The 230,686-nt window shown below is 50.6% G+C and carries 201 protein-coding genes, 5 pseudogenes, 2 riboswitches and 2 other annotated features (2 of these 210 only partly in view); of the genes and pseudogenes, 106 read left to right on the plus strand and 100 right to left on the minus strand.

Annotated elements, in window-relative coordinates:
- Positions 1-269, plus strand: partial view of an NAD(P)/FAD-dependent oxidoreductase gene (locus tag ET464_RS04615; protein ID WP_129438647.1) — the final stretch only. It extends 871 nt beyond the left edge of the window; only the last 269 of its 1,140 coding nucleotides appear in the window; the start codon falls outside the window, past its left edge; the stop codon is at positions 267-269.
- Positions 270-350: 81 nt separating this feature from the next.
- Positions 351-2,378 (plus strand): Na+/H+ antiporter, encoded by a 2,028-nt coding sequence (locus ET464_RS04620; RefSeq protein WP_129438649.1) that lies wholly within the window; start codon positions 351-353, stop codon positions 2,376-2,378.
- A gap of 88 nt (positions 2,379-2,466) precedes the next feature.
- On the opposite strand, the gene ET464_RS04625 is transcribed toward ET464_RS04620, so the two are convergent.
- Genes ET464_RS04625 through ET464_RS04640 form a run of 4 tightly spaced genes read right to left on the minus strand, consistent with a single transcriptional unit; the run spans position 2,467 to position 5,197 of the window.
- Complete coding sequence (locus tag ET464_RS04625) at positions 2,467-2,892, minus strand: OsmC family protein (protein ID WP_129438651.1); 426 nt, start codon at positions 2,890-2,892, stop codon at positions 2,467-2,469.
- 14 nt (positions 2,893-2,906) lie between these two features.
- Entirely contained in the window at positions 2,907-3,665 is a 759-nt protein-coding gene (locus ET464_RS04630) for an amino acid ABC transporter ATP-binding protein (protein ID WP_129438653.1), read from the minus strand.
- Between the two features lie 14 nt (positions 3,666-3,679).
- Positions 3,680-4,324: an amino acid ABC transporter permease gene (locus ET464_RS04635; protein WP_129438655.1), complete on the minus strand. Its 645-nt coding sequence runs from the start codon at positions 4,322-4,324 to the stop codon at positions 3,680-3,682.
- Positions 4,325-4,327: 3 nt separating this feature from the next.
- Positions 4,328-5,197, minus strand: a complete 870-nt coding sequence (locus tag ET464_RS04640) for a transporter substrate-binding domain-containing protein (protein ID WP_129438657.1) — start codon at positions 5,195-5,197, stop codon at positions 4,328-4,330.
- Positions 5,198-5,417: 220 nt separating this feature from the next.
- Here ET464_RS04640 and ET464_RS04645 point away from each other — a divergent pair, with 220 nt between their 5' ends.
- Positions 5,418-6,200, plus strand: a complete 783-nt coding sequence (locus ET464_RS04645; protein ID WP_129438659.1) for a TetR/AcrR family transcriptional regulator — start codon at positions 5,418-5,420, stop codon at positions 6,198-6,200.
- A gap of 57 nt (positions 6,201-6,257) precedes the next feature.
- Here the strand turns inward: ET464_RS04645 and ET464_RS04650 are convergent, their stop codons facing one another.
- Entirely contained in the window at positions 6,258-7,046 is a 789-nt protein-coding gene (locus tag ET464_RS04650) for an ABC transporter permease (protein WP_129438661.1), read from the minus strand.
- On the minus strand, positions 7,043-7,942 hold the full coding sequence (locus ET464_RS04655) for an ATP-binding cassette domain-containing protein (protein ID WP_129444088.1): 900 nt from the start codon (positions 7,940-7,942) through the stop codon (positions 7,043-7,045). Before ET464_RS04655 ends, ET464_RS04650 begins: the two co-directional genes overlap by 4 nt.
- Before the next feature lie 164 nt (positions 7,943-8,106).
- On the opposite strand from ET464_RS04655, the pseudogene ET464_RS04660 reads away from it, so the two are divergent.
- The 27 genes and pseudogenes from ET464_RS04660 (at position 8,107) to ET464_RS04785 (ending at position 44,198) form a co-directional block, all read left to right on the plus strand.
- Positions 8,107-8,890: pseudogene (locus ET464_RS04660) on the plus strand (MFS transporter).
- A 185-nt stretch (positions 8,891-9,075) separates the two neighbouring features.
- Entirely contained in the window at positions 9,076-9,756 is a 681-nt protein-coding gene (locus ET464_RS04665; protein ID WP_129438663.1) for a response regulator transcription factor, read from the plus strand.
- The gene (locus ET464_RS04670; protein ID WP_129438664.1) at positions 9,753-11,507 is read left to right on the plus strand and encodes a sensor histidine kinase; all 1,755 of its coding nucleotides are present in this window, start codon (positions 9,753-9,755) and stop codon (positions 11,505-11,507) included. The genes ET464_RS04665 and ET464_RS04670 overlap by 4 nt, the downstream gene beginning before the upstream one ends.
- Complete coding sequence (locus tag ET464_RS04675; RefSeq protein WP_129438666.1) at positions 11,500-12,087, plus strand: hypothetical protein; 588 nt, start codon at positions 11,500-11,502, stop codon at positions 12,085-12,087. The genes ET464_RS04670 and ET464_RS04675 overlap by 8 nt, the downstream gene beginning before the upstream one ends.
- Positions 12,088-12,332: 245 nt before the next feature.
- Positions 12,333-12,662: an antibiotic biosynthesis monooxygenase family protein gene (locus tag ET464_RS04680; protein ID WP_129438668.1), complete on the plus strand. Its 330-nt coding sequence runs from the start codon at positions 12,333-12,335 to the stop codon at positions 12,660-12,662.
- A gap of 118 nt (positions 12,663-12,780) precedes the next feature.
- Positions 12,781-13,824 carry a hypothetical protein gene (locus tag ET464_RS04685; protein ID WP_129438670.1) on the plus strand — a complete coding sequence of 348 codons (1,044 nt, stop codon included), beginning with the start codon at positions 12,781-12,783 and terminating at the stop codon, positions 13,822-13,824.
- Positions 13,825-13,911: 87 nt separating this feature from the next.
- A complete protein-coding gene (locus ET464_RS19740) occupies positions 13,912-14,052 on the plus strand; it encodes a hypothetical protein (RefSeq protein ID WP_165279896.1) in 141 nt (46 codons plus the stop codon).
- 33 nt (positions 14,053-14,085) lie between these two features.
- Positions 14,086-14,817, plus strand: coding sequence for a hypothetical protein (locus ET464_RS04695; RefSeq protein WP_244226664.1), 732 nt, complete (start codon positions 14,086-14,088; stop codon positions 14,815-14,817).
- 149 nt (positions 14,818-14,966) lie between these two features.
- Complete coding sequence (locus ET464_RS20540) at positions 14,967-15,062, plus strand: RAxF-45 family protein (protein WP_279630131.1); 96 nt, start codon at positions 14,967-14,969, stop codon at positions 15,060-15,062.
- A 102-nt stretch (positions 15,063-15,164) separates the two neighbouring features.
- Positions 15,165-17,069, plus strand: coding sequence for a ribosomal protection-like ABC-F family protein (gene abc-f, locus ET464_RS04700; RefSeq protein WP_129438672.1), 1,905 nt, complete (start codon positions 15,165-15,167; stop codon positions 17,067-17,069).
- A 414-nt stretch (positions 17,070-17,483) separates the two neighbouring features.
- A complete protein-coding gene (locus ET464_RS04705; RefSeq protein ID WP_129438674.1) occupies positions 17,484-18,314 on the plus strand; it encodes a metal ABC transporter permease in 831 nt (276 codons plus the stop codon).
- Position 18,315: 1 nt separating this feature from the next.
- Positions 18,316-19,272, plus strand: a complete 957-nt coding sequence (locus tag ET464_RS04710; protein WP_129438676.1) for a metal ABC transporter substrate-binding protein — start codon at positions 18,316-18,318, stop codon at positions 19,270-19,272.
- Between the two features lie 77 nt (positions 19,273-19,349).
- A complete protein-coding gene (locus tag ET464_RS04715; RefSeq protein WP_129438677.1) occupies positions 19,350-20,534 on the plus strand; it encodes a GTP-binding protein in 1,185 nt (394 codons plus the stop codon).
- Between the two features lie 282 nt (positions 20,535-20,816).
- Positions 20,817-21,776 (plus strand): aminoglycoside phosphotransferase family protein, encoded by a 960-nt coding sequence (locus ET464_RS04720; RefSeq protein WP_129438679.1) that lies wholly within the window; start codon positions 20,817-20,819, stop codon positions 21,774-21,776.
- Positions 21,777-22,021: 245 nt separating this feature from the next.
- Entirely contained in the window at positions 22,022-23,773 is a 1,752-nt protein-coding gene (locus tag ET464_RS04725) for a sensor histidine kinase (RefSeq protein WP_165279897.1), read from the plus strand.
- A gap of 6 nt (positions 23,774-23,779) precedes the next feature.
- The gene (locus ET464_RS04730; protein WP_129438683.1) at positions 23,780-25,417 is read left to right on the plus strand and encodes a response regulator; all 1,638 of its coding nucleotides are present in this window, start codon (positions 23,780-23,782) and stop codon (positions 25,415-25,417) included.
- 79 nt (positions 25,418-25,496) lie between these two features.
- On the plus strand, positions 25,497-27,011 hold the full coding sequence (locus tag ET464_RS04735; protein WP_129438685.1) for an ABC transporter substrate-binding protein: 1,515 nt from the start codon (positions 25,497-25,499) through the stop codon (positions 27,009-27,011).
- A gap of 197 nt (positions 27,012-27,208) precedes the next feature.
- Positions 27,209-28,141 carry an ABC transporter permease gene (locus ET464_RS04740; protein WP_129438687.1) on the plus strand — a complete coding sequence of 311 codons (933 nt, stop codon included), beginning with the start codon at positions 27,209-27,211 and terminating at the stop codon, positions 28,139-28,141.
- Between the two features lie 15 nt (positions 28,142-28,156).
- A complete protein-coding gene (locus tag ET464_RS04745; RefSeq protein ID WP_129438689.1) occupies positions 28,157-29,041 on the plus strand; it encodes a carbohydrate ABC transporter permease in 885 nt (294 codons plus the stop codon).
- Between the two features lie 54 nt (positions 29,042-29,095).
- The gene (locus ET464_RS04750) at positions 29,096-31,618 is read left to right on the plus strand and encodes a glycoside hydrolase family 3 N-terminal domain-containing protein (RefSeq protein WP_129438691.1); all 2,523 of its coding nucleotides are present in this window, start codon (positions 29,096-29,098) and stop codon (positions 31,616-31,618) included.
- Positions 31,619-31,635: 17 nt separating this feature from the next.
- Entirely contained in the window at positions 31,636-33,915 is a 2,280-nt protein-coding gene (locus ET464_RS04755) for a glycoside hydrolase family 3 C-terminal domain-containing protein (protein ID WP_129438693.1), read from the plus strand.
- Positions 33,912-35,864, plus strand: coding sequence for a beta-N-acetylhexosaminidase (locus tag ET464_RS04760; RefSeq protein WP_129438695.1), 1,953 nt, complete (start codon positions 33,912-33,914; stop codon positions 35,862-35,864). Before ET464_RS04755 ends, ET464_RS04760 begins: the two co-directional genes overlap by 4 nt.
- A 358-nt stretch (positions 35,865-36,222) precedes the next feature.
- Positions 36,223-37,260 (plus strand): HD domain-containing protein, encoded by a 1,038-nt coding sequence (locus ET464_RS04765; RefSeq protein WP_165279898.1) that lies wholly within the window; start codon positions 36,223-36,225, stop codon positions 37,258-37,260.
- A 92-nt stretch (positions 37,261-37,352) separates the two neighbouring features.
- Positions 37,353-37,853 (plus strand): GrpB family protein, encoded by a 501-nt coding sequence (locus tag ET464_RS04770; RefSeq protein WP_129438699.1) that lies wholly within the window; start codon positions 37,353-37,355, stop codon positions 37,851-37,853.
- A 350-nt stretch (positions 37,854-38,203) separates the two neighbouring features.
- Complete coding sequence (locus ET464_RS04775) at positions 38,204-40,324, plus strand: GMC family oxidoreductase (RefSeq protein ID WP_129438701.1); 2,121 nt, start codon at positions 38,204-38,206, stop codon at positions 40,322-40,324.
- 168 nt (positions 40,325-40,492) lie between these two features.
- On the plus strand, positions 40,493-42,685 hold the full coding sequence (locus ET464_RS04780; RefSeq protein WP_129438703.1) for an S-layer homology domain-containing protein: 2,193 nt from the start codon (positions 40,493-40,495) through the stop codon (positions 42,683-42,685).
- Between the two features lie 424 nt (positions 42,686-43,109).
- Positions 43,110-44,198 (plus strand): 5-methyltetrahydropteroyltriglutamate--homocysteine S-methyltransferase, encoded by a 1,089-nt coding sequence (locus ET464_RS04785; protein WP_129438705.1) that lies wholly within the window; start codon positions 43,110-43,112, stop codon positions 44,196-44,198.
- A 63-nt stretch (positions 44,199-44,261) separates the two neighbouring features.
- On the opposite strand, the gene ET464_RS04790 is transcribed toward ET464_RS04785, so the two are convergent.
- The 3 genes from ET464_RS04790 to ET464_RS04800 are packed head-to-tail and all read right to left on the minus strand — an operon-like array spanning position 44,262 to position 47,740.
- A complete protein-coding gene (locus ET464_RS04790) occupies positions 44,262-45,338 on the minus strand; it encodes a Ger(x)C family spore germination protein (RefSeq protein ID WP_165279899.1) in 1,077 nt (358 codons plus the stop codon).
- A complete protein-coding gene (locus ET464_RS04795) occupies positions 45,331-46,401 on the minus strand; it encodes a GerAB/ArcD/ProY family transporter (RefSeq protein ID WP_129438709.1) in 1,071 nt (356 codons plus the stop codon). Before ET464_RS04795 ends, ET464_RS04790 begins: the two co-directional genes overlap by 8 nt.
- 7 nt (positions 46,402-46,408) lie before the next feature.
- Complete coding sequence (locus ET464_RS04800; protein ID WP_129438711.1) at positions 46,409-47,740, minus strand: spore germination protein; 1,332 nt, start codon at positions 47,738-47,740, stop codon at positions 46,409-46,411.
- 176 nt (positions 47,741-47,916) lie between these two features.
- Between ET464_RS04800 and ET464_RS04805 the strand changes: the two are divergent.
- From ET464_RS04805 to ET464_RS04825, 5 genes and pseudogenes are all read left to right on the plus strand, one after another.
- Positions 47,917-48,899 (plus strand): annotated as a pseudogene (locus tag ET464_RS04805) (aldo/keto reductase).
- 223 nt (positions 48,900-49,122) lie between these two features.
- The gene (locus ET464_RS04810; protein ID WP_129438713.1) at positions 49,123-49,452 is read left to right on the plus strand and encodes an ArsR/SmtB family transcription factor; all 330 of its coding nucleotides are present in this window, start codon (positions 49,123-49,125) and stop codon (positions 49,450-49,452) included.
- A gap of 16 nt (positions 49,453-49,468) precedes the next feature.
- On the plus strand, positions 49,469-51,724 hold the full coding sequence (locus ET464_RS04815; RefSeq protein ID WP_129438715.1) for an ATP-binding cassette domain-containing protein: 2,256 nt from the start codon (positions 49,469-49,471) through the stop codon (positions 51,722-51,724).
- A 145-nt stretch (positions 51,725-51,869) separates the two neighbouring features.
- Positions 51,870-52,769, plus strand: a complete 900-nt coding sequence (locus tag ET464_RS04820; protein WP_129438717.1) for an SDR family oxidoreductase — start codon at positions 51,870-51,872, stop codon at positions 52,767-52,769.
- A gap of 168 nt (positions 52,770-52,937) precedes the next feature.
- Entirely contained in the window at positions 52,938-53,366 is a 429-nt protein-coding gene (locus ET464_RS04825) for an NUDIX hydrolase (protein WP_129438719.1), read from the plus strand.
- A 201-nt stretch (positions 53,367-53,567) separates the two neighbouring features.
- On the opposite strand, the gene ET464_RS04830 is transcribed toward ET464_RS04825, so the two are convergent.
- On the minus strand, positions 53,568-54,614 hold the full coding sequence (locus ET464_RS04830) for an aromatic ring-hydroxylating oxygenase subunit alpha (protein ID WP_244226665.1): 1,047 nt from the start codon (positions 54,612-54,614) through the stop codon (positions 53,568-53,570).
- Between the two features lie 94 nt (positions 54,615-54,708).
- A riboswitch (purine riboswitch) is annotated at positions 54,709-54,810 on the minus strand.
- 292 nt (positions 54,811-55,102) lie between these two features.
- On the opposite strand from ET464_RS04830, the gene ET464_RS04835 reads away from it, so the two are divergent.
- From ET464_RS04835 to ET464_RS04860, 6 genes are all read left to right on the plus strand, one after another.
- The gene (locus ET464_RS04835) at positions 55,103-55,792 is read left to right on the plus strand and encodes a response regulator transcription factor (RefSeq protein WP_129438721.1); all 690 of its coding nucleotides are present in this window, start codon (positions 55,103-55,105) and stop codon (positions 55,790-55,792) included.
- Entirely contained in the window at positions 55,770-58,001 is a 2,232-nt protein-coding gene (locus ET464_RS04840) for a sensor histidine kinase (protein WP_129438723.1), read from the plus strand. Before ET464_RS04835 ends, ET464_RS04840 begins: the two co-directional genes overlap by 23 nt.
- 209 nt (positions 58,002-58,210) lie before the next feature.
- On the plus strand, positions 58,211-58,897 hold the full coding sequence (locus ET464_RS04845) for an FHA domain-containing protein (protein ID WP_129438725.1): 687 nt from the start codon (positions 58,211-58,213) through the stop codon (positions 58,895-58,897).
- 19 nt (positions 58,898-58,916) lie between these two features.
- Entirely contained in the window at positions 58,917-60,206 is a 1,290-nt protein-coding gene (gene murA, locus ET464_RS04850; RefSeq protein WP_129438727.1) for a UDP-N-acetylglucosamine 1-carboxyvinyltransferase, read from the plus strand.
- A 348-nt stretch (positions 60,207-60,554) separates the two neighbouring features.
- A complete protein-coding gene (gene metE, locus ET464_RS04855; RefSeq protein ID WP_129438729.1) occupies positions 60,555-62,840 on the plus strand; it encodes a 5-methyltetrahydropteroyltriglutamate--homocysteine S-methyltransferase in 2,286 nt (761 codons plus the stop codon).
- 182 nt (positions 62,841-63,022) lie between these two features.
- On the plus strand, positions 63,023-63,913 hold the full coding sequence (locus ET464_RS04860) for a methylenetetrahydrofolate reductase (protein ID WP_244226666.1): 891 nt from the start codon (positions 63,023-63,025) through the stop codon (positions 63,911-63,913).
- Positions 63,914-64,089: 176 nt separating this feature from the next.
- Here ET464_RS04860 and ET464_RS04865 read toward each other — a convergent pair whose 3' ends face one another.
- Positions 64,090-64,827: an LbetaH domain-containing protein gene (locus ET464_RS04865; protein WP_129438733.1), complete on the minus strand. Its 738-nt coding sequence runs from the start codon at positions 64,825-64,827 to the stop codon at positions 64,090-64,092.
- A gap of 132 nt (positions 64,828-64,959) precedes the next feature.
- Positions 64,960-65,787, minus strand: coding sequence for an oxidoreductase (locus ET464_RS04870; protein WP_129438734.1), 828 nt, complete (start codon positions 65,785-65,787; stop codon positions 64,960-64,962).
- A gap of 172 nt (positions 65,788-65,959) precedes the next feature.
- Between ET464_RS04870 and ET464_RS04875 the strand changes: the two genes are divergently transcribed.
- Positions 65,960-66,532 (plus strand): TetR/AcrR family transcriptional regulator, encoded by a 573-nt coding sequence (locus ET464_RS04875; RefSeq protein WP_165279900.1) that lies wholly within the window; start codon positions 65,960-65,962, stop codon positions 66,530-66,532.
- 22 nt (positions 66,533-66,554) lie between these two features.
- Positions 66,555-67,517, plus strand: a complete 963-nt coding sequence (locus ET464_RS04880) for a phosphotransferase family protein (protein ID WP_129438739.1) — start codon at positions 66,555-66,557, stop codon at positions 67,515-67,517.
- A 101-nt stretch (positions 67,518-67,618) separates the two neighbouring features.
- On the opposite strand, the gene ET464_RS04885 is transcribed toward ET464_RS04880, so the two are convergent.
- Positions 67,619-68,110 carry a hypothetical protein gene (locus ET464_RS04885; protein ID WP_129438741.1) on the minus strand — a complete coding sequence of 164 codons (492 nt, stop codon included), beginning with the start codon at positions 68,108-68,110 and terminating at the stop codon, positions 67,619-67,621.
- 269 nt (positions 68,111-68,379) lie between these two features.
- Here ET464_RS04885 and ET464_RS04890 point away from each other — a divergent pair, with 269 nt between their 5' ends.
- From ET464_RS04890 to ET464_RS04910, 5 genes are all read left to right on the plus strand, one after another.
- Entirely contained in the window at positions 68,380-68,922 is a 543-nt protein-coding gene (locus tag ET464_RS04890) for a GNAT family N-acetyltransferase (RefSeq protein ID WP_129438743.1), read from the plus strand.
- Positions 68,923-69,087: 165 nt separating this feature from the next.
- The gene (locus ET464_RS04895) at positions 69,088-70,248 is read left to right on the plus strand and encodes an AraC family transcriptional regulator (RefSeq protein ID WP_129438745.1); all 1,161 of its coding nucleotides are present in this window, start codon (positions 69,088-69,090) and stop codon (positions 70,246-70,248) included.
- Complete coding sequence (locus ET464_RS04900; protein WP_165279901.1) at positions 70,167-70,616, plus strand: ABC transporter substrate-binding protein; 450 nt, start codon at positions 70,167-70,169, stop codon at positions 70,614-70,616. Before ET464_RS04895 ends, ET464_RS04900 begins: the two co-directional genes overlap by 82 nt.
- A gap of 97 nt (positions 70,617-70,713) precedes the next feature.
- The gene (locus tag ET464_RS04905; protein ID WP_165279902.1) at positions 70,714-71,718 is read left to right on the plus strand and encodes an ABC transporter substrate-binding protein; all 1,005 of its coding nucleotides are present in this window, start codon (positions 70,714-70,716) and stop codon (positions 71,716-71,718) included.
- Between the two features lie 356 nt (positions 71,719-72,074).
- Positions 72,075-72,341 (plus strand): CD3324 family protein, encoded by a 267-nt coding sequence (locus ET464_RS04910; protein WP_129444094.1) that lies wholly within the window; start codon positions 72,075-72,077, stop codon positions 72,339-72,341.
- 229 nt (positions 72,342-72,570) lie between these two features.
- Here the strand turns inward: ET464_RS04910 and ET464_RS04915 are convergent, their stop codons facing one another.
- Positions 72,571-73,524 carry a cation diffusion facilitator family transporter gene (locus ET464_RS04915; RefSeq protein ID WP_129438751.1) on the minus strand — a complete coding sequence of 318 codons (954 nt, stop codon included), beginning with the start codon at positions 73,522-73,524 and terminating at the stop codon, positions 72,571-72,573.
- A gap of 177 nt (positions 73,525-73,701) precedes the next feature.
- Between ET464_RS04915 and ET464_RS04920 the strand changes: the two genes are divergently transcribed.
- Positions 73,702-73,944 carry a GNAT family N-acetyltransferase gene (locus ET464_RS04920; RefSeq protein WP_129438753.1) on the plus strand — a complete coding sequence of 81 codons (243 nt, stop codon included), beginning with the start codon at positions 73,702-73,704 and terminating at the stop codon, positions 73,942-73,944.
- Between the two features lie 135 nt (positions 73,945-74,079).
- Here the strand turns inward: ET464_RS04920 and ET464_RS04925 are convergent, their stop codons facing one another.
- Complete coding sequence (locus ET464_RS04925) at positions 74,080-75,306, minus strand: MFS transporter (RefSeq protein WP_208543895.1); 1,227 nt, start codon at positions 75,304-75,306, stop codon at positions 74,080-74,082.
- 287 nt (positions 75,307-75,593) lie between these two features.
- On the opposite strand from ET464_RS04925, the gene ET464_RS04930 reads away from it, so the two are divergent.
- From ET464_RS04930 to ET464_RS04985, 12 genes are all read left to right on the plus strand, one after another.
- Complete coding sequence (locus ET464_RS04930) at positions 75,594-76,115, plus strand: P-loop nucleotide/nucleoside kinase family protein (protein ID WP_129438757.1); 522 nt, start codon at positions 75,594-75,596, stop codon at positions 76,113-76,115.
- Positions 76,112-76,864, plus strand: coding sequence for an acyl-[acyl-carrier-protein] thioesterase (locus ET464_RS04935; protein WP_129438759.1), 753 nt, complete (start codon positions 76,112-76,114; stop codon positions 76,862-76,864). The genes ET464_RS04930 and ET464_RS04935 overlap by 4 nt, the downstream gene beginning before the upstream one ends.
- A 145-nt stretch (positions 76,865-77,009) precedes the next feature.
- Positions 77,010-77,327, plus strand: a complete 318-nt coding sequence (locus ET464_RS04940; RefSeq protein WP_425271745.1) for a Dabb family protein — start codon at positions 77,010-77,012, stop codon at positions 77,325-77,327.
- A gap of 19 nt (positions 77,328-77,346) precedes the next feature.
- Positions 77,347-78,108, plus strand: a complete 762-nt coding sequence (locus ET464_RS04945; protein ID WP_129438761.1) for an SDR family NAD(P)-dependent oxidoreductase — start codon at positions 77,347-77,349, stop codon at positions 78,106-78,108.
- Positions 78,109-78,275: 167 nt separating this feature from the next.
- The gene (locus tag ET464_RS04950; RefSeq protein ID WP_129438763.1) at positions 78,276-78,719 is read left to right on the plus strand and encodes a cell wall hydrolase; all 444 of its coding nucleotides are present in this window, start codon (positions 78,276-78,278) and stop codon (positions 78,717-78,719) included.
- Between the two features lie 274 nt (positions 78,720-78,993).
- The gene (locus ET464_RS04955) at positions 78,994-80,475 is read left to right on the plus strand and encodes a class I adenylate-forming enzyme family protein (protein WP_129438765.1); all 1,482 of its coding nucleotides are present in this window, start codon (positions 78,994-78,996) and stop codon (positions 80,473-80,475) included.
- A complete protein-coding gene (locus tag ET464_RS04960; RefSeq protein ID WP_129438767.1) occupies positions 80,472-81,623 on the plus strand; it encodes a thiolase family protein in 1,152 nt (383 codons plus the stop codon). The genes ET464_RS04955 and ET464_RS04960 overlap by 4 nt, the downstream gene beginning before the upstream one ends.
- Entirely contained in the window at positions 81,620-82,000 is a 381-nt protein-coding gene (locus tag ET464_RS04965; RefSeq protein WP_129438769.1) for an FAS1-like dehydratase domain-containing protein, read from the plus strand. Before ET464_RS04960 ends, ET464_RS04965 begins: the two co-directional genes overlap by 4 nt.
- Positions 81,997-82,347 carry a MaoC family dehydratase gene (locus ET464_RS04970; protein WP_129438771.1) on the plus strand — a complete coding sequence of 117 codons (351 nt, stop codon included), beginning with the start codon at positions 81,997-81,999 and terminating at the stop codon, positions 82,345-82,347. The genes ET464_RS04965 and ET464_RS04970 overlap by 4 nt, the downstream gene beginning before the upstream one ends.
- Positions 82,340-83,170, plus strand: a complete 831-nt coding sequence (locus ET464_RS04975) for an SDR family NAD(P)-dependent oxidoreductase (protein ID WP_129438773.1) — start codon at positions 82,340-82,342, stop codon at positions 83,168-83,170. Before ET464_RS04970 ends, ET464_RS04975 begins: the two co-directional genes overlap by 8 nt.
- 67 nt (positions 83,171-83,237) lie before the next feature.
- Positions 83,238-84,203 (plus strand): NAD(P)H-dependent flavin oxidoreductase, encoded by a 966-nt coding sequence (locus ET464_RS04980; RefSeq protein ID WP_129438775.1) that lies wholly within the window; start codon positions 83,238-83,240, stop codon positions 84,201-84,203.
- Between the two features lie 169 nt (positions 84,204-84,372).
- Positions 84,373-84,576 carry a DUF6953 family protein gene (locus ET464_RS04985; protein ID WP_129444098.1) on the plus strand — a complete coding sequence of 68 codons (204 nt, stop codon included), beginning with the start codon at positions 84,373-84,375 and terminating at the stop codon, positions 84,574-84,576.
- 187 nt (positions 84,577-84,763) lie between these two features.
- Here ET464_RS04985 and ET464_RS04990 read toward each other — a convergent pair whose 3' ends face one another.
- Positions 84,764-85,066, minus strand: coding sequence for a TetR family transcriptional regulator C-terminal domain-containing protein (locus tag ET464_RS04990; protein WP_129438777.1), 303 nt, complete (start codon positions 85,064-85,066; stop codon positions 84,764-84,766).
- 20 nt (positions 85,067-85,086) lie between these two features.
- Positions 85,087-85,344, minus strand: a complete 258-nt coding sequence (locus ET464_RS04995; RefSeq protein WP_129438779.1) for a TetR/AcrR family transcriptional regulator — start codon at positions 85,342-85,344, stop codon at positions 85,087-85,089.
- A gap of 252 nt (positions 85,345-85,596) precedes the next feature.
- Between ET464_RS04995 and ET464_RS05000 the strand changes: the two genes are divergently transcribed.
- Positions 85,597-87,066: an MDR family MFS transporter gene (locus tag ET464_RS05000; protein ID WP_129438781.1), complete on the plus strand. Its 1,470-nt coding sequence runs from the start codon at positions 85,597-85,599 to the stop codon at positions 87,064-87,066.
- A 148-nt stretch (positions 87,067-87,214) separates the two neighbouring features.
- Here ET464_RS05000 and ET464_RS05005 read toward each other — a convergent pair whose 3' ends face one another.
- A complete protein-coding gene (locus ET464_RS05005) occupies positions 87,215-87,904 on the minus strand; it encodes a Crp/Fnr family transcriptional regulator (protein WP_129438783.1) in 690 nt (229 codons plus the stop codon).
- 81 nt (positions 87,905-87,985) lie between these two features.
- Here ET464_RS05005 and ET464_RS05010 point away from each other — a divergent pair, with 81 nt between their 5' ends.
- The gene (locus ET464_RS05010) at positions 87,986-88,771 is read left to right on the plus strand and encodes an HAD-IIB family hydrolase (protein ID WP_129438786.1); all 786 of its coding nucleotides are present in this window, start codon (positions 87,986-87,988) and stop codon (positions 88,769-88,771) included.
- An 11-nt stretch (positions 88,772-88,782) separates the two neighbouring features.
- On the opposite strand, the gene ET464_RS05015 is transcribed toward ET464_RS05010, so the two are convergent.
- On the minus strand, positions 88,783-89,193 hold the full coding sequence (locus ET464_RS05015; RefSeq protein WP_129438788.1) for a MerR family transcriptional regulator: 411 nt from the start codon (positions 89,191-89,193) through the stop codon (positions 88,783-88,785).
- A 97-nt stretch (positions 89,194-89,290) separates the two neighbouring features.
- On the opposite strand from ET464_RS05015, the gene ET464_RS05020 reads away from it, so the two are divergent.
- The 5 genes from ET464_RS05020 to ET464_RS05040 all read left to right on the plus strand — a co-directional run bounded on the left by ET464_RS05020 (position 89,291) and on the right by ET464_RS05040 (position 94,743).
- A complete protein-coding gene (locus tag ET464_RS05020; protein WP_129438790.1) occupies positions 89,291-90,121 on the plus strand; it encodes an SDR family oxidoreductase in 831 nt (276 codons plus the stop codon).
- A gap of 284 nt (positions 90,122-90,405) precedes the next feature.
- Positions 90,406-91,251: an SDR family NAD(P)-dependent oxidoreductase gene (locus tag ET464_RS05025; RefSeq protein WP_244226667.1), complete on the plus strand. Its 846-nt coding sequence runs from the start codon at positions 90,406-90,408 to the stop codon at positions 91,249-91,251.
- 467 nt (positions 91,252-91,718) lie between these two features.
- Positions 91,719-92,543, plus strand: a complete 825-nt coding sequence (locus tag ET464_RS05030) for a collagen-like protein (protein WP_244226668.1) — start codon at positions 91,719-91,721, stop codon at positions 92,541-92,543.
- Between the two features lie 184 nt (positions 92,544-92,727).
- Entirely contained in the window at positions 92,728-93,225 is a 498-nt protein-coding gene (locus ET464_RS05035; RefSeq protein ID WP_165279903.1) for a GNAT family N-acetyltransferase, read from the plus strand.
- A 156-nt stretch (positions 93,226-93,381) separates the two neighbouring features.
- On the plus strand, positions 93,382-94,743 hold the full coding sequence (locus tag ET464_RS05040) for an FAD-binding oxidoreductase (protein ID WP_244226669.1): 1,362 nt from the start codon (positions 93,382-93,384) through the stop codon (positions 94,741-94,743).
- Positions 94,744-94,834: 91 nt separating this feature from the next.
- On the opposite strand, the gene ET464_RS05045 is transcribed toward ET464_RS05040, so the two are convergent.
- Together ET464_RS05045 and ET464_RS05050 are read right to left on the minus strand one after the other, a co-directional pair.
- Positions 94,835-97,072: a M56 family metallopeptidase gene (locus ET464_RS05045; protein WP_129438796.1), complete on the minus strand. Its 2,238-nt coding sequence runs from the start codon at positions 97,070-97,072 to the stop codon at positions 94,835-94,837.
- Positions 97,069-97,404 (minus strand): BlaI/MecI/CopY family transcriptional regulator, encoded by a 336-nt coding sequence (locus ET464_RS05050; protein WP_244226739.1) that lies wholly within the window; start codon positions 97,402-97,404, stop codon positions 97,069-97,071. Before ET464_RS05050 ends, ET464_RS05045 begins: the two co-directional genes overlap by 4 nt.
- A 254-nt stretch (positions 97,405-97,658) precedes the next feature.
- Between ET464_RS05050 and ET464_RS05055 the strand changes: the two genes are divergently transcribed.
- Positions 97,659-98,204: a hypothetical protein gene (locus ET464_RS05055; protein WP_129438798.1), complete on the plus strand. Its 546-nt coding sequence runs from the start codon at positions 97,659-97,661 to the stop codon at positions 98,202-98,204.
- A 133-nt stretch (positions 98,205-98,337) separates the two neighbouring features.
- On the opposite strand, the gene ET464_RS05060 is transcribed toward ET464_RS05055, so the two are convergent.
- Positions 98,338-99,210, minus strand: coding sequence for an NmrA/HSCARG family protein (locus ET464_RS05060; protein WP_129438800.1), 873 nt, complete (start codon positions 99,208-99,210; stop codon positions 98,338-98,340).
- Positions 99,211-99,373: 163 nt separating this feature from the next.
- On the opposite strand from ET464_RS05060, the gene ET464_RS05065 reads away from it, so the two are divergent.
- Positions 99,374-99,736, plus strand: coding sequence for a winged helix-turn-helix transcriptional regulator (locus tag ET464_RS05065; RefSeq protein ID WP_244226670.1), 363 nt, complete (start codon positions 99,374-99,376; stop codon positions 99,734-99,736).
- Between the two features lie 933 nt (positions 99,737-100,669).
- Here the strand turns inward: ET464_RS05065 and ET464_RS20685 are convergent.
- From ET464_RS20685 to ET464_RS05080, 3 genes are read right to left on the minus strand one after another with little or no spacing between them, the layout of a single operon-like run.
- Complete coding sequence (locus ET464_RS20685) at positions 100,670-100,939, minus strand: SDR family NAD(P)-dependent oxidoreductase (RefSeq protein ID WP_341869748.1); 270 nt, start codon at positions 100,937-100,939, stop codon at positions 100,670-100,672.
- Positions 100,903-101,667, minus strand: coding sequence for an SDR family NAD(P)-dependent oxidoreductase (locus ET464_RS05075; protein ID WP_341869749.1), 765 nt, complete (start codon positions 101,665-101,667; stop codon positions 100,903-100,905). The genes ET464_RS20685 and ET464_RS05075 overlap by 37 nt, the downstream gene beginning before the upstream one ends.
- 2 nt (positions 101,668-101,669) lie before the next feature.
- Positions 101,670-102,047, minus strand: coding sequence for a MerR family transcriptional regulator (locus ET464_RS05080; protein ID WP_129438806.1), 378 nt, complete (start codon positions 102,045-102,047; stop codon positions 101,670-101,672).
- Positions 102,048-102,216: 169 nt separating this feature from the next.
- Here ET464_RS05080 and ET464_RS05085 point away from each other — a divergent pair, with 169 nt between their 5' ends.
- Genes ET464_RS05085 through ET464_RS05095 form a run of 3 tightly spaced genes read left to right on the plus strand, consistent with a single transcriptional unit; the run spans position 102,217 to position 105,956 of the window.
- On the plus strand, positions 102,217-103,377 hold the full coding sequence (locus ET464_RS05085; protein ID WP_244226671.1) for a GerAB/ArcD/ProY family transporter: 1,161 nt from the start codon (positions 102,217-102,219) through the stop codon (positions 103,375-103,377).
- Positions 103,325-104,782, plus strand: coding sequence for a spore germination protein (locus tag ET464_RS05090; RefSeq protein ID WP_244226672.1), 1,458 nt, complete (start codon positions 103,325-103,327; stop codon positions 104,780-104,782). The genes ET464_RS05085 and ET464_RS05090 overlap by 53 nt, the downstream gene beginning before the upstream one ends.
- 4 nt (positions 104,783-104,786) lie before the next feature.
- Complete coding sequence (locus tag ET464_RS05095; RefSeq protein WP_129438810.1) at positions 104,787-105,956, plus strand: Ger(x)C family spore germination protein; 1,170 nt, start codon at positions 104,787-104,789, stop codon at positions 105,954-105,956.
- A gap of 61 nt (positions 105,957-106,017) precedes the next feature.
- Here the strand turns inward: ET464_RS05095 and ET464_RS05100 are convergent, their stop codons facing one another.
- Positions 106,018-106,638: a C40 family peptidase gene (locus tag ET464_RS05100; protein ID WP_244226673.1), complete on the minus strand. Its 621-nt coding sequence runs from the start codon at positions 106,636-106,638 to the stop codon at positions 106,018-106,020.
- A gap of 182 nt (positions 106,639-106,820) precedes the next feature.
- Here ET464_RS05100 and ET464_RS05105 point away from each other — a divergent pair, with 182 nt between their 5' ends.
- Positions 106,821-107,507 carry a cupin domain-containing protein gene (locus tag ET464_RS05105; RefSeq protein WP_244226674.1) on the plus strand — a complete coding sequence of 229 codons (687 nt, stop codon included), beginning with the start codon at positions 106,821-106,823 and terminating at the stop codon, positions 107,505-107,507.
- Between the two features lie 115 nt (positions 107,508-107,622).
- On the opposite strand, the gene infC is transcribed toward ET464_RS05105, so the two are convergent.
- Complete coding sequence (gene infC / locus ET464_RS05110; protein WP_129438814.1) at positions 107,623-108,114, minus strand: translation initiation factor IF-3; 492 nt, start codon at positions 108,112-108,114, stop codon at positions 107,623-107,625.
- Between the two features lie 69 nt (positions 108,115-108,183).
- Between infC and ET464_RS05115 the strand changes: the two genes are divergently transcribed.
- On the plus strand, positions 108,184-109,464 hold the full coding sequence (locus ET464_RS05115; protein WP_244226675.1) for an acyltransferase: 1,281 nt from the start codon (positions 108,184-108,186) through the stop codon (positions 109,462-109,464).
- A gap of 48 nt (positions 109,465-109,512) precedes the next feature.
- On the opposite strand, the gene ET464_RS05120 is transcribed toward ET464_RS05115, so the two are convergent.
- From ET464_RS05120 to ET464_RS05185, 14 genes and pseudogenes are all read right to left on the minus strand, one after another.
- Positions 109,513-110,094 carry a TetR/AcrR family transcriptional regulator gene (locus ET464_RS05120; protein ID WP_129438816.1) on the minus strand — a complete coding sequence of 194 codons (582 nt, stop codon included), beginning with the start codon at positions 110,092-110,094 and terminating at the stop codon, positions 109,513-109,515.
- A 121-nt stretch (positions 110,095-110,215) separates the two neighbouring features.
- Positions 110,216-111,033 (minus strand): annotated as a pseudogene (locus ET464_RS20820) (SDR family oxidoreductase).
- A 112-nt stretch (positions 111,034-111,145) separates the two neighbouring features.
- Positions 111,146-111,700, minus strand: coding sequence for a GNAT family N-acetyltransferase (locus ET464_RS05130; protein ID WP_129438818.1), 555 nt, complete (start codon positions 111,698-111,700; stop codon positions 111,146-111,148).
- Positions 111,701-111,773: 73 nt separating this feature from the next.
- Entirely contained in the window at positions 111,774-112,871 is a 1,098-nt protein-coding gene (locus tag ET464_RS05135) for a GerAB/ArcD/ProY family transporter (RefSeq protein WP_129438821.1), read from the minus strand.
- Between the two features lie 11 nt (positions 112,872-112,882).
- Positions 112,883-113,119 carry a hypothetical protein gene (locus tag ET464_RS05140; RefSeq protein WP_129438823.1) on the minus strand — a complete coding sequence of 79 codons (237 nt, stop codon included), beginning with the start codon at positions 113,117-113,119 and terminating at the stop codon, positions 112,883-112,885.
- Positions 113,116-114,330 (minus strand): Ger(x)C family spore germination protein, encoded by a 1,215-nt coding sequence (locus tag ET464_RS05145; protein ID WP_129438824.1) that lies wholly within the window; start codon positions 114,328-114,330, stop codon positions 113,116-113,118. The genes ET464_RS05140 and ET464_RS05145 overlap by 4 nt, the downstream gene beginning before the upstream one ends.
- Before the next feature lie 6 nt (positions 114,331-114,336).
- Positions 114,337-115,773 (minus strand): spore germination protein, encoded by a 1,437-nt coding sequence (locus tag ET464_RS05150; RefSeq protein WP_129438826.1) that lies wholly within the window; start codon positions 115,771-115,773, stop codon positions 114,337-114,339.
- 196 nt (positions 115,774-115,969) lie between these two features.
- On the minus strand, positions 115,970-116,446 hold the full coding sequence (locus ET464_RS05155; protein ID WP_129438828.1) for a GNAT family N-acetyltransferase: 477 nt from the start codon (positions 116,444-116,446) through the stop codon (positions 115,970-115,972).
- Positions 116,447-116,519: 73 nt separating this feature from the next.
- Positions 116,520-118,301, minus strand: a complete 1,782-nt coding sequence (locus ET464_RS05160; RefSeq protein ID WP_129438830.1) for a stalk domain-containing protein — start codon at positions 118,299-118,301, stop codon at positions 116,520-116,522.
- Between the two features lie 92 nt (positions 118,302-118,393).
- Entirely contained in the window at positions 118,394-119,602 is a 1,209-nt protein-coding gene (locus tag ET464_RS05165) for a Ger(x)C family spore germination protein (RefSeq protein ID WP_129438832.1), read from the minus strand.
- Entirely contained in the window at positions 119,599-121,002 is a 1,404-nt protein-coding gene (locus tag ET464_RS05170; RefSeq protein ID WP_244226676.1) for a spore germination protein, read from the minus strand. The genes ET464_RS05165 and ET464_RS05170 overlap by 4 nt, the downstream gene beginning before the upstream one ends.
- A complete protein-coding gene (locus ET464_RS05175) occupies positions 120,999-122,108 on the minus strand; it encodes a GerAB/ArcD/ProY family transporter (RefSeq protein WP_244226677.1) in 1,110 nt (369 codons plus the stop codon). Before ET464_RS05175 ends, ET464_RS05170 begins: the two co-directional genes overlap by 4 nt.
- Positions 122,105-122,350 carry a hypothetical protein gene (locus ET464_RS05180; RefSeq protein ID WP_129438834.1) on the minus strand — a complete coding sequence of 82 codons (246 nt, stop codon included), beginning with the start codon at positions 122,348-122,350 and terminating at the stop codon, positions 122,105-122,107. Before ET464_RS05180 ends, ET464_RS05175 begins: the two co-directional genes overlap by 4 nt.
- Before the next feature lie 143 nt (positions 122,351-122,493).
- Complete coding sequence (locus ET464_RS05185) at positions 122,494-123,609, minus strand: WD40/YVTN/BNR-like repeat-containing protein (protein ID WP_129438836.1); 1,116 nt, start codon at positions 123,607-123,609, stop codon at positions 122,494-122,496.
- 445 nt (positions 123,610-124,054) lie between these two features.
- Here ET464_RS05185 and ET464_RS05190 point away from each other — a divergent pair, with 445 nt between their 5' ends.
- The gene (locus ET464_RS05190; protein ID WP_129438838.1) at positions 124,055-124,723 is read left to right on the plus strand and encodes a FadR/GntR family transcriptional regulator; all 669 of its coding nucleotides are present in this window, start codon (positions 124,055-124,057) and stop codon (positions 124,721-124,723) included.
- A gap of 20 nt (positions 124,724-124,743) precedes the next feature.
- Positions 124,744-125,946, plus strand: coding sequence for a CynX/NimT family MFS transporter (locus tag ET464_RS05195; protein WP_129438840.1), 1,203 nt, complete (start codon positions 124,744-124,746; stop codon positions 125,944-125,946).
- 114 nt (positions 125,947-126,060) lie between these two features.
- Here ET464_RS05195 and ET464_RS05200 read toward each other — a convergent pair whose 3' ends face one another.
- The 14 genes from ET464_RS05200 to ET464_RS05260 form a co-directional block, all read right to left on the minus strand.
- Positions 126,061-127,161 carry a threonine aldolase family protein gene (locus ET464_RS05200; protein ID WP_129438842.1) on the minus strand — a complete coding sequence of 367 codons (1,101 nt, stop codon included), beginning with the start codon at positions 127,159-127,161 and terminating at the stop codon, positions 126,061-126,063.
- A 138-nt stretch (positions 127,162-127,299) separates the two neighbouring features.
- Positions 127,300-128,304 carry an acyltransferase gene (locus ET464_RS05205; RefSeq protein ID WP_165279904.1) on the minus strand — a complete coding sequence of 335 codons (1,005 nt, stop codon included), beginning with the start codon at positions 128,302-128,304 and terminating at the stop codon, positions 127,300-127,302.
- A 174-nt stretch (positions 128,305-128,478) separates the two neighbouring features.
- Entirely contained in the window at positions 128,479-128,622 is a 144-nt protein-coding gene (locus ET464_RS19745) for a hypothetical protein (protein ID WP_165279905.1), read from the minus strand.
- Entirely contained in the window at positions 128,615-129,715 is a 1,101-nt protein-coding gene (locus tag ET464_RS05210) for a GerAB/ArcD/ProY family transporter (RefSeq protein ID WP_129438847.1), read from the minus strand. The genes ET464_RS19745 and ET464_RS05210 overlap by 8 nt, the downstream gene beginning before the upstream one ends.
- 5 nt (positions 129,716-129,720) lie before the next feature.
- A complete protein-coding gene (locus ET464_RS05215) occupies positions 129,721-130,896 on the minus strand; it encodes a Ger(x)C family spore germination protein (protein WP_129438849.1) in 1,176 nt (391 codons plus the stop codon).
- A 21-nt stretch (positions 130,897-130,917) separates the two neighbouring features.
- Positions 130,918-132,438, minus strand: a complete 1,521-nt coding sequence (locus tag ET464_RS05220; protein ID WP_129438851.1) for a spore germination protein — start codon at positions 132,436-132,438, stop codon at positions 130,918-130,920.
- 171 nt (positions 132,439-132,609) lie between these two features.
- Complete coding sequence (locus tag ET464_RS05225) at positions 132,610-134,025, minus strand: protoporphyrinogen oxidase (protein ID WP_129438853.1); 1,416 nt, start codon at positions 134,023-134,025, stop codon at positions 132,610-132,612.
- Between the two features lie 134 nt (positions 134,026-134,159).
- Positions 134,160-134,660 (minus strand): MerR family transcriptional regulator, encoded by a 501-nt coding sequence (locus ET464_RS05230; protein ID WP_165279906.1) that lies wholly within the window; start codon positions 134,658-134,660, stop codon positions 134,160-134,162.
- Positions 134,661-134,673: 13 nt separating this feature from the next.
- Complete coding sequence (locus tag ET464_RS05235; RefSeq protein ID WP_129438857.1) at positions 134,674-134,970, minus strand: lipid-A-disaccharide synthase N-terminal domain-containing protein; 297 nt, start codon at positions 134,968-134,970, stop codon at positions 134,674-134,676.
- Position 134,971: 1 nt separating this feature from the next.
- Positions 134,972-135,685 carry a glycosyltransferase family 2 protein gene (locus tag ET464_RS05240; RefSeq protein ID WP_129438859.1) on the minus strand — a complete coding sequence of 238 codons (714 nt, stop codon included), beginning with the start codon at positions 135,683-135,685 and terminating at the stop codon, positions 134,972-134,974.
- Between the two features lie 364 nt (positions 135,686-136,049).
- The gene (locus ET464_RS05245; RefSeq protein WP_129438861.1) at positions 136,050-139,547 is read right to left on the minus strand and encodes a choice-of-anchor I family protein; all 3,498 of its coding nucleotides are present in this window, start codon (positions 139,545-139,547) and stop codon (positions 136,050-136,052) included.
- 236 nt (positions 139,548-139,783) lie between these two features.
- Positions 139,784-140,353, minus strand: a complete 570-nt coding sequence (locus ET464_RS05250; protein WP_129438863.1) for a DJ-1/PfpI family protein — start codon at positions 140,351-140,353, stop codon at positions 139,784-139,786.
- Between the two features lie 63 nt (positions 140,354-140,416).
- Positions 140,417-140,496, minus strand: a riboswitch (ZMP/ZTP riboswitch).
- 55 nt (positions 140,497-140,551) lie between these two features.
- Entirely contained in the window at positions 140,552-142,741 is a 2,190-nt protein-coding gene (gene bglX, locus ET464_RS05255; RefSeq protein ID WP_165279907.1) for a beta-glucosidase BglX, read from the minus strand.
- Between the two features lie 182 nt (positions 142,742-142,923).
- Positions 142,924-143,775, minus strand: a complete 852-nt coding sequence (locus ET464_RS05260; RefSeq protein WP_129438867.1) for a helix-turn-helix transcriptional regulator — start codon at positions 143,773-143,775, stop codon at positions 142,924-142,926.
- A 173-nt stretch (positions 143,776-143,948) separates the two neighbouring features.
- Here ET464_RS05260 and ET464_RS05265 point away from each other — a divergent pair, with 173 nt between their 5' ends.
- The gene (locus ET464_RS05265) at positions 143,949-144,887 is read left to right on the plus strand and encodes an aldo/keto reductase (RefSeq protein WP_129438869.1); all 939 of its coding nucleotides are present in this window, start codon (positions 143,949-143,951) and stop codon (positions 144,885-144,887) included.
- 181 nt (positions 144,888-145,068) lie between these two features.
- On the opposite strand, the gene ET464_RS05270 is transcribed toward ET464_RS05265, so the two are convergent.
- Both ET464_RS05270 and ybaK read right to left on the minus strand, forming a co-directional pair.
- Positions 145,069-145,686: a cyclase family protein gene (locus ET464_RS05270; RefSeq protein ID WP_129438871.1), complete on the minus strand. Its 618-nt coding sequence runs from the start codon at positions 145,684-145,686 to the stop codon at positions 145,069-145,071.
- Positions 145,687-145,808: 122 nt separating this feature from the next.
- Positions 145,809-146,279 (minus strand): Cys-tRNA(Pro) deacylase, encoded by a 471-nt coding sequence (ybaK, locus tag ET464_RS05275; protein WP_244226678.1) that lies wholly within the window; start codon positions 146,277-146,279, stop codon positions 145,809-145,811.
- A gap of 139 nt (positions 146,280-146,418) precedes the next feature.
- Here ybaK and ET464_RS05280 point away from each other — a divergent pair, with 139 nt between their 5' ends.
- The 4 genes from ET464_RS05280 to ET464_RS05295 all read left to right on the plus strand — a co-directional run bounded on the left by ET464_RS05280 (position 146,419) and on the right by ET464_RS05295 (position 150,847).
- On the plus strand, positions 146,419-147,783 hold the full coding sequence (locus ET464_RS05280) for a TrkH family potassium uptake protein (protein WP_129438873.1): 1,365 nt from the start codon (positions 146,419-146,421) through the stop codon (positions 147,781-147,783).
- A 180-nt stretch (positions 147,784-147,963) separates the two neighbouring features.
- A complete protein-coding gene (locus ET464_RS05285) occupies positions 147,964-148,368 on the plus strand; it encodes a GntR family transcriptional regulator (protein WP_129438875.1) in 405 nt (134 codons plus the stop codon).
- The gene (locus ET464_RS05290; protein WP_129438877.1) at positions 148,365-149,456 is read left to right on the plus strand and encodes a DUF1648 domain-containing protein; all 1,092 of its coding nucleotides are present in this window, start codon (positions 148,365-148,367) and stop codon (positions 149,454-149,456) included. The genes ET464_RS05285 and ET464_RS05290 overlap by 4 nt, the downstream gene beginning before the upstream one ends.
- Positions 149,457-149,548: 92 nt before the next feature.
- Positions 149,549-149,810 (plus strand) — a binding site (T-box leader).
- 41 nt (positions 149,811-149,851) lie between these two features.
- Positions 149,852-150,847: a tryptophan--tRNA ligase gene (locus tag ET464_RS05295; RefSeq protein ID WP_129438879.1), complete on the plus strand. Its 996-nt coding sequence runs from the start codon at positions 149,852-149,854 to the stop codon at positions 150,845-150,847.
- Positions 150,848-150,855: 8 nt separating this feature from the next.
- Here ET464_RS05295 and ET464_RS05300 read toward each other — a convergent pair whose 3' ends face one another.
- From ET464_RS05300 to ET464_RS05310, 3 genes are all read right to left on the minus strand, one after another.
- Entirely contained in the window at positions 150,856-152,526 is a 1,671-nt protein-coding gene (locus ET464_RS05300) for a glutamine--tRNA ligase/YqeY domain fusion protein (protein WP_129438881.1), read from the minus strand.
- Positions 152,527-152,600: 74 nt separating this feature from the next.
- Positions 152,601-152,871: a binding site (T-box leader), on the minus strand.
- Positions 152,872-152,918: 47 nt separating this feature from the next.
- On the minus strand, positions 152,919-154,121 hold the full coding sequence (locus ET464_RS05305; protein ID WP_129438883.1) for a glycosyltransferase family 4 protein: 1,203 nt from the start codon (positions 154,119-154,121) through the stop codon (positions 152,919-152,921).
- Positions 154,111-155,094 carry a lysylphosphatidylglycerol synthase domain-containing protein gene (locus tag ET464_RS05310; protein WP_129438885.1) on the minus strand — a complete coding sequence of 328 codons (984 nt, stop codon included), beginning with the start codon at positions 155,092-155,094 and terminating at the stop codon, positions 154,111-154,113. Before ET464_RS05310 ends, ET464_RS05305 begins: the two co-directional genes overlap by 11 nt.
- A 231-nt stretch (positions 155,095-155,325) precedes the next feature.
- Here ET464_RS05310 and murI point away from each other — a divergent pair, with 231 nt between their 5' ends.
- From murI to ET464_RS05350, 8 genes are all read left to right on the plus strand, one after another.
- Positions 155,326-156,114 (plus strand): glutamate racemase, encoded by a 789-nt coding sequence (gene murI, locus ET464_RS05315; RefSeq protein ID WP_129438887.1) that lies wholly within the window; start codon positions 155,326-155,328, stop codon positions 156,112-156,114.
- Positions 156,115-156,350: 236 nt separating this feature from the next.
- The gene (locus ET464_RS05320; protein WP_341869751.1) at positions 156,351-157,175 is read left to right on the plus strand and encodes an NAD(P)/FAD-dependent oxidoreductase; all 825 of its coding nucleotides are present in this window, start codon (positions 156,351-156,353) and stop codon (positions 157,173-157,175) included.
- Between the two features lie 96 nt (positions 157,176-157,271).
- On the plus strand, positions 157,272-158,375 hold the full coding sequence (locus tag ET464_RS19750; protein ID WP_208543898.1) for a hypothetical protein: 1,104 nt from the start codon (positions 157,272-157,274) through the stop codon (positions 158,373-158,375).
- Between the two features lie 89 nt (positions 158,376-158,464).
- Positions 158,465-158,827, plus strand: a complete 363-nt coding sequence (locus ET464_RS05330) for a hypothetical protein (protein ID WP_129438889.1) — start codon at positions 158,465-158,467, stop codon at positions 158,825-158,827.
- 99 nt (positions 158,828-158,926) lie between these two features.
- Complete coding sequence (locus ET464_RS05335) at positions 158,927-159,421, plus strand: cation:proton antiporter regulatory subunit (RefSeq protein ID WP_129438891.1); 495 nt, start codon at positions 158,927-158,929, stop codon at positions 159,419-159,421.
- 4 nt (positions 159,422-159,425) lie between these two features.
- Positions 159,426-160,697: a cation:proton antiporter gene (locus ET464_RS05340; protein WP_244226679.1), complete on the plus strand. Its 1,272-nt coding sequence runs from the start codon at positions 159,426-159,428 to the stop codon at positions 160,695-160,697.
- A 141-nt stretch (positions 160,698-160,838) separates the two neighbouring features.
- Positions 160,839-161,807, plus strand: a complete 969-nt coding sequence (locus ET464_RS05345) for a DUF7948 domain-containing protein (protein WP_165279908.1) — start codon at positions 160,839-160,841, stop codon at positions 161,805-161,807.
- 107 nt (positions 161,808-161,914) lie between these two features.
- Positions 161,915-165,400: a DUF7507 domain-containing protein gene (locus tag ET464_RS05350; RefSeq protein WP_129438895.1), complete on the plus strand. Its 3,486-nt coding sequence runs from the start codon at positions 161,915-161,917 to the stop codon at positions 165,398-165,400.
- 71 nt (positions 165,401-165,471) lie between these two features.
- Here ET464_RS05350 and ET464_RS05355 read toward each other — a convergent pair whose 3' ends face one another.
- Both ET464_RS05355 and ET464_RS05360 read right to left on the minus strand, forming a co-directional pair.
- Positions 165,472-169,755, minus strand: coding sequence for a DUF7507 domain-containing protein (locus ET464_RS05355; protein ID WP_129438897.1), 4,284 nt, complete (start codon positions 169,753-169,755; stop codon positions 165,472-165,474).
- On the minus strand, positions 169,701-170,348 hold the full coding sequence (locus ET464_RS05360) for a hypothetical protein (RefSeq protein ID WP_129438899.1): 648 nt from the start codon (positions 170,346-170,348) through the stop codon (positions 169,701-169,703). Before ET464_RS05360 ends, ET464_RS05355 begins: the two co-directional genes overlap by 55 nt.
- Before the next feature lie 293 nt (positions 170,349-170,641).
- On the opposite strand from ET464_RS05360, the gene ET464_RS05365 reads away from it, so the two are divergent.
- Genes ET464_RS05365 through ET464_RS05375 form a run of 3 tightly spaced genes read left to right on the plus strand, consistent with a single transcriptional unit; the run spans position 170,642 to position 174,891 of the window.
- Entirely contained in the window at positions 170,642-171,622 is a 981-nt protein-coding gene (locus ET464_RS05365) for an ornithine cyclodeaminase family protein (RefSeq protein ID WP_129438901.1), read from the plus strand.
- A 12-nt stretch (positions 171,623-171,634) separates the two neighbouring features.
- Complete coding sequence (locus ET464_RS05370) at positions 171,635-172,798, plus strand: dipeptidase (protein ID WP_129438903.1); 1,164 nt, start codon at positions 171,635-171,637, stop codon at positions 172,796-172,798.
- A 2-nt stretch (positions 172,799-172,800) separates the two neighbouring features.
- Positions 172,801-174,891, plus strand: coding sequence for a CocE/NonD family hydrolase (locus ET464_RS05375; protein ID WP_129438905.1), 2,091 nt, complete (start codon positions 172,801-172,803; stop codon positions 174,889-174,891).
- Positions 174,892-175,073: 182 nt separating this feature from the next.
- On the opposite strand, the gene ET464_RS05380 is transcribed toward ET464_RS05375, so the two are convergent.
- The 4 genes from ET464_RS05380 to ET464_RS05395 form a co-directional block, all read right to left on the minus strand.
- Positions 175,074-176,081 (minus strand): FecCD family ABC transporter permease, encoded by a 1,008-nt coding sequence (locus tag ET464_RS05380; protein WP_129438907.1) that lies wholly within the window; start codon positions 176,079-176,081, stop codon positions 175,074-175,076.
- Entirely contained in the window at positions 176,078-177,082 is a 1,005-nt protein-coding gene (locus ET464_RS05385; protein ID WP_129438909.1) for a FecCD family ABC transporter permease, read from the minus strand. Before ET464_RS05385 ends, ET464_RS05380 begins: the two co-directional genes overlap by 4 nt.
- A gap of 91 nt (positions 177,083-177,173) precedes the next feature.
- Positions 177,174-178,151 carry an iron-hydroxamate ABC transporter substrate-binding protein gene (locus ET464_RS05390; RefSeq protein WP_129438911.1) on the minus strand — a complete coding sequence of 326 codons (978 nt, stop codon included), beginning with the start codon at positions 178,149-178,151 and terminating at the stop codon, positions 177,174-177,176.
- 236 nt (positions 178,152-178,387) lie between these two features.
- Complete coding sequence (locus tag ET464_RS05395) at positions 178,388-178,582, minus strand: hypothetical protein (protein WP_129438913.1); 195 nt, start codon at positions 178,580-178,582, stop codon at positions 178,388-178,390.
- A gap of 232 nt (positions 178,583-178,814) precedes the next feature.
- Between ET464_RS05395 and ET464_RS05405 the strand changes: the two genes are divergently transcribed.
- Complete coding sequence (locus tag ET464_RS05405; RefSeq protein ID WP_129438917.1) at positions 178,815-179,447, plus strand: 2OG-Fe(II) oxygenase; 633 nt, start codon at positions 178,815-178,817, stop codon at positions 179,445-179,447.
- 112 nt (positions 179,448-179,559) lie between these two features.
- Here the strand turns inward: ET464_RS05405 and ET464_RS05410 are convergent, their stop codons facing one another.
- The 7 genes and pseudogenes from ET464_RS05410 to ET464_RS05435 form a co-directional block, all read right to left on the minus strand.
- Complete coding sequence (locus ET464_RS05410; protein WP_165279909.1) at positions 179,560-180,375, minus strand: VOC family protein; 816 nt, start codon at positions 180,373-180,375, stop codon at positions 179,560-179,562.
- A gap of 263 nt (positions 180,376-180,638) precedes the next feature.
- Positions 180,639-181,889, minus strand: a complete 1,251-nt coding sequence (locus ET464_RS05415) for a YncE family protein (RefSeq protein WP_165279910.1) — start codon at positions 181,887-181,889, stop codon at positions 180,639-180,641.
- A gap of 493 nt (positions 181,890-182,382) precedes the next feature.
- A complete protein-coding gene (locus ET464_RS05420; protein WP_129438923.1) occupies positions 182,383-182,802 on the minus strand; it encodes an SRPBCC family protein in 420 nt (139 codons plus the stop codon).
- A gap of 326 nt (positions 182,803-183,128) precedes the next feature.
- Positions 183,129-183,965: an RMD1 family protein gene (locus ET464_RS05425; RefSeq protein WP_129438925.1), complete on the minus strand. Its 837-nt coding sequence runs from the start codon at positions 183,963-183,965 to the stop codon at positions 183,129-183,131.
- Between the two features lie 424 nt (positions 183,966-184,389).
- Positions 184,390-186,057 carry an S-layer homology domain-containing protein gene (locus tag ET464_RS05430; protein WP_244226743.1) on the minus strand — a complete coding sequence of 556 codons (1,668 nt, stop codon included), beginning with the start codon at positions 186,055-186,057 and terminating at the stop codon, positions 184,390-184,392.
- Positions 186,058-186,498: 441 nt separating this feature from the next.
- Positions 186,499-186,933: pseudogene (locus ET464_RS20215) on the minus strand (endo-1,4-beta-xylanase); the annotation flags it as partial.
- A 17-nt stretch (positions 186,934-186,950) separates the two neighbouring features.
- Positions 186,951-189,797: an endo-1,4-beta-xylanase gene (locus tag ET464_RS05435; RefSeq protein WP_129438929.1), complete on the minus strand. Its 2,847-nt coding sequence runs from the start codon at positions 189,795-189,797 to the stop codon at positions 186,951-186,953.
- A gap of 469 nt (positions 189,798-190,266) precedes the next feature.
- Between ET464_RS05435 and ET464_RS05440 the strand changes: the two genes are divergently transcribed.
- A complete protein-coding gene (locus tag ET464_RS05440; protein WP_165279911.1) occupies positions 190,267-191,619 on the plus strand; it encodes a DUF6923 family protein in 1,353 nt (450 codons plus the stop codon).
- 74 nt (positions 191,620-191,693) lie between these two features.
- Positions 191,694-195,386: a DUF7507 domain-containing protein gene (locus ET464_RS05445; RefSeq protein WP_165279912.1), complete on the plus strand. Its 3,693-nt coding sequence runs from the start codon at positions 191,694-191,696 to the stop codon at positions 195,384-195,386.
- 663 nt (positions 195,387-196,049) lie between these two features.
- On the opposite strand, the gene ET464_RS19980 is transcribed toward ET464_RS05445, so the two are convergent.
- The 4 genes from ET464_RS19980 to ET464_RS05465 form a co-directional block, all read right to left on the minus strand.
- Positions 196,050-196,331 carry a hypothetical protein gene (locus ET464_RS19980; RefSeq protein ID WP_208543899.1) on the minus strand — a complete coding sequence of 94 codons (282 nt, stop codon included), beginning with the start codon at positions 196,329-196,331 and terminating at the stop codon, positions 196,050-196,052.
- 239 nt (positions 196,332-196,570) lie between these two features.
- Entirely contained in the window at positions 196,571-197,425 is an 855-nt protein-coding gene (locus ET464_RS05455) for a sulfurtransferase (protein ID WP_129438935.1), read from the minus strand.
- Positions 197,426-197,680: 255 nt separating this feature from the next.
- Positions 197,681-198,451, minus strand: a complete 771-nt coding sequence (locus ET464_RS05460) for a TSUP family transporter (protein ID WP_129438937.1) — start codon at positions 198,449-198,451, stop codon at positions 197,681-197,683.
- A gap of 32 nt (positions 198,452-198,483) precedes the next feature.
- On the minus strand, positions 198,484-198,882 hold the full coding sequence (locus ET464_RS05465; RefSeq protein WP_129438939.1) for a GNAT family N-acetyltransferase: 399 nt from the start codon (positions 198,880-198,882) through the stop codon (positions 198,484-198,486).
- 301 nt (positions 198,883-199,183) lie between these two features.
- On the opposite strand from ET464_RS05465, the gene gpmA reads away from it, so the two are divergent.
- The gene (gpmA, locus tag ET464_RS05470) at positions 199,184-199,942 is read left to right on the plus strand and encodes a 2,3-diphosphoglycerate-dependent phosphoglycerate mutase (RefSeq protein WP_129438941.1); all 759 of its coding nucleotides are present in this window, start codon (positions 199,184-199,186) and stop codon (positions 199,940-199,942) included.
- Positions 199,943-200,123: 181 nt separating this feature from the next.
- Here the strand turns inward: gpmA and ET464_RS05475 are convergent, their stop codons facing one another.
- The 3 genes from ET464_RS05475 to ET464_RS05485 all read right to left on the minus strand — a co-directional run bounded on the left by ET464_RS05475 (position 200,124) and on the right by ET464_RS05485 (position 202,313).
- Entirely contained in the window at positions 200,124-200,843 is a 720-nt protein-coding gene (locus tag ET464_RS05475; protein WP_129438943.1) for a YebC/PmpR family DNA-binding transcriptional regulator, read from the minus strand.
- A 91-nt stretch (positions 200,844-200,934) separates the two neighbouring features.
- The gene (locus ET464_RS05480; protein ID WP_165279913.1) at positions 200,935-201,720 is read right to left on the minus strand and encodes an anti-sigma factor; all 786 of its coding nucleotides are present in this window, start codon (positions 201,718-201,720) and stop codon (positions 200,935-200,937) included.
- Complete coding sequence (locus tag ET464_RS05485) at positions 201,717-202,313, minus strand: RNA polymerase sigma factor (protein ID WP_244226680.1); 597 nt, start codon at positions 202,311-202,313, stop codon at positions 201,717-201,719. Before ET464_RS05485 ends, ET464_RS05480 begins: the two co-directional genes overlap by 4 nt.
- Before the next feature lie 184 nt (positions 202,314-202,497).
- Here ET464_RS05485 and ET464_RS05490 point away from each other — a divergent pair, with 184 nt between their 5' ends.
- The 3 genes from ET464_RS05490 to ET464_RS05500 are packed head-to-tail and all read left to right on the plus strand — an operon-like array spanning position 202,498 to position 205,713.
- The gene (locus tag ET464_RS05490) at positions 202,498-203,664 is read left to right on the plus strand and encodes a COG1470 family protein (RefSeq protein ID WP_129438949.1); all 1,167 of its coding nucleotides are present in this window, start codon (positions 202,498-202,500) and stop codon (positions 203,662-203,664) included.
- A gap of 53 nt (positions 203,665-203,717) precedes the next feature.
- Complete coding sequence (locus ET464_RS05495; RefSeq protein ID WP_244226744.1) at positions 203,718-204,695, plus strand: ABC transporter ATP-binding protein; 978 nt, start codon at positions 203,718-203,720, stop codon at positions 204,693-204,695.
- Positions 204,670-205,713 (plus strand): ABC transporter permease, encoded by a 1,044-nt coding sequence (locus ET464_RS05500; RefSeq protein ID WP_244226681.1) that lies wholly within the window; start codon positions 204,670-204,672, stop codon positions 205,711-205,713. The genes ET464_RS05495 and ET464_RS05500 overlap by 26 nt, the downstream gene beginning before the upstream one ends.
- A 233-nt stretch (positions 205,714-205,946) precedes the next feature.
- Here ET464_RS05500 and ET464_RS05505 read toward each other — a convergent pair whose 3' ends face one another.
- The 6 genes and pseudogenes from ET464_RS05505 to ET464_RS05530 form a co-directional block, all read right to left on the minus strand.
- Positions 205,947-206,399 (minus strand): DUF4395 domain-containing protein, encoded by a 453-nt coding sequence (locus ET464_RS05505; protein WP_165279914.1) that lies wholly within the window; start codon positions 206,397-206,399, stop codon positions 205,947-205,949.
- Positions 206,400-206,491: 92 nt separating this feature from the next.
- A complete protein-coding gene (locus ET464_RS05510; RefSeq protein WP_129438955.1) occupies positions 206,492-207,229 on the minus strand; it encodes an MOSC domain-containing protein in 738 nt (245 codons plus the stop codon).
- A 24-nt stretch (positions 207,230-207,253) separates the two neighbouring features.
- On the minus strand, positions 207,254-208,651 hold the full coding sequence (locus ET464_RS05515; protein WP_129438957.1) for a glycine--tRNA ligase: 1,398 nt from the start codon (positions 208,649-208,651) through the stop codon (positions 207,254-207,256).
- 413 nt (positions 208,652-209,064) lie between these two features.
- Positions 209,065-210,620: pseudogene (locus tag ET464_RS05520) on the minus strand (ABC-F family ATP-binding cassette domain-containing protein).
- Positions 210,621-210,736: 116 nt separating this feature from the next.
- Positions 210,737-211,633, minus strand: coding sequence for a DMT family transporter (locus ET464_RS05525; protein ID WP_129438959.1), 897 nt, complete (start codon positions 211,631-211,633; stop codon positions 210,737-210,739).
- Positions 211,634-211,869: 236 nt separating this feature from the next.
- On the minus strand, positions 211,870-212,979 hold the full coding sequence (locus tag ET464_RS05530) for a DNA alkylation repair protein (protein WP_129438961.1): 1,110 nt from the start codon (positions 212,977-212,979) through the stop codon (positions 211,870-211,872).
- Positions 212,980-213,160: 181 nt separating this feature from the next.
- Between ET464_RS05530 and ET464_RS05535 the strand changes: the two genes are divergently transcribed.
- A complete protein-coding gene (locus ET464_RS05535; protein ID WP_129438963.1) occupies positions 213,161-214,744 on the plus strand; it encodes an acetate--CoA ligase in 1,584 nt (527 codons plus the stop codon).
- 57 nt (positions 214,745-214,801) lie between these two features.
- Here the strand turns inward: ET464_RS05535 and ET464_RS05540 are convergent, their stop codons facing one another.
- The 3 genes from ET464_RS05540 to ET464_RS05550 all read right to left on the minus strand — a co-directional run bounded on the left by ET464_RS05540 (position 214,802) and on the right by ET464_RS05550 (position 217,296).
- Complete coding sequence (locus ET464_RS05540) at positions 214,802-215,749, minus strand: methylenetetrahydrofolate reductase (RefSeq protein WP_244226682.1); 948 nt, start codon at positions 215,747-215,749, stop codon at positions 214,802-214,804.
- Positions 215,750-215,836: 87 nt separating this feature from the next.
- On the minus strand, positions 215,837-216,346 hold the full coding sequence (locus ET464_RS05545) for a DUF402 domain-containing protein (RefSeq protein ID WP_244226683.1): 510 nt from the start codon (positions 216,344-216,346) through the stop codon (positions 215,837-215,839).
- A 101-nt stretch (positions 216,347-216,447) separates the two neighbouring features.
- Positions 216,448-217,296, minus strand: coding sequence for an ATP-dependent DNA ligase (locus tag ET464_RS05550; RefSeq protein ID WP_165279915.1), 849 nt, complete (start codon positions 217,294-217,296; stop codon positions 216,448-216,450).
- Between the two features lie 133 nt (positions 217,297-217,429).
- Here ET464_RS05550 and ET464_RS05555 point away from each other — a divergent pair, with 133 nt between their 5' ends.
- Complete coding sequence (locus tag ET464_RS05555; protein WP_129438969.1) at positions 217,430-217,645, plus strand: alpha/beta-type small acid-soluble spore protein; 216 nt, start codon at positions 217,430-217,432, stop codon at positions 217,643-217,645.
- A 95-nt stretch (positions 217,646-217,740) separates the two neighbouring features.
- On the opposite strand, the gene ET464_RS05560 is transcribed toward ET464_RS05555, so the two are convergent.
- The 4 genes from ET464_RS05560 to ET464_RS05575 form a co-directional block, all read right to left on the minus strand.
- A complete protein-coding gene (locus ET464_RS05560; RefSeq protein ID WP_129438971.1) occupies positions 217,741-218,373 on the minus strand; it encodes a YhcN/YlaJ family sporulation lipoprotein in 633 nt (210 codons plus the stop codon).
- Between the two features lie 74 nt (positions 218,374-218,447).
- Positions 218,448-219,014 (minus strand): opine metallophore biosynthesis dehydrogenase, encoded by a 567-nt coding sequence (locus tag ET464_RS05565; RefSeq protein WP_425271746.1) that lies wholly within the window; start codon positions 219,012-219,014, stop codon positions 218,448-218,450.
- A complete protein-coding gene (locus tag ET464_RS05570; protein ID WP_129438975.1) occupies positions 218,969-219,790 on the minus strand; it encodes an opine metallophore biosynthesis dehydrogenase in 822 nt (273 codons plus the stop codon). Before ET464_RS05570 ends, ET464_RS05565 begins: the two co-directional genes overlap by 46 nt.
- Positions 219,787-220,764, minus strand: coding sequence for a class I SAM-dependent methyltransferase (locus ET464_RS05575; protein ID WP_129438978.1), 978 nt, complete (start codon positions 220,762-220,764; stop codon positions 219,787-219,789). The genes ET464_RS05570 and ET464_RS05575 overlap by 4 nt, the downstream gene beginning before the upstream one ends.
- 123 nt (positions 220,765-220,887) lie before the next feature.
- On the opposite strand from ET464_RS05575, the gene ET464_RS05580 reads away from it, so the two are divergent.
- Both ET464_RS05580 and ET464_RS05585 read left to right on the plus strand, forming a co-directional pair.
- Entirely contained in the window at positions 220,888-221,400 is a 513-nt protein-coding gene (locus ET464_RS05580; protein ID WP_129438980.1) for a hypothetical protein, read from the plus strand.
- A gap of 87 nt (positions 221,401-221,487) precedes the next feature.
- Entirely contained in the window at positions 221,488-222,366 is an 879-nt protein-coding gene (locus ET464_RS05585; RefSeq protein ID WP_244226684.1) for an alpha/beta fold hydrolase, read from the plus strand.
- Between the two features lie 127 nt (positions 222,367-222,493).
- Here the strand turns inward: ET464_RS05585 and ET464_RS05590 are convergent, their stop codons facing one another.
- The 6 genes from ET464_RS05590 to ET464_RS05615 all read right to left on the minus strand — a co-directional run bounded on the left by ET464_RS05590 (position 222,494) and on the right by ET464_RS05615 (position 227,416).
- Complete coding sequence (locus ET464_RS05590) at positions 222,494-223,360, minus strand: glucosaminidase domain-containing protein (RefSeq protein ID WP_165279917.1); 867 nt, start codon at positions 223,358-223,360, stop codon at positions 222,494-222,496.
- A 615-nt stretch (positions 223,361-223,975) separates the two neighbouring features.
- Positions 223,976-224,755, minus strand: coding sequence for a squalene/phytoene synthase family protein (locus ET464_RS05595; protein WP_129444124.1), 780 nt, complete (start codon positions 224,753-224,755; stop codon positions 223,976-223,978).
- Positions 224,756-224,959: 204 nt separating this feature from the next.
- A complete protein-coding gene (locus ET464_RS05600; protein ID WP_129438984.1) occupies positions 224,960-225,262 on the minus strand; it encodes a DivIVA domain-containing protein in 303 nt (100 codons plus the stop codon).
- A gap of 159 nt (positions 225,263-225,421) precedes the next feature.
- On the minus strand, positions 225,422-226,096 hold the full coding sequence (locus ET464_RS05605) for a polymer-forming cytoskeletal protein (RefSeq protein WP_129438986.1): 675 nt from the start codon (positions 226,094-226,096) through the stop codon (positions 225,422-225,424).
- Positions 226,096-226,776, minus strand: coding sequence for a bactofilin family protein (locus ET464_RS05610; RefSeq protein WP_129438988.1), 681 nt, complete (start codon positions 226,774-226,776; stop codon positions 226,096-226,098). Before ET464_RS05610 ends, ET464_RS05605 begins: the two co-directional genes overlap by 1 nt.
- A 16-nt stretch (positions 226,777-226,792) precedes the next feature.
- Positions 226,793-227,416: a YhbD family protein gene (locus tag ET464_RS05615; protein ID WP_129438990.1), complete on the minus strand. Its 624-nt coding sequence runs from the start codon at positions 227,414-227,416 to the stop codon at positions 226,793-226,795.
- A 135-nt stretch (positions 227,417-227,551) separates the two neighbouring features.
- Between ET464_RS05615 and shc the strand changes: the two genes are divergently transcribed.
- Positions 227,552-229,465 carry a squalene--hopene cyclase gene (shc, locus tag ET464_RS05620; protein WP_129438992.1) on the plus strand — a complete coding sequence of 638 codons (1,914 nt, stop codon included), beginning with the start codon at positions 227,552-227,554 and terminating at the stop codon, positions 229,463-229,465.
- A 212-nt stretch (positions 229,466-229,677) separates the two neighbouring features.
- Here the strand turns inward: shc and ET464_RS05625 are convergent, their stop codons facing one another.
- Positions 229,678-230,271 (minus strand): YitT family protein, encoded by a 594-nt coding sequence (locus tag ET464_RS05625; protein ID WP_129438994.1) that lies wholly within the window; start codon positions 230,269-230,271, stop codon positions 229,678-229,680.
- A gap of 214 nt (positions 230,272-230,485) precedes the next feature.
- Between ET464_RS05625 and ET464_RS05630 the strand changes: the two genes are divergently transcribed.
- A protein-coding gene (locus ET464_RS05630; protein WP_129438996.1) for a sugar phosphate isomerase/epimerase family protein crosses the window boundary here: on the plus strand, positions 230,486-230,686 show its 5' end (the start). The gene runs 648 nt beyond the window's last position; only the first 201 of its 849 coding nucleotides appear in the window; it begins with the start codon at positions 230,486-230,488; its stop codon lies off the right edge, out of view.

Genomic DNA, 230,686 nt, shown 5'->3' on the forward strand with positions numbered 1-230,686 from the left:
GCTTAGCGCTGGCTCCGGGACTTGCGGACAGCACGTTTACCGAGGTGCGGGTAGGCTTTCGCCCTTTCACGCCGGGGTTTCTCCCGGTAATCGGCGCTGTTCCCGGATGGGACAATTTGTTTGCCGTTAACGGGCTTGGCGCATCCGGTTTAACGATGGGGCCGTACATCGGCAGCCAGCTGGCGAAGCTTGCATTAGGCATGGAGCTGGAGGTGGACCTTGCCGATTACAGCCTGAACGGGGCATTAGCAGACAGCAGCCTATTATAAATCAGAGGAGCACTCCGAATAATTTCAGGAACCATGCCTAAACTGGAGGTATATTTTACCGACGGTAAAGGGGTTCCGGAGATGGACTTATTAACTCAAGTTATTTTGCTGCTTATTTGCTTGCTTCTCTCGAATGTCGTAAGCCATTATTTGCCTTCGATTCCTGTGGCGCTTATTCAAATCGCATTAGGAATCGGACTGGCGCTTGCCGTCAGCCACGTTTCGTTTGAGATTGAAACGGAATGGTTTCTGCTGCTGTTTGTAGCGCCGCTGCTTTATAACGACGGCAGGCATTTTCCGCGCGATGAGCTGTGGAATATGAAAGGGGCTATTCTTGGCAACGCCATTCTGCTTGTTCTGATTACGACAATCGGCGGAGGTTACGCTATTCATTGGCTTATCCCTTCCATTCCGCTCGCAGCCGCGTTTGCACTGGCCGCCATTCTATCGCCAACCGATCCGGTGGCGGTTAACGGCATTGCGAAACGGATCCGCATTCCGGAGAAGGTGCTTCATCTCGTGCGCGGCGAATCACTGATTAATGATGCAACCGGCCTTGTTTCGTTTAATTATGCGGTAGCGGCTGTCGTCACCGGCTACTTTTCGCTGCATAAAGCATTGTTTGATTTCGCTTATATGTTTGTTATCGGCGGTCTGCTTGGCATCGTGCTGGGCATCCTGTCGACCGGCATTCGGTTTGTGCTCCGAAAGCAGGGCATTCAGGATGCCGCCTTTCATACGCTGCTGCAGCTGCTGACGCCGTTTGTTATTTTTATCGTCACGGAGGAATGGCTGCATGCATCCGGCGTCGTTGCTGTCGTTGTGGCGGGCATGATCCATGCACTAGTGAAGGAACGGACCGAAACGCTGGTAGCGGAGGAACAAGTGCTGACCGAAAATGCCTGGTCCATTTTGTCCTTTATTTTAAACGGCCTTGTTTTTCTGTTGTTAGGCTTAAATATCCCATCAACAATCCGGGAAACCGTTGCGAACCCGAACATGAGCAATACGTTAGTGGTCGGCTACGCGTTTACGATCGGCCTTGTAATTCTGGGCATCCGGTTTATATGGACGCATCTGTTCGCCTGGTATGAATACCGGACCGGCCGTACGGAAAAGCCTGCTAAGCCGAAGCTGGTCACTACGCTTGTGACCAGCTTGACCGGCGTGCGCGGCGCTGTAACGATGGCGGGTGTTCTGTCTATTCCGTATGTGATCCGTGACGGCGGTCCGTTCCCGGAGCGATCCCTTATTTTGTTTTTGGCGGCAGGGGTTATATTGTTTACTATCCTCGCAGCTACGCTGTTGCTGCCGTTTGTAAGCCGTGAAACCGGTGGGACGGAAGGGGAAGGCGCCAAGCTGGATATGAGCGAGGCGAAGCAAAAGATGCTGTTGTCTGCCATTCGGACGCTACGGAAGCAGATTACCGAGGAGAACGAAGCCGCAGCTTATGAGCTGATTGATGAATATAAGCAAATGTTTCAGCAGATCATGCCTGAACAAGCAGGGCGTTATCATGAGCAAATTACCCAGGTTCATCTCGCAGCATTGCAGGCGGAGCGGGAGGTTATAGAGGCGGCATCCCGCGAAGGTCAGCTGGATAGTCATTTGTTTGACGCGTTTGAGCAAATTTTGGACAGCAGGGAGAAACGATTAGCCGGCAGCGTGCGTTTGGGGATGACCTACGTGATTCGAAGCCTGTTCCGCAAGGTGAGACGGACGAGCAAGCCCGGATCAGCGGGCAGACAGGTGAAGATCGCTTTGCTGCAGCAAGGCATGGATATCCAGTTGAAGGCGATGGAATCCGCTATACATGCCATCGAAGCTTATGCGAAAGAAATGAATACGCCTGAAATCGCGGATGGGGTCAAATCCGACTACAGACGAATGATAAGCCGGCTGCGCAGTAAACTGAAACAGACAGATCCGCTTGATTTGGCCGAAAAGCAGGAACAGAAAGAAGAATTGCGGCTTAAAGTGATGGATATTGAACGCTCTGAAATTAGAATGATGTTTGAGGCGGGGACGATTAGCCGGGAACAGGCGAAGGAATTAAGGCGGTTCCTCAATTATATTGAGAATGTGACGTTGTACGAGTATGCCGAATAACATCACCAAGAGGCCGGGCAATGCGAATCCGCATTTGTCCGGCCTTTTTGCCGTTTGGATTGGTGCAGCTGTGCCTACCGTTTGGCAGCTATTCCGGCTTGACGTACTCCGTGCCGTTTAAGATCAGGCGGTAAGTAATGTCCGCCTTTAAGGAGTCGCTTACGGCGCAATATTTTTGCTTGCCCAGCTCGATCGCCTTCCAGAACCGGTAGTCGGGAATATCGCCTTCCACGCGGAATAGAAGCTCAATGGCCGTAAAGCCAGTTGGCTGCGTCTCCTTGCGGGCGCCGGTCGTCTCGATCTCGATTGATTTCACTTTATCCAAAAAAGCATCCAATATCATCGTGACGTCAATCCCGATACAGCCGGCCAGCGCCGACAGCACCAGTTCCATCGGCGTTGTGCCTTTACTGTCGCCGCCATAAGCGGCCGTAGCATCCATCTGAACACGGTAGCCCGACGGGCCTGTGGAATCAAATGCCCGTTTGCCTTTCCATACGGTTTGAACCTGCATGCATTTACCTCCAATCAAAGAATAGGGGAATACGAAGAGAGTTGCCTTAAAAACCGTTTGGAACGCTCCTGCTGAGGAGCTTCAAAAAACTGCTCCGGCGGCGCTTCTTCCACTATAACGCCATCGGCCATAAATATAATCCGGTTTGCCGCGTTGCGGGCAAATTTCATCTCATGGGTGACAATAAGCATCGTCATGCCTTCCTGAGCGAGCTCCTGCATCACCAGCAGCACTTCGCCGACAAGCTCGGGATCAAGCGCCGAGGTTGGCTCGTCGAACAACATAATTTGCGGGTCCATCGCCAGCGCCCGCGCAATGCCGGCCCGTTGCTGCTGGCCGCCGGACAGGCGGGACGGATAGGCATCCATTTTATCCTTCAGCCCGACCCGGTCGAGGAGGCGTTCTCCGATGGCGACAGCCGCGTCCTTCTTCATTTTTTTGACGGTCCGAAGCCCTTCAATCACATTGCCTAATACCGTCATATGCGGATATAAATTAAACTGCTGAAACACCATCCCCGTCTGGCGGCGGATATCGCGGATCAGCTTCGCCTGGCGCCTGGCCGGAAGCCCGGCATCCAGGCGAATGCCGTTCACCTCAATGCGGCCCGCCGTTATTTGCTCCAGCCCGTTTAAGCTGCGTAACAATGTACTTTTACCCGAGCCGCTTGGCCCCAGCAGCACGACGATTTCGCTTTTTGCGACATGAAGATCAATACCTTTCAGCACTTCATGCTGCTGGAACGACTTATGCAATCCGTAGGTAGTAATCATGCGTTTAACTCCGATCAATAAGCGATGGACAAGCGTTTCTCCGCCAGCGACAGGATGGAGGAGAAGAAAGTGCTGAGAATCCAGTACATAACGGCAACGGCGATATAGAACGGCATGTATACATAATATTGGGCGATCAGCAAATCAGCGGACCGCAGCAGCTCCGTAACCGTGATAACGGAAACAAGAGAGGTTTCCTTCAGCATGCCGATAAACGTATTGCCCATCGGCGGTATGGCGATGCGCAGCGCCTGCGGGAACACGATGCGGCGCATCGCTTGCCAAGGCGTCATTCCCGTTGCATAGGCCGCTTCCGTCTGCCCTTTGGGCACGGCAATAATGGCGCCGCGGAACGTCTCCGACAAATAAGCTCCGATATTAATGCTGAGCGCAACATAAGCCGCAGTTAACGGGCCGAACATAATGCCGTATTCCACCAGGCCGTAATAGACGATAATGATTTGCACCAGAGTTGGCGTGCCGCGAATGGCTGATACATATACGCGTGCGATCCCGCGTACCGGCTTGCTGCCATACAGCCTGGCGACTGCAGCGGCAACTCCGATGATTAAGCCGAAAAACATGGATACGACTGTAATCAGCAGCGTATAATACGCTCCTTTCAGCAGGAAAGGGAGGTTGTCCAAGACGAGCTGCATCGGTCAGGCTGCCGGCGCGGCGGGTTCCTCGCCAAACCACTTTTTGAATATATTCGTATAGGTGCCGTCATCCCGCATATGATTCAGCGCTGTGTTCAGCGCCTCTACCAGCTCAGGGTTATTTTTACGCACGGCGATGCCGGCCTGATCGGATTTAAGCGGTTTGCCGACTGCTTTTATTTTGTAGCCGTTCTCGTCAATGATTGGCTTCAAGGCGTAGATGTTGTTAATCGTCGCGTCAATGCGGCCATTGTTTAAATCAGCCAGCGACATAATGACGTCGTCGTATGTTTTGATCGTAAATTTGCCGACCTTCGGCATCAGCTCGGTACGCAAAAATGTCTCATCGTTGGTGCCAAGCCCGACGCCGATATTTTTGCCTTTGAAATCTTCCACCTTGGTAATGCTGGTGTTGCTGTCTTTTACAATAATTTTGACGTCATTCGTAATATACGGATCGGAGAAGTCCATCTGCTGCTTCCGCTCGTCCGTAATGGTCATCTGGCTGATGACGGCGTCGAACTTTTTGGCTTGCAGACCGGCGATCATGCCCGACCAGTCCTGGGTCACAAACTCCGCTTTCACGCCAAGCCGTTTGGCAACCTCTTTGGCAATGTCGACGTCAAACCCGTCCAACTCCTTGTTTTTGTTCAAAAAGTTGTACGGCGCATAGGTGCCCATCAGCCCGACCTTCAGCACGCCTGAAGCTTTAATCTGCTCCAGCAGATTGGATTCCCCGGCGGCCGGGCTGCCTGTCCCATTCGTGCCGTTTTTGCCGGCGCCGGCGCCGTTTGAATTTCCGCCGCATGCAGCAAGCAGCAACACAATGAAGCAAACTGCGGCCAGCCCGCCATAACGCCATTTTCTGTACATGATGCGATCCCCCCTTGGTTATTTTGCTGCACGTATTATTTCCTGCGGGATTCCGATTCATTCCAAATAACGGATAACAGGCGGGCACGGAGAAGGATCAGATAGAGGAAAGCTGCTGCCGGGTTCAAGTCCAGCCAAGAGACTATGGAAAAACATGGGCAATAGGCTATACTGTATATGTGCTACACATAAAAGTTCAGGATAGGGAGCGGCGGACAACATGGATAACGAACATACTACCGGCGAAGACAAGCTGAGCCAGCTGCCGCCTGGCGTAGCGCTGAGCTGGGGAATCGTCAAGCAGCAGAAGCGCGGGCCAAAAGGCGAGCTCAGCATTAAAAAAATTGTAGACGCGGCTATTGCGATAGCGGATCAGAAAGGGCTGGCGGCCGTGTCCATGAGCAAAGTGGCCCAGTCGCTTGGCTATACGACAATGTCGCTTTACCGTTATATGACAAGCAAAGACGATCTGCTGGTACTGATGCAGGACGCTGTATGCAATATCCCGATCCCGCCGGAGGTGGAAGGCAAACCTTGGCGCGAGGAAATGAAAGCGTTCGTCTGGGCTTGTATCGGCGTATTCCGGGACCATCCCTGGTTCGGCGACATTCCGATTAAAAGCGTGCCGCTTACGCCCGGAAACCTGCGTATCGTGGACTGGGTGCTGCGCATTATGAGCAAGTTTCCGCTTAACGATTTTGAGAAAATGTCATTTGTGATGCTGCTTAGCAGCTATGGGCGCGCCTGCGGGCTAATCGCCAGAGATGCGGATACAGCTGTCCGTACCGGAGACGGGCTGGAATCGTTTAACGGACATCGGTACGGAGATGCGCTCAGGCTGCTGGTGAAGCCCGAGCTGTTCCCGTATTTGCATCCGGTGCTTCATTCCGGCGCCTATACGGAAGAAGCGGACAATCCGATCGGCGACGACTTGGAGTTTGGGCTGGACCGGATATTGGACGGCTTCGAGCATTACTTGAAGCTGAAAGCGGAAAGGCAATAGGAACAGCGCTTCGACTGTGTCTGAAGCGCTGTTCCTTCACTTATAGAGATCAGGACGTTACCGGCGGCCGCCTCTGCGGCGGAACGAAATGGCGCACCAGAGCACCGACAGCGCCAGTATGGCTGCGCACCAGGCGGCTGCCTGCCAAGCGTATCCCGCATCGGCTGAGCCGGCAAGCAATCCGCGGATCGTCTCAATGACCGGCGTAATCGGCTGGTGTCCGGCAAAGCCTTGCAGCCATGAAGGCATGGTGCTTGTCGGGACAAAGGCGCTGGACAGGTATGGCAGGAACAGCAGGGCAAAGCCGTAGCCGCTGGCGGCGGATGGGCTGCCCGTCACAAGGCCGATGGCGGCGAACAGCCATGTGAATGCGAGAATAAACAGGATGATAACTCCGAGCGCTCCCAGCCATTCGGCCAGCCCGGCAGAAGGCCGGAATCCGACCAGCAGGGCAACGCCGATCACGATGCATGTCGCAAGCAGATTTCGCACAAGGCTGGCGGCTACATGCCCGGTGACGACGCTTATGCTGCGGATAGGCATCGTCCGAAACCGGTCGATAATGCCATTGCTCATATCCGTTGCAACGTCAACCGCCGTGCTGGACGATCCGAATCCGGCGCACAGCAAGATGATGCCCGGCACGACGTAATTGACATAATCGCCGCCGGGTGCAATGGCGCCGCCAAATACATAAGTGAACAGCAGCATCAGCATGACCGGCAGCATAACCGCCATCATTAACGACTCCATGTTGCGCAGGCTGTGGCGCAGGCTTCTTCCAATAAAGACGGCATTGGTGACGGCAAATGAAACAGGTTTAACCGCGTGTTTGTTCGCATTCATCCTAAAGATACCTCCTTGTGAAGAGCTGGACTGCTGCCCGTTAAGGCAAGGAATACATCGTCCATGCTTGGCTTGCGAATGACAATCCGAACATCCGGGGGACAGGATGCCTCCAGCTCATTCAGCTTCTGCCGGACATCTCGGACGCTCCCGTCCGTCGGAATGGAACCGATCAGCTCATCTTTCAGTCCGCGAAGCTCGATGACTTCGCCGCCAACCCGTGCTTTCAATTCATCTGCCGTTCCGGCAGCGGCAATTCTGCCGCCGTTCAACACGGCGATTTCATCGGCAAGCTGATCGGCTTCCTCCAAATATTGCGTTGTCAAGAAAATGGTCATTCCTTCATTCTTCAGCTGCCGGATCATTTCCCATAAGGAGCGGCGGCTGGCCGTATCAAGGCCGGTTGTAGGCTCGTCGAGAAACAGCACCGGACGGCTGACAACGAGACTGACCGCAAGATCCAATCTGCGGCGCATGCCGCCTGAATACGTTTTTACCCGTTTGAATGCGGCTTCCTCCAGCTCGAATTGCTGCAGCAGCTCTTTCGTCCGGGTACGGGATTGTGCCGCCGACAATCCGGACAGCCGGGACATCATCATCAAATTTTCCGAACCGGTCAGCACTTCGTCTACTGCAGCGAATTGGCCGGTAAGGCTGATCGCTTGCCGGACGTTGTTTCGGTCCGATAGGATGTCATATCCGGCAATTCGGGCAGAACCGCTGTCAGGATGGACCAGGGTCGATAAAATATGAATCAGCGTTGTTTTGCCGGCGCCGTTTGGTCCAAGCAGCGCATATATCGTTCCTTTTGCAACCGACAAGCGGATGCCGTCAAGCACGGTGTGGGCGCCGTAGCTTTTGCGCAAGCCGTTTACTTCAATGGCATGTAATACCATCACATTCACTCCTTATTTAATTGATTAATATATAAACAGTATATGTCGTATACAGTAATTATGCCTCATTCCTCAGACGGAAATGAAACTCGTTTGGAGGACCGATAAAAAGGCCGGTTACGTAGTTCAACCTGCTTCAATACGATAAGGCAGACAGGGGAATAATGGTGAAGAAACGTCGTATCAACAAAATTTACGCCATGCAGCTGGCAACGATTTTTTTAGGATTTATGATTTTTGGGTTCTCGGAAAATATTAAAGGCCCGGCGATCCCGCGCATTCAGTTTGATTTCTCGCTAACCGAAGCACAGCTGGGCACCTTATTGTCGCTTAACTCGCTAGGTTATTTGCTGGCCTGCTCGTTTACAGCTTATTTAACCCGGATATGGGGGATTAAATGGGTAACGATAACTTCTTTTGCGTTAATGGCGGCCTCCGGCATTCTCATCTATTATTCGCAGCATTACGGGTTGTTCTCGGCGTCGTATTTTCTGATGTATATCGGAAACAAGATGCTGGAGATCGCCCTCGCGATTCTAAGCGCGCGTATTTTTGTGAAAAACACCGGCATGATGATGAATATGACGCATGGCTTCTACGGCTATTGCCGGGGGCGAAAGCTTCGCTTTTCTGTTTGCGGCGGCAGGGATCGGTATCGCCATGATTTATCCGACGGTTATGGCGTTTATCGCCAGACGTTATGCCAATGGGAGCGATACGGCGATCACATTTATCGTTACCTTAATGGGGATTGGCAGCGTTATCGGCAATTATTTGATTGGCGGTATTATCGATTTGGTCAAAAGCTTCTATGAAGCCGGCTCGCAAGAGGGGCTGCTGCACGGCCTGCAGGCCGGATACAGCTTCATTGGCTTATGTGCGGCATTAAGCTCGATTTCGGGCCTCATTCTGATTATCTATTTGCGCAGAAGGAAAGAACTGATATAAAAGCAGGTTGATGAGGCCTATCCGTTTCATCATTGTATAAACAGCAGCCTTTTCGGAGGAATGAACTCTCGTTCCGGCATTCGGAAGGCTGCCTTTTGTTTACATCCGATTTCCGATCTGGCTTGTGTACACACGACGGACACAAGAGCGGCTTATACTTAGCTTTGCAGACAGGAGGTGCAGCCATGAGGCGCAGTATTTTGCTGGTTGAAGACGATATGCTGCTGCGCGAGCTCATTACGGATTATTTCGAACAGGAGCAATGGCTCGTTATCGAAGCGGACAATGGCAGGCTTGCCATTGAACGGTTCGAACAGCATAACGTGGACCTGGTCGTGCTGGACATCATGATGCCCGAAATGGACGGCTGGTCTGTGTGCCGGCATATCCGGAAGCAATCCGATGTTCCGATTATGATCATGACAGCCAGGGCGGATGACAACGATCAGCTGCTTGGCTTTGAGCTGGGGGCTGACGAATACGTGACGAAGCCGTTAAGCCCGCGGGTTCTTGTCGCCCGCGCCAAAGCGCTTCTGAAACGGACGGAAGGCACGGTTGGCCGCGAGGAGCATTTGCTCGCATACGGGAAGCTGTCGGTGGACCGCTTGTCGCATGCCGCAGCCGTCAATGGCGAACCGGTCGCTTTGTCGCCCAAAGAATACGAGCTGCTGCTATTTCTGATGAAGCATGCCGGCAAAGTGCTGCCGCGCGAATATGTGCTGAACGCTGTCTGGGGGTACGATTATTTGGGGGATGTGAGAACGGTCGATACGCATATCAAAAAACTGCGGGCAAAACTGGGTGAAGCCGGCGAATATATTCATACCGTAATACGTTCGGGTTATAAATTCGAGACGGAGACATGAGAACAAACCGCGTAGTATTTAAATTGTTTGTGATTACGGCTTTGCTCATCGCGGCAGCTTTTACCATTGTGCTGCTGGCGCAGGGGCTGTTCTTCGAACGGTTTTACCGTTCGTCCAAACTACATGCGCTGGAGCGCAGCATGAAACATTTGGCGCAGGAAGCGGCAGCGGCGGATCATGACCAGCAGATGTCCAAGCTGCTTGGAACGTTTATGAACAGCAATGATGCAGGGGCGGCGCTGCTGAACCATAATCTGGAACGGATTGTGATAAATCCGTATTATGTTGCGGTGCAGGCCGGCGGAAAGTTGATCACGGTGCTTATCTCACCCAAAGGGATGAAGATGGATGCCGTTCCGCATGGCATACATGCTGGAGATTCAATTACGGTTGACGGGATCTATATGGATGAGGCGGACACGGTGCTGCATCCGGTTATTTTCCAGCCGCACAGCAAGGCGCCGGAGCAAGGGCTGGTTAGAGTAAGCGGACTTGTGGCGGAAGCGCTGCTGCCCGAGCAGCGCTCGTCTAATCCGTATTACGAGGATGCACTGTTAGACGACGCGCTGCAGGAAAGCATCCGCAATTCGAATCCGGATTTGTCCCGGATGCCGACGAGCCGGACTCTCGTGCGGGAATGGACCGATGAATGGAGCGGCTTCCGTTACGCCGTGCTGCTTCAGCCTGTGCCGGACGCCTCCCATGCGGAAAACAGCCGTTACTTGCTCGTGATGGCTTCGCTTCAGCCAGTCGGGGAAGCCGTAGGCGTGTTAAAGCATTATTTCATTTATTTAACGCCATTAATGTTCTTGCTGGCTATCGTGTTATCCGTCTTTTATTCGCGTATCATCGCCCGTCCGCTTGTCCAGCTTAACCGTTTGGCATCGAGGCTTGCCAAGCTGGATTTTACAGCCCAGCCGGTGATAAAGACGAAGGACGAATTTGGACAGCTGTCGCAGACGCTGATGGAGATGTCCCGCAGCCTGGATGCAGCCATGCAAACGCTGACTGCCGCCAACGAACAGCTAGCGGAAGATATGAGAGAAAAACAGCGGTCGGAAGCGCTCCGAAAAGAGCTGATTGCCAATCTTTCGCATGAGCTGAAGACGCCGCTGGGCATCGTGAAAGGTTTTGCCGAAGGGCTGCAGGACGGAATTGCCGGCGAGAAAAAAGAACTGTACCTCGCTTTGATCGTGAGCGAAACTGACCGGATGAATGCAATGATTATGGATATGCTGGAATTGTCCAAGTATGAAGCAAAAGCCATCCAGCTGCAGACCGGCACTTTCCCGATCTCCGGGCTCATACGCAGCACGCTGGAATTGTTTACGCCTCTGCTGGAGAGCAAGAAGCTTACGGCAGTATTTCCGGAACAGGAACAGCTTGTTGTGGAAGCCGATGCCAAACGGATTGAGCAGGTGTTGTCCAATTTGTTCAGCAACGCGATCCGTTATGCGGTCCAAGGCAGCGCGATTACAATAGAAGCGAAACGAACTGCGGAAGGAACGGTTGCCGTTTCGGTCGAAAATACCGGCCCATCCATCGCAGAGGCGGATTTGCCGCGAGTATGGGAACCTTTCTACCGGGCAGACCGTTCCAGAGACCGCCAAACAGGCGGAACGGGCCTTGGGCTGGCCATCGTCAAGCATATTTTGGAGCTGCACGGCAGCGAATACGATGCAGCGAATACGGATCATGGCGTTACTTTTTCATTTACACTTAAAGAAAGCAGGGGAGATCCAGATGAATAAAGTCAAAAAAGGGTTGTGGGTGGCTGCTGCATGCTGCGCGCTGCTCCTTATCAGCGCATGCGGGGCAGCGAACGAAGGGAAATCCGGGAATGCCGGAGCTTCTCCGGCAGAGACCAGCCAGACGCAGGAGGGCAGCGGCAGCACAGCTTCCGCTAACCCGGACGATACGGCGGAAGGCCAAGCTGCTTCAGGCGGTACGGAGGCATCTGCCGCTCCGGAAGATGACGCTGCTTCAGCCGCACCATCCGGCACAAGCAGTGAAATATTGATCATTATCGACCAAACGCCTAAGCCGATTGAAGGGAACAGCTTTGATTTTACAGTCAATAAGCGGCCGGACGGGTATGCCTTGTCGGAAATGCAATGGATATCGGAGACAACCACAATCGTAAATACGACCGCTGAAGCTGTTCAGCACGGGCAAAATGGCGAAGACGGCTTTTATATTAGCGGCGACGGGCAGTTTACCGGCTTTTTTTATCCCGATTCCATGAAGGGCGAAAAGGGAGAGGTCGTATTTGTATTCAAAAACAGCGATAATCAGGAGCTTACCTGGAAAAAAACGATCACATTAATGTAACGGAAAGTCCCCTTGCCGGCGGGTGCAGCCGCTGTGCAGGGGGGATTTTTTGTGCGCGAAGGTTTATTCCGGTATAAGATTCAGCTATCGCGAGAATGGAGAATGCGAGGTTATTCCGCCAGGGTATCCCGGTATAGAGCGGTGCAGAAGGTATCTTTTTCCTTTGGAACGGATGCGGTACAATAGGGGTATTACTTGACTTATTCATTTGCGTAGGGCACCCACAGAAGAGGGGGATGAAAGCTATGAGTATTGCACGTACGCCTGAACCGCCGTATTATGCGGTTATTTTCACATCGCAGCTGTCGGAGGGAGACCACATCGGATACGAAGCAATGGGCGACAAAATGGTGGAGCTGGCTGCAGAGCAGGAAGGTTTCCTTGGCGTGGAAAGTACCCGCGGTACGGACGGACTTGGCATCACCGTTTCCTATTGGGCTTCGCTGGAAGCGATTCAGGCGTGGAAAAACCACGCCTTGCACCGTGTTGCACAGGAAAAAGGCAAGTCAACCTGGTATAACCAATTTGGCCTGCGGGTTGCAAAGGTTGAACGCGAAAACTTTATGGGGTTATAAATCGGACTGGAACCGGCAAGTGAATGCTTGACCGGTTTTTTTTGTTACATTCATGGCTATGTCATCTTGCTACTGCCAGCTTATGACGTTGTGACATGAACAAGGAGGTTCTGATGAGATGAAGGTGAAACAGGTAAGGGAGGCGGCAGCGGATTGGGTACGGAGCCGCGGCAGCGGGCTTGAACAGTACTGCGGTGCTTACATCAGCGGGTCGACGGTAGGGCTGCCAGATGATGCCGATATGCCGATCGGCTCGGATATTGACGTTATGGTTGTGCTGAACCGGGACAATCTTCCGATGAAGCCGGGCAAGCTGCTGCATCAGGGCGTCCTTGTTGAAATTTCTTTTTTAGCTTTGCAGCAGCTTTCCTCCCCTGAAGCCGTGTTGTCTTCTTATCATTTGGCCGGCGGATTGCGGACAGACACGATTATTGATGATCCTACTGGCTATTTGCGGAAGCTGCAGAGCGAGGTTTCCCGGCATTTTGCACAAAAAAAGTGGGTACGCGCACGCTGTGAGCATGTTCTCCAGTCCATTCAGAACGGGCTGAGCTCTATTCCGCCGGCCGGGCCTTGGCATGCCCCAATAACGTCGTGGCTGTTTCCTACAGGCATTACGACACATGTCATCCTGGTTGCAGCGCTTCGCAATCCAACCGTACGGCTGCGTTATTTGGCGGCTTCCCGGGTTCTTGCTGCCGATAATCGTATGGCGCTTTACGAGAAGCTGCTGCGCTTGCTGGGGTGTGAGACTATAAGCGCGCAGCGTGTGGAACAGCATTTGCAGCAGCTGGAGCGGACTTTTGATACAGCAGCTGCTGCTGCCAGAACGCTGCTGCCGTTCAGCTCCGACATCACCGCAGCGGCAAAACCAATTATCATCGACGGCAGCCGCGTGCTGATCAAGCAGGGGAATCACAGAGAAGCTGTATTTTGGATGATGGCTACGTTTGCCAGATGCCATCATATTTTTACGGTGGACCAGCCGGAGCTGCTGCCCGTCTACGAGCCGTCTTTTCGTGAGATGGCGGCTGATCTCGGAATTTATTCTTTTGAAGATATGGCCAAGCGTGCCCGGCAAACGCTTAACTTCCTGCCTGAGCTGCGGCAAGCGGCTGAGCAGATGATCCAAGCTTCAGAAGCGGAAGCTCATCGTTCGTAAATTAGAGCAGGAAAGCGGCATCCTTTTCACGAAAAAGTATTAGGGATTTGTTTCCATCTTGATGGGTTGATAAGGAGAAAGTTCACGGTGGAAATGGGTCTTACATTAAAGTGGTTTTCCAGTCCGGAGAAACCGGATTTACGGGAACAGCAATTTGCCGCTCGTTATCCGTGGCATAAACCAAGCGATTATTATAACCGCTGTCTGGACGCATTGGACTTGGAGTAGGGTTATACCCGGATTACGGAAACGCCCCAAAAAATGTACATCAAACGCGGGTATATGCCGGACGGTAACGGAAAGACGTACCGCAACGTGACGGTATATCCCGGACAGTCTGTCATAGTGGATAAACCCGACATTAACCAGGCAGGAGGCTTCAAAATGGGCTGGACCGAATTCAAGGCAATTCCTAACGAATACAATGATGAAGTGCAAGCAATTGATAAGCAGATCATAACGTTAATCATGAAGCGCAAGGAAGCAGCCAAAGGCAAACGGCTGTTTCCGCCCCAGGAGCTGCTAAGCAATTGGGCGAACGAATTCGATATGGAAGCAGCTCAGCTGAATGCCATAATTGATTCTTTTTCCATACGTTTTCCGGTCATTACGCCACAAGGGCCCGGCAAGCTGGTTCATGTGCTGCCAATTATGAAAAAGACCATCTTGGATGGTTTTGAATATGAATTGACACATGCGATGCAGCACGAGAACGGCAGTATTGTATTTGTAGAAATTTATCAAACGGAGACAGACGACTTTAATGGACATATGCGTCCGAAGCTGCAATTGGAAGTGACGGGCGAGCAGGAGTACTCTGTACACAGGGATGGCGCAAGTGGCGGCAGCGGACATACTCAGCTTAGTTTTCTCGTTATTCCCCGATTGCCGGACAGTCTGGATCAGGTTCGATTTAAGTTAATCCCGTATGCGCCGATTTCGGAATATATTAGAAAAGAGATCATTTTGAATCAAGAGGTTGCCTTTGAATAAATAGCCCCGCAAATCGTTAATGCCATGAAATAGGAATCGGGTTGAGCGGGAGCTTCTGCTGTGATATAGTAATCCTAATTATGTAAAGGGAGGTGAGGTAGGTGAATCACGAATGGGTTAACAACCGTCTTAGCCAGCTGCCATTGTCGATGGCTGGCATTTTTTCCGCTTTAATCGCGAACGGGATCAGTCTGTCTATTTTTGACTATACGATTAAACCATTCGCGAGAAGACGCCTACCTTGACCACTACGGATGATGTTATGATCCAGAGGGCCGCGGGCTTGTTGCCGCGGCTCTTTTTTTGTGTGTTTAAGAAGGGTTTTCCTGGAGCAGGAGGCTCTTACTATGATAATTGTTAACTTACAGCAAGTTCAAAAATATAACGCCGCCAATCTCGTATTGGATGGCGTAACCTTCCAGCTGCAAGCCGGCGAGAAGGTAGCCCTTATCGGCCGCAACGGAAGCGGAAAGTCAACGCTGCTACAGCTGTTATCTGGGGCTGAGACCGCTGACAGCGGTTCAGTCTCCATCAAGAAAGATTTGCATATCGGATATTTGCCGCAAATTCCATCGCAATATGAGCATATGACCGTGTATGAAGTGCTTGCATCCGGCTTTCTGGAGCTGACGGGCTTGAAACAGCAAATGGCGGAGCTGGAATATGACATGGCAAGCAGCGATACATCCGGTCATGCCCGTGATCTGGATCGTTTGCTTACAAGCTACACCTCCGTGCAGGAGAACTTCGAACGGCTTGGCGGTTATGAAATGGATGCGTCCATTGATCAGGTGGCAAACGGGCTGCAAATTGACCGCAGCCGTGACAGCGGCCTATTCTCCAGCTTGTCAGGCGGAGAAAAGACACGTGTTGTCCTTGCATCACAGCTTGTAGCTCGACCCGAATTGCTGCTTCTGGACGAACCAACCAATCATTTGGATTTAAAAGGGATCGAGTGGCTGGAGCAGTATTTGCGGCGTTATGACGGGGCATGTGTCATCGTATCGCATGACCGGCAATTTCTGGACGCAGTGGTCACGAAGTTGATTGAGCTTGAGGAGGGAGAATCCTGTACGTACCCGACGAACTACAGCGGTTATATGCTGGAGAAGGAACAGCGGCTGCTGCAGCAGTTTGATTTATACCAGGAACAGCAAAAAAAGATAAAAAAGATGAAAGAAACGATTCGCCAGCTTGAAGAATGGGGCAAAATCGGCGGTAACGATAAGTTTTTCAAACGAGCTGCCTCTATTCGAAAAGCGCTGTCGAAAATAGACATGGTGAAACGTCCGGTGCTGGAACAAAAAAACGCTGATTTTTCCGTTTCGATGCTGGATCGCTCGGGCAAAAGAGTGATTTCGTTTGAGCAGCTGACCAAACGGTTTGGAAACCGGCTAATTGTAGAGCAAGCGGAGGGCAGCCTTCTGTTTGGAGATAAAATTGCATTGGTTGGAGGTAACGGTACAGGTAAAACGACTTTCCTTCATCTGTTAAGAGGCGCATTAGCTCCGGATGAAGGGCTAATTACGCAAGGCTCCCGGCTAGTTATCGGTTATTTGGCCCAGCAAGAGCCTGTTCCTAATGAAAAACAGTCGGTTCTGGATTATTTCCGTACAGAAGAAGCATTGGAGGAAGGGGAAGCCCGCCGCGAGCTGGCCCGTTACTTGTTTTACGGGACTCATGTATTTAAACCGCTGCAGTCGCTCTCCGGCGGCGAATGGACCCGGCTGCGTCTAGCGATGCTCATGCGAAAAAAACCTAATCTGCTGCTGTTGGACGAACCAACGAACCATCTCGATATCGCTTCACGCGAAGCGTTGGAAGAAGCGCTCGAAGATTTTCCGGGAACGGTGTTCGCCATCTCGCATGACCGGTATTTTATTAACCGGCTGGCGAAGCAGATCTGGGAAATCGAAAATGCGCGTTTACTTTGTTTTTCCGGTCATTACGAGGATTACAAGGCAAAGCGGGATCAGTTAAGAAGCCATAAGCCCGGTGAACTGCATAAGCAGCCGGGCAAGAAATTTGAACAGCCGAGTAAAGGGAAAGAGAAGGATAGGACCCAAAGCAGTGAACAGCTGCTGAAGCATATCACTGCCATCGAAGCAGACTTGGCTAGATTAGATTCGGAAATAGCCCGGCTGTCCGATTCGGCGGAACTAAAGGAGCTGGCAGCGAAATGGGAAGAAAGAGAAGCGCTTCAAATCAAGCTGGATGAACGGACCGAGCAATGGTTGAAGCTTAGCGAATAAGACCAAACGATACCAGACATGAAAGTTTGGGTTGGGTTGCACAACAAGCATAACCGTTCCTGCTCGCGCTCACGCTCGAAAAGAGTTCTCACTTACAAACACCGGCTATTGGAAAGATCCAATAGCCGGTGTTTGTTTATTTGCCGCGTGATAGAGGAAAAAGCTTAATCGTAATGTTGACGATTAAGAGAAGTTCTGTTATTGTATACACTAATCGTAATAGTTACGAATAAAAAGGCTATAGCATAAAAGAGAGGGGGAGCCAAATGCACGGCCAATAGGCAAAACAAGTTCAATCCATACGATTGAACTTTATTATCGCCACCTAATCGTAATGGTTACTATTTATTCGAAAGCCTTTTATCCGAGGAAAGGGATACGGGCTTACATCTTGGATGGGAAAGGAGGCTAGACATGGAGATGCTGCAATACGATTTTATGCGCAGAGCGATGCTCGCGGGCAGTATGATCGCGCTGATCGCATCGGTACTCGGCGTCTATCTGCTGCTCAGAAGGCAGGCTATGGTAGCCGACATGCTGTCGCATGTATCGCTGGCTGGTGTCGCCCTTGGCGCTTATCTACAGCTGAATCCGTCAATCACCGGTTTTGCAGTTGCCATAATCGGGGCGGCAGCTGTTGAATACGTGCGCAGGGTGTACAAAAGCTTCAGCGAGCTGTCCGTGGCGATCATTATGGTCGGCGGATTATCGCTGGCTATGATCATGATTGCCATGAACAAAAGCGTGAACATGAACTTATCGTCTTATTTGTTTGGCTCGGTTGTAGCCGTTGGCCGGACGGATCTGCTGGAGCTGTTTATTTCGGCAATGATTGGCGCCATCTTTTGTTTGGTGTTCCGGAGATCCCTTTACTTAATTGCGTTTGATGAGGATATCGCCAAAGCCAGCGGCGTGCAGGTGGCGCGGGTTTCGCTCGGATTCAGTGTCGTAACCGGCATGATTGTCGCTTCTGCCATGCCAATCGTTGGCGTATTGCTATTGTCCTCGCTGCTCATTTTGCCCGCTGCGCTGGCAATTCGGGTAGCATCGGGATTTGCGGCCGCGATACTGTTATCCATGATAACCGGACTGACGGGAACGCTGGCGGGGATAACGGCATCTTATGCGTTTGATTTTCCGCCTGGCGCAACGATTGCTTTTGTATTGCTGTTGCTGCTCGTTGCCGGGCTTGGCATTAAACGATTGCAAGTTATAGTCAAATCATATAAATGGAGGATATCTTAGAATGAAATATGGGTTATCGCTATCTGCTGCTTTATTGTTATGTATCGCTTTGCTGTCGGGCTGCGGCAAAACGTCCGGTCATGCCAACGACGGGAAGCTGAATGTCGCCGTTACCTTTTATCCGATGTATGAATTTACGAAGCAAGTAGCCGGGGAGCATGCGAATGTAACGGCGCTTATACCGCCATCCGTAGAACCGCATGATTGGGAACCAAGCGCCAAAGATATGACGATCATTCAGAATGCGGATGTTTTTGTATATAACGGTCTGATTGAAGGCTGGGCAGACAGCGCATTATCGGCTGCGCCAAATGACAAACGGATTGCGGTCCAGGCAAGCAAGGGGATTTCGCTTATAGAAGGCACAGCAGAGGAGGAAGAGGAGCATGAGGAAGACCATGAGGAAGACCATGGCAGCCATGGCGAAGAGCAGGCTTTGGATCCGCATGTGTGGCTAAGCCCTGTATTGGCCCAGCAAGAAGTGTCGGCCATCGAACAGGCGCTTGAGCAGGCCGATCCCGCTCATAAAGCGGATTACAAAACGAATGCGGCAGCTTATATTGCCAAGCTGAAGCAATTGGACCAGGACTACCGCGCCGGTCTGCAAAATGTCAAAAAGAAAAGCTTCGTCACGCAGCATGCCGCGTTCGGTTATTTGGCGAAGGAATACGGGCTGACCCAAATCCCGATCGCCGGATTATCTCCCGATCAAGAGCCGTCTCCGGAAAATATGGCGGAAATTGTGAAGTTTGCGAAACAAAACGATGTGAAGACGATCTTTTTCGAGACGCTAGTCGATCCGAAGGTCGCGAGAACCGTAGCTGACGAGATTGGCGCCAAGACCGATGTCCTGAATCCGCTCGAAGGGCTGACGGATGAAGACAAAACGAATCATCTGGATTACATCAGCATCATGACGAACAATTTGAAAGCTTTGCAAAAGGCGCTGAACGAATAGATTTTTCGATCCGGTCAGTTGCCAGATTACCGGCTGGACCGGCACTGTACCGCTGCCAGCCCTAAGGAGAAATGAAGATGAACCCTATACCGGTTACCGTACTTAGCGGATATTTAGGATCCGGAAAAACAACGGTGCTCAACCATATCCTGAACAACCGCCAAGGGATGAAGGTGGCTGTTATCGTCAACGACTTAAGCGAAGTTAACATCGACGCAGGACTGATCAAGCAAGGCGGCGGGCTATCGAGAACGGAAGAGAAACTGGTCGAAATGTCCAATGGCTGTATTTGCTGCACGCTTCGCGAAGATTTGCTCCGTGAAGTCGAACGACTGGCGCAAGAAGGGAAACATGATTACATTCTGATTGAATCAACCGGGGTTGGCGAGCCGATCCCGGTTGCGCAAACCTTCACATACATGGATGAGGAGCAGGGGATCGATCTCAGCCGCTTATGCAAGCTGGATTGCATGGTCACCGTTGTGGACGCGTACCGTTTCTGGAATGATTTTTCTTCTGGCGAGACATTGCTTGAACGAAGCTTGGCCGTCGGAGAAGAGGATGATCGCGAGGTGGTTGACCTGCTGATCGATCAAATCGAATTTTGTGATGTGCTGCTGCTGAACAAATGTGACCTCATCAACGAAGATGAGCTTGTACAGCTGGAAAGTTTATTACGCAAGCTGCAGCCGCGGGCCAAGCTGATTCGCACCGTAAATGGAAAGGTTGACCCTGCCGAGCTGTTAAATACCGGACGGTTTGATTTTGACGAAGCCAGCTCGTCAGCCGGCTGGTTAAGAGAGCTGAATAAACCCGTACATACGCCTGAGACGGAAGAATACGGCATTTCTTCGTTTGTGTATGAGCGTGTTCGCCCGATGCATCCGGAACGTTTACTGGAATGGTTGGAGGACTGGCCGGCTGAAGTTGTCCGTGCAAAAGGCGTGATGTGGGTGGCCACACGAGACCGGATCGGACATAGTTTAAGCCAGGCGGGGCCATCCATCCAATTCGGTCCGGCGGGCTTTTGGATTGCCGCGTTACCGCAAGCCGAACAGCAATTGTACCGGCAGGAAGATCCGGCGTTAGACGCCAGCTGGTCGGTGGAATATGGCGACCGGATCAACAAAATTGTTTTTATCGGAATCGGTATGGATCGGGAGGCCATCATTTCTTCGCTTGATGAATGCCTGCTGACAGACACCGAAATGGCGCAGGATTGGCGCCGGTTCCACGACCCGCTCCCTGCCGTGCAGGCTTGAATGCGATAACACTTGATTTGCGCGCCCCGATACGGCAGCCCGAGAGGGCTGCCGTTTTGTCGGTTATGCGCAACATTTTGTTTTTACCCGAGTTACATAGAGTAGGAGATAGTAGGGAGAGCGTTTAGAGCAGCCGGAATACGCAGAAGACGAGACTCTTATCCATAACTGAAACGGAGAATACTCTGGTCTTGAACGGTCTCCTTGCGCGTATGATGCTTCCGGATGTCCAGCTTCCGCATTACCATTAGAGCGTAAAGGGTGATCACTCTGAATTTGGCCATGAATAATCAGTTGCTGGCGCTGGCAGAACGGATTGCGGCGGACTATTTGCAGGAGAAAGTAATCGCTTCTTATCCGATTATCGGCAAAGGTTTTGTCAATCAGGTTGTGGCAGTACAATCGGCAAGCCGCAAGCTTGTCATCCGAATGAACGATTTAGACACCTATCCGGTTATTCAAAAAGAGCAATGGTGCATTAAGCAAGCGACGGAAGCCGGAATACCGGGTCCGCAGGTGCTGGACATTGGAACGGAAGAAGCTATCGCTTACATAATTTTATCGTTTGTGGAAGGCGAGAACGGGGTGGACAGTACCGCTGATCCGATCGAAGTATGGAGACAGCTGGGGCAGTACGTCAAGCGGATTCAATCTATTCCAGTGCAAGGATACGGCGAGCAGCTGAAAGATCCGCTCCAAGGGAGGTTTGTTTCTCCTCCGCATGCCGGATCGGATGGAAGCTGGCAAGGTTACGTGCAATACAATATGAACAGCCTGACTGAAGAAGACCGGCTAATCGGGCTTGGGGTTATGACTTGGGAGGAAGCGCAGCAAATTCACGGCATTTTCTCCGGCTTACTGCAGCAGTCGTTTGTATTTGGATTGGCGCATGGAGATCTTTCCTTACAAAATATAATGGTCAGCCCGGCTGGGCAAGTTATTTTGCTGGATTGGGGCAGTGCAGAGGTTGGCGTTATGCCCTACGGCGATATTTTGCTAGTAATGCAAGCTTCACTGAAAGGGGGCAAACCCAGCAAAAGCGAGTTTCAAGCTTTTATGGAAGGACGCGGCTTAAACGAAGATGATCTTCCGTTACTTATGCCGCTGTTATTATTGCGCTCATTCGACACTTTAAGATGGGCGATTGACCGCTGCCCCGAACGCATCGAGGAATACGCAGCTTTTGCCCGGCAAGTGGTGAAGATGATCAACATCAGCGAAACAAACAAGACAAGTCCCTGATATTAAGGGACTTGTCTTGTTTGTTTGGTCGTTAAACGCAAATAACGCTCACTACATCAAGCGTTATTTGTCGTCAAAACGCAAAAGACTAGTCGTGAAATGCATAGACCATACTGATAATTATCAGTTAATCTGAAGTGTGCAGCCAATAAGGGCTAGCACATTGGTCGTAACTCCCGGGTCGTATTGCAATCTTTTTAATTCGGGATAGGACGGTTGAGATGATTTTTGATCAGGAGGCCCGAATGTTTAAGCATCTTAGATCCATTGCATGGAATTCAACTCCGGTCAAGCTGGTGCTTGGCCTATTGGGCATTACGCTGCCTTTGATCGCGCTGCTGCTCTATAACAACTCATACAGTGTTAACGTCATTCACAGTCAGGTGGCCGCATCGGATAAAAACCTGATCGACATTTATATGAAGCAAATCGATGCGCAGCTAACGGAGGTTGAGCGGCATTTGGCCGGTTTATCGTCGACCGACTTAAACGTTCAGGAGATGGGGGACAGCCAGTCGGAGGACGAGTACATTCTCGCCAAAACAGCTGTTTACCGGAAGCTGACGTCTGATTTGTCGATTTATCCGTATATCGACGGTTTTTATATTTATTCGTTAAAGCACCATGACGGTGTAGAGGCTTATAAAGGACAGCTGGCGTATCCGCAGCTGCTTGATTTGCGCAAGGCGCTGGAAGGGAGGGCTATTCAGCTGTCGCAAAAAGCGCAATACGAAAACGTACAATGGAAAGTCCAGCAAGTCGGCGGAGCGTATTATTTGATTCGTCTCATGCATGACGACGATTTGTATGTTGGCGCTTGGGTGAATGCATCCAGCATCATACAGCCTTTGCTTGGCATGAGAACCGGCAGCACCGGAGCTGTACTTGTAGTGGATGACCAAGGCCGCACCCTATACTCCACACGGGACATGTCCAAGGAGAAATTGGATTTCTCTCGCGGATTCCAAGACTATTATTTGTCCGGGCAAAAAGATACGTATTTAATTGTCGGAGAGCCGTCTGCCAAAGGCGGCTTCAGCTTGTCTGCGGCCATTCCCGACCATTCCATTCTCGAAAACTTGCCTTACTTAACGAGAGCCTCCACAATCGTGATTCTCCTGGCGCTATTAATGCTGCCGCTTAGCTTCCTGCTTCTCCGCAAGGTGCTGCTGCTGCCGCTTCGCAAAATGGTTGGCGCCATGAGGCTGATTGGCGAAGGCAACTTCAACATCCGGATGGACTTATCCCATGCTCCCGATGAAATTGTCATCGTGAACCGGACCTTCAACACGATGATTTCAAAAATCGAAGAGCTTAAAATCAACGTCTACGAAGAGCAGATCAGCAAGCAGCGGGCGGAGCTTAAGCAATTGCAGCTTCAGATCAATCCGCATTTTTTCATGAATTCATTAAACATTTTGTACAATCTGGCACAGGTGAAGCAATATGCACTCATACAGGAGATGACGATGAACCTCGTGCATTATTTCCGTTATCTGTTTCAAAGCCATCAGCCGCTTGCTCCGTTAAAGGACGAGCTGCGGCATATCCGGCATTATTTGCACATTCAGCAAATGCGGTTTCCGAATACCTTTTCCTGCGAAATCAACATCCCGCCTTATTTGGAAAATGTAGCGATCCCGCCGCTTATGCTGCAAACCGTTGTCGAAAATTCCGTCAAATACGCAGTGAAGCCGGGGGAGCCGATCCTGCTGGCTATCGAAGCCGAGCTTAATGATCTGACTGAGCAGCCAACGGTTTGCATCACCATCAGAGATAACGGCGAAGGATATTCCGATGCGGCATTGGCCCGGATTCGCGAAGGAAAGGTGTATGCGGATGAGACCGGCGAGCATTTTGGGTTATGGAACAGCAGAGAACGTTTAAAGCTCCAATTCGGGGATAAGGCTTGGATGGACTGCTATAATGATGACCCTCACGGAGCCGTAACGGAAATTACAATTCCGCTGTACGCGAGCCAGGAACAGAAGGAGTGAACGGGTATGAGACAGCTGCTCATAGTAGATGATGAACCGATTGCGGTAGAAGGGCTGAAATCCGGTGTGGACTGGCTGTCCCTCGGGATCACCGGCGTGATGGCTGCTTACAGTGTCGAACAGGCGAAGGAGGTTTTTGGACGGGAGCATGTCGACATTTTGCTGTGCGATATTGAGATGCCGAAGGGAACCGGCCTTCAGCTGCTGGAATGGGTCCGGCACAATTATCCGCAGACCGAAACGATATTTTTGACCTGCCATGCTGATTTTCAATATGCGAGACAGGCAATCCAGCTGGGCAGTCTGGACTATTTGCTTAAGCCGATTCCTTATGAAGAGCTGAAGCAGGTCGTTGAAAAAGCAATAAACAAAATGGACAAGGAGCAGCATTTAAGCGAATTCAGCCAGTTCGGCAAGTTCTGGATCCAGCATCAGCCGATGCTGGTCGAACGGTTTTGGCTGGATGTTCTTCACCAGGCCATTCCCGCTAAAGAGCAGGCGATTAGCGAAGCCGCCCGGGAGCGCAACATTCCGTATTCGGAAAAACTCGTTTTTTTGCCAATTTTGCTACGTGTCCGGCGCTGGTACAAACAATATTCGCTGCGGGACAAAAAAACGATGGAGTATGCCCTTCGCAAAGCGGCCGAGGAAGTCGTCATGCAGCGTCCGGACCGCGGTCTTCTGCTTGCAACCGGCGACGATATGATGCTTGTTGTGCTGAATGGGGGAATGGAAGCATCGGACCGCGCCGGCTTGAAGGCAATATGCGAGTCGTATATTACAGCCTGCCGGCTGTATTTCGAATGCGACGTATCTTGTTACATTGGCGAACCGGTCCGCGGGCATGAGATGGCTGCGATGTACCAGCGGCTCCAGCGGGCGGACACCGACAATGTGGCAAGCGACAATTGCGTTGCTTTTGCCGGCGAGCGGCCAGTCCCGGCTTATCCAAGCCCGCTGCCGGATATGAGCCTATGGGGAATCATGCTGAAGGAAGGGGCGCGGGATAAAGTGATCGGCGAAGCGGAAGCTTTTATCCACAAGCAGGTGGAGGAGGGCAGGCTTACGCCTAAGCTGCTCGCGCTGTTTATTCAAGATTTCCAGCAGCTGGTTCATTACGTGCTCCAGGTTAAGGGGATTCACGCCCACCAGCTGCTGAGCGACAGCCAGTCCATGGAGTATTATGCCCGTGCCGGCCGTTCGGCAAAAGATGCGGTTATCTGGATCAGGCATATTGTCGGGAAGTCGCTTGATTACACCGAGTCCGTTGAGCACACGCCAAGTGTCGTCGAACAAGCCAAGGCGTATATTCAGGAGCATTTGGCCGAAGTGATTTCAAGAGAGGATATTGCCAATCATGTGTATTTGAACCCGGATTATTTGACCCGGATATTCAAGCGGGACACAGGTTTGTCTATTTCGGATTACCTGCTGCAGCAGAGGCTTCATATTGCCGCCGAGCTGCTCGCGAATACGGACTTGTCTGTCAGCTCCGTCGCCATTCGAATCGGTTATGCCAATTTCTCGCATTTTTCCCGCATGTTCAAAAAATATAGGGGCATGAATCCAATGGAATTCAGGCAATCCCGCCAGCCTGCCCGCCATGGAAGCGAAAGTCGTCAAAGTGACAGCGGGAAGTCGTAAGAACAGCAGAGGAGGAAGCGCTGTCACCTTACAATAGAAACAGCTTCACAGATCATGCTTATTGCGGGGGGAGAATGTAATGAAGAAAAAGTCATTGGCAGTATCGTCAGCGGTTCTTCTAAGCATAGCGTTGACGTTATCCGCGTGCGGGGGGAACAATAATGGCAGCGGTTCGACTAATGCGGGCTCCAATTCATCGGCAAATGCCAAAATAGATGAGTTGACGATTGCTTTTCCGAGCACTTCGCCAAAAGATTTGAATAGGGTCGAGGATGCCATCAACCAAATTACCGAAAACAAAATCCATGCCAAAATCAACTTGATGCCGATCAGCGGCGGCGAGTGGGTACAGCAAACCAACCTAATGCTTACCAGCAATGAGAAGCTGGATTTGATGTTTGTCTCCGGCGCGCTGTATAACAGCATGGTGGCCAAGGACCAGCTCATTCCGCTGGACGATCTGCTGAACCAATATGGCAGCGGCATCCAAACGGCTGTTGGCGAAGATTATTTAAATGCCGCTAAGGTGAACAGCAAAATTTATGCGGTGCCAACCGTTCGCGATATGGCATCCGACTATGGCTTAACGATGCGGAAGGACCTGGTCGATAAGTACAACATCGATGCAAGCAAAATCAAGTCGCTGGACGATATGGACCAAGTGCTGCAGACGGTGAAGGACGGCGAAGGGTTTGCGCCGCTGATTCCGTCATCGCCAGGCCAAACGTATTTGGATAACTATCTGTTCTACGATCGTTTGGGCGACGGAATCGGCGTATTGCCCGACTACGATAACGGCTTGAAGGTTGTAGACCTGTACGAAACGCCGGAGTACAAGGAACTGGTAACCAAACTCCGCGGCTGGTATCAAAAAGGTTATATTATGAAGGATTCCGCAACCAGCAAGACCACGCCTTGGGAACTGATGAAGTCGAACAAAGGTTTTGCTTATTTCGCTCCTATGAAACCGGGTTTTGCCGAACAGGAATCGCAAGCAGCCGGTACGCAGCTGACTACGGTAGAGCTTCTGCCTGCGGTTGCAATGACAAGTACGGTTACTGGCGCGATGTGGGGCGTGCCGGTTAATACAAAGCTGGAAGACAAAGCGGTTCAATTCCTGAATCTGATGTATTCGGACAAAGATATTGTGAACCTGCTCGACTGGGGGATTGAAGGCACCCATTATGTCAAATCAGATGGTGCTGACAATGTCATTGACTATCCGTCCGGCGTCGATTCTTCCACTACCGGATACAATATGCCGCTCGGCTGGATGTTTGGCAATCAATTCCTGTCTTATGTGATGAAGGGAACAGACCCGGATATTTGGAACAAAATGAGCAGCTTCAACAATAGCGCCAAACATTCCAAAGCGCTTGGGTTCGGTTTCGACCCGACGCCTGTCAAAACGGAATATGCGGCGGTCACCAACGTTATTACGCAATACAAATTGCCGCTTGAAACCGGCAGCGTAGATCCTGCCAAGGTGCTGCCTGATTTTATTGCCAAGCTGAAATCGGCCGGCATTGATAAAATTATCGCCGAAAAGCAAAAGCAGCTGGATGCCTGGGCGCAAGCCAACTCCGTTCAATAAAACATGCCGAAAGGCATAAGAAGCGACCAATACACAATTGGCCGCTTCTTTGTTTTTTTATGGCCTATTGTTCGCAGCGGCTTGTGGTCGGTAAAGCGCAAGGCGGAAGTCGTCAGCGCGGTAGAGTACGGTCTGAGATTTCCGCTAACATAAGGATACAATCGGCGCTACGCCGCACAAGAAAGGGGAGAGACGCGATGACTAACATCGCACACCGCAACAAAAGAAGGCGTCTTCGCCGGTTTATACCGCTGTACATTATGCTTCTGCCGGGACTTGCTTATTTGGCCATCAACAACTATATGCCTTTGTTTGGTTTGTCGATCGCCTTTAAGGATATCAATTTCCGCAAAGGAATTTGGCATAGCGACTGGATCGGGTTCCAAAACTTCGAATATTTGTTTAAAACGAGCGACGCATGGATTATTACACGCAATACGCTGCTGTACAATGCGGTATTTATTGTTCTCGGGTTAGCGATGGCTGTCGCTGTAGCGATATTGCTCAACGAGATCAAAAACAGGTTTGCATCCCGCTTGTATCAAAGCGTCATTATATTGCCGTTTCTGATCTCCATCATATTGGTCAGCTATCTCGTATATGCAATGCTGAGCATGGATACGGGTTTTATTAACAAAACCGTTCTTCCGGCTCTTGGACTTGATCCGATCAACTGGTACAACGAGCCGAAATATTGGCCGTACATTTTGACCATCGTGAATTTGTGGAAAGGCACGGGGTATTCCTGCATTGTATTCCTTGCAGCCATCATCGGGATAGACCCGGAATATTATGAAGCCGCCAAGCTGGACGGTGCTTCCAAATGGATGCAAATCCGCAAAATTACGATCCCGATGATTACGCCTGTCATCATTATGCTCACTTTGCTTGGTATCGGCCGCATTTTTTATTCCGACTTCGGGTTGTTCTATCAAGTACCGATGAATTCCGGCGCGTTGTTCTCGACAACGAACGTTATCGACACCTACGTATTCCGCGGACTGATGCAGCTCGGCGACATCGGCATGTCGTCTGCGGCGGGCTTCTATCAATCTTTGGTCGGGTTCGTGCTTGTCCTGATCTCCAATTATGTCGTCCGCAAAATCAACAAAGAAAACGCCTTGTTCTAAAAAGGAGCGATTGATATGGATAAAGAAAACCGGATATGGCAGTGGGCGGCGCACATCATGATGATCGTTCTTTCGCTTGCCTGCGTGCTGCCCTTTGTATTGTTGTTTATGGCCTCCATCACGGATGAATCGTCTATTGTAAAACATGGCTATACACTGTTTCCATCCGTCCTCAGCCTTGATGCATACGATTATTTGTGGAAGCAGTCGGATCAAATTTTCCACGCGTATGGCGTCACAATTCTGGTTACGGCGGTAGGCACGGCGGCCAGCCTCATCATGACCTCCCTGCTTGCTTATCCGTTGTCGCGGAAAGACTTGCCGGGCGGGCAAGTGATTGCATTTATCGTATTTTTTACGCTGCTGTTTAATGGCGGGCTTGTGCCAACTTATTTGGTGTATACACAAATCTTTCATTTGAAAAATACGATCTTTGCGCTATTAGTGCCTTGGCTGCTGATGAACGGCTTTAACGTTCTGCTGATGCGCACGTTTTTCTCGACCACCATTCCAACGGCCGTGCTGGAGTCGGCCAGCATCGACGGTGCCGGCGAATTCCGGACGTATTTCCGTGTTGTTCTGCCGCTTTCCGCGCCGATCCTGGCGACTGTCGGCATGTTTCAGGCGCTGGGGTACTGGAACGACTGGAACAACGGGCTTGTATTCGTGACGAATCCCGACTTGTTCAGCCTGCAAAACGTACTGAACCGGATTATGAGCGATATCCAGTTCCTGACCTCCAACAGCCGGATGGGGACAAGCCAAGCGCTGGCGCAGCTGCCAAGCGAAACGTTCCGGATGGCCATCGCGGTCATCGGCGTCATTCCGATTCTGATCGTATATCCGTTTTTCCAAAAATATTTTGTAAAAGGGATGACAATCGGCGCCGTGAAAGGGTAATGCGTTGTCATTTGCCCTTATTATTCAATCTATCTATAGAAGGAGAATACAATCATGATTGGAATCTGGCATGCTTTTGCCGAAACGCCCCGATGGAAGCTGAAACTGCAGGTTAAAGTTTCTAAAAAAGCGGCTTACAGTGTCGATATCGCCATGGAGCCGCTGCCGCTCTCCATTCGGATGGAGAATGTGACCGTAGAAGGGAATACGGTACGCGGCACCGGCAGCGCCTTCTGGAAGCCGGACGAGAAGGCGGAAGCCGAGCTGAAGTTTGAACAGTCGTCCTTCAGCGGCCGGTTATATATCCCGCTGTTTGGCGAGCTCCAGCTGCAAGGAAAGGAAGGACGGGGACCGTTCCTGTCCGAAGCGCTGATGGAACAGATCAAGCCATACCGCAGCGGCAAGGTTGTCCAGCGTACCGATGAACAGATTCAAGCGGCTGTAGAGGAGCTGCTGAGCCGGATGTCCATTGCCGACAAGGTCGGACAGATGTGCCAGTGCATGGCGTCGAATTTCTCATTCGGCGGGGCCGTCGCTACCGATCCGCCCGAGAAGCTGATCGCCGAAGGACGGGCAGGCTCTGTTCTTGGCGCTTTCGACATTAACCGGGTGTTCGAGCTGCAAAAGATCGCCGTCGAGCAGTCGCCGCTTGGCATTCCGCTGCTTTTTAACGGCGATATTATCCATGGCGCCCAGACGATATTCCCGGTCCCGTTAGCCTGGTCCTGCAGCTGGGATATGGAAGCGATCCGTGAAGCCTGTGCCATTGCCGCGAAGGAAGCAAGCGCGTCCGGACTGATGTATAACCATGGCCCTATGATTGATATTACGCGTGACCCGCGCTGGGGAAGAGTAGTGGAAGGCGCCGGCGAAGATCCGTATTTGGGTTCCCTGATCGCAAAAGCGCAGGTAGAAGGGTTTCAGGGCAGCTCCCTGCTTCATGAAGAGACGATGATCGCCTGCCTGAAGCATTTTATCGGCTACGGGGCGGCAGAAGGCGGACGCGATTACAACACGGTAGATCTTTCGGAAGGCATCCTGCGTAATGTTTATTTGCCGCCGTTCCAAGCCGGAATCGAAGCGGGAGCCGGTTCGGTAATGAACGCCTTTAATATTTACCAGGGCGTTCCTGTCGCAGCCAGCGCCGAGCTGCTTAAAGGGCTGCTTCGGGATGAGCTTGGCTTTGACGGCATCCTGATTTCAGATTACGGGGCGGTTGACGAGATCGTACAGCACGGCTACGCCAAAGACGCCAAGGAAGCCGCCCGCCTTGCGGTGAACGCTTCGATGGATATGGAGATGGTTACCCGCGCGTTCGATTCTATTCCCGAGCTGCTTCATGAAGGGAAGCTTACCGAGGCGCAGCTGGATGAGGCGGTCCGCCGCATTGTGACTTACAAGTACAAAACGGGATTGATGGACGATCCGTTCCGCTACATCCGCCCGGAGAAGGAACGCGAATATCATTTCAGTGCAGACCATTTGCAGTCGAGTCTTGAGCTTGCCCGCAAGTCAATCGTATTGCTGAAAAATGACGGCGTGCTTCCGCTTGCCCGCAACGCCGGCAAAATCGCGCTGATCGGACCGTTTGCAGACAGCAAGGATTTGCTTGGCCCGTGGCAGTTTTCCCGTTACGGGCATGAGACGGTTACGCTTTACGAAGGGCTGCAGGCGAAAGGCTTCACGGAAGACCGCCTGTTATACGCTGCAGGCTGCGGGGTGAATTCCGCACTGGAAGGCGGCATTAAAGCAGCTGTGGAGCAAGCGAAGCAAGCCGAGCTGGTTGTGCTTGCGCTGGGAGAGGGCAGTGAGATGTCCGGCGAAGCGGCATCCCGCATGAGCTTGGAGCTGCCGGCTGTACAGCGCGAGCTTGCCGAAGCGGTTATATCCGCCGGCAAACCGGTTGTTCTTGTGCTGACGAGCGGACGCCCTCTTGTATTGGACTGGTTTGAACGGCATGCGAATGCCATAGTGGAAACCTGGTTCCTTGGCTCCCAAGCCGGTCATGCGATTGCGGATGTGCTTCTCGGGCAATACAATCCTTCCGGCCGGCTGACCATGAGCTTTCCTGCACAGACGGGGCAGGTGCCGGTTTATTATAATCAATTCCGGACCGGCCGGCCGCAGACCGCTGCCAATGCCTCCGAGAAATACATCAGCAAATATTTGGACGGCCCGAACGAGCCGCTGTATCCGTTTGGCTACGGGCTTAGCTATACTTCGTTTGAATACAGCGGGTTGTCGCTGGATCAAAACCAAATCAAACCGGGCGAGACGCTTCGTGCAAGCGTTACGGTTAAAAATGCCGGCACGCAGACGGGCGAAGAAACGGTGCAGCTGTACATTCAGGATGTTTACGGCAGCATTGTCCGGCCGGTAAAGGAGCTGAAGGGCTTCGCGAAAGCGGTGCTGGAAGCCGGAGAAAGCCGGCAGATCGTGTTCGAAATCAGCAGCTCCGATCTGGCATTCTGGACTCCGGCCGGCGGATATGTAACCGAACCGGGTGATTTCCGCGTCATGATCGGCTCGAACAGCAGGGATGTCCAGACCGCATCGTTTGAATTAATCCAACCATAAAGCAAGGAGATGAAGATATGAGCGGGACGAGAGACATGAAGGCGATTATTGCGCAGATGACATTGGAGGAGAAGGCCAGCTTGTGTGCGGGAGCAGATACATGGAACACCCGCAGCATCGAACGGCTTGGCATTCCGTCCATCATGATGACGGATGGCCCGCATGGCCTGCGCAAGCAGCAGGGGTCGGCAGATCATCTGGGGTTGTTCAACAGCGTTCCGGCAACCTGCTTTCCTTCGGCTGCCGGCGCAGCCAGCTCATGGAACCGCCAATTGATCCGGCAAATGGGCGAAGCGCTAGGCCGCGAATGCCAGGCGGAGAATGTTGGCGTGCTGCTTGGCCCTGGCGTCAATATTAAACGTTCGCCGTTATGCGGGCGAAACTTTGAATATTTTTCCGAAGATCCGTATTTATCATCGGAGATAGCGGCTCATCATATAGCCGGGGTACAAAGCCAAGGGGTTGGCACGTCGCTTAAACATTTTGCAGCCAACAACCAGGAGCACCGCCGCATGACCTCCGATTCCATCGTTGACGAACGGACGCTGCGGGAAATTTATCTGGCCAGCTTTGAGGGTGCTGTCAAGCAAGCCCAGCCATGGACCGTCATGTCTGCCTATAACAAAGTGAACGGTACGTTCGCGTCCGAGAACGAGGAGCTGCTGACGGACATTCTGAAAGGCGAGTGGGGCCATGAAGGACTGGTCGTGTCCGACTGGGGCGCTGTGAACGAGCGGGCCAAAGGGCTCGCTGCGGGATTGGAATTAGAGATGCCTTCAAGCCACGGCGAAGGCGAAAGGCAGATCGTCGAGGCGGTGACAGGCGGCCAGCTGTCCGAAAGCAAGCTGAATGAAGCGGTTGAACGGATATTGGGCGTTGTCTTTAAGGCCGCCGACAACCGCCGCCCGGAAACCGTTGTAGATCCGGAGAAGCATCATCAGCTTGCGCGCGAAATCGCTCGCGAAAGTATGGTTTTGCTGAAAAACGAAGACGGGATATTGCCTCTTGCCAAAGCCGGAACTATAGCTGTGCTTGGCGCGATGGCGCAGGAGCCCCGGTATCAAGGCAGCGGCAGCTCGCAAATTCGCCCAACCCGGCTTGATTCTATACGGGGAGAGCTGGAGAAATCGGCGGGACCGGCAGCGAAACTGGTGTATGCGCAGGGCTATGAGCTGGATGGAGAGGAACCGGATGAAGCATTGACCGATGAAGCGTTGCGCGCAGCTTCGGAATCGTCCGTAACGATTCTGTTCGCAGGCCTTCCGCGCCGCTATGAATCGGAAGGCTTCGACCGCCAGCATTTGCGGATGCCGCAAAATCAGGTTGCACTGATCCAAAGAGTGGCAGCTGTGCAGCCGAATCTTGTAGTCGTGCTCAGCAACGGCGCCCCGGTTGAGATGCCTTGGCTGGCTTCCGCCAAAGGAGTGCTGGAAGCTTATCTCGGCGGCCAGGCGCTTGGCGGAGCGGTCGCCGATCTGTTGTTTGGCGATGCCAATCCGTCCGGAAAGCTGGCTGAAACTTTCCCGGCGAAGCTGAGCGACAATCCTTCGTATCTCTTTTTCCCCGGCGAAGGCAATAAAGTCGAATACCGGGAAGGGATTTTTGTCGGGTACCGTTATTACGATAAGAAAAACATTACGCCGCTGTTTCCGTTTGGCCACGGGCTCAGCTACACCACGTTCAGCTACTCGGAGCTGGCAGTGGACAGCAGGACGATTCACGATACCGATGTACTGCATGTGTCGGTGAAGGTAACGAATACCGGTTCCCGTAAAGGTCAAGAAGTCGTACAGCTGTATGTAAGAGATGTGGAAAGCTCGGTGATCCGGCCGGAGAAAGAATTAAAGGGCTTTGATAAAATCGAACTTGAGCCGGGCGAATCCCAGGTCGTTACGTTTGAGCTGAACAAGCGCAGTTTCGCTTATTACGATACGGATTTGCGGCAGTGGACGGTGGAATCGGGCGATTTCGAGCTGCTGGTCGGCCGCTCGTCGCGGGACATCGTATTGTCCGAGACGGTAAACGTGTTGTCTACAACTACAAAAAGCGAACCGTATCACCGTAATTCCACGCTGTCCGAGGTTGGCCAAACCACCGCGGGCGAAGCATTCGTAAATCAATTGATCGCGGCCTTGCCTTTTGCAGAAGGCCTTGCACAGGAGCATACCGCTATGCTGCGCGCTTTTATGGAGCATATGCCGCTTCGCGGACTGATTTCGTTCAGCGGGGGCAAATTTACGGAAAAGGAACTGGCGGCACTCGTGCAGCGTCTGAATGAACAGGAGGCAGGCGAATGAATGCTCCAGCTTATTTCTATCCGCAGCCGGGCCGCTATATAAGCTCGGGAGATAGCTCGCCTGCAGCTGCACGTTTTAACGTGCAGGCCGCTAGCGCCGAAGCGGAAAGGCTTGCGAGCGCGGCCGGCGTCAGCGCGGTGCTGGCATCTTCTGTGACAGCCAGTGCTGGCGGCTGCTCAGAGGAACAACCGGTGCTTCCTGCGGTTATCGAATACCGCGAAGTGCTGCATCCGCAAGGCTACGTGCTCGAATGGAACGCAGACGGGCTGCGTCTCGCTGCCAGTACCGTGCAAGGCTTGCATTACGCGCTAATAACCGTTCAGCAAATGATGGATGGACAACAGGGACAGTGGGCGCATTGCGTGATTGAAGACGAGCCGGCGTTTCCGGTACGGGGCGTCATGCTGGACATCGGACGCAATAAAATTCCGAAGATGGAAACGCTGTTTGCATTCATCGACCGGCTCTCTGCTCTCAAAATAAATCATCTGCAACTATATATGGAAGGCTACAGCTTCGAATATCCCCAATATGCGGCGTTATTTCCCGAGGCTACGCCATTAACGGCAGCCGAATACCGCGAGCTGGATGCGTATGCCGCATCCCGGTTTATCGATCTTGTGCCAAGCCAGAATTGTCTTGGCCATATGTGGCCGTGGTTATCCAAGCCGGAGTTCCGCGAGCTGGCCGAGCATCCGGACGGCATGCCGACGCCTTTCCCGTTCAAAATGCCGCCCACGACGTTAAATCCGGTTGATGCACGTTCGTCCGCTTTAGCCGAAGAGCTGTTTGGCGAGCTTCTGCCGAACTTTTCCTCCGGCTATGTCAACTTGAACATGGACGAGCCGTTTGGCCTGGGCACCGGCGCCAGCAAGCCGCGAGCCGACGAGATTGGCGTCGGCGGGCTGTATATGGAATACGCGGAGCAAATGTTTGCAATCGCCCGCCGCCATGGCAAAAAACCGCTGATGTGGGGGGATGTGCTGACTCATCATCCGGAGCTGGTGAAGCAGCTGCCGGCGGATGTAACCGTTCTGCATTGGAATTACGACGCGCCGATTCCGTATGAACCGCATTGTAAAATGCTGCACGAGCATGCTGTCCGGTATTATGTATGCCCCGGGACCAGTTCATGGTCATCGCTATCGGGGCGGACGGACAACATGCTGGCCAATATCGCCGATGCCGCCAAAAATGGCAAAGCTTACGGCGCAGCAGGGCTTGTTGTTGCCGACTGGGGAGATGCCGGGCATTGGCAGGTGCCATCCGTCAGCTACCCGGGTTACGCCTATGCAGCAGCAGTCAGCTGGCAGACGGAAGCCAACCTTGAACGGATGGAACCACTGGAGCATCATGTGTCACACCGGATGCTGCAGGACCGCAGCGGTAAGGGAGGCGGCTTGCTTCTGAAGCTGGGACGGTATTACCATCTGGAGCGCTGCACGATTGAGAATAACACCTATACCAGCTTCCTGCTTAATCACGGCTTGTCTTCGCTGGAGCAGCTGGAACAGGATACTGCGATGCTGCCCCGGATTGCCAAGCTTCTTGGCGGCGTGGGCACTCCGTTCCAGCTGGATTACCGCTACGAGGAGCTTGCGTCGTGGGTGCGTGCATGCCAAGAGGAAGTTCTAGGGCTTGATCTGGCTGGAGCGGACGCGGATACCGTCACAGATGAACTGCTGAATACGTTAAGGCTGATCCATCACGGCGCAAGGCTGCACCGGTATATCCATATGCAGCATTCTATCGATCCGCAGGCCGAAATGCTGGAGCTAGGGGAGCTGCAATCAGAGCTGCAAACGATAGGAAAGGAATTCGAACGTTTATGGCTCGCAAGGAATCGCGAAGGCGGACTAGCCTCCAGCACAGCTGCGTTTCGCAAGCTGCTGCAGCAGTATGAGGAGCGGCAGCGGGAGCTGCACCCGCATAACGGGATCATGTTATGATGGTAGGTAAAACGACGCCGTCGTAGCAGCCGCATTGTGAGCATTCCGAGGTTAATGGTACACGGCCTGAGATAGGGCGGATGTCGTGTTCTTACTTCCTATCGTGGCTGGTTTCACAATGGTATCTACGAAAGTCTTTGGCAAAACGTGCAGCCCCAGCGTAACTATCGTTGGGATCTGCACGTTTTTTAGTTGTGCCTACACGAGGATGCCGCAAAGAGAGAAAACATCACAGCCCAATCAGAAGGAGCTTCAACTATCTGGCTTCATCTTATGTTACTATCAAAATGTTCCTATTAAATAGGAATAGAAGATTCAGCTTGTCGGCATGAATACGAATAAAAGGATGGATACATACATGAAAGATTACCGGTTACGATTAGACGGTGCATTGGACGAGCTGTGGGAGCCGCTGTGGCGCCGGCCGATTCGGCTGTTCCCGGAGGAGAAGGCGCTCCTGCGCAGCAAAACCATTCGCCGGCTGCAATTCGTCCGGCACGGCGGCGCTTCCTTTATCAACACGCACCACACTTACAGCAGGCTGCAGCATACGCTTGGCGTATTTGCGCTTGCCGCGCATTTTGACCCGGATAACCGGGTTTTGCGGGCTGCCGCTTTGCTGCACGACACGGGACACGCCCCGTTCAGCCATACCTTCGAATCGCTGGAAGGAGTGGATCATCATCTCTGGACGCGGGATGCGGTATTTGCAGAGGAGATCGCAGCCATATTGGACGGCGCCAAGCTCGACCCTGAACTTATCTTGGATTATATTGACGGGGCGCAGCGCAGCCTGCTTCGGAACAAGGACGGCGTATTGCATGCGGACCATCTCGATTCCTATGTGCGAAGCGCCTACAATGGCGGTTACTTGCCAGTTCCGGCCGGAGAGCTGCTGAGAGGGATGAGCTACCGGGACGGGCATCTGGATTTTGAGCTGCCAGCCGGCAGGATCGTAACCGGGCTTATTGAAGAAGAAGCGCGCATGCATGGGTCTCTCGCCAATATCGGCATAAATGCAATGATGAGAAAACTTGCGCGCCAGCTGTTTGCCGAAGGCAAAATTCATGCAGCCGAGCTGCCACAAATGCTGGATGCCCATATCGAGCAGCTGCTTCTTAGTGAAGACCGCACACGTGAAAACTATGAAATGCTGCTGTTGGAATCATGGCGCATTCGGGTATCGCGAGAGCAGCCGGATGTTGCCGCCGAGCAGGCTGTATTGCATAAGCTGTATTTGTCGATGCCGCTGGTTGACGGTATCTCAATAGCGGAGATTTCGCCCCAAATCCGGGCAATGCTTCAAGCACTTGAACAGATGCTGGGCGCTTATTATGTCTGGCTGGAAAAGCGGGAAGGGGCACTGATGCGCTCTGCCGAGATGTTGGGAGTGTAAAAGAAACCTACATAGGAAAGGCCGATTATACAACGGTGTATTGTAACAGAGAGCAGCTGTAGTAACTTGTTCAAAAAGGGGATGTAAAACTTATGCAAATCGTGCAGTTTTATAACGATCCTGTGATGTTTACAAAAGCAGAAAACCTCTATGCGACACAAAATAAGCGGCTGAAACAATTGCTGCCTGATGCTGACATTCAGCATGTAGGCAGCACAGCGATTCCCGGGTCGTTGACGAAGGGGGATTTGGACATTCAAGTGAGAGTTACCATGGAGCAATTTGAACAAGCAGTTCAATTGCTCTCAGCGCAATATGTCATTAACGAGGGCAGCTCGCAAAGTGAATTTTTTCGAGCTTTTAAGGACGATACAACAGATCCTCCCTTAGGCATTCAATTAACAGTAATGGGTTCGGAAGCTGATTTCTTTTATAAATTTCGCGAAGTGTTACTAATGAATGAGACATACAAAACGAAATATGATGAATTAAAAACCAAATATGAAGGACACAGCATGGAACGATATCGTGATGCCAAAAATGACTTTTTTGAGTGGTTAATGCAAACCCCAGAGTATAACAGCATTATTTAACCATCGTCCAAGTTCTCCCGGGTCGTAACGGCTGTCTTCCGGTAAAGGTTGCTCAGCGTTCCGTTATAGAGCTCCAGTAGTAAATTTGAACAGGAGTATTCCCTACGATCGATAACCAATTTTTATTTTTGAATGGCGGCAGTTACAAAAAAGGGCCATTAACGCCGGCACAATTTCAGCATCAAGCTTATTTGGCCGCCAGACTCCCAGACTCTGAGGCGAACCATTCATGAATGCATCTGTAAAGCTGCCCCTGCTTGATGATAGAATAGAAAAAGAGAAACGGTTTCTATCTATCCAAAATCTATCTAACCAAAAAAGCAGATCAAACAGAGAGAGGTGCTTGGATCATGTCAGGCGATCACCGTTTTATATCTCAAGCTGTTTTGAAAGCGATTGCGGACCGTGTGGTCCCGGAAGACGTTTGGCCATCAGCAACGCAAGCTGGCGTACTCGCTTACCTGGAGCGCCGCGCAGAAGAGGATCCCGCTTCTTGGGCAAAGCTTATCGAGCCTGGCCTTCAAGCGGCAGAGGCCGAGGCAGAAGCCCGTTACGTCCGTTCATTCGCGAAATTGTCGGCGCAAGAGATGGACCATCTGCTTTATGATGTGGAACAGGCTAAAGTAAAAGGATGGCCTGTTTCGCCAAAGCTGTTTTTTGACACGTTGGTCAGCTATGTCGTAGAAGGTTATTACGGCAAACCCGAAGCCGGCGGAAACCTCGGCGGCAAGTCATGGGAGATGATCGGCTTTCGGCCGGGACCGGTATCGGGAACCAAGACGCCAGTGGAAGAAGCGGATTTGCCGCAGCGATCGTTGGATCAGCTGCGGGACCGGTACGATGCGGTTGTTGTCGGAGCCGGAGCAGGCGGCTCTGTTGCTGCGGCTGTGCTGGCTGAAGCAGGATTAACCGTCCTTGTTATCGAACGGGGCAGCTGGCTGAACTATGGAGAGGTTGGCCGCGATCATTTGCGCAATCACCGGATCAGCAAATACGGGCATAATACCGGGCCGGCGCTGGAAGGCCATTCCCGGACGATTATATGGCCCGGTGGAGAAGAGCGGATCACTGCTCCGTTTGAAGGTGACTATCATAATAACGCCATGACGGTAGGGGGCGGTACGCGAGTTTACGGTGCGCAAGCATGGCGCTTTCATCCGGAAGATTTTCGGATGGCTTCCCGTTACGGCATCCCGGAAGGGAGCTCGCTTGCTGATTGGCCGATAACCTACGAGGACCTTGAGCCGTATTATGATCGCGCGGAATGGGAAGTTGGCGTCTCCGGGCGCGGCAGTGCCCACTCCGGGCGCGGCAAACGCGGGCGGAATTATCCGATGCCCGAATTTCCCAATACAACGGAAGTGGATGTATTGGCTAAAGCGGCAGCCAAGCTCGGATGGGAATCCGGACCGGTACCGCTGCTGATCAATACGATTGAGCGGGACGGCCGTCCGGCATGCGGGCGCTGCGGCGAATGTGTCGGATTTGCTTGCCCAACAAACAGCAAAAACGGCGGACATAATACGATGCTGGTGCGGGCGCTGGCAACAGGCCACTGCGATCTCATTTGCGACACACTCGTGGAGCGGATCGAAACGGAAGGCGGAAAACATGCGACAGGCGTAAGGCTTGTGCAGGAAAGAGCAGGAGTCATTCAGCGCCGCCATGTGCAGGCAGGACATGTCGTAGTCGCGGCCGGCGCAATCGAAAGCGCAAGGCTGCTGCTGAACTCGGCAAGCGACGCAGAGCCGTACGGCATCGGCAACCGGAACGGGCAAGTCGGAAGAAATCTTCAAGGCCATGTGTATTCCGGCGCTTACGGCATTTTTGATGAGCCGATTCAGGACGGTCTCGGGCCGGGGGTTCAAATTGCAACCTTCCGCTTTGAACATGACCACCGTTCCGGCGTCATTGGAGGAGGGCTGCTCGCCAATGAGTTTACGCGGCTGCCGCTTATCCATTGGTACCGTGCGTTGGCGCCGGACGCTCCGCGCTGGGGGATCGCCGGGAAAGAAACAATGCGTGAAACTTATTTGCGCACTAGCCAAATTCAAGGGCCGATACAAGAAATCCCAACCCCCGAGTCCAGAGTCCGGGTCTCAGCCAAAGTAAAAGACCGTTACGGCCTGCCTGTAGCCCAGCTTTCCGGAGGTGTTCATCCCGAATCGCTGCGATCATCCGCGTTTCTAGGCGAAAAGGCCGGAGAATGGCTGCATGCCGCCGGAGCGCGAAAAGTATGGATAACCCGTGCCGGCAGCGGATTAAGCGGCGGCCAGCATCAGGCGGGAACGCTGCGTATGGGCAACGATCCTTCGACGTCTGTCACCGACCCGACAGGCCGTGTGCATGGCTATGACAATCTATGGGTAAGCGACGGTTCCGTGCATGTAACCAATGGCGGAGTGAATCCGGTACTTACTATTTTGGCGCTTGCGTTCCGCACTGCCGAAAATTTGGTGAAGCAAAAATAAAAGCAATAAGCCGGCCGTCTCGTGCCGGTTTTTTTTATACGCCTAGACATAATTGTGATTTCGACATTTCAGCAGGAATATTGGCATATTTTAGCGAAGTATACACAGTTATACTCCCTGCCCAGGTTTGAATGGCAACAGGAGATTTTTAACTGATGGAGGTTAATTATGAATGTGCAGTTCATCTTGTTAAAGCCCAAACATTGGATTGGAGCCATGTTGCTGGCTTTGATCCTGCTGACTCCGGCATGGTTGAAAGCGAACGCCGATGCAGCGCCTGTAACGGTAGCAATCTCCGGACCTTCCCAGTCCATCTACGGTGAAGAGGTAGTTATTCAGGCAGAACTTTCGGATTCCTCTAACAGCTCGGGAAATCCGCCTGCCGGAAATGTAACGGTTTATGACGGCGATAATATCGCCGGAACGGGAACATTAGCAGCCAATTTGCCGCAATTGGTGTTCCGTTCCAGTCATGATGCACCAACGATACCCGATGCTAAATTAACCGTTGCGAGCGTTCCGACGATTGATTGGGACGGAATAACGTATTGGGCTTATTCTTATACTTCAAACTCATTTGACATGAAACTGGTTGCAACAGATTCCCATAATCAAGTAATTAAGACATGGGAACATATCGGCAATACGCGATACATAGATACAATATCCATTAATCCGCAGAATAGGACCATAACCTTTACCGGACAGTCCCAAAGCACACTCACGATGAATTGGTCGGAATTAAACCCCGTTGAAGCCAAAGCTCAAATTCCATTATCTTCGCTTGCTCCAGGCGTGCACCAGTTAACAGCCGTGTATAACGGGGATTCGTATCATTTGGCCTCCGCTTCCGATGAATGGACTGTAACCATCGCGCCTATTCAAACCGATTCCACACTCACTTATTCGCCGTCAGCTCCAACAAATAACGACGACATCACATTGACGGCCCAAATCGTTAATCCTTCCGGAAGCACGGTGCTGCCGACAGGCGGACAGGCAGTGTTTTGGGATGGAAGCGAGAAACTTGGAGAGGCAGCCGTAGTGAATGGCCGCGCAGCGCTTGTTACCAAACTGACAGAGGGCGAACATACGCTGCGGGCAGCCTACAATGCTGCGCCTGGAGATCCGTATCATACAGACAGTACTTCCATGGATACTCTTCTAACCGTCGTGAAGCATTATCACACGCCAACGGTTACGCCTGCACAGCAGGATACCCGATGCGGCAGCGGCTCCGCTGGCACGGCATTGCTGAATGACCCGAACAGCCGAATTCCGGTCGAAGGGGGAGTCATCGAACTGACTTCCAAGGAGGTAAGCTGCGGGCAAACGCCTACATTTTATGTTAATGGCGGATTGTCTTTTACACTGCCGGTTTCCGGTCTAGATATCGCTTCCCTTGCAAGTGAATTGGGGGTTGAGCCCGAGGATGTAACGATAAAGGTGACGATTCGAAAGTTGTCGGATGACGAGGCTGGACCGTTGTCTCGCGCTGTTGCAGCTGCAGGAGCGGTCCAATTAGCCGATGCTTATCAATTTCTAGTTGAGGCTGAAGCGGCTGGAACAACGATCCCCATCGAGCATTTCGGTCAAATGGCCGCCCGCACGATAGCGCTTGCCGATCCGGATGTGGACACTTCGCTTGCGACAGGGGTATTATTCAACCCGGCGGACGGGGAACTGCATTTTGTACCTACTACATTCCAGGACGCTGACGGCCAAAAAATCGCAACGCTGCAGCGGGATGGCGCTTCGATATATACCGTCATTCGCGGACAAGCAGCACAGTTCGCCGATATGGACAGGCATTGGGCCAGCGGGGATATCGCCTTGCTGTCAGCCAAACAAATCGTTCAAGGCGGGGACAAGCACCGTTTTGAACCGAACCGCAGCATTACGCGTGCAGAATTCGCCGCGCTTGTGATCCGTTCGTTAGGGATTTTGCCTGCCGATCAGCCGTCATCGGCATTCGCGGATGTGCAGCCTGCCGCCTGGTACGCGGGAACGGTAGCTGCGGCTGCGGAAGCCAATTTGATGCAAGGGGATGAGAAAGGAGATTTTCGTCCGAATGATCCGATTACCCGCAAGGAAATCGCGTCTATTCTCATTCGTGCATTAGCTTATACAGGCCGCGAAATTACATTGTCGGATGAAGAATCGGACGCAGTGCTGGCCAGATTTGCCGATACAGGGGAGCTGCTTTGGGCCAAGCCTGATTTTGCGGCGGCCGTGCAAGCCGGGCTTGTACACGGACGGACTGAAACGGAAATAGCCGGGAACGATCCGGCCAGCCGGGCGGAAGCAGCTGCGCTTATCGCACGCTACCTCGCTTACGCGCAGCTGATCAACCCGTATTAACCGCGTCAGGCATCATCAGCTCAACTGATGCAACAAAGCTGCGGAAATCCACGTTTGCATAAACAAGCAGAACAGTATTGACAATAAGGAGCGATAATGGATGGGGTCCCGAATGATGCATTACTGCATAACAAACGAAATAAACAAACAATTGTACGGTGGACGGGAAATCCGGATTCATCTGGGAGGATTAGCCCCTGACTTAACGCATCCGGCTTATGCGCCAAAGGCAGACGGGCAAATACGTTAGTTCACTTATACCATCTGAGCGTCTTAATCTATTGACGCTTTGGCAGGAATCAGAGTTGCATGGCTCGGGTATAGTTTAAAGCTATAGCAGGTGATATGTTTTATGTATTAGATAGAGCTATATTTAACGTGCTAAACTTTTAATGCAACCAAGATAGAGAGGGAGAGAGACATCATGATACCATTTCGGCACGATCATGTAGGCAGTTTTTTACGGCCTGCCCGTTTAACGGAGGCACGTGAACAATATAAATCAGGCAATCTCACCCACGAGCAATTAACAGCTGTGGAGAATGAAGAAATTATCCGCATCATCGAAAAACAAAAAGAAAACGGTGTGTTTGGCGTTACGGATGGCGAATTCCGGAGAAGCTGGTGGCATTTTGACTTTTTAGGCGGACTGGATGGCGTTCAGTATTATGAAAAAGAATCCGGGCTAAATTTCCACAAGATGGAAACTCGTAAAGAAGGCATCCGTATTACCGGCAAAATCGGTTTCACCAAACATCCGTTTATTGAACACTTTCGATTTTTGCATCAGCACGCAGGAGATGCAGTCGCTAAACAAACGATCCCAAGTCCAAACATGCTGATTTACCGTGCCGATCCCAACGATGCCATTTACCCGGACCGGGAAGCTTATTTGCAGGATACCATCGCGGCTTATCAGAAAGCGATCCAGGCTTTTTATGATGCAGGCTGCCGTTACTTGCAATTAGATGATACGGCGTGGGCCGATTTGTTCTCCGAGGAAGGCCACAACAAGCTGCGCGCCAAAGGTTTGGAGCCGGCAGAAGAACTTAAAGTGATGCAGCGCATGATTAATGAATCCATTGCGCATAAGCCGGCAGATTTAGTGATCACAATGCATATTTGCCGAGGCAATTACAAATCGAATTATTTTGCAAGCGGCGGTTATGATTACGCCTCAAAAGTGATTTTTGGCGGATTGGATGTCGACGGCTTGTTCCTGGAATTCGATGACGAGCGTTCGGGCAGCTTTGAGCCTTTAAAATATGTAAACCGCACTAATTTAAACATTGTATTAGGTTTAATTACGTCCAAATCAGGCGAATTGGAAAATAAAGAGGACGTTAAAGCTCGTATTGCGGAAGCAGCTGCCTATGTGCCTCTTGAACAATTATGTGTAAGCCCGCAATGCGGTTTTTCTTCTACAGAAGAAGGAAATATATTGACGGAAGAGCAGCAATGGCGCAAGCTTCGTTTGGTGAAAGAGATCGCTGACGAAGTTTGGGTGTCTTAACGGAAATGAAGAAACAACTGGCCGGGGGCCGGTTGTTTCTTTTTTTGGGAGATAAGCCGGTTATTACTGAACCAAGCTGCCAAGATTGTCAAACTCAGCATGAACGCGGTAGTTCACTTGCAGTTTCGGATAATAATCGGTACGCCAGTTGGCCAGCTTATGAAACGGGATTTCACTACGGAAATGGTTTCCGAACCCGATTGGATCACAGCCGCTCTGCAGCAGTTTGTTCGTAACCCGCTCGAGACGGCTTTGGAACAATTGTTCAAGTTCCTTTTTATATTCGCTTCTAGCTATCCCGGACCTCGATTCCGTAAGTGAAGCTTTCAGGAAAAGCTTGCCGGTTATAACCGGTCTGCCACCGGTCATGGAGCTGCTCCATTTCATGCGGGCGGAGCGAATCGTGGCGCTTCCGTTTTGAAGCACTTCGACGTCCGCCCCGTAATAACGATTGCTAACGACGTTTACAATCAGCGTCTCATCCACGTTCAGCTTTCCGACCATTGTCCCTTTGTTCAGCAGGGCGGACCCGTCAAAATCTAATACCGTTTCGCGGCCGGGCTTAATAATGGGAACCATAACATCCTGCGTATACGATCTCGTAGAAGCAAATACGTCGATCAGCCTTGTTTTTGCCGTTTTTGGCGTCCAGCCTGCTCGTTTGTTCGAAAATTTGTAGAAGGTCGTGACATCATGGGTAACAGCTTGTTTCGAGTTGTTTAATAGTTGTTCCATATCGCCGTTTGTTATCGCCAGCAATGCTTTCGGGGAAAAGTTTCTCGAACGGATCGTGTTCGCCAGTTCCTCCTTGATTCCTTCTTGTGCAAGATCCTGGCTGATCACGATCAGCTGCACGCTCAGCAAATCGATGTAATTCTCAACATTAATCCGAATATTGTTGACCGCTTCGCTTGCCGTATTGCCTTCGCTCGAAATGACTTTAACAGTCAGCTTTTTTTCCGCCGGAATTGGAATTTGCAGCGAGACGCTGTATGCTTTTTCCTTGCCTTTGGAAATGCCGATAATAAGCGGAATCGAACGATGATTAATGTCATGGTAATCCCAGCAGCCGCCGGTTATGAAGCTGCAGCATATGCAAATGGCGATGATGCAAACCCGTCTCGGAAGCCGATTACGCACGCGGTTTCTCTCCCGTCTTCGCCCGTTTGCGGTAGTAAACCCCGATAATGCCAAGCATGAGCAGCAGCGCGAAACGCAAGGGACCTCCCCAAACCATTAATATTTCAAGCGATTCCAGATTGGGAATTGCATATGCAACGGCAATCGCAAGCAAGGACACGCTTGCCGGGTTAGTCATTAATTTCGGAACAAAAGCGGATTGGACGGTAAGCTGCCTCGTCAGCCACAACAAGCTGCTAATATTAAGAAGCGTGCTGATCATAATGGCCAGGATGTAAAACAAGGATATTCCGTCGAAAAAAAACCAATCGACCCGAACCGAATCCAGCAGCAGCAATGAAGGGAAACGAAGATCCTTCACAACTTCTTGGCCAAAAACGCTCACCGGCAAATACACATTCAGCAAAAACAGCAGCAGCGAAAATCCCCACGCGCCCCAAATCCAATATTTGGATACAGAGGAATGAGGCCCGACAAAAGCAATCAGGCTGAATACGTTAGATAGAATAAAAAACACGGGCATTAATTTAGGCTTGGTCATAAATTCCATTGATGGCTGTATAGGGAAAATCATATCAGGATTGACATACTTCAACACAGCTATGAATGCCAACAGCACCAGCGGCAGCATCAGGCATCCGATGACCAGCGACAGACGCAGCAGTGAATCTTTGCCGGCATAAGCAACGGTCAGCGCAGTACACAACAATAGCGCTAACATAAAGCCTATTGGCGTATTCGGCAAATATAACACGCTCAAAACTTGAGAATGCCCTCTGATAATAATCCCAATCGTCAGCAGGTTGCTGAGCAATAACGGCCAAACCAAACCTAACCGCAGCCATTTTCCCGATGCATTTAATTTGCTGAGCAAATCCGACTTATCCGCCTTAAAACCTCCAATCAGCAGCCGAAGCATGATGCCTTGAATGAGCCAGCCCAACATAACGAAAAGCCACTGGCCGGATGGCTGAGACTGTATAATACATTGCGTATAAACGAATATGAACAGCCCGTATTGCAACACAAGAAAGAAGGCCGCCGCACTGATTCCGCGTCTCATTGATCATTCACTCCTTCCTCATATCGGGTGTGAGCGGAACCATCGGCTTCCGCATCAGAGAAGCAGAGCTAATGAGCGAAAGCAGGAGATAAAACCCGCACACGATGCCAAGCGGTCCAAATAATGCGGCAAGGAACAACATGATATAACGCCATAACCGGATCACAAGCGCAAAATGATAGCCGATGATCGTGAAATTAGCAATTGTGGAAGCAGCTAATATAATGATCAGCAGATTGCTGACCAAGTTCGCCGAAACAACAGCTTGTCCGAGTATGATGCCGCCAACCATCGTCATGGCAGGCCCTATGCTTTTGGGCAGCCGGATAAGCGCTTCGAACAGCATCTCAATTATAAATAGAAGCAGGAGCGCTTCCGTTAAAGATGGATACGGCACGCCAACCCTGCTTAACGCAATGGAATAGATCAGTTCTACTTTCATTACGTCCGGATTGACGGATACGAGCGCTACATAAGCCGCAGGCGCCGTGATCGCGACCAGCACGCCGAGAATTCGGAATACGATGATCATAAACGCAATAGAAGGAGGCTGTTCCCGGTCCGTATCCGAAATAAACAGATCCGGCAGCTCTACGGGCAGCACGATAGCTTCCGGATATCCTTCAATCATTAACACGACACGGCCTTTCTTCAGAAAAAAAGCAATCTCGTGCGGCGATTCGGTTTTTACATACGGCGGGATGGGATTCCATATCGGCCGCTTGCACAGCCAGCGCGTCAGCTGCTGAAGCGATGTAAACGGAAGGTGCGCATGTTGGGTTAGCGCCTTCACAATAGGAGCGGCGAATTCCGGATCTGCCGCATTCGCCATGGAGAGAACTACGATTCGTCTTTTTTCATCCAGACCGATATCGACACAAGTTTGCTGTAAACCCGCAGAACGGAGTTCGTTTCGGAGCAGTCCGAGATTTGTCGCCAAATCCTCAATAAAACCGGTTTGGGAAGAGATCAGGATATTCTGATTGTTGGGCGTGCCTACCGGACGCTGCAGTTTTTGTTTCTCCGAAGTGACCCATGCCGCTCCGGTTCCATCCGTCTTCACGATTAAGGTCCGGCCTTTCAGCAGCCCCTGAACCAGATTGCCATGCGCTTGTTCCGCTCCAAGCTTAAGAAGCAGCTCCGGCCAAAGGTCAACAAGCCCTCCTGCAGCAGTTTCCGACATCCGCTGAGCTGTAGCCGCGATGTCTACCAGACTGCTTAATGCTATTAATTCCAGTTGAATCCCGCATAATTGAAGAGGCTGAATATGAAAGTCCAGAGCATGGCCAAGCTGCTCTACAATATGCTGGCGCTGCGACTTGTTTGAAGTTTCAATCATTTTCCATCACCTGCCTGTTAGGATAAACAGTTCATTCCATTAATATGTAAACGGGGCACAAGTCCCGATGAATGCATCGTTTCGTAACCCTTTCCAATGCCAATGGCGGATTTATGGCTTATTTTGCTATAATAAGTTCGTTGTCTATTTATCGCTTTAACAGGGAGGATACGAATATGAACAAACGTCCGCTCGGAAGGACGGGTTTACAAGTGAGCGAAGTCAGCTTCGGAACATGGGCGATTGGCGGCTCGTGGGGCAGACAGAAGATGCAGAATCGCTTCGCGCATTGGATAAGGCTATGGATGAAGGCGTTAACTTTTTCGATACAGCCGACGTTTACGGCGACGGCAAAAGCGAGCGGCTGCTCGCGCGCGCAACGAAAGGCAAGGAAGACAGCATACATATCGCGACCAAGTTTTGCCGGCAGGGAGATATCTTCGATCCGCAAACGTATTCGGAGCAGCGCATCCGCCAGTGGTGCGAAGACAGCTTGAAGCGGCTGGAGCGCGAAACGATCGACTTGTATCAAATTCATTGCGCGCCGTTTGAAATTTTAAAGCAGGGCGCCGTGTTCGAAGTGCTGGACAAGCTGCAGCAGGAAGGAAAAATCCGTGCTTACGGCGTCAGTGTAGAGACGGTGGACGAAGGGCTGTTCTGCCTGGAGCAGTCCGGTGTTCAAGCGCTCCAAATTATATTCAACATCTTCCGGCAAAAGCCGATCGCAGAGCTTCTCCCGCGTGCGAATGAACGCGGTGTCGGGCTGCTCGTCCGGCTGCCGCTGGCGAGCGGCCTTCTGACCGGCAAATTTACGGCAGACGCTTCTTTTGATCCGGAAGATCACCGCAGCTTCAATCGCGACGGCGCAGCCTTTAACGTAGGCGAAACGTTCGCCGGGCTGCCGTTCGCCAAAGGCGTTGAGCTGGCATCCCAGCTGGGCTGGATTGCAGAAGGCCGCGGCAATATGACGCGCGCTGCGCTGCGCTGGCTGCTGGACTTCAAAGAAATTACATGCGTCATTCCAGGCTTCAGAAACGTCCGCCAGGTCGAGGACAATCTCGGCGTATTGGATGCTAAGCCATTCAGCGCGGAAGAGCATGAGCGCCTGCGCAAGTTTTATGAAGAACAGGTTCACGAACATATCCGCGGCGCTTATTAAGCAGCAAGATTGATAACAACAAGCTTTCAAACCGTTATCCAGCATAACGGTTTGAAAGCTTTTTTTTGCACGGGTAAAGGCTAATCGTACTTTTTCCGATCCAAGGATTGGCAGGCGGCATTGACTTCATGCCTTGTCGTAACGTATGCTCTAAAAAGACACCAAAAGGAGTCTAATCCATAGACTCCGCTGCTACATGAGATAAGCTGGGAGAGGTTGCTAGGTGAACGAAAATCAATCGTCGCGCGACGTATTTGACGCGATTGCAGACCCGACCAGGCGCCGGCTGATTCGTCTTTTGGCAGAGGCGGAAGAGCTGCCTCTACATGAACTAACTGCCAAGTTTCAAATGGGGCGTACAGCGGTCTCCAAACATTTGACCGTTCTAAGAGAAGCCGGGCTGGTTCTCGACCGTAAAGTCGGCAGAGAAACCCGGTTCAGATTAAATGCAGCTCCGCTAAGAGAAATTCAGGATTGGGTTACGTACTACAACAAGTTCTGGCATTCCAACCTGACGCGGTTGAACCAGCTGTTAGAAGAGGAAGATAAGTAGAAAGGAAGCTGAGGCCATGAGCGAATCCCATCAGGAATATATCGTCATAACGGGTGCGAGGGAAAACAATTTGAAGGATGTATCCTTACGTATTCCAAAACGAAAAATTACGATTTTTACCGGCGTTTCCGGGTCCGGCAAATCATCCATTGTATTCGACACGATCGCTGCTGAATCAACCCGGCTGCTGAATGATAATTTCAGCATGTTTGTTCGTAATTTCCTTCCCAAATATCCACAGCCGGACACGGATGCGATCGAGAATTTGAGTATGGCGGTTATTGTAGACCAGAAACGGCTGGGCGGCGGATCCCATTCCACAATGGGCACCATTACCGATATTTCTCCGGTTCTGCGTCTTTTATTTTCCAGAGCAGGCCAGCCTTATGTCGGTTCTGCCAACCTGTTTTCATTTAACGATCCGCAAGGCATGTGTCCGGAGTGTAATGGCATCGGCCGCAGGCTGGGCATCGACATGAACAAAGCGCTGGACATGACGAAGTCGTTAAATGACGGAGCGATCCAACTGCCGGATTATACGGTGAACGGCATGGACTGGTCGTTAATTATACAGACGGGCGATTTCGATCCCGATAAGAAGCTCAGTGACTATTCAGATGAAGAGCTGAATCATCTCTTATACAGCAAGGCGCGGAAAGTAGAGATGCAATTTGCCGGGAAGTCCGTAAATATTACCGTTGAAGGCGTCATCGAGAAATTCAGCAACAAATATATAAGGCAGGACTTGAAGACGAAATCCGAACGAACTCAGCGTGCCGTTGCGCCGTTCATTATAGAGGGGCCATGCTCCAGCTGCCGGGGTTCAAGACTTAGCCAAGCTGCGCTCAGCTGTAAAATTAACGGGCTTAACATTGCAGACATGTCTTCGATGGAGGTCGGCAGCCTCATCCGCGTAATTCAGGAAATGAACGAGCCTGCAGCCGCTCCAATTGTCCGATCGCTGACTGAGCGTCTGCAGCATTTGGTCGATATCGGGCTTGACTATTTGACGCTGGACCGCGAGACGGATACGTTGTCCGGCGGCGAATCGCAGCGTGTCAAGATGGTCAAACATCTGAGCGGCAGCCTGGTGGACGTCACTTATATTTTTGACGAACCTAGTGTCGGTTTGCATCCCCGCGACGTTCACCGGTTAAATGAACTGCTGTTGAAGCTGCGCGATAAAGGCAACACCGTCATCGTTGTAGAGCATGATCCCGATGTAATCAAGGTGGCGGACCATATCGTTGATGTTGGCCCTTATGCCGGCAGCCGCGGCGGCACGATCGTATATGAAGGAAGCTTCCAAGGGCTGCTGAAGTCCGGTACGCTTACAGGCAATTATATGAATCGTCCGCTTCAGCTGAAGCGTGACTGCCGCCGGCCGTCCGGCAAGCTGACAATAAAGGATGCGAGCTTGCACAACCTGCGGAATGTAAACGTTGATATCCCTGCCGGAGTGCTGACTGTCGTTACAGGGGTAGCCGGTTCCGGCAAAAGTACCCTTATTAACGAAGTATTCCTCCGCCAGCATCCGGATGCGATTGTCATCGACCAGTCGGCCATAGGCGTGTCCACACGTTCCAATCCTGCGACATACACCGGCATTATGGATGATGTCCGCAAGGCGTTTGCATCGGCAAACAAGGTGAACCAAGGTTTGTTCAGTTTCAACTCCAAAGGTGCCTGCGAAAATTGCCAAGGGCTTGGGGTGGTGTATGCGGATCTTGCATTCCTCGAAAGCGTGAAGCTGCCGTGTGAAGTATGCGGAGGCAAACGTTTCAAAGAGGAGGTGCTTGCATATAAACTGGCCGGCAAAAACATTGCGGAAGTGCTGGATATGACAGTTGAGCAGGCATTGGACTTTTTCGATATAAAAGAAGTTGTACGCAAGCTGCAGGCAATGAGCGACGTTGGGCTGAATTACATTAAGCTCGGCCAGCCGCTCAGCACCCTATCGGGCGGAGAATGCCAGCGCATTAAGCTGGCAAGCGAGCTGCATAAGAAAGGCAGCATCTATGTTATGGACGAGCCGACAACCGGGCTGCATATGTCCGATATCGGACACCTTCTGGAGATTATGAACCGCCTTGTGGATACCGGCAATACGGTCATTGTCATTGAGCATAATCTCGATGTCATCAGCCAGGCGGATTGGATTGTGGATATGGGACCGGACGGAGGCAGCAAAGGCGGACAAGTGGTTTTTGAAGGGACGCCTATGCAGATCATCCATGCGGAACAATCCATCACGGGAAAATATTTGAGATAAGCTAGCGGAAACAAGAGCCGGCATGGCGGCTCATTATTGGAAGAGATTTTCAATTATACAAGACGCTACTTTAAGTGAGATTCATTCATTTTTGCATAAAAACCGGAATATATTGTCTTATCTCATGTCTCTGGGAGGTAAAATAATGCCATTTCCGGTTTACCCTTATATAGGCTGGAAGCAGCAGTGTACAGAGGTGCCTGTTGTATTTCCTCCCCAGCATCAAGATCGAAGGCCGGGATTTGAGTACATAATGAATCCCCGGCCTATTTTTGATAATCCCGCTTATATCGGGAGCGGAAGGCTGCACAATAAAGTTGCGATCGTAACCGGCGGCGACAGCGGGATCGGCCGGGCCGTCGCAGTCGCTTTTGCCAAGCAGGGCGCAGATTTGGTCATACCTTATTTAAATGAACATCAAGACGCAGCGGAGACCAAACAGATCATTCAGCAGCTGGGACGCCGATGTGAGTTGATGGCTATTGATTTAAGAGCGGAAGGCGCATGCGCTTCAGTTGTAGAGCGAACACTCGCAACGTTCGGCAAACTTGATATTCTTGTTAATAATCATGGCGTTCAATATCATCAAGACAGCATTCTGAACATCAGCCGAGAGCAGCTGCTGGATACGTTCCATACCAATATCATTTCCTTTTTTGAGATGACGAAAGCAGCCTTGCCTCATCTGCCTGCGGGCGGCTCTATTATTAATACCACCTCCGATACCGCGTTTTCGGGTATGGCTAACATGATCGACTATACCGCTACCAAAGGAGCGATCGTTTCATTTACCCGTTCTCTTTCACTCTCGCTCTCCAGCCAGAAAATTAGGGTGAACGCCGTAGCTCCCGGTCCGACCTGGACACCGTTGATCCCGACTGCATTCACGAAGGAAGAGACGACTACTTTTGGCACGGACACGCCGATGGGCAGGCCGGGACAGCCTTTTGAATTAGCGCCAACTTATGTGCTGCTCGCTTCTGACGATGCTTCCGCAATTTCAGGCCAAGTCGTGTTCGTAAACGTGGGTAACGTTGTAACATAATGTTTCCGTATAGAGGCTGCCGAGCAGATTAAGCTTGGCAGCCTTATATGATGGATGTACGCGGGTGTCGCTGAATGGAATAAAGCTCTACGAGGAGTATGAAACTTTTACCGGTTATGACCGTCTATTCATAGACTGTCCATTTAACGTGCAGGAGGCGGAGCCTGAATGCCAAAGTTAATCGGAGCAGCAGCGATTATCACGAATGATGAAGGCCACGTATTGCTGGTTAAGCATAGTTATGGGAAATACAATTGGGAATTGCCTGGCGGAAAAGGGGAAGAGCGCGAATCTGCGGAACAAACCGCCAAGCGGGAAGTGCTTGAAGAGGTGGGTCTGACTGTCGGAATAAAACAATTAACCGGCGTTTATTACGACCCGGATCATGACATGCATCATTTTGTTTTCATTGCAACAGCCGATCCAAGCCAACTGCCCTATCCCAGTTCTCCTGAAATCGTAGAATGCCGATTTTGCTCCCTGGATAAACTTCCTAAGCCGATCAGCGATTTTACATGCAAACGAATAGAAGACGCACTTAACCAAAATCGGAAACCATGGTTCCATACAATAACACCCAGGCAATGGATCGAATAATGATTCGTGAGTGGCCGGAACTTTAATCGCAATAACGGATGATTCGCGTATACATAACACAACATCTCATCTGTATAACAAAAAGCTTCTAAACGCTCTTGCGGCTGTTTAGAAGCTTTTTGTGCTGGAATCAGCGTCTTATCGGCAGCATCTCCGCGTATTCGATCCCGATCGAGGAGAAGCGGCATTACCTCAGTTTGCTCAAGAGGTATAGTTCCGGCCCAAACCAAGATCGGTCAACAATTGCCGGTAAGCGATGGAGGTGCGGTCCGCGGGAATATGTGCTTCGGCCATCAGATCAAGCGGCAAATCTTCAGGCGTCTGAGCTTCAACCATCTCCCTGTCCTCTTGGAAAACTTGAAGATTAAATTTTATCGTTTCTTCCACAGGGACGCTTTTATCGAAATTACGGGATATCGGACAAAATAGCCTGGTGTATCTTGCCGATACCGGCGAGGCGCAATTCAGGATCATTAGTTTGCCATCGTCTGGAAAATGTACCGTAAGCGATGCTGCAAACGGGGCGAAAACCCGGAAAGCACGCAGCCACATAAACCCTTCAGGGGCCGGATTTTCCTGGCCCTTGCCATAATTGCTGACCGTGCTCCAGTAATCAGCAAGCAGCACATTCCCGGCTCTGGCAACCTTGTATTGCGGAACTTCCGTATTGCTGCGGTCACCGAATGTTTCCGTATGCACAAAGGCAAAATGGGATACATCCAGAAAACCTTCCATTTGGCGGCCGGCTGACCCTGCAATATCAAAGCTGGGCGGTAAAATGTTCATATAATCGGGATCATCCCAGCCGGGAAATTCCGGCAGCTCCGCTTCGCTTCCCGCAAGCGAGGTCCAAATGAGCCCATAACGTTCCACCGAAGGATAGGTTATTAATTTTAGCTTTGGAGAAATTTTGTTCCCCGGATGAGCAGGCACAGCTGTACAAACACCTTCGCAGTTATAACGGAACCCGTGATAAGGACAAACAATTTCATCATTTTCAATCCAGCCTTTACTTAGTGGAGCCCCGCGATGAAAGCAAAGATCACGGGCGATTACAACATGGCCGCCGCTTCGGTAACAAACCAGTTTAACATCGAGCAGTTTAACCGCAACCGGTTTATCTTTAATTTCGTCGGCAATGGCTACCGGGTACCAAAATTTAGACAGCACCTTCCAGTCGCTTGGTGAGAACGTACAGTCGCGGGGCAGATGGTCTTGTGCATCCATAACGCCATAATTTTTCGCCATCCTAAACACTCCTTTTTACGGATTACCTGCAAACGTAAAGAAGCCCCGGGCCGCAGAGGCCCAACATAAAGGAACCTAATGGAATACACTAGGAGCTTTATTTGGCACCTCTTGTAGCCTGGGGCAATTACGGTTGCCTGGTCGAGACGCTCGTTCCAATTAACGAGCTTATACAAGGGATGTGTATGTCATGTAATATGACATAGATTATAAGGATAATAATAACAACTCGCCATATGAATGTCAATCCGCCATTTTCATAACCAAATCTGCGGCATAATCTACATCATTTTAATAATTGCGTCATTATATGTTTCACATATCTAACATACCATTCCCTTTAGAAGCCGAGTCGGGGCATTATTGAAGTTTTAAAGCAAATCTCAGAAAATATTAAGGAGTTCTTCATAATTTTAGCAGCATCATATAAAGATTTTTGATTTACGATTATGATGGTAAACAGGAGACTTTCAGAAAGTTGGGGTATAATGGACAGCTTTAATGTGCTCGTCGTTGATGATGAAAAAGAAATAAGGGATGTCATTGAAATTTACTTGAAAAATGAAGGGGTAACCGTATTAAAAGCAAAAGACGGAATGGAAGCGCTCGATCTCATTCATGAACATCCCATCCACCTTATTATTATGGATGTTATGATGCCAAGGCTGGACGGCATTGCCGCCACATTCAAAATCCGCGAGAAGAAAAACATTCCGATCCTCATGTTAAGCGCCAAAAGCGAAGACAGCGATAAAATATTAGGCCTTCATATCGGAGCAGATGATTACGTAACCAAACCGTTTAATCCAATGGAACTTGTTGCCCGTGTCAAATCGCAGTTGAGAAGATACCTTACTTTAGGCACTTATGATGGAATCCGAAAGGTCATTAATATCAAGGGGCTTATACTGGATCCTGCGTCCAAGGAAGTACAAGCCCATGGTGAACCGGTCAAGCTTACGCCAATTGAATATAAAATTGTCGAGTTGTTAATGACCAATGCCGGGCGGGTGTTCTCCATCCACGAAATCTATGAGCGGGTATGGAAGGAACCTTGTTATGCCGAGAACACAGTCGCTGTACATATTCGAAAAATTCGTGAAAAAATCGAAATTGATCCAAAAAATCCAACTTATTTGAAGGTGGTGTGGGGAATTGGCTACAAAATTGAAAAATAAATTAGGCATTGGCCTTTGGGCTGCTTTGTTTTCCTTCGGTTTAAGCGGGCTTCTGTCCCTATTCAGTTTGGGCAGCCACTACGTCCACCGCGATTATTTTCATACACCTGAATTCCGAAGCGAGCTGGATCAGTTCGCTCAATATGTCAATCTATTCGAGTTAAACAACATCACGTTAGAAAAAGCAAAACAATCGATAACTGTATCCGATGATGAAATAGAGAATTACCGGGAGGAAATGGGGGATTTGACCATCCAAATCAGCAGCTTGGATGAGCAGTATCAATCCCGAATTGAAGAAGCGCTTGCAGCCGGCAATCCGGGAGCAGCCGACATTTACAAAGCAGAGAGAGATAAAAAGATCGACGATGTTACGAAAGTGTATGGGAGCGATGACTATGCACGGGCTAAACTTACCGCCGAAAAAGAAAGGCAGTTGGAAGGCGTTTTCAAAGAAAGAGAACAGTATCGAACTGATTTTTTGAAATATAAAGACCAAATCCAATATTACTTTGAAAGCAGCCTTTCCGATAACGTTTATACGAATTTAAAGGCGTCCGGCGATACACCCGTCCAGGAGCAGATAAACTTCAGCAACATGCGGTATATAACCAACTATTCTATCTCAAATGAACCGCCCGGCTATAAAGGGCTGCTTGACATGGAACTCTATGCCGATACGATGATTCCATACAAAGGGCAATTTGCAGTAGCGAGGAATTTATCCTCTGCAAGCCCCATTATGACCGAATACCATGCCTACAAACGCGAGCAAATGACGTTATGGACGTATGCTTTAGCCAGCATCGCCGCGCTTATTTTATGCGCCATTCGCGCAAAGCAAGCAATGGCAATTCCTTCATCAGCGAATAGATGGAGAGTGTATTACAATAAGCTGCCGATGGATGTGCGGGCATTATTGGCCGTCTCAACGAGCATTTGTGCGATAAGTTTAATTGCTTCCGCAAGCGACCAATTTCTTTATTTGTTTAGCAATCCGTTTGTATACGGCTGGAAGATGGTGATCCGGATTGCCGCGGCTTCGATCTGCCTGGCCGCCAGCCTGATTCAGGGCAGAATATGGGTTGCGCAATTCAAAGACGGGCCGGCTGCCAAAAAAGATTGGGCCAACGGGCTTCTGCCCAGAACCGGACGTCGTATCCGCTTGCTTTGCGCGCTTGCCAAACAGCATGTGGCGGATGCTTTTTTACATAAAAGCATCGGCGTACAGTTATTGACGCTATTGGCCATTATATATGGATTAGGCGCAGCGTCATGGATCATAAGCCTGCATCCCGCTCTGATGATCGCCTATGCCATTATGCTGGCCGGTGCAGGCATTCCGATCGTCATGCTGATCGTCAGAAAAGCCGGATATTTCAATCGGATTGTGCTGCAGGCGAATGAACTGGCGGCAGGAAAACCCGGCCAAGAGCTGCCTGTGTCAGGACAATCCGTATTAGCCATGCTCGCCAGCCATATGAATGCCTTAACGAATGGAGTAAAGCTGCTGCAGAACGAACAAGCCAAAAGCGAGCGGCTTAAAACCGAATTAATTACTAATGTTAGCCATGATCTTCGAACGCCGCTAACTTCCATCATTACTTATACGGAGTTATTAAAAAAAGAAGATGTATCCGCCGAAGACAAGCTTGCTTATATTGAGATTATCGACCGCAAATCGAAACGGCTTAAAGTGCTGATCGATGACTTATTTGAAGCTTCGAAGATGGCCAGCGGCAATGTTGAGCTCGCAAAGGATAAAGTTGATCTCGTCCAGCTCTTGCAGCAAACGTTGGCCGAATATGACGATATGATCCGTGATTCCAGCCTTCAATTCCGGTTTTCGGCCGCTGAAGAGCAGGTGTACGCTTATGTGGACGGGCAGAAGCTGTGGCGCGTATTCGATAACTTAATCGGCAATATCCTGAAATACGCTCTCGACCGCACACGCGTCTATATTTCCATACGAACTCTGGACAACCAAGCTGTTATTTCGTTTAAAAATGTATCCCGGTATGAGATCGGCGACAATGCCGATGAGCTGTTCGAGCGATTTACGAGGGGCGATTCTTCACGCCATACCGAAGGCTCCGGCCTTGGCCTGGCGATTTCAAAATCGATCGTGGACCTTCATGAAGGCAACCTTGAGATCAGTGTGGACGGGGATTTATTCAAAGCCAACATTTCGCTCCAACGGATGGAATAACATCTAATGGTAACTATAGCGCTTGCAGCAAGAGCAGTTTGCCCCGGGCAGCTGCTCTTGCTGTTTCTTTAACCGGTATGGGTGTTACTGAGATGTGACTGAGCCGTCAGTGAAGAGGGCTTTTATTCCCTTTAGGTTTGAGATACGATAACAAGGACAATCATTTCCCATAAGGGAGAAAAAAGGTCAAGGCAGTGGAGGGATTGACTTTGGATGATTTTGCCAGTTTATACATTATTCGCGGCGAGCCTTTCCAATCGGGCACGTGCGTGAACTTTAATAAAGACGAATTACTCGTAGGGCGGGTGTCCAATCAGTCTGCTCCGGATTTGGCGTTTACGAATGCCTTTATTTCCCGGCAGCATTTCGTCATCCGCAAAGAACAGGATAAAGCCGTCCTGTACGATTTAGGCAGCCGCCACGGTACGGAAATTAATGGTGTCCGGCTTATCCCGCATACCCCGTACCCGCTAAAAAATTTTGACATCATCAAGCTGTCCAAAGGGATGAGCGTTATCCATTTTTCGTACCGGTTCGCTGATGCGACGCTTGATTTAGAGCCATTAAGCATTACAAGCCGCCTCGATCTATCACAGATCAATTGGGAAAAAAGGGAATGTATCGTAGAAGGCAAGCGGATACCGATGTCCGAGAAGGAATATTTGCTGATTCGTGTCCTATACGAGAAAGCGAATCGGCTGGTATCCGTTGAAGAAATCAAATCGCAAGTATGGCCGGAGCGCTCCCTGGGAGCAAACGGTGTTCCGGACGTCACGCTCGACGAATTGAATTCGCTTATTTACCGCGTACGCAAAAAATTCGGCAAAGACGCTTTTCTAATCAATGCGGTGCGGGGCAGCGGGTATATGCTGGAATCCCGTTTAAAATCGTCCTAACGAAAGCAGGAATATCGCCATGAAATATATTCAAACGGAGTACTCCGGACCGCTTAGCGGTACCGTCCATATTCCGGGAGCTAAGAACAGCTCCTTGGCTGTGCTGGCCGCAGCTTGCCTGGCGGACGATATCGTGACGCTGGAGGGCATCCCGCATATAGACGATGTCAGGGTGATCAGCGACATAAGCCGGGACATCGGCATGGAGCTTAGGCGGGAAGGCGGCCGCATCATCATCGACCCGCGATGGATCGATAACGCCGTCATTGACCCCGGCAAAGCGTCAAGCTACAGAGCTTCCTATTATTTTGCAGGCGCGCTGCTCGCCAAGTTCGGCAAAGTAACGATCGGTTTTCCAGGCGGCGACAACTTTGTGTCCAGGCCGTTCGATCAGCACATTAAAGTTTTTGAAGCACTGGGTGCCAAAGTTACTTTTTTGAACGATTGTTTCATTGTAGAAGCGGCTGAACTGAAAGGAGCCGACATCTATTTCGATACGCTGACCAGCGGCGCAACCATTAATGCCATGCTGGCGGCTGCCCGCGCTTCCGGAAGGACGCAGCTGCACAACGCCGCCCTCGACCCGGAAGTGGTCGATACGGCAGCTTTTCTGAATCGGCTGGGCGCCCGGATTTATGGTGCAGGAACGGAAACGATCCGCATCGAGGGCGTGCCTTATTTAACCGGCGGAACGCACACGATTATTCCGGACCGGCTTATTGCAGGAGCTTTTCTGATGGCTGCCGGCTTGAACGGCGGACAGGTGACGGTTACGGATGTTATTCCGGAGCATCTTGGCGCTTGCCTTGCAAAGCTGGAAGAAGTCGGGGTACACGTGGAATGCGGCGATCAGCATATTACTGCTTTTGGCAGCGGTTCGTTAAAAGCGACACGGATCCGCGCCGGTATGTACCCGGGCTTTGCAACCGATTTGCAGCAGCCAATGACGGCTTTGCTGCTCCAAGCCAAAGGCAAAAGCATCGTAACCGACCGCGTATTTCCAAAGCGGTTCGCTCATGTGGCGCAATTAAGGCGGCTTGGCGCAGAAATTGAACTGAAGCGCGAAAGTGCTTTTATCCGCGGCGGACTGGCGCTCTATGGCGGGTGGGTTCATGCAACCGATGTGCGCGCAGGGATTTGCCTGCTGATGGCCGGCTTAACGGCAGAGGGGTATACGCGAATCACCGGCGTTGAGCACATTGAACGCGGGTATGAAGATGTGATCGGAAGCTTCCGTTCCATCGGCGCCAAAGTGTCGATGCATGAATGGGACACGCGGGAGCAGCCGCCGCAGTCGATGCCGCGGTAAGCGGACTTCCGGATCAGGCACAACGCATGGCATTAGGGAAAAGGAATAGCATCGCATTCCGATATAGGGTCAACATAGCCTGTATGGAGCAGGAGCCGCTTCGGCATACTGCTTCACCAGCGTTTTAAAAAAAAAGCCGCATAACAGCGGCTTTTTTCTATTGCTGCAGGCCTCGCTGCCTCCAAACATGCGGTAACCGGACTCATCCGTTTATACCGGCACAGCTATAGCCTGAACCTATATCAAAGTATAAGTTATTGGTATAACCTTATAACATTTCATCTATGTTATTCTTTCTGTAACAAGGTTTGAGCTCATAACCCATTATTCATAGAGGAGATATTAGATATGACAATCAGCAGTCATGCAGGCTATCCGCGTATCGGTGCAGACCGGGAATGGAAAAAATCGCTTGAAGCGTTCTGGGCAGGGAAAATAGACGAGGCCGCTTTCCTGCAGCAGCAGCAGGAAATCCGCCTGAATCATCTGCGGAAGCAGCAGGCTAAAGGAATCGACCTCATTCCGATCAATGATTTCAGCCATTATGATCATATTTTGGATACGGCTGTTATGTTCGGCATTGTTCCGAAGCGTTTCGGATATGAGGGGGGCGCCGTTCCGCTGCCGGTGTATTTCGGAATTGCACGCGGTACGAAAGATGCGGCAGCAAGCGAAATGACGAAATGGTTTAACACCAATTATCATTATATTGTACCGGAGCTTGGAGGCGCCGAGCCGGTCTTGGCGGAAAACCGTCCGCTTCAAGCTTACCGCGAAGCAAAAGAAAAGCTTGGCATCGAAGGCAAGCCGGTTATTGTAGGTCCGCTCACGTTCTTGAAGCTATCCAAAGGTTATGCGGCAGCCGAAACCGATGAATGGCTCCATCGCCTCATTCCTCTCTATGTTCAAGTTCTTCAGGAGCTTGCAGCGGAAGGCGTTCAGTGGGTGCAAATTGATGAGCCGGTCGTCGTCACGAAGCTGTCGGAGCAAGATGTAGAACGCCTTGGCACGATTTATAAGACGTTTGCCGAGGCGGTTCCTTCACTCCACATTATGCTGCAGACGTACTTTGAGTCGATCGAAAACTATCGCGACATCGTATCGCTGCCAGTGAAGGGGATCGGCCTTGATTTGGCGCACGGCCAAGAAGGCAACTTGGCTTCCATCCGCAAATACGGTTTCCCTGCTAACAAGGTTCTGGGTGCAGGCGTAATTGACGGACGCAGCATCTGGCGCGCTGACCTGAACGAGAAGCTTGCTTTGCTTGATGAACTGCGCAAAACCGTTACTGATGACCACCTAATCATACAATCGTCCTGCAGCCTTCTGCATGTACCCGTATCGGCGGAACGCGAGACGAAGCTTGCAGCGGAGCTGAAAGGCGCTCTTGCTTTCGCGGATGAAAAGCTGGATGAAATTGCGCTGCTGACAAAAGCGGTGTCGCAAGGCGCAGACGCGGTGCACAATGAGCTGAATGCTGCAGCCGAAGCGCTTCGCGTGCTCAGAAGCTCCGCCGCGAGGAACCGCCGCGATGTGCAGGAAGCTGTTGCCGTTATTGCGGCACAGGAGCCTAACCGGAATAAGCCTTTCGCGGAGCGTCACGCCGTCCAGCAGGCCGAATGGAAGCTGCCGCTGTTCCCGACAACAACGATCGGCAGTTTCCCGCAGACGGCCGAGGTGCGTAAAGCCCGCCAATTATGGCGCAAAGGCGAATGGGATAACGAGCAGTATGAAGCATTCATCCATAACGAGATCGACACCTGGGTGAAGCTGCAGCAAGAGATCGGCATTGATGTTCTTGTCCACGGGGAATTCGAGCGTACCGATATGGTTGAGTTTTTTGGCGAGAAGCTGGAAGGTTTTGCATTCACGCAAAACGGATGGGTGCAGTCTTACGGTTCCCGATGCGTGAAACCGCCGGTTATTTACGGCGATGTGGCCTTTGCCGAGGCGATGACGGTTGCAGAGACCGTGTACGCGCAGTCGCAGACGGATCGTCCGGTGAAAGGAATGCTGACCGGGCCGATTACCATCATGAACTGGTCGTTTGTACGTGACGATATTTCGCGCGAGCAGGTTGCTTATCAGCTGGCTTACGCCTTGAGACAAGAAGTAGAAGCGCTCGAGAAAGCCGGTATCGGCATGATCCAGGTTGACGAGCCGGCCGTCCGCGAAGGTTTGCCGCTGAAGGAAGCAGAACAGGCCGGTTATCTGGCATGGGCGGTAAAAGCATTTAAAATCGCAACCAGCACGGTACAAGATTCGACGCAAATTCATACGCATATGTGCTATTGCGAATTCCATGACATGATCGATTCGATTGAAGCAATGGATGCTGACGTTATTTCGATCGAAACATCCCGCAGCCACGGCGAGCTTATTCACAGCTTTGAACAGAATACGTATAAACTCGGCATTGGCCTTGGCGTATACGATATTCACAGCCCGCGAGTGCCGGGCGTAGAGGAGATGAGCGGCATGATCGACCGTGCCCTGCGCGTGCTTGATCCTCAGCTGTTCTGGATTAACCCGGACTGCGGTTTGAAAACACGCGGCCGTGAAGAAACTGTCGCATCGCTCCGCAATATGGTCGAAGCCGCGCAAATTGCTCGCAATAAATATGCAGCGCTTTAATCGGCAGTTCGGGGGTTGTGCGTATCCCGGCAGTTATTATCTTCGATAGCTGCCAGGACGCCATCATTTTACGATGCGATTTGTTATATACATAATCATACTTGCCGACAATCGCCTAAGGATGTGTTCATATGCTTCGCGAGTCAATATTGAATAAGAAAACAGGAATTATCACATATGGAATGACCCCGCCGAAAGCGTCGTATAACGCTGAGAAAATTGCCGAAATCGCACAAAAGCAGGTTGAACGGCTGAGAGGCTTGGATATTGACGCTATCATTTTGTACGACGTGCAGGAAGAGTCGGACCGCATGGATGAGGAGCGGCCATTCCCGTACATGGCCATGCTTGATCCCGAACACTACAGCGAGCAATATTTGCATGAACTCGGCATCCCGAAGATCATTTACCGCTGCGTCGGCAAATATTCCGAAGCGGAGCTGGCGGATTGGCTGAAAAAGGACAACGGTAAAGACCGCTTCAGCGTGTTTGTTGGCGCGTCTTCCCGCCAGCAGCAAAGATCGCTTGAGCTCGCGGATGCTTATAAACTCAGCCGCCGGCACAACAGCGGCCTTACATTCGGAGGCGTTATGATTCCGGAGCGCCATATGAAGAAAAACGATGAGCACATGCGCGTTGTGGCCAAAATGAATCAGGGCTGCAGCTTCTTCGTTTCGCAAGCGACATACAATATCGAAGCGTCCAAAAACTTCTTGTCCGATTATTATCATTACTGCAATGAACAGGAAATCGAAATGGTTCCCATTTTATTCAATCTGGCGCCATGCGGCTCGGTCAAGACGCTCGAATTTATGAAGTGGCTTGGCATCAGCATTCCGCGCTGGCTGGAGAACGACTTGAAGTATTCAGCCGACGTCCTGGACAAATCCATGCAGCTGACCAACAAAATTTTTGAAGAGCTGATGGAATACGGATTGGAAAAGGGAATTCCGGTAGGCTGCAGCATTGAAAGCGTGTCCACCCGCAAAGTCGAAATCGAAGCTTCGATTCAGATGGTGAACGATATTAAAGCTTTAATCGAAAACAAGCTGCTTGTCGAAACGGCTCGGTAGTTGCGAAAGCAAGCCTAAAGTTTCCCGGCTGTTGCCGGGGAGGGGCAAGCAAGGGATGACCCGGGTAACAATAGCCAGCGATAATTAAAAGAACCGCGCATATGAACTGTCCTTCTAATAGCGGAGCATCCGGCCATTAGAAGGACAGTTCAGCGCGGTTCTTTATTTTCAACCTGTCATTTCAGCAGATGTTTATGGTTATAGGAAAGCCCGCAAGAACAGCGGCGGGTACCAAATAAAGCGCTATAAGACGGAGGAAACTCCCGATTAACGCGTTGTACCTCCCGCGCAAACTCTCTTTCTCCTTGCGGCACTCTGCGCAGCGAGTCGGCTTTCGCCTGCGTATCAATATGCGCCCCGGGAGGAACAAACCGGTTAGGGGCGATTCTGACGCCATTGGTGACGATGGCATCCATCGAGATATAAGATCCTCGGCCAACGACCGCATTAAAAACGATGGATTTGAAGCCTACGAACACCCCTTCGCCGATTACACACGGCCCGTGAATGAGCGCCCCGTGAGCGATCGACACGCCTCTGCCAATATAGATCGAATACCTTTTGCGCCCGACGCGGACCGTTTCATGCACTAATCCGTGCAAAATGACGCCGTCTTGGATATTCGTGTTGGAGCCGATAAAAAATGGTGTGCCTTCGTCCGCCCGCAGGGTAGCGCTTGGAGCGACAAACACATTATTGCTGATCGCCACATCGCCGATGATGCAAGTAAACGGGCTGATAAAAGCCGTTTTATTAATCGAAGGAAACCGCTCGACAGGGGTAAAAGACGTTTTCGGATTCGAGCTGATGAATCGAGCAAACAAATTAAAAGGGCCATTAGGCAGGCGATTGGAACCGGTAATTTGAAAATTCCTGTTGACGGAAGGTTTTCTAAGCTTTAGCTGATCACTCATATTCGATGCTCCTCAGTGGAACCGTCTATATGCCTTACCATCAAATTATTCGAAGATTAGGTAAATGTGCATAGTTGTATCGCTCCAATTCACTTACAATCGAAAAGGATGTAGCCGGGGCATATTTCCCGTCTATGCCTTGGACATTCGATTCATTAGTTGTCCCATCAACCGATCAATCAAAGGCGTTGAAGCATGCTTAATGACAAACATGAGCGCACGGTTCCCGACTCCCGGTACGTAGCGGTGTTTTGGCTTCGCGGCAACCGCGCTTTTATATATCACCCTTGCTACCTGCTCAGCCGTCATAAACCCGCCTTGGCTGATCGAAGCAAACCGTTCGGCAAGCGGACGGTAAACAGATTCCTGCGGGGTGGAAGCCAGCAGCCTATCATTCGTAACCTGCTGCCATTCGGTTGCCGTGCCGCCCGGCTCGATAATGATCGGATGAATGCCAAACGATTTCACCTCCAGCCGTAATGAGTCGGTATAAGCTTCAAGAGCGTGCTTGGAGGCCACATACCACGCGCCAAGCGGCAAATACATCCGTCCGCCTGTCGAAGAGATATTGATGATGCGTCCTGCCCGTTGCCGCCTCATAGCAGGAAGTATAAGCTGCGTTAAATCAGCAGCACCAAACAGGTTCACATCCAGCTGCCGTTTCGCTTCGTCAAGCGGGACATCTTCCGCGGCGCCAAAAGAGCCGTAACCGGCGCTATTGATTAAGACGTCGATACGCCCTTGTTCTTCAAGAATCCGATCTACCGCTGCCCGATTTGCCGCCCGGTCAGTTACATCTAATGATATAACGTGTATGCCCATATCTGCCAAATCAGCCATCTGGCCGGTACGGCGGGCTCCTGCATAAACCTCGTAGCCATTTTGCTTAAAAAGTATAGCCGATGCACGGCCAATTCCAGCAGAACCTCCTGTAATTAACGCTACCTTTTTGGGTGTCATGTAATATCCGCCTCTCTAATAAATAAGTGAATGATTGTTTAGTTATGATTCGTGATTCATTATAAGTGATTGATCATTCATTTACAATATAATATTTATTTACGACTTGAAAGGAGGCCCGATCCGCAGCGCATGGCTTGTTTTTAAGTTAACGATCGCTTATTATTTTTTCATGAGAACACGAGACGATAAAAAAATAGAGGCGATCGTACAAGCCACGATTTCATTGGTAAATGAGATCGGCCTTGCCGAAGCCTCCGTAGCCAAAATTTCTAAAAAAGCGAATGTTTCCGTCGCTACGATTTATATTTATTTTCAAAATAAAGAGGATTTAATCGGTCAAATCTATGTCAAGGGCAAGAAGATGATGGGGGAACGCGTATACGAAGGGACGAACCCTCAAGCGCCATTACGGGAAAAGTTCGAGCAATACTTACGCAACTTCGTCGCTTTCATTATGGAGAACAAAGCGTATTATCTATTTCTCGAACAAGTGGCTAATTCGCCGGTACTGCGTAACTGGTGTTTCGAAGAAACAGAGCAATTCAATGCCCCGATGCTCCAATGGTTTGAAGAAGCGAAACGCGATGGTCTTGTTACCTGCACAGATGTTATGATGTTGACGATGTATTGCGTGCTGCCAGTCGCCCAGCTGGCAAAAGAGCATATTAAGGGAAATTTCGTATTCGATCAGGCAAAACTAGATTCCGCCATCCAAATGGGCTGGAGCGCCATCACAAATTAAAAATGCCGGAGGTTGCAAAAGGATGGAGAGCAGCAATAAATACAGGCTGGCTGAGCAAGAGATCAAGTCTATTGTATATCATGCTTTCGGGCAGTCTTACCGCTCTGCAAAGGAGCTTGCCGATGGCTGGGCAAATATGGCTTATCTCATTGCTCTGGAGGATGGGCGCAAAGTAGTATTAAAGATCGCTCCGCCTAAGGACAGGCCGGTCATGCGCTATGAGAAAAACATGATGAAGACGGAAGTCGAGGCCATGCGCTTGGCGGCAAGCATACCTGGCCTGCCGGTTCCCGGCCTGTACATGCACGATTCTAGTTGCACACTGATCCCGACGGAATATTTCATAATGGCATACATAGAAGGAACTTCGTTTAATCATATCAAAGCCGCGCTTACTCCTGAAGAGCGGGAGACTATTGTATATCGGCTTGGCAGCTACAGCCGCCAAATCAATGCTATACGAGGCGGTTATTTCGGCTCTTTGCAGCATGGAGCAGGAAGCCATGGCACTTGGCCTGAAGTCTTCGGGAAGATGATAGCGGATGTGCTGGAGGACGGGAAGGACATGAATGTCCGGTTTCCCGTTTCCTATGATGAGATCGAGAAGGAGATACTCCGGTCGGAACATCTGCTGGATGGGGTTTCGGAAGCCGCATTGGTCCATTGGGATTTATGGGACGGCAATGTATTGATTCATGAAGGTGAAATTTCCGGCATTATCGATTTCGAAAGAGCTTTTTGGGGCGACCCGCTGTGCGAATATTATTTCGGCCGTTATATGGCGGGTTCTGCCTCATCCTTTTATGCAGGATACGGCATCCATGGTCTAACGGAGACTGAACAAAGAAGGCGTGTGCTGTACGACCTGTACCTGGATCTTATACTCGTGATCGAATGCGAGTATCGCAACTATGCGAACCGGGACCATCTTCGTTGGGCGATCGGAAATTTCAAAGAAGGCTTCAGCCGTTTGCAGGCGTTATAAATCAATCTCCGGTTATAACCATAAGAAGACAGCAGGATATGCCTGCTGTCTTCTGTTTCCATGCAGGCTATAGCCTGCGCCATAGAGAAGCTATATGCGGGTCAGCAATTGCCCTTGCAGTTGTTGTAGATGCCTTCAGCTTCCTGCAAGCATTCGACTGCAGGTCTTCCTCTTAGTCGGCACGCCACGATATATTGGGAATATGCCAGACGGCATAAAGGAATTCTGAGAAAACAAGGCAGCCTCAACATCATTTCCGGCTTATTTTTATCGAATTCGGCTAATTCTTTTTTCAGCCTGCCGAATGCAAACACCAGCGGTTCGCTAAGCTCGTTGAGTTTGTCGCTGCCGTATACTTGAAATTGCTTGCGGACATATTTGGATTTATTGGCGCCCGATTTCGGCTTAACGCTGCTCGAAGCGACCACCAATGGTTTTCCATTCAACGAGATTTGCATGACTCCATCCAAATTCCCGCCGGGAATGCGCTGGGTTTCCACGAAACTGACTTCCAGCCATCCGTCCTTCGTCCTCACTTCGGCGTCCGCTGAGAATATTGCAGTTCCTCCTACTAGTTTAAAGATAACGGCCATTCCAGTTCCCCCTCTCAAAAACACTACTTCTTCATATAATGCATAGGAAGAACGAGGAGAAACCGGTAAAATATCTAATTTTGATAGAGGAGCCTCAAGATGCAGGCATTAGACGCTGTAACGGCGTACCGTCAGCCATATCTCCGGCGTATTGGATATCTTTATGCTGCTGCAGGTTCGACGATCGGCCGCCTAACCGATTAGACGGTGCTGCAGATGGATGATATAGTCTAACTATCAATCAAAATCGTTGTTAGGTGGTTACAAAATTGACAGAACAGCATGTATACATCCGGTATCCCGAGAACGAGGACGCCAAAGAGCTGGCAGCAATGTACAAGCGCAATAAAGCGTTATTCGAGAAATTTTCCCCAAGCAAGCCGGAAGAACATAGTACAGAGGAACACCAGCTCACAATGATCATTCAAAGCAAAGCAGACCGTGCTGCGGATCTGAGATATGAATTCGTCGTATGTCTGAAGGAGACCGGCCGGATTATCGGCACTGTCAGCTTGTTCTTTGTGTCGCGGGGCTCGCTTCAAAACTGCATGATCGGGTATAACTTAGACCAGGACTATAATGGCAAAGGTTATATGACGGAGGCAGTGAAGCTCGTAACCCGATATGCGTTCGAACAATTAAAGTTTCACCGGATTATCGGAGAAGCGTCGCCTCGAAACCCGGGATCGATCCGCGTGCTGGAAAAAGCAGGTTTTCATAAAGAAGGCATCGCGCGCAGCAGCGTTAAAATTAACGGGATATGGGAAGATCATCAAGTTCTAGCCATTATTAATCCGGACGACCGTATATAGCGGGACGGTGCATAGCTTGTACAAAACCGCGCAGCAGCGCGGTTTTTTTATGTTTTTGTCCGAAAGTGAAGAAATTGTTTGACACCTTAATTGAGAAACATTATCATTTTAAAATATCATTCCTAGCCTTGAATTCGATACCGTCTTTGAAAGGAAGCGTCCAATATGAAAGAGAAACTCCCGCTTGCGCCTGCTGTACTCACATTGTTGTACGCCTTTCAACGTACAGAAGGACACAAGAGCTGGCCATGCAGGCCTTCCAATGCCGGACTGGACATCCTGCTAATCGCTACGAAATCATCGGCAGCCCGCATAGAGGCGGGTAAAGCCTATTTTATTTGCGGCGAATTTACGGCACATGATTGGGAGTTTGAGCAAATAGAAGGCTTTCTGTTCCTATTCCAACAGCAAGAGACGGACGGGCGGTTTGAAGCATTAGCTTTGCCTATCCTCGAACCCTACATCAAACTATGTGAAAATATCGCCTCCCATTTCAACGCAAAAGAGGATTTGGAGCGGTTCCGCGGCCATGTTTATTTTCAAGAATTACTCTACGAGCTTTACAGGCTTCGCGAACAATGGAAGCTGAACACCAGAACGGCGGTGGAGCACACCCGCTTGTATATGCTGAACAACTACGCCGAAGAAATGACGGTGGAAGAGTTAGCGTCCATGGCCGGGATCAGCCCGGCTTATTATATGGAAGTTTTCAAAAAGCTGGCTGGCAAAAGCCCAATCGACTATTTGACCTCCGTCCGAATCAATGCGGCTAAGAAACTTCTGGACGGCACGAAAGCTCCTGCTTATCAGGTGGCAGAATCGGTCGGATATAAAGATCCGTTTTATTTTAGCCGGCAGTTCAAAAGGGTTACGGGAATGGCGCCATCTCGTTACGCGCGGCGAAGCTCATTGAGAGTTGCCGCGCTACATTACCCGATGACAGGACATATGCTAGCGTTACAGCATATTCCCTATGCAGCGCCGCTGGACAGAGAATTTTGCCAGTTTTATAAACAAAAATACGAGCTTCATATACCGGTACACTTGCGGGACCCGGCCGTGGATACCAATATGATGTTTAACTTAAACGCGCTGAAGGAAGCAGAACCTGATATCGTCATATCCGGAGATTGGCTTTCCGAGACCAACAAATCAGAGCTAAACCAAATGGCCACTACACTATATGTGCCTTGGTGGGAAAAGGACTGGCGCGACCATCTGCTCATTGTCGGCGGATTTCTGGGGTGCATGCCCAAGCCGAGCAATGGCTTGACAAATACGACAGGCGAGCGGCTGTCATCCGTGAGCGGTTACAAAAACGCGTAGGGGAGAGCAGCATAATGGCGATTCATGTTATGCACGGGCAAATCTACCGGTTTGGAAGACGTAATTTAGGGACGGTATTGTATAATGACCTGCAGCTCAGGTTCGCCGGCCATAGTCCGGGGAACGATTATGAACCTATCACCTTTGAACAGCTGGCTGCTTGTAATCCAGATAAGCTGTTAGCTGCCGTCTCGGACGATCCGCAATCGGCAGCATTGTGGGCGGCTGTCACGGCTAAAGCAGAATGGAAAGAACTGACAGCCGTGCGCAGAGGCGGTGTGTACCGGATTAAGCCGGACCCTTGGTTTGATTATTCCGCTTTGGGCAATGAGCGGATATTAAATGCGGTTGATAAGCTGTTTTCCTAGAATCGTCCATAACTATCCTGCAATTATCCATGGAAAAAAGATGGTTCGAATAATATACTTTCATGGTGATAGTGATTATCAATATCAGGAGGAAAACATGTTTACAAGAACTTTTTATCCCGCCATCATGATTATGGTAATATCCATTGCTTTATTGGGTTGCAGCAATACAAACAATACTCCATCGCCAGCTGCTCAATCACCAGCACCAACCGCAGCGAATGCCGGCGCTTCCGGAGATGCTTCCGAAGCTTCCGCCAAACCGGCGGAACCACGTATCGCAGAAGACGGCATGGGCAACAAAGTCGAAATTCCTGCTAACCCGCAGCGAATTGTAGCTCCTTATCTGGAGGATGCTCTGGTATCGTTAGGCATTAAGCCCGTCGCTCAGTGGTCGGCCGGCGATTTGTTGCTGAACTATTTGCAGCCGCAGCTGAAAGATATTCCGAAGCTGGACTTTGTGAAGCTCGATCCTGAACAAATCGCCAGCTTCGAGCCGGACCTGTTTATCGTGCCGTTTGCTGTACGGGCGGAGAATGGCGCTTATGACCAGTTCGCCAAGGTTGCCCCGACGTATGTATTCCAAGATGCTACAAAAGACTGGAGAAACACGCTTCTTACCCTTGGCGACTTATTGGACAGGAAAGATCAGGCGAATGAAGCTTTGAAAAACTATGACGCAACAATGGACGGCTTGAAACAAAACCTGCAGCAGCAAATTGAAGGAAAAACAGCCGCTATTATGCTGATTTCAGACAAGTCGTTTTCGCTGATGCAAGAACAAACCTACAGCGGCAATGTCGTCTACGGAGAGCTTGGATTCCAAGTGCCGGCAATGGCGAAAGGAAATGATTGGAAGGACATTTCCTTGGAAGTTCTGCCGGATTTGAATGCCGACTATATTTTTCTCATGCAAGTAGACGGAGCCGATCCGCTTAAGAATCAAGATTTTGTTGCGATCTACAGCACTTCCATCTGGAAAAACTTAAACGCGGTAAAAGCAGGACATGTGTACAGCGTTGACCGCGATTACTGGATTAACACCGGTCTAAATGCGAACGAAAAAGTCGCTCAGGACGTGCAGCAATTTCTGTCCAACTAACCGATCTGCACAAATCAAGGCCGCCCCGCCAGCCATGGCTTACGGGCGGCTTATATTCCGTTGCTGCCGGGTGTGCTGCGTAAAGCATCCGTAACATTAGTTCTATCGAGCTTGCCAAGCAGGAAGCCGCCAGCTGTTATCGAATGTAATAATTGGAAGTTATGGATACTGAATGATGAAGGAGGGGAGTACATGTGCAGATTTGAGATTCGCTCCATGCAAAGTCTAAACGATAAACAACGGCGGTTGTTTGTATGGAGCCAGAACGCAATTACCGCATATCCGTTGAGCAGCCAAACGTAGTTTATCGTGTAGACTTTGCTCCCTTAAAGACAAATTTAAGGAGCGAAGCTGCTATGAAATATGTAAATGCTGACATTATACTTCCAGAACCATTGCTAAAAGAAATACAAAAGTATGTTCAAGGCGGAATGATCTATATCCCTACCCCTGAATCGGCACGAAAAAAATGGGGTGAAAAATCAGGGAGCAGGAACCTGTTGAGCCAGCGAAACGAAATGATCCGAAAACATTTTTCCGAAGGCATGACCATCGACCAGCTCTCTGGCCAGTACTGCCTGTCCTGCGACAGCATTAAGAAAATCATTTATTCCAAAAAATAGAAGTCAAAAAGAAGTCACATCGGATTACGCGAATGTGGCTTTTTGTTTGTGTATAAATTCATTTAGAAGTGTTATTACAATCTGCGGGGAATTTTTAAACTATTTGTCCGCTTGCGGAATGTCCGTATCTGCACCGCTGCCATTTCGACTTCGCTGGAAGTTGATTTTTACGAGAGAAGCGGCTGAATCATCAGCCGCTTCTCTTATATGTGCTGCCAGCCATTTGGTTTTAATGATGGTGATGGGCATGCGCATCAGGCGGTCCCGCTTCAGCCGTGCATAAAATGGATTCGTCATGGCGGTGCTGCTCGGATTCTATTTGCAAAGTAGAGTGCTGAATATGATGATGCTCGAGCATATGCTCAATGCGTTGGATTAGGACATCCGTTTCATATACGGTTTTGTCTCCTGCGACAACGATATGGGCGGTAATCGCATTCAAGCTGCTGGTAATCGACCAAATATGCACATCATGTACGGATTGAACGCCCTCGATCTGCGAAATGGCTTGTACAATGTCGTCTACTTGAACGTTGCGCGGCGTTCCTTCCATTAACACATGGAGGGATGACTTCGTTATGGAGTAGCCGCTGCGGAGAACAAGAACAGCAACGATTACGCTGGCCAGCGGATCAGCCCAGTCCCATCCGAACAAAATGATCAGCAAAGCTGCCGCAATGGCTCCGATCGAACCAAGCATATCGCTAATAACGTGCATGTACGCCCCGCGCATGTTCAGATTGTGTTCCGTATCGCTCCCGCGCATCATCATCCAAGCGACGGCTATATTAACGAGCAAGCCAACAATGCTGACGGTCAGCATGCCAGTTGTAGCTACATCCGGCGGCTTCAGAAACCGATGAACCGCTTCGTATAGAATATAAAGCGAGATCGCAAGCAAAGTAACCCCATTCAACATTGCCGCTAAAATTTCAAACCGCTTGTATCCGTACGTTTTTCCTTCGTTCACTGCTTTTTCGCCAAATGTAAACGCAAGCAGAGCGACCGCTAACGAAAGGGAGTCCGAAAGCATATGTCCCGCATCTGAGAGCAAGGCCAAGCTGTTGGTTAAGAATCCTCCGGCAGCTTCGACCAGCATATACACTGTAATTATAAAGAAAGATACCCGCAAAATCTTTTTGTTATTAGTTCCATGCGTGTGGTTATGATGGTGTTCCGCCATATGCAGATCGACCTACTTTCAGCTTCATATTATATGAATAGTTGTTCATATGTTATTATATGCAGACAGCAGGCATTATTCAAGGGAAACACGGCAATCGGTTTGCTCCCGATGATATCCATTCATTAGACTAATTTACAGCTTCATTTTATACTTAGTGCAAGTTGTTTTAAGTGATTGAGGGAGGCAGAACATGATAGCGGGTTTATTTATCATCTGGCCGTAGATCCCGGCTTTCGCAAGCAGAAGATTGGCCACCAACTGGTGAGTCAAAGCCTGGAAGGGTTAGCCGGTCAAGGGATTGATAAATGTCATATATTTGTAATCGAAGACAATCTAACAGGCAATCATTTCTGGACGGCTGCCGGGTGGGAAAAAAGAAGCGGATTTTATGTATTCTCTAAACATATAAAAAAATAAAAAACCGCTTAACCAGCGGTTTTTTTATTTTGTGCATAGAAGTCCTTGCCATTCGTCCAACAAGAACTTCTATGCAGCTTCCAGTCCGGGCACAACTAGTCCATCCTGTGAAGGAGAGCTTTAACGTGCAGATGCTTATCCTTCTTCCACCGCGTATTTCTTCTGATTGCGAAGGACAGGGAACAGCCCGTACATCCAAATAACAGCGACAGCGAGCGTACCAATGCCGCCAATCACGGTTGCCGGCACAGCGCCTGCGAGCTGGGCCATTGAGCCGGACTCGAATTCGCCAAGCTGGTTCGAGGTGCCGATGAACAACGAATTGACAGCATTAACGCGGCCTTGCATATCCTGCGGCGTGTTAACCTGTACGAGCGTCGAACGGATGACTACACTGACGACATCGGAAGCACCGGTCAGGAACAGCGCGACAAGCGACAGCCAGATGCTGTGGGAGACGCCAAACAAAATCGTAGCCAAGCCAAAAACTACAAGCGAGGCAAAAAGCCATTTGCCGATGGCTCTCTCAATGGAAAAGCGCGTCAGAATCAGCGAAACGATGATCGCTCCAACAGCCGGCGCGGACCGGAGCAGCCCGAGGCCAAGCGAGCCGGTCTTTAATATATCTTCCGCAAAGATCGGCAGCAGCGCCGTTGCGCCGCCAAGCAGAACGGCAAACAGGTCGAGCGAAATGGTGCCCAGTATAATTTTGCGGGCGAATACAAATCGAAGGCCGCTGAAGAACGTATCCATGCTCATGCTGTCCAGCTTCTTCACAAAATGTACGGTCTTCACGAAAAAGATTAGACTGACGGATAGGAGAAGCGCCGCCAGTGTCGTGATGTAAGCGGCGGAAATGCCCCAGATCACAAGCACGCCGCCGAGCGATGGCCCAAGAATCATTGCGGTTTGCATCGCCGATGCGGACCAAGCGGACGCCTTCGGCAACTGCTCGCGGTCCACTATGTCCGGCACGAGCGCGGCCGAGGCAGGGCCTTCAAAAGTACGGCAAGCGCCAAGAATAGCAGCGGCGATTAACAAATGGACGGAGCTCATCCAGCCTTGTACGCTGCCAATAATAAGCAGCACGACGACGGCACTCTCGATCAGCTGGCAAAGATAAACAATCGTACGGCGGTCATAACGGTCCGCTGTTTGTCCTGCCGGCAGCGTCAGCAGCAGCATAGGCAGAAACTGGGCCAAGCCGACGAAGCCAAGCTGAAGAGGGCTGTCCGTCAGCGCATACATTTGCCAGCCAATGGCGACGGACAAAATTTGAAAAGCGCTGGCGGAGAAAATCCGCGCTATCCATAAGCGCAAAAACGAGCGGTTACGGAGCACGGACGAGTGGTTACTATTCAATGCAAGACATCCTTTCTTCGTTGTACGGAATGATTTTGCTATAAAACGGGATAAATCAATACCTTAGCTTAAAATGAACCGTTCAGCTTCGGCACATACATAACTTTAATCGCGTTATTTATTTTAAATTAAATCAAAAAAAGAAGAAAGGAATTTATTAAGTACGTTTATTATTTATTTCTTCTCGAACAGGCGCCATCGTTCCATTCAAGGATCAACAGATGCTCCAACCATAGCTTGTAGATTATACTAGTGGAGTCTTGTACTTCTTCGAAAGGGGCGAGTTCATGCTCTATATATTTAGCGGGTTGCCCGGTACCGGGAAATCCACATTGTCAGCTGCCCTGGCTGCACAGATAAAGGCTGTGTATCTCCGGGTCGACGCTGTGGAGCAGGCGATGCGGGATATTGGAATGAAGGCTGACGGGCCTGAAGGTTATTATGTCTGTTACGCGCTTGCAGCGCAAAATCTCCGATTGGGATTAGACGTAATTGCGGATACGGTAAATCCCATCCGCATCACGCGCGAAGCGTGGCGCGGCGTCGCGGCGTCAGCCGGAGCTCCATTTGCGGAAATTGAAGTCGTCTGCACGGACGTTTGTGAACATAAGCAGAGAGTCGAAACGCGCACTGCCGATATTCCCGGTCTTGTTCTGCCAACTTGGGAAGAAGTCATAAATCGGCATTACGAGGAATGGGACCGGGATCGGATTAAGATGGATACCGCTCATAAAACTGCAGCTGAAACTTTAACTGAATTATGCGGCCAGCTGCATCGTTACAGAATGGATGAGAAGGAGCGAATATGATGCAACTAGAGCAATTTTACTGCCGAAATTACCGGATCGGGCCTTCCGAATCGGATTTCCGGTCCATGTACCGGCCTTCAGCGATGTTGGAGCATATGCAGCTCGCTGCCGACGGAGATTTGAATGCAATGGGGATCTCCACTTCCGAAATGTTGGAGCAAGGACTTGGCTGGATGCTGCTGGCGACGGATCTGAGCATTCTTCATCCTGCCCGGCTGGACGAAGAAGTGTCGCTTTTCACTTGGAGCAAAGGAAGCAAAGGGGTTTTGTGGCTGCGGGATTTCATCTTGACCAATCATGAAGGAGATCGCATCGCTGAAGCCCGGACATCTTGGGCGCTCATCGACTTGCAGAAGCGCAAGCCTTTGAGGCCGTCGGCAATGCCTGTTGAAGTAAAGGCTTATCCGGAGCATTCCCTTGGCGATATTCCGGAAAAGATTATACTCCCGGAAGGGCGGCAAACGCGGGAAACAGATCGATTCACAGCCCGATACAGCAGTACCGACAGCAACGGGCACATGAATAATGCCCGCTATGCCGATCTTTGCTGCGATAATTTGACTCCGGTTGAACTGGCTGCAGGAATTAGACGATTGCAAATTTCATACTACCGCGAAGTACATATGTTTGAGCAGGTGATCATAGAACGGACGGATGCCGCCGATGGGATCATTTGGTTTCGGGGGATGGCAGCAGATGAAAGAGGCACCGTTTTTGAAGCAAAATTGCAATTGAACGGGGCAGCTTAACTGGCTGAACTTGCAGTTTCCCTGCTTAACGTTATCCGTCTGCTGCAAACGATCGCAACTTTGCCGGCCGGGAATCGTCTTACATGTGGAAGAAAACGATCATTCATGCAGTGAAATAAAATAAAAGAATAGGAAGGTGTTATCCGTGAGTGAATGGAATGAGCAAGCGATCCGGCATATGGTTATCTTTAATTTGAAGCATGAGCAAGGCTCAGCCGAAGCGGAGAAGTTTTTGGCCGACGGCCAAGCAATATTAGCTTCTATCCCGACGGTTTCGAACTTTGGCGTTTTCTCGCAGACGAGTGTGAAGAACCCTTATCAATATGGCTTCTCGATGGACTTTGCAAGTCAGGCCGACTACGATTTCTATAACGAGCATCCTTCGCATACCGGTTTCGTGAAAGAGCGCTGGGAGCTTGAGGTTACGGACTTTCTCGAAATTGATTTTCAACTAAAACGCTAACGACAAGGAGATCGGAACTATGAAGATTGATCTTTCTGGACAAACCGCCTTGGTAACGGGAGCTACAGGAGAGCTTGGGCGTGTTATCGTTCGTACACTGGCAGAAAGCGGGGCGGACATTGCTTTGCATTACCATAGCAACGAAACTAAAGCGGCCGAATTGAAAAATGTGGTCGAAGCGCTTGGGCGGCGCGCCGTTGCCGTCCAAGCCGACGTAACGAAACAGGACGCAGTCCAAGCATTGAAGCAATCCATTGAAACGAGTCTGGGACACGTCGATATCGTCGTGGCGAACGCGGTTGCGCAGTACAAGTGGACATCGGTGCTGGAGCAGCCTGCCGAGGATTATGCAAGCCAATTTGATTCCTGCGTCATGCAAAGCGTGTATTTGGCGAAAGCTTTCATCCCGGGCATGATCGAGAGGAAGGGCGGGCGCTTTATCGGCATTAACACGGAGTGTTCGATGCAGAACTTCCCGTCGCAATCGGCCTATGTAGCGGGCAAGAGAGGCATGGACGGAGTATATCGGGTGCTGGCGAAGGAAGTTGGCGAACATCAGATTACGGTCAACCAGGTCGCGCCGGGATGGACGATCAGCGAACGCGAGCGTACGAACGGCATCGCTGAAAGCAGCGATTATATCAGGAACGTGCCGCTTAGGCGCCGCGGCACCGATCAAGAGATCGCGAATGCGGTTGCTTTCCTCGCTTCGGACCTGGCCAGCTTCATTACGGGAGCTTATATACCGGTTAACGGCGGAAACGTCATGCCGGCTATTTAATTCGAACTTGCGAATTAAAGCAACCCGTTCATCTTGATGCGGGGGTTGCTGCAGCTGTGCTCTTGTTGCTGCTGGCTACACGGAGCAGTAAACGGCAATGATGGCCAAAGTCACACATCCGCTTCACCTACAATATGATGAGTCTAGAAATCAAAAGAGGTGAGCCAATGGCAGTCGTAAAAGCCAGGAAACAGGATGTCGATATGTTGGCAAGGTTGCTCCGTGCTGAAGCCGAAACCGAAGGCGAAATGGGCATGCTTCTAGTTGGAAATGTTGGCATTAACCGGATAAGAGGCAACTGCTCCGATTTTAAAGGAATCCGGACGATTCCCCAAATGATTAACCAGCCGCATGCGTTCGAAGCGCTGCAGCATAGTTTATACTATCAAGGCGCAAGGGACAGGGAGCGCCGGCTGGCGCAGCGGGCTGTCAATGGGGAGCGGAATTGGCCGGCCAAATTTTCCTTATGGTATTTCCGTCCGGGCTCGTTCGAAAATCCCGGACCATGTCCGCCAACCTGGTATAATCAGCCGTTCGCAGGACGCTGGAAGAAGCACTGTTTTTATGAACCAACCGGAGAAGAATGTGAAAATGTATATAATACGTTTTAATAGCGATACAACGAAAGCCGCCTATGAGGCGGCTTTTGTTATTCCATGCAGGTGTATGAGCGCTAGACCAAACCACCTCTTTGAAGCTGACGGAGAGGTCATTGATTATTTGTTAACCTTTTATTATAAAAATAGGTTTACAATTAAAAAGCGCCGAATTATAATTCAAAACATTAGCTATGAACGTGATATACAACATTCATTGCTTGATTTCTACATAGGTCAACGTGCGCCGGTGCAAGGGCATATAATCTAAACGAAGGTGTGACTGAACATGAATCTGGCAGTACCCATACTAAACCGTGCTTCGCGGGAACCGGACCGAATCGCTATTTCACACGGGCAGAGGCAGCTTACCTATTCCCAGCTCATAGAACGGGCCCAAAAAATCGCTTATGGACTCCGGAAATCCGCCTCAACTCGTGATAAGATCGTAATCCTATCCGGCAACCGAATAGAGTTTGCTGAAGTTTTTATAGGCGCTGTATATGCCGGTTATGTGCCTGTTCTATTAGATCCTGCGTGGAATCCGCTCCAAGTAAACCAAATAATCCGGCAATGTCAGCCGAAAGCCATTTTTTGCGAGCAGCGCTTTACCGGGATGATAGCCGGGGAACACAGCCATATCGAACGTTTCGTTTTCCCTAATGAACAGCCCGGGAACTATGAGCAGTGGCTGACTGCATGCAAGCCCGATGCTGTTACGGAACGAGCCAGCGAAACTTTATTTATTGGTTTTACATCAGGGACGACAGGCGTTCCGAAAGGATATATGCGATCTCATGACTCCTGGATTCAAAGCTTTGAAGTAACCAACGCGGCTTTCCAGCTCGATATAATGGAGCATGTATCGGCACCCGGCCCTTTTGTGCATTCCCTCTCGTTATTTGCGCTGGTGCAATCCTTGTACAGCGGTGCAACTTTTCATATTTTGCAAAAATTTGATGCCGCTCAAGTACTCGCGTTGTGCTCAGCGGTTCCGAATATGATTATGTTCGTCGTCCCCTCTATGATTGATTCGCTGCTGCAATCGGCTGTTCCCGGAACAACATCCATTCGCGCGTTAATTAGTTCAGGCGGGACATGGTCCAAGCAGTCGAAGCGACGATGCCGACAAGTATTTGCCGGTGCTAAGCTGTATGAATATTACGGCTCGTCCGAAGCGAGTTATATTAGTTACATGGATGTTACTGGGGAAGAGAAGGCCGGTTCCTTGGGAAGACCTTTCGATGGAGTGGAAATATCGATTCGGGACGAGCAGTTTCAGGAGGTGCCTGCGGGCACGACCGGTCAGTTGTACGTTCGCAGCGCTATGATTTTCGATGGCTACTATCAGCTGCCCGATGAGACAAAAAACGTTTTTCAGGATGGCTGGCTTCGGACAGGCGACTACATGTATACCGATGGCGATCACTACCTTTATTTGGCCGGCCGTTCACAAAATATGATCAAAACAGGCGGCCTGAAGGTGTTCCCGGAAGAAGTGGAAGCGGTATTGCGGCGTATGCCAAATGTTCGGGAGGCCATGGTTTGCGGCACGCCTCACGATCATTGGGGAGAACAGGTAACGGCCATTATTCAATGGCGCGATGGACAGCCGTCCGCTTTAGAAGAAGTGAAGCGATTTTGCGCTAACCGTCTGCCCGGCTATAAGACGCCCAAAGAACTTATCACCGTGGATGAATTCATCTATACGAATAGCGGTAAAGTGGCGCGCCGCATCATGATAGATCATATGAAAAGAGTGATATTATGACAGATGCGGTTATTGTCATGGCTGTACGAACACCGGTAGGCAAAATCGGGGGAGCGTTAAGCCGGTTTGAGCCGGAGGCGCTTCTCACTCCGCTTATTCGTCATATGATATCGGAAACGAACTTGCCTGGCGGCATGATTGATGATGTCATCATCGGAAATGTAGTAGGACCGGGAGGAAACCTTGCACGTGTTGCAGCTCTTGAAGCCGGGCTCCCCGTAACCGTACCTGGTGTAACGGTTGACCGACAGTGCGCTTCAGGTCTTGAAGCCATTAACATGGCTGCCCGGCTTATCCAAAGCGGAGCCGGTGAAATATACTTGGCAGGCGGAGCCGAGAGCACAAGCCGTGCACCTTGGAAAATGTATAAGCCGCAGACGCTGGCGGGAACCCCTCAAATATATACGCGTGCCCGCTTTACACCAAGCGCCTATGGCGATCCGGATATGGGGGCGGCAGCGGAAAATGTAGCCCGGGCTTTTGCGATCTCAAGGGAAGCACAGGATCTGTATGCTTTAGACAGCCATCAGAAAGCGGTTCGTTCGCGGGAAACAGGGCGGTTCCGGCGGGAAATTGTACCGCTTCAAGCGGATGGAATTCAGATCACCGAAGATGAATGCCCAAGAGCAGATACAAGCTTGGAAAAACTGCAAAAGCTGCAGCCTGTGTTTCTTGAGCACGGCACCGTAACAGCCGGCAATGCTTGTCCCGTCAACGATGGAGCTGCGCTTGTCCTCATCATGTCGCGCGAGAAATGCAAGGAGCTGCATTTGACACCTGTATTGCGGTTTGTAGATGCGCAAGCAGCAGGAGTAAATCCGCATTATTTAGGAATAGGTCCTGTTCCCGCTATTCGCCGCCTGCTAAATCGTTACCAGCTGACAGTGGACGACCTGGACATCGTGGAATTTAATGAAGCGTTCGCTTCGCAGGTGCTGGCCTCTTTGCAGCAGCTTCAGCTTTCAACCGATAAGGTTAATATCGGCGGGGGAGCCATCGCATTAGGCCACCCCTATGGTGCATCCGGCGCGATCTTAATTACGCGCTTATATTCGGAAATGCTGCGGAAACCCTTTAAACGCGGCATCGCTGCACTAGGTATCGGCGGGGGAATGGGGCTTGCAACCTTGGTGGAGGCAGTCCGATGAACAAGATTACGTTCCCGTATCATCTCACCGCAGCATCTATTATTGCGTATGCACACAGCATCGAAGCTCCCTTACAGCGGATAGGAGAAGCATTGATCGCACCATCAACGATGCCGGTTGCTTTTTGGAAAATCGCGGATGCCCCTTGGCTTGATAAAGGAAAAACATTCCTTCACGGCAGCCAGTCATTTACATACAAGGCTCCCCTAAAAGCGGGCGCTCATCTTGTTTGCGAGTTAGAGCTGACCAAAACTGAAAAAAAGACCGGCAGAAGCAGAAATTTGATCCTGTATACCCATGTGCTTACATGCACTTGCGGTGGCGAACGGATCGTAACAGCAGAAACGGTATTAATAGACGCAGGTGATCCATTATGAAAAAAAAGATAACGGTAGAAGCGATCCGGCACTATGCCGATGCTTCCAAAGATCCGGCCGCAATTCATATTGATCCTGATGCCGCAAGGAAAGCCGGGTTCGAGCGTCCCATTGCACAGGGCATGTATATTATGGGGTTGGCCCATTCCATGTATTTGAGCAGCAATCCGGCACAGTGGATCAAATCCGCTCGAATGACTTTTCTAAGTCCGCTTTTGTCGGAAACAGCCGTACACTTTAAATTTGAATCTATGGGCGTAGATATCGAAGTTACGGTCACGGGTGAAAACGGTGAAGTTGCAGCGAGAGGATGTTTCTCGGTGGAAGGAGGTCCGGACAGTGAATAAGACCGTCGTCATTACCGGCGCCAGCAGAGGTATTGGACGCAGCGTCGCTCTGCAGCTTGCAGCAAGCGGATATCGGGTCGCTGTTAATGGCACGCAGCAATCCAGCATTAGCTTTGTCGTGGAGGAGATCCGGCAGCATGGGGGAGAAGCGTCGGGTTATTGTGCAAACGTGGCAGACCCTGCACAGGTTACAGCGATGATGGATGCGGTTGTCATGAAATACGGCTCGATTGATGTTCTGATTCATAACGCCGGAATTGTGCAGGATCGCAAATGCATTCATATGTCGGACGAAGAATGGAAATCTGTGATGGATGTCCATTTGAACGGCGCTTTTTATTGCATTCGGCGGGCGCTGCCTTATATGCCTGATCAAGGCGGCGACATTCTGTTGTTAACTTCAACAGCCGGGTTGAATGGCTCTGTTGGACAGGTGAACTACAGCGCCGCCAAAGCCGGAATGCTGGGGATGGTGTGGACGCTGGCGGAGGAGCTCCGGCATCGCCATATCCGGATCAATGCCATTGCCCCTGCTGCTTTGACGGATATGACCCGCCCTGTCATCGAGCATTTGAAGGAAAAATATGCCCGCCGCCATGAACCGTTTCCAGCCTATTGGGAGATTGGCCATTCGGATGATGTTGCACATTTTATTCATATTTTGCTGGAGCAGGCCGATGAAGATTTGACAGGCGAAATATTCGGGATAAATGGCTCCATGGCGACGCAGTGGCAGAAACCATCAAGAGCCTGGTCGATGAACGATCCGGCGGCTTTTTTCAAGAATCGGAAAGAAAGGCAAGCCGAACTTCATATCCCGTGACTTTGCTGCAGTCCATCATGGGCCGAGCTTAGCCTGACCATCTGACCATCTATGGAGGAAGAAGGATATGAATTGGAGCACAAGATTAACTGAATTACTGCATATCCAATATCCCATTATCCAAGGCGGACTTGCCTACTTGGGGTATGCAGAGCTTGCAGCAGCCGTGTCCCTTGCCGGCGGCCTGGGTCAGGTTACAGCGATGAGCCTTCCACATGCAGAACTGCTGCGGGAGGAAATTGCTCGCACCCGCGCCTTGACGGACAAACCGTTCGGAGTGAATTTGGCTTTGGGCATGCATCATCATGACGTCAAAGACCGGCTGAATATAATCCTGGAGGAGCAAGTGCCGGTAGTGTCCATTACAGGCGGGGATCCGACGGAAGTGCTGAACAGGCTGGGGCCAACTAATGTAAAAACGTTAGTGCTCGTCTCCTCGCGCAGGCAAGCACAGAAAGCTGAACAGCTAGGCGCGTCAGCTGTTATTGCAGTTGGCCATGAAGGAGGCGGACACCTGGGACGTGCCGGTGTAGGAACGATGGTATTGGTCCCCAGCATAGTCGATGCGGTACAAATCCCCGTGATTGCCGCAGGCGGAATCGGAGATGGACGCGGATGGATGGCTGCCCATGCGCTTGGTGCAGAAGGGATTCTGATGGGAACCCGTTTTATCGCGACGCAGGAATGTGTCCATGCGTCTGACAGCTATAAACAGGCTTTGGTTAGAAGTTCAGAGTCAGACACAACTATTATAAAAGCATCCATCGGTTTTCCGGCAAGGGTGCTGCGAAATGGTTATGCGGACCATATATTAGCCGTGGAACGCGCTGCTCCGGATTATGAAGCGCTTAAGCACCTGATTAGCGGCGAGGCGAATAAACGCTGGGTTCATGACGGAATAGAAGAAGAAGGCTTTGGCTGGGCGGGGCAGGCGACTGGCTTTATTCAAGATATTCCCACGGTGTCCGAGCTGATGCATAGGATGGTTAAAGAGGCGGAGCGAATCAAAAACCTTTGGAGAGGATTCGAGTGAATGGAACAGATGGATATATTGAACTATTGTAAGCCCTTCGTTTTATATGTCCAACTTTAACTAAGCTTGTTTGCGGCCTATTCTTGCAATGGTATAATAACGCCAATCCGGAAATTGGAGGTCGTATTGGACAGTGGAAACAACAACCGAGCAGCAAATTGCCGAATGGATGGTTAACGAGATTAAATTTAGGGGTATTCTGCGCCAAGAAGAAGCGATTGCGCATGTGAAGGAGCATTTTGGCGAGCAGTATATCTTTGTGAACGAGAACGGAAATGTCTCGCTGGAGAAAGAGGTTAAGAAAGCTTTCCGCAAGCAGCATAAAGGCAAAGTCGCCTGGGACCGCGACGGCTTCTTTTGGGCATGGACGTAGGCGGCTGCCCCCGGTCTATAACGATAGTGCAAACCAAAAAAAGAACTGTACCGGCGTCATACGAGATGACGTTGGTGCAGTTCTTTTATTAGCGATACCGGACATCACTAAGCTCCTTAATTACGTGTCACATGATGATCAAACGATGCGAAATCGTTAAAAGGGGCAAAGCAGCCCTTTCGGTTGTTTATTTCTTCAGAATCCCCTCGAAAAAAACTTGGCAGGAGATCAGCAGATGGTCGCCAAAGCTCTCCTTCGTCGTCCCCATGACCCAATTGAGCATAACGCCAAGGAACATTTGCAAAGCAATATGGGCCATCGTCTCAGCAGGGATCGTTGTCGTAAACTCACCGGACTGCTGGCCTTTTTCGAAGATCGGAACCATACAGTCTATAACATAACAGAAACCTTCCTTGCTTTCCTCGATATTTTGCTGATTAGCCAGCATCCCTTGGATAGACAACAGCAGCATGCTGTGATGCTCGGCCATCGAATCGCCGAGTGTTTTAATTACCGCAAGAAAACGGGGGCATAAGGGCCGGGTTTATCCTTCAAATTGACTAGCTCATCTAACGCAATAATCTTATCAAGCTTCCCCCGGACTTCTTCTTTCGTTTTGAAATAGTTGAAAAAGGTGCCTTTAGCTACACCTGCAGCTTCTGTAATTTGAGCGACGGTGGTGGCTTCAAAGCCTTGTTCGGCAAACAAGCACATCGCCGCTTCAAGTATGCGGTTTTTGGTCTCGAGTTTTTTCTCTTCCCGTTTCACAGCAATCATCCTCCGTTATTGCCTACAGTATAGCATAACCGGTCGAAAAATGGGCCTGAACATTTAATGACCGACAGTTCAATTTTATTTAAAAAATGAAGCAAATCACGGTCTTATTTTTCATATATATCGCAAGAAAACGCTTTATTATAAACGTTTTATTAAAGTTGACCATCGGTATAAAATTAAGTTGACCGCTGGTCATTTTATAGCTATAATCCAGAAGAACGAAGTCAAGAATGGGGGATTCGAATGACAAGTAATCAAGCAGTACCGGACGCAAGCACATTTACGATCAGGTCGATCATTGCGCCGCTCATTGCCGTTATTGTCGGCTTATTTATGGTTATTCTGGACGGGACCGCGATGAACGTGGCATTAAGCGGGTTCATGAAGGAGTTCGGGAAGGAGCTGTCCGTTGTACAATGGACGACGACAGGTTATGCACTGGCGCAAGCGGCGGTTATTCCGCTGGCCGGCTGGCTGTCGGACCGTTTTGGGGCGAAACGGATATTCCTCGTGTCTGTAGGGATGTTTACGGCCGGCTCCTTGCTTTGCGCTTTTGCCGGCAATATCGAGATGTTGATTTTATTTCGCGTTATTCAAGGTCTTGGCGGCGGCATGGTGATGCCCATTGCATTTGCAATCATTTATAAACTAAGCCCTCCTGAGAAGGTAGGCTCGGTGATGGGGATGCTGGGCATCCCGGTTCTGATCGCTCCAGTTTTGGGTCCGGTAGTTGCAGGCGCGCTGATCGATTACGCATCGTGGCACTGGATCTTCCTTATCAATATTCCGCTTGGCATCATCGGGGTTATTGCCGGCATGCGGACGCTGCCAAACATCGAGCGCCAATCCGTGCAATCGCTGGATATACCGGGTATTATTTTTGGACCGCTTGCCTTTGCCGCCTTGTCTTATGGAGTAAGTGAAGGAGGAACGAGCTGGACGTCGGTTCAAACCTTGTCCGGCCTTATTGTCGGGGCAGCCGCTTTGCTTATTTTCATCTTTGTTGAGCTTCGCAGCAAGCAGCCGCTTCTTGAACTGCGGGTATTCCGTTCGAGAGATTTCAGTAAAGGGATTGTCGTCCAGTGGTTCACTCAAATTGCGCTAATGGGCACGTTCTTCCTCATTCCGATGCTGCTTATCCAAGTACAGGGACATACGGCGACAGAATCTGGCGTCATTATGCTTCCTCAAGCGATTGCTTCTGCGATCTTTATGCCAATTGGCGGACGCCTGTTTGACCGGATCGGGGCAAGGCCTCTTCTGGTAATCGGGTTAGGTATTGTTGGCGTCGCTTCATACATGCTGTCCAATATTTCCTCCGCTGACGGACTGTCGCTTATTCTGATCACTTCCGGGCTGTTTGGCGTGGGAATGGGACTTTCCATGATGCCGATGAATACGTACCTGATTCAGGCATCTCCGCCTAGCCTGGTTGGACGCGTAACCTCGCTTACTTCGGCAGCTCAGCAGGTTATGACATCTTTTGCAATTGCAGGCCTCAGCACTTATTTGACTACAAAGATTAAAGATGCTTCTGCGCCGGGGCAGGCGCCTTCCGTAGATGCGTTGTATCATTCCTACGGCGAAACGTTCCTTGTTGTTGCCGGTATTGCCGTTGCAGGCGTATTGCTTGGCTTCCTGTTGCGCAAACCGGTCAGATCGCCGGGCGATGAAGGCCATGTCGCGGAAGCGCCGATGATGATGGGGCACTAGTCGAAACGAAAAAAACCATCTGTTTCTGAGCAACTCAGAAACAGATGGTTTTTTTACACAACTACTCCAATTTCCTTTCTCGGAACGGGGGATAGCAATATAGCTGAACCTTGCCAGATAAAAGGACGGCTACGAATGAATAGACGACTTAGTAATAACGCAAACCGTTGGACAGCCGATCTAATTCGTTCCAATCAAGAACAATAAAACTGCTGCGTTTTTTCGACAGGGTCCCAGAAACAGATAATTTTTGGATAAGCCGGTTAAGATGCCTTGGGGTAGTGCCAATTACAGATGCGATCTCCGGGATATTCTGTGATTGAATTTCTCTGCCGAAGTCATTAGATTGACGCGTCGTTAAAAGATAAATTGCAAATCTTTCTTCGACAGAAGCGAGCAGGTTGATCCTAGAAGCAGATGTACATGTTTGGAGCTTATAGGATAGATGATGCAATAACTCATTTAAGAATCGACAATCGTTAAGTAAACTCTTTTCAACCGTCTGCTTATCGATGAAAATGAAGCAAGTGTCGGCTAAAGCTTTAACTTGCGATTGAATAGGCACTTTTTGAATAATTTCGATATCACCAAATATGGAGAAAGGATAACAGAAGCGGAGCAGCAACGATTTTCCTGTCTCTACGCTTGTTGTTACTTTTGTCTGACCCTTTACTTGCAAGTAAATGCCGTCCAGGTCATCTCCTTCCTGTAAAATCAGCTCGTTTTTCTCATAAGTGCGAAGTTGAAGCGGAATTGAATCAATATCCGAAAACATTCGTTCTAACTGGAATTGGTTACAATAGGATTCGATCTGATCATTTTCAAAAGAAACTTTCATGGTTACCTCCAAATATGGACATCGGTCCTTTTCATTTTAATTCATTTTGTTAAGATTAGAAAAACCGAAGGAGGAGTCGAAATGAAATTCGTATTTGACTTGGATGGAACGATTTGCTTTCAAGGGAAGCCTTTAAGCGAACCCGTCACAGATATACTAGATAAACTGAGAGAAGATGGTCATGAAGTCATTTTCGCTTCCGCCAGACCTATTCGTGATCTATTACCCGTATTGCCGGTACATATGCATCAAGCGCCAATGGTCGGGGGAAATGGCGGCTTCGTATATAAGGACGGCCGTCATATTGCTTCCCATCGCTTGGAAGCTGCTGCAGCGGACCGTATTATTCATTTAATAAAGCAATATGAAGCCGATTATTTGGTCGATAGCTTATGGAATTATGCTTACTCCGGCAATTCGGAGCATCCCATTCGAAAAAATTTAGATCCGGAAAATCGAGCTAAAAATGTTTGTATTGACGATTTAGAAGAGATAGTTAAAGTCGTTATCTTGAACAGCCTGGATCAACAACGTCTCATGAGTGAATTAGAGAAGCTTCCAGTCAAAATGTACAAGCATGGCTCAGAAGAAATCATTGATATAAGTCCTGAAGGGGTTAATAAATGGAGCGGCCTTCAGTTGCTTGGCCTTCAGCCTGGCGAGTACATCGCCTTTGGCAATGATGCTAATGATATACCCATGTTTCAACAAGCGGCACGCTCGATATGTGTCGGTAATCACGCAGAACTCATGGAATATGCAAGTGAACATGTAGAGAGCGAGGAGTCCAAGATCATCCAAAAATTAAACGAGATGATAGCTGAGTTTAGAAATGAGATAAAAGAGGGCTCTCTTAATCGAACTTAATAGCATTAGCGTTAGTTAATGCTAAGACGCAATTCCGCCATCATAGCCTCAGCTTGCTGTGGATCTTCGTTCAGCAGCTTCCTGTATGTCAGCATCCAATTGAGCGTTACAAGCATATGATCGTATTCTTCTTTTTTACGTTCGATCTCATTGATCTTCTGAACAATCCATTCGATTACTTCCTGGTTCGTGCGTGTGTTCGTATCATGGTCCTGCAAAATCGTCTTCATCTCAGCTATCGAGCATCCGATGCCTTGAAATTTCTTAATCAGCTTTAACCGCTCAATTGCTTTGTCTGAATAGTTGCGGTAATTATTTTTCTCTCGCTGAATATGGCTGCTGTCAAGCAAGCCTTCCTTCTCATAGAAACGAATGGTGTAAGGCGCTAACCCCATCAAATCTGCTAATTCTTGAATTTTCATATGGAACCAACCTCCGAAACGCTTGCCTTAAAGTTTACTTCATAGTTTAGACTGGAGTCATATCTTCGTCAAATGGTTAAGGAGGCGTAAAACGATTATGCGTATATTCGTTACAGGGGCAGCAGGTTACATAGGTACTGCTGTTGTCCGCGAACTTATCGGTGCAGGCCATCAGGTGGTTGGTTTAACCCGTTCAGAGAATGGTGTTCATGTATTAGAAAATTTGGGAGCTGAGGCGGCTCGCGGTGTTATTGAGGATCTCGATTTGCTGCGCAGCTGCGCAGCCGCTTCAGACGGTGTTATTCACCTGGCATTTAACCACGATTTCTCTCATTTTGACGCGTCGTTAGCCACTGATCTTCGTGCCATCGAAGCTATGGGAGCCGGGCTTGCGGGTTCCGGCAAACCACTTGTTATGACAGCTCATGCGAATGGCAAATCATCGGAGGATGCAGCGCTTGCCTATATAGAACAAGGCGTGAGAGCATCGATCGTCTCGCTGGCACCTTCTGTTCATGGAGAAGGAGATAAAGGCTTCGTGCCGCAATTAATCCGGATCGCCCGGGAAAAAGGCTATTCGGCTTATATTGGAGACGGCGCCAACCGTTGGCCGGCGATTCATCGCTTGGATGCGGCCGTTTTGTTCCGTCTCGCTGTAGAATCTGCGCCTGCTGGCTCACGACTGGATGGCGTAGGCGACGAAGGCATTCCGTTCAGCGACATCGCCGGCGTCATCGGGCGTCACACGGGTGTGCCGGTAGTCAGCATTCCGCGTGAAGAGGCACAGGCGGCCTTCGGTTTTCTAGGCATGGTCGCGTCACTTGACTTAGCAAGATCCAATGAAGGGACGAAGGAACTGCTTGGCTGGAAGCCTGTCCAGCAAGGACTTCTCGCAGACCTGGAGCAAGGGCATTATTTCACAACATAACGTCAAATCTATTCTGTAGATGACAGCCGAAACCGCTATTGTATAACGTCGAGAACAGATTTCTTTTAAAAAACTGCCGCCGATATGAACTGCACCTCCAATGTTAGATTGTGTCTAACAATTGGGGTGCAGTTCACGATAGCGGTGGTTTTTTTGGATTGATCATTCCGATAGATATCAGGCATTAATAAACTATATTGTTGTTATTTGACAAATAAGAACACTTGTTCTATAATTGTGGAAAAATCTTATACAGGAAAAAACACATTAAATCAAAGGAGTCGATGAACTTGAAGAAACTTGCTGGGAAAATCGCTCTCGTAACCGGAGGGAGCCGCGGAGCAGGAAAAGGGATCGCCGTTGAACTGGGGAAAGCCGGAGCTATCGTCTATGTGTCCGGAAGAAGTTTGCGAGGTTCGACTACAAACCATTTTCCAGGCAGTATTGATGAAACTGTCGAAGAGATTGTACAACACGGCGGGCAGGCATACGCATGTCGCTGCGACCATACCAATGATGAGGAGACACAAGCTTTGATCGAGAGAATCCGACAAGAGCAAGGTTGCCTCCATATCCTTATTAATAACGTCTGGGGAATGCATGACTTGGAAGTAAATTTACAACCCAAACCTTTCTGGGAATATCCGCTGGACATGTGGGATGCTACGATTCAGAACGGCGTACGTGCACAAGTAGCGACTAATCATTATGCGATCCCGCTTATGCTGGAAGCTGATTCCGGTTTGATCGTACATACCACATTCCGGGACCAGGATAAGTATTTAGGCACGTTTTATTATGATCTTGCCAAAAATGCAATTAACCGCTCCGTGCTCGGATTAGCTCATGATCTCCAACATACTAATATAACGGCGGTAGCAGTCTCCCCTGGCTGGATGAGAACAGAACTGGTATTAAGGAACTTCAATACTGACGAAGCGCATTGGAAGGAGATTGACGCTCTTAAACAAACGGAGTCGCCGTATTATGTCGGGCGGGCTGTGTCTGCCTTGGCAGGGGATGGGGAAGTGAACCGTAAAAACGGACTGGTACTACAAGTTGGTGATCTTGCTCAGGAATATGGATTCACCGATATAGATGGACGAATCATACCTCCTTTTCTAATATAGCTGATGAAAGGGCTGCCGCGCGGCAGCTGCTCAACATGCAATAGATTTGAGCGATCTATCATTCAGATTGGGCGAGAAGAGCATGCATACATCGAAAGCCGCATAAATGCGGCTTTTTATTTTTTGTATAGAAGTTCTTATTGTGTGATCATAACTGAAAGAATAAGGTTCTGAGGCAACACACTACCTATCATTAACCCAATTTTCACATAAAATAGTTTTTAGTCTAGCCAATAGCAAACTATAGTCCATGCATAAAAAAAACAAATCACGTACACTGAACCATCTTATAGGGAGGTGTCGTAGTTGAGTTGTCCCAATATAAAAAAACGATGCAAAAGAAAAACTATTACTGTGTGTCATCCAAATAGAAAAAAAAGAAACGCCGCCAACGAGTTATTAAGAAAATAGTCATTTTAAAAAAGTGTCGCCCCCTTAAAGGACAGCAATTACTCCAAAGACTTGCGGTGGCTATTGCAGATGCCGGACCGCAGGGACTTGCAGGAGCACTTGGTCCCCAAGGAGCTGCCGGAATTGCTGGTGCGATTGGGGCGCTTGGGCCTCAAGGAATTGCAGGAGCACTTGGACCTCAAGGGCTTGCAGGACTTGTAGGTGCGATTGGAGCACTTGGACCTCAAGGAATTGCAGGAGCGCTTGGTCCCCAAGGAGCTGCCGGAATTGCCGGTGCGATTGGAGCGCTTGGACCTCAAGGGCTTGCAGGTGCGCTTGGTCCCCAAGGAGCAGCAGGGCTTGCAGGTGCGATTGGAGCACTTGGACCTCAAGGATTAGCAGGACTTGCAGGAGCACTTGGTGCAGCTGGATTGACGGGACCAGCAGGACCGACAGGGCCGATAGGACCGGCAGGCGGAGTATTAGGTTTTGCAGATTTTTTTGCCCTGATGCCTCCTGATAATAGTGTAACTGTTGCTCCTGGCACGGACGTAAGTTTTCCGCAAGACGGTCCGGTTAGTGGAACTGCAATTACCCGTATAAATGCAAGTTCATTTGACTTGGCTGAAATTGGCACTTATCAAGTTTTATTTCAGGTCAATGCAAATGAAGCCGGTCAATTAATTTTAACACTAAATGGCTCTGACCTATCCTATACGGTAGTTGGACGTGCAACAGGGACTTCTCAAATAGTAGGGACGGCCCTTGTGCAAACAACCGTCATTCATTCAGTACTCACAGTACGAAACCCTGCCGGTAACTCCACGGCACTTACTATCACTCCATTAGCTGGAGGAACAAGGCCGGATTCTGCACATCTTGTTATTATGAAGATTGCATAGAGGAAAAGTTAATCAGGGATATTCTCTAACAATCAGTCATAGAGAATATCCCTGTTTGATAAATGGTACTGCCGGGATAGTTATACGTCCTTAAAAAATTAAAAGGACTTCATATAAACATATCGAATACCTCCATATGGAACCTTTAAGAGACATTCTGCCACGGGATAAGGAGAGTGACAAATTGAACGTACAGTTAGAAAAGATTACCGAAGACAAAATTAGCACCTTAAAACGACTCGTTGAATTGGCTGCTTATGATCTGTCAGAGCTAAGCGGCTCTAAGATTGACGAAAAAGGATCGTACATTACGAACCTTAATCTTAGCGCTTGGGTCGATGATCCGAACTATGAACCCTATTTTATTCGGGCAGATATGGAATTAGCCGGGTTTGTTATCATTAAACATTTAACAGAAGAAGACGTATATTATCTGAATCATTTTTTTATTTTGAGGAAGTTTAGAAGAAATAACATAGGCACGACAGCAGCAATTAGGACGTTTGATTTGTACGCAGGGAACTGGAGAGTGAGCGAATTTGATTGGAATAAGCCTGCGCAACTTTTTTGGAGAAAAGTAATAAAGGATTATACGCAAAATAATTACGTTGATATTAGGCGAACTGATAATAAAGGGCCTGCACAAGAGTTTTCCGGCCGTACCAAATACATAGGAAGTTAAGAAATGAGAAGCCGCTATCCGAAGATAGCGGCTTTTTTAATTTTCAACCAGTAACACCAGCCTATACCTAACCTGGTTTATCCTCATACGTTATATGGTTAATGACCTCATTTTATTGCTTTGCATTCATTTACTCTTTTAGACAAGGGAGATGGAATGGTGGCATCAACCACAGAGCTCACGGGACGAGTAATCTTTAAAGGCGACCCAGGATATGAAGCGGCACGTAAAAACTGGGATCCTCATACAGACAGATACCCCAAAGTGTTTGTCTTTGCTCAGAAGACGAAGGATGTTGCAAACGCCATAAGATGGGCAAGAGAAAATAAGGTACCCATTCGCGCCAGAAGCGGAAGGCATGCCCTTGAGAAGGATCTGTCGCAAGTCAACGGCGGAATAGTTATTGATGTAAGCGGTCTCAAAACCATTAAGCTGAATAAAAAAGGTGGTACGGTTGTTGTTGGAACAGGGAACCGCGTTGGGAAAATCGTCGATACCCTTGCCCGGCAAGGCTATATGGCTGGATTTGGCGACAGTCCTTCGGTCGGCATCGGCGGCATCACGCCTGGAGGCGGAATTGGACCTCTCCAACGAACAATTGGTCTTATCAGTGATAATTTGATTGGTCTTGAGATGGTAGATGCAAAAGGCAGAATCCTTAAAGCGAACAAAAAGAACCATTCCGATCTGCTGTGGGCATCACGCGGCGGCGGTGGCGGTAACTTTGGCGTGTATACCAAATATAAATTCAAAGTAAGGCGCTCTCCGGCTAATGCTACCGTATTTCAGTTCACTTGGCCATGGAACCAATTCGAAGAGGTCGTGAAAGCATGGCAGCGATGGGCTCCTTTCACCAGCACCAAACTGGGCAGCGAACTGTCGGTCGGTCCTAAAAAAGGCGGAAATGTGAGCATGTTAGGCATCTATCTCGGTTCCAAAACAGAAGCTCTCCGTTTGTTAGAACCGATTACGAGCGTCGGAACGATAACCACCAAAGTCATACGCAACCTTCCGTATTTGGAAGCTACCAAATTTATGCTAGCCCCCGATCCGGTTCTTACTCAAAAATTCAGCAACCAGTTTTCCAGCGGTTTTGGTAATAAACCGTTCCCGGACAAAGCATTTAAGTATATGCGGGAGTTTTTGGAGAAATCGGAGGGAGGTACCCCTGCAGGCTTCTTCTTCCTTAATTGGGGCGGCGCAATCAGGCGACTTGGACCTAGAGACACTGCTTTTTATTGGCGCAAACCGCAATATTACGTAGAGTGGAACAGTTCATGGGTTAAACCGTCTCATGCAGCTAGAAACATTGCGCTGGCCCGGAACACTAGGAAGAAGCTGCAACCTTATATTGTAGGGTCGTATATCAACGTACCGGACCAAGGAATAAAATGCTCCGGTCCGGTTTATTATGGCAAGAACTACGCGAGACTTCGGAGAGTCAAAACGAAATACGATCCTCAGAATGTTTTCAACAACCCGCAAAGTATTAAACCACTTCATACGAAAAAGAGATAAAACGAATCCAATCCCGATGATCAACTGTTGATCATCGGGATTGTCCTAGCCTCATTTCCCGGTCATTGGGCAGGAGCAAGCACTAAGGCTTTCAGGTTATCTTCCTGGTGTTTGTCCACCCAAGGAAAAAGGCCGTGTAATAAATGCCGTCTTGCTGCCATAAGTAGTACGTTTGGGTTTTGAACTTCAATTTATTGGTATCAGAATGAATAGGCTCCGAATAAATATGATCGTTATCAGCATATGCGAAAATTTCGATACCATTGATCTCAAGTTTGCGTAGGAGCGACAACTTCTTCGTATCCACGACAGGTGCTTTGCTCTGGTATAAGCTAACATAGTCATTCACTTCATAAACAGCGGAATCATAAGGAACGCGGTAAGAGCTCCATAAGGTGTCCGAGTCCGGTCTAATGGGGAATTCGGTGTTCTGATCGCCGGCTTGCAGCATAAGCGAATCAAAAAGTTTAAGACCATAATCTGGGATGTCGAACGGGAACTTCACGGGAAATCCAAGAATTGTCTTCGCCGCTCGCAAATCCGTCTCGTCATATAAAGGGAAAGAATTGCCTTCGCCCTTATAGTCTACATGTTGAACTTGGTCCGGCAAGGCATATGACCGCACGATTGGCGCCAGTTCGCCTTGCGAAAGATCGTCGCTAAAGTAATTAATCGAATACGTTACATCGTTATCCTGCCATACGAAACTTTTGGCCGTAGCAGGTTTTTGCTTATACCTGGGCATTTTATCCGTGTACATAACGCCATTAACATCGCCTACGATCAGGTCTTCCTGCTTGTAGGACGGCGCATGATCCGGCTCTTGGGAATAAGAAGCACCCCATAGTAGATTATGCTCCAGTAAAGTGCCTTTGCCTTTGGAAGCATACACCACGATATTTCGCTCATCTGCTTGGCCAAAGTCCGATACAAAATTGATTGTTACGAATTCAATCAAGTCTGCTTTATTCCGCTTGCTGAAATTTTCATTCAATTCCACGTTTTTTAGGTGATATCCTTCGGGCAGATAGTCAGGCACTTTAAAGTCAAACGTTGAAAAATCGAGTGCCCGGTCCAGATTATTAAACCATTTGGACGAGGGAATCAACCTGTCGATCTGAAAGGAGGAAACCGTATTCGTCTGCTTGGAACCCGCTGCTTGGGGAGCATTCGATTCAACATTCCCGTTGGTGAGCACAACTGCGCCTAAGACTAGAATCAATAAAATCGCTATCGCAGACAACCTGTATGAACCTTGTTTAAACTTCGCTATCATGGTAACTCTCCGTTTCATCTCATTCTTGTTGTTGAAGAAATAGGATAGATTAACCCGTGGAGATGAGCTTCGGGAAAATAAACGCGACAGCATAAGAAGCGTCATGCCGTACGACGAAGCTTCCCGCTCTCCCAATACCTCAAGCACAACCGCATCGCAGGCGATTTCCCTATCGGAAGCCATTTTTCGCCGGGCCAGCCAAACCAAAGGATTAAACCAATGCAGCCATACTGCTAACGTCCAAAAGGAATTGAACCATAAATCTTTGCGCTTATAATGCGCCAGCTCGTGCATAAGAATATGGGTCAACTGCAGGGAATCAGCAATTATAACCATATCCTCCGGCAAATAAATTTTCGGCTTTGTCATTCCGTAGATGCAAGGGCTGCGTAAACAACTTGTCTCATAAACAGGAATGGTTTGTCTAATACCCAGTTTTTCACTGCACGCTTGATGAACAGAAAGTACCTCTTCGCTGTTGATCAGGCGGGAGAAGCTGACTTGTTTTCTGAACCTTAGTGTCACAATCAAGTAGTAAATAGCAAGTATTACTAACCCCCCAAGCCAGATAAATAAGCCGATTGCCAGTACAACTGTCCAACCCTGTTTTACCTCGCCGGTATGAGCGAGATGAGCTGAATGAACCGAAACAGGAACTTCAGACCGAGATGTGGATAAATCGGGAGGCGGGCTTTCTTCCGCGCCTTGTTGTAAGGTTACATTCGTTTCGTAGCCGGATTCGAAAGGGAAAGAGAGGAGGGAGTCGTTATCCTCTCCTTGCTTCATGGAACCGAAATTATAAGCAAGATGGCTATAATTGGTTGCCCAATTATCTGCTATCGTTTCCGGCACCAGATTAAACAAACTGATAGAACTCGATGGACCAACAGGTACAAGCAGTTTAATTAATACAAGGAACCACAAGGCATGAAATAATCTAGGTGTAAGCCGCAGATGAAACAACTTCCGAACACAGAGCAGCAGCAAAATGATTACCGCCGACGCCAACGATGCATGCAAGATAAGGGAGAACATCGTTTTCATGAATATCATGATTTCTTCTTCTTTTCCAGCAGTTGCTGCAGCTCCTCGATATCTTGCTCCGAGAGTGTTTCTTCCTCAAGAAATTTCGTAAAAAGCATGCCTACGGCCCCGTTATAAACTCTGTCTAGAAAGGATCGGTTCTCGGTCCGTAAGTATTCTTCTTGTGAAACCAACGAATAATAGAGATAATTCCTGCCGGCCTTTTCGAAACGGATCGCATTCTTCTTGTGCAGGCGGTTAAGGAAGGTTTTGATCGTCTGATCCGTCCAGCTCATCTGTTCCGACAACTTCGAAATAATCTCATTAGCAGACAAAGGTTCCTTCTGCCATAGCAGCTTCATCACTTCGCATTCGGCTTCGGTTATGTGGGGAGAGTTGCTCAACTTTTTCACCTTTTTCTATTCGTTTTGTTTACAAGCGTAAACGTAATTTGTAGTTTACACTTGTAAACGCAGTGAGTCAAGCGTAAACTGTTCCCTTCAGTGAAGCGTATGGTTACGCAGGGCGGGGCAAATAAGCATGTTTGACGGGTTTGTTTAACTAATGAGCAGTATACCCCCAACATATGGTAGTATGAAGAGAGGGGGGCATTCTTATGTCGATCAGTAAAAGGAAACTCATCATTTCAGTTTCATTTGGTTTAAATGTAATTTTCATTGTGTGCTTATTTTTCTTGTATCACTTGTATCAAGAAAATACCGATATGAAAAAACGGGCGATCCTTCAATATGCTTTACAGCAAAATGAAGTGCTACTAGATTTAGAAACGGCACTTAACCATGAAGATAACAAAGTCGATTATATTAATTCGCTAATCGGAGCGTATGCGAACATCTATCATAACTTTAATCTAACCAAAAACTATAATTCTGTTGGAGAGAAAGTGCATTTCCCTGAAAATATAAATATTTTCAACAATCCGAAATCTTCGTCTCCTGTTGTCTATTCTTTAGATAATCGTGTAACAGGTGAATTCAACGAAGAAATGGATCAGAAATTGAAACAATATATCTCTTATGTTTCGCAAGTCGTTAATACACTGGATATGCAGCATAAAATTAAAGGCAAAAGTTTAAGCGAGCAGTATAAAACATTAAACGAAGTTAGCGATCTAATCGATGGATTTAAATTAGAAAAGTAATTGAATCCGTTTATTACGCCAACGGGAGACATTCCCCGGGCTACCCTTAATAAACCTCTTAAAGCAGAAAGAGGTCAACCAGTAAAAACTGGCTGACCTTATAATACGAAAGGGCAGACTAGCGGGGCGATCATTACTTCTGGAATAAAGCCTTTCCTTGCTTTTCTAACCAATCCTCAAAATTCATAACTTCTGGGTGCCAATTACGCAGTAGGTTAAAATCCACTTCGTATCCTTCACCATTTAACCATTCGTATAAATCGGCTAATGTTGCATTATTATTCCGAACAGTCTCAATTGGAAGATGAACATAGCTAATAGGTCGACCGGTTGCCTTAGCAATTGCTGCGGCGATATTGGGTGGAGTCAGTGCGTCACCGGCAACTTCGATAGTCTTTCCCAAAAATTCATCCGGATGCCCGAAGAAAATTTTTACGAAAACGCCAATGTCTTCAACAGCAATAAGTTTGACAGGAACATCCGGTTTAGTCGCTTCTGTTAACGTACCATTTTGAATTCCAAACAATGGATTGGCGTAACTTTCCATGAAACCGGACGGTCTCAATATTGTTGCAGGCAGACCCAAATTTTTTATATATTTTTCGATTTCCCACTTGGCTAAATAACGAAAGCGAGCCTGTTTGTCTGCACCGCTAACCGATGAAAAAATGAAGTGGCGAACTACTGCAGCTTTCGCTGCATCGGCAACATTTTTACCCATTCGTATTTCTTTTTCGGTAGCTGCATCGTTCGGATTCCATTCAGGAGGCAGCACACTGAAAACTCCGTACACTCCTTGCATAGCTTCATCTAAAGAATTGCGATTCTCCATATCCCCCTGGAAAAGTTGCGCTCCAGCTTGAGCTATGATTTGGGCTGCTGGACTGGAGGGGTCCCGGGTTAATGCTCGCACTTGCCAGCCGTCTGCAAGCAACTGTCTCGTAGCTGCACGACCTTGTTGACCAGTAGCTCCAATCACTAAAATACTCCTATTTAAACCAGACATAAACTTCCTCCTAAATGAATTGGTTTGGGCGTGAGTAAAGCAACATAGCATTTAATCAGCCCTGTTGAAATTGTAATTCATGCATTATAATTTTTTAAGGAGGCACTTTTTTTAGTTCTACTAACATAATGTAATTAACTTTATTATGAAAGAGTGTGATGACTTGAGGGGACATGATGAGCAAAAATGTTTTGTCGCGGTTAATGAGGCATTACAGGTGATTCATAATAAATGGGCATTCCAGGTCATTACTCAACTCTATTACAACCGCCAACGTTTCAATGAACTGAGACGAAATGTTGGCGATATAAGTGTAAAATCTTTAATCGATATTTTGCGGCATTTGGAAAAATTGCAAATCGTTCATCGCGAAGTGTACCCTACAATACCTGCAAGCGTGGAATATTCGCTTACGGAAAAAGGCAGGGAATATAGAAAAATACTGCTTCAAATGCGCGAGTGGGGAGAAAAATGGATGCTTGATTCTGAAGCGCAAGTAATTGAACAAACGGGAAACGATAACTGAACATACACAGGGAGCAGGCTGTTCCCGTCCGCTTCATCAGCGAGTCCCTTGGAGCCAAGGTCACTGACGGGAGACAATAGCTGCCGGCGTTTATCGGCAAGCGTGTACGAACGCGCCTACTGGCGCTATTTTTTTAATTTCAAAATCCATTTTACACTTGTACATATTGCTAATGGTCAATTGATGATAGAATTAAAAGAGGACCAACACAGAGTTCCTGAAATCCCGTTATATCATTACGCCAAACGGGAGACGATAGTTGAATATCCAGAAAGAGGCTGCTGGTAGTGGCCGGCAGCTTCTTAAGTAACAGGTAGGAGTACGTAATAGAGAATCCTTTGTTAGGTTCTCCGTATAATAACTGGCGCAAAAATTTTGGTGTAAAGGAAGCTGGTAGTGAGCAATAACTTTTTTAAGTCGGCGACATGGCAAGGCTTTATTTTCGCATTATTGTACAGATTGCAATTATAGTTATTACATTAATGGTGTCAGGTTGCCAAATAAATACGGATGAGTTACTCACCCAAAAAGACGTAATTAATGCCTTTGACCAACAAGGCTATCATCTAGTTGACCATCGACAAATGCCAATTACATTTAATGGCGCCGAATCGTTTGGCTATAAGCTAGGTGATGAGTGGATTTATATATTCATTTATAAATCATCTGATGAGCTTAAAAAGGGTGTCACAGAATATAACAAGATGAGGAAAAAATCCTTCGCATGGATACCAGGTAAGGTATACGAATTTAATAACGTCGCCATACGAATTTAATAACGTCGCCATATAAGGCTTAAGTCGATTATCATACATTTGTATAAAATACGAGTTTTGTGAAAAAGTATGTATGCTAAAACCATGCTGTGCTTGTTCATACAGCTACAGCAAGCGGATGTTGCGCTTGCCTGCCTCAGCTATAAGTCCCTTGCCATTACCATTCAAACGGAATCCCCGTCAACTGCTCCCCGGTCTTCCACAGCAGCCTGGCTGCTTCAGGATCTACTGCCCATGGGAATACGCCGGTCGCTGTTGCGGCTGACGGATCTGCCAGTTCCGCAATATCAACATTTTCGCAGTAGACGCCTCCCATCCCTTCCAGCTGCACACCGGCTGCGCACCATACGGTTGTCGCCGCGCCTTCCTGCACCGTTTTACGCTCATCGTTCAGTACGGTATATCTTCTTGCGCCGCTTTCATCCAATGCCCCATCCCTTTCATTTCTTCATCGGATAAATATTGCGATAATCCGGTTACGATAGATCCGGGATGAACGGCAAATGCACGTACGCCATACTTTCGGCCGAGCCGGTCAAGCTCAACGGCAAATAGGATGTCCGCTGTTTTGGACTGGCCGTAAGCGGCCCACTTCTCATATTCCCTCCGCTCGTAATGAATATCGCCAAATTGAACCGCGCTCAAGCGGTAGGCGCGCGAAGACACGATAACCACTCTTGCTCCGTGCGCTTTCTTTAGCGCCGGCCATAACCGGGCGGTTAACTGAAACGGCCCCAAATAATTGGTTGAAAAATGCAGCTCATACCCTCTTGCGTCCCTCAACAGCTGCGGAATGGCCATAATGCCTGCATTATGAATGAGCATATGAACCGGTTGGCCGGAGCGAATAATACGTTCGGCGAACGCGTCGATGGAGTTCGGATCGGCAAGATCCAGAAGCTCCAACTCAGCTCCGGGGATAGCAGATACAGCGGCTGCCGCTTTCTCTCGATTTCTAACGGGAATAATCACCTTGGCTCCGGCGGCTGCCAGCACACGTGAAGTTTCCAGACCAAGCCCGGAATGTCCTCCGGTAACGATTGCTGTCTTGCCTGTCAAGTCAATTCCTCGCATCACCTCTTCTGCGGTAGTTCGCGGCCCAAACCCGGTCAAAAGAGCGGCTTGCGGTGTTGTTGTCGTATAGGAGTTCGTCATTTTCAATAGTCCTTTCGTTTTCCATCTTTAATCTCCTGGTAGTGCTCCAGCTTGTACCGGACGATCCGAAGCGTCTCATTCAACTCTTCCAGCTGCTGCTCGATTCGTATGCGATGCTCATCAAGCAGCTGATAACAGCCTTCATGGTCTTTGTGCGCATATTTTTGCACATATGCTTCCATTTGCTTAAGGGGCATTCTCGTATTGCGAAGCAATATTAGAAATTGAATGCTCCGGATGTCCGGCTCCGAGTACATCCGTGCTGCTCCCGCTCCGCGCTGCGGAGAATCAAGCAGTCCTATCTTTTCATAATAACGAAGCGTATCGGCCGATACGCCTGTCAGCTGCGCAGCTTCGGAGATGGTATACAGTCGCGACATGATGAGGTCTCCTTTTCTTTAAAATGCGGTCTTATAAAATCCGGATAACTAGAGGGTAACCCTTGGAGCGCGCTCCAAGTCAAGCTATTGTTTTTCCCGCCTCAGACGAATAATTCGATGTAAGGAATGGAATGATATACAAAAGTATCCAACAAAGGAGCTTTGCCCTGTGTCTATACATCTTGGGGAATCCAAAGGAAAAATTAATGTTTTACAGCTATTTATGATTTTCGCCCTGATGAACGGGCTGTTTGACCATGTCATTATTAACCCGATGCTGCTAGATGCTTCCGGACGCGATGCATGGATCGCCGTATTGGTTACAGGCTTTTTCTTTGTCCTGTGGTCTTTTTTAATCGTATGGTTTATGCGAAGAACCGGGCAGCGCAAATGGCAAGAATGGTTGTCTACTACTACGCATCCTGTGGTGTCATGGATATTCATCGTACCGTTATGTGCCATTTTGTACTGCATCGGCGGTACGACGGTCATAAATACAGTGAAATGGAACATAACCAACTATTTGCCTGCAACATCCGGATTCGCCTTATCGATTGCGCTTATTGCCATCTGTTTTGTGCTTGCTTTTTGGGGAATACGGGTAATTGCGATATCCGGGGGAATTTTGCTGCCAATCGTTACGATGCTCGGCATATTCGTCAGCACCTTTAACACGCCGGAGAAGGATCACCGGTTATTGAAGCCGATACTCGAGCACGGCTGGGGACCTGTTGCTGACGGCATTCTGTATGCTGCCGGGGGATACGTCGAAATTATATTGGTCGTACTGCTGCAGCACCGCGTCTCGTCTAAGCTAAAGGTGTGGCAAATGCTGATTTTCGCCTTATTTACAATCGTCATCATGCTTGGTCCAATTACGGGAGCCATTATGGAATTTGGCCCGGTTGAGGCTTCCGAGCAAATGATTTCGCCTTACGAGCAGTGGCGTCTTGTCCGAATCGGGCAATATATCGAGCATGTCGATTTCTTCTCCATCTTCCAGTGGCTCTCGGGCGCTTGTGTACGGATAAGCGTTGCCGCTTATTTAATTGTCGATATTTTGCCGCTCACCAAAAAAAATTACCGTCTATGGGGCATCGCCCTTATTATGGTGAGCTACATCGTCACCTCCATGCTTCCGATTAACGATTATAAGTTTTATCTATGGATGCTGCATTTCTATATGCCCGTATCTTTTGTGCTCTTATTTGGAATGTCGCTCGTGTGGATGGGGATCGCGCTATTCACCAAGCCATTACGAAAGGATGATAACAACAATGGCCAACGACAAAATAGTATGGTCGGAGCAGCTGATAAGGGAAACCTATAAAGAATCTTCCGATGTCATTATCGAAACATGCCGTTATGGAACAAACGGCGAGGATGCCGTCGTGTTGTTTTATGCTAACGGGTTATGCGACTCTAACGAAATCCGTAAAGTGGTTCAGCCGGAGCTTGCCCTTCATTTCGAGCAGAACGCAGGTGATAAGCTGTCGTTTAATTCGCTTGTGACCATGCTGACGCTTGCTCCGTTTGAAGAGAACTCTATGGGCGCTGTCGACCAGTTTTTGTTTGCCGGCGATTTGATACTTTTTTTCGTCAAAGAAAAAGCGCTTTACCATATGAGCATCAACAAACGTCCACAGCGGTCTCCGTCGGAATCCGCTACAGAAATCTCAATCCGCGGGCCAAAGGACGGCTTTATCGAGGATGCGGTTACGAACGTTGCGATCATCCGGAAACGGATGCGTACCAATTCGCTTCATGTCAAAGCGTTTACAATCGGCACAAGGACACAAACTACATTGTCACTGTTGTATTTAGCGGATGTGATCAATCCTAAAATATTGGATGAAGTCACGAAAAAACTCAACTCGATCGACCGTGACGGCATCTATACGATTGATCAGCTTGACGAAGTGCTGACTGGTTCCAAAATTAAAATTTTACCGCTGCTGGAGTATACCGGCAGGCCGGATTTTGCTGTAAATGCGCTGCTCTCCGGCCGGTTTATTATTGTGTTGGACGGCAATCCGATGGTAGTCATTGGGCCTGCCGGGCTTACGCTTATATTGAAATCGCCGGAAGACATTCATTTCAACTACTCGTATGTAACATTCGCCCGCCTCATTCGCGGGATCAGCTTGTTTTTCGCCATCTTTTTGCCGGGCATCTGGGTCGCGCTGATGGCTTTCCATCAGGACCAGATTCCGTTCCGCATTATGGCGACCGTTGCGATTTCGAGGCTGGGTCTTCCCTTCTCCTCACAAATCGAAATGTTTATTTTGCTCATGCTGCTTGAGATTTTCCGCGAAGCAGGCATACGGCTGCCTAACGCCATCGGGCAAACGCTAACCTCTATCGGCGGCCTTATTATTGGCGACGCGGCCATTCGCGCCGGGCTGGTATCGCCGTCTGTCGTCGTTATCGGCGCAATTACGGCGGTATCCGGCGTAACGCTGGTAAACCAGTCGTTAAGCTCGGTGGTGAGCATTATGCGTTTATTCTTTTTTATATTAGGCTGTTACCTCGGACTATACGGCGTCATCTTAGGAATTGTGCTGTTTATTTCCTATTTGGCCAGCCAAAAATCGTTTGGCGTCAGCTATCTTGCTCCGTTATCCCCATTCCGGTTCAAGGATGCGATAGCTTCATTCATGCGGTTGCCGTGGTTTATGATGAAAAAAAGGCCAAGCGGCATGATGCCTCAGGATAAAGACCGGTTAAGGAGTTGAAAGCATGACGGTTCGCCTTCGGAATATCGGGATATGCTTCATATTGGCTTCGCTGCTCCTGCTGCCCGGATGCGGGAACTCGCGCGACATTCAAAACTTGGCTTATGTGACCGCGCTTGGGATGGATTATGTGAACGGCAAATATATGTCTTACGTTCAGGTGCTGAACTTTACGAATATCGCCAAATCCGAAAACGTGGAGCTCGGCAAAAAAATTCCGATCTGGATTGGCGCCGCCGACGGAGAAACCGTATCCGGATCACTGGCGGATATCACCACAACTTCGCAAATTCCGTTGTTCTGGGGACATCTTAAAGTCATCGTCGTGACAGAAAATATGATCAAACATGGCCTGAGGGATATCTATAGTACGTTGAACCGGGGCCGAGATGTCCGTTACAATATTTTGGTTTACGGCACAAAAGAAGACATTCCGAAACTGCTGACGCAAACGTCGTTGTTTAACTTATCACCACTCGATACGATTTTGTTTACAGGCGCACAGCTCGGCAGCCAAAAAACATATTTGCTGCCGCTCAAAGGGCATCGCGGCATTTCGAATATGAATGAAACCGGAAATCCCGGTTACTTGCCGTCCATTTCGCTCTCGCCCGAGAATTGGAGCGAAGATAAGAAATCGAAAGACATGTTTCAAATTTCAGGCGCATATTTTTTCACCAAAACCAAGTATAAAAACTGGATGAGCCTGGGCGATTTGAAAGGAATACGCTGGATGAACCGCCACTTGGAGCAAACCCCGCTTCAAGTACCCGCAGAAGGCCAATACAAAGCTGTATTGACCGTTGTTAATCCGCGTTCGAAAATAAAACCGATCGTAAAAGGCAGTGATGTGCAATTCGACATCCATTTAGATGTGAAGAGCACTTTAACCGAGTTGGTTGAGGATGTGCCGTTTGGCCAGCTGGAGAAGGAAGCGGCGCAGGCGATTGAGAAGGAAATTAGAGAAACGTATAAGAAGGCGCTGTCGAAGGAATGCGATCCCTTCCAGCTGGGCGAAGCGCTGTACCGCCAAAATCCATCGTTATACAACAAACTGAGCGCAAACGGGGAGACGTTTTTCTTGCAGCCCGATTCCTTGCGTCATGTAATCGCCACTGTTCATATTACAACGGTAGGCAAATATAAAGGCCATGTTCAGCGTCAAGTCAAGTAGGCAAGAGAAAGAGGGAGAAGCCGCAGCAAAGCAGCTTCTCCCTCTTCTCTTGTGCGCTTTGTTAATGGGCCGGACCGCCAAACAAAAAGCGGTATTCCCAAAATGTGCCCTGCAAATTTTCGATATGCACGCCGCCGGAAGCGGTCGAGTACGTATCCAGCATTTTACCGTTGCCCAAATAAATGCCGTCATGCGTAATCGGCTGCTTGGCCTTATCGAGGCCGGCGTAATCTTCTTTTTTGCCGCCGTGATGCGCCATAAAAAACACGATATCGCCTTCCTTCAATTGATCCAGATTCGTTGTGGCGCCTCCCTGCTTCCGGACATATTCGCCTTGCGCCCTTGAATCCGAAGGCAAAGTAATGCCGTAACCTTCTTTAAATGCCTGCCTTACAAAATCCGAGCAATCAAATGTATCGGTTGTACTGCGGTTTGATCCAAATTCATAAGGCGTTCCAATGTATTTCAACCCGGCTTTGACAGCAGGATCCGTATACGGAGACGATTGCAAAGGGGTAACCGTATTGCCGCCATCCGCTTCGTAGGGATGCACCGAAAGGCTGTTGGATGAATAGCCGCTGGCAGCCCCGGGCGGCTGATTATGATCAGGTGCAGGTTGATCGGACGCACAGCCGGCTGTCAGCAGCAAACCTGCAAGCAGCAGCATCTTAGTCGTTGGCATCGTTAAGCTCCTTCAAGTTGGACTTGCAGCCGAATCCTCGCCTGCATCATGCTGTTAGGATGAACCAACGGCTTTCGTCTCATGCAGCCGATCATGCGATTCGTCTGAAATCCGTCAGTACCCATCCGGATGAACTGGGCATACAATGCATAAACGATGATCCTTACGAAGGAGGAACAACAGTGATTGATCCGATATTGCAATCGCCCGATTTAAAGCTAAGCGGGGATTCCAACGACACGGTTGCTTATAAACGCGATTCGATGAACTATATCACCCAGCTGTTTGGCGAGCAGCTGCCCGCGATACGGAACGGCTTCTTTAATGTGCATTTAAATAAAAATATTATTGTACAGCCGCATTGGCATACGAATGTGACGGAAATGGTCATTCTGCTGCATGGCGAAGCGGTAACGACGGTATTTAACCCCTTTACCCAAAAGCTGATGGCTTACCGGCTGAAACCCGGCCAGGCGTCTATTTTTCCAAAAGGCTGGTTTCACTGGATCGTAGCGCTGGCTGATCATACCCATTTGCTTACGATATTTGATGAACCTACGCCGGATATCGTATACGGATCGGACTTTTTGCGGTTTTTGCCGGAGCATATTGTCCATTTGGCTTATTGCGTCAACGAAGCGGATTATGCCAAAGCAGTTGCGCCCATTCAGGAATCGGTTATTTTAGGGCCTCCTCCCGGCTGCGAAGGAAAAGGCAAAACAGCGGCAGAACCTGCTGTAAATCATGCTGCTTTCCCTAATACAGCAAACGGATGGCAGCAGCCGATATGGTCGACTCCGCAAGCCAACTGGCAGCAGCGTACGCCTGAATTTCCCGGCCAGCTTGGTTTCGGCTGGTTTAACGGGTAACTGGAGCAGCACGACAAAAGAACAGCGAGCTGATCAAAAGGGATTTGATTAGCTCGCTGTTCTTTTTCTGCTGACGAAGCTGACGAAGTTAGATGCTTTGCACACATTTGCTTAATCAAAGCGGCAAGAGCTTTACTGTAACTTGCTTGCCGCTTATTTGGATGCCGGTTTCCTTGCGGCCAGCTTGGGCCAAATCCGCAACCAGCTGTTCCAGCAGCTTGCGGGCAGGCTCCCCTTCCTTTTTCCCTTGAAGGCGGATAACCGGCTGTACGGCATTGCCGGACTGCAACAGCTTTTGCATTTGTGCCTTTTTGGTATCATAGTCATGTTCTTCGATGTAAGGTGTAAGGCGGATTTCCTTCACTTTAACGTCTCCCGCCCGATGCCGCTCTTCCCGCTTCTGCTGTGAAGCCTCTTGCTTCGCCATGCCGCGGAGGACAAGCTTGCATGGCGGGGGGCTGCTGAACAACGAGGTACAAACCAGATCCGCTTTGTGTGATTGGGCCATAGCAAGCGCATCCGCTGTCGGCATAATGCCGAGGTCTTCCCCTTCCAATCCGGTAAGCTGCACCTCTTTTGCTTTTATTTTATTATTCATCATTAACATCTGATTCCCTCCGGCTCTTTGATCGCATCGACTACGATCGGTTTTTTAATATTTTGTAAAGAAGTTGTATTGCACAACTTGTTCTTGTACAATTATGGACTAACCCCTGATCAAATACCATTTGCTGGTAAAAAGGAGGAGAATACACTGATCGAAACAAACCGGAAATCGGCGCTCCCTGCCGCGAATGCCAAACCGGAAAGGCTTTCCGAGCTGTCTGTTTTGCGCGGGTTCGCGATTATCGGCGTGCTGTCTGTTCATGCAACGTCGCTGGCGACCGTCAATATGGCGCAGAGCCAGCTGTACTGGGTTTACAATTTCTTAAACATTTTTATGAAGTTCGGCACGACAACTTTTATTTTTTTAAGCAGTTTTGTATTGTTTTACAACTATTATAACCGGCCGGTTACCCGTGAGGTAATCCGCTCATTTTACCGGAAACGGCTGCTTTATATTATTTTGCCTTATGTACTGTTCTCGCTGTTTTATTTCGCTTATCAGCACGTCCATTACTACGCCGCGCGTTCCTGGCCGGACACATGGCATGCGCTCGTTATGCAGCTGCTGCAAGGGAAAGCTTATTACCATCTTTATTTTATTTTTATTAATGTGCAATTTTATGTGCTGTTCCCTTTTGTGCTGCTGTTGTTTCAGAAAGCCAAAAAACTGGCAGCGTGGGCAGTGCCGATCGGTTTTGCGGTCGAGTGGGCATTCGTATGGTTTAACCGGCTGCATCCGCTGCAAAATAAAGGGAGCTGGTCGCTTTCTTATTTCTCCTATTTTATGCTGGGCGCTTGCATCGGCATTTATTATCCAAAGCTGAAAGGCTGGCTGTCCTTCCGGATCTCCCGGCCGCATCCGCTGCAAATCGCGGGCTGGATATTGCTTTGGGCCGTTTGGCTTGCGGCCGGTCTCGCACATGTTTATATATGGCATCAAGCAAGGCTGCATGGTACGGTTTACGCTTCGCTGCTGTATGAACTGCTTTGGAATGTGCATACGATTGCTTGCACGCTCGTCTTGTTCCAACTGTCCAGCTGGCTGTACCGGACAAGACCGCTGCTTGCCCGCAGCTTCACCTCGCTTGGCTCCGTTTCTTTCGGCGTATATTTGATTCATCCGATTGTGCTTACCATCTATTGGAACTATGCGCCGCAGCATGGCGGCAGCACGATGTTCCATGCGCTGTACGCCGGCGGTTTCCTTGCGGCTTTGGCCGTCTCCTGGCTAATCGTTGCATCGGCAACGCGTTTCCTTCCGTTTGCCTGGGTGCTGTTCGGACAAGCCCCGCGCCGCCGTACGGCGCTGGAGCCGGAACCGGGGAGCGGGCTTTATACCGGAACCGGATAAAAGCAGCCATACGCCCCCGTCCCTAAGACGGAGGCGTATGGAAGGTCATTATTGGACAGCAGCGCTGTTCCAGGTGGCTTCGATAAGCTGCTTGATTCTATCATCCGTTAATGTTAAATGGCGGTTGAGGTGGCCTTTCACTACATAGACGAAAGATCCGTAATGCATTTGAACCAATAGATGCGGATCCATCTCGATAAACAGCTTGGCTTCGATTGCTTCCGCATACAATTGGCCGAGCGGGCCGCACCAGCCGCCTTCATACGCTTCGCGTTTCGACTCGTCATAAATATACGGGGAGAACGAATATTGCTCGATAAACTGGAAGCCTTCCGGATACCGGAGCGAAAGCCGGATCATATTCTCCCAAGCCCGCTCCAGCCGGGTGCGGATCGGCTCGTCAGTGTAAAAGCCGTTCAGCACCGTTTCCCCGTTAAACGTCACGATGGCTTTATACAGCTCATTAATGATCGCTTCTTTGCTTTCGAAGTAATGATAAATGCTTCCGGTTGAAACGCCGGATTTTTTGGCGATCAAAGCCATGGAAGTCGCCTGCAGCTCTTTTTCGATCAGCAGCGATAAGGTCGTTTGCAGAATCGCCTGCTGTACTTTGTTATATTTTTCAAACATATAGCTTACCTCCAACTGAACATCATCGCTCCAAAAACGGCGAAAAAATCGAATGTTCATTCCATTGTAGGAAACCTGTATGCCCTTGTCAAACCAATCCAACATATCTTCAACCGGCGGATTACAGGTTTGCTTTCGCAATCGTCTCCAAATATTGTTCGATCGGCATCGAATTCCGCATCTTCATTAAAGCGTGTCCGGCGTCCCCGACCACATTACGGAACGTGTTGATTTCTCTGGTCGCCAATTTGTCAATAACTTCAACAATTAATTGGGGATCATCCAGCTCCGACCGGTCCGCAGATTTCATCCGGTGTTTCACTTTGGCGATAAGCTCATCGTACACTTTAATTTTCTCGTCCGTATTCCATACCACTTTATCGGCAAATTGATTACCGGATGATCCGCCCTGTTCAACTAATCTCAGTTCAATATTAAACGGCTTCAGTTCGTAATACAGCCCTTCGGTCAGCCCTTCCAGCGCAAATTTGGACATGTTGTACAACGAGCCAAGAGGCAGTGCAGTCGTAAGGCCCATAAAGGAACTGATATTGATGAACATCCCCCGCCATTCTCCCGGAAATGCGGCAAAAATTTACGGATAACGTTAATCGGGCCGCGTGTATTAACCGCAAACTGCCAATCAATGTCATGCTCCTTCGCAAGCTCCAGCGGTCCGTACGTTCCCATGCCCGCATTATTCACGACGACATCGACTTTGCCGAATGCTTCAATCGCTTGGCGGACAGCTGCTTCTGTCTGCTTCACATCCGTTACATCATGCTGGAACAGACGGATATTCGGATATGCCGCCAGCTCCGTATCTAGTTCGGGCTTGCGCATCGTTGCCGCTACGTTCCATCCCTTTTTTGCAAAATGGATAGCCGTCAGTTTGCCTAATCCGGAGCTTGTGCCGGTAATAAATATCGTTTGAGCCATTTGAATTCCTCCAGTGGATATAAAATATTCCGTCCCATCATTTCGACCGAACGTTCATTCTAATTATGGGATACCCGTCATCCCTTTGTCAAATTCAATTTATTAACAGCGCTTACCGGCGGTACGCTTTCTCATGATAACGCAATATCGGTTTAAACAATTGCTCCCCGTCCTCCGGCAGCGGATTTGATGCGTCCAAACTTAAAGCCAGCGCCCGGTACGTCTCCGGCACCCAAATATAAGCATGGACATAATCCGTGGGCTTAAACCCGGCTTTTACCCAGAAACGCATGCGATTCGCGTTGTCAGCGGAATCATCCGCTTCCGCTTCAATCACAATGCCGCGGCACTTTTTCACGTGCTCCGCCCACCTGCGCATATCCGCCATGCAAGCCATGCCGATCCCTTGGCCGCGGTTTTCCCGCCTTACGGCAAAATAGTCGATCACAAGCACGCCCGCGTTCGGGTCCGCAGCCGTTAACGCCATTGCCGCCGCCTCGCTGCCGATATCGTCCAGCCATACATGCAGTTCGCAAAGCTTGCGTTCAAACATGCGCTTTACAATCGCATCCTTTTTCCTTCCATGTTCGGGAAATGCGGCTTCATATACCGGTTTCGCTTTTGCCCATAATGTTTCATCCCATTGGTCTGTAAGGATATGTTTCATCTGGTTTGGCTCTCCTGTCCCGTTTCGATAACAACAGTATAAGGCACATCGGTCCCGTATTTCCAAACCATGCTTATGAAGATGCGTTCCTGTCCTTCATTTTGCCGATCGTCCATAACACAATGGGGATGACGAGGCCAAAAAACATGGAGTAATACGGCCATTCTTCCAGCGACCTGACCGTAACTGCCGTATTCGGCCATACGATGGTGGATACGACAAACCCAATCAAGGATATCGGAAGAAGAAGCGGCTTGTTGCTTTTAATCCGGAATAGGCTGGCATAACTCGCGGATATCACATAAAGCAGCAACGCCAAACGAAAAAAAATCGCGATGTACCATAACACGGCGACCACCACTTCAAATCGCTCGTAAAAATCCGCAATGCTGATCGTACGGACCGCAAAGTAAGTCGGATACGATAAGTTTTCCACTACCCCTTCGCTTAGAACCGCAATGCAGACAAAGGTCATAAATAAAAACATGGCTCCGCTCATCATCGAAGCTTTCATCACGGCGGATTTCCACTTGTCCGGTTCTTTAAAGTGATGGGCGATAAACAAAAAGATTACGCTTTCGGCATAAGGAAACCCGATGGTCAAAATAGAGGCATGGACAATCGGTTTCCAGCCATTTTCCATAACCGGCTTAATATTGTCCAGATGAGTTGTCGGAATTAACGAGAAGAAACCAAGCGCAAATAACAGGAGCACTAACGAAAATAAAACTTCCGCCGCTCGGCCCCCCGTAGATATTCCGCAGCGCACGATGTAGTTAACGGCAATAATCATAAGAGCGACAATCGCTTCCGGAGGCGTTTCCGGAATGATGGAATTCGCTACAAAATCGGCCAGATCTCTTAAAACGATGGAATAAATAAGAAAGGGGTAAGCCGTTGCAAACAACCCGACAAACCAGATGCCGCCTTGTTTTCCCAGCAGCTGTTCCAAGTGGGCAGCTACGCTTTTCCCTTTCAGCTGGGATGCTATGCCGGCATGCAGCAGCACGATGAGCACTTGAATGCATAATGTGAAAAGGATGGCGATCCAGGCATCCTGCTGCGCATAACTGGACAATGTAGCCGGCAGCACCAGAAAAGCGCTGCCAAGCTGGTACATAATAAACCAGATGGAAGCTTGCCTGCTTGTAATTAGCTCTTTCGCGTTCATGCCCGCACCCCCTATCGGAGTAGATTGGATATCATTTGGCCAAACGGTCCGATCACCCTCATGATCGCCAAAAGTGGGCTCGGAAGCGGAACATGCAACTGCAGCAGCAGCAGCAATACAAATCCGATGCTGAATAAACCGGCGCTAAAGGCCATTTCTCGAAACGCTTTTGCCTTAACCAGCAGCCGGCATTCCGCCGCTTCCGCAATAAGGACAATCAGCATAATAAGCAGCAGCACAGCCGTCACCTCCTTCTTTGCTCCTCTATCGTTTCATGCATAGGGCTTGTCAATTTTCCGAAATAGCGGATTGTATAGTCAATAGACACGTCCGTCTTCAACTCATTTTGAAAAATATCATGCCAGTCCTGCTGCCAGCTTCTCCATAACTTCGGATACTTCCGGTGGAACGCTTCTCCGAAGCCGTAGACGTCGGTCCCTTTCGATTGCGAGCTTGCTATACTGCTCATGATAATTTTTTCCAGCTGTTTCTTCGCAAGTTGCTCCATTTGCTTAATTACGTTCTCATCCGTCAAATCCGCCTTGCAATGGACTTCGCCCAAGTTCGCTTGTATCCGGACCTTCAAATGCATCACCGGTTTGCCGTTCTCCACGCGGGGTTCATATTTTGTTTTTGCTTCATGCACTTCCACCAGAAACAATTTATCCGAATCCGGGCATTTCACCCGGCCTACCGTATTGGATACCTTATTGGTAATATAGCTGTACCCTTTGCTGTCCTGTTCATTTAGCCAGCCTACGAGCCGTTCATCACGAAACAGGCCGATTCCCGTATATTTATATTCTGCCAAGGAAGCGGGCTGTTTTACATTATCGGAGGATTCCCCTTTTTTCACGTCGCCTACGATTGTGACGCCGGTTAATACCGGGTCCCATCCGTCCTTTGTCAGCCTCTGAATCATATCGGTGACATTAACGGCAGCCGTGGGCGCCCATACTTTTTCCGACATTTTTAAAGAACGGTATAAATCCATAGCGGTCAACGTTTCCATCGGCGTTACGATCGACAGGATCTCTTTTGCTTTGAAACCGCGCGCAACCGCCATGTAGAAGTCCGGACGGATTTCATGGTCCCGAAACAGGAAGTCCAGCGTCTCTCGTATGCCCTTTCTGGCAATCGCATCATTCAATATCAAGATGCGCAAATGCGCAATATACATGCGCCTGGGCGCGTTGGTTGTAATTTTGCGAAGCGCTTCAAATAAGGTTGGAGCCGAGGAGCTGAACACGATAGACGGAGATCGTTCTGATCCCCGGTTTTTGGACATTTGCGAAGGATCCGCTACCTGTACCGTTATTTCGTAGTTTCCTTGTTCCGTCAAGTCGATTCCCATAGCTAGCACGACCGACAGGTCATTAATTTCAGTCCGGTTCCAGCAGCCCGTTAAGCAGGTGAAGAGCAAGGATGCAATTCCGATCTTTTGGATGATGGATGCCAACGCGTACTACCCCCGCTTTTGTGAGTTCATCAATGACAGGCCGGAAATACGGAACAGCGTATCCTTTTTTCCGTTCTGAGCGTGTGAGCCGGTATAAGGGTTGCCAAATGACTTTAGGCTGCACAAATGCACAATTAACAGCAGCACACCGATGGTAAGGCCGTAAGCGCCGAAAGAAGCGGCTAATCCCATAAACAGAAACCGGATCATCCGAATCGGGATGGACATCGAATAAGCCGGAATAACGAAGCTGGATATCGCCGTAATGGATACGATAATAACCATAACCGCCGACACGATTGTGGCTTCAACAGCCGCTTGTCCCACGACAATGGTGCCAACGATGGACATCGCCTGGCCGACTGTTCGGGGCATCCGTATTCCTGCTTCCCGTAAAATTTCAAAGGTGATCTCCATAATCAGCGCTTCAACAAAAGCCGGGAACGGAATGCCTTCCCGCTGCGCCGCCAGACTGAGCAGCAGCTGCGTAGGCAGCATGTCCTGATGAAACGTCGTTAATGCAATGTAGACGGATGGCGCCAGCAGGCATATGCACAGCGAAATATACCGAAGCCACAGCACCAAACGGCTGAACACAACGGACTGGCTCCTATCTTCGGCAGAAGCAAGGAAATCGGTGAAAAATGCCGGTGCAAACAATACGAACGGCGTATTGTCGGTAACAAAAGCGATCCGGCCGGCCATAATAGCCCGGGCAATCGAATCCGGACGATCCGTATTATAGATCGTGGGGAAGATCGACTTTGGCTGGTCCGCCAGTAAAATTTCCTCCAAATATTCGCTTTCCAGCACATGGTGCTGCTTGGAATTTCTTAATTTGTCCAGCATTTGCTGAACGAGCGCAGCATCCGCTTTGCCTTCCAAATAAACAACGGTCACATCCGTCTTGGACGGGTGCCCGACTTTGATGGATACGACACGAAGATTAGGATCTTTAATTCTCCGGCGGATTAAAGTCGTGTTCGTGCGCATCGTTTCGTTAAACGAATCACGCGGGCCGCGGACAACCGTCTGAATCTGGGATTCCGTTATGCTGCGCTCTTCCCAGCCCGGAAGCGGAATGGCCAGCCCCAGTTTATGCCCGTTGATGAGCAGCAGCACGGAACCGTCCATCAGCTGATCCAGCGACTGGCGGAACGAATAAATGAACTTGACATCAATGGACTCCAGAATCGATTCTTTTATTTCCGCGAGTGTAATATGTTCCCCTTGGATACGGTTAAGCAATGGAGTGATCACACTTTGCTGCAGCTGGACATTATCGACCATTCCGTCCAAATACACGACAGCCGCTTGTTGATGGCCGGCCGAAATGACCGCTTCGCGAATAATCAGATCCGAGCTGTTGCCCATAGCCGCACGGTATCGGTCTATATTCGGCTGCAGTTCCGCTGCAAAGTCGGATTGTTGTTGGCCGCTCATCAAATCCCTCCCTTTCCATAAACATACTTTTCCCTATTTGCATAAAATCATGTGTAACCCAGAGACCGTTCAGGCCGCCTTAGCAGCCGATTGCCGAAGCGGCAAACCGGACAATCCCGTCATGAAAACGGCGGCGCCGGGGAATAGTCCCGGCGCCGCCGTCTGGTTCTTATAGTATCCGAATCTGCCTGTTCCGTTACAAGTAACGAATATACCAAGCGTCGCACGCAAAATGCTCTGAACCGGCCAGCGGTTCGTTCAGCGGCTCAAACTGGTGTTTGGCATAAAAGCGGTTGGCAGCTTGCATATTTTGCAAAGTTTCCAAATAACATGCTCGGTAATGCCGGCTGGCAAATGCCAGCGCCTCATCCAGCAGCGCAGCGGCTATTCCCGTCCCCCTCGCTTCCGGGAGCAAATACATTTTTTGCAGCTCGCAAATGCCTTGCTCCGGATCTCCGAACTCCGCGATGCCGCAGCCTCCCCATAACGTTCCTTCATCGCTGCAGGCGATCCAATAGGCGCGGCCTTCTTCCGCGTAATAATCGGACAGATGGCTTAAGCTTTCATCTTCCCATGCCAGCCCGGAGCGGTTGCCTCCGAACTCGATCAGACATTGCCGGATCACGGATTCGATCGCGCTGTTATCGTCCGCTTTAATCATTCGAATGTTCATCTTGCTGCCCCCACATTAACCATATTCTCTCTTCTATTCTACCTGAATCGGGCACATTGGTTAAGTAGAATCGTTACTGCGCGCGATCATCTAACGGATAAAAAATAAGGTTGATCGGAAAGGCCGAACCAGCAGGAGGGCTGAATTCAATGTCCAGGCTGTCTTCACGCCCTGTTGTTTTATCCAGCAGGATCATGCCGTCGAAAGCTGTTAACACGCCGGAATCGGGTGTCATCCGGATATCGCCGTTTATTTTGAACGGACCGCGGAAAGCGCCGCCTTTGGCCAGCAGCAAAACAGCCATTTTGCGCGGCTTGTCAGCATGAATGTGATAGACGGTGCCGTAGTTGGCCGAATCGGTAACCGTTACGGCACGCATCGGGTCATATCCTTGCTGGAAGGTGTCATCCTGTCCGTCGCCGATGGCGAGGCGCATCGGTTTCGCGAGGCCGGCTGACGACAAATCTACCTTCCAATCGAAGCCGGTAATCGGGAAGGTGCCGCGGATATGACCTGCAAAATCCAGCTTCGGCAAATCCAGCATCGCGTCTGACACCGTATCGGCAACCGCAAACGTAAATTGCACCTTACCGTTTGTTTCTACATCGTAGATGAGGTTAGCCCCTTGCGCAGGATAAAAGTCCGGAAACTGCTTGTATACAATCGTGTCACCGGCAGCAATCTCGAACGTTTCGTCTATAGGGTCATGCAGCATAAAATCAACCGTAGCTTCGCTGCCCATCAGCTGGGCGTATATCGTCGGATAAACTTTGCCTTTATTCGTCGTTCTTACCGTCACCGGGTGATCCGTTTCATTGGTCGCCAATATGGCGAAAGACACTTTATGGTCCATACCGTTCAAATGATCGGCATATAACCGCGCTTTTCCTTCCACCGTATCCTGGTATAAAATGCCGGGCTGTACGAACGTTTCCGGACTATCGCTGACAAGCAGCGAACGCGACTTGTCTTCCGTAACGGTTTTGGCTACTTTAGGCAAATCCAAATAATTGCCGTACAAAGTGGGCCAGTCCGTCTTAATATAGCCGCCAATCGGCTTCGTATAGATCGGATATTCCACCTGACTCAAATATACCGTGTTTTCAATCACGATATTTCGCGTATACGGCGCGCTTTTGCTGCCGCTTTTGTCCGTTACCGTTAAAGTTACCGGATAAGTGCCCGGTGTAAAAAAAGCATCCGATTTGCCTTGCCATTCATACGTTAAACCTTCGGCATCCGGGTCGTAGCTCAAATCTACGTATTTCACCGGTTCGCCGATCCTGTAGCTGGGCTTGGCAAATGTAAATTTGGCGACAGGGCTTGAGTTATTCAGCTCCGGATTGTATACGCCTGCCGGCTTCGGAACGTACAGCACGTCGATCCGTCTCAATTCGTTATTATAGGTATACTTTGCGCCCATATAATCCGACAGCCACGTTAATTTAATTAATAAATGCCCGTTTACAATGACAGCCACCTGGTCTAACGGTATCATTGCTCCATTCACATAGGCCAGCTGAGTCGTCAAATCAAGCAAAATGCTGTACTTTGGCGTCTCCATATGAATTTGCCGGGTTTCTCCGTCCCACTGCACCTGCATGCCGAACGTATCGCCAAGAAACTTGGCGGGAACGAACGTTTTGCCGTCTTTAATCGTAGCAGCCGCCTCCAGCTTGACCTGCTCTCCATTCACAAACGCTTCTTGCTTGTCCAAATAAAACACGACATAACTGGAGGAAGAAGCAATCGCCGCCGGCTGCTCCGCCGCATTGGCCATGGTGCCGAATGAAGCGAATAAGGCTGCCATTGCAATCAGCAGCCACTTTCTCATTATGGATTGGTTTCTGTTCATGTTCTGCTCCTTATCCAACTATTTGGTTATATGGAACGGACTTCCTAATCCGTTCTCACCTATAAACGCCCGAATATTGGAAAAAGTTGCGTTTAGGAACCGGCTTGCTCCTTATTTAATCTGCGCACTTTCAAATCCGACCGCGTAATGTGGAAATTGGCATCTACATGAATTTTGGCTTGAGAGAATGCCTGATCCCAATTCTTCACTTTTTTAAACTGTTTGTTATGGCGGCGGTAATACTGCTGGCCGAAGCCGAATACGTCCGCTTTTTCATTTTTCTGCACAGACCGGATTGCAGATTCGAGCTGCTTCTCCAAATATTGGGATGCACGTTCTTCCAATTCGGCAAATCCTTTTACTTTATCAAGCGGAATATTTTCATCCAGGCTGGAAACGATTCCTTCCACATCCACCTTCAGAGAGATTTCAAAACGTTCCCCTTTCTTCCGGATATGCGTTTTCGTATGGGTATGGTCCACTTCCAGCGACACAAATGTATTCGGCTGGTCAAGTGGCACCGTTAACGATGTCGAATCTAATTTATTTTGGATAATGTTAATGGCTCTCGTCTGCTCGATGTTCAAATAACCAACCAGCTTTTGATCTTTGAATACGGCTGCCCCCAAAATTTTCACATTGGCATGAGGGTTGATTTCTTTAAGCTCATCCATGGTCTGGCCGGCTTTCGGGTCTCCGGTGAGCGTCACTGCGCCTAGTGTCAGCGCATATCCTTCCGTTAAGGTCGACCGGGAGATTTGATAGAGACGGCTTTCCGGGATGCCGCCCCACACGCGATAAAAGTTTTGGACCTGCGACTGGATTTTGCTGCTTGCATATTGTTCGCCCGGATATAACGTCTTAAGCAGATCGGCTGCCGGCACGCCCTTTGCAATGAGAATAATGACATCTTCCCGTACATACCGCGAACGCTGGATGATGTCGATAAACTTGTCCAAGCCGTTACGCGCAAGCTTCTCGTCAATAATAATGACGCGAATATGGGAAGTAATCAGTATCCGTTCTGATTTTTCGTTAATCCGGTAAGTGGCTTCCTCAATCGTATTGCCCTCGCTCGTGAAGACAACGGTTGTCCCTTGGCCTTTGCTTTCATTGGAGCCGTTGCCCTCGGCGGAGTTGATTAGCTCATAGGTCACTTTCATCGGTTTTTTAGTCCCCGGCTCGAACGCGACGCCGGTAAGCAGGACGGAACGGTTCAGCTCGATCAAATCCCAGCAGCCTGCCGTCAATACGACCATCGCTGCAATCATACCGGCGCATAGCCATTGTTTTACTTTCATGAAGCCTTCCTCCTTGCCGGCTGGGAAAATAGCGGCAGATACGGCACGCCAAATGTTTCAATTCTGGACAGATGGATCAGCATAAACGCAATGCCGCAAACGACGCCAAATAATCCCAGTACGGAGCTGAGTATAATTAGCATATGGCGGAACAGCCGGATGTTCGAACCAAATGTATAAACCGGAGCGACATAACCCGAAATGGCCGTAAAAGCGACCACAATGACGTTAATGTTAGAGACAAGCCCTGCTTGTACGACAGCTTCGCCTAATACAACCGCGCCGGCAATGGCAATGGAAGGGCCGATAATGCGCGGCATGCGGGTGCTCGCTTCCCGCAAAACTTCAAATGTAAATTCCATCAGAATTACTTCCACTACGGTCGGGAAGGGGATGCCCTCCCTTTGCGCCGCTATGCTGGCAAGCAGCGACGTTGGAATGAGCTCCTGATGAAAGCAGGTGATCGCCACGTAAAAAGCCGGCAAGCATAACGAAAGCATAAACGCAACGTATCTCATCAAGCGAATGACTGCGCCAAACATGAACCATTGATATTGATCCTCCGGCGATTTGAAAAAATCGCTTAACACGGCAGGAACCGTCAGCACAAACGGGCTTCCGTCCACTATAACGGCAACCCGGTGGTCAAGCAGGCAGGAGCAAACCGAATCCGGACGTTCGCTGTTATACGTAGTCGGAAACAATAAAAAACCTTTGGGGCTGAACAGCTTTTCCATATTCCCCGAGTCAAATATGCCAATCATATTGCTGTTGCAAAGCTTGTCCCGGATTTGCTGCACAACATTCGATTCCACTTCCCCGTCTAAATAAGCCAAATAAAGATGCGTTTTCGTTTTGGAGCCAATGACATGCTTCTCAAAACGCAAGCTTTCATTATTAATGCGTCTGCGGATCAAGCTGATATTAGTCGTTGCCGATTCCGAGAAAGCTTCCTTCGGGCCTCTAACCACGTTCTGGGTCGAAGGCTCGTCAACAGCCCGTGAAGTCAGCTGCTTGACATGCAGCAGCAAAATATCGGGGCTGCCTTCAAGCAGCAGCGCGGCATCGCCTTGGAGCAGCATAGCGGCCAACTGGCTGCGGTCTTGAATGATTTGCCCGGCAACCGCGCTCAAATAGGTTCTTTTAATGTAATCCAGCTTGTTGTCCGATACATTAAAATCCATGGATTGATCGGCTGCCGTAATGGGCTTGAGCACATTATCCATAACGTATTCGGAATTGGTCATCGTATCCAAATAACATAACAGCGCGTATTCTCCGCGAATATTGAGCGGATTCATAATGAGATCTACGCTGTTTCCGAATGCTTGCTGCATCATCGTTTGCACATAAGCCAGCGAATAATTGCCGCCTTGCGGCTGTCCTGTTGCGGCAGTCATGTTGTTGCGCGCCCCTTTCGGTACCGGATTTTGTACACCAGAATCGTGATCGAGGGGATGACCAGCTGCAGCGGGATGTGCAGCCAGTAAATAACATACTTAAGGCCTTCTTCCACATGCTCGGCCGTGTTTTTCGTTACGAGAATGGAGGAGGCGCCAATGAGCAAAGCAAGCGGCAGCTGAAAATTTTGGGAACGCCTATGGAATAAAAAGGAGGCGCCGCGTGCGCCTGCGTATATAAAAACAGAGCATTTGATCAGCACGCCGAAAATAATCATAAGCGCGACCAGCGCGTCCATCCGGGTAATGAAATCAAACAAGTTAATAAGTCTGGCTGCATCCAGCAAGGCAAAAACCGAAAATCGCTGGTTCTCGATGCCCAGCGCATAAATTTGGAGCAAGTCGGAGAACGTCAGCACCGCAGCTGTGCTGAGTAATGCGATTAAACCGATTTTCCGAAATTGCTTGGCATCCCCGATCTTTGGAAATAACGCCAGAAACACAATCATTTCCCCATACGGATACCAGATCGAATTTGTAAAAGCGGACTTGACCACCGGCCCCATGCCTTGCGATAAAACGGGAAATATCCGTTCAATATCAATTGATCTGCTGAAATAGAGCATAATGCCAAGAGCAAAGAAAAAAAGCATCACCATGCACGCAACCATAACGGCCAGCCTCCCAATGACCCGTACCCCTCCGGCCGCCGCATAAACGCTGAGCAATACAAAAACCGCTGCCAATACATGCGTCGGGGTATCATGAAGCAGAGAGGTTAGCACCAGCTCCAGCATATCTCTCACGTTTCGCGTCGCGATATAGATGAAATAAGTCACATAGCAGGCAATAAGCAGGCTGCCGACCCAGTTCCCCCATGCCCGAATGAATAAAGCATATAAACTTTTATTTTTCCCCAGCGAAATCATCCCGGCAAAAAGCAGAAACAGCAGGACGGAAGGAAGTAAAGCAGTCAAATCAACCATCCATGTGTCATAGACAACTTTGGGCGTACCGAAAATAATGGACGTTCCGAGGAGAAAAGCAAACAGTAACGCAAACGTATGGAGCGCGTTCAGCTTGGAGGTCATCGGTACAGGAGTCACTCCTTCTCTTTTTTATGTTGCTTTAGCTTGGCATGGATAAACGGCATAATATTCATGTCTTTCCATAGGGCAGCCACAAGGCTGAAGGCAATCAGGTAGATCGCAGGCTGGCCCATGAAATACGGAAACTTCCCGATTTCCTTGAACGATTCCCAGAAGGATTGTTTATAGACAAGCATGTCCATGCCAGCCATTAAAGCGAGAATGAAGATGATAAAAAAGGAAATTCCTGCTGTTGTCAATGCGCTCCCCCCTGACTTTATCCATAGTTTGCATTGGATGTGCTGGAAATATGTGCACCTGTGCCGGGATAAATAAAAAATCGCCTTCCGGGAAGGCGATTTTTTACTGCAGCTTATGATGTTGTCAAGCGAAGCGGCTCCGTCTACCGTGCCGGAATGGTCAGCACATTGGTCCAGCTTTTGCCGCCGTCTTTCGTCCGGTATACCGCCGGCTGTGTGATGCTTGTATCCGCCATCCAGCCGCTAGTCTGGCTGGTAAACGAAATGATGCTTTGGAAGCCCGGAACCGCCGGAAGATTGGTCCAGCTTTTGCCGCTGTCAAGCGAACGGCCAACCCCAATGACGCCTCCGGCCGGCGAGTAGCCTGCCAATACGGCCGCTCCGTCAATCAGCTCCAAATTGCCGGGATGTCCGCCGGGAGAAGCGGGGCCTTCACTGGCAATTCCTTGCGCACCGCCTGGAGCGGGTCCGCCCCCGGCAGTTGACTGGCTGATCACTTTACGCCAGTCAGCGCCGTTATCGGCAGATGCATAAACCGAATAAGACTGCTGCGACATTCCGGCGCCGCCGTTAAACGCCGCCCATACTTCTCTTCCTTTGACTGCCAGCTGGCCTCCCGTTACTTCATCGGATTTAACCGACAACTTCATCGTCCATGACTTTCCGCCATTAGCCGTCTCGTACAGCTTGTAGCCAAAGCCCGGCACGACTACCAGTGTCCAGCCGTTGTTTGTATCCTGAAAATCCGCATACCGCGTATTTGGAGGCGTCGGGATTTGAGTCCAGCTCTTCCCTCCGTCCGACGTCCGGTAAGCGAACGCAAAGTTATAGCCAAACCCGTTGTTCGCATCTTTAAAATCGACGTGAAGCAGCTTCAGGTCACCCGTTTTTATTTTCGTAAACGTGCTTCCCCCGTCCTTCGTATAAATCAGCGCGTTAGGCCCGACTGCATCGGATTTGGCAAGCGCCCAGCCTGTCGTATTATTGATAAAATCCAGCTCGGAAAACTGCCAGGTGCCTTTATAAATCGGCTGCCAGCTGCTTCCGGCATCCGAGGTGCCTACGATAAAGCCGTTGCCGGCGGCACGGCCCGTCGTGCTGCTCAGAAATTGGATGGCGCTGAAATGATAACTGTCTCCTCCGGCAGGCGTGCCGCTGAATAAGCCGGCAGGCGATGCAGCCGATTGAGACATAGGGACTGCTGCTGTAACTGCAGCAGCCATTGCGGTTGCTGCGATGATGACTTTCCACTTCTTCATCTTGTAATCCCTCCATTGTTCGTCTTGGCAGATCAGCTTGATATAGCTATACCCTAAAAACGAAAAGCTGCAGAATTTTGTTGCGTAACTCAACTAAATTCCATGAATATCCTTAAATGCATCCGGGTCGTAAAGTGCCTCCTTGTTCCTGGCAGCCGCACAGCTTAAAAATGTTTTTCTGATACAAAACGGGGCCGGTCCCGCTTGCGCGCATGCCCTTCAACTAGGAGCGTTTGTCAGCCTTCCTCCATTGGTGTTGTTTTTGCTTTTCTGCAGATGGATAACCTCAGAAGTACTGTTTGGCCATATCCGCAAGCTGTAATGACTAAATCCGCTTACGAGCCTAATGGCTGGAGCGGATTTTTTGTTCTTGTATAAGGTATTTTCGTTATGGTATAGTACCAATTAACCAAACATCCTACGTTTGATTGAAGAGGTGAATCTTTTGCTGCAAAAAACCAATCGTCTTACGCTTGTCGAACAAGTCGCCCACCAGCTGGAGGCGTTAATTGAATCGGGAAACTGGGAGGTCGGCAAACGAATTCCGCCTGAACCCGAGCTGATGGAACAGCTTGCAGTCAGCCGCAATACGCTTCGTGAAGCCATCCGTGCACTGACCCATGCCGGCCTGTTGACTACCAGGCAAGGCGACGGCACATACGTGTCTGCATCAAGCGCATTAGGGCCGATGCTTCAAAAACGTATATCGCGCACCGATGCGCTGGAGACACTGGAAGTACGCCAAGCGCTGGAGCGGGAAGCGGCTTACCTCGCTGCGCAGCGCCGTTCAGAGCAGGATCTGCTCGATATGCGGCGCTGTCTGGAAGAGAGGCAGGCTGCGATTCATGACCGGAATGATGAAGGATATGCCTATTGGGACGTACGTTTCCACATGGCGGTCGTGGCGGCAGCCGGCAACAGGCTGCTTCAAGATTTGTACAGCCATATTACCGAAGGGATGCGCGCGGCTGTTCTGGAAGTATACGGATTAAACAATTCCGACTACTTCGAGCATACGCATGAACTGCTGTATCAAGCCATAGCAGACCAGCATGCGGAGAAAGCGGTTGAAGCAGTTCAGCTCTACATCAATGAATCGAAAAAACATCTATAGATTGTACCGGAGGAGAAACCATGCACCCATTACAACGAGAGGCGGCCGGGCCAGACACGCAGAAACAAGCCGGCGCCTTGTTCTTGATGCTCAGCATCATGCTCATTGCTTCCAACATGCGGGCACCGCTTACTTCTGTAGGCCCGCTTATCTCTGACATTAAAGCCGACACCGGCATGAGCAGCTCGCTGGCCGGCCTGATTACAACCGTCCCGCTGCTAGCATTTGCGCTGCTGTCTCCTTTTGCCCCGCGGATCGCGCAAAAATACGGCACGGAACGCACGATCTTGTATGCCATGATTGCGCTCGTTATCGGGACGGTGTGCCGCTTTGCGCCAGGAACGCCGGCCCTGTTCGGCGGAACGGTCATTATCGGCCTGGCCATTGCCTTATTTAATGTATTGCTGCCAAGCCTGGTCAAACGCGATTTTGCCCGCCAGGCCGGCCTTGCGACCGGCTTATATTCCGTATCCATGAATCTGTGCGGCGCTTTAGCTTCCGGCATCAGCGTCCCGCTCGCGCAAAACGCCGGGCTTGGCTGGCGGGGAGCGATCGGCTGCTGGCTCATCTTGGCTGCTGCCGCATTCCTGTTATGGCTGCCGCGGATGAGCCGCCCTGCTTTATCCGTGTCCGTTTCGCAGCGCAATACCGGCGGATTATGGCGGTCGCCTCTTGCTTGGCAAGTAACCGCCTTTATGGGGCTGCAGTCGCTGATCTTCTATATTCTTGTCGCATGGCTGCCGGAAATTCTTGCAAGCCGAGGTCTCAGTGCGGATACAGCAGGCTGGATGCTGTCGCTTCTCCAGTTTTCCATGCTGCCGTTTACGTTTATCGTACCGATCATTGCAGGCAAAATGCACAACCAGCGTGTGCTGGTCATCGTCACAGCAGCCTTATACGTATTCAGCTTGCTAGGTTTTATGTTCAGCAGCACAACGCTTATCCCGGTCTGGTCCGTACTGATCGGCATTGCCGGCGCTTTTTCCTTCAGCCTCGCGATGATCTTTTTCAACTTGCGCACCAAAACAGCGCAAGAAGCGGCGCAGCTGTCAGGAATGGCGCAGTCGGTTGGCTATCTGCTCGCCGCGCTTGGCCCGCTGCTATTTGGCCTGCTTCATGATGCAGCCCATAACTGGAGCGCTCCGCTCCTTATTCTTATTGCGGCAAGCCTGCTCATCTTTATCTTCGGCATGGGAGCCGCACGCAACCGCTACGTCCGGTAAACGGGACGGAGAACAGACAGACAGCCGCCCCTGCTAGCAACACCAACAAAAACGTTCGCCCTGCAAACCGTTCCATTCGGATTGGTTTGCAGGGCGAACGTTTTTAATGCCGGATTAACGTGAAAGTTTGGATAATTTTTCGCCAAGAAGCTGGAACGCTTTCTGAACATCCGCTTTAGGCGCAAGACTGTACCGGTCGCCAATGCTGACCTCATAATAACATTGCCGTTCGCCGAGCTCCCGCGCATACGACGACAGCCCTACCCCTGTCTCGCTGCAAACCTCGGCCAGTACAGCTTCCGTCTGTTCCTTGCCATATTGAATATGGACATGGAACATATTGGACACCGGCACTTCTGGACGTGTACTCACGCCTTCGATTTCATTATACAAGGACGCCAGTTCAACGGCTTGCTCATAATAAAGCGCCATCTTTCCGATCCGTTCATTAAAATAATGCTCCGAGCTTACAATATACGGATACAGGCTGATCAAATCGCCGCCATGCCGTCTTTTCCACACCTTCGACTGCTCGGTAAACGGCGTTTCCCCCGCCAGAACCGCACCGGCGATGCCGCCGATTCCTTTATAAAAGGACACGTATACGCTATCGAACAATTCGCATATTTCGGCAGCCGATTTGCCGTAATACGGCGTCACCTCAAACAAACGCGCTCCGTCCAAATGCAGCTTGATGCCATTCGCTCTGCAATAAGCGGACAGCTCCGCCAGTTCCTCGAAGCTTGGCAGCTGGCCGCCGATTTCACGCTGCGGCAGCTCCAGCAGCAGGCAAGCAATAGGCTCTTGCAGCTGCTTCACATCTTCCAGCGTAATTAGCCGGTCTTTGTCCGCCAGCAATACCGGCTCCAGCCGATGCAGCTGGCGCAAGCCGTCCTGCTCATGAATTTCCAGATGGCAAAGCGGATGATACGCCACCTTCGGGTTGCCTGCCTCATCGCTCCATAGGCGAAGCGCAATTTGCTGCGCCATGGTGCCGCTAGGGAAAAATACCGCCGAAGGCTTGCCTAAATAAGCAGCCATGCGCTGCTCGAACTGTTCGATAACCGCCCCTTTCCCGTACATGTCGCTGTCCGTACTGCCGTCGATCTGCTCGAATACGTTCTTCAACACTTGCATATTCCGTTTGCCGTGGCCGGCCAGCGGGTACGGGCTGGCATTAAAAACTTCCGTTAAGGACTTCTTATGTTCACTCATCGAATTAATCTCCAATCACTGCTTGTATAGTCTCACTAAACAAGTTTACACAATAAACGCCGGCAAGGACAATCCGTTGCCTCGATATAAAAAAGGCGTTGTTTTATGCCTAGGCATAAAACAACACCTCCCTCCCCTTTATCTTCCCCATACCATCCAAGACCATTTTATACGTTTCGTATACCGCACAATCAGCCAGGAAGCTGCTACCAGCAAAATATACGTAATGAGGTTGTACGGATGATAATACATATTTTGCGGAGACGGATCGGCCAATTGCCGCCAGATGGTGAGCAGCATCGGGTGAATCAAATAAACGCCAAACGAGATCGCGCCAAATTCGAGCACAGCCCGAACGGCTCCGGATAAGCGTTCACAGACGATTTTACCCGACCAGATTAAGCTGACTCCCATTACAACGGCGTATACATTGTACAAAATCACATAAGCGGGCGGCCAGTAATGCGCGCCTTCTTCCGCTGAAAGCAGCATCAGAATATACATGAACCCGATGGCTGCGCCTAATCCCATGGTCCACCATACTTGCCGCCAGCAGGCGGCAAACCATTCATAATGCATGCCGATTGCCGCTCCGGTGCAGAACACAAGGGAGTAATTCGGCATCAGCGCTGAAAAATGGTCAATCGGCTTCACCCAATGGTGGATAAAATAAAAGACGCCCTGCACGATAAGCCCTAAAGCCAGCACGGCCAGCCCATTCAGCTTGAGCAGGCGAACAAGGGTCATCAGTATCGGGAACACCACATAAAACTGAATGACAATGACCATAAAATAAAGATGGTAGCCGGATTTGCCCCAAACCAGCATTTCCCAAAACTTGCCTGCGTCAACATGCACCTGATGCGTTGCAATAAGCTGATTCCCCGCATAATAAAGGACAGACCATAACAGATAAGGCACTAAAATAAACTGAATCCGCTTTTTATAAAAAGCAGCTGCCTGCTTAAGGCTCCAATCGTCATGATAGCGGTAAAACAACACCAGCCCGTTCATCATTAAAAATACAGGCACGGCAAACATGCTCAATTGGTTGGCCGCGATGTAGACCGGCGCGGACAAGCTTCCCCACGGCACTAGCGTGCGTGCGTTTGCCGTCGTGTGAATCAGCAAAACAGCCAACATCGCAACGGCTCGAACAAAGTTAAGTTCTACAATATTTTTTTTCATATCTCGGCCTTAGCAACCGGCCTTCTCTCCCCAATCCCTATTCCAGAATACATTCGGACAAGCTATTTCCGATTTTATCACGGTTAATCGGGAAGGACTATATTTATTTCCATGTGATCGGGGCTATGCTCATCCGTTCTTGCTCCGCTTAGAACGGTGCCGGAGCCAGCTGACCGGCGCCATTATGCAAGCCGCACACAGCAGCGTAAGCTGAAGCCGCCAAGGATGGTGGAGAAATTCGGACGACTCCCACGGAAACAGAAACTCAATCATGCTGAGCGCTCCTCCTCTTTTGCTTTACACAAGCCATTAGAAATAATACCGCCGGCAAATATAAAAACAACGGAAGCCACAGCCGCTGGGGCAGCACGGTCGTCGCTACTTCCAAATGTCCGTTAAAGCTGACAACCATCGTCATCGAGACGAAAAAAGCAACGACGACAGACGTCAAAATAATCGCTTTATCCCCCGCAGCCGCCAGCAGCTTGCGGATACAGTAGACAGCTGCAAACAAATGAAGCGTCAGCTTTGTAAAAGCAGTCAAGGTCAAATAACTTACTCCGATAGCGTCCAAATTTTCCAGCAGGTCCACGACATTGGACAACTTCAATAGCGCAAACGACGGATACATCATTTGCTGAAATACGTGCTCGCCCATCCCTGTAATAGCCAGCACATCAAGCAGCGTGATGCATAAGCCCGACAAAATGCACGCTCCCGCCACTGTAAACGGCAGCTGCTTCTTTTGGGCGACAAATCCCCAAAACATCGCAAATTCAATGCTTTCCCCGTAGGTTTGCATAAGGCCTGACGGCCATACCGTCTGCCAAACCTTGCCCCACCCTTCACCAAGCACAGGAAGCAAATTCGGTAAATGGATTCTTCCAGAGAAAAAGAGCAGCACGATTTCCAGCAGCAGCGACAGCAGGATTAATGGAAAAAAGAATCCGCTCATCCGCGCAAGCACTTCATAACCGCTAAACAGGACATAGAGAATGACAAGCAGAAACGTGATGGCAATTAACCAGTTTGGCGTGCCATGCAAAATTGTAATTGGGAATAAAAACCGGATGTCGCTTACAATTCTGGCCGAGTCATAGAGGAACACAAGCGGAAACAGCCATGCAAGCGGAATACCGATCCATTTGCCCAGCAGCGCGGGACACCATTCCACCAGGGATAGTCCGCCGCTTAAATGAAAGATGCTCCAATATAGCAGCACAATGCACATCCCTAACACGGAGCTGATCAGCGTAGAAATCCAAGCATTTCTCCCCGCATCGGCCGCGAAACCAAAAATAATTGTACTGCCCAGCTGAAATACCGTCATCAAGGTGAATATTTGATACTTTGAAACATGGATCATATCGTTCACTCCTCAGGATGAATAGCTTCATTCGTTAAGCCGGAGCGAATAATTCGGCCTTTCACCATTATTTCCGGCTCGATCGCAGGAAACATCTCCTCCCACTGCTTCTTGAAGACATGGTTCCAAGCTTTGGGATACCGCCTGTATACGGATTGTCCATATCCATAAATATCGCTTTTAAATTGCTGCTGCACTTTGGCGCTGGATTCCTTGATCCTTAATTTAACCGCTTCTTCTACTTGCTTTTGAATGAGAGCTTCGCCTTCGTCGCTGTCCAGATCAATGCTTGATGTATTTTCATATATATTTTCATTCAGACGGATCACGAGTGTAATTCCGACCTTGCCGCCTTCTATCGTGACATGCCGTTTCACATGTACACGTTCCAGTTCAGCGCTTATTTTTCCCGGCTCATTCGGAATATCAATTGTAATAATGCCTTTATGGATCTGATTTTTAACCCACAGCACGCCGCGTGCGTCTTTATCGCTTAGCTGGCCGATCATTTTCTCTCCTTTAAAGACCGCAATGCCTTTAACCGCTATATTCGTATTGGAATCATCTCCGCCCTGCTGAGAAGGCGTTATACTGACCAATGGCGTGTACGGTTCGACGCCGTCTGACATAACCAGATTAAGAAAGTCGATCACCCGCATGCTCGGTATCAAATTTTGAGCCATCTCCGATTTCAATACCTCGGAAGACAATTTTTCATATTTAGGCTTGAAATTTAATATATCAAGCGCCGATGTTTCCGAAACCGCAATGTAGCTGATGAGCTGCGCCTGCCTGTATCGTTCGAAAAAGTCAATGACCCGGGTTACGCCGCTTTTGGCAAGACTGTTGCCGATAATAAGCACCCGGCTGTGGGAATAAGTAATTTGCCGCGGCAGTTTCTTCTGCAGCGCTCTCGTTATATCCATAATGGTATCCCCCTCTTGGGATACCACCCAACCGGCGGAGCTTACCAGCTTGCTTTCTCCTCCGCCTTGCGCAGAACCGGTTCCAAACAGCCGCGGAATGGCAAGCAGCAGCGACAGCCGGATCTTCCCCTCTTCTGTAAGATCAAGTCCGGATGCCGTTACAATGGCAATTTCGTTCACTTCTATTTCGCTCCAGCAGGAGCTGAGCAAAACGGACATCATGACGGCTATTAATAAGACAGCAGTTTTTTTCATTGCGGCTTCCTTTCTGCTTGCTTATACAGGCGGCTCGGGTCGGGGCGGCAGCTTAACCATCCGCCTCCGGTTTACTTTACCCGTAGCTGCCGGCCGCTTCGTCATATGCGTCCACGGCGCACGGACGAATACGTCTTTCAGATCGCTGACGTGAAGCGGCGACAGCGGCGTAAGATAAGGGACGCCAAAAGAACGAAGCTTGCACAAATGGGCCAGAAGCAGCAGCAAGCCGAGAAAGATGCCATATAACCCCAGCATTCCGGCCATCAGCATCAGCGGGAAGCGAAGCATCCGGATGGCCAATCCTTGATTGTACAGCGGAAAAATAAACGAGGCGATGCCGGTAAAAGAGACGACGATAATTAAGGTGGCGGATACGATTCCGGCTTGCACCGCCGCCTGCCCGATAACCAAAGCGCCAACGATGCTGACCGCTTGTCCGGCCGGCCTTGGCAACCGGATGCCCGCTTCCCGGAGCGCCTCGAAGGCCGCTTCCATCAGAAGCGCTTCGACCAATGCGGGAAACGGTACATTCTCTCGGGATGACGCAATGCTGAGCAGCAAGGTAGTAGGAATCATCTCCTGATGGAACGTCGACACCGCGATAAAAATAGAAGGGAACGTTAATGCGCAAAAGGTCAATATTAACCGCAGCCAGCGCATAATCGTCGAGACAATAAAATTCTGGTAATAATCTTCGTTTGCTTGCAGCACGTCGGTAATTAAAGAAGGCGCAATAAGCACGAACGGCGTATTGTCGACGATGATGGCCGCCCGGCCTTCCAGAATTGAAGCCGCAACCCGGTCCGGCCGTTCCGTGCTGATCATTTGCGGAAATATTGTAAAATGGCTGTCGCATATCATTTCTTCGATATAGCCGCTTTCCAATACAGCATCCATGTCTATTCGGCTGATTCTTGATTTGATCTCATCCACGAGGCCCGGCATCACAATCGAGTCCAAATAAACGATAGCCAGCTCCGTCCGGGAGATCCGGCCGACTTGCATTGGCTCCATCTTTAAATCCGCGGTGGGCAGCCTTCTCCGGATCAGGGTCGTATTCACCCGCAAGTTTTCAATAAACCCGTCTCTCGGCCCCCGGATAACCGCTTCCGTAATCGGCTCTTCAACCGCGCGCTGCTCCCACTTTTTCAAATAAGCGAGGTGAATTTGCGGCACTCCGCTTATAAGCACGGCAGTCGCGCCTTTGCATACCGCCGTTGTGGCATCTTCGATATGATCCGTTGTTTCGAATTGATCGGCGTGGGCAATCGCATGAAGAGGGAGTTCAAGCTGGGCGTCACGTCCCGGATTGGCAAACAGCTCGCTCTGTGACATCAAAGGCTTGATCAGCTCCGATTCAATGCGCATATCGTCAACCAGACCATCCAAATAGACCGCTACAGCTATTTCCTGATTGCCCGAACAAATCGTCCGGCACACAATATCCGAGCAGCGGTCAAACTTCTCCTTCAATAAGAAGAGATCATGCTCTAATTCACCTGTTAACGTGATGCCGGTTTGATGAACGGCAGGCTCCACAGCTGCTCCTCCTCCGCTTGCAAGTCACCCTATTTTTCCCGCAACTATTAAAAACATTCCAAATCTGCGCGATGAATGCATGCAAGCGGGCGCAAAAAAAACAGCCGGACCCGAAGGAACGGCTGTTTAACGGCAGCTTGACGGCTGCTTGATAGCTTTAAAACTTCTTCTTTAAGCACGGACCTGCTCGGTTTGCTGCTGACGCATCGAGTGAATGATCGCTTCGGCTGTCTGTTGGCCGTTTGCGATACAGTCAGGAATGCCTACGCCGTAATACGAGCAGCCGGCCAGCATAATGCCCGGATAACGTTCAGCCAGCTTGTTCTCCAGCGACTTCACAATTTCATGATGCCGGATATGGTAATTAGGCATGGCATCTCTCCAAGGCGTTACTTGCACCGTTACAGGCTCGGCTGTAATGCCAAGGCTGAGCTGAATGTCGCGCAGCGCCGTTTGTACCAGCTGCTCCGCCGTATAATGCTTCAGCTCGCTGTAACGCGGGTTGGAGCTTTTGTAGAACAGCCGCACCAGCAGCTTATGTTCTTTGGACGTATGCGTCCATTTGCGGCTTGTCCATGTGCAGGCATCGCAAGCCAGCCCGCTGTGATCTGCCGTAATAAAACCTGTGCCGTCGTTCGGCAGCTCGCTGTCCGGAATGTCAAAACCGGCATATACGCTAATGAGCGAGCTGTTCTTCAGCTGGCTGAAATCCGTATCCAGCTCCTTATCCTGCAGCATCCGTTGAGCAGCTGTATAGTCGGTGCTGAGCACAACATAATCCGCATTAAGCGCCTCATCTCCCGCTATGGATAAGCGGTATCGTCCTTCGGACCGGGAAATTCGCTCCAGCTTGGCCGATTTGCGGATCTCAACCTCCGCAAGCCGCTTTTCCAGCGTATCAATTAAAGCGGAGACGCCGTCTCCGAACGAGATAAACTTGGCGTTTCCTGCACTTTTGTACTTCTGTTTATTTTCAGACAGCCCCTTTAATAGGCTGCCGTATTCGTTTTTGTAGGTTAATAAGTACGGAAGGGTAGAAGCGATCGTCAAATCATGAAGCTTGCCGGAATAAACACCGGATAATACCGGCGCAATTTGCCTTTCGACAATTTCCTTGCCCAGGCAGCTCTCCAGGAACAAGCCGATGGAATCGTTAAAGGTAAAGTTATGCTCCGGCGTATAATAATCTTTGAGCGCTTCTACTTTGCCTTCGGCCGAGATCAAAGTGCTTTCCGCCAAGGATTGAAGACTAAGCGGGATGCCGAACACGGAATCCTCAGGAATTTTTTTCAATCCGCCGTCGATATAAATATAGGATTTGCCCGTTGCGTTATACACAACTTCTCCGGTTAACCCCATATCCTCGATAAAAGGAGCGACGTTCTCCTTGCGCGCCACAATGGAATCGGCGCCTGTTTCCATCGTAAAACCCCCATCCTGCACAGTTGCGATTTTGCCGCCCAGGCGCGGCGACGCTTCCAGCACTACAACACGGGCCGCCAGTCCGCCAGAAGCCAGCTCCCGCTGCAAATAATACGCCGTAGAAAGCCCCGTTATACCGCCTCCGGCTATTGCTATCGTTTTCACATCAATTACCCCTTTTTATTCCAGATCGCGATCATGGCATAAGCTCGTTCTAGTATACCAAGAAGCAGGCCTTACGGACAAAAAAAGCCCGGAACATCTGCAAGATGCTGTGGGCTCTATCCGATGCAAGGGATTTATTCCGTACCGCTTTGTTTATTGGCAGCGCATAGGAGGCGGTCAATTTCACCCTGCACCCGCTTTTTTATACTGCTCATTTCTTGCCGGTATTGCTCAATTTTTTCAAGCCTGTGCTCGATCAGCTCAAGCTTTTTATCCATAATGCCTTTTAACTCCACCAGCTGTTTAATTTTCTGTTCGTAATCATTTGCGCTAATTAACAGCTGATGATGATCTCGCAAGTTTTCGCGAAACGACAAAAAGTTCTGTATCTCCTGCAAAGAAAAGCCGAGAACGTCACGCGCATTCGTAATTTCCTTTAGCTTGTTAATATGCATGCGGGTATAAAGCCTTGCGCCTCCCCTGCTTCGTTCCGGAGGAGAGATCAGCCCGATTTCTTCATAATAGCGAACCGTTCTTTTCGTTAGCTGGCATTCCCGGGCAACATCATCAATTTTAAACTTCTCGATCACGCGGTCCTCCTTTCCTTCCGAAGACACGTCCTCGACATGCTCCAATCGACATCCCGGCTTATCCAGACACATTCATTTTATTGGCTTTCTCATTATTTCTCATAATAACCAGATTGCGTGCGTATATAAAAATGCCTGGCACCTGACCGATAATAAACACGGGATCTTTACGGTAAATGGCATAAATGGATAAAATGGTGCTGCCCATAATGCTAAAGCTCCAAAACGATTTCGTAACAATACTTTGCTTTGCTTTTTCACTGGCAATCCACTGCAGCACGAACCTTCCGGTAAACATAATTTGCCCGACCATGCCAATGGCCACCCAAATCAGTTCTTTTACGTGAGCGTTCATATTATCTCACTTCTTCCCTAACTTGATAGCGAATCATTCGTTTGCGCAGCCAGCCGATGACGATAGCATCCATCAATCCGACAAAAGCGCGGTTTAATACGCCGTATTTGGACTTGCCGTACATCCGCTCACGATGCCGGACAGGCACTTCCGTCACTTTAAAGCCGTTCATGCGGGCAATTGTCGGCAAAAAGCGGTGGAACCCTTCAAATAAGAAAAAGGTTTCAGCTACTTCCCGTTTAAACACTTTCATCGGACAGCCGGTATCTTGAATATTGTCGCCGGTAATCCAGTTCCGCACGCCGTTGCCCACTTTGGAGGAAATTTTCTTCACCAGCGTATCGCGGCGCTTGACCCGCATTCCGTTGGCGAAATCGTAGTTCTCCATATATTTCATCAAAATTAAAATATCACCGGGGTCGGTTTGCAAATCTCCGTCGATAGAAGCAATGTATTTGCCTTCCGCCCGTTTAATGCCACAATAGATAGCGGCCGTTTGTCCGCAGTTCCGCTCGAAGTGGATTCCTTTCACAGCAGGGTCCTTTGCCGCAAGCTCGTTAATGATATTGGCGCTGCCGTCCGTACTGCCGTCGTTGACAAGTACGATTTCATAGCTTTCGATATGGCCTTTCAGCGCAGCCGTAATCGCCTCGTGCAGATGATACAAATTTTCTTTCTCGTTATAAATCGGAACCACAACGGATAATTCAACCATGCTTTTTCTCCTTTATTTCATATGGTATGAAGGGATGTGTTGTTGTTTTTAACCCCAATGTAAAGCGTTTTTGCCGCCGATCAAGCTTTTTCACACCATTAAGCATAATCACATCACACGTTAACGTCAACGTTAATTTTAATAATTATCATAATTTGCATATCTTGCAGCAAATAGGCGAAAAAATCATAAAATTTAAACGAATTTAATAGATTATAAGTTTATGAGCGGACATCACGCTTTATAACCAGTTTCTCTTTCCGAAACGGCCGATATACCTCGGTGTTTATAAAGCTTGCAAGCCGGAGGGCATAACAAAAAGGCCAAAACCATTGCTGGTTTTGGCCTTTGTAGAACATTCGGATTATTGCTGGATAAACGCAGCGGCAATTTGAGCAATTTCCGCGCGGGTAGTCGACTGCTTGGGATAAAGTTTCCCATCGGCGTTTCCTTGCACAACACCCGCCGCATACAATGCCTGAACCGCTTCGCGCGCCCAAGCCGAAATCGAATCGCTGTCCGTAAAGGCAAAGCCTGGTGCTGATCCGTTTGCTGCCGGCAGCTTGTCTTTGACCGCCCTGTACAAGAGGACGAATGCTTCTTCGCGGGTAATCGGCTGGTCCGGCCGGAAGCTTCCGTCTTCAAAGCCGGAAATAATGCCTTCCTGCGCCAGCGCGTCGATGTAATTATGGTACCAGGCATCCGGGGCAATATCGTTAAAGGCACTTGTCTCCTTCCCGCTGCCGAGTCCGAGTACTCTGAACAATACGGCGGAATATTCCGCTCTTGTCATCAATTGGTCCGGCTTAAAGGTGCCGTCAGGCATACCGGTCAAAATGCCGGCGCTGGCCAGCTTGTTGATCGCATCCGCAGCCCAGTGCCCTTGTACATCCGTAAAGGCAGGGGAGTCGCCCGGTGCAGCTCCCGGATTTTCCGGTTCAGCCGGGGTGGATGGTGTTGACGGTTGCGACGGGGTATGGTCACTATCTTCCGGCTTCGCAGTGACGACCACTTGCGCTTCGCCGCTGCCGTAGCCGTCAGCGCTGATTGCCGTAATGACAGCCGTTCCTGCCTTAATCGGACGAACCTTGCCATCTGCATCTACTGCAGCGACGGCTGTATCTGAACTGCTCCATGTTACGGCTGTGCTGCCTTCTTCATCTGCGGGTTCCACTACAGCATGAAGCTGTGCTGTCCGGCCGCCTTCCGTCAGCGGTAACGAGCTTGTGTTAAGGGTTACTTTGGTCACATCCAGCTGGTATACGCCTACTCTTCCGCCCACTTCATAAGCAACGAGCAGCAGCGGCAATCCGGTAGGGCTTTCAGCTGCAGGAATAAAATCAATGCCTTCCGGTCCAGAGAATGTATCCAGATTGAGCCGGCCGTCCTTATCTTCAAACTTGCGCGAGTTCGTATAGTTTGCAAATACCGGCTGTTCAGGGTCTGTCACGTCATAAGTCATTATGCCGCTGGTGCGCTCCAGCCCGATAAAAGCGAATGTATGATTGCCGACGACGCCGGTTTCTATGCCCTCAGGCTCCGGCCCTTTCTTTTTACTTCTGGCGTCCATCTCATTGTCATCATTGCTGACGTTGAAATGCTCCGCATCGCGCTCGCCCGTAATGACTTCAAAGTCACTGCCGCTGTCATAAACTTGCTTCAGCGAATCAGCATTCCAGACCGAGAAGGAGCGCCCTCCAAGCAAGTAAATGCTGTCATTGCCCCGGTCCGTCAGTCCTTCATCGCTGTCATATTTCGTCGTGTTTTTCAAGAAGTTATAAGCATCCGAGGCTGGATCCAGCCCGCCTTTTAGATCTTTAATTTTGGCGATGTTCGTCAAAATCGGATCTTCCGCAGGCCATTCCGTTGCGTCGCCTTCATTGGCCGTCAGCAAATAATGTTCGCCGTTAACGGAATAATACGCAACGCCATCCGGCATATAAGCGCCGTAGAACGGAGCTGTCTCAAAATTAATGATGCCGTCAGCCTGCAAGTCCAGCGCGTTTTCCGGCTTGCTGAAATCTTTGTAGCCGAGACTGCCGACCGAAACGACCGATCGGGATGGGATATCAATTTTAGCAATCGCATTGTTTTCCTGTAGTGTTACATAAGCGGACTTATTATCGCTTGAAACGGCAATATATTCCGGCTCAAAATCTTTAAACGCTTCTTCCGGGCTCCCTTGACCAGTGTATACGCCGTCTACCACTTGTCCGCGAATATGCACATCTTGTGCAATGACGGATGTTTGGTCAAAATACACTTGCGTAGACTCGCCGGTTTGCGTATCCACGATCGTTACGCTGCCCGGAGCGTCTTCCTCCAGCACGCCCGTACGAGGCTCGGCTTCATCGGCCGTCAGCACGTAACGTCCGTCGGAGGTCGTCGTAATCATATCCGGCTGAACGCCCGCCGTGTACGATGCCTTTAAATCCCCTTCATAATCCAGCGCCAAAATTTTGCCTTTCACAGCCGGATCGGCAGCTTGTACAGCTGCATAAACCCGCTTGGTTGCGTAGTCGACAACAACGCTTGTCAAATCGCCGAACGTAAAACCTCCCGTCTCGGACAGTTGTTTAACCGGTACGCTTTTTTCCTTCTCCAGCTGTCCGTTATCCGTGTCCAGGCTGACAATATCTAGGCTTGGCGGATTGGCAGAACCGTTCACCAAATAAAATTTTTGATTTTCTTTATTATATTTTACAATTTCGGCAACGCCGCCATCCGGATTCGTGGTACCGACGGCATATTCGGCGATTTTCGTAATGTTTAGTGTATCTTTGAAGCTTTGAATGGCAGCGCGGCTTATGTTCAGATCAAACGATTTGGTCACTTGGATGGAAGAATCTTCGGCGTCCGTTGCAGTAACCGTTACCTTAACATTGGACGCTTCTGCTGTTGGCGTACCGCTGATGATGCCGCCGCTCGTGATGGACAATCCCTCCGGCAGCCCGTCCGCTTCATACGTATACGAGCCGTATCCGCCAACCGTTTCCATTACTGCTTCATAGGTCTGGTTCACGTAACCGGAAGGCAATGACGGTGTCACAATAGACAGCCATACGCCGTCTTCGCCGTCATGCGGTTCGTACGTTGCAAGCTTGTCCGGAGCCGGTTTTTCATAATCAATTTGTTCGAAATCCTGCTTGTTATTGTCCGTATCCTGGAAGCTGGTGCGGCGAACCGCTTTTTTCTTGGAGGTGCCTTCCGCCGAACCGGATGGAGAGGCTGTCTCGTAGCCATCTATTTTACTGCCCGGATCATTGCTGCCTGTACCTAGCATGTCGACATATCCCGCAGGCTTCGGCTCTGCTGCGAATGGATTTTTAAGACTGTTATCCAGCGGAGTCTGGTTGCTCATCAGCACAACCTTTAACCCTTTATTATTGATATATTGATCCCACTGCTGATCGCCTCTGCCCATCAAATCCAATGTTGGCGCAGCGGCTCCTGTCGGATGGGCAACTACAAGATAAGACGACTTCGCTTTAATGACGCCTGTAAGCTTCAGCATGCTCCAGCTGCCTGTCGCGCCGGTTTTGTAATCACTGCCCGGATCCGCATATTGGATCGACCAGCCATTAAGATCCACGTCTTCATCCGTCGGATTATACAGCTCGATAAAACCGTTCGTGGCATACGTATCATCAGCCCGTTTTAATCCGCCGCCGTAAACCTGGTTAATGATAATGTGCGGAACGCTGACATTGTATATGCCATCCGTATCGTAGGGTACGCCCAACTGAGGCGCTGACGGTGCTTCTCCCTCTGCCGCTGCCGCTATACCAGTAAGCATCGTACCGACAGAAAGCTGCACAGCCATCGCGACCGACACGATTTTTTTCGTTTTTGCCGATTTCAAGTTTCAATCACTCCTTCATTCGTTTGATTTATAGTGTAGTTTAAGGAGAAATTGTTTGTCCTTTGTTAACACAGGCGTTAATTTTTAGTAAAATTTAACATTTATTTGGGTGTATCAAGCAATAAGACCTGCTTCCAAAGCCAGAGCATATCCGATGAAATGCAATTCCCCTCCTTGAAACGTTAGAACCGGTCCCCCCTATCGGGAGAACCGGTTCTACTTATCATGGAGATTACCTATTCGATTGCAGCCGTATAATACGGGTAATCCATCATTGCTTGTATTTGGCGGGCGGCCGACGAACCATATAACCGTTCAACAAAAAACAAACCCAAATCAATTGATGCCGACACGCCGCCGCCTGTAAATATATGGCCGTCCTGTACATATCTTTCCCGGCTTACCTGCCCGCAATAAGGCTCCAGCAAGTCGTAGGCGCTGGAATTGGTCGTCGCCGTCTTGCCGGCCAGAAAACCTGCAGCCCCAAGCAGCAGCGCCCCTGTACAGACGGATACTTTGTAAGGCGCATTCGCTGCGGTCTGAAGCCATGCAACAAAAGCCTCGTCGAACCGGAGCTGCCTCGTGGCCATACCGCCGGGCACAAATACAACATCGTAGCCGGACAAGTCCGGAAGCACTTCGTCCATCTGCAGCTTAAGCCCTTTGTCGTCCGTAATCTGCGGTTTATCCGAGCAAAACGCCCACGATAATTCAGCCTGCAATATACGAAGCCGCGTTACCGCATCATAAAACCCGATAAAATCCAGCGTCGTCATTCCGTCGAACAATACAAATGCAACCTTCATCCCAGCCACCTGACCTTTCTTCGAATGAAATAAAAAAAGTATTTGACCGTTAGTTCGGTCAAATACTTTCGCCCAGGCGTACGGCAATTAGACATATGTGCTCCCCCGCGGTATTCCGCGTTACGCCAGTTACACATACCAAATATTTACTTCTATTATAGGCGGGGAACCGTCTCCGCATCAATAGGGATTTAAAAGTTATTTTACAAGCCGGAAGGTTTGAACCGCAGTATCGCGGCTGTTCGGCCCGACATGCACCTCAAAGAGCCCTGCATCGCTTGCAAAAGTCAAATCGGAATGATAATAACGAAGCTGTTCCTCTGTCAGCGTGAATTGTACATCGGCCGATTCGCCAGGCTCCAGCTTCAGCTTGCGATAGCCTTTCAGCTCTTTTAACGGACGAACCACTTCACCGGCCAAATCACGAACGTAAAGCTGAACCACTTCTTCACCGGCCGTCTTTCCCGCGTTGGTCACCTGCACCGATACCGTCAGCTTGTCCGTCTCGCCCATCTCGGCTGCGGAGATCGCCAGATCGCCATATGCGAACTCCGTATAGCTAAGCCCAAAGCCAAAAGGAAATAAAGGCGCGTTAGGAATATCCAAATATTTCGAGACATACCGCTGGTCTGCATTCGCCGGCGTAAGCGGACGGCCCGTATTGTATGAATTATAATATACCGGAACCTGTCCGACCGAATAAGGGAATGACATCGTCAGACGCCCGGCCGGATTCACGCTGCCGTACAGCACATCGGCTATCGCATTGCCGCCTTCCGTGCCCGGATACCACGCTTCCAGCACCGCATCCGCAACATCAATAATGCCGTGAAGATCAAGCGGACGTCCGTTAAACAAGACGGCGACAACCGGTTTGCCCAGCTGCTGCAGCCGGTATGCCAGCTGCAGCTGTACTTCCGGCAGGCGTATATCCGACCGGCTGCCGGCTTCTCCGCTCATCTCGGAAGCTTCGCCCAGCGCGAGCACAATTACATCCGCGTCTTGTGCAGCGAGGATCGCTTGCTGCGCCTGCGCTTCAGTGCCGCTTGTAATGCCGCAGCCCTCTGCAACGGCGATGCGGGAAACATCCGTTTTGCCGGCCAGCCCGGCGAACAGCTGAACCGCTTCATCTTGGGAGCCCCATATCGACCACGGCCCCAACACATCTCCGCTTTGCGCGAATGGGCCGATCAGCGCTATTTTCTGCTCCGCCCGCAGCGGCAGCACGTTTTCATTTTTAAGCAAAACGCATGACTTGGCCGCTATTTCCCGTGCCGCTTGGCGGTGCTCATCGCATAAAATGATTTCCTTCTCGCGCTGCTCGTCCGCACCTCGGAACGGGTTGTCGAACAAGCCAAGCTTGTCCTTCAGCTGCAGTACGCGCAGCACCGATTCATTGATCCATTCCTCATCCACTTGGCCGGATTGCACAAGCTCCTTTAACGACTGAGCGTAACAAGAACTCATCATTTCCATATCGACGCCCGCTGCAATCGCTTTGTGCGCCGCTTCCGCGTTATCCTCCGCTGCGCCGTGCGGAATCATTTCCTGAACAGCGCCCCAGTCCGAAATCAGGACGCCGTCGAATCCCCATTCCTCACGAAGCAAATCGCGCATCAGCTTGCGGTTTCCGGTAGCCGGAATGCCGTCGACAACGTTAAACGAAGTCATGACGAGCTCGCAGCCTTCCTCCAGCGCCGCTTTATAGGCCGGCAAATAAGACTCGCGAAGCTGCCGCTCTGACATGTTGACCGTGTTGTAATCACGGCCGCCTTCCGCTGCGCCATATGCAGCAAAGTGCTTTACGCATGCCGCCATGCGGTCCGTGTCGCCGGTCAGATCGCTGCCTTGGAAGCCCCGCACGAACGCCCGCGCAAATTCGCTGTTCAAATACGGGTCTTCGCCCGTCGATTCCATCACGCGCCCCCAGCGCGGGTCCCGCACCAAATCCGCCATCGGCGCAAATGTGACATGGATGCCCGCTACCGAAGATTCCTTCGCCGCAATCGCGGCGCTGCGCTCGGCGAGCTCCATATCCCACGAGCTGGCTAACCCAAGCGATACGGGGAAAATCGTCCGGTAGCCGTGAATAATATCCGCCATCAGAATAAGCGGAATGCCCAGCCGGTTGTTCTTCATATATTGTTCCTGCAAAGCAATCGTTTCTTTGGCGCCGACTGCGCTAAGGACAGAGCCGACATTCCACACCGCTTCCGGATTTAAGCCCATCGAAGCAAGCGGGCCTGTCAAATTCGCATCATTGTCGTTCAAAAAGTTAGGCGTAAGCTGCACAAGCTGCGCAATTTTCTCATCCAGCGTCATCTGCGCCAGCAAATCGGTAAGAGATCGTTTCGTCACCGTGTTCGTCCTCCAACATAATTTTGGCATTAATCTCCTTATTATACCGGACTCTAACAGCAGCTAATAGAAATGAGATTGCTATAATCGTATCCGATTTTGTCCAGCTTTCCTGCACGGCGTCAGCTTTAACGCGTCAGAGCCATCTGCATTTGCTGGCAGAAGTGACCGGCTTTCAAGTTGCCGGGCTTTCAGCACAAGCTCCGTACCTGTCAGTTCTCCTGCCGTATGGCGTACAGCTTGCGGTAAGCGGTTGGCGTCATGCCTTCATGCTCCATAAAACGTTTGTTGAAATAGCTCGCATTCGGATACCCCGCCTCTTCCGCGATTTGCCCGATGGCGGCATCTTTCCGTTCCAGCAGCCATTGCTTGGCGGCCTGCAGCCTGCAGCGCGTAATAAATTCCATAGGCGTCATGCGCATCGCCGCACGGAACAGCTTGCAAAAATAATAAGGCGTAACGCCCAGCCTCTCCGCCCACTCCTCCAGTACAAACGGCTTTGCCGCTTCCTGCTGCATGAGCGGGAGCAGCTCCATCATCCGCTCCCCCGCCGCAACCGATTTGCCTTCCTTAAGCACCGCCGCTTGCTCGACAAACAGCGTAATAAGTGCGTAGGTGAGCAGCGACAGCTGGGCCGGACGAAGCATCCGGTACGTTTCCGCTTCAGCCAGCAGCCTTTCATGCGCCTCTTCCCATAACGCTGGCTGCCTCACCTTCCACAGCGGGCTTTGGTTCAAGCCTTGCTCAAGCAAATAATCGCGCAGCCCCGTTCCCCCGTAAAAATGAAACCATCGCACATCCCACGGCTCATCCTGGCTGCTGTAATACACCTGCTTTTGCAACGGGAAATAGAGCACCGCCTCGCCTGCGCGAAGCTCATGCCGTGTGCCTTCCAGCTCCACGTATCCTTTGCCGGAAACGACATAATGAATATTGAAATTGTTCAGCGCCCCTGCTTCCCGGTATACATCATGCTCGGGATACTCCGAATAATGACCAACTGACTCGGGAAAGCAAAAATACGGCATCCGGGGAAGCGACAGAAGCAAGCTTTGGCGAATCATCCAAGCACCTCTTTATATCACAATATTGTTTTAATCTTTTGCAAAATATTATCATTTCCAAATCAAAATCGATACCCTATAATCGCAATATAATCATAATAGGCTTTACTGTTCAACCCTACCGGACAGCACACAATGATGAATCCGATTAATGTTAAGGAGGCATGTGCTTCATGGAGTATTTGAATGTAGTTGGCTTGGATAAACCGGTATCCCGTTTGATGAAAGGTTCGGATTATTTCGTTCACGAGCGTTATGAGAAAGCGGCGGCCAATATGGACCAGTTTTTTGCCGTTGGCGGCAATGCGGTCGACACGGCCCATGTCTATACCGGCGGGCAAAGCGAAGAAGTAATCGGACGATATTTGGAAGAACGCGGCAACCGGGATGAGTGGGTGATTTTGACCAAAGGGGCGCACCATGACGAACATGGTCCGCGTGTGAATGCCGATGCGATCCGCCGCGATATTACAGTAAGTCTGGAACGGCTGCGGACCGGCTACATTGATATGTATGCGCTTCATCGCGATGATCCGTCTGTACCGGCCGGCGAAATCATTGAAGCTTTAAACGAATATATATCCAAAGGCGTTGTGAAAGCCATCGGCGTCTCGAACTGGACTTGGCAGCGTATCCAGGAAGCCAATGATTACGCCGCAGCTAACGGCTTGACGGGCTTCACCTTCAGCAGCCCGAATTTAAGCCTGGCGAAGCCAAACGAACCGTTCTGGAAAGGCTGCGTCTCCGCCGACCAGGAAACTTGCGAATGGCACGAGGCGAACCAGTTCCCGCTATTCTCCTGGTCCTCTCAGGCGCGCGGTTTCTTCACCGGCTTGTTTACGCCGGACAACCGTTCCAATGCGGATCTGGTCCGGGTATTCTACAACGACGATAATTGGGAACGCCTCGAACGTGCCCATCAGCTGGCCAAAAGCAAAAAGGCAACGGCCATCCAAATTGCGCTTGCCTATGTGCTGAATCAGCCTTTTCCAACCTGCGCCTTGATTGGCGCCCAATCGGCGGAAGAGCTGGCTTCCTGCGATGAAGGCTCGCGGATCGTGTTGACCCGCGAGGAGCTGGCCTGGCTTGATTTGTCCTCGGACGGCCAATAAAACAGCTGCACTGCAAATACGCGTCCTTCTTCTTAAGGGGAAGAACGCGTATTTTTTGCTGTCTCAATTAATCTTCTGAATAATAAGCTGCGCCCGCGAATTCGGATTTCCGTCACCGGTTACTTGGCTGAGGGGCAAAAAAAAAGCGCCGCTCGTTCGGAGCAGCACCGGCTTTCCTATATCAAGATCTGATTCTAGCAATGACACGGGCAATTGAGGAATCTGCCCGGATAAGTAACGGCAGGGCGATAACTTCAAATGACACAGCATCTATAAGCTTCACAAGATTCGTTAAATTTTCTGCAATCAATATCCCGTTTTGAAAAAGATGTTTATGGACAGCAAACGGGTATTTGTCCGGCGAAGGCGTGTCCAAGCCGACCAGCTTGACTTGTTTGCGGACAAGGAGCGCCGCGAACGCTTCAGTCAGCACCGGATGATGTTCGAAATAGTCCGGCTCTCCAAACCGTTGGCTCTGTCCGGTATGGATTAACACGATTTGATTTTGCCCGATTTGCTGCTCATAGGTTTCTTTATAATCAATCACATCTTGCCCGGATACGTCCAGCAAACACCCCTCTCCAATAAAACGGTCCGGCGGAAATTCATCCATATACGTATAGCAATCCGTCAAATGCATCGGTCCGTCAATATGCGTTCCCGCGTGCATATTAATGGACAAATAATGATTGTTGTAATAATCCTTAGCGTATTGCTTGGAATGGACTAGCGACGTTTCCGCATCTCCCGGATAAGGCGGCAGGCCGTCCCGGATCGGATGCGTCAAATCAATGATCATTGGTTTTACTCCCCCCGTATATAGATCGGATCGGCAGTTTGCAGAACCGGTATATTTTACCACCCCTATACGAAAATTCAATAAGATCATTCATTTTTAATATTCCATTTATGGCTGATCATTTAAACGATCTCGCATACCTTTCCTTCCGCTGCCTGCGCCAGGCTTTTGCCCGCCAGAAAAATTTGCAAGCCGCGACGTCCGCCGCTAATGCTGACCAGCTCTGCCGTTACCGCCGAAGCATGCAAATAAAGCGGATATTTTTTCTTCATTCCTAGAGGGGATACCCCTCCCCGAATATATCCGGTAAGCGCCTGAATTTCTTTAACCGGCACCATTTCCACCTTCTTATTGCCGCTTACAGCTGCGAGCGCCTTCAAGTTCAATTCCTTATCCCCGGGAATGCAAGCGGTCAGAATGCCGGTTTTATCCCCCTTCAATACGAGCGTTTTAAACAGCTGCTCCGGCAGAAGCCCGACTTTCCCGGCTACGGTCCCCGCGTCCAAATGATCCTCGTCCCAATCATATTCATGCTGCGTATAAGGAATATGCAGCGAATCCAGCATTCTGCAAGCATTGGTTTTGGAAGCCACATGTTCACCTCTCTCCGTAATTTTGCTGTTGCGTTCTATCAATAGTTACGTGTATATTTGCTAATGATTAAGGGCAAACGATGATAAGTTATAAATGGCATCATCCTCTACGATTCAATAAAGAAAGGAAATGCATTTCATGTGGAGCAAGATTCGGGACTGGATGGAGAAACGGTCCCCCGCGCAAGTCATTACCGGCTATTATTTGCTGGCCGTCACCATTTCAATTCTATTACTTAGTATTCCGGCTGTACATAAACCCGGCGTCAAAGTTTCTTTTTTCGATACGGTATTTACGGCGGTTAGCGTCGTCAGCGATACGGGATTGGGCGTATTTAACATATCCGAAACCTACAGCGTGCTTGGCTATTTTGTCATTATGCTCATATTGCAGTTTGCCGGCATCGGCATCATGGCTATGAGCACGTTTTTCTGGATCTTGCTTGGCCGTAAAATCGGACTGCGCGAAAGGCGCTTAATTATGGTCGATAATAACCAGTTTGCTTTATCCGGACTCGTCAATATGGTTAGGGAAATTTTGATTATTGTCGTGCTCACCGAGCTGATTGGGGGCGTTATATTAGGATTCCGCTTTTTATCCTATTTCCCGACTTGGCATGAAGCGTTTGTGCAAGGCTTGTTCGCTTCCGTCAGCGCCACGACAAATGCCGGAATGGACATAACCGGGAAGTCGCTTATCCCTTTCGCCCATGATTATTTCGTGCAAATCATTTCCGTCATTCTTATTATTTTCGGCGCGATCGGGTTTCCGGTGCTGCTGGAGATTAAAGCTTTTCTATCTCGAAAAAAATCGGAGAATGCCCATCCGTTCCGCTTCTCTTTATTCGCCAAGCTGACGACCTCGACATACGGCATCCTGCTTGTAATCGGTACGGTGCTTATCTGGATGTTTGAACGCCAGCATTTTTTGAAAGACAAATCTTGGCATGAAGGCTTTTTCTACTCGTTTTTTCAAGCGGCTACAACAAGAAGCGCCGGATTAACGACTATGGACATTAACGATTTTTCCATTCCGACGCTGGTGCTGATGTGCCTTCTGATGTTCATCGGGGGATCGCCCAACTCAGTTGGCGGCGGTATCCGCACCACGACCTTCGCTTTGAATATGCTGTTTATTTACCATTACGCCAAAGGAAACCGCGATATTAAAGTATTCAAGCGGGAGATTCATTCCGACGATATATTAAAATCGCTGGCGATTTCGGTTTTGGCCACGATCCTGTGCGCTTTCTCGATTATTGCGATCAGCTTCTCGGACAAGCAGGTCCCGCTGCTCGCGATCGTGCTTGAAGTATGCTCTTCGTTTGGTACCGTAGGCTTGTCGACAGGCATTACGCCGGACTTAAGCGCATTCGCCAAATGCATCCTGATGGTCCTCATGTTTATTGGAAGAATCGGCTTAACGTCCGTTTTATTTATGATTAGCGGCGGACAAAAGGAAGCCAAAATCCATTACCCGGTAGAGCGGGTCATTACGGGGTAATTCATAAGCCCTGCGGGCAGCATGTAAAGCGCCAGCCATCCTTAACGGAAGGCTGGCGCTTTTTGACGTTTATATCCCTTCTCTTCTGCGCATTAGCCGCTTGCATCTAATTATAATATCTGTTATATATGTAGTATAACAGTTATGCGTTATTAATCATTTTCGAAAAGAGGAACCGCTATGTTTGTAGAGCTTGATTTGCAATCGGATGTCCCCATCTACACGCAGCTTGTCGACCAGATTGTGGAGGGTATCGCAAACGGCGGGCTGAAGCCCGGCGATCCGCTGCCGTCGGTTCGCAGCCTTGCCGCCGACCTGGATATTAATTTGCATACGGTGAATAAAGCGTATCAGCAGTTGAAGCAAGAAGGATTTCTGCAAATTCACCGCAAGCAAGGCGTCATCGTGCAGCCAGGCGAAATGCCGGGCGTAACAGCCGAGTTTGAAACCCGGATGACGAGACAGCTCAAAGCGTTAGCGGCAGAGTCCGCCGTCCGCGGGCTGAATGCGGAACAATTCAGCGCTTATGCCGAGCGTATATACCGGCAAGTATCAACAACCGACAATGGGAGGAATCAGCCATGAACGAAACGGCTTGGGGTTTAATTTTGTTTGGCGCAACGGATTTGATTTTGATCGCAAGCTTTGCTTGCTATCCGTATATTTTGGCTCGCGCCATTTTGTTCGGCGTATATGTGCCGGAAGCTTTCCGCAATGATCGTAAAGTGTCGCAAATGCGGTTCAGATTCACCGTCTCGCAAATATTGGCCGATCTGGCCGCTGCTGCCGCGGTCATAGGCTGGGCGCTGGCTAGCGGGACCAAGATGGTTGATGCGCTGCCGATCGTTGTGCCTGTTCATCTCGTATTCGCCCTATTGTTCTACATCGTGTTCCACCGCAAAGCGGTTCAATTGAAAGCGGAGCAAAACTGGAGCCTCAGCGAGGTACAGCCGGCCAAACGGGTAGCGAGCTTGAAGGACCGGCGTAAAGAAGCGATCATGCCGCCTCTGTCGTTTGCGCCACATCTGTTCATCCCGCTTATTATAATGGCGCTGATCGGCATGCACTGGGATCAAATTCCGGACAGCTTCGCCACGCATTTCGGCTTGAACGGCAAACCGGATCATTGGTCGGCCAAATCGTTTGGTTCTGTATTTTCCTTAAGCTTTATCCAGCTGGGAGCTGGTATTTTATCCGTTCTGATTAACTACACGATCGGGACGGCTAAGCAGCAGCTGGACCCTGCCGATCCTGAAGCTTCGCTCAAGAAGCAGTCGCAATTCCGCAGCGTATTATCCCGTTTCGTATGGCTGATTATGCTGGCTCTCATTTTGTTTGTCGGGTACGGCCAGGCATCTATGCTGTTTGAGCAAAGCTTCGGCCAAGTGCCGGGCTGGGTGGACGCGCTGCTTCCGATTCTAATGATTGCCGGGACGGCTATTCTGCTTGTATACAGCTCGCGCAAAGGGCTTGGGCAAAATTATGATACGGCGGCAAAAGATGACCGGCTGTGGAAGCTGGGCGGCACAACGTATTATAATCCGCAAGATCCGTCGCTGTTCGTTTCGAAGCGCAGCGGGCTTGGCATGACTGTCAATTTTGCGCATCCGGTCAGCTGGATCATTATCGGTTTGCTCGTCTTGATCCTCGCGATCGTTCCTTTTTTGGGATAAAATAGCCCAAATAAACATCAAGCTGCGCAGCCTATTTAGACCTTTACAAATTATTTGCATAATGTAAAAATTAACTAACTTCAATCGCATACCTATATGCAATGACGAAGAGAGTACGCATATCGAATACGCCAGAGAGCTGATGGCCGGTGCGAATCAGTGTAGGGAATATGCCGAAGTGGGCTTCCGAGCATCCAAACCGAACAGCACAAGTCAAGTAGGCTTTGGCGAACTGTCTCATCGTTACAAGAGACGCGTATTCAAACGGCTTCATGCCGTTTCGATACGTCAAAGCGAGTCCGGCATTTCACTGGACTAACGAAGGTGGTACCACTGGGTTTTCTCGTCCTTTTCAGGACGGGAGCCCTTTTTTTATTGTCTAAGGAGGGATTCGAGTGAGCAGCACAATCGTATTAACGGGCATTAAGCCAACCGGGAAAGTCCACGTCGGCAATTATTTGGCCGCAATCAAACCTGCGCTGCGAATGGCAGCCGAGCCTGGCCGGACGTCGTTGTTTTTTATCGCCGATTATCACGGGCTGACGTTTATTCAGAACAATGAGGAGTTCAGAGAGCTTACGTACGGCATTGCGGCCACATGGTTGGCGCTTGGGCTGGACCCGGAGCATACCGTTTTCTACCGCCAGTCCGATGTCCCGGAAATATTCGAACTTAGCTGGATTCTGTCCTGCCTTGCGCCTAAAGGGCTGATGAACCGCGCGCATGCGTATAAAGCAATCGTCGACCGCAATGGGATGCTTGGCGCAGATGCGGACAACGGCGTTAATATGGGGCTGTTTACGTATCCCGTCTTAATGGCGGCGGACATCCTGCTGTTTCAATCCGATCTGGTGCCGGTCGGCAAAGACCAAATTCAGCATGTCGAAATCGCCCGCGACATCGCCGAATTGTTTAATCGCGTTTTTGGCGAGACATTCAAGCTGCCGCAGTATGCCGTAGACGAAGAAACAGCCGTAATCCCGGGGCTTGACGGCCGCAAAATGAGCAAAAGCTACAATAATACCATTCCGTTGTTTGAGCCGGCTGGCACGTTGCATAAGCTGATTAACAAAATCAAAACGGATTCCACGCCGCCCGGCGAACCTAAAAACCCGGAGGATCCCCCCCTTTTTGCGCTATATAAACCGTTCGCTTCCGAAGCGCAAATCGAAGTTATGCGGGCAAGCTACGCTAACGGTATCAGCTGGAGTGCTGCAAAGCAGGAGCTGTTTCAGGCGATGGACGCCTTTTTGGAGGAGCCGCGCCGCAAATATGAGGATTTGATGGCCGATCCTGCGCAGATCGACGCCATCTTAAAGCAGGGGGCGGCTAAAGCAAGGGCGCTTGCGGCTCCCCAAATGGATAAAGTACGGCGCGCAATCGGCCGTTAAGGCGGCTGTTAACGTTTGGTCCACGAATCCTTTAACGGAACAATCCGGTTAAACACCGGTTTCTCCGCCGTGCTGTCTTTCCGGTCCAAGACAAAATAACCGTGGCGTATAAACTGGAATGTATTCTCAGGCGTAGCGCTATGGATAAACGGCTCCAACAACGCCTGCTTCACAACCGTAAGCGAATGCGGATTTAACCCCGATCTCCAGTCTTCGCCTTGAATGGACGCATTCTCAAGCAGCAGCGGCTCGTATAGGCGAACCTCCGCTCGCACGGCATGGGCGGCGGATACCCAATGAATCGTCCCTTTCACCTTGCGGCCGGTAAAACCGGCGCCGCTTCTGGTCAGCGGGTCATACGTGCAGCGCAGCTCCATGATTTCACCGGTTTGCGGGTCTTTCACCACTTCATCGCAGCGGATAAAATAAGCGCCCTTCAGCCTCACTTCCGTTCCCGGGCTCAGCCGGTAATAACCGGCTGGAGGGTGCTCCATAAAGTCATCCCGCTCAATGTAGATCGTTTGAGCGAAAGGAACTTCCCGCGTGCCCAGCTGCCTGTTTTCGCTGCTGTTGTCCAGCTCCAACAGCTCCATGCCTCCTGCCTGGTAATTAGTGATAACAACTTTAAGCGGATGCAGTACTGCCATGACACCAACCGTTTTCGTTTTCAAATCCTGCCGAAGATGATGGTCAAGAAGCGCCAAATGCGCCGTGCTGTGCACCCTGATGCTGCCAATTTCCCGGATAAAGCTGCGGATGCTTTCCGGCGTATAGCCTCTTCTTCGCAGTCCTTTCAGCGTCGGCAGCCGGGGATCATCCCAGCCGTCCACCACGCCTTCATCAACCATAGCGCGGATATAACGTTTACTGGTAACCGCACCGGTAATATGCAGCCGCCCGAACTCTCTTTGCCGCGGCGGCTCCGTATAACCTAACTCATGCAAAACCCATTCATACAGCGGCCGGTGATCTTTAAATTCGACGGAGCATAACGAATAGGTAATGCCTTCGATAGCGTCCTGAATCGGATGGGCAAAATCATACATCGGATAAATGCACCAGCTGTCTCCTGTCCGGTAATGGGTGGCATGAATAATGCGATACAGGACCGGGTCGCGCAAATTCATATTCGGCGAAGCCATATCGATTTTGGCGCGCAGCACTTTAGCGCCTGCAGGAAATTCGCCCTGCTTCATGCGCTCCAGCAGCTCCACATTTTGCCGGACGGACCGGGTCCGGTAAGGGCTGTTTGTTCCGGGCATAGTAAGCGTCCCCCGGTACTCCGCCGTTTCCTCCGCTGTCAAATCGCACAAGTACGCTTTTCCTTGTTGGACCAAAGCAACAGCTGCGCGGTAAATTTGATCCGAGTAGTCGGAGCCGAAATAGACAGCGTCCGGCTCGTAACCCAGCCACTTCATGTCTTCGACAATGGCATTAACGTATTCCCAATCCTCCTTTAACGGATTCGTATCGTCAAACCTCAAATGGAACCTGCCATTATGCCTTGACGCGATAGAATAGCTCATATGGATGGCATACGCGCTGCCGATATGCAAATAGCCGTTAGGCTCCGGGGGAAAACGCGTGCACATTTCTCGATGGAAAGGCATGTGCGCAAGTTCATCATTAATCAGCTTGAGCATGTATTGATTCTCACGATCTTCACTAATTCCACTCATTCGGGCGTCGCCTCCTAATGAATACGGGTTATCGTTATCTGCAAACAAAAAAAGGATTTCACCCCCAAGTTAGACTTGGGGACGAAATCCTTTGTTCGCGGTGCCACCCCTGATTCATTAATATGTCGCCATATTATTCTCTGCAAGTACGGGCTATCTGTCATTAGATGCCGATACTCCGGCTCTGTAACGGGAGCTCCCGTCAGTCCATCCCCCGGTTAGGCGGCCAGGTTCCGGAATGGCGCTCCGAGGCTTGCTTCAAAGAACGGCATTTTGCTCCTTTTCAGCTGCCGGAGCTCTCTGGGTAAACGCCCTTTCCTTTACTCTTCTCATCATCACGTTTATAATTTCCTATATTTTAACAAACGAAGCACAGAAATGTAAACAGTGATTCATATTTCCCTGGAAGTTCGCTGCCTTTTGCCTGCTATGAACTTGCCGTGCTGCGGGAACATGCATAAACGACCGACGTACCGGTCGAATGTTTTGGCCAGCACTTCATATTGGAATCTGGTTTTCGCACGTTTGTAACCCGATTTAATAAGCCGTTCCCGAAGCGCCGTGTCCGTTGCAAGGCGGACGACGCTTTCCGTAATTTCAGCATGCGCTTCCGGATTAACCAGCAGCCCTGTTTCGCCGTGAAGCACCGCCTCCAGCGCGCCGCCGGAACGGCCTGCAATAACCGGCACGCCTGCGGATGCCGCCTCCAGATAGACGATACCGAAACCTTCGGCATCTCCTTTCTCCAGCTGCCTGCTGACCATAATAAACTGGTCCGCAAGGCTGTAATGCTCGTTCAAGCTTTCGCTGCCGCTGATGCTTCCCGTGAACAAAACCGCGCTGCCGACGCCTTTCTCCCTTGCCAGCTGCTCCAGGCGCGTGCGCTCCGGACCGTCCCCGACGATGACATATACCGCATTCGGGATATGCGACAAAATGGCAGGCATCGCTTCAATGACCCGGTCATGCCCTTTGCGCGTAATAAGCCGGCCGACCGACATCAGCACATATTTCCCTTCCAGCCCATATCGGCTGGCCAGTTCTTCGTTCGCCGGCTTCCGTTCAAAGATCGGCTCGACACCGGGATAAACGAGACTGATGCGGGACGGGTCTACCCCGTAATCTTCCACAAGCTTCTTCGTAAACTCGCTGTTCGCAAGCACGCCGTCGGCGTGGGTCAATATCAGCTTGACGATAAAGTTTAATCCGATAAACCGGCGAAAATATAACATATCCATCCCATGTGTCGAAATCATATAACGCCGCGATCCGAACAGCTTAAGCAGCAGCCCGATAAATCCGATCAGCACGTAGCCGTATATGGTGACATCCGGCTTTTCGGATGCCATCAACTTCCGAACATGGCGGAACAGCCGCCCCCAGCTAGTAAAATGGACTTTTTCCCCGCGCATGAAATTCCCTCTTACGATGCGGAACGGCTGGCCTTCGTCAAACAGGCCGCTGCCCGGATATTCCGGGGCGAGAACGGTGATATCATGTTTCGTATATTTGGACAAATTATAATAATAGTTTTGCATGCCTCCTATTCCAGGAGGAAAAACGCCGGCAACAAGCACAATTTTTTTACGATCCATAACTCCTCACCTTTCTTGTCAGTCTGCTGATGGATTGAATGACGAACCAGAATGTTACTTCGGCCATAATATTCCATAAGCGGGCTATGACGGACACCTGCAAAGCGGCATCCGTTCCCAGCTTTAACGAAATAAAATAGACAAGGAAACCTTCCCTGACGCCAAGTCCGCCCGGAAGCGGGCTAAGCAAACCAAGCAGCCAGGATGTTGCGAATGTGCCCGCCGCGTAAAACAAGCCGATATGGCCTTGGCCGAAACTGCTGAGCAGCAGCCAGAAAGCAATTCCCATCACAAAATGGCTGCATAAAAAACAAGCCAAATAACGAAAAAACTGATGGCGCGTCAGTGTTGCTCCTGAATCGCCTGCCAGCGCCGAACTGCCTGCAAACTTCGCGAGCAGCCTGCCCAGCGGCTTCCAATGGGAAGCCTTCACAAAGACGCGGCGAACACTGTCTGTTATCCGCCCGTAAAATAAATAGGCCAAACCGGCGGCCATCAGCGAGACCAGTACGAGGGGTACCGGTTCGACATGCATATTGACGGCAAGCACAAGCGCATATGCAAGAGCAGCGGCAACAAGCAGCACGTTCTCATAGAGAATAGCGGCAAATTGTGCCGCAAGGGGCATGCCCTCCCTAGTGGCCAGCACGACCCGGCCCGCATAATTCCAGACGCCGCCCGGAATGTATTTGGCGAATTGCGAATCAATAAAGATACGAAGCCCCGTCAGCCAGCTTAGCTTAACGCCGCTGCCCATCGCTGCGCCTGCAGCATTGACGATAAGCACCCAGATGCCGGCCTGCAGCATAAGAAACAAAGCAAACAACGCCATGGACGAATAAAAGCGATAATCCGCATGCTTTAAATACGCTGCCAGATCAGCCGCTTTCAGCGGCAAACTATAACCAATAAAATAGATGATCGCGATAACAAGCATAGCTTTCAGTAAAGGCGGCCACCATTTTCCCGGCATTCTCCCACCGCTCCTCCTCTTGCTATTCCTTATGCAATCCATTAATTGTAAAGCAGATTTGTAAAACGCATTGCAGACATTTATTTTCATTTCATTAACTTCTTTCGAATCCATTCCCATAAAATCCCGTCTATGGATGAATCGTTGTTTCTTCTATTAGAACAGTCTTGCTCTTGCGCCTCAATCACGCTATGCTAGAAACAACTACATTCGATGGGAATGCATGAATTCATGACTATTGGTATTTTTGACTCCGGAATCGGGGGACTATCGGTATTAGCGGAATCGTTAAAGAGACTGCCTGCTGAAAACTATCTGTACATGGCGGATACGCTGCATGTTCCTTACGGCACCAAAACGGAAGAGCAGGTTCGGTCTTATGTTCTGGAGGCAGTGGATGCCATGGTCCGGCAAGGGATTGATGCGCTGGTTATCGCCTGCAATACAGCTACCAGCATCGCAGTCCAAGACCTGAGGGAACGATATTCTTTCCCGATCATTGGCATGGAACCGGCAGTAAAGCCAGCGGTGGAAATGAACCGTGCAACCGGCAAAAAGGTGCTCGTATGGGCTACTCCGCTGACGCTAAAGATGCCAAAATATTATGCGCTGGTCTCGCGGGTTGATGAGGACGGCATCGTCGATTCGCTTCCGATGCCTGAGCTTGTGCAGTTTTGTGAATCGCTGCAATTCGACACGGATGAGCTTCGGAACTATTTCAGCGCCAAGCTGGCTTCCTATGATCTGAACGATTATGGCATTCTGGTATTAGGCTGTACGCACTTTTCTTACTATACGAACGTATTGCAGCAGTTCCTTCCTCCCCACATTCAGATTGTTGACGGCAACACCGGGACGGTCAGACGGCTGTCGGCCATGCTGAACCGATACGGCATGGAGAAAGGCCGCGGCAACGGCAGCGTGCGGTTTATGTGTACTGGCGGGGAAGCCGCTTATATCGAAAAAATGAAGTCGGCTCTCAGCTTTTTGACGGAAAAAGACAAACTAACAACGATGTAAACTTGTTCAGGCCCAAACGATCCGGTTATTCGGATTGTTGGGCCTTTTTCCTTGCCATAGCCCGATGCCGCGCGCTGGCTTATATATTGCCTGTTTTCCACATACATTCCATATAGAAGCCAGTGAAGCGGGGGAGTGATGGGAATGGGGCAGCGATATGATACGGCCATTATAGGCGGGGGCCGGCCGGTTTAAATGCGGCGCTGGTGCTTGGCCGGGCACGAAGGAATGTTATTTTGCTCGACAACGGCGAGCCGCGCAACAAAGTTACGCGGGAGACCCACGGCTTCCTGACGAGGGACGGCGTCAGCCCGGCAGAGTTCAGGCGGCTTGCCCATGAGCAAATGAATGCATATCCGTCCGTACAGCTGCATACGGACACAGCCGAGCGTATAACCGGTTCGGATGGGCAATTTCATATTCAGACAGCGCGCGGCGGGTCATTCCGGGCGAAAAAGCTGCTGTTTGCAGCAGGCAAAAAAGATGTGCTTCCCAACATTCGCGGGCTGAAAGACGTTTATGGCAAAAGCGCCTTTATTTGCCCCTATTGCGATGGCTGGGAGCTGCGCGACCAGCCGATTGCGATTATTGCAAACGGGAGCAGCGCGTTCCATTCTGCCCGTACTTTATCGGGCTGGTCCAAGCAAATTGCGGTTTGTACGAACGGGCCGTCGGGACTCGCGCCAATGCAGCAGCATGAACTATTGGCGCACCGTATCCCCGTTTACGATACGGCGATCCGGCAGATCGAGTCGAGCGGCGGGATCGTACAGCGCATTTGGTTCGACAACGGCGCTTCCATCCGCTGCAGAGGCATTTTTTTTGCGCCGCGGCTAGTGCCGGGATCGCCAATGCCGGAAGCGCTTGGCTGCCGGCTGACGCCGGAGGGCACGCTTATTGTTGACGACAACGGGCAAACAAGCGTGCCGGGCATATTCAGCGCCGGCGATCAAGCGGCAGAGACTTATATGGCCGTGTTTGCAGCCGCAATGGGATCGCTCGCAGCCGTCAGCATCAACCGGGAGCTGCTGGCGGAAGCGTGGGCGCAGCATTCCGATTAGGAAATTTTTTTATATCATCAGCCCGATTATGGACTCAAGCGGATGGCTTACGGAACAAGATCCACATACGATGAAGGAAAATCATCCGGAGGTGGCATGATGGCCGCCAGAACTTGTACAACCGTAAAAAAGCCAGCCCGCAAATGCAGCACATGCAATCAGCCGCTTACCAATGCGCAATTTATACAATTGCTTGATATTTTAAAAGGTGTGGAAACCGCTCTTCCGCCAGCCTTAAGCAATACGGATAAAGACAGCAATCGCCAGCTCCTCATTCAAACGATGCGTTTGTCTGACTTTGTCGCGAATTCCGGTTTTTGCGGCAAAGAGGCGCTGGCGAATCAAATACAGGATTTCAGCAAACTGCTTGCTGCGCTGGAAATGTCCGTGTTGAACAAAGCATGCCAGCTGCAGCTGGTTCTGAATCAGCTGTTCCTCAAGGTGCATAAGGCAACCGGCAATAATGAAATGACCCTCATCATCGTTGATCAAATGAATATCATTAATCAGATGGTCGGCGCCACAATTCCCGGACCGCCCGGGCAGCAGGGACCTCAAGGACCTGAAGGGCCGCCGGGACCGCTTGGTCCTGAAGGACCTCAAGGGCCGCCGGGCGTGCCCGGCCCAGCCGGTCCACAAGGGCTTCAAGGTGATCCCGGTCCGCCCGGACCGCGAGGCGTTCCGGGACCGCAAGGCCCTCAAGGGCCGCAAGGGCCGCCGGGACCGGTATATCCGGTTTACGCCAGCGTTTACGACAACGATTATCAAACCGTTGAGGACGGGCAGCCGGTCCGGTTTAACCAGTTTAATCAAGCCGGCTCCGTACTCGCCGGGGGCGTGATTGCATCCGAAACCTCATTGTCCGTTCCAGCCGACGGAGATTATGCGATTGATTGGACGGCTTCTTTCGTGCCCCCGCTTCCTCATTGCGTGTTTGGCCTATTCGTGAACGGCATCCTTGCCGAATCTTCCACCTCCGGTTTAACCGTATTGGACGGACAGCAAATTAACGTCGTCAGCAATTCCGCCATACTGCCTCTCGCGGCTTATGACAGTATTGAACTGAGAGCGATCATCCCTCCGTCCAGCGAACAGCTGGCCATTCAATTAAGCAGCGTTATCGCTTATAACGGGTATGGCGGCACTGCGGATCAGCCAATTGCCAGCGCCGTGCTTCGATTGTTTAAGTTATCCCATTAAACAGCCTCGTCCCTCCTGCTTCCGTTTGAGCTGGCAGCTTACATTGTGTTATTCTATTGAAAAGCTGGAATCGGAAGGAGGCGTCCTACATGAACATGAAGCATACTCAGCGTTCTTACAGGCGCCTCTTTCTTCTGCTGTTCCTGCTTGGCGCGTTCGTTCTGTTCAGCATGCCTACCATGATGATTGGCGACAAAGAAACGGTATCCAGCCGTCCTCATCTTGTCCATGACCTGCCCAACAGCATGAAAGCAGTCAAACGTGTCGCGCCTTCTCCTGCCAGCAAACTGCTGCTTATGGCAGCGCTTCTTGCCGTGCTGTTCAGGTGGATTTCATTCCCCCGTTTTTACAGCAAAACCCCGGAATGCGCTTTGCTGTCCGCTATTTTTCTTCAACGGCTTAGAAGCCTGCTTATGCCCCTAAAGCTGACTACTTCCTATTCGCGCGTTTAATGGAAAATCATTCAAGCCCCCGTTATGCCGGAGGTTTATTTGCGTTATCCAAAAAACAGCGTTTAACGATATTCCCACCATTCGAGGAGGTAGTTTAGCATGAATATCCGTGAAATTGATCTTCCAGGTATCGGTAAAAAATTTACAATGAACACCCGCAGCGGCGACCAGCTTGTCATTATTGTGCATGATGACGGCCGGCGCGAATGTTACCATTTTGACCATGAAGATCCGGACACCAGCTTGTCCATGGTTACGCTTGACGACGACGAAGCGCGCATGGTTGCCGCGATGATCGGCGGAATGACCTACAAGCCCAAAATGCTGGAAACGATCGAGGTTGCACTCGATGATTTAATCATTGAATGGTACAAAATCGAAAGCCATTACGCCTGCATCGGCCAAACGATCGGACAGCTGAATGTCCGTAAAAATACCGGCAGCACCATTATTGCGCTGTTGTCCGCCAGCCATGCCAAGCATATTAATCCGGGACCGGAATTCGTCCTGGCTGCCGACGATACACTGGTTGTTGCAGGTGAGCGCGGGCAGCATAAGGAATTGAAAAAAATCCTCATGAATGGATGTGATTGATGAGATGGATCACATTATCCTTGAGGTTGGCTTAGCGATCGCGCTAATTGCGATGGCTGGTTTGCTGTCGGCAAAAATCCGTTTTTCCGTTATCCCGTTTTATATTTTGATCGGCATGATTGTTGGTCCCCATTCGTTTGAGCTGTGGCATTTTGATTTCCGTTTTATCGAAAGCACCCATCTGATTGAATTTATGGGCAGGCTTGGCGTCTTGTTCCTGCTCTTCTATCTGGGCCTTGAATTTTCTGTCGGCCGGCTGATCCGGTCGGGTCGCTCCATCGCCGTTGGCGGCACGATCTATATTGCGATTAATTTTACGCTGGGGTTATTATTTGGCCTGCTTAGCGGTTTCCCGTTTCAGGAAATGCTTATCATTGCCGGTATAACCACCATATCCTCCAGTGCCATTGTCGCCAAAGTGCTTGTTGATTTGAAGCGTACGGCTAATCCGGAGACGGAAATGATACTTGGCATCATCATGTTCGAAGATGTTTTTCTGGCCGTATATATCTCGATTGTATCCGGTCTTGTCTTAAGCGGCTCGACTTCTATCGGCGGCATTCTGCTCTCCACCCTCATCGCGCTTGGATTTATGCTGGCGTTGTTAACGCTTGGGCGCAAAGCCGCGCCGCTGCTGAACAAAGCGCTGAATATCCGCTCCAACGAGCTGTTTGCGCTCGTTATATTCGCCAGTCTGCTGCTCGTAGCCGGACTGTCTGAAACCATTCATGTCGCAGAAGCGATCGGAGCGCTGCTTCTTGGACTTGTGCTCGCCGAAACGGAGCATGTCAAACGCATTGAGAAGCTAATATTGCCGTTTCGCGATTTCTTTGGCGCCATCTTTTTCTTCAGCTTTGGCCTTACGATTGATCCGACCGCATTAGGCGGCGCGGTCTGGCTGTCGCTTGCTGCAGTGGCCGTTACGCTGATCGGCAATTTGGCGGCCGGTTTGCTTGCCGGACGGAGCGCCGGGCTATCCCCTAAAGCTTCAGTCAACATTGGACTTACCATTGTATCGCGCGGCGAATTTTCCATCATTATGGCCAATATAGCCAAAGCCGGGTCGCTGATGGCGATTATTCAGCCTTTTGCCGCGTTGTATGTTTTAATTCTGGCGATATTGGGTCCACTGCTCACCAAAGAAACGAAGCTTATCTATAACGGATTGAACCGGGTATTCAAGCTGGACCGGAGACAAGCTTCCGTTCCGGCAGCGGGCAATGAATCGCCTCTCCCCCATCCAAAACAAGCGCAGCGCGGGCTTGGCGACGAATAGCAGTTTGCAGCTAGCCGGCATGAGCTGTTCGGACCATGCAACAGCCTTTGCTGTGCTGATGCCGGGAACCATCCCCGGACTTATTCATCTCCATCCGGCATATCATGCTTATAATGGGAATTTGAAGCCGGAGGAGATGTCATGGTTTTAGAACGCTTTAAACCATTGAAACCAGATATCTTTGGCCAGCTGCCGATGTATTTTGTTCCAAACAAAGGTCAGTTCGGCCACGATATGGATATCAAGCTTGTCATGCAGAGCAGCAACTGCCGTTACTCTTTATTATCCAGAGAAGTGGTCATGACATGGTGCGGGATAGATATGGACATTAGCAGGCAAGGCGTAAACATCCGCTTGGCCTTCTGGAACCCGGAACCAAACGTCTCTGTAGTGGGCTGCCGACGGGCTGCCGGCGCTTTCCATTACTTGCGGGGGAACGATTCTGACCGCCACTTTACTGATATTCCTCTCTATCACGAAGCCGTCTACCGGCATGTATGGGAAGGAATCGACGCCCGTCTGTACTCTGAATCCGGCGGATTGAAATTCGACTGGATGTTGCAGCCGGGTGCGGATCCTTCTGCCATTCAGCTACTCATAACCGGAGCAGCCGATGTATGGCTGGATGACGAAGGGAATCTGGCTGCACAAACGCCTTACGGGCTATTCCAGGATGCCAAGCCCGTTGCTTTTCAAGAAACGGATTCCGGCCCCTGCGTTATCCCTTGCCGCTTTACGCTGGTGCCGGCAGCGGATGCGGAAGGATGGCTCGTTGGCTTTGAGCTCGAAGAAGGCTATAACCGTTTCATGCCATTAATTATTGATCCGGAACTTAATTTTAGTACGTATCTGGGTGGTACCGGCCTCGATTCTACAATTATGTCATCCAATACTCTCGAAGTTACGCCGCAAGGTAACGCTATTCTGGTCGGCATGTCGAATGCGGCCGCCACTTTCCCTATTACTCCCGGCGTCTTTCAGCCGGTGTACGGCGGCGGTTCTCTCGATATAACTATTACGAAATTCACATCAGACGGATCGGACATTCTGTTCTCTACTTTTCTCGGCGGAGACGGTACTGATATTCCCCGGGGCTGGAACTTGACCTAAGCAATAATATTTATATTTCCGGTTCGACAACCTCTCTCGACTATCCGGTCAGCCCTGGCGCCTTTCAAACATCCCGGCCAAGCGGCACAAGCGGATTTGTAACTAAAGTGAGCGATGACGGATCAGCCATACTGTTTTCGACTTATTTGGGCGGGACTACCGGCATTACCCGTTTTTTAGACCTGGATTTGGATTCATCCGATAACCCGATTGTCGTAGGCAGCACAACTAGCAATTTCTACCCTGTTACGCCCGGTGTATTCCAGCCGGTCTTTACCGGCACCGAATGCTCCGTTATTACGAAATTAAACGCCACGGGTACTGGCTTAATTTATTCGACCTTTGTGGGCGGCAGCCAAAACAGCCGGGGAAGCGGCCTTGATGTCGACGAGCTTGGCCAGGCATATGTAAGCGGTTCGGTGGATTCTACCGATTTCCCGACCACACCGGGCGCCTTTCAAGTTGTTGCGCCGCCGGGATTAAACGCCTTTCTGTACAAAATGAATGCTTCAGGCACAGCGCTAATCTACAGCACGTATATCGGCGGTTCTGCCACGGAGGAAAGTACGGACGTTGCAATTGACGAATTTGGCAATGCTTTTCTATGCGGCTCGACCACATCCGCTGATTTCCCGGTTACACCCGGTGCATTCCAAACCGCTCTGCAGGGAACGACAAGCGGATATATTACCAAAGTAAACAACAGCGGAACCGGATTAATATTTTCTACGTATTTAGGCGGGGCTGCCGGAAATACGCATGTGCTGGACTTGAACATCCGTGAGAATGTGATTTTGGTGACCGGTGATACGGATTCGGCATCGTTTCCGGTAACGCCGGATGCTTTCCAGCCGGCGTTAAGAGGCAGCCTTTCCGCTTTTGCGGTCATTATGGTGCCGACAGGAACCGCGCTCGGCTACTCGACTTATTTGGGAGGCAGCGGCACGCAAACCGGTTATGCGGTCGAATTCCAGCCCGATTCGCCGGAAGCGGTAACGTTTATCGCAGGGATTACCACATCTCCTGACTTCCCGGTTACGCCCGGTGCATTTGATACGACTGCTCTAAGCAATCCTCGCTTATTCTTGATGCAGTTTACGCCTTCTACCAATCTGACCGTCAGCAAGACGCCGGATCAAACACAGGTTTTAAGAGGGAGTACCGTTACGTACGCCATACAGCTGGTGAATACAAGCGAGATTGGAGGCGGGACAGATCCTACCTTAACGAATGTCACCGTTACGGATCCAATGTTGGGGCTGTCCGTCAATATTGGCACCTTATTAGGCGGGCAGACTTACGGTTTGACGGTTCCTTTCACCGTGCCGCCAACTACGCCGCTTGGTACACTATCCAATACAGTCAGCGTTATATGCGATCAATTCGCTTTCCCCCGTTTCGGCACAGCCGTCATCCAGATCGTTTCTGATCAAGCCGTTTCATTCACCAAGACGGTTACGCCGCGTTTTGCACAGCCGGGCAGCACGGTTTCCTTCGCTATCATTGTAGATAATACCGGAACTGCCGACTTGACGAATGCGGTGCTGACTGATGTATTGCTTGGCATTAACGAGTCGCTGGACACGATTCCGCCCGGAAGCGCCTATACGCTGACTGTTCCGTTCGTCATCCCGGGCAATGCCGTTATCGGCAGCGTGATCTCGAATACGGCGGAGCTGACAGCCGATCATTTGACGCTGCAACAAGCTTCGGCAAGTGTAGAAGTTATTGATATAGCCCAGCTTGCTTTAACGAAAACACCGGATCGTCTATTTGTTTCGCCAGGCGATACGGTGACATTTACGGTTGGCGTTTTTAATTCAGGCAGAGTAAATGTGACTAACATTCTGCTTACCGATGATATTACCGGATTCCAGGCAACCATCCCGTTTCTTCCGATCGGAGACCGGCGCATCTTTACCGTACCTTTACTCGTACCGCTGGAAACACCGCCACAATTGTATACGAATACGGCAAGGGCAGTTTCGGATCAGACAGCAGCCGTAACTGCTTCCGCATCTGTAACCGTTAATGCGGTCCCGCGGGTCGGTCTTCGCAAATTACCGAGCCAAACTTCCGTTACGCCCGGTCAAACGATTGAATATACGGTTACGGTTTCAAACTTTGGGAACATTCCTTTGACAAGTGTAGTAATCAATGATCCGCTGCTCGGTATCCATCTCGCTGTTCCCGATATTGCGGTCGGAAGCCTGGCTGTACGCAATTTGCCGTTTACCATTCCTTTGAATGCGAGAATAGGCAGCGAAATTGTGAATGAACTGACTGTTTCAACCGCTGAGACCGGACCGCAATCCGTGCAGTCCACCGTTACGGTAGCCAGTACGGGAATCTCGATTGCCAAGCAATCCAGCACAGCCATTGCCGCACCGGGAACAACCGTTGTTTATACGCTCACCGCCGGCAATTTGCTGCCTGTCGTACAAACCAATATCCGGCTGGACGATGCAATGCTTGGAATCCACGAAGTAGTGCCGTTGCTCGAAGTCAACGAAACGCTGGTCAGAACTGGCTCATTCACCGTTCCGCCGAATGCCGTCAACGGCAGCGTTATTACAAACGTGTTTATCGTATCGTCGGACCAAACGTTTGCCCAGGCTGCGGAGTTCGGAATTACGGTCCAAAGCGGACCGCCAGGGCCGCCTACAACGCTTGCCGCCAGCAAGCTGGCGGACCGGAACATTGCCGCCCCCGGCGAAGAGGTCAACTATACGGTTGAAGTTTCGAATGTCGGCCCTAATCCGGCAACCGTCATTATCGTGTCCGATTCCTTAACAGGGACGAACAATATAGTGCCGGTCCTGGCTCCGGGCGAAACGGCCCGCTTGTTTTATTCGTTTATCCTTCCGGAGCAAGCGCTGCAGGGTACCGTATTTGCCAATCGGGTAACCGTCGCTTCCCCGGAAGCGCCAACTGTACAAAGTGAATTCCGCGTTACAACCGGCCTGCCTCGTACACTGCTGAGCTTGGCGAATACTGCCAGCAGGCCGGTTGCAAATCCGGGAGAAACCGTCCTGTTCACGGTTATCGTGCAGAACGTATCGTCCAGCTTCACCCTTACCAATGTCCGGGTCATCGAACCGCTCACAAACTTCAGCACCCAAATCCCTCAGCTGGGAAGCGGCGAGCTGCAATCTTTCACGCAGCCGTTCGTTATACCTGCTGATGCCATCGGAGGAACCGTGATAACGTCACAGGCGTTCGCCGCTTCCGACCAGACGCCGCTGCAGGATGCGCCTGCAATTGTCACTGTAGCATCACTGCCAAATGTAGAACTGACGCATCAGGTCAGTCCGCGTTCCGGCCATTCCGGACAGACGGTGATCTTCTCTATCCGAATAAGAAATACAGGGAACGTCGATCTGATTAACGTGCTCATTACCGCCCCTCTGCTGGATGTCCGGTTGTTATCGGAACGCATCCCGATCGGAAGCGATCAAACGCTGCAAATTCCGTTCATATTGCCTGAAGTGGATGAAGATACAACACTGGTCAGCACCGTAACGTTAACATCAGATAACGGACCTGTCCGGACAGCAAGCGCTTCTGTTCTTGTCATCCATGAAGAAGAATAAGAACAAGGGTCGTGCAAGCCATCTGCGGATGATTTGCACGACCCTTGTTTGTTATGAAACTTAAGGCAGTTTTATTCCCCTTCTTCCACTTCAATTTCCACCACGTTGGAATTTGTCTGGAACACCCTGCCGTTTACGACCGCCCGGAACAACGCTTTCCCTTGATTATCGGCTTTGCCCCCATGCGGTACCGCATTAGCTTCCGCACGAAAGCGGATGACAGCGGACTGCCCCGGTTCTAGTATCCCTGCCGGAATGCCGGGCAGCGGGCTTGCATTCGGCAACAGGCGGTCATCTACGGTCACGCTGCCCGGAACAAACGTAAACTCACCCGCCAGCTGATCGGTAATGATAACGTCAAGCGCAGCGTGCTCTCCTGTATTTACCGCCTGCAAGGCTATGTCGAATATTTCTCCCACCGATACAGTCGATGCAGAGACGGTTTTCCGAAGCTCCAAAGGCAAAGGGCTTAGATGAACAGTTGCCGTTGCCAATTGCCCGCCAAGCTCATCTGATACGATAACAAACGTGTTGACCAAATCTGTGCCGGGCACCGCATCGTCCGGAATTACATAGGAAATAACGATCGACTGCGATTCATTAACGTTTAAAGTACCTATAACGGCTTCCAGCTGAAGCATGGGGTCCAACATATGCACATTCGTTAAAGGCGTATTCCCGGTATTGGTTCCTCTCAGAATAAAAAAGACGGTTTGGCCGGGCAAGACGCTCTGCGGGCGTACTTGTTTGCTTATTTCCAAACGTGGCAGCGGGCCGGCTGTGACCGAAGCGCTGGCCCGCCGTTCCCCCACTTCATCAGCCCGCACAAATACTTCATTGACGATGACCGTCCCTGCAGCTGTTCCTTCGGGAATAACATACGAAAGCTCAAGCTGCGCTGTAAAGCCTGCCGGCACGACTGCTGCCGTTTGGATAAGGCCAAACAGCGGGTCCTCAAACTGAACATTCGTTAATGCTGCATTGGATAAATTAGCAAAATTAATTGTAAAAAAGACGGTTTCGCCCGGCAGCGCTTCGGCACGGTCTGCCCGTTTGGACAGGTTTACCTCGTGGGCCGGCAGCACAACAAGATCTGCACTTGCGGTCTGTTCCGGAAGCTGATCAGAAGCTGCCGTTGCAACATTGTGAATAATGGTGCCCGGCGGTTCATTTGGCACAATAAAAGTCGCAGAGAAGATTTGGAAAGCTCTCGCAGCCAGTACAGGAATTTGCAGCGCCACCTGGAGGACGGAATCAGCAAGTACGACATTCGTTAAATCGGTATTTCCGGTGTTGGACAATCTCAGCCTGAACGTTACAGCCTCCCCTGGCCTCGCTTGAGCCGGCGTAACGGTTTTCTCCAGCGCCAAGCTTGGAGGAAACGCCGTAACGATAATGCTTGCACTTGCTTCAACCTCTTCTGTTTCATTCGAGATTACAAATGCGGTATTATTAATCGTTTCACCCGCTCGCGCATTCAGCGGCACAACAAAAACAAAGGGAAACTGTACAGTCTGCCCTGGCGACAGGCTGCCAATTGTCGAATCGACTTGAAGGAGCGGATCGAACAGGGCGACACCCGTAATCGTCTCCGTTTCGGGATTCGCAATTTCGACTATAAATTGTACGGTTTCGCCGGGAGCGGCGCTTGGCCGGTCGACGGTTTTGGAAACATTCAGAACAAGCGGCGCCGCCGCAACACGTACCGCTGCAGTTGCGAGCAGCGATTCCGTCTCATCGGATACTGCAGTGCTCGTATTCGTAATAATTGATCCGACAGGCGCATCCAGCGGAATTTGAAAAGGTATCGTATATGTCTGGGAAGCTCCGATTGCCAGCTCAGAGAAGGAATCATTCAGCCCCAGCAGCCCGTCTCCGACACCAATATCATGCAAGACGGTATTACCGATATTGGTCACTGTAATGGTATAAGTAACAACTGCTCCGGGAAGCGCACTTGCCGGTGTGACGCTTTTCTCAATCGTCATGGCCGGCAAGGTCCGCACAATAAGAAAGCTGGAAGCTTGCTGAGGCGTCCCTCCTTCAGGCAGCGCCGTTATAATGTTCTGGATAACATCGCCGCCAAGCGCATTAGCCGGTACGGTAAACGGAATTACCGCGCTGACGAAATCGCCGCTTTCCAGCAGCGGAATAAGTATGGAGTAGCCTAGCGCTGGATCGGTGACAGCGATATTGGTTAACGGCAGCGGCCCTGTATTCGTTAGCAGGTAACTGAAGGACACTTCCTGGCCCGGAGCGGCCTCTGACGGATCTACAGATTTGACGATTGTAAAGTCTGCCTGCTGCACCCGCAGCGCAGCTGTCGCAACGGCGCTTACCGACTCGGATTCAAAGCTTGCGGTAACAGTTGCATTGTTTACAAACGGGTCGGTAGCCGAAGCGGGCACAACAAAAGGAAACGGCACTACCGCTGATTCAGAAGCAGCAAGCGTTCCAATCGTTTGAGACAACCCAAGCAGCGGATCGGTGAGCGTAACAAATTCAAGTGATGTATTCCCGCTGTTCGTAATTTGGAACAAGTACGTAACAGAGCTGCCTGGAGCAGCTTCTTCCGGCACAACGCTTTTCGTTAGCGTAATGGCCGGCCTTGCCGCTACAAGTACGTCCGCATTGGCTGATAACGGTTCGATTCCATCTGCGAAAGTCGTAGAGAGATTGCGGAACACTTGGCCGCTTACGGCATCTCTTGGAATCGTAAATGTCGCATTCAGCGTAATGGAAGCGCTGGGAGCCAGGGCAGCGAAAGTCTGGTTAATGCCAAGCGTCGCGTCTTCAATGACAACATTGGTAAGTTCGGTGTCACTGACGTTCGTAACTACAATGGTATATTCAACCGTATCACCAGGCGCTGCCAGCGGCCTGTTAACTTGTTTGATGATAAACAGTTCGGTCAGGGAGGTTACGACGATCGAAGCCTGATCGAATACTGCATTGGTTTCAAGCGGACTCATCGCAGCGGTGTTCGTAATGACGCTGCCGGGAAATGTTCCGCTGGGAACGGTATACTCCGTTGTAAAAGATCTGCTTTCACCAGGCGCCATGAAAGGAATGATGGCAAAAAAATTAGTTAATGAGTCATTAATAACGACTTGTGTAATGGCAGTGTTGGATAGATTGTCGGCCGTAATCGTATAGGTCACCGTATCGCCGGGCAGTACAATCAGACGATCAGGAACCTTCGTAACCCGGATTTCAAATAGAGACAGGACCGATACATTCGCCTGCGCTTCAACCGAATCGGTCTGATCGGAAATGGCAACTGCCGTATTGGTAATAACCGTTCCGGACAATATGCCTGTTGGGATGACATAATTGACAAACAAACTAGTCGAAGCCCCCGGCGCAAGGGAAGACAACTCCTCATGAAAGCTGATCAGAGGATCATCAATCATAATGTTCGTAAGCGGAATTTGTCCGCTATTCGTAACTACGATCGTATATGTTACGGTATCGCCGGGTGGAGACCGGTTAGGCGTCACGGATTTGGCTAACGTCAGCCCCGGAATTTGCAAATCCGTTATGACCACATTGGATGGCGTACTGCCGGTTTGGAACGGTCCTCCTGAAACGATCTGATAGCTGAAATCAATGCGAGACCGGTTTCGAATGACGCCATCCACTGTAATTGCCGTTACCTGCACTTGAAAAGCAACCTGTGCCGCCCCTCCGGGAGCGAGCGTGCCAAGCGGTATGCCAACAGACGGGTCCGCTGCAGGCGTCGGCACTCCATTAATAACAACGCTGCCTGCTATAAACTGCGTGCCGGCAGGAACCGGATCTGCAAAAAAACTAAGCCCGGCCGCCGCTGTTCCGGAGTTAACGATATTAGTCGTATAGGTCAGCACATCCCCTACAGCTGCGGAACTTACGCTGGCGCTTTTAGTCAGTACGAAAAAAGGCGCGTTGATTTCAATGGAAAAGCCGACCCCGACAACGAGATATGCATCGCTGGAAGTCCGGAACTGCAGAACAGCGGATGTCTGATTATTAACGAGCTGCGGCGATACATCAACCGCCGTTACATCCCAACCTTGCCGGCCGCCGACAACAAGCGTGCCTGGTGCGCCGTTAATATGGTTCCGGGTGCCGAAAGTGCCTGTAGTATCCAGCAGGCCAAGCTCATTATTAATTTGAGAAGCAAAAAAATTGTTCGCGAAATTGTTAGGGCCTGATATCGGAAGTAATGTCGCTACTGTTTGGCCAAATAAGACTTGCTCCCCGCTTCTGCCCGGGTCCCCTTCCGCCGCACACATCGAGATACGCCCGAATACAGGACCGGTCAGCGGAGTAGCAAAGCCGGAAATCGGCGTTGTGATCGTTTGATCGGGCGCCACCCGGACAATTCCGGCAAATATGGACAAATTTCCGAACGTAAGCGTACTGTTCTGAAAAGCGACGCAAAGCGTCCAGCCGCAGCTGTTTTCAAACTCATCGTTAATCGTAATCGTCCCGACAACGCCGCCGCAAGTATACGCCCCTGCTCCGCCCCCTGGACGATAGCGGTCACATCGGCGCTCCGCACATAGTTGGTTAAATTGCCTTCTACAACCGTTTGTGCCGTAGCCGGATCGGGTGTGATCGCAAAGGTGCTGCCATTAGGCACGGTCAAATTTACCGTTTTATCAATAAAAGGAGTCAAGTCGCTGCTCGGATTCCGGCAAAGCCCTGCCCATACGAGCTCCGCATACAATACGGTGCTGCCGGCCGGCAGCCGAAGGATTGCGGTTGAACTGTTCAAATTGAAATCGTCCGTTGTGCCTGACGGATAAGTACCGAATTGCCTGCTCGTATCAATCGTTACGTAAGCGCCGATCGAATCTACAGTTCCGGGCTGACCTACATTATTGGAGCGGCTTAGTCCAAGCGTATTGCCGGTAAAAATAATATCGCCCGCCACATTGTTCGTATAACGGAGGATTAACGTCATTTTTTCGCCTCCTTTGCCGTTCAAGATAACTCCGCCTAATGATGGCCCTATTTTATTTTTACGATTGAATGTATGTTTTCAGTCGTAAATTTGCAGAGCCGTTATATATCATTTGCCCTGGTCATACGCCCCGGAAAAGCAGGATCAACCCCCAAACCCAATAAAACGCGGCCCCTTCATCACTTCCGGCTTTATTGCATCATGAAGATTGATATGGACAGTTGTGATTCTGCTTCGTCATGGCATAAAATGAGAGAGTCTTTCTATTCACTCGTAAAGCAGGTGAAGTGATCTTGATCGTCATTGGCCAGAACGAAGTTAGCGAATTATTATCCATGGAAACTTGTATCACACTGATGGAAAATGCACTAAAGGACTTGTCTGCCGGACAAGCCGAACAGCAGCTGAGATCCGTTGTACCCGTCCGTGAGGGCGGCTTAATGGGGCTTATGCCTGCTTATTTGATCCGCCAGCAAATCGTTGGCGCCAAGCTGATCAGCGTCTTCCCCGGCAACCATAACCGCGGGCTGCCTTCCCATCAAGGCGCCATCGCCTTATTTGACTCCGCCACCGGCGCATTGAAAGCGATCGTTGACGGGCGCCGTGTGACGGCAATCCGGACAGCTGCCGTCAGCGCGGCTGCATCGAAACAGCTCTCCGCTCCCGGATCGCGTACGTTGTCCCTGATTGGCACAGGCGAGCAGGCGCGCAGCCATTTGGAAGCGATGCTGCTGGTACGGCCAATCGAACAAGTCAAAATATGGAGCCCGAACCGCCGGCACGCCGAGCAGTTCCAATCCGAAATGGAGCATCTGTACGGCAGCAGGCTGCGAATCAGCTTGTGCGCCACTGCCGAGCAGGCCGTTTCCGGCACCGACATCATCTGTACCGTAACGTCCTCCACCACTCCCGTGCTCCAGAACGAGTGGATTCCGGACGGTGTCCACATTAACGCCGTCGGCGCCTGCCGGGCTGCAGACCGGGAGCTGGCTACCGGCATTGTAAAGCGTTCCCGCCTGTTCGCCGACCGGCGCGAATCCGCCGAAAGCGAAGCCGGCGATTATTTAATCCCGCTCCAGGAAGGAGCCATCGGCAATGGCCACTTAATTGGGGAAATTGGCGAAGTGCTGCTTGGTCAAATCGAAGGCCGAACATCGGACCATGAAGTTACGTTGTTCAAGTCGCTTGGCCTTGCCGTGGAAGATTTGGCTGCAGCAGCTTATATCGCCGAACAAGCCGAACTGCTCGGAAAAGGTACAACTATCGAAATGTAGGAGAGTGGCATCATGAGCGAACATCAGCAGCTTTACGATTTTCACCTGTCCGCGGAACAGGAACAGCGCGCATATGAGCTTCACGAGCGCAGTATTGTCATTGATCTTCTTTTTCAAGGCCCGCTGTCTCCCGGAGTCATTCCGCCGCACATATCCGACCAGCTTAAACAAGAAAGCGAGCCGCTTAAAGACGATCCGCTGGCATACAGCGCATTCCCGGCCAAAAAACTCCGCCAAATGTCCGTCAGCGGCGAGCTGGAACCGTTCAAGGAGGAATGGTACCGCTCCGGCATTACAGCCGGCAACCGGGAGCTCGATCTGTCAACGCCGGAAGCTATGATAACAAGCATGGGCGAGATTCAGGAGCAATTCGACCGTTTCGATTGGCTCATCAAAGCGCTCAGCGCCTCCGACATTCGAAGCGCCAAAGCGCACGGCTTAAAAGCCGGCATCGTTACGGCTCAGGACCCTGCCGGCATCGGCACCAATCTCGAGCTGCTTGAAGCGCTTCACCGCTATGGCCTTCGCGTTCTCCAGCTTACCTACAACAATCAGAACGCCATTGCTTCCGGCTGTATGGAGCTGGCCAACGGCGGTGTCTCCAACTTCGGCATGACGTTCATCCGCAAGCTGAATGAGCTGGGCATTGTGGTGGACACAAGCCACTGCGGCAAACAAACGACGCTGGACGCCTGCCGCTTGTCGGACAAGCCCGTTATCGCTTCCCATACTGGCGCTGAGGCGATCTACCCGCACCGCCGCTGCAAAAGCGACGAAGAGCTGCGGGCAATCGCCGCTACCGGCGGCGTAATCGGCGTATTTGCGATGCCGTGGTTTGTCCATGGGGATCCGCAGGCCACAACAATTGACCATGTGCTGGACCATATTGATTACATCGTTTCGCTCGTTGGCACAGACCATGTCGCCATCGGTACGGATTGGCCGATGAGCGATGTCAGCTGGTCGCTTGTTTACTTTAAAGAGCACATTGCTCCGAAACTTGGTTTTGCCAAAGGCGACGGTCCTTCTACCGAACTGATTCACGGATTCGAGCAATACGGCCTGTTCGTGAACTTTACACGCGGGCTTGTTGCACGAGGTTACTCCGACGAACAAGTCAGCAACATCATCGGCGGCAACTGGCTGCGGGTATTCGAACAAGTGTGGGGGCGCTAAAGATGACAACTTACTATTTGTATTGCGCGGGTGTGTACGAGGGTACAATCCGTTTTACAGAAAACGCGGTGATGCACGCCAAAGTGGATGCCAGACGCCGTACGCAAATGCAGGAAAATGTGCTGGACAGCAAGGCAAAATACGTCCTTCCGCTGGAAAAAATACGTGCAGCGCTCCCTTTATACCGTAAAACAGAATGGACCGGACAACGCGTGACAGTCGAAAACGGCGAGACCTATCACCGCCATACGGTATTTGAAGACGGAGGCCGTGTCTCTCAAGTGTGGGCGAAACGCGGCGACACGGCAGTCGATATCGTAACGCTGGACGGAGAAGTCATCGCCTTTTTATGCCCGAACCGGTATGGCATGGAGCTGCTTGTCCTTGAGGGCATGGAGAAGCTGACGCCGCTTGCCGGGTATGCGGACGCTAAGCTGTCCCGCCCGGATTACGGTGTCAATGATCTTGGCACTTTCCTTGTTCCGATGCGGGATGGCGTCAAGCTGGCGACAGATGTATACCTCCCGGAAGGCATCAAGCCGGGGACCCGCCTGCCGACGATTCTGGTCCGGACCTGCTATGACCGGAACGGCCGCAAGGAAAGTTTTATGCGATGGGCAAACAAAGGTTACGCGGTCGTGAATCAGGACGTGCGCGGCCGGGCGGATTCGGAAGGCGAGCTGATCCCGTTTTATTACGAACGCGAGGACGGCAGCGATACGATTGACTGGATTATTAGCCAGGATTGGTCAAACGGCGATGTTGGCATGTGGGGCGCTTCTTACCTCGGTTATGTCGTTATGGCAGCTTCCACCAGCGGCCACCCGAATTTAAAAGCCGTCGTCAACGAAGTGAACGTCGGCTCTCCTTTTGTCGATACGGTACGCCGCGGCGGAACCGTATGCTCATGGCCGCTCCTATGCTGGACGCTGGCGCAGTCGGTTGGCACCCGGACGGACTTTGATATATTCGGCGGCATTACGGTAGATCCGGCCAAAGCTGTCGATGCCCGGCCCATCCGGGACATTCCGCAGCAAATGATCGGCAGAAGCTCCGGGCCATGGGATTTATGGAGCGAACATCCGGAATATGATTCGTACTGGAGCAACTGTACGCATTCGGAGCGTGCGCATCAGATCAAGGCGCCGATGTTTGTCATCTCCGGCTGGTATGACGGCGACAGCGCCGGTGTCTCGGAAACGTGGCGGCTGCTTACGGAACATGATGTTCCGAACCGTAAAATCTGGCTTGGGCCATGGGAGCACGGCCCCAACCGGGCACGCGACCTGCATGGCGTCGCCTTCGGCGAAGACGCCGTTGTGTATGATTACGATATAAACGTGCTTCGCTGGTTCGATCATTTCCTGAAAGGGATCGACAATGGCATCGAACGGGAACCAAGAGCCAGCTATTATGTTGTTGGGGAGAACAAGTGGCGGACTTCCAGCGACTGGACGCCGGCGGAGTCGGTGGTGACACCGTTTTATTTGGGCAGCGGCGGACGCGCAAACTCTGCATTTGGCGATGGGACGTTGTCCTCTTCCCTCCCAGTCCGGACGGAGCCGGATATATATGTGTATAATCCATCCGATCCGGTGGCGGACTCCGGCGAACGGATACCGGAAAACCGCCGCGCCATCGAGCTTCGGCAGGATGTGCTCTGTTATACAAGCGATAAGCTGGACCGCAGCCTGGACATTGCCGGCGAGCTTTCGGCTGTGCTGTATGCTGCCAGCTCCGCGGTTGACACCGATTGGGTTGTCGCCCTTAGCGATGTGGATGAAGCGGATAATTCGATATTGCTGTCGAGCTATATTATCCGCGCCAAATACCGCCTGGGGTATGACAAGCCGGAGCTGCTGACGCCGGACAAGGCGGAACGGTTCGACATCTTTATGCCGAATATCGCCCACCGTTTTGCCGCAGGCCACAGGATCCGCTTCTCGGTTACATCGTCCAGCAAATTTGTCGCATTTCCAAATTCCAATACGGGGCTTAACCCGTACGACGATCCGGAACCTGTACCGGCGACGCAAACGATCTACCATTCCGAGCAGTATCCAAGCTGCGTGCTCCTCCCCGTGCTACAGTAAATAAGCGCAAGCGCTTATACCTTGAAGCGCCTGCTTGGGTGAGACGACTCGCTGAAAGTATATATCGTTCTGCACAACAGAAATGGCAGTGTCAGGGATATGCCCTGCACCGCCATTTCTAATTATGGGTAAAGAAAACAGCCGATCTCGCGTTCATCTCCACTCGCTGCCGATGTACCCGCCTACTTGCGCAGCAGCAAGTACAAGAAATACGGGCCGCCAATAAGCGCAACCATGATGCCTGCCGGAATGCCTGACGGATCAACAAGATGACGTCCGACCGTATCCGCGAGCAAAAGCAGCCAGCCGCCCATCAGCACCGCAAGCGGCACATAAAACTGGTGGCGCCGCCCGACAATCGCCTTGGCGATATGCGGAGCCATAAGCCCGACAAAAGCGATGCCGCCTGTAACCGACACGGCTGCCGCGGCAAGCGCAACGGCAGAGCCAAGCAGCAGCAGCCGGTCCCGGTTCACGGAGACGCCGGCTCCGATGGCGATGGATTCGTCCATAGCCAGCAGATTCAGCACGTTGGATTTGTACAGCACATACGGCAATAAGATAACAAGCCAAGGAAGTACGGCCCACACAAACGGCCAGTCCGCTCCCCAGATGGTTCCGGCCAGCCACTGAGCTATAAAATCAACTTTTCTGTAATCCGTTGAGGAAATGAGAACGACCATTAACCCGTTCAGTGCCAGTGCAAAGCCTACCCCAACAAGCACAAGCTTTACCGGCTTCAGCCCTGTTGATCGGGAATAGGAAAACAAATAAATAACAGCCGCTGTAATAAGCGCGCCAACAAACGCCACAATCGGAAGTACGTACGCAAAATTTCTTGGATCTAAAGGAAAATAGAGAAAAAAGACGGAAATCGCTACACCAGCGCCTGCATTGATGCCGATGATACCGGGATCGGCCAAATCGTTGCGGGTAATTCCCTGCAGAATGGAGCCGGACAAGGCCAGCGCCATACCGGCCAGAAGCGTAATGACCACCCGCGGCAGACGAATGGAGAACAGCAGCAGGTTTTCTTTGGATGTTCCGTGGCCAAACAACGTAACCAGCAAGCGATCCAGTGAAAAAGAACCCGAACCAAGCCTCGTGCCGATGACAAATGTCGCCGCAATAAGGATGAGCATCGTTACGCAAACGATGATCTGCTTGCGAATTTTGGCAGCCGTAATCATGACAGCGACTTCACTCCTTTACGAACAACAACTAAGAAGAACGGAAGTCCAAGCACTGCAATAATGGCGACAACCGGCGTTTCAAAAGGAGCAAATAGCGTTCTCCCGATCGTATCTGCCAAAAGCATCAGCACGGCCCCCCAAACGGCCGACATCGGAATAACGCTGCGGTAATCGGTCCCAAACATCGCTCGGACCATATGCGGAATCATCAGCCCGATAAACGCCATATTGCCAACAAGCGCAACAGCCGCTCCTGCCAGCAAAATGATCACCACATATAAAACCGATTTGATATAGGACGTCCGTATGCCAAGGCCAACGGCGGAATCTTCATTTAAGCTTAAGATGGTCAGCTGTTTGGATAAAGCAAGCGCAACAAGAAGCGAAACTACAATAAACGGGCTAATCGCCTGTACCTGCCCCCAAGTCGTGCCGATTAAGCCGCCTGAGGTCCACATCGTTACGTTTTTGGACGTTTTGGTCAATAAGCCGATGCCGTCCGACGCTGCATATAAAAATGCGGACACGGCCGAACCGGCGAGTACAATTCGAAACGGCGACATGCCGCCTCTTCGCAAAGCGCCAATCCCAATGACAAGGAACATGCCTAACGCCGCCCCGGCAAAACATACCAGCATAATGCCAAAATAGTTAATGGCTGAAAAAACAGCAACTGCGACGGCAAGCGCCGCATTGGCGCCAGCTGTCAATCCAAGCAGTCCAGGATCAGAAAGCGGATTACGGGTCAGGCCTTGCATAATGGCTCCAGACATTGCAAGTGCCGCTCCAACAAGAACAGCCGCCACTTCACGCGGATACCGAATTTCGCGGAGCATTGCAATTTTATCTTCCCCGCCTCCCCTGTTAACCAGCACAAGCCACAGCTCACGCAGGGAGACGTCCTTGGCGCCTAGAAACATGGCAAGCGCAAACATAATGACAAGCGCCGCTAAGCTGCATACCCATTTGACAGCAAATAACCGCCGACCGCCACGCATGACGTTATTCCTCCTTTAACGAATAAAAGGCGCGAAGAAAGCCGAGAGCGCCTTTGCGTAAGCTCAGGCTTCTCGGCCTTTTTCACGAGTATTATTTCAGTAGAGCTTCTTTAAACAAGGTAAGCAGATGTTCAAGTGTAATCGGATCACTGTACGTGTAATCATCCGTTTCGATCTCAATGACATGATTGTTTTTGACTGCAGGAATTTTCTTCCACGTTTCCGATTGCATGAACGAGTTGTCGCCTTTGGAGCTTCTGCTCAGCACGATGTAATCGCCGGCATAATCGCTAAGCACTTCAGGAGACATCGTGTAGTAACCTGGACCAAGCGCGTCGGCTTTTACTTTTTCCGGCATGTTGAGCTTCATCGCCTGATAGAGCACTTCCGTACCGCGTGCCCATGCGTTTCCAAATACGTAAAATTCTTTGGAATCGGTCTCGAATACGGAAACCGTTGCATTCTCACCGATTTTCGCTTTCACTTCTTTGCCTGCTTCTTCCGCACGTTTGGTGAAGTCATCCGCCCATGCCTGCGCTTCCTGCTGCTTATTCAGCAGCTTGCCGATTTCAATCTGCTGGGTCAAATAATCCAATTTGCCCCAGGTGTAGGCAACGGTAGGCGCAATTTCTTTCAGTTTGTCGATATTTTTGCTGCTTGCGTCAGCGATAATCAAATCCGGGTCAAGCTCCACAATTTTCTCCATATTGTCGTCGGAAACGACCGGGATGTCTTTCACCTTATCTTTAAAAAGACTGCTTTTCGCTGCCCACTCGTCTATGCCTACAAGCGTTCCGTCCAGCGCAAGCACGTTAGGCGCATTGGTGAGCGCAACAATACGCTTCGGATTAGCCGGAACCTCAACCGGACCAAGTTCGGATTGATACGTTACTGTACCGTTATCGGAACCGGAATCGGTTGGTGCGGCCGATGGCTCGCTTGAACTCGCGTTTGCGCTTGGAGACGCTGGAGACGCAGCTTCATTGTTTTTCGAAGCGTTGTTGCCGCAGGCGCTGATTACAATCAGACACAACATCAGAATGACTGGCAAGAACATTTTTTTATGCATCTTTAAACCCCTTTTTTATTATGATATTGATTCTCAATTTCATATACAAAAATAATATATCGGGATGCCGCTTATTGTCAACGAGAAATACGTTTCCCCCCGCATAACCGCAAGCGGAGAAACGTGCATCATTCATTGTAAGCTGTCCTTTTACTAAAAGAAGGCACCCTGCCATTAAACTGGAGGATGCCTCGATTCCGAACCTTTACGATGCAGGCGCATAATGGATGGCAACATCATACGGCACGGAAGCTACGCTGATGGTCGTAAGGACCGTTCGTCAAGCCGTCGTACGTAAGCAGATTATTATCCGTTCCGCGATTCGTCACATAGATCCGGTCTGTTGCCCGGTTCGCTGCAACACCAACCGGTAAAGTGCCGACTGTCAGCGTATCCACCGCCGTATTGGTTTCTCCGTCCCTCGTTTTCATTCATAGTCTTTTGCCACAAATACGTTCATGCCTATCGGAAGCAGCTGCTTGAATGGAGGAACGGGTCGCGCTGGCCGCTTCTGGGTGAAATGGTAAAACGGCGAATACCCGGCACAATTCGGAACAATTGCATCCAACACGGCATAAAACGATTCGCCAAGAATAGGGTAAATCAACTGCTTCATGCATGTCCGTATGTGCTTTTATATGATTTGGAATGGAGGATGCAGCGATGGCTACGAGAGAACAAACGATCTTTCAAGCATCGGGCAACAAATTGATTACGCAGGACCGGGACGTGTATATGGCGGCCAAATGGGAAGAACCTCTCATTCTTATTCTGGACAATGTCCTGAGCGCGGAGGAATGCGATATTCTAATCGCCATGGCGAAGGACCGGATGCAGCGTGCTAGAATTGGCGTATCCCGTGTTGTCAGCGAGGTCCGGACGAGCAGCAGCATGTTTTTCGAAGAAGGCGAAAACGAGTGGATTAGACGGATTGAAGCAAGAGCCGCAGAACTTATGAGCATACCGCTGCAGCACGCAGAGCCGTTGCAGATTTTGCATTACCGGGCAGGGGAACAATATCAGCCTCATTTTGACTATTTCAGCAATGGCAGCGCCGACAATCGCATCAGCACTTTGATTATGTATTTGAATGATGTGGAAGAAGGCGGCGAAACGTATTTCCCTTCGCTGGGCCTCTCGGTTATGCCGCGTAAAGGCAGTGCCGTTTACTTTGAATACTTTTACAAGGACAGCCGGCTGAATGAGCTTACTTTGCATGCCGGCGTTCCGGTTGTAAGCGGAGAGAAGTGGGTCGCAACCCAATGGATGAGGAGACAGGTCCAGCGGCATTCGTAATCATGCGAACAAGCCGGACACTCCTTGAAAGGTTAATCGCGGGTCCGGCTTGTTTATCCTTCTCCCTGCTCCCCGATTCGGATCGCATCCAATAAAAGCCTGCCTACCAAGACTACATGCTGCTAATGTTCAGACGATTGCCGTCCGGATCATACAGATGGAAGCTAACCATTCCCCTTGTGACATATCCGCCGATATCCGACGTTTCAACCCCGCTGTCCAATAAAAAGGTTTGATAGTTGAAAAAATCGCTGCGCTCGGCTACCCAGCATACCGGCTGAACTTGGCCGTCTGCTTTACCGGTGTAAGCATTCTCCGGAAGCTGCTCCAGCACCCATAACGATTTGTCGCCTGGCCGGCGATTTAGCCCAAGGCTCATAAGAGCATAGCCGTCCTTGCTCCAATCATTTTCCAGGTCCATACCGAGCCAGTTGCGGTACCATTGGACGGACTTGCCCAGGTCGCTGACGCCTATCCGGAGCCATGACGGAGCGAACCCTTCCTGAATCCGTTTATCTTCCTGGGCGGTGAACCGGATGCCTTCTCCTGTCGCCCAGAAGTCAAAATAGTCCGTCTCTCCAGGTCCCCTGTACAACTCCGTTACCCGGACGCCGTCCGATTGGCAGCGGTTGTGAAACTGCTGAAGATCAGCCACTCTCCAGCATAAACGGATGTTGGATTCGACCGTTCCGCGCTCGGCATAATGATGGGGCAATCGTTCATTGGATAAGCTTGAGATAAGCCAGGTTCCCGCATTCATCCGAGTCATTTTGCCATGTGTACACCTCGGATCAGGCTTCCAGCTTTCCTTCTGCTGAACCTCCCATCCCATATACGTCTCATACCAGCGGATAGCTTCTTCGTGATTATCCCAAAGCACATCTACCATTTGTCCATCAAAATATAATTTCGGCACATTCATGTTCATAGAAAGCAGCTCCCTTAGCATCATATTTTTGTTTAGGACAAGGATTTTTTGCCGCATTATATACTTTCTTCGTTATTACCATATGTCCCTTTAATAGGGCAATATTGGTTCAATTCTGTTTCGGTTCCTCACCCGGAGAAGGCTGCCTGTCCTCCTTGTCGTACATAAGATTGGCACAACGGGCTTTGGCGCGAACCGCAATCGAAACGACATAACATTGTGTCATCTATAAAAAAAAGCCCTGCAAGAGGGCTTAGCAATCCTTATGGGTTGACCGCTACATCAAAAGGAAAGGCTGAAACCGGGATCGTAGCCACCACTGTGTTGGTTAAGCCATCAATGACTGACACGGTGTTGCTTCCCGAGTTAGCGACATATATCAGATTTTTCTTCACATTCACATCGAGGCCGAACGGAGCAGTCCCTACAGGAATCGTTGCGATGACCGATTGGCTGGAACCCCGGATGACTGATACGGTATCGCTGCCTCTGTTCGTCACATAGATCAAATTGGTCAATGGATTGACGGCAACCCCAAACGTGCCCGTGCCAAGACCTGTTGTGATCGTCGTTATGACAGTGTCGGTCGCGCCGTCAATGACGCTTACGCTGCTTCCGCTGCCATTGTCAAAGTTCGGAACATATATCAGATTCGTTGCCGGATTCACCGCTACGAAGCCGGGATCTGCTCCGACAGGTATAGTGGTGATGACTGCATTCGTAACGCCGTTAATGACCGAGATATTGTTGTTTGACGGCCCGTTCGCTACATAGACCCTGTTCGTAATGGGGTTGGCATCTACTCCACCCGGAGCAATCCCTACCGTAATGTTTTGCAGGAGTGTATTGGTCGTGCCGTCGACAACCGAGGTGCTGCTAGATGCAACGTTCGTTACATAGGCAAGGTTGGTGGACGGATTGTAAGCAACCAGATTTGGAAGGTCGCCGACGGGTGTAGTTGTAATAACTGAAAAAGTCTCGCCGTCGATAACCGAAATATTGCTGCCGAACCGGTTGACGACATAAATATGATTCAATTCCGGATTAACATCAACGCCGCGCGGCGCGACACCGACAGGTATGGTTGCAATAACCGTATTGGTCACGCCGTCAATAACGTTGGTCACATCTGCAAACTGAGCTGTGACGTAAATCAAATCAATTTCGGGCTCTACGGGTCCTGTTGGACCGGTTGGACCTTGCGGACCGGTTGGACCTTGCGGGCCGGTTACGCCTTGCGGACCGGTTACGCCTTGCGGACCGGTTACGCCTTGCGGGCCGGCTGGACCGATTAAACCCGTATCGCCTGTCTCGCCGCGCGGACCAATCGGTCCGGTTGCGCCTGCTGCTCCTGCCGGGCCGGCTGTTCCTGCGACGCCTTGCGCACCAGCAGGCCCGGCTGGACCCGCGGGGCCTGGTCTGCCTTCCGGCCCTTCAGGACCACGCGGTCCCCTCGGTCCGCGGCAGATCACGATGCATTTTTTCAGATGGCAGCTTTTTTTCCGGCGGCACAATTTTTTCCTTCTGCAGCATTTTTTCCGTTTTTTCTCTTGCTTTTTTTTACGCGGCGGCTTGCATACAACAATTTTACCGCAGACCGGAACTGGCTTTAGAAGCAGGACAGTACCCGTGGAAGGCTTGTGTCGGGGGTTCTGCTTGATGCCGGAAGCGCATTTTCTTTTCCGGCCAGCTATTTTTTTCTTTCGTAATCGATAGGCTCCCATACGCTCAAACCTCCTTATTCGCTTACTGTATAATAAGAAATACTAGTTGTTTTGGAGTGAGCATTTGGTGCCTGTCATATCGCCCTTTTTTCGGCTTTCCGCTGCGGCATTTCCCGGCATCTATATAAGAGGCTCTTGTACGGGATAGACACTTCGCAAGCGTTTGATAAGAGCGCATCCGCGCAGGTCTGCTTCCGTTGGAAATAAAAAAAGAGCCCTGTCAAAGGGACTCTTTAGATGCCGCTTATAGCTATGCACGGCCTTGCAGCCTGATCTTCTCCTTTTAGGAAAAGAGCTGATGAAGCTCGCCGCACCATTTGCTCCAGCCATACTTAGCGCCTTCAAGGCCATGCACATTCGCAAATCCGGTTTGTTCGAGATGAAGGTTCACTTTCCCGTCTCCTAAATCCTGCAGCGTCCAGTTGACCGTATGTTTTTCCCCGCCGCTTGCCCAAGTGTAAGACAGCCGGTTCGGTTCCTCTACCAGAAGCACTTCGCCTTCAATGATGCCATCCCAATATTCGGACGGCTGCGTACGGAATTGAAACCGATGCCCCACTACAGGTTCGAAATTATTGCTCATCGCTTCACCGGTATGGATGTTAGCCACCCATTTTGCAAGCTTGCCTGAATCCGTTAAAGCGGACCACAGCTTCTCGATTGATGTTGTGTATTGAAAATCCAAAGATAATGCTAAACTCATCTTTTCTCCTCCTCTAATAAGCAATTTCATAAAAAACGTCATGCTGCTGTTTGTTTTCGTTCACAACATCTTCATCTAATGAGTTGTTGCCACTTACATTAGACACCATTTGGTGGCGATTTGATTATATGACACCGTTTAGTGTCGTGTCAACCTGTTTTAAGAAGCTGGCCTTACCAAATAGGCGTATCGAAAAAGGGGAGGTGACAGCCTGCCAAACGGCAGCCTGTCACCTCCCCTTTCCCCGCATCTATCGCGGATTGCATTCCTGTTATGAAGCGCAGCCTATGCAGGCGGACTCTTCAAATTATCGTTTAATGGCAGCGTCAATCAATAATTCCGGTCACTTGCAGAACGGTAATCGCAAGCTCGCTCACAATTAGGATGACGATAATCCATTCCACAAACAAACCGCGAATCGAGTGGCTTATCGTTGAGAAGCCGTCCATGATCCGGTACAACATCTCCGTCTTGCTTTTCATAATGGCATAACGGTCATTCATTTCGAAAAACTCCAGCATCCGGTCGTAAAACTCGGCCGCACTGCTGCTCGTCCAAGTAATGTCCGGCTTATCCAGAATCATAACATAGGAAATCATATTATATTCATGCCGCATAATTGTAGCCGTTGTACGTGCCAGCTCCTTTTTGCCGAGCCGCAAATTCGTTTTATCCAGGCGATCAATCATATTTTCCAGCTTATCGTGAATTTTGCCGAGCTGCTCCTCGATTTTCTCGAGCGCTGCAGACTTCGCCAGCACCGTTGCTATCAATTCCTCATGGAAAGGCTCGATTTCGTTAACGACAACGTACTCGTCAGTCAGGTCCGTTACGCCTTGCGCATCGGTGCGAAGGCTGTAATCATCTGTATATCGGTCCGCTTCAGCTTCATTGATGTCCGGCTCGAACGTGCGCAAATAGCGGACAAAAGGCAAAAAACCTTCCTTGGACGGGTCATTGACGAAGACGACGCTGCCAAATGAGAAGACAAGCACCTGCTGGGATTCGTCCACCTTGTTCCGCAAAATTTTGTGCAGCGCTTCGCCTTTAAGAATGAGCGGTTCCTCCCAAGTAAACTTCTTCGGGATCCCGCAGTCAACGGCGATTTTGTTAAGATCAATTTCATTGGTGACAGCGTAAGCTTTGAACGTAACGTCTTTCATTTTGCTCACTCTCTTTTGCTTAGTATGGTTTGGTTAAGTATAACGTTCGTTCGGCAATCATTCATTCCTGCAAGCTATTTGTACATTGTATATGAAACCCAATGAAAATTACACCTTTTTATGTAAAAACAGCCCATACGGCTCACAAGGCTTGTCTTGCTTTCAGCCCTATGCGGCTCCCGTCCTGTTCCAAATGACAAGCCGCTCCATCCCTTCCCCCTTCATCAAGCCCCTTCGCCTCATTTCAACAAATGCGCTCCTGGCTTCTCACGGGGAAGCCTTCGCTTGCTCCGGACAGCAAAACACCTCCAAAGTTGTCTGCTGCGTCATACGGAGCAACAGCGATTTGGAGGTGTTCTGATTGTTTCCCCTAGCGGATCGTCTAATCCCAGCTAGTCTTCGCTTTGTATGATGGCAAAATGGATTACAGGGATTGCATTAGCAATTGATACAAAATAACAGCTGCCTGAGCGCGTGTTGCAGTTCCCTTAGGCTCAAAATTGCCGTTGCCGATGCCATTGATGATTCCCGCTTGCTGCATCGCATTCACCGCTTCGGATGCGTAACCGGCAATGTCCTGCCCATCACGGAAGCCGGCTGCCGGGTTTGCTTCGTTCAGCGTAATGCCTGCTTTCTGAATCGCCCGGTATGCCATGGCGGCCATTTCCTGGCGGGTAATCTTGTTGTTGATGCCAAACGATCCGTCAGTCAACCCGGACACAATGCCAAGCTGCTGGGCCGAAGCGATCGAGTTGTAGTACCATGCACCTGGATTAACATCCGAGAAGCTGCTTGTTGCTTCCGCTTGGTTCAGGTCTAGCGTAAGCATTAGCATTTGGATGAATTCGGCTCTTGTAATCGTTTGGTTTGGCGCAAATGAATCTTTCGACACGCCGTTTACAATGCCGCGGGCAGCCAGTCCTTCGATACTGTCGCTTGCCCATGCGACTGCTTTTACATCGTTGAAGCTTACCGGATTGGCGATTGCAGCGTATTTGCTGAAATGCTTCGCGTTGAACTCCGCCATGCCGGTATTCTGGTTATATCGCCCATTTTTGACAACCTCAAGCTTGCCATCCTCCGACAAATAATAGATCACGATTTGGTTCGGGTTCTCGCCAGCCTTCAGTGTGTACGGAATGGCAACTTTCACCGGCTGGCCTTGGCTGAAGCTTGTCATCTTCCGGCCGCCGACTGTCAGGCTGAAGTCCAGTACCGTATTGGAGCCTATAATGCCGCGTACTGCATCAGACAGCGTATTGTTGTCTGCTTGTGCAACATGCAATTCAACATTGCCAATGGTTGCGGCATCCTTGAGTAACGATACAGGCAGCTGCACGGACGCCAGCCCAAAGGAAATTTCAATGTGCTGTATGCCCGCCTCCACGGCTGCTTTCACCTGATCAGCCGGTATGGAGATGGTAATCTGCTTCGCATCGCCGGCACCTTGAACTTTCAGCTTCAGGATTCCATCTTTCGCTCCTGGCAGAGCCTTCTTCAAATCTTCGAACGAAGCTTTGGCATTCCCGTTTGCATCCACATCTGCTTTCACTTCGCCAGGCTGACCGGCCGGTGAGGATGGCAAAGGATCCGTATGGCTGCTTTCACGATTCGTAGTTGCTTGAGCAGCTGCGGATTGTTCAGATTCACCGCTGTCATTAACAGCCGTCACCTTGTAATAGTAGGTAGTCGAAGCTGACAGGCCGCTGTTCTGATACTGGGTGCCAGTAATCAGCTGCGCATTGATTTTGCTGTAATCCCCGTTGGCAGAAGCTGCGCGATAAACGTTATATCCCGTTGCATGTTCCGAAGCAGTCCAGCTGAGGCCGATTGCGCTGCTGCTTTTCGCTTGCGCAGAGACACTTGCCGGTGCAGCAGGCGCTGCCGGCGTTTCTGCTTGCTTCGGCCAATTCACCAGTACCTCATCAGGCGCGCCACCGGTACCGATCTTCTCGATTTTGATCCAGTTGATGGAGAAAGCGTTGCCGCCGCCTCCGCCGCGGATGCCGATGTTGCCAATCAGGCCGTTCGCGGATTGTGAACCGTCCAATTGGATTTCCGTCGTTAAGGTGTAGCTTCCGGCATTCACCATGCCGCTGTTAAAGTATGCCGGAATGGCGGCGGCAACTTGGCTTGCCGAATACGGGTGATCGTTGACCACCGCTCCGTCGGCATCGGTGTAACCGCCGTTGGAATCATCTTTGAGCCAGCGCACGCGAATCGAAGTTGTGCCTGTTGCCGTGTAATTAAAGCTGAGACGGTATGTCGCATCCTTCTCCGGCGTGAAGGCTACTTTGCCGTCAGCGCCTGCGGTAGACCAAGGCCACTCGTTTGCGTTATTGCCCAGGATGATATTCGCGCCGGTCCAAGCGTCTCCTTTGCCCGCATCATAAACGTAGACACCGTCAACAGGCACTTGTTCCGGTCCGGTCTCCGGCTCAATGTACTCATGCGTTGCAAGGAATGCATCTGGATCCAGCACCGCCACAAGCGATTGTTTCGCCAGTCCGTCCGAGTTGAACAGCAGCGCAAATTCTCCGGCACGCCAGCCGGTGACCGCATCTCTTACCCCGCAAATGCTTACGCGATCGATAACTTTCGGGTTATCCGTCGTATTGGCCGGGCCGGTGGCGTACTTTTTGTAAATCTGGAACAACTCGGCGAATTTCACAGCCTGATTGTTCTCATTCTCTGGTGTAAGAACCCCGATCGGCGGGCTGCCGATATCCATCTCCGTAATGTGGATGCTCACGCCCGGAAGCGTTGCAAACAGCTTGATGGAATTCTCGACATCCTCGGCATTCGTGGTCAGATTATAGTGCGATTGCATCCCGATGACTTCAATCAAAGGTTTGCCGTTTGGACGGGTGCCTGCATACTTTTCGTTAATAGCTTTGACCATAGCATAGACGGTTTGGGCTTTGGCAGGCGAATCAAGCCCAAAGTCATTGTAGATCAGCTTGACATCCCAATTATGGCTGTCGACTACTCTGGCCGCTTCCTTAAACGCTTCCTCAACCCACTCCGAGCCAAGCGCCGTGTACCAGCCTTCCCTTTAGCCAGCGAAGCTTCCCAGTCGTTCGGGTTTGCGGTGCCAATCGCTTCATTAACAACATCTATGCCCGCAAGGCGTCCGCCGTAATGCTCCAGTACATTATCAATATGGGACTTCAGATTGTTCAGGGCCGTTTCTTTGTCGTAATTGCCCGGCTGATCGTATCTCGCCGGCGGCGCGTCCCACATCCACGTTGGCGTTTGCGAATGCCATGCCAGCGTATGCCCGTAGAAAATCATGTCCGGATTTTTGCCGGCAAGGTTGTTAAACGCATTGTCAGCACCGTCGAACGTAAAGACGCCTTTGACATTTTGCGTGCTTTCGGGCTTCATCTCATTGCCTGGCGTATAAGCTGCGAAATTGTAGAGCAAGGCATTGTTTTCACCCGATCCAAATATCCCCATTGTAAAATAATCCTTGTAGATGTCTTTCAGCGCGGGATATTTATCATAGGTTTGGCCTGCAGGCGGAATTACAACGGAAGGCTCTTCCGGTTCAACGACAGGCTCGTCAATGCCTTCCGGCCAATTGACCAGCAGCTGGTCGGGTGCGCCGCCGGTACCGATCTTCTCGATTTTGATCCAGTTGATTACAAAGCTGCTTCCTCCGGCACCTCCGCGGACCGCAATGTTCCCGATCAAGCCGTCAGCCGGCTGAGAACCGTCCATCGTTATTTCAGTTGTTAAAGTATAAGTGCCGGCGTTCACCATGCCGCTGTTAAAATAAGCCGGGATTGCGGCAGCGACTTGACTTGCCGAATACGGATGATTATTGACTTCAGCATTATCTGCTGCGGTGTAGCTGCCGTTGGATTCATTTTTAAGCCAGCGAACACGTATGGCGCTTGTCCCCATAGAAGTGTAATTGACCGCGACACGGTATGCAGCGTTTTTCTCAGGGATAAAGGCCACTTTGCCGTCTGCGCCGGCCGTTGACCAAGGCCAAGCGTTAGCGTTATTGCCCAGTATAATATTGGCGCCGCTCCAGTCGTCTCCCTTGGTGGTGGAGTAAATATGAACACCTTCCGTTCCGGCTTTCGGAACGCCGTCCGGCCAATTGACCAGCAGTTGATCTGGCATGCCGCCGGTGCCGATTTTCTCCACTTTGATCCAATTGATCGAGAAGCTGTTGCCGCCGGCTCCACCGCGGATAGCGATATTCCCAATCAAGCCGTCAGCCGGCTGGGAACCATCCAGCGTAATTTCATTAACCAGCGTATAGCTGTTGCCGGTTGACATGCCGCTGTTGAAATAAGCGGGGAATGCGGTGGCAACTTGATCCGCCGAATACGGGTGATTATTGACTTCAGCATTATCAGCTGCAGTGTAACTGCCGTTTGATTCGTCTTTAAGCCAACGAATACGGATCGAATTCGTTCCAAGCGAAGTCAAATTAACGGAAATACGATACTTGGCGTTCTTCTCGGGGGTAAAAGCCGCTTTGCCGTCTGCCCCGCCCGTCGACCATGGCCACGCAGCAGCATTATTGCCCAGTATAATATTCGCACCGGACCAGCTATCCCCTTTGCTAGTATCATAGACGTAAACGCCGTCGATATGCTTCGTTTGTCCCTGATCCGGATCATCAGTAATCGGATTATTCGCAAGGTAGGCATCGGGGTCCAACACTGCTACCAATGCCTCTTTGGCCGTTATATTTGATCCGTCAGGCGCGTTGAACAGAAGCGGCAACCCGTCTTTTTTCCAGCTGTCGCCGTCATTCGTGCCCCAGAAGGTCACGCGTTCAATCACCTTCGGGTTATCGGTCGTATTCGCCGGACCCGCTGCGTATTTTTTGTAGATTTGGAAAAACTGCGCGTATTTTTGCGCTTGCGCCACAGCTTGTTCCGAAGTAAGAGTGCCCAAATTAGGCCATTCCATATCGAGTTCGGTGATGCTGATGTTTACATCCGGCAGCGTCGAAAATAATTGAATTGAAGCTTCTACATTTTCGGGTTTCGTGTTGCTGTTGTAGTGCTCCTGCATGCCGATGCCTTCAATCAGCGGTTTGCCGTTCGGACGCAAACCGGCGTTGCGCTCGTTAATGTCTTTAACCATTGCGTATACTGTTTGAGCTTTTGCCGGATCGTCGAGACCAAAATCATTATAATACAGCTTGCAGTCCCAGCCGTTTTCATCAATGATTTTAGCCGCTTCCTGGAAAGCCAGCTCCACCCAATCCGGCCCGAGTGCCAGCGCCCAGCCTTCACCCTTATCCAATGAAGCTTGCCAGTCATTCGGGTTCGCTCTGCCTACAGCTTCGTTGACTACGTCAATGCTGTACAGCTCCCCGCCGTATTTGCGGAGAACGGTGTCGATATGCGTCTTGAGATTGTCAAGAGCGGTATCGCGATCGAATGCAGGCGCATCCCACATCCAGCCAGGCGTTTGCGAGTGCCAAGCGAGCGTATGCCCGATCAGATGAATATCGCTGGACAAAGAGGTTACGTTGCTGAATAAGTTGTCCAGATTATCAAACGTAAACTGGCCTTTGACATTTTGCACGCTCTGGGGTTTCATCTCGTTCTCAGGCGTGTAGGCATTGAAATTGTAACGGATCAAGTCCGATCTGGAGCCGGTCAATGGCCCAACCGTACCGACCATAAAATATCCGTCGTATACATCCTTCAGCGCCGGATATTGATCATAATTCAGCCCAGAAGGCGGAATCTGCTCCTCATCGCCCGAACCGTTCTCAGCTGCCGCCGCGAAAGTAGCAAATGAGGAAAACATCGCAGCGATAAGGATAAGAGAAATGTACCGCTTCCAATTTCGCATGTTAAGGTATAGCCTCCTTTATTTCATTTTTTTCAAAGTATCAGGAAAGCACTATGATAATTACGGATTAGATGCCGCCCCTTTAGCATTGGTCATAAACAAATGTATACCGGATTCCTCCCTGTTCATTTATAGTCTTCATCCTGCAGGAGCTATAGAATAGCCGTTCGGATGAATGCGCTTTCATATTACCATTGTACTTGTTCAGCTGGAAGCATTCTTCCAATATATCACTGAATGATTCTCAATTATTGCGATTTTTACAGTTACGCATAAACAGAAAAAAGCTGCAGCATCGTGCTTATTGGCATTTTGCCGCAGCCAAAAAAGGGCGGAGACACGCCTTTTTACCGCCAAACGCGAACCCCGAATTTCGCAGGCACATATACTGACGTGACACACGTCTGCCCAAATTTGCATTAAAAATGGGCTGCGTCCATCCATGAACGTTTTAAAGGAGGAATTCCTTTTGCCTGCGACATTAACAGGGATCGTGTTTAACGATTTGAATCATAACGGGCAATATGATGCCGGAGAACCCGGGATTGCCGGCGTCAATCTTGTGCTGTTCAGCAATGCGGGCGGCACTTGCATGACGGTTCAATCCGACATTAACGGCAATTACAGTTTTACGATTACGGCTGCCGGTACCTATACCGTGTATGAACCGGTTGCGGATCCCGGCGCTTCTTGCCCGCCTGTTACATTCACGCAGCCAGCCGGCTTTACGATGTCCAACGGTCCTCGCAAGCTGACGCAAATCGTAACAGCCGCCCAAGTTACGAACAATGTTACGATTACCGGCCATAATTTCAGCCATGATACGATCTTGAATCCGCTGAATTGTACAACGACGATGATCCAGTTTGCCGGGCGGCCTTCTGTCTGGTTCAACATTGACATTGTGACGGGAGAAGAGACGGTTCAAGGGACTGTCTCCCCTCCTCTTGATATTAATGCGATTGGCTTTAATCCACTCGACAGCTATATTTATGGCTACGACCAATTGAATAACCATCTTGTGCGCGTGGACAGTGACGGCAATGTAATGGTATTATTTCCGCTGCCGCCCGGCATGCCGTCAGATGCGTACAACACAGGCACTTTCGACCAGAACGGTTTCCTTTATGTGTTTGTCAACAACGAAACGACCTTCTATGTCATTGACCTCCGTCCAAATTCAGCCACCTTTCTCAAACTTGTCAACCCGGCGACCGGCTTCCTGGAAACAACGAGCGGCATCACGATGAACCGCGTTTTAAATGTGAGCGATTGGGTCTATCGGGCGGCAGACAATAATCTGTACGCGATCACGCCGACCGGAACGGTCGAACGTATTGCTCCTGCAACCGGACATATCGACAACATCGCTACGACTCCGCTAAACACAGGTCCTTTCGGCGCGCTTGCTATTGATTCGACCGGAACAATCTATGCAATCTCCAACAGTGACGGAACGATCTACCGCTATACGATTTCGGGCAACACGGCGACCGCTGTCCGCTTCTCCTCGACGGTGACAACTTCTTTCAACGATGCGACCATGTGCGTGCATGCAGCAGTCCAGTTGGATTTCGGAGATGCCCCCGACCTCGGATCGGGCAATGGGCCAGGCAACTATTCCACGCTGCTCGCAAATAACGGGCCGAGGCATGGTCTTGTAAATCCTCTTTTTCTCGGAACCCAGGTGACTGCGGAAACCGATGCGCTGCAGAACGCGAGTGCAACGGGCGACGATATTCCATTAGGTATCCAAGACGACGGGCTAACGCTCCCCTGCCCCCGCTTTCTACGTCCGCAGCCAGCTACGAGCTTGACGTAACGGTCACCAATCAGGCTGGAGCGCCTGCCAATCTGTACGGCTGGATTGACTTCAACCAGAACGGGATCTTTGAAGTGAACGAAGCAGCACCCGTAGCAATGGTGCCTTCTCAGCCAGGGACCCAGGTTGTCTCCCTGCTGTTTACCGTGCCAGCCGGCGCTATACTTGCCGCCGGTACAACCTTTGTCAGACTCCGGTTGACAACCGATCTTCTGGACCAGCAGAATGCCGCCAATGGCGAGGAAGATCCTCGCAGCATCGGACCGGCCTCTGACGGCGAGGTTGAAGACTATTCTCTGACCATATCCGAAGCTGCTGTTCTGATAATCGACAAAGAGGTTGCCCCCTCTTCTGCGGAACCTGGCGAACAAGTTACCTATACCTTCACCGTAGAGAACCCGAATGCAATTGACCTTACAAACGTACAGATTGAAGACTCCTTGCTGGGACTGATCGACAGCATCTCCGTCTTGCCCGCAGGCGCTACCATTACGCTGAGCGCAACCTATACAATACCGCCCGGTACCCCTGCAGGCAGCACCATTATCAATACGGTAGTTGCAGAATCCGACCAGACTCCGCCTGCCAACAGTTCAGCTCACGTTACCGTTTTGCCCTTATTCACACTGGCAGTAAGCAAATTGGCAGACCGGGCAACCGCGCTTCCCGGCGAAACAGTTACTTATACACTGACAGTTACGAACACTTCTAACGACACCATTACGAATGTGGCCGTAACAGACGCAATGCTCGGATTCTCGACCACGATCGGCGCCATGACTCCTAACGAGACGCAGTTCTTCACCGTCAATTACACGATTCCGCTTGGAACCCCTGCAGGCACAGTTCTCACCAATGTGACCACCGCCGTATCCGATGAGACAGGACCTGTGTCCGACTTTGCTACAGTTGTTGTCAGCCCCGCTCCCAGCGATACGATTGTGAAAACCGTCTCGTCAGCGGAAGCAGCGCCGGGGGATACCGTCACCTATACGATTACAGTTACGAATGCCGGGAATGAGGCCATAACGAATGTCCATATTACCGATCCCGCATTAGGCGTCGATGTGACGCTTGACCAGCTCGATCCCGGCGACTCGGTTTCATTGAGCGTACCCTTCACGATTCCGCTGACCGCAGTTGAAGGCGAACAGATTGTGAATGTCGCCACCGTTACTACGAATGAAACCGATCCCGAACAAGATATCGCAATCGTCACTGTTACAGGCGTACCTGCCCTCCTCATCCTGAAGTCGGTCTCCCCTTCCCAGGCGAAGCCAGGCGCTGCTGTCACCTATACGTTCATCGTTACGAATACGGGCAATACCGAACTTAGCAATGTCCGGCTGGAAGATCCGTTGCTTGGCATTCGAAGGCGGATTGGCACGCTGGCTGCCGGTGAATCGAGAACGATTGATGTTCCGTTCACGCTTCCGCTTGATGCCACAGATGATCTAGTCAACACCGTTACCGCAGCCGGCGATTTCGACGAGCAGACGGTGACGGATGATAGCCAGGCAACTCTTCAGGTGCTGCTGCCCGGGCTGGAGCTGTCCAAGACTGTCAACAAGGCGGCGGCAAATCCCGGCGAAACCGTTTTCTTCACTTTCACATTGACGAATACGGGCGAAGCTTCCTTAACGAATCTCGTTTTGTCTGATCCGCTTTTGTCTTATTTTCAATTTATCGCCGAGCTGCTCCCGGGTTCTTCAATTACCGAGACGCTTCCTTTCACCGTGCCTGCGGGTTCCCTTGCCGGAACCGTGTTTACGAATCTGATTACCGTCACGTCAACAGAGCTTGGGCCGCAGACTGCAGAAGCTGGCGTTACCGTTAACGACGTTCCGGCAATTACGCTATCCAAGTCAGCCGACCGCAATCATGCATTGCCGGGTGAGACGGTTTCTTATACGATTACGGTTACGAATACGGGCAATCTGGATTTGACGAATGTGACCATTCGCGATGCGCTGCTGGGGTTAGATACGGTACTTCCTGTTCTGGCCGTGGGAGCGTCAACCAGCCTTGTTGTCAATTTCGTCATTCCTTTGGATGCGGTTATTGGATCGGTCATCAGGAATCTGAGCATTGCATTCTCCGATCAGACGGATACGGCCGAAGCTGTCGCCAAGGTCGTCGTGGATGTCGCTGCACCATTGCTTTCCATTGCTAAATTTGCGAACACAGCTTCCGCCGCATCTGGCGAAACCGTCATATATACCATTATCGTGACGAACCAGGGTACCACCGGCTTGACCAATGTCATTGTATCGGACGACACACTTGGTTTTGCACAACTGATCGGTACGCTCTTACCGCTGGAAAGCCGTACGTTCAACATTCCATTCATCATACCTGAGAATACGCCAAACGGATCAATCATCATCAATACGGCCATCGCGGATTCGGATCAGACCGATCCCGTCGCAGGTTCTGCTCAAGTTTCCGTGGAAGCCCATCCGGAGCTTCTGCTAGTCAAATCAATTAGTCCCGTCACAGCAGCGCCAGGCGAGACGGTTACCGCTGTGATCGTCGCAACCAATGCCGGAAATGTTACTTTGACGAATATTATCATTGCTGATGAAACTCTTCATTTCCGCACGGTTATTCCGGTATTGCCGGTTGGCGAATCCATTACGATCGCACTGCCGATTGTTGTTCCTTTCGTCGAAGCATTCACAGTCATTACCAACACAGCCACTGCTTCCTCATCCGAGCTGGGCGAGACATCCGCCGCAGCCTCGTACACTGTACTTCCTGCATTCGTGATTGATCTCGTCAAAAGTGTCGATAGACAAGAAGCATCGCCGGGGGAGACCGTCACTTTCACATTTGTTCTACGCAATTTGTCCAATACGCCTATTACGAACCTGCATCTGGCAGACGCTCTTCTCGGGCTTGATCAGCAAGTGGATATTTTGCCGATCGGGTTCGTCATCGTCATTAGCCGCTCCTTCCAAATTCCGCTTGACGCTCGGGGAGGCACTGCCATTATGAATACAGCCATCCTGACCTCTGCGGAGACACAGCCTGTTACCGCTTCAGCGCAAGTTGCAATTCGCCAGGTTCCCCGTCTTGAACTGGAGAAAACAGTAACTCCGGCTATTGCATACCCGGGACAGCGCGTATTCTTCCGAGTATCAGGGACGAATACAGGCAACGTTCCGTTATTCAACATTCGTTATGCCGACCATCTTCTCGGACCAACGGGAACGGTCTCCGTTCAGGATGTCGGCCAGCAGATCGAGCTTACCCTCCCGCTGGATATCCCGGAAAACGCGGTTCCGGGAAGCGAGATTGTCAACACATTACTTGTCAACTCCGAACAGACCGGAACTTTATCGGCAGCTGCCGCCGTGAAGATTATCCCGCTGCCGCTTGCCGTTAACAAGCGGTCGAACGTAAGCCTTCTGTTCGTCGAGGATACGGCACGTTTTACAATAACTGCCGCAAACATCAGCAATACGATATTAAACGATGTCATCATTACAGACCCGCTGCCGGAAGGAACTACATTCGTGCCGCATAGCGTCATCGTCGGCGGCCGCTCCGTTCCTTCAGCCGATCCTGCCAGCGGGATAGCAGTCGGCAGCCTGGCTCCCGGCCAAAGCACGGCCGTTTCTTTCATCATCAAACAGACCGCTCCCGCTCCCGACAACGTGCTCCGCAACCGGGCGCTCGTCTCGTTCCTGGTACCAGGACAGCCGAACCGTTATACCGCTCCATCCAATCTGCTCGAAATTCCGGTCGAAGATCACGAGGAATAATGCCTGTCCCATGACCGGCGATTCGCAGGTAGGCAGGTGATTAGCCGCAGCCCGCGCAATACCCGCCATACAAGCAGCAACAGCCGCAGGAAGCCGTTATGACGACTTCTGCGGCTGTTGCTGCTTGTATGGCGGTAGCATATTGAAGTGCTGTGCCCTTCAATGTTGCCTCTCCCATTCACCATCCTACTCAGGTGTGACTGTCCGACTCTTTAACCGTGTTGACATTTTGGGTGATTACGATTTTAAAAAAACTTCAGGCAGGGACGGAAAGATTCAATCCCGGGACTGTCATGGAAATGACCCTTATCCTCCAAGAGGCTAGACTACCCCCATACCCACCACGGTTCGCTGGCGGGTATTTTTGTTGAGAATATTAATTGCCGCGATAAAGGTGTGACTCAAATGGGATATACGATATCGCTCAAATCTGTATAAATGGGCGTGTTATAAACGATACTGCCGGACAGTATCCAGAAGGAATCACTTTGTCTATGTCGCTTCGATGAGCGTTATAGCGCCTACTATGGGCCGACAAATCGCCAATATCTTTTAACAAGGGGAGAACCTTTCGTGTATTCCTACTTAAGTTCCACGACTTTTCATCAAGGGTAATCCTGACTAAATCCCTTAAATAATAAAAATCGCTAGTTGCTTGATTTTTTATTTTATCATCAATCTTATGATATTCGAGAATGCTTCTATGATTAAAGTCTCAATCACTCTGCGAATCATTACTGCACAAGCATCATACCACCCCTGCTCATATGTACCATTGATCTGGTTAACAACTTTTTCAATATAACCTCTCGTATGTTTGACAAGAGATTGCGAGAAAACAAGTTGATTATGCGAATGAGACCCTTCATCGGGTGGGAGCTGGTTTGGAATATCTTGATGTATCTTCTTAGTCAAACTTAAAGCAAATCTAGCGGTTTCATTCATCGGCTATCCCACTTTGTTGATAGATATGTTTTGGGGCAACGGAGCAAGTTTTGTCAAGTTGTCACCCAGATACCGATGCGAACCGCCCCCGCCTCATCGTGGCTGGCTCCGGGGTTCCTGCAACTGCTTTCAGTGAGTTCTTGTTTGCAAGTTGTTGACAGCCAAAAAGGGCTGCGACAGGTCACCAAACAGCAACCTGCCACAGCCCCCAAACCCGCGCGTCCGACGCGGCCTCTCGGCTATTCCTCTTCCCCCGTCGCCACCGCATTCCCCTCATACGAAATCCAATCACTCCAGCTGCCTGCGTACAGCTTCACGTTCGTGAATCCGGCGCTTTGCAGCGCAAAAAAGTTTGGCGTCGCTGTCACGCCCGAGCCGCAGTAGACGATGATTTCATCATCGGCAGCGAGGCCGGCGAAACGTTCCAGCTGCGAGCGGGCCGGCTTCAGCATGCCGTCTTCATCGAAGCCTTCCTTCCAAAAGCGGTTGATGGCGCTTGGCACATGGCCGGCCTTCGGATCGATTGGTTCGATCTCTCCGCGGTAGCGCGGCGCTTCGCGGGAGTCGATGATGGTTACATCGCTCCGGCCGATGCGCTCGCGGACATATGCCGCATCGACGGCAAGTCCCTCTTGTACATGCGGCGTGAACTGCACAGCTGCCGGGCTCGGCACTGCCGCCGACGATTCGCCGCCGCTCGCCTGCCAGGCGGCAAATCCGCCTGCGGCGATCAGCCGCTCGCCATCATGACCAAGCCATTGCAGCAGCCACATGAGCCGCGCCGCATAGGCGCCGCCTTGATCATCATAGGCAATCACAGTGGTGCCGTTGCCAATGCCTAACGAGCCAAGCCTAACGGCAAGCTTTGACGGATCGGGCAGCGGATGGCGCCCGCCTGCACCGTCAGGGCGTTTTGGCCCGGACAAATCACGTTCCAGATGCACGTATACTGCTCCCGGAATATGTCCTGCCGCATACACGGCTTCCCCTGCAGCCGGATCGTTCAGCAGAAAACGGCAATCCGCCAGCACATAAGATTGCTGCCCACCGGACAGCCTTTCCTTCAGCTCATTTACCGAAATAAACTTCACCATTTGCCTCATCCTCCTATGTATACGGTACTGAATCGACTACATTCCTATTACGGTCACTCGTTTAGACTGCATGCCCGCTACAGGGAGCTGAGGGGGAGTGACATACTAGTTTAGTTACGCCCTATCGCGGTACTTGTACCATGTATCCGATACCCGGTTACACTCCATTCCTCTCTTGCTACTCTTCACGACTAATCATATAAAACCCGCTTTACCACAAGCGGCCCAGCCGCTGCAATCCAATCCCCACTACAGCTACTTCCCCGTAATAAGCGTCCACAGCTGCCTGCCGATCAGAACCACCGTCACCGCTACAAAAAGCAGCTTCACGTAACGCGCGCCTTGCCGGATCGCGAGGCGTGATCCAACAAGCGAGCCCAGCACCATCGATACGCCCATTAGCAGCCCGACGCGGAAATCTACCCAGCCGAGCGACAGAAACACGATCAGGCTTGCAATATTGCTCGTAAAATTCAGCAGCTTCGCATTGCCTGCCGCCTGCACGAAATCCAGCCCCAGCAGCAAAAATACAAAAATAAGAAACGAGCCCGTGCCCGGGCCAAAAAATCCGTCGTAACCGCCAAGCAGCAGCGCTGCCGCCATCATGCCCAGCTTTCCGGCGGAAGACAGCTCGCGCGCCGCGCCGCCTTTCATCCCCCAATTGCGCTTCAGCAGCGTGTAAATCGTAACGCCAACCAGCATTACGACGATTGCGGGACGCAGCCAATCGGACGGGATCAGCTGCAGCAGCAGCGCTCCCCCGGACGCACCGATGGCAGTAAACGGCACCAGCTTGCCCGTGCTGCGCAGATTGATTTTGCCGGAATGTAAAAAAGTAAGCGTGCTCGTAATCGACGACATCGACGCCGACAGCTTGTTCGTGCCAAGCGCCAAATGCGGCGGCAGCCCCGCCGCCAGCAGCACCGGCACCGAGATCAGCCCGCCGCCGCCAACCGTTGAATCAATAAAGGCGGCCAGAAACCCGCCTGCTATAATCAGTACAATAATTCCCCATGTCAACTCCATAGCTGCTTTTCCTTAAACCCCTCTCTTGCTCGTTACCTGGCTCTCTTAATGACAAAGCCGTTTTCAATTTTACTAAAACCAACCTTCGGATAATAGTCCATCGCAGTAGGCGCGGACAGCAATATTAACGCCACTTCTTCCCCGATAACTTCTTTTACCCGGTTGATCAGCGCCTTGCCGATACCGCTCTTCTGGTACTCCGCGCTAACTGCAAGATCGGATAAATAGCAGCAATAATGAAAATCGGTAATCGCCCGTGCGATGCCGACAAGCTTGTCCCCAAGCCATGCGGAAATCGTCAGATCGGCATGATCCAGCATTTTTTGAATGCGTTCGGGCTGGTCTACGGGACGTTTGATCCCGCTGCTTTTGAACAATTCTACAACATCGCTTGCCTGCAAAGGTTCATTGGTTTTATAGACGAGCTGCATCTGTGTTCCTCCTAACAACGAAATGTTTTACACCGCCAAAAGCTCATTTTTTCCTGCTCTATCACTAGTTGAAGTATAACACAGATAAGTCGGCCGAAAAGCTGTCCCTTTTTACCGTTTTCCCTGCTTGGACGAAGCAGCCTCATTGATTAGGCGGTTGTCAGTTCCAAGTTTATTGCATCCGGCAGGTTCATGGCACTTGTACTCATAAATACGCAAATTTGTTTCAAACCAGGCAAATGTAATAAAATGGGGTAACGGGCGAAAGCGGCCCAAAAGCCGGAAGTCGGAGGTGCGTTCGATGAAAAAAATCGTTTTGATCCGCCACGGGCAAAGCGTATGGAATGTGGAAAACCGGTTTACAGGCTGGACGGACGTGGACTTGTCCGAAGGCGGACTGAATGAAGCCCGGCAAGCCGGGGAGATTTTAAAGAAAAACGGTTATGTGTTCGACGTCGCCTATACGTCGGTGCTGAAACGGGCGATCCGGACGTTGTGGATCGTTCTTCATGAAATGGACTTGTTATGGATTCCCGAGCATAAATCGTGGATGCTGAACGAGCGGCATTACGGGGCGCTTCAGGGGCTGAACAAGGATGAGACGGCAGCCAAATACGGCGAGCAGCAGGTCCATTTATGGCGCAGATCCGTGGAAGTCCGCCCTCCGGCGCTGGACAAGACGGACGAGCGGTACGAAGCGTCCGATCCGCGTTACCGCAGCCTGCAGGAAGGCGAATTTCCGCTTACGGAAAATTTGGAGGATACGGAACGCCGAGTGCTCCGCTATTGGGATTCCGACATCGCCCCAGCTATAAAAGCCGGCGGACGCGTCATCATTGCAGCTCATGGTAATACACTCCGTGCGCTTGTCAAACATTTGGACCATATTCCGGCGGACGGAATCGCCGATCTGAATATACCAACGGCTATACCGCTCGTCTATGAGCTGGACGATGAGTTAAAGCCAATTCGCCATTACTACCTCGGGCTGGAAGGCGAACTGCCTCCGGGAACGGTACCGCGGCACATCACGCCGCCGGAGCAGCAAAGCCGGCAGTAAACCGTACCATTGCATAGAAGACCAATTAGCAGGCTGAACCAATAAAAACAGCTGTTCCGGGCATCGGTTACATGCCTGAAACAGCTGTTTTTACATCTTTTGGCAAGCAAGAGAGAATAACTCCTCGCCAGACAGACTCACGATCCATCGAACAGTCGATATGCTATCCTGCCTTGTTCTATTACTCCGGCAGCTCGACGTTATGGTAAACCTGTTGAACGTCTTCTAAATCTTCCAGCGCGTCAATCATTTTCTCGAATTGCGCCGCTGCGTCTTCCGGCAGCTCGACGTAGTTTTGTGCGATCATCGACAGTTCGGCCACTGTAAATTCGGTTACGCCAATGTTCTTGAACGCTTCCTGTACCGCATGGAATTGATCCGGTTCTGCGTATACGATGACGATGTCGTCTTCTTCGACAACATCGCGCACGTCCACATCGGATTCCAGCATCACTTCCATCACTTCATCCGCCGACTTGCCTTCTACGCCAAAGACAGCCGCTGCGTCAAACATATAGGCCACCGAACCGCTGACACCCATGCTGCCGCCGTTTTTGTTAAACGCCGAACGAACCGATGCCGCCGTGCGGTTTACATTATTCGTAAGCGTATCAACGATCACCATCGAGCCGTTCGGGCCAAAGCCTTCGTAACGCAGCTCAACGTAGTTTTCGTCGCCGCTGCCTTTTGCTTTATCAATCGCGCGGTCGATAATCGCTTTTGGCACGTTATACGTTTTTGCCCGTTCCAATACAACCTTCAAAGCGCGGTTCGATTCCGGATCCGGTTCGCCTTTTTTAGCTGCTACATAAATTTCAAGGCCGAATTTTGCGTAAATACGGCTTGTGTTCTTATCTTTTGACGCTTTTTTTTCTTTAATATTATTCCATTTGCGACCCATGCTCTTCCCGCTTTCTTTTAGTTTTTGACACTTTATTATAACCGATTTTCATAGACAAACATAGACCCGTCCTGTGCGGCAGCTAGATGTTCTACCGCTGCAGCTGAAACAGGAACGCATCCGGCGAGGTTGGCGTATCGCTTCCGCCGCTCGGCTCGATCGTCAGCGCCAGCCGGCTAGCTTTATCGAGCGCATGCCCCTTAATGAACAAATACGCCCGCCGCTGCTCCAAATGCGCCAGCAAGCCGAGATTCGTCCGATGGCCGCCTTCCAGCGCCCACGCTTGTATGTCGTAATCGTCGCTTGGCAGCATCCCTTCCAGCATAACCAGCATTTCGCTGGAGTTGCCGTTATACCAGACATAACCTTCGCCAAGCTCATCATTGTAAGGATGAACTTTGTAGCTGGCCGTCTCGGGATCGTTCATAAATGAAGCTGCGCCTGGTTCATGCCGCGCCACATAAGCATTCCGCTGATCGGCGGGCTGGCGGACGCTATTGTACAGCGCAGCCGCGCACAGGAGGACAACAACCGCCGACACGGCGGCCGCCGCCCAGCGTTTATGCACCGTCCAGCCGCTTCGGAACCGGCGCATCATTCCGGCAGCCTGCACGCGTCTGCGCAGCTTCCGGCGAACCTGGTCCGAAGGCAGCTGCGGTTCGGCTGCCATTCCACTTCCTGCGCCGGAATGTTCCGGGATGCCCGCCTCCAGCAGCGGTCCCCATAACTCAACCAGCGAGCGGCATGCCCCGCAATGTGCCAAATGGGCGGCCATCGCTTCATTTTGCCTATCCGAAAACTTGCCGAGCAGCCAGTCAATCCACGATTCCTCTCCGTATCCCAGCTTACAGCTTGCTTCTTGCTGCGGCGCCATCATCGCGGTCCCTCCTTTGCGGCGTCTTTCCGCTCTTCCATCCATCCCTGTCGCTCCATATGCTTGCGCATATTATGAATGCCGTATCTGACCCATGATTTGACTGTTCCCAGCGGCACGTTCCAGGCTGCGGACATCTCCTGCTGCGTATGTGCGCTGTAGTAACTGTATGCCACCGCTTCGCGCTGGCGGTCCGGCAGCATTTGCAGCGCTTCGTTCAACGCTTCCTTCTGCAGCCTCAACAAGGCCATCTCTTCCGAGCTGCCGTCATGGGATACGGCCGTTTCCTCCAGCGGCTCGTCTCTTTGCACAACCCGTTTCTTTTTGCGCAGCCGGTCCAGGCATCTGCTTCTGGTCATCACAGAAAGCCATGCCTCGAGCGACCCCCGCGACGGATCATAATGCCTGCCGCGCCGCAACACTTCCAGAAACACATCGTGGCACACATCCTCCGCTTCCATCCGTTCGCCCAGCATGCGGAGCGCAACCTGCATCACTAAAGGAGCATAACGCGCATAAAACCGGTCAAATGCTTCTGTCTCCCCTTCGCACATATCGTGAAGCACTTCGCACATATTCGTTTCCTGACGGCTCAACGGGTCCCCCTCCTTCATCAGCCCGCTTAACAGTAATTGATCTATTTAACGTTTTATCAAAAAATCGGCGCAAGGAAAATTAAATTTTTTTTCAGGTTCGTAAATCCGAATTCGTTCCTGAATCGTACCGATTACGTAAACTGCGCAAGACGCAGACATCATTCCATGTTCAGGAGGGGATCGCATGCTTCAAGCATGCCGCAAGACAGGCTACAAATGGTTGCTCGCTTTAGGAATCGCATTCGGAACCGTTTCGGCGGGGCTTGGCGCGCTGCCGGCGGCGGCCGCAGGCTCGGTGGAACTGTACACGCCTTATCTGCAGCTTTCGGCGCCGCCGGGAGACTCCATTGCGTATTCCATCGACGTTATCAACCACGGTTCTTCGACCGAAACGGTCGATCTTGGTTTCGATACGAAAGGGAATAAATGGGATTACGAGCTGACGGCTGGCGGCCGTACGGTCAGCAAGCTGGCGGTAAAAGGCGGCGAAACGCAGACGGTTAATCTGCAGCTCGATGTTCCGCTCGAAATCAATAAAGGCGTATACCAATTCCAGTTGAATGCAGGCGGAGAAGCGCTGCCGCTGGCCGTTCAAGTATCCGAGCAAGGCACGTTCCGCACGGAGCTGACGACCGATCAGCCGAACATCCAGGGCCATTCGGATTCAACCTTTACATTCAGCGCCACACTCCGTAACCGGACGGCCGAGAAGCAAACGTACGCACTGGCCGCGAAAGCCGAAACCGGCTGGGATGTAACGTTCAGTGACGGCAGCAACAGCGTAACTTCGGTTGACGTCGATCCAAACGGCGAAAAAAGCATCACCATTACTGCGAAGCCGCCCGAATCGGTAAAAGCCGGTAAATACGACATTCCGATTACGGCTTCCAACAATTCGACATCCGCTAACACGACGGTTGAAGCGGTCGTAACCGGCACGTACAACATGACGCTCAGCACGCCTAACGACCTGCTCAGCACCCATGTAACCGCAGGTTCGCAGCGCAAAGTTGATCTTGTTGTCACAAACACCGGCTCCGCAGAGCTGAAGCAAGTAGCCATGTCGGCCGATACGCCAACCGACTGGGAAGTCACCTTCGAGCCTTCCACCATTGATTCCATCCAGCCGGGGCAAACAGCGCATGTGCAAGCAACGATTAAAGCGGACAAAAAAGCGCTCGCCGGCGATTATGTTGTTAACGTTAATGCAGCAGCGCCTGAAAAATCCGCCAACGCCCAATTCCGTGTCGCCGTCAAGTCATCCGTCTTGTGGGGATGGATCGGCATTGTCATCATTTTGGCGGTAATCGGCGGCATTTACGGGCTGTTCCGGAAGTTTGGGAGGCGGTAATCGTGCAACCGACCTTACACGAAACGCTTTTACAGCAGGAACCGATCATTGAAATGACCCGGCTTACGAAAAAATACGGCGAGCAAACCGCGGTCAACCAGCTGGATTTGACTATCGCCAAAGGCGAAGTGTTTGGCCTGCTCGGCCCGAACGGAGCCGGCAAAACGACGACGATTCTGATGATGCTGGGCTTAACCGAGCCGTCGGGCGGCAAAGTGCGTGTATGCGGGCTTGACCCGACCCGCCAGCCGCTGGAAGTGAAACGCCGTGTCGGCTATATGCCGGATGACGTTGGCTTCTATGAGGACCGGACCGCGCTGGATAATTTGATGCTCACGGCCCGCTTGAACGGCATTGCGCCCGGGGAAGCCCGCGTGCAGGCGATGGAGCTGCTTGAACGGGTCGGCTTGCAGCATGCGCTCGGCAAAAAAGTCGGTGCGTTCTCAAGAGGGATGCGGCAGCGGCTGGGCATCGCCGATGTGCTGATTAAGAAGCCCGAGGTCATTATCCTCGACGAACCGACGCTTGGCATTGACCCGGAAGGGGTTCGCGAGCTGCTGCAGCTGATCGAGCAGCTAAGCCGCAATGAAGGGCTGACTGTACTGCTGTCCTCGCATCATCTGCATCAGGTGCAGCAAATATGCGACCGCGTCGGCCTGTTTGTGCAAGGCAAGCTGATCGCTTCCGGCAACATCGAATCGCTGGCGAAGCAGCTGGACGATGAAGGCAAAATTACCGTGGAGCTGTCAGCTTCGCCATGGACGAGTGAGCTGGAAGCCCGGCTTGCCGGGCTGGACGGCATCTTGTCCTACCAAGGCCCGGAGCAGCCGTTCCCGGCAGCTGGCAGCGCTCAGCCCGCCGAAGCGGTACTGGTGAGCACGCGCGATTTGACTTCGGACGCAGCCCGCGCCGTGCTGGAAAGCGGCGCCCTGCTCCATTCGATCCGGCGCAAGCAATACGGGCTTGACGATATTTATCACCGTTATTTTGAAGGAGGCGGACAGCTTGGGCGAAGCAACAACATTCAGTAACGGCTTCTGGAGAAGGCTTGCCGGGAAGAACATACGGGACGCCTCCTCCGGTTCAGCCTCACGCCGGTCTGCAGGCCCGTTCTGGGTCATGGTACAAAAGGAATTTGGCGACCATTTGCGCAGCTGGCGGTTTACCATCCTGATCGGCATCATTACATTAGCTTGCATCGGGTCCATTTACGCAGCTGTAACGGCCATTCAGGCAGGAGTCAAAAGCCAGCAGACGGACACGACCTTCCTGTTCCTGCAAATGTTCACCGCCTCCGACGGGACGCTGCCGACATTCGTCACCTTTGTCTCGTTTCTGGGACCGCTTATCGGCATTGCGCTTGGCTTTGACGCCGTGAATACGGAACGGAATAAAGGTACGCTCAGCCGCCTGATGTCGCAGCCGCTGTACCGCGACGATTTTATTCTTGCGAAGTTTACCGCTTCGCTCATGCTCATCGGTGTCGTATTATTTTCGCTGGGGCTGCTTGTCATGGGGCTTGGGCTGTTCGTTATCGGGTATCCTCCAACGCCGGAAGAAGTGCTGCGCGTCTTGTGCTTTGTCATCGTTGCGGTCGTGTACGTCGGCTTCTGGCTCAACTTGTCGATCTTGTTCTCAATCCGGTTCCGCCAGGCGGCAACGTCGGCGTTGTCCGGCATTGCGCTTTGGATTTTTTTCTCTGTCTTCTTCAGCATGATTGTGGATTTGATCGACAAAGCGACAACGCCGTCGGATACATCCAGCCTGGATACGCAGCTTGGGCATATTCACTGGATGCTGCTGCTGAACCGGATCTCGCCTTCCTATCTGTTCTCCGAGGCAACCAGCACGCTCCTTATGCCAGGCGTCCGTTCACTTGGGCCGCTGACGACCGAGCAGGTTGTCGGGGCTATTGCCAGTCCGCTGCCGCTGTCGCAAAGCATCCTGCTTTCGTGGCCGCAGCTGGTTGGCATGATTGCCGAAACGATGATTTGCTTCGGCATCTCGTATGTGCTGTTTATGCGCCAGGAAATCCGTTCGCGTTCTTAAGACGGGTTGCAGCGGTACCCGGCCTTATAAGGTGTGGCTCCATCCGTTTCAAACAAAACAGCCTTTCTCCGCCGCTGGCGATGCGGCAGAGAAAGGCTGTTTTGTGTTCATGCATGTTTTACGGACGCGTTCCCCTATTCCCTTCACGTCCGCAATTACTCCCGCTGTTCCCTAACATGCCATTCCATACGGTTTGGAGAATAACAGCGGATTGAAACTGCGCTTTTGGACCGTTATGCATCTGCCCGTTTTTTCGCATGGCGGTATTGATTCCAGCGGAAGCGGATAAAGCAGCCTACGCAAAAACCGGCCAATGCGCCGATATTCGCCAGTGCAGGCAAAATCGTAAAAATATAAAAGCCAGCCGTCCAGCCTGCTGCCGCGCTAATGATTGCCACAAGAAGCATCCCGGTGCAAAGCGTCTGATTAAAGCGAAGCTGCGCTTTTTCCTCCGATACGTAAGAGGAAGGCGGGCGCTTAAAGTTTTGCTTGGCAATCCAAATGACCGGATTCCAGCCGATTGCGGCTCCAAGTCCGCAAGTCACAAGCGGGATCGCCGCAATCCAAGGCTGCTGCGTAATCCAGCTGATGGCCAGCAGGGCAAGCGTAACCCAGTTATTGAACCGGACCAGCGGCATCGGAACGGATGGGACCTGCGGTACGGTCGATGCAGGTTCTTGAGTCATACGTAACCACTCCTTCGGTATCATGTCAGCTAGTTCCATTATACATGATATCCGATCATAATAGTAGGGTTACTTTATTTTGATGCGCAAGCTTAATCAATTTGTTTATTCATCCAAAACACATCGTCGCCTACCCGTACTGTGCCGGGCTGCACCACGGTTGCATAAATGCCAAAATGCAGCCCCAGCCCTTCATTCACCGCCTTCAAAATGCTTACATCCCGCACTTGCGAATCCGGATCCAGCGTAATCATCGAGCAGCGGTCGCAAGGCTCCGTTACAGTAAGCTCAGCTCCGCCGATCCGCAGCCGCTCGCCGATCAGTTCCTGCTCCTGCTGGAACGGGCTTCCTTCCAGCACAATCGTCATATTAGCGCGGAAGCGGCGCATGTCGACAGGTTTGCCCAATAGCCCTTCCAGCTTACGCAGCGCAAGGTCCGTGACGATCAGCACCTGCCCGGCATCTACAGCGAGCAGATCGTCATGCTCATCGCATGTAAATAACGTTATTTTACGTTTGAACAGCGGCTGCACGCGTTCCAGCAGCTCCTCGCCCCAGTCCAGCAGCGTACCGTCCGGCGCTTCGATTTTGACCTGCGGAATCGCCCTGGCGCCGTCTTTGTCCAATATCCTCGCTTTATAGCCGAGCAACTGCGGGATATTCCTTCCCGTCACGTAGCGGTCCCAGCCTTGTTTGGTTTCGTCCACGAGTGCACGGGTTCTGTCGCCGTACACGCCGGTCGGAACGAGCGCCGATTCCTCCAGCCTTTCTCCTGCCATTGATTTCACCGGATAACGGCTCAGTTCCGCCAGCTTGCCTATCGCTTGCATTGCCTTTATTCCCCCATCCCGTCATTAGTTAGCATCGGTTCCGTTAATCCGCTGCTCCAAAAAGCTCCGAACCTGCTCGATCGGCATGCGCTGCTGCGCCATCGAATCCCGTTCTCTTACCGTCACCTGACCGTCCGTTTCGCTGTCGAAATCGTAAGTGATACAGAAGGGGGTGCCGATTTCGTCATGCCTGCGGTATCGTTTGCCGATAGATCCCGCCTCATCGTAATCTACCATATAATGCCGCGACAACTCTTGAAAAATACGCTCCGCGCCTTCCGCCAGCTTTTTCGATAAGGGCAGCACCGCCGCTTTGTACGGGGCCAGCGCAGGGTGAAAATGAAACACATGCCGCGTCTCTCCGCTTTCCAGCGTTTCCTCCTCAAATGCATCTATCAGAAAAGCAAGCGCAACCCGATCGGCGCCAAGCGACGGTTCGATGCAATATGGGACATACCGCTCATTCGTATCCGGATCAAGGACATGGAAATCCTCGCCCGAATGGTGCATGTGCTGCTTCAGGTCGTAATCGGTGCGGTCGGCGATGCCCCACAGCTCGCCCCATCCGAACGGGAAGCGGAATTCAATGTCGGTCGTCGCGCTGCTGTAATGCGACAGCTCTTCTTCAGAATGGTCGCGCAGCCGGATGCTTTCCTCGTTCATCCCGTATGCCAGAAGCCAGTCCCGGCAAAAGCTCCGCCAATACCGGAACCATTCCAAATCTTCGCCCGGCTTGCAAAAAAATTCAAGCTCCATCTGCTCGAACTCGCGCGTGCGGAACGTAAAGTTGCCCGGCGTAATTTCGTTGCGGAAGCTTTTGCCGATTTGGCCGATGCCGAACGGAAGTTTTTTGCGCATTGTACGCTGCACGTTTTTGAAGTTGACGAAGATCCCTTGCGCCGTCTCCGGACGCAAATAAATTTGGCTGGAGCTTTCTTCCGTGACTCCCTGATACGTCTTGAACATGAGATTAAACTGCCGGATATCCGTGTAATCAAAGGCGCCGCAAGAAGGACATTCGATACGGTGCTCTCGGATAAGCTCCATCATTTGATCAAATGATAACCCGTCAACGATCAACTCTATGCCGCGGCCGCCTAACGCCTCCTCGATAATTTTATCTGCGCGGTGACGCGCCTTGCATGCTTTGCAGTCGATCATCGGATCGCTGAAGTTGCCGACATGCCCTGAAGCAACCCAAGCCTGCGGATTCATCAGAATAGCGGCGTCCAGTCCAACGTTATAAGGGGACTTCTGAATAAACGACTTCCACCATGCCCGTTTTATGTTGTTTTTAAGCTCAACGCCCAACGGGCCGTAGTCCCAAGTGTTGGCCAGGCCGCCATATATGTCGGAACCGGCAAATATAAACCCTCTGCTTTTTGCAATTGCTGTAATTTGATCCATCGTTACTTCGCCCATTTGCTGAAATCCCCTTTCAACCTTGTAATTTCATAACCGTTTAAACAAATGTCCGTAAACAAAAACAGCTCTCGTCCCCGGACAAGCGTTATGCTTATCCGGGGACGAGAGCTGTTCTCCCGCGGTTCCACCCCAGTTGGCGCGTTGAAGCTGCGCCCCCTTATCGCTCAGGCTCAGGATTGCCGTTTCCGAGGCAGCTTACCTTGGGCTTTCACCGTCCCCAAGTCGCTGTTGCAAGCGAATTGCCGTCGTACTATAGATCCGTCTGCGCCTTATTGAGTTGTTAATATGGTATTCAATTCCACCCGCACAGTCAAGGGCAGAACAGGTGCGAGCCGCCTAATATACCGGTTAACCTGCAAAAAAAAGCAGCCTGTCCGCAATGATTCGCGGACAGGCTGACTGGCTTATGCTTAGAATACTTTCGTTGTCCACGATTCGCAGTTCCAGATGTCGGTCACGACATCGCGGTAGAACTCTGGTTCGTGGGAAATGAGCAGGATGCTGCCTTTGTACGCCTTCAAGGCGCGTTTCAGCTCATCCTTCGCATCGACGTCCAAATGGTTGGTAGGCTCGTCGAGCACCAGCAGGTTCGTTTCGCTGTTGATCAGCTTGCACAAGCGGACCTTCGCTTTTTCGCCGCCGCTCAGCACGGCGATTTTGCTTTCGATATGCTTCGTCGTCAGGCCGCATTTCGCAAGCGCGGCGCGCACTTCGAATTGGGTGAATGAAGGGAATTCCTTCCACACCTCTTCGATACAGGTATTGTAGTTCGTATCCTTCGTTTCCTGCTCGAAATAACCGATATGGAGCAGATCGCCGCGCTGCACGGAGCCGGAAATCGGATTGATTTCGCCAAGGATGCTCCGCATGAGCGTCGTTTTGCCGATACCGTTGGCGCCAACAAGGGCAATTTTCTGGCCGCGCTCCATGCGCAGATCAAGCGGACGGGACAGCGGGCTGTCGTAGCCGATGACGAGATCTTTCGTTTCGAATATAAGCTTGCCGCTTGTCCGGGCTTCCTTGAAGTTGAACTGAGGCTTCGGCTTTTCCTTCGCCAGCTCGATCACTTCCATCTTGTCGAGCTTCTTCTGGCGCGACATCGCCATATTGCGTGTCGCTACGCTTGCTTTGTTGCGCGCAACAAAGTCCTTCAGGTCGGCAATTTCCTGCTGCTGGCGCTTGAAAGCCGATTCCAGCTGCGATTTTTTCATTTCGTATACTTCCTGGAAATGATCGTAGTCGCCGACATAGCGGTTCAGCTCCTGATTCTCCATATGGTAAATCAAGTTGATGACGCTGTTCAGGAACGGGATATCGTGGGAAATAAGAATAAAGGCATTCTCATATTCCTGCAAATAACGCTTCAGCCATTCGATATGCTGCTCGTCGAGATAGTTGGTAGGCTCGTCAAGGAGCAGAATGTCCGGCTTCTCCAGCAGCAGCTTCGCAAGCAGCACTTTCGTGCGCTGACCGCCGCTCAGGTCGGTAACGTCCTTGTCCAGACCGATATCGGTAAGGCCAAGCCCCGGGCGGTTTCTTCCACCTTCGCGTCGATCAGGTAAAAATCCTGGTTCGTCAGCGTATCCTGGATTGTGCCTACATCTTCCAGCAGCTGCTCCAGTTCCTCAGGCGACACTTCGCCCATGCGGGCGTACATGTCGTTCATCTCTTGTTCCATGTCAAACAAATATTGATACGCGCTGCGCAGCACATCGCGAATCGTCATCCCTTTGGTCAGCACCGCATGCTGATCGAGATAACCTACGCGCACTTTTTTGGACCATTCGACTTTGCCGTCGTCCGGCTGCAGCTTTCCGGTAATAATGTTCATAAAAGTCGACTTGCCTTCGCCGTTTGCGCCGATCAGGCCGATATGCTCGCCTTTCAGCAGGCGGAACGAAACATCGTTAAAGATGGCGCGGTCGCCGAATCCGTGGCTTAACCGCTCTACGTTTAATATGCTCATGTATGACACCTTTTCATCTTGGACTTTAATTCATTCGTTCTATTATATACGGTAAAAGCAGGTCAACTCAACGTTCTTTTGCAGCTGAAGCCTGTTATTTTTGTGAAAATGGACAGCTATTGCAAGCTGGCTTGCCGCTGTTTCCGCTGCTTCTGCTTATAGTTGACCAGCACAATGCTGAATACGATCAGTACAAGTCCCGCAAGCAGATTGGCCGTGACATGCTCATTCATAAACAAAACGCTGCAAGTAATAGACACGACCGGGATCAGGAAGGTGAAAGATCCAACTACGGCCGCTTCCCCCGAGCCGATCAGCTTGAAATAAACCAGCCAGCCGAGTGCGATGACGAATACGGAAATAAACAGTGTGTCGGTCATAAATGAAGCGCTCCATTCAATCGCGGACCAGCTTTCCGTCAAGCTTCCGTATCCAAGCATAATAATGCCGCCAATCGTAATTTGGCTCGCCGTCATCCACAGCATGTCGACCTTCGCCGCCACACGTTTAATATATACGGTGCCAAACGCCCAAGTTAACGCCGAAGCAAGCGCAAGCACAATGCCGATGATCGACAAGCCGTTTTCGAATCCGCCGACGCTCATCGCCGCAACCCCCAAAAAACCAAGCAGCAGGCCAAGCAGCTTCAGGCCGTTCATCCGTTCGCCAAGCCACAGCCAGGCAAACAAGCCAAGCAATACCGGCTGTAAAAACACAATCGCAGAAAAAATACCGGCCGGCATATAATTAAGCCCAATCGTCTGGAAGCCGTAATAAAACACGATGCTTAATAGGGAAGAAATCAAATAAATCAGCCCGTTTTGCTTCAGCCGGAGCAGCCTCCAGCGCGGAAGCGCAATGCCGATCAGCAGCACCCCGCCGATTAACGTGCGCAAGCCGGCGAATAGAACGGGCGGCGTATAGGTTAATGCATATTTGGAAAGCGGCCAATTGACTCCCCACATCAAAATGAGGAATAACAAATATAGAACCGTTTGTTTTTTCGTCAGCATGTTTCTCTCTCCTCGATAAAAATGTCTCTCGAATATTACCTCACATCGCACGATAAATACAATGAATCTTTTGTATACCTTCCATAACCAAATGTTATGGGTAAACATAAAACGGGCAAAGCTAAAACCCGAGAGAGCTGGACATTTCCATGTGCTCCTCGGGTTTGCGGATGGTTTACAAATCGGGATGGCCTTATTGCACATGTATCATGCGGGCGAATCCGGCAAGAGACATCTTACTCCTCCCGCAGCTGCACACATGAAGACGCGACTTCCTTTCCGTTCAGCAAAAGCGCTATCCGGTGCTCTCCCGCATAATGCTTCCGGGTCGTCAAATCCGCCCACCGGTGCGTCCGGGAACCGGATAGGACCGCGCCGCCTTCAACCGTCTTGTCCGATAGCAGGAACAGCTTCGTCGACACCTGCCCTCTCGCTTTCCTGAACGCGATGCCGTACTCCACGCGAACCTTCGCCGGAGCGCCCGGCCGGATTCGGATGCGGTAATTCAGCTCGCCTTGCCCGCCTATGGCGATCTCGGAAGGAACCGCGGTAATCTCCGCTTCTTCCGCCAAGCCGGATTGGCCGTCTCCGTCATCGGCGTAGCCAAACAGCTCTAACACTTCCGGGTTTGCTTTGCGGATCATCGTCCGGCAGCCATGCCGCACAATCCAGTCTGTATGCGGATCATTTCCGATCCAGCGCTTTGCCGTTTCCAGGACGAGTTCCGGGTGATCCTTGGCAATGTCGTTTAAGTTGTTGGCGACGCTTTTCCGTACATAAAGCGACGGATCGGCCTTCAGCCTCTCAAGTATGGGCATAATCGGCGCCGGATCTCGTTTAAATACCGGCAGCGATTGTCCCCATGGCAGGCGCGGACGGCATCCTTCGCTTGCCAGACGGCGCACATGCTCGTCCGGATGCCCGGCCCACTCCAGCATTTGCTTCATCATCCGTTCCGGATCCCGAAGCAGGAACGAGCGGACGGCAAATTCAGCCGACGACTTGGACGTAAACCGCTCCAGCGCCTGCATGGATAACGGCCAATGTTCGTCCCCTTGCCCGGATACCTCAACAAAATCAGGAAAAAACAAATAAGGAAATCCTTCGCATTGCCCGTCAATCTGAAACAAAATAGGCAATGCCTCTTCATAGGCTGCCGGCAGGAAGCTCCCCAGCTGAACGGCGATGCGCCGAATACGTGCCTTCAACTCAAGGCTGTCCCAGGTTTCATCCATGACGCCTGCAATAAAGCCGGCGGTATCAAACGGCGGATAAGCTGTTCGTATCAGCTTGCCAAAGTTTTGCAGAAACGTCTTGGTATACATATCTTTTAAAGGCTCCGCCATTACGAGAAGCCTCCTTCCTTCTAAATGCGAACAAAAGTTCTCTTTTCTCGCAAAGTGTATCATATTTATGAAACAAAGTCGACAGACTGGGAAGAATAGTTTAGTACCAGGTATTAAAGTTATGATATACTTACGCTAATTTCATGACATTATCGTTTCGTAAAAAAAGGAGAATAAGCGCGTGAACTTTCAGGAATGGATTGCACCCGAACAATACAATATCGTGTCTGAAGTAGAACGGCACAATTCGGACAAAACCGCATTGAAATGGCTGGATGAGCAAGGCCGCACCGAAGAAATCAGCTATTCGGAGCTGCTGAAGCAGGTAAGCCGGCTTGCCGGCGGATTGGGCAGCCTGGGCCTGGCCAAAGGCGACCGCGTGCTGATTATGGTACCGCGCACGATTGAAGCCTATATCATTTATTTAGCATGTTTCAAGCTGGGGCTGGTTATCATCCCTTCATCCGAAATGCTGCGGTCCAAAGATCTCGCTTACCGCTTCGCCCACTCCGGCGCCCGTGCCGTTGTGGCTTGGGCAGGCGGCGCGCAGGAAGTGGACGCGATTCAAGAAGAGCTCCCGGAGCTGCAGTTCCGCATAGACGCAAGCGGCCAAGCTTCCGGCAGCGGCTGGATCTCTTTAAGCTCGATCATGGAAGGCCAGCCCGACCATATGGATACGGTGCAGACACACCGGGATGATATGGCCGTACTCGCTTATACATCCGGCACTACCGGCAATCCGAAAGGTGTCGTGCACAGCCACGGCTGGGGATATGCGCATTTGAAAATCACTTCTTCCTGGCTGGGCATTCGCGAATCCGATCTGGTATGGGCAACGGCTGCACCAGGCTGGCAAAAGTGGATTTGGACGCCGTTTCTATCCGTGCTGGGCAACGGCGCTGCCGGTTTTGTTTATAACGGACCGTTCAAAGCGGAGCGTTATTTGGAGCTTATCCAAACAAACCGGATCCAGGTCATGTGCTGTACGCCTACCGAATATCGCATTATGGCCAAGCTGGAGACGCTCGGCCAATACGATTTGTCGTCGCTGCGGAGTACGGTTTCTGCAGGCGAACCATTAAACCAATCGGTCATCAACACCTTCCGGGACCTGTTCTCCATCACCATTCGGGACGGCTATGGACAGACGGAAAGCACGCTGCTGATCGGCAACCTGATCGACTCCGCGATCAAGATCGGAGCCATGGGCAAATCAATAGCGCCCGGGCTGGTTGAAATTATTGATGAAGACGGACGGCCGCTTCCCGCAGGCGAAGTAGGGAGCATTGCCGTACACGGCGATATGCCTGCCTTGTTCCGTTCCTATTACAAAGATCCGGAACGCAAGGCGAGCAACATGATCGGCTCTTATTTCATTACCGGCGACCGCGCCAGCAAGGATGAAGACGGGTTCTTCTGGTTTGAGGGGCGCGGGGACGATATTATTATCAGCTCCGGTTATACAATCGGCCCGTTTGAGGTGGAGGAAGCGCTGCAGCGGCATGATGCGGTCAAAGAATGTGCGGCTGTCGCAAGCCCGGACGAGATCCGCGGCCATGTCGTCAAAGCATTCATCGTGCTGAAGGACGGCGTAACAGGAACGCCGGAGCTGGTCAAAGAGCTGCAGGACCACGTGAAAGCATGCACGGCTCCTTATAAGTATCCGCGCAAAATCGAATTCGTCACCGATCTGCCGAAAACAAGCTCGGGCAAAATCCGCAGAGTCGAGCTGCGCAGGCTGGAACATGAAGCCGCGCAGCAATAACCATAGCAAAGGCCGCTTGACGGTGGAGCATCTGCTCCCCTCAAGCGGCCTTTCAGCTTATACAGCGGAATAAACGCCAAGCTTCCGGTCAATGATTGATTTGATATCTTTCACCAGCTGCACGGACGCTTCGATTTCAACCTTGCGGGTCGAAACGCTTTCGATGCTGCAGCCGATCGGAATGCCTTTCTCCAAGCCAAATTCAAACAGCTCTTCGAAAATTTTGAGCGACAGCGAAACGGATTTATCCAATATATCGTTGGAATTCAACAAATCGTTTTCAAGCCATTTCGGAATGCTGATGCCAAGCCACTTCATAAATTCGAGTGTTTTTTGCGAGCCGCACGGCGCGAGGTTGAACAAGATCGGCACCATCTCCAGCCGGTTCTCCAAGCAGTGGTAATAATAGTCGGACAGCATGTTTTTTGACGCCTCGACATTAAAGGTAGCCTGCGATACAAAAAAACGGCAGCCGCCGTTTACTTTTTCGGTAATCCGGATATGCTCATCATTTTTTTTCATATGGCGCTCCGGAATTACGACGCCGCCCAGCATAAGCCTGTCGTTGAGCTTCCGGCTCATGTCATAGGCGTCAGGCAGCTTGATCGTTGTTTGCTGCTTGCTGGAAGAAGTGCCGACGAAAACCGAGAACCGGTCTTCCTCCGCGTCCTGCCGCAGCCAGTCTTCCAGTTCCTGTTCCGAATTATTGCCGACGCAGCGGTAAATAATTTTGGGCACTTGCCATTGGCTCAAGTACGTTTTGCAATAATGAGTTGGCTCCAGCGTATTCAAGTAAGGGAACGGCCTCTCTTCATCCGTTCTGTCCGCTTCGTCCTGGACATCGTACAAAATCAGCCCGTCGATATCGAGATCCTTCAGCCGCTCGTATTGCTTTTGTGAAATCTCCATAATCTTTTCGGGGGAATAGGCCGATTTGGGCGGCGTAATGCCATAAGTCACGATACCGGCTTGTCTATTTAAAATTTTCTCCTTCAGCATCTTCATATCCGTCCTTGCTTTATAGTAGTAGCATTCTCTGCTTCCTTTTTCCTTCGACGCGCGAAAGTCAATTCCTCCTTTTTCAGTCGGAATTTAACGGCTGTATTGAATTTGCCCGGCAAGTCGCTCAATCGTTCCGTCGAATGGAAACTGCCCGCTCGCAATGCGTTCCTGAAGCGCAGCCAGCTCTTGCCTAGTCCGGTCCACAAGCTGCTGCGGATAACCAAACTCGGCAATATGTGCGATAAACTCGTCTTCGTCCACGACACTCCACTTGCCGTCGCGGCAAATAAGGTCCAGATCCAGATCCACAAAGGAAATGCCGTTTCCTTGGATAACTGCAGGCTGATTAATATTGCAATAATATTGATGAATGCGTCCGTCAACGATATCCGCACTAACGGTAAACCAATGGCTGCTTGAAAAAAACTCAATCGCCCAGTTATTTATCGTGAAGACCGCTTGTTTCGTATGGTGCCGCAGCTTGCGCCCGTATTGACCCAGGACAAAGACATAGCCGTCTCCTTGCTCCAGCAGCTCCGTTTCCCACTCATAGTGGGGAACATTGCCGTATTTCAACGACTTGATATAAGTAACCGTCACGTTTATGTTCCTCCGAATATACGATACTATCAGAAAATTATACCATATAGTCGAATAAGCGGGCTATTGTCTGCTTCATGCCAAAAAAGCTGCCGGCGGCATTATCCGGTAAACGCTACAAACTCCGGCCGGTGCGGCAACCCGTCGCGCGTCCAGTTCCGGAACCGGATGCAAACCTCAAGCCCCGGCTCCAAATAATAATAATTACGGTCTTCGCCGGCAACCCGGCTTTGTGCCGCTTCATGGAGCTGCAGCCAGTTTTCTTGCGCAATCGGATGCTCAATCAGCCCTATCCATTTGCCGTTTTGCGAAATGCGCCAGCCCAGCTGGTTTTTGCGGAAACCCGAAATAACAACCTGTTCATATTTATAATGATCAATAACTTGCCAGCCGTTGTTATGGCCGCTCACGTACAAGCTGTCTTTGCGTTTGGCGATAATGCCGCTGAACAAACCTGCCTCCCGATGGGCTTGTACGCCGAAAGTATCCTGCATCGGGATATGGCGGAACCGGCCGTTAGGCTCGAGGATGCTCCATAATAACGCTTTGCGCCAGCAGAGCGGCCATTGCCTTGTATCCACGCCGTCATAATACAAAATGTCGAATACTACATACGTAACCGGGAACTGCTTCATCGCATCGCGAATACGGGTATCTTTGGTTAATCTAAACCGGTCTGCAACGGTTTCCGGCTCCGTCCGGCCGGTATCCGCATTCCAATATACAACCTCGCCGTCCAGCACGACATCGGCAGGAACATGGAGCGGCACTCTGCACAGCTCCGGGTACTGGCGGGTTACATCTTGTTCGAAACGGTTATATAAAGTTGTTTTTTGCTCAAAAAAGGATAATAAAAGCCTTCTTCCGTTCAGCTTCGGCTCAAACCAATACCGCTCATCATCAAACGGCTCGCTGCACGGCTCCGGGAGCATGGGTGGTGTAAAAAACATGCCTATCCCCTCCATGCCTACCATTGTAGCATGGGGGCGCCAATGCGGCTTTCGGTAATTTCAGCCTTCTTTCGCATAATGCTGGCAGACTTATCTCATAATACCTGTAAACCAAATAAAGGAGCCGAATTCGATGGCAAGAGGACGTTCTTCTAACCAGCTGCTAGTACCGGAAGCGCGGGCTGTACTGGAACAAATGAAATATGAAGTTGCAACGGAACTGGGCATCCAGCTTCCGAACGATGGTTACTATGGCTATATGACAACAAGAGATATGGGACTGATCGGGGGCAATATTACGAGGCGCCTGGTACAAATTGCTGAACAGCAGCTTGGCATCCGGATCTGATCCTTTTATTATGAGGAATCTGGATCGGCAGATGAAATTATAAAGCGGGAATCCGCTGCAACGGACTCCCGCTTGGATGCATTCGAACCGGATGCTTATCGGAACGGAGCGGTAATCGTCCGGCCGATATCATTGATAAGAACGCCTACATCATTGGCAAAGTTGCGGACCGGATGCCCGTCAAGCGGCGCAATATCACGGCCGGTGCCGGTAAAATTCGAATCCAGGCTGCGGATACGCGTATTCAAGCCGGTGTCCGTGGTGACATGCGCTTTATAACCCGGCTGCACATGTTCAACCGCACGTTTCACATCCTGTTTCAGCTTGGTTGCGTTAGTGCCGTGTTTGGTGTCGATCCCCACAATAACGTCTTTGTTGTATACAACAACTGTCGCTTTATTGACACCGCGGATAGATGATACATGCTTTGCAATTTTTTGCGAAACATCTTTGTTGTAAGCATTAGCGCCGTAATTGCTGCCGGTGTGATTGTATCCGTTAGACCCAGAATAGGTGCGGCCGGTGCCGTAGCTGTTGTTGTATTCATTAAGTGTTCGTGCTCTCGTTCCGTTCAAATTGTAGGAACGGGTTCCCATCGTGCCATTATTGTCAATCGTACGGACTTGCTGATGATTTGACTTCGTCGTATAGTCCTTATGAGTTGCGCATCCCGTTGTTGTCAGAATAAGCGCAGCGGACAGTACAAGAGCTCCACAATATTTTTTCATGGAATGTTATCGCCTCCTGGACATTAATATATCCCGCATTCAAACCGTAATGCAAGGCGATACCTTCCTGTTGTTCAACCATTTAGAAGCGTGCGCAGCGCCTGAAGCTCCGCCCAGATGCTCGCAGCATCCTCCGCCACAGCCGGCGCAGCTGCATAGCGCTCATGAACATTCGCAGCACCTTTTTCCTCTACAAACCGGGACAGCTGATTCTCGAATAAGGCAGCCAGCTTGTTCGCCGTCTCCATCGGATCGCCCGTAAGCCGGGCGAGTTCAGTTAGCAGCTTTATCCGGCAATAATCTTCATACGGCACCCTCGGCACCGTCCACCGCCCTTGTAAATCGCATGCTGCACGTTCATAAGGAAAAGCGGAAAAGTCGTAATAGCGGCCGTTTTCGTCCGGTTCAGAATACGGGTCAATTAATATAGAAGCATAACGGACGTACAGCAGATACTCCTGCTTAATTTGCTCCATTTCCGGAAAACGTTCAAGCTCTTCTCTGGTCAGGCTTTCTTCGCGAACCGGATAATTATCGTCATTTAAAAACTTCAGCAAATTGACCGGCTCTGCGCCGAGCGAGCGAAGCAGCCCGCTTATTTCCTTCCACAAAAGCACCATATGGCGAATCGACTCCGGCATAATCGGACCTTCCGGAAATAATTTATACATGGATTTAAGAGACCGGTTCCCCCGGAATAAAAAATTTCTTGCAAGGAAAACGTATGGATAAAAAACGCGGGATGTACGTACGTCGTAATGCTTCTTGCTTCCGCATCCAGCGCATGGTCCGCTATTGCGCATTCGAGCTTCAAGCTTTCGATAAAAGCCTGGAGCCGCTTGAGCGGAATATGGCCCGGGCCTACAGCTCCGGCCGTCACTTTTTTTTTGACCCCTTTGACAATAACCGTCTCCGGCCGGGCGGGATCCGGGTGAAGCCGCGATGCAGCGTAATAAGTCGATAAACTGATGATTTGCAGGCGGTCACGCTGCATGCCGGCGGCGCTTCTTACAAGCAGGCAGGAGCCGATACCCGGCGATAAAAGCATAATCGTTCTCAAGCCGTTCATGCGGTGCAAAGGCAACGCTTTTATCGCCGCTTTATATTCGTCGCTTGGGATCGCAAGCACAATCGTGTCCCATCTATCCTCAACCGCTTCATAGCCGATATGATATTGGTCCAGCTTTACCCGTTTCGGCGGTTGTGCAATCTTGCCGGGTTCATAGTGAACTTCAATCACCATCTCGGATGTATGCAGGGCGGCTTCCAGCCGCCTTGCCCGTTCTCCGTCCCGGTTCAGCAAGCCGATCCGGGTACACCAGCCGCCGGCAGCCAAATCCGCTGCTGCATGAAGGCCGGCAGCCCCGGCCCCAATAACGAGCACACGGTTGAAAACCGGTTCATTCGGTTCATTCATCCTGCCGATCTCCCTCCGCTTGCATTTGCCATATTGGGGTCCCGACCTTGCCCCTTCGGGATGGAATACGGCTCGTTCCGGATATGCCCCTTTGCAGCTGAAGGAATCAGCAGGACATCATAAAGGTTGCTTCCAATTTGCAGGGCAGCAGCCGGAGCTTCCAGGTCACGTGTACGATTCAGCCATTCACACGTTTCTTCCAGCTCCAACGGAAAATTAAATAAGGATTTAATGCCGTTGCCGTATCGCATCGCGATTAGCGCGCTTGCGCTTTCGGCGGCAAGCAGCTTCTTCAGCACGATCCGCTTATCTTTTACGAAAGAAGCGACAATTACATGCGTCGCGTCCGCCAGAAACAATTTGTCGTCCAACCGGTCAATAAACCGGATTTGGCCGGCAAGCCCCGCTTGTTCCGCAACAAGCCTGCCGCAAAATACAGCATCCGGGTGATGGTCTACAGCCCACACTGATGCCCCGGCTTCTCTGGCAATCGTTATCGCGGACAGCGGGAAAAATCCGGAGCCGATAAAGACCACTCTGGATTCCGGTCCAATCTGGAGCAGCCCCAGTTCTTCCCGCACCGAAGAAGAAAGCGCATCAACATAACCGCCAATCTCCAGTTCCCCCATCAGAAAGGCCCCCGCTTCCGCCAGCTCCAGCTTATTCAGGGCAATCGCCACATTGTCGCGTAAAATCCCTGCGGCTAGCTGAAGCTCGTTATTCCCGGCGTGACGGTTCCACAACACCGCATGATCTTCGCTTGTAATAAATGCGGTTAGCCCATCCAGCTCCCGTCGGAGCGGTATGTAACCGCTTAATGGCTGTGCGGGTCCGCGCGCCAGCTTCTTAATGGCTTCACCCTTATCGTTTAACTGCATCATTAACCAATCCAATTCATCGTTCAGACGCGTCCCCTCCTGCTTGCCGTGAAATCCGCTGCCTCTGCGGTCGTATTGCCGGGTGACGGCTGCCAAGCAACCTGGCCGACTTTTCTACTTATATTCGCCAGATGCAGGCGGTATGAGCACAGGACAACCCCCGCTGCAAAAGTATGGTATAATCATGTGCACAATATGAGATGAACTATGGGGGTTCCTATGCTTACGTTTGATCAAAAGCTTGAAATTGCTTTATCTTTTCCCGAGCTGAGTCGCAGCGATGTTTCGATGGGACGCGTTAACTTCCAATTCGACGGGAGCGCCTACGACCGTAAAAATGTAATTTACCATTTGCACAAAAACGGAAACGGTTACGTGTATGCCGGGCTGCTAAGCGGTTATGAGACGGATGACAAAGGACTTGTCAATATCCGGGATTATTCCGCTGAAGAGCTGCGCCTAATTATCGAAGCCTCAATCCGGAGCTTGTCCGAAGCGCCGGAAACGGCCGCTCCGTCTGCTCGCAGCGCCCGCAAAACGAACAAAAAAGCGCGCCTGCAGCTGTGGGCGAATAAAGACGGGCAAACGCTGCAGCTGAAGCATGAAGATGAGTTGTGGTTTATTTACGCCGGTCTAAACTTGGACATGGTGTTTGAAAGTTTCGAAGAAGCAGAGCAATATTTGCTCGAGGAAGGGTTCTCCATAGCACCTGAACCACCCGAACATTCCTAAACGAATGGACCCTTAGCTTTGACAAAAACCTTTCGCTGTATATGGGCATATGCTGTGTTAACGACTTGCAGCGAAAGGAAGATTCCAATGTATGACGACCTGTATGGGCCATATTTCCAAGGCCTGAACGGATATAATTCCGACCCGTATGCGTTGCTTGCCTACTATAACGGCCGTTATCCGTACCTATACACCGGAATGCCGCAGCGGCCGCGCATCCGTACGGTTGAGCCGCTTACGTTTGTACTCGTGCATGGGTCTTGGGCAGACGTTACATTCTGGGACGGCGTAGCCGCCGGCTTAAGAAAGCTGGGGCATCACGTCTATGTGCCGGAATATCCCGGCCATGGAGCTATGACGGATAAAAAAGTGACTCACGCCCAAATCTCCCGCGCCATTGCAGATGATATGATTCACAATAATGTGCATCAGGCAGTGCTGGTCGGGCATAGCTTTGGCGGGAGCGTGATTCAGAAAACGGCGGAGCTTGTGCCGGACCGGATTAAACGGCTGGTATTTCTGGACGCATTTGTCTTAAAGGACGGAGAAAGCGTCTCCGATGAGTTCCCGCCCGATGTGCGCAGCATGTTTGAAGCTCTCCGCAAAAGCTCGGCTGACGACACGATCATGCTGCCTTATCCGGTATTCCGCGAAACATTCGTTAATCTCGCGGGACAGGATCTGGTCAACCGGCTGTACAGCCGGATCTCGCCGGAGCCGGCTGCGCCGCTGTTTGAGAAGCTTGATTTGAAAACCTATTATTCGTTGACCATTCCGAAAAGCTATATCTATTTGATTGAAGACAACGTATTCCCGCAAGGAAGCAATGAATTCGGCTGGCACCCGCATATGTCTTCCCGGCTTGGACTATTCCGCTTGCTGAAAGGGTTCGGCGACCATATGACGACCGCCGCAACAGAACCGATGAAGCTGGCTTACCTGATTTACTCCGCCGGTAGAGATTAAGGCGAAGCGGCTGCATTCCCGCCGCGCCGGAATAAACGCAGAAGAAGGCGGCTCCAGGGCAGGAGCCGCCTTCTTCTTTTACTGCTCTATGTATAGGCGCGCAAATTCGCCTTATGTTCCCGCTTCGTCATAGCTTTTTGTAATCCCGTTTCATAATCGTATAGACGAGATTCGCCCATTTCGGATTAGACGGACAATATTTTCTCGCAACCTTGTCGATGGTCGTATACCCTTTGCCTACATAATTTTCCGATAATATTTGCCCGAAAGTCCTTACACTGTCACTTTTTGTTTCAAAACTGGACGCTCTCGTACTGCTGGTCGCGTTTAAGCCAAATAAATTATTTTTATTTTTAGCCAGCTTGCTTTCCCCATTGCCGCTCTCAAGCTTCATAACCGCAATCGTAAAATAAGCGTTAATTCCGTATTCTTCTTCAATCTCAAGCACAGCTTGCTCCAGGCCGTGGCCTTCGAGATCCGTTCCTTCAAACAGCTGCGCAATATGCTCTTCGGTCAATCCCGAATCCGATTTTACTTGCAGCGTTGGTTTCGCCGGGTTGCTGGCATCAGGCTGATCATCCGGAAGCGAAACCGCTCTTTTGACCAGAACATCGGATACCGAAGCAATCCGGACAGGCGCATCCTGCACGGCCGCGGCCGAGACGGACGGCTCTGGCTGCTCCTCAACCGGCACAACGTAATTGCCATGCACATATCCGCCGCCGGACAGCTCCATCCAGCCGTTTGGCGTAGTCCCTTTTACTTCTATCGTTGTGCCCTGTTCCACCACTTTTACAATTTTGGAGTCGGCGCTTGCACTTACACGGACATTTAAGTAATAAGCTGTCACTTTATAGGTTTCTAATTCCGGCGCTGCAGCCGCCTTGCTTTCCAGCGATACGGGAACGGCGCTGATTTCCGGCTCTGCCGCAACCGGCTCCTGAAGCTTGACCGTATCCTCCGCCAGCTGTTTCGTTGTAAGCGCCGCCAGCAATAGCTGCGGATCCTCTTTCCCGAGCCCTACAGTCTCCCAGTGTCCGGCACCGCTTGCCTTGAGGTTATGTAACAGCACGCCGCTTGATTGATTAGTTTCCAACGCAGCTTTAATTGTGGTTTGGAACCTTATTTGAACAATGAATAACATGAGAAGGCTCAATCCTAAAAGAATCACTAATTTATTCCTTTTACGCATGACTACACCTCTTCCTTATTTGTTAAGGTAACTCGTCACGATATAGGTTAGATTGTACACATGCAAGACGGAAAAGCGTGTCAGAAGCTGTATGAGAAATTTATGTTTGTTTGTCGACCTTGCTCAAGTTTGCATGGATACAAACGAACCCGAGCGGAAAATATTCGAGTTTTGCCTGTTCATTACGAACCCGCCCATGCTTGTATATATGTCCCATGCCTTCGCCATATGATGAGGAATCTCTCATGATTTACGCTTTTTCAGCTTCCTTTCGCCAATGGCCCGGTCGTATTTAAGCAAAATACAGGAGCGGCATACAGCAAAAAAAACCGGGGTCCCCTATTCGTGGAACCCCGGTTGCGGCAATAGAAAAACCGGGTCTCCATGTCCTGTCCATGGAACCCGGTTTGAGTACGATCACATTTTGTTTACGATTTTTAGTACCATATCGCGCGTCAGTTTATTGCCGCCAATGGAGATGATTTTCACCGTAGCATGTGCCAGCGCCAAAGGAATTTTACAAAAATCTTTTGCCGGCCCTTTTTTCAATTCCTTCGTATATTCATCGGCAAGCTTCAAGTTTCGCCGCGTATAAGCCAGCATTTCCTTCATACCCCAGCCATCCGGAAAAAAATCAACGCCCCGCTCCAAATCTTCTTTACGGTTGCGCAAAATATTAACCGCTTGCAATCCCCGTCCAAACGCAACCGCCTTTTCCCGGTCGGAGTCCGTTTTGTCATACCACATCCATAGATCGGACAACATCTCTCCGACAAGCCCGGCAACGCTGTAGGTGTAGCCGTCCAAATCCTCTTCCGTACGAATCGTCCATTTCTTCCCTACCCAGTCTGCCATCAGCTTGGACATTTTGGCCGTATAGTGGTTAACCGTTTCCATAATCGAAGACGGGCAGAGCTGCATCCATTCCGGAAGCCGCAGGCTGACAGCAGGGAGTATATCCTTATGCGGCGCCAGCAGGTTCTTAATGCCATCGGACACCGATGGAGAAGCTTTAATCGTGTCGTGTACGCCGTAAAGCAGCTCCGTTTTTAAATGATCCGGAATTTGCTCATGATCTTCGATTTCATCAATTGCGCGCATACATAAATAAGCAGCACCTACAGCTTCTTTTAGCCCTTGTTCCAAACGGCTGATCGGAATAAAAAAAGTCCTGCTCGTTTGCTGGAGCATAGTCATGGCGTCGTTCATCGCAATGTTCGTAATGGTACTCCCTCCAAAAATCAGTTCAGTATAGTCTAATGATACCATAGGAAGCATAACGGAACCAAATACGGCGGCGCTGCAACGCGTCCCGTTACAGCATGTTCCTCTTGGTATAATAGGAAAAAAGCCCTGAGCAAGCTCCTTTCCCAGGAGCTTGCTCAGGGCTGCCGCTTCTGCCTACAGGCGCGGGCGCAGATGCTCTCTTCGTTCGCCAAACACTTTAATCTCCAAATCCTCCAGCCTTCTTTTCATCATAAACTGGTCATAGGATTCTTTGTTTTTAAGCAGCTCGACATGGATGTCGGCCAGATCGGCTTCGAATCTCGCGATGATTTCCTGCATTCTCGTATAGTCTTTTATGATTTCATCGAGGTACTCGTCTACCTCCTGGGAGTCATAACCTCTCATTTTCTTTTCAAATTGCTTGTCGTGAATCGACTGCGCATCCAGATGGATACCGTATTGAGTCAAGTTTCCCATTGTGTTACCCCTCTCAGACCGTTATTGAATTAGGCCATTTTTCCAATCCTTTATCCTTTAATATACGACTAAATTCGACTTTCTGCAAAGCAAATAGGCCGTCTTTTTTTAGACAGCCCCAAATACAGCTTTACCCTGTAAGCTACGCCACGCTATAAATTACAGACGAACTTGCTCCTTGACGACAGCCAGCCGGTGGATGACCGCATATTGGCGGTATTCCAGACGTTCGATCCGGCAGCCTGCTCCGATATGGACACGGTTCCCGCGCACAGCCCCGGCAGTGATATGGTCCAGGTGCAATTCGTCACCTTCAATTGTTTCGGCGGTCAGAACGGCAGGACCGGAGGATTGAAACATCGACTTTAATCTAGCCAACTTACTCCGCTTGACCGTGATCGCTCCGCCGCCAATTTCACCTGCACGGCTTGCGCCAAGGAGCCGGAAGTCCAATCGGTCTGCGCTGAGCAGTCCATCCACTTCAAGCCCGCCCTTCAGCTGAATGTTTCCCGCCTCACAGCTCCCTTTCACGCTTAACATGCCGGTCAAATGCACGGACTCTGCCTTTAAATGATGATCGGTTATGACCGAACCGGTCACCTTCATCACACGCGAATGCATCGAACCTCGCACGCGGTATTCCCCGGTTACTTTCGCTTGTTGAGCCGCCAAATTGCCGTCAAAACTTGCCGTGCCGGTGCATTTTAAAGAGTCGCATTCCGTATCGCCCATAATTTCAGCTTCGCCCAAAATGTTAATATGGCGGAAGCGTCCTCCATAAGAAGTCGTTTGGCCGACCAGCTTCATGTTATGCAGCTTTTCGTCTGATTTCATTACAGCTTCTTCTCCTCTCGAATAGCAGCGTCAGGGTCGATCTGCAGCTCGGTCCGATATTCCACTAATCCGATGCGGCAGCCCGGCCCAATAAATACCCGATCACCCCGAACAACCTCGGCATTGGTATAGGAAATCCTCACTTCATCTCCTTCGATATGCTGCGCTTCCAGTGAAGGCGTCCATTTGGGGACAGCGGCGCCAAGCAGCTTGCTCCATAACTCGCGTTTCGCCCGCTGCACTTCAATTTGTTCGCCGCCGATTTCTTTGATTTTGGACGGGCCTTGCATCATGATGCTGATTTGACCGCCGTTCAGCAGCCCTCCGATTTTTATTCCGCCTGTGGCCTCAAACTGCTCGGCCGAGCAATCGCCTTCTATAGAAATTGCGCCATTTATTTTGCAGCGGTCGGCATGGAGCGGGCCTTTGGCTTTCAACTGGCCTTCCAGCAACAGTTCTTGGCCGGCAATGCCGCCTTCAACTTTCAGCCTCCCGTTAAATTGCATAACGGCTGCTGTCAGCCCGCCCTGGATTGTCGCCACGCCATTTGAGATAAACCGGTCAGCTTCCACATCACCCGCTACTTTCCCGACACCGTCCAGCTCAACAGCGGAATAACGCCCGCCGCCTCCGTTCCAGATGCCTTGCATGCGCATATCCGGATATTTTGCCGTTTCCATCCTTAATCCCCTCCGTTTAGAACAATTTTCCTTTCAGCTGCTCAACCTCAGCCTGAATCGATATCCGTGCCACAAGCTTGGCGCCTTGATCCAAATAAAAACCGGAATCAGCCGGCAGCAGCGCAGCGATCGAAATGCCCATTTTGCGAATAAACAGCAAATCGCATGGATGATCCCCCCATTTGCGGTAATCGCGGCTCAGCATGTCCAGTACCATTTCACCTTCATCTGCGCTCATATCGCCCGTTTGAAGAAGGCGGTCGGCCAATCCAAAAAACAATATGCGATCAAACGGGTACACAACATCTTCGGCGTCTTTGGAAGCCCAATAACGGAGTGCTTCTTTCGAAACAATGTTACGTTCAATAAGCGCAGCTTTGCTTATTTCATAATCGTACGGCGTGGCGGAAAGCATCTCCGCAACTTCATCCAGCGAGAAATCTTCTTTGCGGTCAACAATCTTTTCGATTCGGGACAAAATGAGCTGCCGCGGAAAAAACGTTTCCTGGCCGGTAAATGTAGATTTGCGGATAAACCACTGCTCCGGAATGAGCTGCTTTCGTTTCCATCTGTACAACTGGCCGTAAGAGATGCCCGTCAGCTCCAGCAGATCTTTTTTTGATATCAAATCCTGTTCCATCGAATCTCCTCCACTTTCAATGTAACATAACATTGTTACGTTGTAAATGAGTCCAAATTTATCATTCTGCCTTCATTCCATTCATAGGCTAAATGAGAAGGTTGTTTAGTGTCAGAAGAAGGATGGGTGAACATAATGACGATCGATCACGAGCTGCGGGAAGGTATTGCGTGGATGTCCCGCAGGCTGCTTGCGCAGCAGCACAGCGACGGCAGCTGGCGGTTTCCGTTTGACAGCGGAACGTCGCCGGATGCGTACTTGCTCATTGTGCTGCGGACGCTTGAAATCGATAATGAGCCGCTGCTGCGCAAGCTCCATGACCGCTTGCGGTCTGCCCAGCAGCCGGATGGCTCATGGAAGGTGTACCCCGACGAGGAACAGGGTAATCTGGCGGCTACGGTAGACGCTTATTACGCTTTGTTGTACAGCGGCTTCAGCCATGCCGGGGATGAGCAGATGCAGCTGGCGAAGCAGTTTATTTCCGAACAAGGCGGCTTGCGGAAGGTCGACAGCGTGCTGACCAAAGCGTTCCTGGCCGCGACCGGCCAATATCCGTGGCCAGCCTCCTTAGTGCTTCCAATAGAAGTGCTGCTCTTTCCGAACCACTTCCCGGTTAACCTATATGACTTCTCCAGTTATGCCCGCGTTCATTTTATTCCGATTTTGCTTCTTGCCGACCGCCGTTTCTCCGTTACGACGCCCATCTCCCCCGATTTGTCGGAGCTTAGTGCAACCCGTTCGGAGCTGACATGGGAATGGCGGCCGTCCGGGGACGGCTCGCGCCCGATGGATACTTGGGTAGATTCGCTGAAGCAGGCGGCAGGCAGCCTCGCCGGCTATCCCGCACAGCTGCGCGAGGATGCGCGCCGGAAGGCCGAACGTTATATGCTGGACCGCATTGAACCGGACGGCACGTTGTACAGCTACGGTACAGCTACGCTGCTTATGATTTTGGCGCTGCTGTCCTTAGGCTACGACAAGCGCCATCCCGTTATTATGCATGCGGTTGACGGTCTTCTTCGAACGCTGGCCGTAACAGATGACGGCGCTTACACTTTTATGCAGAATACGCCTTCCGCCGTTTGGGACACCGCGCTGCTTTCCCATGCCCTGCAGGAAGCCGGGGTTCCAGCCGATCATCCGGCTATCCAAAATGCATCTGCCTACTTGCTGGGCAAACAGCAGTACAAACGGACGGATTGGGCCGTCCACAATCCGATTGATATTGCCGGCGGCTGGGGATTCTCCGATTCTAACACCCTTAATCCCGATGTTGATGATACAACGGCGGCGCTGCGGGCGATTCACCGGCTGGCAGCTAAAGATGAGCATCATACGGACGCCTGGAACCGCGGGCTTAACTGGATATTGTCCATGCAGAACAAAGACGGCGGCTGGGCGGCGTTCGAGAAGGATACAGACAAGGAGTGGCTGTCGTGGCTGCCAATTCATGGCGCCCGTGATGTCGCTACCGATCCGTCGACAGCCGATTTGACTGGTAGAACGCTGGAGTTTCTTGGTTCGGCGGGATTAAACCATGAAAGATTTGCTTGTATCCGCAGAGGCACGGAGTGGCTGATGCGCCATCAGGAAAAAGACGGCTCCTGGTACGGCAGATGGGGAATTTGTTACATTTACGGCACTTGGGCGGCTTTGACGGGACTGTCGGCGGCCGGTACGATTCCTCAGCATCCGTCCGTTCAACGCGCAGTCGGCTGGCTGCTTTCCATTCAAAATGAAGACGGCGGCTGGGGGGAATCCTGCTCCAGCGATGTGAAGCGCCATTATGTACCGCTTGGCGCCAGCATCCCGTCCCAGACGGCTTGGGCGCTTGATGCGCTGATTGCCGTTCATCCGCGCCCGACCTCCGCGATTGATAAAGGAATTCGGCTGCTGCTTGACATGGTGCGAAGCCCGCACGGATGGACGTCCCATTATCCGACAGGCGGCGGATTGCCGGGGCTGTTTTATTCCGATTACTACAGCTACAAGTCGATTTGGCCGCTGCTGGCACTGGCCCGTTATCAAAAAAAATATTTGCATTCTTAACTGGTTTTCAGGTCCGTTTAAGGTTTATATTACATAATAACGATGTTCAACTATTTCGACATGAACCACTTGAACGGCCCGCTGCCAGGCGGGCCAGCTTTTTTTCTCGCAACCCCGATCTGAATTCCGCATCGCTTAATCCTATCGCTTGTTCCAGCAAAGTCCTGAACGTATTCCCTGCTGATCCCATCGCCCGATAATGGCTGCCGTTGTCAGTGGCTATTACCCGATCGAAACGTGCATAAGCTGGTAGCGATTCCGCCTGCCGTAATCGTCAGCAGCGACAGCAGCAGCGTTCCTTCCGGCAGCAGCATGCTGCCTGCGCAAACAATTAACAGGTCTGTAAGCAATACAAGCACGCCGACATTCACATGCACATAACGGGCCAGTATGTGAGCCAGCAAATCAGTTCCGCCCGTAGACGTATCGAACCGGATCATAACGCCAATGCCGGTTCCGATCATAAAACCGCCAAGTACCGCTCTTGTAAACGGTGTCCATTCAAAATAATAAAGAAAATGATATTGGTACGGCGCCAATATATCAATCATGTAACTGGAAAGAAGCAACCCGTTAATGCTGTTATAGAGCAGAGGGCGGCTTTTGTACCACGCCAGTGCAAAGATCGGCAGGCTGCACAATAACATAACTAACCCTACTTTTACTTTGAACAAATAATTGACAACGAGCGCAATTCCGATTAGCCCCCCATCCAATATGCGCAGCGGAGTTAAAAAGAAATTGATGCCAACCGAAATTAACGTGCTCCCGGCGATTACCGCCGCTACTTTTCGAAATGAAAACATGACGATGGCCCTCCTGCCCCTATCCTGTTTCCAGTATATGTTCGCAAATGCTCATACTTGTCCCTCACAAGCGATGAATGAATGAGGAACATCCGAGTCTTCTCCGGGATAACAAATCCGATGATAAACACCACAAAGATGAGCAATGGCAAACAGGGGCTTTACTGATATGCTGGAGGAAACAACTAACCGAACAGGAAAGGCGGTACGATCCATGTCTTATTTATCCGTCAGTACTTGGAGTCTGCACCGGCTGCTGGGGCCTCTCCGCTGGACGCTCTGGGACGAGGAAGCCGGAATCCTCCGCACGCATGAAGAGCAGCAGCCAGAGGTTCATTCCCTTCTGGAGCTTCCTTCCGAAGCGGCAGCAAGAGGTTATAACGCCGTTGAAATTTGCCATTTTCATTTTCCGTGT

Origin of the sequence: Paenibacillus protaetiae (genome assembly GCF_004135365.1) — a bacterium.
Classification (GTDB): domain Bacteria; phylum Bacillota; class Bacilli; order Paenibacillales; family Paenibacillaceae; genus Paenibacillus_AP; species Paenibacillus_AP protaetiae.

Bases quoted from the DNA above. Each gene is read 5' to 3' on its own strand.
- ET464_RS04620 (WP_129438649.1), top strand. From the start codon at position 351: ATGGACTTATTAACTCAAGTTATTTTGCTGCTTATTTGCTTGCTTCTC.
- ET464_RS04625 (WP_129438651.1), bottom strand. From the start codon at position 2,892: ATGCAGGTTCAAACCGTATGGAAAGGCAAACGGGCATTTGATTCCACA.
- ET464_RS04630 (WP_129438653.1), bottom strand. From the start codon at position 3,665: ATGATTACTACCTACGGATTGCATAAGTCGTTCCAGCAGCATGAAGTG.
- ET464_RS04635 (WP_129438655.1), bottom strand. From the start codon at position 4,324: ATGCAGCTCGTCTTGGACAACCTCCCTTTCCTGCTGAAAGGAGCGTAT.
- ET464_RS04640 (WP_129438657.1), bottom strand. From the start codon at position 5,197: ATGTACAGAAAATGGCGTTATGGCGGGCTGGCCGCAGTTTGCTTCATT.
- ET464_RS04645 (WP_129438659.1), top strand. From the start codon at position 5,418: ATGGATAACGAACATACTACCGGCGAAGACAAGCTGAGCCAGCTGCCG.
- ET464_RS04650 (WP_129438661.1), bottom strand. From the start codon at position 7,046: ATGAATGCGAACAAACACGCGGTTAAACCTGTTTCATTTGCCGTCACC.
- ET464_RS04655 (WP_129444088.1), bottom strand. From the start codon at position 7,942: ATGGTATTACATGCCATTGAAGTAAACGGCTTGCGCAAAAGCTACGGC.
- ET464_RS04665 (WP_129438663.1), top strand. From the start codon at position 9,076: ATGAGGCGCAGTATTTTGCTGGTTGAAGACGATATGCTGCTGCGCGAG.
- ET464_RS04670 (WP_129438664.1), top strand. From the start codon at position 9,753: ATGAGAACAAACCGCGTAGTATTTAAATTGTTTGTGATTACGGCTTTG.
- ET464_RS04675 (WP_129438666.1), top strand. From the start codon at position 11,500: ATGAATAAAGTCAAAAAAGGGTTGTGGGTGGCTGCTGCATGCTGCGCG.
- ET464_RS04680 (WP_129438668.1), top strand. From the start codon at position 12,333: ATGAGTATTGCACGTACGCCTGAACCGCCGTATTATGCGGTTATTTTC.
- ET464_RS04685 (WP_129438670.1), top strand. From the start codon at position 12,781: ATGAAGGTGAAACAGGTAAGGGAGGCGGCAGCGGATTGGGTACGGAGC.
- ET464_RS04695 (WP_244226664.1), top strand. From the start codon at position 14,086: ATGTACATCAAACGCGGGTATATGCCGGACGGTAACGGAAAGACGTAC.
- ET464_RS20540 (WP_279630131.1), top strand. From the start codon at position 14,967: ATGGCTGGCATTTTTTCCGCTTTAATCGCGAACGGGATCAGTCTGTCT.
- abc-f (WP_129438672.1), top strand. From the start codon at position 15,165: ATGATAATTGTTAACTTACAGCAAGTTCAAAAATATAACGCCGCCAAT.
- ET464_RS04705 (WP_129438674.1), top strand. From the start codon at position 17,484: ATGGAGATGCTGCAATACGATTTTATGCGCAGAGCGATGCTCGCGGGC.
- ET464_RS04710 (WP_129438676.1), top strand. From the start codon at position 18,316: ATGAAATATGGGTTATCGCTATCTGCTGCTTTATTGTTATGTATCGCT.
- ET464_RS04715 (WP_129438677.1), top strand. From the start codon at position 19,350: ATGAACCCTATACCGGTTACCGTACTTAGCGGATATTTAGGATCCGGA.
- ET464_RS04720 (WP_129438679.1), top strand. From the start codon at position 20,817: ATGAATAATCAGTTGCTGGCGCTGGCAGAACGGATTGCGGCGGACTAT.
- ET464_RS04725 (WP_165279897.1), top strand. From the start codon at position 22,022: ATGTTTAAGCATCTTAGATCCATTGCATGGAATTCAACTCCGGTCAAG.
- ET464_RS04730 (WP_129438683.1), top strand. From the start codon at position 23,780: ATGAGACAGCTGCTCATAGTAGATGATGAACCGATTGCGGTAGAAGGG.
- ET464_RS04735 (WP_129438685.1), top strand. From the start codon at position 25,497: ATGAAGAAAAAGTCATTGGCAGTATCGTCAGCGGTTCTTCTAAGCATA.
- ET464_RS04740 (WP_129438687.1), top strand. From the start codon at position 27,209: ATGACTAACATCGCACACCGCAACAAAAGAAGGCGTCTTCGCCGGTTT.
- ET464_RS04745 (WP_129438689.1), top strand. From the start codon at position 28,157: ATGGATAAAGAAAACCGGATATGGCAGTGGGCGGCGCACATCATGATG.
- ET464_RS04750 (WP_129438691.1), top strand. From the start codon at position 29,096: ATGATTGGAATCTGGCATGCTTTTGCCGAAACGCCCCGATGGAAGCTG.
- ET464_RS04755 (WP_129438693.1), top strand. From the start codon at position 31,636: ATGAGCGGGACGAGAGACATGAAGGCGATTATTGCGCAGATGACATTG.
- ET464_RS04760 (WP_129438695.1), top strand. From the start codon at position 33,912: ATGAATGCTCCAGCTTATTTCTATCCGCAGCCGGGCCGCTATATAAGC.
- ET464_RS04765 (WP_165279898.1), top strand. From the start codon at position 36,223: ATGAAAGATTACCGGTTACGATTAGACGGTGCATTGGACGAGCTGTGG.
- ET464_RS04770 (WP_129438699.1), top strand. From the start codon at position 37,353: ATGCAAATCGTGCAGTTTTATAACGATCCTGTGATGTTTACAAAAGCA.
- ET464_RS04775 (WP_129438701.1), top strand. From the start codon at position 38,204: ATGTCAGGCGATCACCGTTTTATATCTCAAGCTGTTTTGAAAGCGATT.
- ET464_RS04780 (WP_129438703.1), top strand. From the start codon at position 40,493: ATGAATGTGCAGTTCATCTTGTTAAAGCCCAAACATTGGATTGGAGCC.
- ET464_RS04785 (WP_129438705.1), top strand. From the start codon at position 43,110: ATGATACCATTTCGGCACGATCATGTAGGCAGTTTTTTACGGCCTGCC.
- ET464_RS04795 (WP_129438709.1), bottom strand. From the start codon at position 46,401: ATGAGACGCGGAATCAGTGCGGCGGCCTTCTTTCTTGTGTTGCAATAC.
- ET464_RS04800 (WP_129438711.1), bottom strand. From the start codon at position 47,740: ATGATTGAAACTTCAAACAAGTCGCAGCGCCAGCATATTGTAGAGCAG.
- ET464_RS04815 (WP_129438715.1), top strand. From the start codon at position 49,469: ATGAGCGAATCCCATCAGGAATATATCGTCATAACGGGTGCGAGGGAA.
- ET464_RS04820 (WP_129438717.1), top strand. From the start codon at position 51,870: ATGCCATTTCCGGTTTACCCTTATATAGGCTGGAAGCAGCAGTGTACA.
- ET464_RS04825 (WP_129438719.1), top strand. From the start codon at position 52,938: ATGCCAAAGTTAATCGGAGCAGCAGCGATTATCACGAATGATGAAGGC.
- ET464_RS04830 (WP_244226665.1), bottom strand. From the start codon at position 54,614: ATGGCGAAAAATTATGGCGTTATGGATGCACAAGACCATCTGCCCCGC.
- ET464_RS04835 (WP_129438721.1), top strand. From the start codon at position 55,103: ATGGACAGCTTTAATGTGCTCGTCGTTGATGATGAAAAAGAAATAAGG.
- murA (WP_129438727.1), top strand. From the start codon at position 58,917: ATGAAATATATTCAAACGGAGTACTCCGGACCGCTTAGCGGTACCGTC.
- metE (WP_129438729.1), top strand. From the start codon at position 60,555: ATGACAATCAGCAGTCATGCAGGCTATCCGCGTATCGGTGCAGACCGG.
- ET464_RS04860 (WP_244226666.1), top strand. From the start codon at position 63,023: ATGACCCCGCCGAAAGCGTCGTATAACGCTGAGAAAATTGCCGAAATC.
- ET464_RS04865 (WP_129438733.1), bottom strand. From the start codon at position 64,827: ATGAGTGATCAGCTAAAGCTTAGAAAACCTTCCGTCAACAGGAATTTT.
- ET464_RS04870 (WP_129438734.1), bottom strand. From the start codon at position 65,787: ATGACACCCAAAAAGGTAGCGTTAATTACAGGAGGTTCTGCTGGAATT.
- ET464_RS04875 (WP_165279900.1), top strand. From the start codon at position 65,960: ATGAGAACACGAGACGATAAAAAAATAGAGGCGATCGTACAAGCCACG.
- ET464_RS04880 (WP_129438739.1), top strand. From the start codon at position 66,555: ATGGAGAGCAGCAATAAATACAGGCTGGCTGAGCAAGAGATCAAGTCT.
- ET464_RS04885 (WP_129438741.1), bottom strand. From the start codon at position 68,110: ATGGCCGTTATCTTTAAACTAGTAGGAGGAACTGCAATATTCTCAGCG.
- ET464_RS04895 (WP_129438745.1), top strand. From the start codon at position 69,088: ATGAAAGAGAAACTCCCGCTTGCGCCTGCTGTACTCACATTGTTGTAC.
- ET464_RS04905 (WP_165279902.1), top strand. From the start codon at position 70,714: ATGTTTACAAGAACTTTTTATCCCGCCATCATGATTATGGTAATATCC.
- ET464_RS04910 (WP_129444094.1), top strand. From the start codon at position 72,075: ATGAAATATGTAAATGCTGACATTATACTTCCAGAACCATTGCTAAAA.
- ET464_RS04915 (WP_129438751.1), bottom strand. From the start codon at position 73,524: ATGGCGGAACACCATCATAACCACACGCATGGAACTAATAACAAAAAG.
- ET464_RS04930 (WP_129438757.1), top strand. From the start codon at position 75,594: ATGCTCTATATATTTAGCGGGTTGCCCGGTACCGGGAAATCCACATTG.
- ET464_RS04935 (WP_129438759.1), top strand. From the start codon at position 76,112: ATGATGCAACTAGAGCAATTTTACTGCCGAAATTACCGGATCGGGCCT.
- ET464_RS04945 (WP_129438761.1), top strand. From the start codon at position 77,347: ATGAAGATTGATCTTTCTGGACAAACCGCCTTGGTAACGGGAGCTACA.
- ET464_RS04950 (WP_129438763.1), top strand. From the start codon at position 78,276: ATGGCAGTCGTAAAAGCCAGGAAACAGGATGTCGATATGTTGGCAAGG.
- ET464_RS04955 (WP_129438765.1), top strand. From the start codon at position 78,994: ATGAATCTGGCAGTACCCATACTAAACCGTGCTTCGCGGGAACCGGAC.
- ET464_RS04960 (WP_129438767.1), top strand. From the start codon at position 80,472: ATGACAGATGCGGTTATTGTCATGGCTGTACGAACACCGGTAGGCAAA.
- ET464_RS04965 (WP_129438769.1), top strand. From the start codon at position 81,620: ATGAACAAGATTACGTTCCCGTATCATCTCACCGCAGCATCTATTATT.
- ET464_RS04970 (WP_129438771.1), top strand. From the start codon at position 81,997: ATGAAAAAAAAGATAACGGTAGAAGCGATCCGGCACTATGCCGATGCT.
- ET464_RS04980 (WP_129438775.1), top strand. From the start codon at position 83,238: ATGAATTGGAGCACAAGATTAACTGAATTACTGCATATCCAATATCCC.
- ET464_RS04985 (WP_129444098.1), top strand. From the start codon at position 84,373: ATGGTTAACGAGATTAAATTTAGGGGTATTCTGCGCCAAGAAGAAGCG.
- ET464_RS04990 (WP_129438777.1), bottom strand. From the start codon at position 85,066: ATGGCCGAGCATCACAGCATGCTGCTGTTGTCTATCCAAGGGATGCTG.
- ET464_RS05000 (WP_129438781.1), top strand. From the start codon at position 85,597: ATGACAAGTAATCAAGCAGTACCGGACGCAAGCACATTTACGATCAGG.
- ET464_RS05005 (WP_129438783.1), bottom strand. From the start codon at position 87,904: ATGAAAGTTTCTTTTGAAAATGATCAGATCGAATCCTATTGTAACCAA.
- ET464_RS05010 (WP_129438786.1), top strand. From the start codon at position 87,986: ATGAAATTCGTATTTGACTTGGATGGAACGATTTGCTTTCAAGGGAAG.
- ET464_RS05015 (WP_129438788.1), bottom strand. From the start codon at position 89,193: ATGAAAATTCAAGAATTAGCAGATTTGATGGGGTTAGCGCCTTACACC.
- ET464_RS05020 (WP_129438790.1), top strand. From the start codon at position 89,291: ATGCGTATATTCGTTACAGGGGCAGCAGGTTACATAGGTACTGCTGTT.
- ET464_RS05025 (WP_244226667.1), top strand. From the start codon at position 90,406: ATGAACTTGAAGAAACTTGCTGGGAAAATCGCTCTCGTAACCGGAGGG.
- ET464_RS05040 (WP_244226669.1), top strand. From the start codon at position 93,382: ATGGTGGCATCAACCACAGAGCTCACGGGACGAGTAATCTTTAAAGGC.
- ET464_RS05045 (WP_129438796.1), bottom strand. From the start codon at position 97,072: ATGATATTCATGAAAACGATGTTCTCCCTTATCTTGCATGCATCGTTG.
- ET464_RS05050 (WP_244226739.1), bottom strand. From the start codon at position 97,404: ATGAAGCTGCTATGGCAGAAGGAACCTTTGTCTGCTAATGAGATTATT.
- ET464_RS05055 (WP_129438798.1), top strand. From the start codon at position 97,659: ATGTCGATCAGTAAAAGGAAACTCATCATTTCAGTTTCATTTGGTTTA.
- ET464_RS05060 (WP_129438800.1), bottom strand. From the start codon at position 99,210: ATGTCTGGTTTAAATAGGAGTATTTTAGTGATTGGAGCTACTGGTCAA.
- ET464_RS05075 (WP_341869749.1), bottom strand. From the start codon at position 101,667: ATGACGAACTCCTATACGACAACAACACCGCAAGCCGCTCTTTTGACC.
- ET464_RS05080 (WP_129438806.1), bottom strand. From the start codon at position 102,047: ATGTCGCGACTGTATACCATCTCCGAAGCTGCGCAGCTGACAGGCGTA.
- ET464_RS05090 (WP_244226672.1), top strand. From the start codon at position 103,325: ATGGCCAACGACAAAATAGTATGGTCGGAGCAGCTGATAAGGGAAACC.
- ET464_RS05095 (WP_129438810.1), top strand. From the start codon at position 104,787: ATGACGGTTCGCCTTCGGAATATCGGGATATGCTTCATATTGGCTTCG.
- ET464_RS05100 (WP_244226673.1), bottom strand. From the start codon at position 106,638: ATGCCAACGACTAAGATGCTGCTGCTTGCAGGTTTGCTGCTGACAGCC.
- infC (WP_129438814.1), bottom strand. From the start codon at position 108,114: ATGTTAATGATGAATAATAAAATAAAAGCAAAAGAGGTGCAGCTTACC.
- ET464_RS05120 (WP_129438816.1), bottom strand. From the start codon at position 110,094: ATGTTTGAAAAATATAACAAAGTACAGCAGGCGATTCTGCAAACGACC.
- ET464_RS05130 (WP_129438818.1), bottom strand. From the start codon at position 111,700: ATGAAACATATCCTTACAGACCAATGGGATGAAACATTATGGGCAAAA.
- ET464_RS05135 (WP_129438821.1), bottom strand. From the start codon at position 112,871: ATGAACGCGAAAGAGCTAATTACAAGCAGGCAAGCTTCCATCTGGTTT.
- ET464_RS05150 (WP_129438826.1), bottom strand. From the start codon at position 115,773: ATGAGCGGCCAACAACAATCCGACTTTGCAGCGGAACTGCAGCCGAAT.
- ET464_RS05155 (WP_129438828.1), bottom strand. From the start codon at position 116,446: ATGAACATTCGAATGATTAAAGCGGACGATAACAGCGCGATCGAATCC.
- ET464_RS05160 (WP_129438830.1), bottom strand. From the start codon at position 118,301: ATGAACAGAAACCAATCCATAATGAGAAAGTGGCTGCTGATTGCAATG.
- ET464_RS05165 (WP_129438832.1), bottom strand. From the start codon at position 119,602: ATGAAAGTAAAACAATGGCTATGCGCCGGTATGATTGCAGCGATGGTC.
- ET464_RS05170 (WP_244226676.1), bottom strand. From the start codon at position 121,002: ATGACTGCCGCAACAGGACAGCCGCAAGGCGGCAATTATTCGCTGGCT.
- ET464_RS05185 (WP_129438836.1), bottom strand. From the start codon at position 123,609: ATGAAGAAGTGGAAAGTCATCATCGCAGCAACCGCAATGGCTGCTGCA.
- ET464_RS05195 (WP_129438840.1), top strand. From the start codon at position 124,744: ATGCACCCATTACAACGAGAGGCGGCCGGGCCAGACACGCAGAAACAA.
- ET464_RS05200 (WP_129438842.1), bottom strand. From the start codon at position 127,161: ATGAGTGAACATAAGAAGTCCTTAACGGAAGTTTTTAATGCCAGCCCG.
- ET464_RS05205 (WP_165279904.1), bottom strand. From the start codon at position 128,304: ATGTTGGCTGTTTTGCTGATTCACACGACGGCAAACGCACGCACGCTA.
- ET464_RS19745 (WP_165279905.1), bottom strand. From the start codon at position 128,622: ATGATTGAGTTTCTGTTTCCGTGGGAGTCGTCCGAATTTCTCCACCAT.
- ET464_RS05210 (WP_129438847.1), bottom strand. From the start codon at position 129,715: ATGATCCATGTTTCAAAGTATCAAATATTCACCTTGATGACGGTATTT.
- ET464_RS05215 (WP_129438849.1), bottom strand. From the start codon at position 130,896: ATGAAAAAAACTGCTGTCTTATTAATAGCCGTCATGATGTCCGTTTTG.
- ET464_RS05235 (WP_129438857.1), bottom strand. From the start codon at position 134,970: ATGAACGCTCACGTAAAAGAACTGATTTGGGTGGCCATTGGCATGGTC.
- ET464_RS05240 (WP_129438859.1), bottom strand. From the start codon at position 135,685: ATGGTTGAATTATCCGTTGTGGTTCCGATTTATAACGAGAAAGAAAAT.
- ET464_RS05250 (WP_129438863.1), bottom strand. From the start codon at position 140,353: ATGAAGGTTGCATTTGTATTGTTCGACGGAATGACGACGCTGGATTTT.
- bglX (WP_165279907.1), bottom strand. From the start codon at position 142,741: ATGCCAAAATTATGTTGGAGGACGAACACGGTGACGAAACGATCTCTT.
- ET464_RS05260 (WP_129438867.1), bottom strand. From the start codon at position 143,775: ATGATTCGCCAAAGCTTGCTTCTGTCGCTTCCCCGGATGCCGTATTTT.
- ET464_RS05265 (WP_129438869.1), top strand. From the start codon at position 143,949: ATGGAGTATTTGAATGTAGTTGGCTTGGATAAACCGGTATCCCGTTTG.
- ET464_RS05270 (WP_129438871.1), bottom strand. From the start codon at position 145,686: ATGATCATTGATTTGACGCATCCGATCCGGGACGGCCTGCCGCCTTAT.
- ET464_RS05280 (WP_129438873.1), top strand. From the start codon at position 146,419: ATGTGGAGCAAGATTCGGGACTGGATGGAGAAACGGTCCCCCGCGCAA.
- ET464_RS05285 (WP_129438875.1), top strand. From the start codon at position 147,964: ATGTTTGTAGAGCTTGATTTGCAATCGGATGTCCCCATCTACACGCAG.
- ET464_RS05290 (WP_129438877.1), top strand. From the start codon at position 148,365: ATGAACGAAACGGCTTGGGGTTTAATTTTGTTTGGCGCAACGGATTTG.
- ET464_RS05300 (WP_129438881.1), bottom strand. From the start codon at position 152,526: ATGAGTGGAATTAGTGAAGATCGTGAGAATCAATACATGCTCAAGCTG.
- ET464_RS05305 (WP_129438883.1), bottom strand. From the start codon at position 154,121: ATGGATCGTAAAAAAATTGTGCTTGTTGCCGGCGTTTTTCCTCCTGGA.
- ET464_RS05310 (WP_129438885.1), bottom strand. From the start codon at position 155,094: ATGCCGGGAAAATGGTGGCCGCCTTTACTGAAAGCTATGCTTGTTATC.
- murI (WP_129438887.1), top strand. From the start codon at position 155,326: ATGACTATTGGTATTTTTGACTCCGGAATCGGGGGACTATCGGTATTA.
- ET464_RS19750 (WP_208543898.1), top strand. From the start codon at position 157,272: ATGATGGCCGCCAGAACTTGTACAACCGTAAAAAAGCCAGCCCGCAAA.
- ET464_RS05330 (WP_129438889.1), top strand. From the start codon at position 158,465: ATGAACATGAAGCATACTCAGCGTTCTTACAGGCGCCTCTTTCTTCTG.
- ET464_RS05335 (WP_129438891.1), top strand. From the start codon at position 158,927: ATGAATATCCGTGAAATTGATCTTCCAGGTATCGGTAAAAAATTTACA.
- ET464_RS05340 (WP_244226679.1), top strand. From the start codon at position 159,426: ATGGATCACATTATCCTTGAGGTTGGCTTAGCGATCGCGCTAATTGCG.
- ET464_RS05345 (WP_165279908.1), top strand. From the start codon at position 160,839: ATGGTTTTAGAACGCTTTAAACCATTGAAACCAGATATCTTTGGCCAG.
- ET464_RS05360 (WP_129438899.1), bottom strand. From the start codon at position 170,348: ATGACGTTAATCCTCCGTTATACGAACAATGTGGCGGGCGATATTATT.
- ET464_RS05370 (WP_129438903.1), top strand. From the start codon at position 171,635: ATGAGCGAACATCAGCAGCTTTACGATTTTCACCTGTCCGCGGAACAG.
- ET464_RS05375 (WP_129438905.1), top strand. From the start codon at position 172,801: ATGACAACTTACTATTTGTATTGCGCGGGTGTGTACGAGGGTACAATC.
- ET464_RS05380 (WP_129438907.1), bottom strand. From the start codon at position 176,081: ATGATTACGGCTGCCAAAATTCGCAAGCAGATCATCGTTTGCGTAACG.
- ET464_RS05385 (WP_129438909.1), bottom strand. From the start codon at position 177,082: ATGCGTGGCGGTCGGCGGTTATTTGCTGTCAAATGGGTATGCAGCTTA.
- ET464_RS05390 (WP_129438911.1), bottom strand. From the start codon at position 178,151: ATGCATAAAAAAATGTTCTTGCCAGTCATTCTGATGTTGTGTCTGATT.
- ET464_RS05395 (WP_129438913.1), bottom strand. From the start codon at position 178,582: ATGAAAACGAGGGACGGAGAAACCAATACGGCGGTGGATACGCTGACA.
- ET464_RS05405 (WP_129438917.1), top strand. From the start codon at position 178,815: ATGGCTACGAGAGAACAAACGATCTTTCAAGCATCGGGCAACAAATTG.
- ET464_RS05410 (WP_165279909.1), bottom strand. From the start codon at position 180,375: ATGAACATGAATGTGCCGAAATTATATTTTGATGGACAAATGGTAGAT.
- ET464_RS05420 (WP_129438923.1), bottom strand. From the start codon at position 182,802: ATGAGTTTAGCATTATCTTTGGATTTTCAATACACAACATCAATCGAG.
- ET464_RS05425 (WP_129438925.1), bottom strand. From the start codon at position 183,965: ATGAAAGACGTTACGTTCAAAGCTTACGCTGTCACCAATGAAATTGAT.
- ET464_RS05430 (WP_244226743.1), bottom strand. From the start codon at position 186,057: ATGGTGAATGCCGGAAGCTACACCTTAACGACGGAAATCCAATTGGAC.
- ET464_RS05435 (WP_129438929.1), bottom strand. From the start codon at position 189,797: ATGCGAAATTGGAAGCGGTACATTTCTCTTATCCTTATCGCTGCGATG.
- ET464_RS19980 (WP_208543899.1), bottom strand. From the start codon at position 196,331: ATGAATGAAACCGCTAGATTTGCTTTAAGTTTGACTAAGAAGATACAT.
- ET464_RS05455 (WP_129438935.1), bottom strand. From the start codon at position 197,425: ATGGTGAAGTTTATTTCGGTAAATGAGCTGAAGGAAAGGCTGTCCGGT.
- ET464_RS05460 (WP_129438937.1), bottom strand. From the start codon at position 198,451: ATGGAGTTGACATGGGGAATTATTGTACTGATTATAGCAGGCGGGTTT.
- ET464_RS05465 (WP_129438939.1), bottom strand. From the start codon at position 198,882: ATGCAGCTCGTCTATAAAACCAATGAACCTTTGCAGGCAAGCGATGTT.
- gpmA (WP_129438941.1), top strand. From the start codon at position 199,184: ATGAAAAAAATCGTTTTGATCCGCCACGGGCAAAGCGTATGGAATGTG.
- ET464_RS05475 (WP_129438943.1), bottom strand. From the start codon at position 200,843: ATGGGTCGCAAATGGAATAATATTAAAGAAAAAAAAGCGTCAAAAGAT.
- ET464_RS05480 (WP_165279913.1), bottom strand. From the start codon at position 201,720: ATGATGGCGCCGCAGCAAGAAGCAAGCTGTAAGCTGGGATACGGAGAG.
- ET464_RS05490 (WP_129438949.1), top strand. From the start codon at position 202,498: ATGCTTCAAGCATGCCGCAAGACAGGCTACAAATGGTTGCTCGCTTTA.
- ET464_RS05495 (WP_244226744.1), top strand. From the start codon at position 203,718: ATGACCCGGCTTACGAAAAAATACGGCGAGCAAACCGCGGTCAACCAG.
- ET464_RS05505 (WP_165279914.1), bottom strand. From the start codon at position 206,399: ATGACTCAAGAACCTGCATCGACCGTACCGCAGGTCCCATCCGTTCCG.
- ET464_RS05510 (WP_129438955.1), bottom strand. From the start codon at position 207,229: ATGCAAGCGATAGGCAAGCTGGCGGAACTGAGCCGTTATCCGGTGAAA.
- ET464_RS05515 (WP_129438957.1), bottom strand. From the start codon at position 208,651: ATGGGCGAAGTAACGATGGATCAAATTACAGCAATTGCAAAAAGCAGA.
- ET464_RS05525 (WP_129438959.1), bottom strand. From the start codon at position 211,633: ATGCTGACGAAAAAACAAACGGTTCTATATTTGTTATTCCTCATTTTG.
- ET464_RS05530 (WP_129438961.1), bottom strand. From the start codon at position 212,979: ATGGCGGAGCCTTTAAAAGATATGTATACCAAGACGTTTCTGCAAAAC.
- ET464_RS05540 (WP_244226682.1), bottom strand. From the start codon at position 215,749: ATGAAGATGCTGAAGGAGAAAATTTTAAATAGACAAGCCGGTATCGTG.
- ET464_RS05550 (WP_165279915.1), bottom strand. From the start codon at position 217,296: ATGTTTTTTACACCACCCATGCTCCCGGAGCCGTGCAGCGAGCCGTTT.
- ET464_RS05555 (WP_129438969.1), top strand. From the start codon at position 217,430: ATGGCAAGAGGACGTTCTTCTAACCAGCTGCTAGTACCGGAAGCGCGG.
- ET464_RS05560 (WP_129438971.1), bottom strand. From the start codon at position 218,373: ATGAAAAAATATTGTGGAGCTCTTGTACTGTCCGCTGCGCTTATTCTG.
- ET464_RS05565 (WP_425271746.1), bottom strand. From the start codon at position 219,014: ATGCCGGAGTCGATTCGCCATATGGTGCTTTTGTGGAAGGAAATAAGC.
- ET464_RS05570 (WP_129438975.1), bottom strand. From the start codon at position 219,790: ATGAATGAACCGAATGAACCGGTTTTCAACCGTGTGCTCGTTATTGGG.
- ET464_RS05580 (WP_129438980.1), top strand. From the start codon at position 220,888: ATGCTTACGTTTGATCAAAAGCTTGAAATTGCTTTATCTTTTCCCGAG.
- ET464_RS05585 (WP_244226684.1), top strand. From the start codon at position 221,488: ATGTATGACGACCTGTATGGGCCATATTTCCAAGGCCTGAACGGATAT.
- ET464_RS05595 (WP_129444124.1), bottom strand. From the start codon at position 224,755: ATGACTATGCTCCAGCAAACGAGCAGGACTTTTTTTATTCCGATCAGC.
- ET464_RS05600 (WP_129438984.1), bottom strand. From the start codon at position 225,262: ATGGGAAACTTGACTCAATACGGTATCCATCTGGATGCGCAGTCGATT.
- ET464_RS05605 (WP_129438986.1), bottom strand. From the start codon at position 226,096: ATGAAATCAGACGAAAAGCTGCATAACATGAAGCTGGTCGGCCAAACG.
- ET464_RS05610 (WP_129438988.1), bottom strand. From the start codon at position 226,776: ATGGAAACGGCAAAATATCCGGATATGCGCATGCAAGGCATCTGGAAC.
- ET464_RS05615 (WP_129438990.1), bottom strand. From the start codon at position 227,416: ATGGAACAGGATTTGATATCAAAAAAAGATCTGCTGGAGCTGACGGGC.
- shc (WP_129438992.1), top strand. From the start codon at position 227,552: ATGACGATCGATCACGAGCTGCGGGAAGGTATTGCGTGGATGTCCCGC.
- ET464_RS05625 (WP_129438994.1), bottom strand. From the start codon at position 230,271: ATGTTTTCATTTCGAAAAGTAGCGGCGGTAATCGCCGGGAGCACGTTA.